Source organism: Chryseosolibacter indicum, assembly GCF_018598585.1.
In the GTDB taxonomy this organism is placed as follows: Bacteria; Bacteroidota; Bacteroidia; order Cytophagales; family Cyclobacteriaceae; genus Chryseosolibacter; species Chryseosolibacter indicus.
Genome location: NZ_JAHESD010000005.1, coordinates 1 through 181,980 on the forward strand (window position 1 = coordinate 1; position 181,980 = coordinate 181,980).

Genomic DNA, 181,980 nt, shown 5'->3' on the forward strand with positions numbered 1-181,980 from the left:
CAATAATTCTTTTCCGCATCCGTAAGCGGCCTGGTGAAGGTATACATTTCTCCGAACTCACCTGTCTTCACTTCATCGAATGTGATACCGATTTTATTTCCTAAGAAGCCACTGAGATCGAACATCATTCCAAAGATTCCGATAGAACCGGTAATGGTATGTGGTTGCGCTACTATGGTATCGCATCCCATTGCAATGTAGTAACCACCAGATGCTGCATAATCAGACATAGAAGCTATCACTGGTTTTTCCTTTTTAGCCAGTTGAATTTCTCTCCAGATCATATCGGAAGCCCTGAATTCACCTCCCGGTGAATTTACACGTAAAACGATTGCCTTTACGTCTTCGTCTTCTCTCGCCTTTCTTATCTCTTCTACAAATGTTTCACCTGCTATAACAACTTCAGAACCACTATTCTCTCCTGGAATTATTGTTCCCTCCGCCACAATAACAGCAACCTCGTTTTTAGTACTCTTATAGTTACTAAAGCTCTTTCTGTATTTACCGTACTTGACAAATTTGATATCCTTCGTTTCGCTTACACCCAGCTTTTGTTTCAATACCGCATCAAACTGGTCTTTGTAAAGCAATGAATCAATTAATCCTTGCTCCTGTGCAATCTTTGAATTGCGAATAACCATTTTATTGGAAATTTCACTAAGCTTTTCTACTGGGATATTTCGTGCTTCAGAAACTCTTTGTAAAATATGTCCATGAATTGAATTGATCAGTTCTGTTAATTGAAGCCGGTTTTCCGGACTCATCTTATCCAGCAGGAATGGTTCTACAGCACTTTTAAACTCGCCTACACGGAAGACTTCTGGTTTAATATCCAGCTTTTCAAATAACTTTTTGTAGAAGCCAACTTCAACGGTTAATCCATTAAACTCAACTTCACCTTCAGGATTCAAGTAGATCTTATCTGCCGCCGTTGCCAGGTAGTAAGCGTTTTCTGATAATACCGTTGAATATGCTATTACCCATTTTCCGCTCTTACGAAAATCTATGAGTGACTCTCGGATTTCTTCAATTGAAGAAAAGCCTGCAGCAGGGTAGCTGAGATCAAGATAAATACCTTTAATCTTATTATCTGTTTTAGCATGATCAATCACTTCTTTCAACTGAAGTACACCTATATTTTCAACATCGCCTCCCGGTACAGGCAATCCTGCGAACGGGTTTTCCTGCTGGAGTTCTGTTATCTGTGCGTCAAGTTTTAAATGAAGAATAGAGTTATCCTCTACAACTACTTCCTTTTCTGAAGAAAGACCTGCTATTATTGCAGAGAAAACAAAAACAGAGAGTATTGAGAATAGAATAAGCGCAACAAGTGCACCAAGACAAGATGAAAAGAAAGCCTTTCCAAAGCTCATAGAATTAAATTTAAAGTCCAAAAGTAAGTAATAGTCATGCGAATAAAAAAGTATGTTTACTGCAGTTTAAAAAGGTATTGTAACTACTTAAATCTCAGAGGCTACTGATCTAGCGCTGAAATCTTTAAAAAGATGGGAACCAACACAGGTGTTTATCTATCGCTTGGCACTAACCAGGGTAACAGAAAGGAAAATTTAAATAAGGCGCTTGCAAGGATAGCTCAAGACATTGGAAAAGTTACCAAGCTGTCATCAATTTATTCAACAAAACCCTGGGGTAAAAAGGATCAGGATGATTTTCTCAATCAAGTGATCCTAATCGAAACAACGTTTGATCCTACCAATCTCTTAGATAAGATTTTAAACATAGAAAGGGATCTTGGTCGAGTTCGGGAAGAAAAATGGGGGCCTAGGATTATTGATATCGACGTTCTTTTTTACGGCGATGTGGTCATCAACATACCAGAATTAACAATTCCGCATCCTGCAATTGCCGAAAGAAAATTTATACTAATTCCGCTGGATGAAATTTCACCTGAATATGTCCACCCCCTGTTAAATAAAAAAGTCAGAACACTACTTGACGAGTGTTCTGACCCTTTGGATGTGCAACTTGTTGAAATGCTTTAAATACTTAGCGCTTCAACTTCAGGTGATATCTTCTTTACAAGGCCTTGCAGTACTTTACCAGGACCACATTCAATAAAGGTCTTAGCCCCATCTTTGGTCATCTGTTGAACTGATTGAGTCCAACGAACAGGAGCAGTTAGCTGGTCAATCAAATTTTTTCTAATCGTACTTACGTCAGTAGAAGGCAATGCGTTTACATTTTGATAGACAGGACAAATTGGTGCGTGAAAGTTTGTAGTTTCAATTGCTTTTGCCAGTTCCTCTTTTGCTGGTTCCATTAGAGGTGAGTGGAATGCACCACCTACCTGTAAAGGTAAAGCACGTTTAGCACCTGCCGCCTTTAGTTTTTCACAAGCAACTTCAATCCCTTTTATAGAACCTGAGATCACTAACTGACCTGGACAATTATAATTTGCAGCAACAACGACTTCATCAATAGAGGCACAAATTTCTTCAACTATCTTATCATCCAGCCCTAAAATTGCTGCCATGATTGACGGGTTCTGTTCACAAGCCTTCTGCATGGCCATCGCTCTCTTATAAACCAATTCAAGTGCATCTTCAAATGCTAAAGTCTTATTTGCAACTAACGCAGAGAACTCGCCAAGAGAATGGCCCGCAACCATATCAGGAGAAAAACTTTGAGAAGTTTTAGCAAGTGCTACCGAATGAAGAAATATAGCGGGCTGGGTGACTTTTGTTTGTTTTAGTTCATCGGCCGAGCCGGTGAACATAATATCTGTAATTCGGAATCCAAGTATCTTATTTGCTTCTTCCAGGAGGTTCTTAGCGTCAATGTTGCTTTCATAAATATCTTTTGCCATCCCTGTGAATTGGGAGCCTTGTCCTGGAAAAATGTATGCTTTCATTTTCTGTACCTTTTTAATTAAGGTCACAAAAATATAAAAATTGTTGTATTCCGGAATCTGGAACACAGCAGCAATAATCCTTATATCCAGAGCTTATACAACAGGTTAAGGAGCTTCTCTTATCAAGTTTACCCAGCCTTTTATTACCTGATCTCTCTTCGCAGGGTTAGCAGTATCAAAAGTAACGTCAGCCACATAATAATAAACGCCACTTGCCAGTTCTCTTCCTTCTGAGCTTCTACCGTCCCAATCTATATAAATTGTTCTTTCTCCTCCTGACTCATAATTATAAACCTCCTTACCCCAGCGATTGTACACCCGGAATACAACTTTGCGAACAAAGCGTGCACACCTTGCCTTTGATTGGTCGGATGGATTACCACATGAACTTGCATTCTCCCCTACAATATCACGCTCGCTGTAGGCGCTAAACACATCGTTGCAAAAATCATTATTAGGAGTGAATACGTTAGGAAGTTCATAATAAGGGCAATTATCAAAACAGATTGCATCGCTTAACTCACCCTCGTTCCCTGATCTGTCTACAGCAGAAATTTTATAACAACCTGCGAATGAAGGAAGATTTTGATGAACATAAAAAGTATCTCTTACCTGAAGAAAATTTCCTGTTCTGTCTACCAACGGCACAAAGATGCCATTGCTGGTTGGCGAAACATAAACTCTGTAGAACGAAATATCATCATCACAATCCCCGGCAGGTCTGCTCCATTTAATCGTATTGCTAATTGAAATACTATTGTTACATGTTTCTAGTCGGCCTACATAATCATCACAATTCACTGGCTCATGTGCCAACGGTGTTGCTGGTTTACATGGCGGATTCTCGTCACCAGGACGGGTACAGATAATTTGCGAGAAGTTAAAAAACGGACCTTGCAAGTCAGGGTCTGTTGAACCGTATGAACCCACTGTTTCTACAACGTAGCAATAGGTAGTGCCTCTATCAAGCGGAACTCCATTATGCTGCCCCTCATCTGTATAAATTAGACCAGTAGTTAAAACATCTAATTCTGTAATCAGCTGAAGATCTCCGGGCAGGGTTGCGCCCTCCTCGCCTCTATAAATACGGTGCTTTAATCCTGGAACCTGGTTTGACCACGGAACATCAGCGCTCCATGTGAGTTGAATTCTATTTAACTGCGATTGTGCTTCCAACCTCACAGTTGATGCTACTGCTGATGTATCAACAAGCGCTCCATTGTTATCCCGAGCAAGAATACGGTAGTTATAAATTCTATTTTCTGTATTTATATTTTGGTCTATAAATGTTAACCCTGTTGTAGTTGCTACGGAAACAATATCGGCGTTTCCAGTAAAACCTTCTGCTCTGAAAACTTCATAAGTAAAGGGGCCTCCTGGCGCATCTTTAGGGGCTATCCATTTTACCTCAATCTTTCCGCTGGTGGTGCTTGTTTCTTGTACTGATACGTTTGTAATAACCGGAGCTGTAATTGGTACTTGGTCGAGACATACTTCAGAGGACACATAACTTTCTCCACCTTTCGGTTCAGGAAAGATTGCAACAAGCCGGTAGCAGTACTTTGCCCCTGGTGCTAATCCTTTTCCATTATTTGTATCTGTATAAGAGGTGACGGGATTATTGTTGGCATCTCTCATTTGAATTACGTCAACCAATGTATACCCGAGGTTTGGGGGCATGCCTGTTTGACAGGTGTCTGGCTCAAAAGGATTGCTATCCACCCTTCGCCAAATCTGCATGGATTCTGCGTTGTTACAAAAATAGTTATCCCATTGAAGCGCAGCGGATTGATTAGCTACTAGTCCTGCGTTTACCCATTGCGGTGGTGGGCCTACTACACGAATGAGCCACGTTTTAAAGGTTACAAGACTGGAACCGGTAGGAGATTTATCTGTAATCTTCAACACTACCTGATAAGGCTGGCTTTTTACATGCGCACAGGTAGTTTGCCAATGAAACTTCAGCTGTGCAGGTGGTAAAGAAGGTTGGAAAGTGGCAGGTTTAGGAGAATAAGTTGCTGCATTTTCTGTGAAATTAAATATCTCAGAAAAAGCTTCGATCCTCACATTATCGTTATCTGGATCTATTCCTAATATGGTTTCGTCAATGGTTGTTCCTGCTTCAACGCAAATATCTTCAGGCACAATAAGATCAGGACGCTCATTATCACAGTCCTCGATAATGATCTGCATGTCTCTTCTTACGAAACCTAGTTCCCTCCAACGGCCTTCAACAAACCTCCATTCTTTTATAATAAAAGCGATGTTATATTCTCCTGCAGCACCGGGGGCATCCCACGTAATCGTTCCATCAACAGGGTTGATATTAAATGTAGGGGCTCCGTTTTTCTGTTCGTTACCTGTATTAAAGTTTGAATAAAACTTTGGATTATTAGGATCTCGATAATTTACAACTGTTGTTTGGCGAGCGCGAAAAGGAATTACCATTTCATAGGAAAGACTATCGCCATCAAGATCATAGGCACCCGGGTTATGAAACCATGCTACGCCAGTACAGCCACGGTCAATAGGAGGCACCCCAAGTACAGGTGTATTTTCATTACAACCATAAAATGGATCAGTGATAATCTTTGTTTCGATATAAAACCTTGTATTTACTGAGCCATCCATATTAACAACCCCTGCATTGCGGTTGGGCTCGCTATAACTTATTATATAAGTTCCATTACCTCTATAGGTATATTCATAAGTAAAAGATGCAGTTGCAATACCTTCACCAAGATCAGGTCTTAATGTATTCTGTGTTTCAGGAACCAAAATACCTGGCCGACCATCTCTATCGGGGTCACCACCATCACCAAAGTCAAGGATATCATCTTCCCCTCCAAAAAGCACATTGGTATTTATGGTATTTGTAAAAACTGTAATAGTAATCCAAAACTTCAAACTATTACATGCATCTCGTCTGACTGTAATTTCGCCAGCTCGCAAGTGTGTGGCCTGGGCTGAATAAGCTGATATGAGCAATATCACCAGGGACAAGTATAGAATTCGGAGTAGACTAGGCTTCATTCGTAACTATTACGGAAAAAAGTTTATACCAAAACTTATTATTTATAGCGCTAACACTTAATTACAAAGTATGTAGACAAACCTTAAAATCGCACTTAAAGTAACGGTATCCTTCAATAAAATAGTCTTTTAAGCAGTAAAATCTTTTCGGTTTCGCCTGAGAATATATCAAGTAAATCCAAAAACGACCCCAAATTTTTAATAATAGTGCTCTTATACACTGTTCGACTTCCTGACAACTCGTGCAAATTAGTGTCAGAAACTAAAACAGCCCATTTTTTATCAATTTAATTTTTTCAATATCTTTCCGATCAGAATCCATCCAACACAGTCATTTTAAATGAAACCTGATCCTGTTGCAATGAAGAATGCCTTAAAAAAACGAGAGGCAGAACTTCAAAAGATCATAAAACAAATGAATCAGGATAAACTTGTCAGCAGCCCTGTGTATAAAAACCTGACACAAGAACTTGAAAAGGTAAAATCAAAGCTTACATAGACTAAAAATTAGGGCATTAGGAAAAACCTTAACATCTTAAGGGCACATTTAAAGTTATGCGGCTCGTAAAAGAGATTTCTAATCCGGATTGTAAAATCACAATTTTTGCTTGGAACAATAGGTACCTTATTAAACTGGAGCAGGGTTTTCTGGAACAAACCTTTAAAGTTGAGCAATGGGAGATCTCAGGAGATGAAGATCTGGATAGAATTATAGATGCGGAATTTGTTCAACAAGCCTTAATCAGATTTCAGGAAATGGGGCAGGCATTCTACGAAGCAAGAGAAAGATCGGGTTTATAACGTTTTTTCAGCATAACGAAATTATATTATTTTTGCCTCCCCGATGGAAGTAGCTGAAAAGAAAAATAAGAATAAGAGATACAAACCCATTCTTGATGGTATTCCAGATTGGCCTGTATATCAACTTAGTAAAAACAGGAAGGAATTTGTTGAGGAGGTAGCACAAAAGTCTTTTGAGCTTGTAAAGCAGGTGCGACCTACCACAAAACAGCTGCTTGATGAGCTTGAGGCTACTGTATATCGGGAGCAGCAACGCATGAAGCGTAATCGGTGGAGAGTAGACGCTGTTGATGAACCGCAATTTTGGATTAAAGTTAAGGAAGAACTTGTAGCGCTTACAAATAAAACATCAGAAGAAGCCCAGGTTAAAGCAGATGAAATTCTATATCGCATTATTCTGCGTTATGCTGATGAGATTGCCGGGAACTTTAAACCTAGTTCTTATAAGTTTACCCGAGAGCTCATTAAATTCTGGTTTGGTCGCTTATTAAATGGCGCCAGGGTTAAAAAATTCGGTGCCTTTTTCCGTAACCAATATACTTTAAGAGACAAGATTCACATTGTTGGAAAAGTTAAACAACTGAGAAAGCTTGCTAAGCAAGGGACTATCGTTATGGTGCCTACTCACTTTAGCAACCTTGACTCAATCCTTATCGGTTGGGTAATTCATTCTCTGGGTTTACCTGCGTTTATTTATGGTGCCGGTTTGAATCTTTTCAACATTAAGATCTTTGCTTACTTTATGAATAGCCTTGGCGCTTTTAAAGTAGACAGAAGAAAGAAGAATCTGCCTTACCTTGAAACACTGAAAACGTATTCAACGCTTGCTATTCAAAAAGGCGCACATACACTTTTCTTTCCGGGTGGCACGCGTTCAAGAAGCGGAGCAATAGAAAAACAATTAAAACTTGGTTTACTAAGCTCTACTATTGAAGCACAACGCAATGCTTACCTCGACAACCCTAATGGTGATGTAAGAAAGATATTTGTAGTGCCCGTAACACTTAACTATCACTTTGTTCTTGAGGCTCCTGATCTTATTGATGATTACTTGTCAGTAAAAGGACAGGATAAATACCTTCCTGAGCAAGACAAATACGGAAGCTGGCAGCTACTTCAGTTTCTTTTTAAATTCTTTACAAAAGGATCTAACATATCAGTATCCATAGGAAAGTGCCTGGACGTTCTAGGCAACTATGTTGATGAAGATGGAAATAGCCTGGATTCACACGGAAGAATTATAAACACAAAAGACTACTTCATAGCAAACCAGGAAGTATCAATTGATAAGCAAAGGGAAGATCAATACACGAGAATGCTGAGCCAGAAAATTGTTTCTGAGTATCACCGCATAAATCGTGTTTTTGCCAGTCACCTGGTTGCCTTCGTTGCATTCGAAATGTGGCAGCGTAAACATCCTAAGCTTGATCTGTTCGAGCTCCTTAGACTTCCTGAAGAAGATTTGGTCCTTCCCTATGAGGAATTTATTGATGTTTGTAAAAAAGTAAGGAAACAGATTTATCAGTTAAAAGAAGAGGGCAAAGTAAACCATGCTACCCATTTAAAAGGAAAGATGGATCTTGTTGTAAGACACGGCATGGAAAACGTTGGTATCTTTCACCTTAAGAGACCTTTACTTTTTAATAAAGAAGGCAATATAATAACACAAGATCTTAATCTTCTCTACTATTATCACAACAGGCTAGTTGGTTATGACCTCGAGAAGTTTATCTGACAAACCGGTGGCTGTTATTGGTGCTGGTAACTTCGGAAGTGCAGTAGCCAATCTCCTTGCTCCGCATACTAAAGTCTTACTTTATGCGCGGGATGAAAGCGTAATTGAGAAGATTAAACTGAATAGAGAAAACAGGGGTCATAAAATGCATGATAATATCACACCTGTCAGTGATCTTGCGTATGTTGCTAATAGCTGTGATATTCTTTTTCCCATTGTTCCCTCAGCCCACTTCAGATCCATGATGAAGAGGTTATCTCCCTACCTTCATCCCTACCATATTCTTATTCACGGCACAAAAGGTTTTGATATAACATTGCCTAAAGGCGAATCGGTAGATTCCATAAACGCACTTAGCAGAAGCCAGGTAAAGACAATGAGCGAGGTAATCAGGGAGGAGAGTGTTGCTATTCGGGTAGGATGCCTCGCCGGACCTAACCTTTCAAAGGAACTTGCCGCCGGGCAACCTGCAGCTACCGTTATTGCTAGCCAATTCAATGAAGTGATTGTCCTCGGGAAGAGATTATTAAGAAATAACCATTTTCAGGTTTATGGCAACAATGATTTGGTAGGTGTTGAATTAGCTGGTGTCTTAAAAAATATAATTGCCATTGCGGCCGGTGCCTTGAGCGGTATGGGATATGGCGAGAACGCAAAAGGCCTTTTAATAAGCAGAGGCATGGTAGAAATGATTTACCTGGGAAGATCTCTTGGAGGCAACACAAGGGCTTTCCTTGGAGTTGCTGGTGTGGGAGACCTTGTTACTACCTGTAACAGTTCTTTAAGCCGTAATTTCAACGTAGGGTATCGTCTAGCCCAGGGAGAATCACTGCCTAATATCCTTGAAAGCACAGACGAAATCGCCGAAGGTATAAACACCGTTAAAATAGCAAAGAAGTGTGCAGACTATTACCAGGTAAAGGCTCCTATAACAAATACACTATATAAAGTCCTGTTTGAAGATCTCACAATGAAACAGGCATTACAATATCTGATGCGTTATCCGCTTAATGTGGATATTGACTTCTTATAGAGCAACCTTAAACTAATTACGACCTAAGAATACAGCTAGAGAAATTTTCTGATTTTCTCAGCCGCTTGCACCAGCTCTTCTTTTGATGGATTTAATTTAGCGCGTGTAAAATTCAAATCGTCCATTACATTCATAGGCACAAGGTGCATGTGCGTGTGAGGCACTTCTAGCCCTATTACGGCAACTCCAACCCGTTTACACGGTATAGCTTTCTTTATAGCCAGGGCAACTTTTTTAGCAAACACATTTAATCCCGCAAGTGTTTCATCATCTATGTCGAAGATAAAATCAACTTCTTTTTTTGGAACTACCAAAGTATGCCCGACAACCAATGGATTAATATCAAGAAAAGCTATATAACGCTCATCCTCCAAAATAATGTGAGCGGGGATCTCCTTATTAATAATCCGGGTGAAAATACTAGCCATAGCTCTTGTTATTAAGCACCTATGTTAACAACCTCAAACTCCATCTCTCCTGCCGGAGTTTTAATCTTCGCTACCTCACCTTTCTTCTTTCCTAGTAGCCCTTTACCAATGGGAGACATTGTTGAAATTTTCCCTGCTTTAAGATCAGCTTCTTCTTCAGATACTAAAGTATACGTTACTGACGCGCCATTCTTCTTGTTCTTAATCGTAACCTTAGAAAGAATAGACACTTTAGATGTGTCAATATTATTTTCATCTAGCAATCTTGCATTGCTCACAAGATCCTCTAATTGTGCAATCTTTGCTTCGAGCAACCCCTGCGCATCTTTCGCGGCATCATATTCAGCATTCTCACTTAAATCCCCCTTATCGCGCGCTTCGGCAATTTGTCTGGCAATATCAGCACGTCCTTTTGTTTTTAACTCGCTCAGTTCAGACCTCAGTTTTTCTAGACCATCTTTGGTGTAGTATGATATTTTGCTCATGACATTATTGTTCTAAAAATGAAATAATCTATCGCTTGACACAAAAAAAGCAACAACGGTCCCATTTGAGTGAGACCGTTGTTGTACCACAAAGGTAATACTTTATTTTAAAAGCAAAAAATTATGTGCCTACTAACTCCGGCAGGTTGGTTTTAATCTGCTGGAGAATATCATCGTCGAACTTGGCCAGATAAAGTGTTTTCACTTTCGAAAGTTGTTCTACTGTAAGACCTTTTGCTCCTCGCAAATCCGCCTTGTATAAACTGGCGTTTTCGAAATCTGCACCCATTACATAGCAGTTCTGAAGATTGGCCTCCATAAGAAAAGCATTATTAAAATTGGCTTTGATAAGAAACGCATTTTCAAATTGTGCCTTAATTAAAAACGCATCTTTGAAATTTGCGCCACTCGCATAAGCACTTTTTAAATTCGCTTGATTAAGATTCGAGTTCTCAAAATTCGTTTGATTCAATCGTGCATTTTCCAAGTCAGCTTCAATAAGGGTAGATTGAGAAACATTAGCAGAGTTAAGATTAGACCCGCCAAGATGCACGTAGTTAAGATTGGTTCGGGGCAGGTAACAATTGACAAGATTTATTTCATGGATCTTATGCCGGTTTAAACGTTTAATATTACCTACTGTACGAAAGGCCGCTTCCTCTGATTCCCACAAGCGAAAGTCATCAATTTCATCTTTATAGGTTCTAATACGTTGCCTGGTCTCACCATTCTGATTGAGCCAGAATATAAGAATACCAATAACAGCAATATCGAATATCATTCCATGTGCCTCAGCTAACACCTGCTGAATAAAAGTATCGAAATCACTTATATAGTACGGAAGACTTAATCCAATAACAATGATCGCAACACACACCAAAACAATGGTTGATGTGAGTAAAGGTTTTTCTATTACTGAATTAAAAAATTCAGTTAACTGCTTTATTCGCTTTTGTAAAAAACTCATGAAATAACCTTAATTGCTGACGCTTAAGTAGAATTACCTATAACTGAAGCGCATTAATTTGATCTACCAAAGCTACGTTTATTTTTTCGTGCGACTCGTATGTCCAGCCTGCAATATGAGGGGTTAATATTACATTGCTTCTTTTCTTTAAATCGTCAAATGCATTTTGTTGCTCTGCAGAAAGTTTTTGTATCTTCTCATTTTCTAAAACATCCAGCGCTGCGCCCCTTACTTTTCCGATATTCATTGCCTCTGCAAGATCTGCCAATGGCACAATTTCTCCTCTTGCCGTATTTAACAAGACGATATTCTTTTTAAAGCGCTTTAAATATTTAAGATCTACAAGTTTTCTTGTTTCAGATGTTAATGGAATATGTAAGGTGAGAATGTCCGTCTCGTCAAATATTACATCCATTGTAGCTTCATAACAGGTAGGGGTACTAAATCCGTTTTTATATTTATCATAGGCTAAAATCTTACATCCAAAACCTGAAATACGTTGTGCAAAGGCTCTCCCCATATTACCATAGCCGATAATAGAGATGGTCTTACCCATTATCTCCTCACCTCTGTTGCCTTCTCTGTCCCAGATAACATTGCGTACTTCTGTGTTTGCCTTTGGAATATTTCGGAGCAAGCTCAATAGTAACCCAACAGTGAACTCGCCAACTGCATCTCTATTTCCCTCAGCCGCATGGAGAACAGCAATATTTTTACTCTTCAAATATTCTAGATCCAGATTGTCAAGCCCTGCTCCCGCCCTGCCGATATAACGCACTGTTGGATTCTCTCCTAGCAGGTCTTTATCTACGTTAGTTTTGCTTCTGATTATCAATCCATCATACCCTGCAGCTAGTTGCCTTATTTCATCTCTGGTAATATCAGGCTTGTAGTCATAGGTCCAACCAATGCTATCAAGCATAGGCATAAGACTATGATGCATTGAATCAACAATCAAACATTTTCTCTGAGTCATCTATATTAAAAGTATATGAACGATAAAAAAATAAATAGTTAACCCCAACAGATCATTAATAGTTGTGATAAAAGGGCCGGCAGCCAAAGCAGGATTGAAACCAAAACGATTAAGAACAATAGGGGTTATGGTACCAATAAAAGATGCAAATACAACAACACTAAACAATGCTACAGATACCACCAACGACAACCTATATTCTCCAAACAAAACAATGTTGGCCCCCATTACTAATCCGGAAAGGAATAATCCATTAAGGATGGCTACAAAAAAAACTTTGATAAGCCTTGCCCACAACCCTTCTTCAACATAACCAGGATTAGCGAGACTTTGAACTACCAAAGATGATGATTGAATGCCAACATTTCCTCCTGTTGCCTGAATAAGCGGTGTAAAAAATGCAATAGCTGTGATTCTTGCGAGTTCCTCTTCGAACAAGCCCATAAACTTTGCATTCATTAACCCTCCAACTATGCCTATCAAAAGCCCGGGCAAGCGCGCCCGCGTATTTCTCCATACACTGTCATCAACTTCGACTGATTCACTGATACCCGCCATCAGTTGGCGCTCTTCCTCTGCCTGCTCAGTAATTACGTCTACAATATCATCTATGGTAATTCTACCCACGAGTTGCTCCTGAACATTCACTACAGGAACGGACTCCAGGTCGTACTTCTTCATTACCTCTGCAACCTCTATGCTTTCCTGGTAAGTCTGAATGGATATGATATCTTTATCACAAATATCTCCTACAATAGTACGCGCATCTGAAATTATGAGATCCTGTAACGCTACCCTGCCTATCAATTTATCATGATCGTCAACTACATAAACAGCATAGAATTTAGATACTGTTTCTGCCTGCTTTCTTATCTCTTCAATACATTGCACTACTGACCAATGCACTCGGGCCTTGATCAACTCCTTCGCCATTAACCCACCCGCTACATTGTCTTCGTATCTCAGCAGCTCAGTTACCTGCACCTTTAACTCCAGATCAAGGTTGGACAATACTTGTTCACGATTCTTTACAGGAAGCTCATGTAAAATATCTGCAACATCATCCGACGCGAGATGATTCAAAAAGTATACAATTTCCTTTACCTCATAAATTCTTAGAAATTTCTTTCGGGTGTCAGAATCAAGATCATTGATAATACCCGCCTGTATATCGATGGGAAGAAGGTCAAGAACATATTTAGATTCTTCTGCACTGAATTCGTAAAGCAAAGCTGTAATATCAGCTGGCTTAATATCTGTTAGAGTCTTTAAGATAAATGCCGTGTCGCGTGTATCAAGCGCTTCCTGAAAGCGATTTCTAAACTCCTTTGTTAACTCAAATTCAATTATTGGTTCCTGCACGACTGTCTTCTATTATCTTGGTAAGCGAAATAAAATCCGCGACTGAAAGCTGTTCTGCACGCTTATCTAACAAAGCCAATGCCGATACGTCAGCTTCCAAATTTAGATTTTTTAAAGCGTTGCGCAAGGTCTTTCTTCTGTTATTGAACCCCTGTTTAACCACCTGAACAAAGAGTCTTTCATCGCATGGAAGCGATTTCAATGTATTCCTTCTTAAACGAATCACGGCAGACATCACCTTCGGAGGAGGATTAAAAACCCCGGGTGGTACTTTAAAACAGGAGTCAATATCATAATAAGCCTGAAGAAGTACACTCAATATACCGTACGTTTTACTTCCATGTGGCGAAGCAATTCTATCCGCTACTTCTTTTTGAAGCATACACACAACCTGGTTAATAGTGTTTTTGTGCTCAAGTATAGAGAAGAAAATCTGGGAAGAAATGTTGTATGGAAAGTTGCCAATAATGGCATATGTGCCAGCATAAATTGTACTCAGATCAAGCTGAAGAAAGTCTCCTTCTATAATATCCGACTGAAGAAGGGAAAAGTTATTCTTTAAATATTCAACTGATTCCTTATCTATTTCTACAACCTTAAGTTCAATATCTTTAATTAGCAGAAGGTATTGGGTGAGCACTCCCATTCCCGGCCCTATCTCTAACACGCGTTTATTGTCGTCGAATATTAGGGCATCCACAATTTTTCGTGCAATATTCTGATCTTTAAGAAAGTGTTGACCGAGATATTTCTTCGGCCTGACTTTGTCATTTCTCTCCATAATATGGTCAAAGGTATAAAATGAAGCATACTATTCCTTCTGTGCAAATCTGTTGAGTATTATAAAAGAATGAAATCAATTGAACATCAAATATTTTTGTTAATTCGCAGAATAAACATTATCAATGACTACTTCTGCTAAGATGCACGAACGAGCAAAAATCGGTATAACAATAGGTGACATTAATGGAATTGGGCCCGAAACCATTATTAAGGCCCTGGCTGACCATCGTATCCTTTCTATGATAACACCGGTTATTTATGGTTCAGGTAAAGTACTTGCCTTTTATAAAAAACAGCTCAGCGTTGATGATTTCAATTATACACAGGTAAAGAATCGAGGACAATACGCGCACAAAGCAATTAATGTTGTTAATGCATGGGAAGACAATTTGGAAATCGTGCCAGGCAAGCCTTCTCAAGAAGCTGGTAAGGCCGCCCTTGCATCTATTAAACTAGCCTGTGAAGATCTCAAAGAAGGTGTAATTGATGCGCTTGTAACAGCTCCTGTAGACAAGCATACAATCCATAGTCCTGAATTTCCATTTAAAGGCCACACCGAGTACATCACGCAATTCTTTGATGCCTCAGACAGCTTAATGTTTATGGTTGCTGACTCATTGCGTATAGGCTTGGTGACAGAACATGTAGCATTAAAAGATGTGGCTGGGCTTATTACTAAAGAAAAAATAGAAAGTAAGCTGCGAATCATGGAGCAGTCGCTTCGTAAAGATTTTGGAATCGTAAAGCCTAAGATAGCTATCCTTGGTTTAAATCCGCATGCTGGCGATAACGGCTTAATAGGAACGGAAGAAGAATCTGTTATAAAAGCGGTAGTACAGGAACAACGTAGTAAAGGTAAATTAGTATATGGGCCTCAACCGCCCGATGGCTTTTTCGGTGCTGGCCAATATGCAAAGTTCGATGGAATCCTTGCTATGTATCATGACCAGGGACTAATACCTTTTAAGACGCTTGCTTTTGAAAATGGCGTGAACTATACAGCAGGTTTACCTGTCATACGCACCTCCCCTGATCATGGAACAGCCTATAATATAGCAGGCAAAAACATGGCTAATGAGCTATCCATGCGCGAGGCGATTTTCCTTGCTTCTTCCATTTTTAAACATAGAGCTGAGCAGCCCGCAGAAAAATAACTAGCCTAGATATTGGAAAACAACGTTTTAACCCTTAATATGTGTTCGAATAACTGAATATTAACAATTTTACTCTCAAGTAATAGTTGAAATGGATATTGTTACCAAGAAGCAATTAAATATACTCATTCAACTCGCGGAAGCAGACAAGCACTTTGCGAAAACTGAGCGCGATATGATTTTTAAGATTGCGAAAGATCGCAACTTTCCGGAAGAATCTGTAAATGATCTCATCCGCAATCCCGAACCTATCGACTCTTTAGGAGCCCTTTCTAATGACCAGAAGTTTGAGTACCTCATGTCAAGTATAGAATTGATCCATGCGGACCAGAACGTCTTTGAAAGTGAACTGCTGTTCTGTAAAAATATAGCCATAAAGCTCGGGTTCAGGAAAAACGTCATCGAATACATTATGGATAACATCGATAAGAAGACACGAGATGAGCTTAAAGTTATAGCACTAAGAGAATATCTATAACAGTTGCTATCTGAAACAGTGTCGAATTTTACTTCAACATAGTTGTTCGTTCTTCGCTGTCAGTTTGCTCAAGCCTTATAGCCTCCCATACCGTTTGCCATCATTAGGGCGAAAGCCGTCATTCTGGTCCGTTTAATAAGCTTCATATAACTTTGACCTTTCAAGATATTATTCTAAATTTGCCGACTTATTTAAAAATGCTGGGTTGAGCCATGGGAGTGAAAGCATATAGCGTGAATATAATTGGCCTGAGCAACAAAGAACATCATTTTAATTATGAGATCAAGAATGATTTCTTTGAGCAGTACGGCAAAGGTTTGGTAGAAGGTGGTAATTTTACTGCTGATGTAATGCTGAACAAACATGAAACCTTTATAGAAGCAGATTTTAAAATAAAGGGAGAGGCAAATCTCATTTGTGATCGCAGTTTGGATCCTTTTACTTATCCAGTTGGAGTGCGGAAGAAGATCGTCTTCAAATACGGGGACTCAGACGAAGAAATAAGTGATGAAATCATAATGATTGCTCGTGATAAAGACAGCCTCGATCTAGGACAATATATGTATGAGTTCATTGGACTTGAAATTCCAATGAAAAAACTTCATCCGCGATATGCGAATGAAGGCGAAGATGAAAACTCAGAAGGCAAATTGATTTATTCCTCCGGAGAATCATCTTATAATCCTGAAAGTGATGAAGATATTGATCCTCGTTGGGAGAAATTAAAAAAATTAAAATAAACTGTTGTAGACTATGCCAAATCCGAAACGAAAAACCTCGAAAACCCGGAGAGACAAAAGAAGAACCCACTATAAGGCTTTTGCTAAGGAATTAGCTATTGACCAGACTACCGGAGAACACCACCTGCCTCACCGTGCGTATTGGCATGAAGGTAAACTTTACTTCAAAGGTAAAGTATTGATGGAAAAAGAAGTACTTGCCTAAATCAGGTAATGGTTCTGTTCCATTGTTACAGAGAAATGTATAACAACTGCCTAAAAAGCAGTAATGAGGATAAACATATCCTGTTTATTTCATAACATTTTAAAAATAAAAAGTTGCTCGATGCCTGTCGTCGAGCATTTTTCATTTATAGGTAAGTTATAAAAACCATTAGTGAATTAACCGAATGAACAAAATAAGAGCTGCCATTACTGGTGTAGGAGGCTATGTTCCTGACTACATTTTAACCAATCAGGAACTAGAACGCATGGTTGAGACAAGTGATGAGTGGATTACCTCGAGAACAGGTATTAAAGAAAGAAGAATTCTTAAAGGCGAAAACCAAGGCGTATCTGTATTAGGTATTGCAGCTGTTAAGGACCTTCTTGCAAAAACTAACACTGACCCTAAGGAAATTGATTTAGTATTGTTTGCTACAGTAACAGCGGATATGACATTTCCCGCAACTGCAAACATTGTGGCAACCAGTGTTGGGGCAATAAATGCTTTTAGTTATGACATGGGTGCCGCTTGCTCCGGATTTATCTACGCGCTCACCACGGGTGCTATGTATATCGAATCAGGCAGGTATAAAAAAGTTGTTGTTATTGGTGGAGATAAAATGTCGTCAATCATCAACTATAAAGACAGAACCACGTGCATTATATTCGGCGATGGAGCAGGTGCCGTTTTGCTGGAACCTACAACTGAAGATGTGGGAATTATTGACTCACTTCACCGAAGTGACGGTGTTGGTGAACAATACCTCAAGATGCCTGCCGGCGGAAGCCGTATGCCGGCATCTCATAGTTCTGTTGATAACAAACAGCATTATGTATTCCAGGAGGGATCAGCAGTTTTCAAGTTTGCTGTTACCAATATGGCTGACATCTCTGCGAAAATCATGGAAAGAAACAACCTAAAAGGTGAAGATATCACCTGGTTAGCTCCGCACCAGGCAAATAAAAGAATTATAGATGCCACAGCTGATCGTATGGGCATTACTGAAGAGAAAGTAATGATGAACATAGAGAAATACGGAAATACAACTGCTGGCACAATACCCCTGTTGCTTTGGGATTACGAGAAGAAATTGAAGAAAGGCGACAACATTATCATGGCTGCCTTCGGCGGAGGCTTTACATGGGGCTCTGTATATCTTAAGTGGGCTTATAATTCAAATTAAGCCTTTGTATTTCACAATTGTAATTTTTTGTTTGATTTGTAATTTAATTGACGTTTTTCACGTATGGCAACCATATCAGACCTAAGTAAAGGTAATTTTGTTCGCTACAATGGCGAGATTATGCAAATTGAAGAATTGCAACATCGCACGCCAGGAAACCTTCGCGCATTCTATCAGGTAAAGATGAGAAATGTGCGCAACGGTAAAGTAGCAGAAAACCGTTTTCGTCCTGGCGATGAAATAGAAATACTTCGTGTTGAAACAAAGGAATATCAATATCTGTATGCTGACGGTGAGAGCCTTGTTTGTATGGATAACGAAACTTTCGACCAGATCTACCTTGATAAAGCACTCCTCGGAGAATCAGTAAACTATATCAAAGAAGGTGTTACCCTTCTTATTGCTTTCGAAAATGGCGCTACAGCAATTACCGCCGAAGCACCATCTCACGTAGTACTCGAAGTACAATATACTGAACCTGGCTTACAAGGCGATACGGCAACACGCACCTTAAAACCAGCAACTATGGAAAATGGAACAGAAATCCGTGTTCCTCTTTTTGTTAACACCGGTGATAAAATAAAAGTTGATACACGAACAGGAGACTATATTGAACGTGTAAAACAATAATCGAACTGAATCATGAGCAAAGCCCGTACAACTAAGACAACTCCTAAAAAAGAAACAAAATCTCTTCGGATGCAATCTGATTCAGGATCATCAAACCAACCTGAAATGAAAACTACAGAAATCCGAGACCTAATCGACTTCATCTCTAAATCAGGACTTAATGAGGTGAATATCGAAACTAAAGAACTTAAACTTCACGTCAAGCGTGAACCAGATCAAAAAGTATTTAAATCAACTTCTGTAGTTGCTCCTGCAGCAACAACACCAGTTGTTGCCCCTCCTCCTGTAGCAAGCCAACCGCAGCCTCAAACTTCTGCTCCCAAGGTAGAAAGAGCTGAAACAAGCGGCAAAAAGACTGTTGAGATAAAGTCTCCTATGATCGGTACATTTTACCGCTCTTCATCTCCTGATAACCCTCCATTCGTATCTGTTGGTGACAAAATCTCTAAAGGCCAGACAGTTTGCATCATTGAAGCAATGAAGCTTTTCAATGAGATTGAAGCTGAAGTATCTGGAACTATTGTAAAAGTAATGGCAGAAAACGCAACACCGGTTGAATACGATCAGGTGCTGTTTGTTGTAGAACCTGAATAATCATTTCGAAGTCTTAAAAATGCTGATGCCATTCCGGTAACAAACTGAAATGGTCCTCAGGATTAAAACATCCGGGATTTCGAAACCTGAAATTAAAACTATGTTTAAAAAAATATTAATTGCCAATCGTGGGGAAATCGCGCTTCGTATTATTCGAACATGCCGCGAGATGGGTATTAAAACAGTAGCCGTATATTCTACAGCAGACCGTGATAGCCTTCACGTGCGCTTTGCTGATGAAGCTGTTTGTATTGGTGATGCTCCAAGCAAAGATTCTTATTTAAATATTCCTCGTATCATATCTGCTGCAGAAATTACAAATGCAGATGCAATACATCCGGGTTATGGATTCTTGTCAGAACGTGCAGAATTCTCTGCCATCTGTCACGAATATGGAATAAAGTTTATCGGGCCAACGCCTGCAATGATTCAATCCATGGGCGATAAGTCTACTGCAAAGGACACCATGAAGAAGGCTGGTGTTCCTACCATCCCTGGCTCAGATGGTCTCCTTAGCTCTATAGAAGAAGGTCAATCACTAGCCCGTGAAATCGGCTATCCTGTTATTATAAAAGCTACAGCAGGTGGTGGTGGAAAAGGAATGCGTATCATCAACAATGATAGCGAGTTCAAAAAAGCTTGGGATGATGCAAAACGAGAGGCAGGTGCTGCCTTTGGTAATGATGGTTTATACCTTGAGAAGTTTGTTGAAGAACCAAGGCATATAGAAATCCAGGTTGTTGGCGATCAGTACGGAAAAGTATGTCACCTTTCTGAACGCGATTGTTCTATACAACGCAGGCATCAAAAGCTAGTGGAAGAAACCCCCTCTCCTATTATTAGCCAGGAGCTTCGTGAGAAGATGGGAGAAGCTGCAATCAAAGGTGCGAAAGCAATCAACTACGAAGGTGCAGGAACAATTGAATTTCTAGTTGACAAGCATGGAAAGTTCTACTTCATGGAAATGAACACTCGTATCCAGGTAGAGCATCCAATTACAGAAGAAGTTACTGATTACGATCTTATTAAAGAACAGATTAAAGTGGCTGCGGGAGTACCTATTTCAGGCACTAACTATTTCCCTAATTTATACGCTATGGAATGCCGTATAAATGCAGAGGATCCATCAAATGGATTTAGACCATCACCTGGAAAGATCACTAATCTTCATATACCAGGAGGTCATGGTGTTCGTGTTGATAGCCATGTGTATGCCGGTTATACAATCCCTCCGAATTATGATTCCATGATCGCGAAACTAATTGTGAGCGGACAATCAAGGGAAGATGTTATAACAAGAATGAAACGTGCGCTTCAGGAATTCGTTATTGAAGGTATCAAAACCACAATTCCGTTCCATATTAAGTTAATGGATAACCCAACCTTCCGTTCTGGAAAGTTTACTACGAAGTTTTTAGAGACATCGTTCGACTTCTCAACATTGTCTGAAAAATAGGCAGGCTATTACCACTCATATAAAACTCATCGAAAAAGGATACCGGAAAGGTATCCTTTTTTGCTTTTTCAATAAATTAGGCTTTGGGATAATATACCTAAACAATTAAACCGTGAAGAGAAGAGATTTTATTCAGCTTACAGGGCTAGGCTTGGGAGGAATGTTTTTACCTGCCCAGCTTATGGGAAAATCCGTTTCCGAACAAGTTTTATTAGAGCCCTTTCTTGATGTTCCTGCAAAAAAGAACCTTGCCGATGTTGCACTTAGTACAGCAAAATCATCAGGTGCAACTTATGCAGATATAAGAATCGGACGTTACCTTAATCAATTTATATCTACCCGAGAAAATAAAGTACAAGGCATAGAAAGCAGTGAGTCTTATGGATGTGGTGTTCGTGTTATCGCCAATGGAACATGGGGCTTTGCAGCAACGAACGAAGTTACAACTGAAGGCATAAAGAAGGCCGCGCAACGTGCTGTTGCCATTGCAAAGGCTAATGCTAAATTCCAGAAGGAACCTGTTAAACTTGCCCCAGTTCAAGGATATGGAGAAGTGAGTTGGAAAACTACAATTCAAAGAAATGCTTTCGAGATTCCCGTATCCGAAAAAGTTGATCTTCTATTGAACGCGAATGCAGCTGCGCTTCAAAATGGAGCAAGCTTTGTCAACTCAAATCTCTTCATGATTAACGAGCAAAAGTATTTTGCTTCAACTGAAGGCTCTTATATAGATCAGGATATCCACCGCATCTGGCCTACATTCACTGTGAGTGTTACTGATAAAGCTTCCGGTAAATTTAAATCCAGGCAAGCATTAAGTGCTCCTATGGGAATGGGATACGAATACATGATACCTAAGACTGAAGACAAGCAGTGGGCACCTCAAGGCATGGTGTTGTATCGCAACAGCTATGATATTGTTGAAGATGCCGCTACCGCGGCGAAGCAGGCGAAGGAAATGATCACTGCAAAATCAGTAGAACCAGGTAAGTATGATCTCGTGTTAGAACCTAATCATCTCGGTTTAACTATTCATGAATCTGTAGGCCACCCTCTTGAGCTCGACCGAATTCTTGGCTACGAAGCTAACTATGCAGGTACAAGCTTCGCTACATTAGATAAACTCAAGTCAGGCAACTTCAACTACGGAAGCAAAATTGTAAACATCTTTGCAGATAAAACACAACCCGGTTCACTTGGTGCTGTAGGTTATGATGACGAAGGAGTAAAGTCAAGACGTTGGGATCTTATCAAGGACGGTATTTTCGTTAATGTTCAGGCAATCCGCGACCAGGTGCATATCCTTGGTCAAAATGAATCACACGGATGCTGCTATGCACAAAGCTGGAGCGATGTTCAATTTCAACGCATGCCAAATGTATCTCTCGCACCAGGCAAAGATCCATACTCTGTGCAAGATATGATCAAAGATGTAGAGAAGGGAATATACATTGCAGGAAGAGGATCTTACTCTATCGATCAGCAGCGTTATAACTTCCAATTTGGAGGAACAGTTTTCTATGAGATAAAGAATGGCCAAATCACAGGTATGTTAAACGACGTAGCGTACCAATCAAACACTCAAGAGTTCTGGAATAGCTGTGTAAAGATTTGTGATGAACGTGACTATCGGCTATTTGGATCTTTCTTCGATGGAAAGGGTCAGCCATCGCAAGTAAGTGCAGTCTCTCATGGAAGTTCAACAGCTCGTTTTAACGGAGTGAATGTTATCAATACAGGCAGAACAATATAACCTAACCTAAAACCAATACATGAAACGCAGAGACTTTATCCAACTGGCCGGCTTGGGTGCTGGCGCTATGATGATGCCTGCAATTCCTTCCTTCTCCAACCCAGTGGAGATAGAAAGAATTCTTGATCCGATAATGGATGTAACGCAGAAGAAACAATTGGCTGATATTGCGCTTAATACAGCTAAGTCTTTGGGTGCTACTTATGCTGACGTTCGCATAGGTCGTTACCTCAATCAGTTTGTAACTACACGGGAAAAGAAAGTTCAAAACATCCTAAACACAGAGTCCTTTGGTGTAGGTGTACGTGTAATCGCCAACGGTACTTGGGGCTTTGGAGCCAGTAACCAGGTTACACCAGAAGGAATTAAAAAAGCAACGCAAAGTGCAATCGCTATTGCAAAGGCAAACTCAAAATTCCAGAAAGAACCAGTTAAGCTAGCGCCTAACCCTTCCTACGGTGAGGTAAGCTGGAAAACTCCTATTAAGAAAAATGGGTTCGAAGTATCTATTAAAGACAAGGTAGATCTTTTGCTTAATGCAAATTCAAAAGCCATGGAAAAAGGAGCAAGCTTTGTAAATAGCATCATGTTCCTTGTTAACGAACAGAAATATTTTGCCAACACAGAAGGCTCTTATATCGATCAGGATATTCACAGAACCTGGCCTAACTTCTCTGTAACAATGGTTGACCGTCAATCAGGTCAATTCAAAAACAGATCTGCCTTTAGTGCGCCTGTGGGTATGGGATATGAATACCTTGATGGCAGGCCTGAAGACAAGATTCAGGGACCTGGAGGTATTATTCTCTACAATAATTCCTATGATATTGTTGAAGATGCCACCATGGCTGCAGAACAAGCTAAGCAAATGATTGCCGCTAAGTCTGTAGAGCCAGGAAAGTACGACCTCGTACTCGAACCTTCTCACATGTGGTTAACTATTCATGAGTCAGTAGGCCATCCTACTGAGCTTGATAGGGTTTTAGGTTATGAAGCTAACTATGCAGGAACAAGTTTCCTTACACTAGACAAGTGGGAGTCCAAAAACTTTCAGTTCGGTAACAAGGTTGTAAATTTTGTTGCTGATAAAACGCAACCAGGTTCTCTTGGCGCTGTTGGTTATGATGATGAAGGCGTTAAGTGTAAATCCTGGGATCTTATTAAGGATGGCGTTCTTGTTAACTATCAGGCTATTCGTGATCAGGTAAGTATCCTTAAACAAAAGGAATCACACGGATGTTGTTATTCACAAAGCTGGAGTGATGTACAGTTCCAACGTATGGCCAATGTCTCTTTACAACCAGGAAAAACTCAACTTACTCCCGAACAAATGATTTCGGGTGTAGATAAAGGTATTTACATTGTCAAAGATGGTTCATTCTCTATTGATCAGCAACGATATAATTTTCAGTTTGGTGGAGTGCTGTTCTTCGAAATTAAGAATGGAAAAATAGCAGGTATGCTTAAGGATGTTGCCTATCAGGCGAACACGCAAGAATTCTGGAATTCGTGCGTAGCGATATGCGACGAACGCGACTACAGATTGAACGGAGCTTTTAACGATGGTAAGGGTCAACCAAGCCAATCCAATGCTGTATCACACGGATCAGCAACTACACGTTTCAACGGAATCAATGTGATCAATACGGGAAGAACAATTTAATCCTCAACAAAGAAAACAAATCAACTATGGCTATACTTTCTAAAGAAGAAGCTAAGAGAATCCTGGAAAAGGTAATCAGCTTTTCAAAGGCAGATGGTATCGAAGCAAATTTAAATGGAGCTGATAACGGAAATATTCGCTATGCAAGAAATAGTGTTAGCACTTCCGGAGAAGACAGTAATATAAGTCTTGCTGTTCAATCTTATTTTGGCAAAAAATCTGGTTCTGCTACTATTAACGAATTCGATGATGCTTCACTTGAAAAGGTTGTAAGACGCGCTGAAGAGCTAGCAAGACTTGCTCCTGAGAATCCTGAATTCATGGAGCCTCTTCCTCAGCAGACATATGGTGAATCAAAAACATGGTCTGAATCAACAGCAAAAATTACTCCTGATTATCGGGCACAAGCGGCGGCTGACAGTATCAATCCTGCGTCTAAAAAAGACATCACAGCGGCAGGGTATCTTGAGGATAGCAGGAACTTTGCAGCCATGATGAATAGCAAAGGACTTTATGCATATAACCAATCGACCGGCGTGGACTTTACAGTTACTATGCGTAGTAACGATGGTACAGGATCTGGTTGGGTTGCCAGAAATTTCAACGACGTCAGCAAACTTAATACGTCTGAGGCTTCAGCGATTGCCATTGATAAAGCATTGATGTCAAGAAATGCAAAGGCAATTGAACCAGGAAAGTATACGGTAATTCTGGAGCCTTCTGCCGCAGGTGACCTGATCAACCTGATGCTTTCCAATATGAATGCACGCCAGGCTGATGAAGGCAGAAGCTACTTGTCGAAAAAAGGTGGTGGCACTAAGCTGGGAGAAAAGATAGTAGACGAGCGGATCAACATCTACACTGATCCATCACATGAAGAGGTACCTGCCTCTCCCTGGATGGGCAATGGTTTGGCCAGAAAGAAAATGGACCTTATTAAAGGCGGTGTAGTAAAGAACCTTATTTACGATCGTTACTGGGCTTCACAGAAGAATGTTGAAGCTGTACCTTTTCCCGGCAATCGAATTATTGAAGGAGGAACAGCTTCTCTGGAAGATATGATCAAGGATACAAAAAAAGGTATTCTGGTAACACGCTTCTGGTATATTCGTCCCGTTGACCCGCAAACATTGTTATACACTGGTTTGACAAGAGATGGAACTTTCTACATCGAGAACGGAAAGATTAAGCACCCTATCAAAAATTTCAGGTTCAATGAAAGTCCTGTTATTATGCTTAACAACCTTGAACAGTTAGGCAAACAAATGAGGGTGAGCACAGGTGGTTTTGGTGGTGGCGGAAGCTCTCTAATTCCTTATATGAAGATAAGAGACTTTACCTTCACCAGTCTATCTGATGCAGTTTAGAACTTATAAATTTTAACTAGTACTTAAATGCCATGATTTTCTCATGGCATTTTTTTATATGCATTTGTTTCTCCCCCATCTTCCGGGATTTATTTACGATTAAACGATTGCATCATTGTTACACGTGAGAATGCTACTTACAAACTATTGTATAGCTGCATGAAAAATGCTAAATATGTTAATCCATTATCTGCTCAGATAATGGATTAACGTTATACAGTACCTTACATAGAACATCTAACTAAAACATAACCCTTTGAAACGAAGAGACTTTATTTACCTCACTGGCTTAGGCACGGCCGCCGCCCTTATGCCAGGAATTCCTGTAGTAGGCAAACCTATTGCATTGGAACAAACCCTTGAAGGAGTTGATCCTGCCAAGAAAAAACAAATGGCTGATGTTGCATTAAATGCAGCACGATCGGCAGGGGCTACTTATACCGATGTACGCATCGGGCGATACCTTAATCAATACGTAATTACGCGTGAAGACAAAGTTGAAAACATTGTCAATACAGAATCCTACGGAATGGGTATTCGTGTTATTGCTAATGGAAGCTGGGGATTTGCAGCAACAGACAACCTTGATAATGATAGTATCGCAAAAACAGCAGCACTAGCAGTGACCATTGCAAAAGAGAACTCTAAGATTTTAACTGAACCTGTTCAACTTGCGCCACAGAAAGGTTATGGTGAAGTAACATGGAAAGCACCGATTGAAAAGAACGCTTTTGAAGTACCTATTAAAGAGAAGGTAGATCTTCTGCTTGCTGTGAATGATGCTGCCATGAAAGGCGGCGCTGATTACATTAACTCCTACCTATTTCTTGTAAACGAGCAAAAGTATTTCGCTTCTACTGATGGGTCGTATATTGACCAGGATATCCACAGAATCTGGCCTACCTTCTTTATTACAAAGATCGACAAGCAAAGCGGAAAGTTTGAAACTAGAAATGCCTTGAGTGCCCCTATGGGAATGGGCTACGAATATCTTAACGCGAGGCCTCAGGATAAAATAAAGGGTATAACAACACTTTATAAAGGAAGATATGACATGCTTGAAGATGCGAGATTAGGTGCGCAACAAGCAGGTGAAAAATTAACAGCAAAATCAGTAGAACCTGGCAAGTATGACCTCATCCTCGATCCTTCCCATCTATGGCTTACAATACATGAATCGGTGGGCCACCCTTCAGAGCTGGATCGTGTACTTGGCTATGAAGCGAACTTTGCCGGAACAAGCTTTCTAACATTGGATAAGTGGGAGTCAAAGAAGTTTAATTTTGGAAACAAGAACGTAAATATCGTAGCCGATAAGACTCAGGTTGGATCACTAGGTGCAGTGGGTTACGATGATGAGGGCGTTCAGTGCAAAGAGTGGGATGTTGTAAAGGATGGTATCTTGGTGAACTACCAGGCTATCCGTGACCAGGCTCACATTCTGGGATTAAAGGAGTCTCAGGGATGTTGCTATGCAGATAACTGGAGCAGTGTTCAGTTTCAACGTATGGCAAACATTTCCTTACGGCCTGGCAAAGAAAAGAAGAGTATCGATGACCTTATCCGGAACGTTAAAAAGGGGATTTATATTATAGGGGATGGCTCCTTCTCCATTGACCAACAACGTTACAACTTCCAGTTTGGCGGACAACTCTACTACGAAATCAAAGATGGAAAAATAGCAGGCATGCTTAAGGATGTTGCATATCAGTCAAACACGCAGGAGTTCTGGAATTCATGTGCAGGTATTGCAGATCAAAGTGATTATCGGTTAGGAGGATCTTTCTTTGACGGAAAGGGCCAGCCTCCTCAAAGCAGTGCTGTGTCTCATGGCTCTTCAACTGCTCATTTTACTGGAGTTAATGTTATTAATACATCAAGAAACATCGGATAACCTATGCCTATATTTTCGAAAGAAGAAGCACAAGCTTTGTTGAAAAAAGTCTTATCCTATTCAAAGGCGGATGAATGTGAAGTAAACTTATCAGCATCAGATAATAGCAATATAAGATACGCCCGTAACGCTGTTTCAACCAGTGGCAAAGTGAGCCAAAAAAGTCTGGCGGTATCATCAGCTTTTGGAAAGAAACTTGGAGTAGCTACAATTAATGAGTTTGACGATGCTTCATTAGAAAAAGTTGTAAGACGATCTGAGGAGCTTGCACGGCTTGCTCCGGAGAATCCGGAATTTGTATCGTTTTTGGGTCCTCAGCAATATGCAGAAGCTAAAACCTTTATTCCAGCAACTGCAGCTATCACACCACAACAAAGAGCAGAGTTTGTCGCACAGAGTATTAACGTAGCAAAAGCCCAAAAGGCTGTGGCCGCAGGTTTTCTTGAAGATAATGCAGGCTTCTCAGCCATGATGAATTCAAAGGGCCTTTTTGCGTATGGTACTTCCTCCAATGTGAATTTTTCCGTAACAGTTCGCACTGAAGACGGAAAGGGATCAGGGTATGCAACGCGTGGCTATAACGACGTTACCAAGCTTGATACCAAAGCTGCAACTCAGATAGCTACCGACAAGGGTGTTAAATCAGCTACTGCAAAAGCTATAGAGCCAGGCAAATATACCGTAATACTTGAGCCCGCTGCGTCTGCTGTACTATTGGAAAGAATTCTTTTTGGTCTTGATGCTCGCCAAGCAGACGAAGGAAGGAGTTTTCTCAGCAAGCCGGGAGGACAAACACGTTTAGGCGAAAAACTAATGGACGAACGTGTCAACATCTATTCAGATCCTTCTCATCCTGAACTTCCTACAAGCACCTGGAGTGGCGATGGCAGGCCTCAGGAGAAGATAAGTTGGATTGAGAAAGGTGTAATTAAGAACTTAAGTTATTCCAGATACTGGGCACAAAAGAAAGGTGTCAAAGCTGTGCCTGGACCAGATGCTTTTGTTATGGAAGGAGGTAGTGCCTCTCTTGAAGATCTTATCAGAAGCACAAAGAAAGGTATTCTTGTAACAAGGCTTTGGTACATCCGCGACGTTGATCCTCAGACCTTGTTACTAACCGGTTTAACAAGAGACGGAACCTTCTATATTGAGAATGGAAAAATACAATTTCCAATCAAAAACTTCCGCTTTAATGAAAGTCCGGTAATAATGCTTAACAATGTTGAAGAACTTGGTAAGCCTGAACGTACCGTGAGTGTAGAGTCGAATCAAAATTACCTGATTCCACCTATGAAGATCAGAGACTTTACCTTTACGAGTTTATCAGATGCTGTTTAAGGTTTAGTAACTAATAATAGAAAATGTCTTAAGAAGCCCTGGTTGAACCGGGGCTTTCTTATTTAATTTTTTAATTGTTTAAAGCGTAAACGAATGCAGGCGAACGGCTAATAAAAATTAACCTGAGTTTCTTCCGCTTATATAATTCATTGATTTCATTGCTGATAAAATATTATTATGCATGAAATTGCAAGTATGCCTGATAATAAATTCTTCTTCACACGCCTTCAATACGAATCCGGCGATTGGGATGTAGATCAGCGCATGCCTTCCAATCTGCTTAACTCATTGATCGAGTATACAACCTTAAAAGTAGATACAAAGGAAAATGTAGTCTCCCTATCAAGTAACGATATCTTTCGCTGTCCCTTTTGTTATCTAAGTGGTCATAAGCTGGTAGAGTTCACAGCGCAGGAAAGAGCAAACTTTGAAAAGTATGTACGCAATGGAGGTTTCGTGTTTGTTGATGACTGTAACCATGATATTGATGGACTCTTTGCAAAATCCTTTGAGTCGCAGATGGAAAGAATTTTTGGAGCCGATCAATTAAAAAAAATACCTAACAATCACCCCTTATATTCGATCTTCTTCAGCTTTGACGGCCCTCCTACTACGTCTCAGGAACTCAACGGATGGGGAGACGATATTGTACATGACTATTTAAAAGCTATTGAGATCAATGGCCGGATGGGCGTACTTTACAGCAACAAAGATTACGGATGCGAGTGGGATTATGATTTCAGGAACAAGAGATTTTATAAAATAGATAACACACGCTTTAGTGTAAACATTGTGATGTACGCACTAATGCGATAAAAGAATTAGTACAAATATATTATGGCACAAGATTTAAAAGCCGTTGAACAATCTGTAGAGGAGATCATCCAAAAACTGAATGCCCTTAAGCAGGAGATCAGAAAAGTAATCATTGGTCAGGAAGAAACAATAGACCAACTTCTTATTACGTTTCTGGCCGGGGGACATGCTTTACTCGAAGGAGTTCCCGGACTGGCTAAAACGCTGATGATAAGAACTCTTTCTGAAGCAATTGATCTCAAGTTCAGACGTATTCAATTTACACCTGATCTTATGCCTTCTGACATTATTGGTACAGAAATATTGGAAGAAGATCACGGTACCGGAAAAAGGATTTTCAAGTTTAACAAAGGGCCTTTATTTGCAAACATTGTTCTAGCAGATGAAATAAACAGAACCTCTCCAAAAACACAGTCCGCTTTGCTTGAAGCCATGCAGGAGTTTGAAGTTACTTATGGAGGTGTCACTTATCCGCTTGATCGGCCTTTCTTTATCCTTGCTACACAGAATCCAATTGAACAAGCGGGTACCTTTCCACTGCCCGAAGCTCAGTTGGATCGGTTCCTTCTTTACATCAAGATTAACTATCCTACGGCAGAAGAAGAACGTGTAGTACTTGAAAGTACTACAGGTAGAAAAACTACATCCATTCAAAAAGTTATTGACGGTGCAAAGATAAAAGAAGCACAGTCGTTGGTACGGGAAGTACATATCAGTCCGGATCTGATTTCCGCTGTTACAGAAATCATTCGTTCTACAAGACCCGATCAAACCAATATAAAAATGGTTAAGGATGCTGTAAGATGGGGAGCAGGGCCGCGTGCGGGCCAGGCTATGATTTTAACTGCTAAAGCCAGGGCTATACTAAAAGGAAGATTTGCGGTAACCTTTGAAGATATCCAAACGGTAGCTATACCTGTTTTACGTCATAGAATTTTAATGAATTTTAAGGCAGAGGCTGAAGGAATTAAATCTGATGATGTAACGAAACATCTTATTGAACAAGTTGCCTCAAGCAAAAAGCACCTACTCTAGTTTATGGATGCGCGATTAAAAGATATTCTTAAACCGGAAGTGGTCAATACCGTCAATGGTCTTGAGCTGATCGCGCGTATTATAGTAGAAGGCTTTATGAGTGGTGGAAACAAAAGCCAGAGTATTGGAATCGGTCAGGAGTTCAGCCAATACAGAAATTACGAACCTGGTGATGACCTCAGGCAGCTGGATTGGAAAATGTATGCCCGATCAGAACGCTACTTTATTAAGCAAGCAGAGATTGAAACTAATATTACCGTCAAGTTTTTTATTGACGCCAGCAAATCGATGGCTCACGAAGAAGATGGCATAAGCAAACTTCACTTTACCAAAGTAATCACAGCAGGCTTAGCTTACCTTGCCCGCAAGCAAGGAGATACATTTGGTTTGTATACTGTAAATGACAACGTTACTCTGACAACAGAGCCACGACCTGAACACCAGCAATTCATAAGGTTTCTTCATCATCTTGTAGAGCTACAGGCTGAGGGCAAGTGGATAAAACAAAACGCAGAGCAACTATTTAATCACCACGGCAAAGAGCTTATTGTTTTTATTTCTGACCTCTATGATGAGGAACAAGATATATTGAATTTTATATCAAGATTAAAAACAGTACGTAACGAAGTAGTTGTGTTTCATCTTCTGGGCAAACATGAATTGAATCTTGATTACCAAGGATCTTTCGCGTTTAAAGACCTAGAAACAGATACGATTGTAAAGGTTGATACGCTTGTGCAGCGTAAGCAGTATGTACAGCGTGTTCAGGATTGGATTGACAAGCTAAAGCTTGCTTTCCTCGACAAAGGTATACACTACCATTTAACCTCAGCAAGCGATCCTGTAGAAGAAGTATTGCGTAATTTTTTAAAGGGTCGTAAAGTTTTAGCAGGCTGATGCATTTCTTAAATTCCATATGGCTGTGGGGCCTGGCAGGTTTAATCGTTCCGATTACGATTCATTTACTGAGCCGTAAAGAAGGCAGAACTATTTTAGTCGGCAGTATCAGACACCTTCACGATTCGGCCACTGCACAATTCAGAAGTATAAAACTAAACGAACGTCCCTTACTCCTGCTTCGTTGCTTACTGCTTGCCCTTATCGTTTTATTTCTAGCAGGGCTATCCTTAAACAAGAAACAAAAAACCAGACAGCAGTGGCTTGTTATTGAAAAAGGTATTGAACAAAGTCAGGAATACAAGTCCATCGCAGATAAGGTCACCCAAAATGGGTTTGAAGTGAGGTACCTCTCGGACAATTTTCCTCTGCTAGGCGATAGCGCCTCCATTTCATCTTCAATAAATTATTGGCAATTAACTGAGCAACTTTCTCTAAAAGGCATAGATTCAGTTATTGTCCTGAGTTATAACTACTACAAGAATTTTAGAGGCGAAAGGGTCACTAATCCCAATATCCATTGGATTACGACACAACCTTTCCCGCAACAGGTTATTGTAAAACAAGTATCCATTAGCAACGATTCTATATGGACGAGAAGAGGAGATTTCACGTCGACGTTCAGTGAATTGAATTCTGACACACGGACTCACACCCCTTTAGATAGAATAGAAAGTGCTGACACAATATCCGTAGCAATAGTTACAGGCAAGGAGTATATCTATGATAGTAAAGTATTGAATGCTCTCATTAAGTCTGTTAAAGCTGTGTTGCCTCACACGCTTGTTATATCGAATAGCACTGATGACAATTTCCGATACAACAACCAAAGTTGGTTAATTTGGTTTAGCAACAAGCAGATGCCTGAAATCAGTGGTAGTCATCAACGTGTAGGGCTTCGGGAATGTCCTATCCTGAAAGGAGAACTCATAACAAAACGTCATTCCATTACTGGATGTGATAGTAACAACGCATTTGATTGGATAATAACTTCACGGTTAAATGAAGAAGTAGCATTAAGGGAAAACTTTGCCTCTACCCTTGCCTCATTAATTACTTCAAATAAAAATACGGATACGCATAAGTACGATAAAAGGATAATGGCTGAAGCATCGACGTGGTCTCAACAACCAGGAGCTTCAACAATTGGTATTAAGCAAAAAACAGAAGGCGATCTTAATGAACTTTTGGTGGTTTTTATTTTTATCAACTTTGTAGTTGAACGGTGGCTAGCTTTTAAAAGGAATCAATGAGCGATAGCAAATTATATATCGGCCAATTAAAGAGAAAATACGTAGCGCTTAAAGGGGGCGAAGTATTGCTTTGGTCTATAGCTGCAGCTTCCCTTGTATACGGCATTACAAATTATTTCACAGATGATGTTACGCTAAAAGCACTGCTCACTGTGCTGGGAGGCATTTCCGTATTGATGATTCGGGTGATTCAACTTCAATTATTACACATTAATGACAGCCGTATAATAAGCTATATCAATAATCGGTATGCAGTATTGGAAGAAAGCGCAGACTTGTTATTAAAACCTAATAACACACTTACTTTACTTCAACTGATACAGAAAGAAAGAGTAAGTGCCAGGCTTATGGAAATCTATCCTGCTATTAAAATTCCTAACCGCCTGAGACAATCGCTACTGTTAGCTGTTATTTCTATAGCCATAACTTTTGGTCTTACCTCGTTCAAATTATCAACTGGTAACAACTTGGCTACAGACGATGAGCAGCATGCAAGTAAGGCGTTGCCTCAGCAGCCCCTTCCTGCAAACATCAAAAACATTGAAATCCGGATAGCTCCCCCTGCTTACATGAACCAGAAAGATATTGTCACTTCCAATCCTTCCCTTGAAATTCCGGAAGGAAGTACTGTAACCTGGAGTATTCAGTTTAATGATGAGATACAGGATGGCTGGATTGTTTTGACAGGAGATTCAATAAAGATGTCGAAACAAAAGCAATACGTTACCAAAAAAAGTTTTATCAGCTCAACATTTTATCAGGTTGTATGGAGAAGTGAAAACGAACTTAAAGCATCGGACTTTTATAAGATTGAAATTACGTCCGATAAAGCGCCCGAAATAGCAATTCACAATCTTCCACAGTTTAATGAATTTGAATACGGCAATAAACTGAACTTGGCAGTTAACTCAACTATTGTAGACGACTACGGTTTACAAAATGCGTATATCATTGCAACGGTAAGTAAAGGCAGCGGAGAGTCCGTTAAGTTTAGGGAAGAGAGATTAAAGTTCACAAGTCCTAAAGCAATTGCAGGCAAGAGCGTGCAAGCTTCAACAGTTATAGATCTTCTTAAGTTAGGCATGGAACCTGGTGATGAACTGTATTTCTATGTAGAAGCATTAGACAATAAAGTTCCATCACCGAACCGGGCACGAACTGAAACGTTTTTTGTCCTGCTTCAGGATACAACGAAGGAAGAAGTATCAATAGAAGGTGGTTTAGGTGTTGATCTGATGCCAGAGTATTTCAGAAGTCAAAGGCAAATTATTATTGATTCAGAAAAACTGTTAAAAGAAAAAAGAAGTATATCAAAGCAAGAATTTAATAGTCGAAGCAACGAACTTGGCTATGACCAAAAAGTACTCAGGTTAAAGTATGGCGAATTTCTGGGAGAAGAATTTGAGTCAGGTATTGGTCCTGCAGAATCACTGCCTACAGAGGAAGACGATCATGATCATGAAGAAGAAGATATAACTAAAAAGTACGGCCATGTACATGATACAGAAAATGAACACAATCTTGTACCTGAAAAGAAAGGTGAAACACACAGCCACTCCCATAACACAAAAGATGGTGAAGCCGATGAAAATCCGATGAATGCATTTCTTCATGTCCATGACGATCCAGAAGAAGCAACTTTCTTTTCGCAATCTATCCGTGCAAAGTTAAAGGCTGCTCTTACTGTGATGTGGGATGCAGAACTACATTTGCGCTTATACGATCCGGAGAAGTCTCTCCCCTATCAATACAAAGCATTGAAGCTATTAAAGGAGATCAGCAATGACTCACGCATCTACGTTCACAAAACTGGTTTTGATCCTCCTCCTATTAAAGAAGACAAGCGTCTGGCTGGAGATCTTTCTGAAATAAAAAGCTCCAGGGATAATAAAACTTTAAGTAAGAATGCAAGTTATCCGTCCATAAGAAAGGCACTGGTATTAACAGAAGCCCTTTTAAGTACGAAGGAAATGAAGATCACTGAAAATGATAAAGCACTTTTACTACAAGCAGGAACAACTTTATCTTCCCTGGCTTTGGCTAATCCAGGTCAATATCTTCGGGCACTATCATTAATTAAATCGATTAATGATAATGAAGTAGCACCGGAAAAACTGAGGTCATCGTTACAGGAAATCCAAAAAGATTTATGGAAAGCGTTTCCGAAGAATACAAGTTCACCGACTCAGCCTGCGCACGTTGTGCATGCGCTTAACCAATCGTTCATAAAAAATTTAGAAGCATCCAAAAATGAATGAGGTGATCTCGCTTAATCCTGTATTTCCCTTCTATACTACTTTACCAATACTACTGGTACTTGCAGTTCTTTTCATTTGGATAGAGATTAAAAAGAACCACAAATTTAAAACGATACGTATTGTTGCCGTAGCAGTAATGCTCTTTGCACTGTGGGGTATTATAAGCAGGCCAAATATATCTTATGAAACATCCACATCAGTCATACTTCTTACCCGTGATTATGACAAAAAGCAAGTTGACAGCGTGATTGAAAAGCTTTCCAATCCTGCTATCTACCATTTAGATGATGTGAAGCCTTATAGGAAGTCCGTACCTGTTAAGGGTCATCAACTAGCGTACATTCAAGAGAAGTTAAATTATGTTATTGGTAATGGTATACCTTTGGCAGTCCTTGATGGGCTGGATACACCAAATTTTGTATTCATCAGCGCTCCGGTTAGCAGCGGCATAACAAACCTTCATGTAGATAAGCCCGTTGTCGTTAACAGAGAAAGTACCGTAAGTGGTATTATAAACGATCCATCTGTTAACAAGATAGTTCTTAAAGGACCAGGAAGCAGAGAGGATTCTGTTGTAAACGACAAAGGCACTCAAACCTTCACTTTATCTTTTCGTCCTAAACAAGAAGGAAACTTTCTGTATACGCTGAGCACCTTTGACCGTGAGGGAAACCTAAGGGAGGAGAAAGTCCCGGTAACGGTAGAAAGAGAGGAACCCCTTAAGATCTTATTTATTCAGCACTTTCCTACTTTTGAGACACAATATCTGAAACAGTTTCTTGCAAAGAAGAACAGCATCGTTCTCCGCAATCAATTATCGAAGAATATATTTCGCTATGAGTATGTTAATCATACCAATGTTGTAATCAACAAGCTTACAGACAAAGTTCTTAGCGGATTTGACTTGCTCTTTATCGATACAGACTCTTATAAAGATCTGGCAGGCTCAGAAATAAGTGCGCTCAAGCAATCTTTACAGGAAGGCTTGGGAGTTATTTTGCTATTGAATGAAAGTCCTGATAAGATAAGGGGCATCAAAACGCTTCTTCCTGAATTTGCAGCAACAAAAACAGACACTGCTATTTTCAAGCTTACAGGCAACAAGAAAATTACCCTGCCGGTATGGCCTTTAGCACCCAAGCAGGATGATGCACTGAATAGCATTACCAAGTCAGGGACAAAGGTGTTTTCAGGATATAAATACCATGGGTTAGGAAGAGTTGGATTTCAACTGCTTCAGGAAACGTACAGAACTACTTTGGAAGGAGATTCAGCTACGTACAGCTTGTTATGGACTGAACTGCTTGAGAAGGTAAGCAGGAGAAAGGCAAAAGGTTACGAAACCATCTTCAAGACTTCTGAACCTTACTATCAAGACGAGCCCTTTTATTTTGATGTAATTGCGACTGATAGACCTGCTATTTTAATAGACAGTATCCCAGTTCCTCTCGCTGAAGATTTATACATTGACAACATCTGGCATGGCAAAGCGTGGGGCGGTAAAAGTGGATGGCATACCTTACTAGTAACAAATGATTCTACCGAGGTACCTTTTTATGTGCATGATGCAGGTAGCTGGGAGGCATGGAAGTCATCGCGTACTTGGCAAGAAAACAAGGCTATTGCTTCTGATACAGTTGAAGAACGAACGACGGAAGAAAAGAAACCGGTATCACCACTTATTTTCTACCTAGCTTTCCTTATTAGCGCTGGTTTTCTTTGGTTTGCACCTAAACTATAGTTTGATCATCAGAGAGATAAAAAGGAAAGGTTGTTTACTTAACAACCTTTTTCTTCTTTTCCTTAGGGGGCTGAGATTCTATTAATGAAACCAGTTCATTATACCAGGGCTCTCCATATTTTCTGATCAACGGATCTTTCAGAAATTTGTAAACAGGGACTTGTAACTCTTTACCCAAAGAGCAGGCAGGAGAACAAATATGCCACTTATGATAATTCAGTGCTTCAAAGTTCTTTTTGCTGGTAACACGAATTGGATAGAGATGGCATGAGATGGGCTTCTTCCAGGAAATCTTGCCTTCAAGATAGGCCTGTTCGATACCACATTTTAAGATTCCACGCTTGTCATAGATTGCATATACACATTCTCGACCTGCAATTATAGGTGTGCATAACTCTCCGTCATCATCAACGGTATGTTTACCCTGCTTTTCTATTTCCCTTATGCCTTCAGGTGAAAGGTATTGTTTTACGATGGGATAAATTTCTTCAAGAATAGCGAGCTCACTTTCCTCCAACGGAGCTCCGTAATCACCTTCTACGCAGCAAGCGCCTTTGCACTTCTCCAGATTACAGACGAATTCCTTATCCTTGATATCGTCCGAAATCAATATTTCGCCAACCTTCATCATATTTACAAAAGTACTTAATTGTTTAGAAAACATCCATCAGTAGCCTGATATACTATATCATAATAGCTACCTCGAATTTTACATTACCTGCTTCATCCTTTCAATACCGTGAAAAAGGAAATCCTTTCGAGGTTCAAACAGGATTAACTGACGCAGACAGGAAAAATTCGTTTCCTCAAAGTCAGACCAAGTAACCAAATCAAAATGAATAAGTTCCGCTAAAGAGACAGTAATTCACTTTAAGCGTATCAAAAAATCCTTACTAAAAATTTAGTAAAGCGAATCATTCCCCGCAAATGATGTTAATTTTACAGGTTTTATGACTGATTATATTGCTAGCCTCAACGAACCTCAGCGCGAGGGTGTTTTAACAACTGATGGTCCCTGCATGCTGATTGCCGGCGCGGGCTCTGGTAAAACGCGCGTTCTTACTTTCCGTATAGCGCATCTTATTCAGGATAAGGGTGTTGATCCTTTTAATATCATGGCGCTGACCTTTACCAATAAAGCGGCTAAAGAGATGCGTGAACGTATTGAAAAAGTAGTAGGCCATGATGCACGTAATCTTTGGATGGGAACATTCCATTCCGTATTTGCTAAGATACTTCGTTCTGAAGCTCAGCACCTTGGGTATCCTAACAACTTCACCATCTATGATACTGATGATTCAAAATCTCTCCTGAGATCAATCATCAAGGAAATGGGTTTAGACGACAATGTTTATAAACCCAATACCGTTTACAACAGAATTTCAGCTGCCAAGAACCGGTTAATCGGGTGGCAGGATTATCTTAATAATGCCGAGTTGATGGGTGACGATGCCGCTAATATGCGCCCTGACATTGGCAAAATCTATAAAGCCTACGCGCTTAGGTGCTTCAGGTCGGGGGCGATGGACTTTGACGACATCTTATTTAATACTGACAAGCTGTTTAAGGAGCATCTAGATGTACTTAACAAGTACCAGCACAGAATTCACTACATTCTGGTGGATGAGTTTCAGGATACCAATCTCTGCCAGTATTTTATCGTCCGTAAGCTTGCCTCTGTAAGACAAAATGTTTGTGTAGTTGGTGACGATGCACAAAGTATTTATGCTTTCCGTGGTGCTGATATTACCAATATCCTCAACTTTGAAAGAGATTATCCTGATCTTAAGATCATTAAGCTAGAGCAAAACTATCGCTCGACGCAGAATATAGTAAATGCTGCAAACTCAGTTATCAAAAGAAACAGAGCCCAGCTGCCCAAGAATGTTTGGACCGCCAATGAAGAGGGAAATCTGATTGAGGTGATTAAGGCTACTTCTGATAATGAAGAAGGCCGGCTCATTGCGTCTTCGATCTTTGAAGAGAAGATGCAGCACCAGCTGAAGTTCAGCGACTTTGTGGTTCTTTACAGAACCAACAGCCAGTCGCGTGCAATAGAAGAATCTCTTCGGAGAATGAACATCAAATACAAAGTAATTGGTGGCCTGTCATTCTATCAGCGAAAGGAAATTAAAGACCTGCTGGCTTATCTGCGCTTTGCACTTAATCAGCAGGATGAAGCATCCTTCAGACGCATTATCAATTTACCCAAGCGCGGTATTGGCGACAGTACTGTTGATAAGATTGTAGTAGCAGCCAATGACCATGGCACCTCGATCTGGGAGATCATTCAAAATCCTGCACCATTTGTAGGCGGCCGAGTAGCCGGGCCTATTGAGGACTTTGTGGCATTAATCAAGCGGTTTAACATCGATGTTCAACAGAAGGACGCATATGATGCAGCTTTTGAAATTGCCAAGGGCTCTGGCCTTTTGCGAGAATTGTATGAAGACAAAACTGTTGAAGGACTAAGCCGCTATGAAAACGTACAGGAATTGCTTAACGCGATAAAAGAGTTTACCGATAATCCGGAACGTGAGGATAAATCGCTCGGCTCTTTTCTGCAGGAAGTTTCACTGGTATCCAGCCAGGATGAAGATAAGGACAAAGATCCTGATAAAGTTACCCTGATGACCATCCACATGGCGAAGGGGTTGGAGTTCAAATATGTATACATAGCGGGCATGGAAGAAGATCTATTCCCATCACAAATGATGCTTAACAGCAGGGCAGATCTGGAAGAAGAACGCAGGCTTTTCTATGTGGCCGTAACCCGGGCACAAAAACGCCTTTTCCTTACCTACGCCTCTACCCGATACCGTTTTGGAAGGTTAAAGAACTGTGAGCCAAGTCGTTTTCTGGATGATATTGATTCGCGTTTTATTAAGATGAGTACCAAGTATGCTGGTATAGAGTCTGCTCCTCCGCAGAGCCAGTATGCGAAGAACCTTGTAAATGGTATCAGGAAAACCATATCGTCTGCGCCGGCCCCTAAAGCAAAGCAGCCTGCAGCTACTGCCTATAAAACACCTGATGATTTTAAGCCCAGCGATACCAACGGACTTAAGGAAGGTATGAAGGTGGAGCACCCCAAGTTCGGGTTTGGTACGGTTGTACAACTTGATACTTCAGGAGCTGACAGGAAAGCCAAGATCAACTTTAATGATGTAGGTGAAAAAACGCTTTTACTAAGCTTTGCAAAGCTTAGAATCATAAATTAAAGCCAGATAAAAAGGTTGTAGTATCGGGTAATATACTTTAGATTTGCTAACGCTATCGGCATTAAAGTCATATCCGATATTACAGCCAACCTACTTGAAAATCTAGTTAAGTTAGAAACGAATCAATAAACATGATTGGAGAATACAATACCACGCGGCCTCATATTATCTTGAAGGAATACGGCCGCAATGTTCAGAAACTTGTTGAATACATCAGGAGTGTTCCCAGCAAAGAAAAAAGGACTGAGTTAGCTTATACCCTTATTGAGTTAATCAAACAATTAACTCCTACTGTTAAAGAACAACCCGAGAATCCGCAGCGCGTGTGGGACGATCTTTTCATCATCGCCAATTTTGATCTTGATATAAACAGTCCCTTCCCTACCCCTCAACGCGACATCTTATTCAAGAAACCTCAAAAAGTAGAATATCCTCAAAGTGACGTTCGCTTTAAACACTATGGTAAGAATATAGAGAAGCTTGTTAAAGAAGCTTTGAAAAAAGAAGATCCGCAGGAGCGCCAGGATGCCATTATCTACCTTGGTAAATTAATGAAGACATTCTATGGCAACTGGAACAAGGAAACGTTGGACGACTCAGTAATTCTTAAAGACATTCAACAGATGTCGGGTGGTGCCTTGAATATGACCATTGAGAAGGTAAGAGAAGATAATCTGTTTGAGAAATTATATAAAGAACGTAAGAAGGGCAAGCAACAACAAGGTGGACAGCGCCATCAAAACAACAGCGGCGGCCACAGACCTTTCAACAAGAACAAAGGGAATAACTTCCGCAGAAGAAGAGATCAATAAGCCTCGCATATTTTACAGGTGGATTAGCTTGATTGCAAAGCGTAAAAATCCATCTGTAAATCATTTAATCAGTCACTCGTAAGGTTAATAGTTATTGTTATAAAACATACTATTCCTTTATCTTATAATTTTAGATCTAAAATCATTTTCGAAATTCCTAATCGTCCATGAGTGTATTTAAAATCCGGGGAGGTAGAAAACTAAAAGGAGAAATCATCCCGCAAGGCGCAAAGAATGAAGCACTGCAAATACTAAGCGCTGTACTACTTACAGAAGAACCTGTTACTATTCATAATGTTCCCAATATTGTTGATGTAAACAAACTGATCGACCTGATCCGTGACTTGGGTTGTAAGGTTGAAAAACTTGGTGAAGAATCTTATCGCTTCACTGCAGCTAACATCAACACCTTATTTTTAGAAACTGATGATTACAGAAGGAAGGCTGCTGCACTGCGTGGCTCTGTAATGCTGTTGGGGCCAATACTTGCTCGTTATGGCAAAGCAAGTATACCGAAGCCAGGAGGTGATAAAATAGGAAGAAGAAGATTAGACACACACTTTCTTGGATTCCAAAAGCTTGGTGCAAAATTCAACTTTGATTCTTCAGAGCACTTATTTCATATTGATGCCTCTGAACTGAAAGGATGTTACATGCTTTTAGATGAAGCATCAGTTACTGGTACTGCGAACATTATTATGGCAGCTGTTCTTGCAAAAGGAAAGACCACCATTTACAATGCAGCTTGCGAACCATACCTACAGCAACTTTGCCTGATGCTTAACAGAATGGGTGCGAAGATAAGCGGTGTAGGTTCTAACCTTATTTACATTGAAGGTGTAGAGAAACTTGATGGCACTGAGCATACGCTACTGCCTGACATGATTGAGATCGGAAGCTTTATTGGATTGGCTGCCATGACGCAGTCTGAGATAACAATAAAGAATTGCCGGATTGATATGCTTGGTATTATTCCTGAGATCTTCAGGAGACTTGGTATCAAGATGGAGTTCAGGGGTGATGATATTCATATTCCTTCACAAGAGAAGTATGAGATTGAAACATTTATTGATGGATCTATCCTTACCATTGCCGATGCTCCCTGGCCAGGATTTACGCCTGACTTATTAAGTATTGTGCTTGTTGTAGCAACACAGGCAAAAGGAACAGTACTCATCCATCAGAAGATGTTTGAAAGCAGATTGTTCTTTGTAGATAAGCTTATTGATATGGGTGCGCAGATTATCCTTTGCGACCCTCATCGTGCTACTGTAATTGGTCTTGACAGGAAGAATAGCCTACGGGGTATTAAGATGTCATCGCCTGATATTCGCGCAGGGGTTGCTTTGTTGATTGCTGCGTTATCGGCTAATGGCACGAGTGAGATCTCTAACATTGATCAGATCGATCGTGGTTATCAAAATATTGATAAACGTCTTAAGGCTCTGGGTGCAGATATTGAAAGAGTAATCGATTAATAGCTTTATCATAAGAAAACAAGAAAAGTCAGGGGCCTTAATAGTTCTGACTTTTTCTTTTTAAGGCGATTTTCAGACACCCGGCAATAAGAAGCGGTACGGTCCAAATTAATTGCCCGGGATTTACCCGTGATGCCATATCAAATCTTTCCGGTTCTTCATTACGCCTTGATGGCAAGGTTAGTTTAAAGCGTTCTCCACTCATTTTCCACTCGTTCTGCACTCGTTATACTTTTTTGATGTTTGGGGCCTGACCGGATGTTTTTGACACTATTTGTCAAAAGCTGGGTTTACCTTTCCTAAAAAAACTATCACTATGGCACATGTACGGGAAAATGATCTTACCGAAGGTTTGAGCGGAAAGTTTGGGCGGAAATTCGTTTTTAAGCAATTAAGGGGAAAAACAATTGTAGCCCGAAGGGCGAAGCCTACTACGAAAGAGAGTGCTTTGCAACGCGACAACCGTGAGCGCTTTAAGAAGGCTTCTGCGTATGCAAAGGCCATGATGCTGATTCCGGAAAGGAAGGCGTATTACTGGGAAATGGCGAAGGAAATGAAGGTTCCAAATGCTTATACCGCTGCAATTGCAGATTATATGCGGAAGCCAGTGATCAAAGAAGCAGAAGTTGCTACTGAAGATTCTACTTTAACTGTAAAGATGAGTGCTGCGAAGAAAGACTTTCGGATCGGGATAATAAAGGCAGTTGCGTTAGGTCATGATGGTTTACCTGTAGAGGAAGCTGAGACTATTACTGAATTTGAGAATTGGGAATATCGGTTTGTAAGGCAGAAGGATTGGATCCAAAAGATTAAAGTTGTTGTACAGGACGAGGCGGGGAATATTGTAGTACGAGAGATGGTGGTTTGACAAGGCTTAGGTATATGAAGTGGTGAAGAACACCAGTATTGGCCAGAGGCTCGCCTAAAGTATAGACGAGTCCTGAAAGCACAATGTATTTGTTTAAAGAATCTTTTTGTCGAACAATTTGGATTATTAAACTTCAAGCTTTATTGCTACCGGGCAATGGTCTGAACCGAGGTATTCGTTGTAGATCATCGCATCTTTTACTTTGCCTATAATGGATTCAGATACGAGGAAGTAATCGATACGCCACCCTACGTTTCTAGATCGGGCGTTGAACAGGTAGTTCCAATATGTGTATTTTACTTCTTCGGGGTAGAAACGGCGGAAGGTATCTACAAAGCCACTTTCAAGGAGCTTTATAAAGCCATCAATTTCACGTTGGGTATAACCTGCTGACTTATTGTAATTTTCTTTTGCGCGGGCAATATCAATGGGTTGATGAGCAACATTTAAATCGCCACACAGAACAACAGGTTTTTTCTGTTGAAGATTAACGAGATAGTTTCTGAAGTCTACATCCCATTTCTCACGGTAGTCCAATCGCTTTAAACCCTCGCCGGCGTTGGGTACATAAACAGTAACAAGGTAGAAATCATTAAACTCAGCTGTCATCACCCTTCCCTCCTGGTCATGCTCTTCAATGTTCATGTCACAGGTGACATTTAAAGGTTCAACCTTTGACATAATCGTTGTACCAGAATAGCCCTTTCTTGTTTTGCAGGAGTTAACATGAATTTTAAACTCAGGAAGTAATTCCAATGCAGACTTTACTTCTTCAAAAGAGGCTTTTGTTTCCTGTAAACACAGGATATCAGGGTTCATTGTTCTTACATCTTTAATAAAGTCTTTCTTAATGATCGACCTGATACCATTAACGTTCCAGTTTACCAAATGAAGTTCAGCCATGAGTACTTGTTATAATTTGAGGATGCAATAAAGCAGTAAAGTATGAAAACGAAAAAGTCCCACCATGGCGGGACTTTAAAAATATCTTTGAAAAGAAGTACTAAGCTTTTTTAGCTTTAGCTTTAAATTCTTCTTTTATCTTTTCTACGTCAACATTTTTCAAAACAGGCTTAGCACCTTGAATCTTCAGAGTCTGACGTCTTACAGCTGCTTTAGCTTTATCTTTGCGGTTTTTTCTTTTAAGTCTTGTTACTGCCATGGCGCTTTCTGTTAAAAGGAGTGCAAAAATATATTAGTATTTGATTTTTTCAAATCATTGATGCAAATATTATTGCTTTTGCCGTTGAAAATGCAGTGTACATATAAGCAAACGCCTTATTTTGCGCGACATTTGTATTAAAATATGCAACAATTTGTAACATATTGCGAATGCGCTAGACACAGAAAGAAGCCTATTTAATGGAAAAACCATCTTTACCGAAAGGAACACGCGATTTTGGCCCTGCGATGATGGCCAAGAGGCAGTTTATATTTAACAACATCCGTACAGTATTTCAGAAGTTTGGTTTTTTGCCGCTGGAAACACCTGCCATGGAAAACCTAAGTACCCTAACCGGGAAATATGGTGAAGAAGGAGATCAACTGTTGTTTAAGATACTTAACTCAGGCGATTTTCTGAAGGATGTAGAAGATATAAAACTTCAAACAAAAAACTCGAAGTCTATTACTTTTGACATTTCAGAAAAAGGGCTTCGTTATGACCTGACCGTTCCTTTTGCGCGCTATGTTGTAATGAATCGTCATGAGATCAGCTTTCCATTTAAACGATACCAGATACAACCGGTGTGGCGTGCTGATCGCCCTCAGAAAGGACGTTACCGCGAGTTCTATCAATGCGATGCTGATGTGGTGGGAACCAACTCCTTGCTTTGTGAGGCTGAAATAATCCTCATGATAAAGGAAGTATTCAAAGGATTAAACATCCAGGACTATGCCATTAAAATCAACCACAGGGGTATTCTTTCTGGTATAGCAGAAGTAATTGGTGGCAAGGGAAATGAGACCGCTCTGTTTGTAGCCATAGATAAACTCGATAAGGTTGGCGAGGATAAGGTAAGAGAGGAGTTGCAGGCAAAAGGCTTTACGGCAGAGAGTCTTAATCTTCTTTTCAACATCCTGAATGTGAAAGGAAGCATTGTGAATAAGATGGCCTTTCTTGCTACTAAATTTGAAACAAGTACTGAAGGTCAAAGAGGTCTACGTGATCTGAAAGAAGTCTTTAACATTCTAGAAGACTACAATGCTTCACAAGACAATGTAGAGTTTGATGTATCATTGGCCCGAGGCTTAAGCTATTACACGGGCTGCATATTTGAAGTAAAGATTAACAATGTGAGCATAGGCAGTGTGAGTGGTGGCGGAAGATACGACAACCTGACGCAAACATTTGGTGATAAAGAAAACCTTTCAGGTGTCGGATTTTCTTTTGGTGTAGACCGTATTTATGATGCCATGGAAGAGCTTGGGTTATTTCCTAAGGAAGCACAAGTATCATCAAAAGTACTCGTATGCCACTTTGATGAGGAAAGCATGCGTTATGGATTGGGCATTCTTAAAGCATTGCGCGACGTAGGTATTTCTTCAGAAATTTATCCTGACCAGGTTAAGATAAAGAAGCAACTTGATTATGCCAATAAGAAGATGATACCGTATACAATCGTTATTGGTTCGGACGAAGTGAAAAGCGGGTTGCTCCCACTTAAGGATATGGAGCGCGGTGAGCAAGCAAAGATAAGCCTAGAAGAAATTATTCAGAAGATCAAGTGATTAATGGCACCAACTGTAACGCATTCTATTTCTGAAGACCGATTAACACTTGATAACATTGACGTTTTTTTTCAGCGTAATGTTCAGCTTCAACTTTCTGAAGATGTAAAGAAAAAAGTTGCAAGGTGCAGAAGCTATCTAGACGAGAAACTGAAAAGTACCCGTGATCCGTTGTACGGCATTAACACTGGCTTTGGATCACTCTATAACAGGAACATTTCGACTGATCAACTTGAGAAACTACAGGAGAACCTAGTAAAGTCGCACGCCTGCGGCACCGGCGCTGAAGTGCCAGGCGAAATTGTGCGCCTTATGATAGTTTTAAAAATCCAGTCACTAGCGTATGGCCATTCCGGTGTACAGGTAGAAACAGTACAACGGTTGGTGGACCTCTATAACAACAATGTTTTTCCCCGAGTATATGAAATGGGATCGCTTGGGGCATCGGGTGACCTGGCTCCATTAGCGCATTTATCGTTACCATTACTTGGGCTAGGAGAAGTAAAGTATCAGAATAAGGTATATCAGACGCTGGAAGTAAATCAAATTTTCAACTGGCAAACCATTCATCTAAAAGCAAAGGAAGGCCTTGCATTGTTGAACGGAACACAGTTTATGAGTGCCTATGGTATTTGGGCTGTCTGGCATGCTCATAGGCTTTTAAAACTGGCGAATGTTATAGGAGCGTTATCGCTCGACGTATTTGATGGAAGAATAGAGCCTTTCTCTCCGCTTGTGTATAAAATCAGATCTCACGGCGGACATGCAAAGGTATCTCAGCATATTTCATCTTTGCTAGAGAACAGTGAATTGATTTCGCAAAGTAAAAGGCACGTACAGGATCCTTATTCATTTCGTTGTATTCCGCAGGTTCATGGAGCAAGCTCTGACGCCATTGATTATGTTACACAGGTATTTCTTACAGAAATAAACAGTGTTACCGACAACCCTTTAGTCTTTCCTGACGAAGACACGATAATCTCTGCGGGAAACTTTCATGGACAACCCCTGGCACTTGCGTTAGATTTTCTCGCTATTGCTCTTTCAGAATTAGGTAACATTTCGGAAAGGAGAACTTATCAATTGATATCCGGGTCACGCGATTTGCCTAATTACCTTGTGGCCAATCCGGGTATTAATTCAGGATTGATGATACCCCAGTACACTGCTGCTTCTCTGGTGAGCCAGAACAAACAATTGAGTACACCTGCCTCCGTAGATAGTATTGTGAGTTCCAATGGGCAGGAAGACCATGTAAGCATGGGAGCAAATGCTGCTACCAAAGCGTACAGGATTGTAAATAACCTTTATTCGATACTGGCTATTGAATTGATAACTGCGTCACAGGCACTTGCATTTAGGAGACCGTTAAGAACTTCTTCTAAACTCGAGGCCCTTGTAGATACTTTCAGGCATCAAGTGCCGTTTATAGAGGATGACCGTCTATTACATGACGATATTAAAAAAGCAGAATATTTTTTAAGAGATTTACCGCTTAACGATCAGTAATAGTGAGATCTGCCTGTCTTTTCATATTTATTTTGGGAGTAGCAACCGTGTTGAATGCTCAACCGAAAATGAGTCCGAAAGGCTTTTTTCAGGTAAACGAGGTAAAAGCATGTGCGGGATTTACTATTCAATTAACTCCTTTGGTTACCTGCGGGAATCCGGCGGGGAACCCAAGCGATCCAAATCCGGCATGCGCTGTAAGCTTTACAGGAAGAGAAGAAGACTTCATGCCAATTATTACCAACACTTCTTTTACCTATAACAATCCTGGAATTTATACGCTGAGATATATTTACGGAGATCAGGAAGACAATCTTCAAATAACAATAGTTGAAAATGTACCTCCGCCTGTACAGGTAGCCAGTTGTAGTGGTAATGAAGTTGTTGTTACCGTGAATGACAGCAGATATAGTGAGTACATTATAGATTATGACAATGCGCCTAATCCTGATGAAGTAACGATAAGCCCTAACGGGACAAATCGTTATGGATATGGAAATAGCAATCCGAGAACCATTTCAGTGCGCGGGCACGACATGGGGGCTGCGTATAACTGTGCTGCAACTAACGTGCAGGTTATACCTCTTGCAACAATTCCTACTCCTACCCTTACACAAGTTAAGGTATTAGATGCTACGAGTGCGCGACTTGAATTTAATGGCATACCCAATGTTCTTTACCGTATAGAGATTGCTCAGAATAATAACACCACGTTTCAGTTTCTTAAAACAATTATCAATACAACAATTGATACTGTAAGAAATTTACGGGGGGATGACTCCTACTATTGTTTTCGTGTTGTTACTATTGATGCCTGCACGAATGCATTTAAACTATCCAACGTTGTATGCAGTTCAAATTTTGATCTTACTCCGGAGAACAATCAGAACCGGTTAAACTGGATAACTAATAACGCCGGGGTGGTGAGTCAAACCATAGAAAGAACAATTACGTCAGGAACACCAAGTACTTTTAATGTTACCGGAAATTCTTCTATTGATACAGATGTTAATTGCGGTACGCAGTATTGTTATCAGCTAACGATGAACTATGCCAATGTTAATGGCCTGGCAGTTCAAAGTATATCAATGCCAAAATGTGGTACTGCTATTTCAACAGATAAGCCTACGGCAATCAGTAATATTTCTTCAATTGTAGGAGACAACGAAGTTACATTAGGCTGGCAAATGGATCCGGCGTTTTCTCCTGCGAAGTTTACACTATTTAAAAACAGCAATGGCACAACAACTACACTTGGAGAAACTAATGATGCAACTTTTAGTGACAACAGTTATTTACAGGAAAGTCCCTCATGTTATCAGATAAAATATGATGACATCTGTGGCAACACAAGTGATTTAAGCATTGAAAGCTGTCCAATTATCTTAACCGGAAATGTTAATAACGACAACTCCATTCAATTAAATTGGACTGCCTATACGGGATGGGTAAATGGTGTTAATAATTATGTGATTGAGCGATACGATGCGAATGGACAACTGATTGCTACTATTCCTGCGGGAACACTTACAACCTACCTTGATGCCACACAAGATTTGGATGTGCAAATCTTCATCTATGTAGTGCGTGCCTTCCCTAACGATAATACTGTTAGCGAAAGTGTTTCGAACAGGATCGTATTAACTAAAGAGCCTAATCTATTTTATCCTACTGCCTTTACCCCAAACGGTGACGGTCTTAACGATATTTTCAATGTATATGGACAATACATTGAGAATTTCCAAATGGACATTTTCAACAGATGGGGAGAGCTGATGTTTACAACATCTGAAATTCAACAAGGATGGGACGGCACGTATAGGGGCAACCTTATGCCCGAAGGCACTTATACTTTTGTTGCTACCATCAGGGATAAAGCTGGAAGGACGTTTAAAAAGTCTGGCACAGTAGTGCTAATGAAAAAAAGATAGTGGCTCTTCTTATAAAGGTATCTATTATATAAAAGCAAAAGCTATTTAATAACAGGTATAATATTTAATATTAATTTTATCAATCAATTCCAAAACAACAGCAATATGTTTGATATGATGAAAATGATGGGCAAGATGAAGGAAGTTCAAGCCCGCATAAAAGAGGCACAAGACAACTTAGGGAAGCTTCGTGCTACCGGTGAATCAGGAGGTGGAATGGTAAAAGTTACTGTTAATGGAAAACGTCAGCTCATCGGTATTGATATTGATCCTACGTTACTTAAAGCCGAAGACAAAATTGTATTACAGGATTTAATAGTTGCCGCAGTAAATAAAGCTGCAGAAGAAGCAGATACAATGGCAAAAGAAGAGATGAAAAAAAGTACAGAGGGATTAATACCTAACATTCCTGGTCTTGATTTAAGTGGTATGATGGGATGACACAGACTGCTGTTGTCATTCTCAATTACAATGGCGCAAAATTTCTTCGCCAGTTCTTACCATCTGTCGTTGCTTATTCCCCAAGCGCAACTGTATATGTAGTAGATAATGGCTCAAGTGATGACTCAGAAGGCATTGTACGAAAAGATTTTCCTTCAGTTCAATGGTTGGCACTTGAGGAAAACTTCGGCTTTTGTGGAGGATATAACCGAGGGCTTAGGCAGATAGAAGCAAAGTACTATGTACTCTTAAACTCAGATATTGAAGTAACACCAGGATGGCTTGAGCCCATGATCAACATCCTTGAGAATGATTCTACTGTTGCCGCGCTTCAGCCCAAGATTTTATCGTATCAAAACAAAAAGGCTTTTGAATATGCCGGTGCTGCTGGAGGTTACATGGATTTTCTTGGATATCCGTTTTGTCGCGGGCGTCTTTTCACGTTTCTTGAAGAAGACCTTGGGCAATACGATGATATCAAAGAAATATTCTGGGCAACGGGAGCGTGTCTGGTGATCAGATCTTCCGTCTTTCATCAATTTCGTGGATTAGATGAAGATCTATTCGCACATATGGAGGAGATTGATTTGTGCTGGAAGATTCAAAGAACAGAAAATCGCATCTTATACTATGGCAAAAGCAAAGTTTACCATGTTGGTGCAGGCACTTTAGGCTACGAGAGCCCAAGAAAGACATTCCTTAATTTCAGAAATAACCTTATTGTAAATTACAAGCATTTAGACGCGGGAGAAATATGCTATAAGCTTCCCCTCAGGATTTTACTGGACTGGCTTGCGGCATTAATGTTCCTTATAAAAGGAAAAACAAAGAATAGTTTAAGTGTTATTCAGGCGCATGCTGCCTTCTTTTCGAGTCTGCGTAAACATGCCATCAAACGGAAGGCGCTTCATCAGCAGTTCCCAACGTATTCAAGAAAAAACATATACAAGCGCTCAGTAGTTGCCGCCTTCTATTTGCTGAGGAGAAGAAAGATTGATATCAGGAGGGATTGATAACAGTGGGAACTGAGGTCAGTAATCCCATATGGGACTTCTTTTTCTCAAATGCTTTCTCATATTCATAACAAAAGCTAGTGCAAGATAGATAAGAACCGGTGAGCCGAAGGTTAGGAAGGAAGCATAAATAAAGAATAATCTTATGCTGGAAGTTGCCATACCCAGCTTTTCCCCTAACCGAGTACATACTCCAAAGGCATAAGCTTCGAAAAAATCCTGGATTTTCTGCATAGAAACGCTCATATTCATACGTTTAGAGTTTCACCTACTTTAAAAGTTCATTTATCGACCAAAAATCCGGCTTACAAATATAACATACCAACACTAGGGTTATTGTCGCTGAATTCTTATTTTTTTGAGTATTATTGCAAAAAAATACACATAAGTTTAGTTTTAAACCCTTAAAAATCAATATAACTCTAAATCCAATGAGAAAACCTATTTACTCATTTTTAGTCATCGGTGCACTGAGCCTTTCGGGTTGTACGCTTCCCAAGATGGTTAAAATGTCCAAAGATCAACAACTCACAGTAACGCCAAATCCGCTAGAAGTTCACAAAGACACCGTGACCTTCGATATGGCAGCAAATCTTCCTGTGAAAATGTTGAAAAAAGGAACAACCTATACAGTAAACACCTATTACAAATACGGTGAGAAAGAGGTGGCCCTTGATCCTATTCCATTTAAAGCTGAAGATTATCCAAACGCCAAAACTGAGCAACCAAAAGTTACTAAGAATTTCTCGTTTGCCTATGCTCCGGCTATGAGATCTGGTGTATTGGAAGTAGAAGGTGTTGCAGCTAAAGGTTCTAAAACAAAGAACACAGCTCGTATGCAAGTTGCGACCGGTGTTATTACAACTTCTAAACTTGTAAAACCTGTGTATTTTGCTGCTTACGCAGATCATGGATATAACAACCAGGAAGAACTTGTTCCAGTTATTATTCCTGACTTCATTTTCGAACAAGGAAGATCAGTTTTAAGAACATCTGAAACAAGAGCTCCTAAAGGAAAGCAATTAGATGCTTTTATCGCTTCTAAAAATGCTACACGTACCGTATCAATCACTGGTACTCACTCACCTGAAGGTGCTGAGCGTGTGAACTCAAAACTGTCTCCAGATCGTGCTGCTGCTATCGAAAAATACTATCGTCAGCAAATGAAGAAGTACGATTACAAAGGCATGGCAGATTCTATTAAATTCATTCTTAAGCCAGTTATCCAGGATTGGACAGGTTTCAAAAATGAATTGGCTAATTACCAAGGTCTTACTTCGGAACAAAAGACGGAATATTTGAATGTTGTTAACAGCGGTGGAACATTCGAAGACCAAGAACAACAGTTGAAGAGACTTCCTAACTACAAAAAAGTATTCAGCGAAGTTTATCCTAAATTAAGAACAGCTAAAACTGAAATCTTAACTGTTAAGGATAAAAAGACAGATGCAGAAATCTCTGTATTAGCTAAACAAGTTACTCAAGGACAAACAAGTGCTGATACACTTTCTTTCGAAGAAATGATGTACGCTGCTACTTTAACTCCTTCTTTAGAAGAGAAAGCTGCTATCTACGAAGCTGCTACTAAAAAAGGTACTAACTGGAATGCACATAACAACCTTGGTGCAGTGTACATTGCACAAGCTATTGAAAACCAAGCTAATGCTTCTTCTTTAGCAGATAAAGCACTTGCTCAATTAGAAATTGCGGCTAAAATCCAGGATTCTCCTGAAGTTCATGCTAACATGGCATCTGCATATATGCTGAAAGGCAATGCATACGCTGCTTACGACCATGCTAAAAGAGCTTCTGGTTTGAGTGGTGATAATGGTGCCGGATTAAACGGTGTTAAGGCAGCTTCTGAAATCTACCTTGCTAAATATAGCGATGCAGTAGGTTCTGCTTCAGCAGCTACTGACAATGCTGACAACCTTTTCAACAAAGGTTTAGCTCAAATTCTTAACAAAGACTATCAAAACGCTTTAACATCTTTCAAAGATGCAACTGGCAAAAACAGCAACTTTGCACTTGCATATTATGGTGCTGCTATTGCATCTGCTCGTTTAGGAAATGCTGAAAATGTAGTTAGCAACCTTACAAGCGCAGTAAAAGCAGATCCTCAGTTGAAAGAAAGTGCTTTAAGTGACCTTGAATTTGCTAAATTCTCTGCCACTGAAGCATTTAAAAACGCTCTTAAGTAACGAAACAACATTGGATTTATAAAAAAACCCTTTCCAGTAAATGGAAAGGGTTTTTTATTTGAGCTTTCTGGGTTTCACGTTTTGTCAATCCCACCCCAGATACTATTTTTACGCACCTTATTAAAACGTATGAGAGAAATTCAATTTAGGGAAGCCCTTCGCGAAGCCATGACTGAAGAAATGAGGCGTGATGCCAGTATCTTTTTAATGGGTGAAGAAGTTGCTGAATACAATGGCGCTTACAAAGTAAGCCAGGGGATGTTAGATGAATTTGGGCCTGATCGTGTAATTGATACACCTATTGCAGAACTTGGTTTTGCTGGAGTAGGTGTAGGTGCAGCGATGAACGGTCTTCGTCCCATTATTGAATTCATGACCTTCAATTTCTCGCTTGTTGCTATCGACCAGGTTATCAACAGCGCTGCAAAAATGATGTCAATGTCTGGGGGCCAATTTAATGTTCCTATTGTTTTCCGTGGACCTACAGGAAACGCAGGTATGTTAAGCTCTCAACACTCACAAAATTTCGAAAGCTGGTATGCCAACTGCCCTGGTTTGAAGGTGGTTGTTCCTGCTAACCCTTACGATGCAAAAGGACTACTAAAGTCATCTATTCGTGATAATGACCCTGTGATTTTCATGGAGTCTGAACTCATGTATGGTGATAAAGGTGAAGTACCACAGGAAGAATATCTTATTCCTATTGGTGTGGCCGACGTGAAGCGTTCTGGAAGTGATGTTACCATTGTTTCTTTTGGTAAGATTTTAAAGGTAGCCATGGTTGCTGCCGCAGAACTTGAGAAGGAGGGTATTTCTGCAGAGGTTATTGACCTTCGTACGGTTAGACCTATCGATTATGCTACAGTAGTTGAATCGGTAAAGAAAACGAATCGTCTTGTTATTGTTGAAGAAGCATGGCCGTTAGCCGCTATTTCTTCTGAGATAACTTACCATGTTCAAAAGTACGCGTTCGATTACCTTGACGCTCCTATTCACCGTGTGAATAGCCTGGATGCACCACTTCCTTATGCTCCTACCCTTATCCAGGAGATATTGCCTAATGTTGAGAAGACAATTAAGGCAGTAAAGGCAGTGCTTTACAGAGATTAATTTTATCAGGGTTCATATAAGAAAGACAACACTTTACGTGTTGTCTTTTTTTTGCGGGTGCATAAAGGGCGAATCTTTCTTCTTTTATTCCGATAAGGTTTTAACTGGCTCTCCGCACATCACTTCAAATGAGCTATTATTATTGAATATAGAACCCCTAGCTTAACTCACATCCAGGATTAGTTTAATGGATGATGAGTGACAACTTTCCTCTCTTCTCATAAATCTTTCCTTGGGCCTGAAGAATGATCCGATAGATATAAATACCGTTGGGCAAATCAGCATCAGCCTCGGCGGGAGACCAGGTGATAATATTTGAACCTATGTAAGAACTCCTGTGATCGATGGTTTGAACAGGCTTTCCATTTAAATCGAATATTTGGATTGCTACATTATCAGGAGCGCTATTGCCTGTATAAATGTACTTAAAATAGGTTTCACTTGAAACCGGATTGGGATAAGGATCAAGAAGTGAAACGGTTACTTCTGATTTAACATTAAACGTAATCTCGTAAGGCTCCTTTCCTGCTATATTACCAGACTGATCTTTCGCTTCAATGCGCATTTTATAATGACCATCCGGAAGATCGAAAGGTGTAAAGAGGATGTTAAAGTCGGAGCTATCCGTTGCTGGTGCCCAGGAAACATCAGCACGCTGAAAGGAAATTCGTGTATAAGCGCAATCGCCAGTTTCGCAAGGGTAAGCTAAGAACACGTTGATACCGGAAGTATCTCTTTTCAAAAGCGTTCTATTCTCATCCCAAAGCGCAATGTTTATTTTAGGAGAAGGACTAATAAACTCATCTTTCTCTAAATACCTGCCATCAACTGTAACGTCCAACACAGGGCTATAGGTTTCATCTGTTACATTCAGAAATTTATTCAGTGTGAAAATGTTGTTCTCATAATATTGTTCAGGAAATATATAAGGGTTAACAAATACTGAAACATCATTAACTCCTTTGTTTCCGCTGGTGTTAACTGCAACAGAAAATAAAGTAGTATCTCCAGGAGCAGGAGGTTGAATGGAAGATGTATAACTTGATGACGTTAATGTTTTATAGTTAAAGACTTTTGTAGAAACAGAAATAGCATTAGGAAACACTTTATCACCTACGTTTACATAACCATATTTACCTGTCCATACTTCACCTTCTGAAAGTGCGATTTGTTCCCGATTGCCCTTATAAAAGATCAGTCCCTCCCCTACTGGGTCGTAGGTTACTATCCAATTATTTAACTTAGAGGGTGTTAGATTGACATCATCAGCAACTTTGTATACAAGTCTGAGTGTAGGATAAGCTTGTGCATTTATGGTTGCGAGGTCTAAGACACCATTTACATAAGTTGTCAGGAAATCTTCGGCTCCATCCACCTTCACGCCAAAGACTTCAACAGTCACCTGATCTACATTTTCTTTTGCGCTTGTTTTTACATACATCGCTTTCCAGCGTTGCGCGGGGCCTACCAAGACTGATCTCATTTCCCCTGAGCTAAAACGACCCGTAATTGTTTTCTGGACTTCTAGTGTAGCCTTGTCGGGTGTTAATCCACCCGCAACATTAATCTTTGCCTTACCCGCAGCAATTCCTTTTCTTCCGAAGATCACTACAGGCTCACCCGGTTTCAAAGATTGTATCTGTGATGCTGCAATACCTACCTCCTGAAGTTTTGTAATTGCCTGAATTGGCCAGTGAGCAAAGTCGGCATTGCCAATAGTAAACAGAACAACTGAATCACCGAGTTGAATATTATCGATATATTCAATCAGATCACCTGAGCCCATTGCGAGCTGTGTTACATCGAAACTGTTAATAACCCAAGGCTCTCTTCCGCAAGTGCGTCCTGCACGGTTATACCACGTGAATGGGATGCCAATGTAGGGCACTGCTGAATTTCTATTGAATGCGATAAGATTGATTGTATTGGTTCTACAGCCAAAGCCTTGCTGCTGAAGGTTGTACTCTGCATTGTTAATTTTAATGCTTACAGCAGTTGGCGAGGTAGATGAACCAGATCCAAACGTCTTTAGACTCAATGAAGTTAATGTCTCTTCAAACCTTAATGTTCTTAATATCGGATCTCGTACTAAGCCTGTTGTACTGTTATCAAGAAACTGAGGGAAGTGCATTTGAGTCCATCCTTCTGGTCCATCAGCTATGTATGTAAATGAACTTACGGCCCAATCTCTACTTTCGTTATCAGTTGGGTTAGCCAGTTTTGTACGCCAGTAGTATGTGAGCGAATCCTGGCTAAGCAATGTTATTGCCTGCCTGGCGAGTACAGTGGACTTTATTGTGAAGGCGTGTTTATAAGGACTGTCGAAGGTATTGGTTGTATCAAGTTCAACCAGAAATTCACGTTCACCTGAAAGGATATCAGAATGCTGGAATGAAAGATTGGTATTTATATTAGTAACAATAGAGAATTTTCTTGGAAAAAGGTTTAGTGTGCCGTTTAAAGGGATAAAATAATCCAGGTAAGCAGTATTGTTATCTTCTCTTAATTCTTCAACAACATCGAGCGCATCGATTCTTATTTCGAAGGTATTATTGCCTGCACTCTTCAAATTCTTATCCCGAATAATAAAGCTTAAAGTATCGCTGTAAAGGACAGGATTGCTGTAAACAGAATCATATGTAACCGTAGAACGATCACTCAAGGTTCTTACCACTTGCACATGTAACGGTTTGTTTTTTGCCTGTCCGTAATTTCTAACGATGAAGGTAAGCGCAAAGGAATCTGATAGTGCGGTTACCGGATCTTCATTTAATGAAGACAACGAGACGTTCTCATCCTGGATAGCATAGTCGGCACGCGTGGCCCCAAAAAGGCGAACAGCAGGATCACCAAGTAATACCATCTGTTGAACCTGTGTTATATCTAATGCATCTGCGAAAGCATTCTGAAGGTAGCGGCGCGTAACCTCCTTTTGTATATCCCCTACTCCTTTGCTGATAAATGTTGAATCGCCATAGGCAACCTGGTAGAACAGACCTGAGTATTTTCTTAAGGGAGATACAAAGCCATAAGATGTATGTGCTATAAAACCGATAGCACCTTTATCAGCCGTGTTTATCCAATCTTCACCAAACAATTCCATATTCAAGAAGAAAGCACCAGCATCACAACCGTTCATCAGCAACACGGGGTAATTTCCTTTGTTGTTATATCCCATTACAGGATCGCTTACAAATCCTACATCAAAATCGAGCGTAGAAGGAGACGAGTGACCGAAGAAGGTAACGAGATTCACCCCTGCATTTACTTCGTCAGAAATATTGATAAGCTTAATATCAGTTGATTGTTTGGCAAATGCAGAGACTTTACCGCCGAGGTAGAAACTTCTTGCGGTAGCTGCAAAGTTCTCAAGGTAACCTCTAAAAGCCTGTGGCTCGCCTACCTCGATACCACCACTGAGATGCAATACGTGCTTTCTTCTTAAACTATTAAAAGGCTTTGCTTCTGTTTCTTTTACTTTATTAAGGTAAGCTGCAACTTCCTGAGGTGTTGTGCTGGTAATACGCCCTGTTGCCACTGCCTGATTATAAGTTGTTCCATTAAGGCCTGCGGTAAAAGCTACATCAGAGCCAGGCGTGCCCGATGAGGGCACGAGGTCTTTATAAATGGGATAGATAAATGGTTTTCTGTAATAGTCGTAGTATACATCCAATCCCTTTCCTATAATGAATAAATAATCAGGAAGCCTGGTAGCGGCCAGGAACTTCATTAAGTTAAAAATGGCAACAGGAGTTTGCTCTCCATAACTAAACTGATTATACAGATCGTTGATGTTAACAATCTTGGGAAGGTATCCTCCTCCGGCCGGAGAAGCACGATAATCTGAATAGGCTTGTACAGGATCTGAATAGCCCCCAGCAGGCTTCCTCAGTATGCTGTTTGTAATAATCAGATAATTAAAAGACGAAGGACTAACAGGCGTGAAGCTAACTCTTTTTAAAACAGGAGTGATCACAGTTGATGATGCCAGAAGCCTTCTACCTGAAATAGTTGATCTCACTATTGCATCTAAGGTAGTGTTAAACTGACCTGTTATTAATTGAATATTGGAAGGATCGTTTACATCAAAGATTCTTGTGGCCGATGTTGCACCTTTAATGCGAACAAATGATTTACCGATGTTATTAGCAGGAATATTAAGGTAGTATTGTTCGTTTCCTGTTATATCAAGCTCTTGTGCAAAAGTCAACTTTAAATAATTTACACTTGCCCTTGCAGGACCTCCGCCTACGCCACTGACCTTCACGCTTACATTTAAACTGCCGTTAGATGCGATATCACTCCACTGAATTTGTTGGGTAACTTTAACGCTTCCGAAACCTATAATATTAAAAGTTGAAGCTAATCTTGATGACTGTCCGACGAAAACCTGGATGGTATGTTGCTGCGGCCCTCTTCCCGTAACAACCAACTCAAGCGAGGGTGCCTGCTGCGAGGACTGAGATTTAACAATATCATTAATTGTGTATAATGCTGCGCCATCGGTGTGAAGAATAACAGACCCCATCCACCCCTCTCCTTCATCGAAAGAAGATTCTATGATGTATCCTGAATCCTTACCTTGTGCGTAATCGTTGGTAAACAGAAGTAACTTATCATTGAGATGATAGGTTTCCGCGGGAAGTCCAATGTTTGGCTCCTGGTAAGTACTGATACGCTTGCCATTGGCTGAAGCTATCGTAAGGAAATAACTGGTGGTATCACTGTAAAGGTTATAATAGTTGTGAGGCTGATAAGCCTGATCTTTATAGAGCGATTTATTTAGGGTACCATCGTTTTTTCTGCCATAAAAGTCAATAAAGTCACCCGAATCAAATTTTCCGTCATTTTCTCCCTCTACAAGTATCGCTTGTTCAACACCCCGGTGGTAAAGTTGAAACTTACGGGGATCTAAAGAGTTTACCGGGAGGCCCGTGGATTGCAAGGCCGAATAGGATATTCTATAGATACCATCTTTACCTACGGGGATTTTGATGTAGTTCTGACTAAAATTAATCCACTCGTTACCATTTTGAGCAAACAACGGATGGATGAAAGAATATAAAGCTATGAAAACGACTACTAACCTTTTCATTAAAACTTAAAGGTATCAAGATGTGATTGATCCTAAAAGGTGGATACACTGTAGTAAGACGAGGTAAGTTTACAGGTAATAAAGATTGCGGTTCCTTTTATTCAAATAGACGAATATTATCATCTATTTCTTCACAATTTAATGATAACTTACTTCACACGATGCTAAGTCACATCAGGGCTGAGCCGTATCCGCGCAGAGTCCATTCTCCACTCGTGCTGCACTCGTCCTCCACTCGTAGTGCTTTTAAATGATAAAAGAGGCAGCACATATTAAAGGACGGATTTAGAAGAATGAGATAAATAAATTCATTAAAAATGCTGCTTTAATTCAAGTATCTTTAAGATTTATCATTAACAACTTCCAAAAGAATTATACAGATATGAACAAAAGCCTGTTCACAAGTGAACGAATTTACAACTCAACAGTTAATCCTTTTCTTAGGATTGAAATCCAACCAATATTTTTTATTACTGATAATCAATAAATTACAAACAATATTTCTTCTGAGCACAACAGGTACTTGGTCATGCATAGTACTTTTACCGTTATAAAAGCAGATGGTTTAAAACGGATGTATGAACCTTGAAAACACACAAGTACAGATGAGAAAAGGAATATTGGAGTATTGCATCCTTCATATCATTAGCCGTGGCGAAGTTTACGCCTCAGATATGCTGGATGAGTTAACAGCTGCTAAAATGATTGTTGTTGAAGGTACCCTTTATCCCCTGCTCACGCGCCTGAAGAATGCAGGACTATTAGAATACAAATGGATCGAATCCAAGTCGGGGCCACCCAGAAAGTACTATAAGCTTACTGATAAAGGGAGCAAATTTCTGGCGAAGCTTTCGGAAACGTGGGATGAACTTGTTCATTCAACGCAAATGATTACTACAAAATCCACTACTAACTTTAACACGACTCTCTAAATCTATATGAAAAAGAATATCAGTATTAACATCAGCGGTATCATATTCCATATTGAGGAAGATGGATACGAAACTCTAAAAAAATACCTGGATTCAATTAATAAGTATTTCTCAACATTTGAAGATAGCAGTGAGATACTTGCAGATATAGAAAGTCGTATTGCTGAAATATTTTTATCAAAGCTTAACGAGGAGAAGCAAGTAATTACTGTTGACGATGTAAATTCACTGGTGACTACGATGGGAAGCGTAAGTGACTTCCGCGCAGTAGAAGAACAGGAAGAAATTCCTAAAGCTACTGCAGGAGGATTTACAAGCACTGACTATTCAACAAACCAGGAAAATACAAGTAGTAGCAATACAGCATACACTTATACGCCTCCCAAACAAATGCATCGAGACCAGAAAAGGAAGATTCTTGGAGGAGTATGTTCAGGTCTTGCCAACTACTTTAATGTTGATGCTCTTTGGATACGACTAATCTTCGCGGTGCTCACATTTGCTTATGGTGTTACCTTTATTGTTTACATCGTGATGTGGATTCTTGTTCCCGGCTCCTATGATCTGGATGAGCCTGTGGTAGGAAAGAAGATGTACCGAGATCCGGAACGTAAGGTAATTGGAGGTGTTTCAGGTGGAGTAGCTGCATACCTTGGAATTGACCTTATTATTGTAAGGGTGCTGTTTATTATAATGGCTGTGTTCGGTGGACTAGGACTGTTTGTTTATATCGTCTTGTGGATCGTGCTTCCTGAAGCACGCACCCTGACTGATAAGATGCAAATGCAAGGCGAACCTGTGACGTTATCAAATATTGAGTCTTCCTTAAAAAAAAGCCAGTCTGAGAAAACAGCAAATGAAGATATCTTCACTAAAATAGTCTTATTCCCTTTTCGTCTAATAGGAATTATTTTAAATGGACTAGGCAAAGCGTTAGGACCTTTAGTAGAAGTGGTACGGGTAATAGTTGGGGTGTTTATCGTTTTTACAGGAATCGCGTTTGTATTGGGAATGGTTGCGCTCTTTGCTACAGCATTATTTGTAGTACCATGGGTTTCTGAAATGAACGAGGTAGTGAATGCTTTTCTGCGTGCGTTCCCTACATGGTTAACAGTAGCCTCAGCGGTTGCGACCATTGTACCTGGTGTGTTTGTGATTTTGTTAGGAGTTTCAGTAATAGCTAAACGAATTGTATTTAACGCTGCTGTAGGCTGGTCTCTGTTTGTATTGTTCTTTATAAGCTCGGCCATTGTAGCCGTTCAAATTCCAAGTATGATCTTTTCTTTTAAGGAAGAAGGTAAGTATGTAATTGAAAACACGTATCAGGTAACCGGAAAGACTGCAGTTCTTAACTTAAACGAGATGGATGAGATGGAGAACTATGATGCCGCAAACTTAACCCTGAAAGGACATGCTGAGCCCTACTTCCGCGTGGTACAAACATTTGAATCACAGGGAGTATCACGCTCGAAAGCAATTGAAAATGCTAAGATGGTTGAATATCATATAGCAGTAAATGATTCAGTTTTTACATTTGATAACAACCTGATATTTAAACCCAATGCAATCTTCAGAGCACAACGTGTTGATGTAACTCTTTTCATTCCATACAATGCACCATTTAGAATGGATGAGCCCATGGCAAGATTCATTACTAATTATGTAGATGGCGAATATCTTGACGGAAATACGTGGAAGATGACAGAAAATGGATTAGAATGTATTAGCTGTCCTGTTTCAGAAAACACCAACACTGCTAATCTTTCTGATTTTGACGAACTGGAGATCAGGGGGAAATTTGATGTCCGAATTATCTCAGGAGATTCTTACAATGTAGAATTGATTGGATCAGAGGAAGCCAAAACAAAATACGACATTGAGCAAACTGGGGAGACTCTAATTATTCAATACCATAACAAAAAAGATTTTGATTGGAAGTTGAAGGATTTGAAAATTGAAGAGGTAGAAATCAAGATCACGATGCCCAACCTTGAAAAGATTGAAGCTACAGGTGTAGGAGACATTCGTGTTGATAAATTTACAAATGACAATATTGACATCGAGCTACGAGGTCCTATAAAGTTAAGGGGTGATCTGGATGCTCATAAATTAGACATTCATCTTACCGGGAGCTCTGAAGCAGACCTTACAGGAAACGTAAACAATTTGAATGCACGAATCGAACTTGCTTCCAAACTGGATGCCTATGGGCTTGAGGTGCATGATGCGTTTGTGGAAACCTCGGGCGCTTCAAAGGCCAAAGTAAATGTATCCGGAACGCTGGAGATGGATGAAGGTACTGCCAGCAAAATTGATTACCGAGGGAGACCAGAAATCATAAGAAAAGATTAACTTACAAACAAAACCCTCAAACTATGCCCTTTATTATACTTTTCCTGATCATGTATCTGATAAGCATGCTATTCTAATCGGTACATTTATTGCAAAAAGTATTGACTATATGAAACTACTGGCAATAACTCTTTTTGCAATGCTAACCATTACCCTTGATGCTGCTGCTCAGAAGCAGGGCATCAAGGGTAATATTGTTTGGGTTACTGGCAACCAAATGCCTGGCCCCAATAAAAAAACTGAAAAAGGGAAAGGTGTTGAAAGAGAGATTCTCTTTTATAAACCTGTTTCTCTCGAGCATACCAAACAACGAAGCGGCTTTTTTACTGAGATAGAAGGGACATTGGTAGCTAAAGTAAAAAGCAACGCCAACGGCTTTTTCTGTGTTAAACTGCCCGAGGGTGAATATTCTATGTTTACACAGGAACCTGAGGGCTTGTTTGCCAATCTTTTTGATGACCAGAGAAGAATAAACGTGATAGCAGTAAGAAAGAAGAAGTTTACAGAAGTAACTTTTCAGGTAAATTATAGCGCTGCCTATTAAATGCAGCATTCTATAACAATTATAAAGCGCCTTTCTCTGTTTTTTACATTTCTGCTACTTTTTTAAACATCCCAAGCAACCCCTTTATCCATTTGTGCATCTTAGCACCAAGATCTTAAATGGAATTCAAAATTTACCGGGCAAAAGAAGACGAATTGATCAAAGGCTGTATAAAGCGCAACAGGAATGCGCAACAACAGCTTTTTGACCTTTATTCTGGCAAAATGTACGCTGTATGCTACAGGTACGTGCGTGAAGCTATGGAAGCTGAAGACATTCTGGTAACAGCTTTCACAAAGATTTTTGAACGGATAGATCAATTTAAGGGAGAAGGTAGTTTTGAAGGCTGGATAAGAAGAATTATTGTTAATGAATCGCTCACCTACATTCGTAGAAACAGAGCAATGTATGTTGAAACAGAACTAGACCAAGCAGACCGGCAAGTTAACTACGAACAATTAGACGACCACCTTGCAGAAGAAGACCTGTTAAATATGATCCAGCAGCTGCCATCTGGCTACCGGGTAGTTTTTAATATGTATGCTATTGATGGATATTCACACAAAGAGATAGCAGAACACCTTGGGATAAGTGAGAATACTTCAAAATCACAACTAAGCAGGGCAAGGACATACCTTCAAAAATTGTTGGCAGATCAGGAATGGATTTCAAAATCAAAATCGGGAAAAGATGAATCAGCAACCAGATAAATTCTTTCAGAAGAAATTAAAGAACTTTTCAAAGCCAGTACCTACAACTGCATGGAACCGTGTTGCTGAAAAGCTGGATAAAAAGAAGGACAGGTATATCTGGATGAAGGTTGCCGCCAGTGTATTAATAATCTGCACTACAACGTTAGTCTTTCTGAATCTAAAAGATAATTCGCAATCTCAACTTGCTTTAACGAATAAGGAAGAAAGCACTGCACCTCGTGTTAAAAAAAATGTACTTGAAATTCCTAAAGCTGTTATACCAGACACCTCATCAAACAAGATAAATCCATTGCCTGCCCAAAGTAAACAATCAGTGCGTAAGGCAACAGAAAAACCCGGGCAAACGAACAAGAATAGTGATAACATTCCTGCTCCAAGGCACGAGAAACAGGAGGAATTTGCAACGCAAAATCCTATCGCTCATTTAAATGAACAGGAAACAAAAAGGGTTGGTGAGCAATCAACAGAAGAACTGGCAACTGTTACTGAAAGCAAAAATGTTACTGCTCAAAAATCTTTAACGATAGTTTATGAGGCGGAAGAAATTAACGAAAAGTATCTTAACAAAAATGAAATAGAAGAAGCAACCTCTGAAAGTAAAAAGACATCTACGTTGAGAAAGCTGTTAGATAAAGCGAATGATCTGGGAAACAACCAAGACCCATTCGGCGATCTGCGGCAGAAGAAAAATGAAATTCTCGCGCTGAATTTTAAAAATGAAAAACAACGTAGTCAAAAAAGGTAATTTATGAAAAAAGTATGCATAGGCTTATTGCTTCTACTTACAGGGAGTGTGCTTAAAGCGCAGCAACAGGCAGACACGGTAATCGTTCCTTTAGCTAAAACGAGTCAGATTATTTTTACTATTAAAGACAAATCGGATCTTGAAATACTGAAACACTATAATTTTCAGGCGATGTTTGAAGACATTCTTCAGAGACTTAGATCTGACACATCAGCTACTGACACAACACGTAACGCCATAGCGAAGAATGACGAAGAGCACGAACAGAACGAGGAGAAATGGGATACAGAGAAGGAGCATGATGATGAAGAAACAGAAGATGATGAAGCTTGGGAAGAAAAAGTAAGGAAAAGAGATTACCGTCCTGGACGTACATGGCAGTCGTTCAATTTCGACCTTGGAATAAATAACTATATTAGTGATGGTGACTTTCCGAATGCTGACGATGATCTCTATGCTGTGCGCCCATGGGGCTCGTGGTACGTTGGTATTAATTCAACACAACGCACAAGGCTAGCACGTAACTTCTTTATTGAGTGGGGTCTTGGATTAAATTGGTATAACTTTAAGTTTGAAAAAGATAACGTGATGGTCCAAAGAACGGACGACGGAGTTGAGTTTGTATTAGACACACGTGACGTTGATCATATCAAGAGCAAGCTTAGTGCAACGTATTTCAATGTGTCATTAATTCCAGTGCTCGATCTTGGTGATCACAGCCGCAGACCGAAGATGTGGGACGGCTATGGAAGTGAGTTCCGAATAGGCTTAGGACCTTATGTAGGCTACAGGTTGGCAAGCAAAACAAAGCTTGTATTCAAAGATGACGGGGATCGTGAAAAAGAGAAGGAAAGAGGAAGTTTTAATTTAAGTAATCTCAGGTACGGAGTACGTTTTCAAATTGGTTTCCGCTCTACTGATTTCTTCATCAACTACGACATTAACGAACTTTTTGTTGAAGGCAAAGGGCCTAAACTCAATGCTGTAAGTTTCGGCATCATATTCTGAAATTGAAACAGGAGGCTCCATCTATGGAGCTTCCTTCATCTCCCATCAACACTTCATTATTGGTCAACGACCTTTTTAAAATTAACTAACTCTCCTTCCAACTACTTGGTAATAAACCTACAGTCCTTCCAACGTTGTAACGAACGATTGTTAATTCAAAATATTTTTTAAGTTTTTGCCTTAGTTCTTGTCCTTTACGTACTGATTGATTTTTTTAACGACAAGAAAAACTGCCAAGAGAACTCATTTTTAGGCAAGATTGATTGTAAAGAAATGGGTATAAACTTTTAGTTGCAGTAAAATTGTAAAGACATATTACTATTGACACTAGCAATTCATAAATGAAAAGACGTTAAAAAAACAACCATAATTGAATTCATGGTTAAAGTAGGAAGGGTGCACGTGAATGCTGTGAAATTGTGAATAATTTTGTATATTTTTGATGACTATGACAGAAGCGATTGCAAACTTATCGAGAAAAGAACAAGTGATTAGAAAAGCCGCAGAGCTTTTTAAAGAAAAAGGTTATGCTGCAGCTTCTATGCGCGATCTCGCTCAATTGCTAGGTATTGAGGCTGCAAGTTTATACTCGCACATAAAATCTAAGGAAGAGATTCTGAGAAGCCTTTGCTTCGACATGGCTACGGAGTTCAGGAAGTCTCTTGAAGAGGTTGAAAAGCAAAATGTTTCTGCCAGCGAAAAACTTCGCAGAGGTATTATAGGTCATATTCAGGTAATGGCTAAAGACTTGACTGCTTCAGCAGTATTTATGAATGAGCATCGCCATTTAAGCCAGCCTTACTTAAGGGATTTTCTTCTATTAAGAATTAACTACATAAATCGTTTCAAGAAGATCATAGAAGAAGGGGTACAGAAAGACGAGTTTAAGCGTACTATAGATACCAAGCTTGCTGTTATGACCCTCTTTTCATCATTAAACTGGATGCCGATGTGGTATGATCCATCTGGCGGAATTATTGAACCCATAGAGCTTGGTGTTCAGCTTTCTGACATGTTGGTTAACGGCCTGAAACAGAATCCGAAATAGCCGTTTGTCTATTATTGCTGGCGGTTCACTAATTATTGTTCATGAACGGTCCCGCCATAAGCTGAATTTCTTTCCATAGGGCTTTTATTGCTTCTGACGGCGAGTTAAATACGCTTTTGAGGTAAATGAGCGAGCTACTGTTTTCTGGCAACTCGTTGTTTAACCATTTCCAGATATCGTCAGCAAGATTTAATATTTCGTGGCTATGATACTTGGGATAGTATCGTGAAAGGTAATCCAGCGCCCAAAGGAAATCGATATATTTCATAATCAGACCTCTTAATGTTTTACTGCCTTTGCAGCTGAAACTGATGTCAGCACCACATCATTGCTTCAGGTTCAACAATCCCTATTAAAGTTATACCTTATCTCTCTGATGTGTTATAAAGTTTTCTGGATTGAAGATGAAACTTTTGGAGAATTTGTACAACAAAAAAATGTACAGTTTAGGAACGCTGAAAAATGCGCGAAGCGGCAACCTTCTAGTCGAACTCTCGTTAATGCATGCGCCAATCTTAATTTAGGTCAATGACTTCGATAGCAAATGAATTAAGAAGTATAACAGAAGAGTTTTTTGTAAAACTTGACGCTATAAGTGAGGGCGACTTTTCTTATAAAGCTCTTCCGAATAAATGGAGTAAAAAAGAAATATTAGGTCATCTTATTGATTCAGCCCAAAACAACATCAGAAGGTTCATTTGTGGGCAGTACGAAACAACTCCATCAACTATAGTCTATAACCAAGATTTCTGGTTTTTGGCAAATGGTTATCAAAAAGGTGACAGTAAAGAAATTATTACTTTATGGAAATTGCTTAACCTTCGGATATGTGATGTTCTAGCCATTATGCCGACAGAGAACCATAGTAAAACATCAAATAATGGCAGTGATCATACTATAAAGTGGCTCGCCGAAGACTATTTGAGACATTTGAAACATCATCTTAACCAAATTATTGCCGGTTCTTTTAATTAAATTTATCATTAAGCCTTATCGCATCTTGTGCTTAAATGAGGCTAAATACTGACGGCTCCTTCCCGGTGTAATCATTAATTTTAAGGCAAACAGTACATCAACAGCAATTTGTGTATCTCTGTTAAAACATTTTTCTAGTTTCGCCCGTTTCTGGCGTTAAGGGAGCCCAAACATGTATAAACATTGCTTTATCGGAATATTAATTTCGTGTTGTTCTATTCTGCTTTATAACTGCAGCGAAAAGCCCGACCATGAAGACACAGCAAATTTCACCAAAGCCGATTCTGTAACAGACACTTACCTGCAGTTTCAAGACAGTATTCTTGCTGTATGGAATGAAATGATAAGTGATGACAATCTTAAGATAGACGCCATGCATGACGTCTTGCATGAACTGCAGATCTCAGGTTCTGTAGAGCAGGACGAAATTAAATCCTATGAAGAAAGGTTGCAGCAATTGAAGCAATCCAGGTATACGCAAAAGACAATGGCAAATGAGGATATCATCCAGGAATATGATTTTGCCTCAAACTCACTTGTAAGCGAATTAATAAGCCTTGCGGAGTCTCAAAGACAATTTGCCTATAACAGCACACTTCAAAAACTAGTAGATAATATTCGATTGGCTGACCAACGCGTGAACAATTACCGCGCAGAGTACGATCGTATTACTATGGAGTACAACGACTTTGTTGAGAACAATAAGGAGATCCTAGATGATACTAACTCAGACAGTACGCTTGTAAAGAAGCCATTATTTCAAGTGGCAACAGAAGAATAATTACGCCAGCCGATTGGCCGGCTAATTATTCCACTGTATTATTTTGTATTACCTTCTTGACCTTTTACGATCTCTCGAGGTATCCCGATCTCTACTTCCTCCCCTGCTCCTGGATTCCTCACGTCGGCTTCCGCCACCTGATCTACCACTTTCGCGTGATTCAGTAACTTCAATTCTAACCATCCGGCCCTTGTATTCGAAGCCATGCAGGTGATCGCGAACGGTGTCCACAAAAGCCTTCTCTATTTCAAAGAAAGAATAAGCACCTTTCAGGTCTATTTTACCGATCTTCTGTCTGCTTATGTTAGATCTATCGCAAATGAGTGACAGTAATTTACTGGCATCCAGGCCGTCCATCTTCCCGAGGTTAATAAATAACCGATCTCCAGTAACATATCTTCCGCCTGCTGAATCGCGTTCACTTCTTTCCGTTCTCTCGCTTCTGTTCAAGTCAGGAGCATCACGGTAATAGTCAAGGAAATGATTAAACTCCAGAGAGGTAAATCTCTTTATAATCTCCTCCTTACTTAAATCTTTCAGCGCTTCATAAACAGACGGCAGAAAATGAGCTATTTCATTTTCGATTAGGTTTACTTCACGCAGACGATGCACAATATTGAGTACCCGCTTCTCGCAAATTTCTACACCCGTAGGAACAAGCTGGTGCGTAAACTTTGATTTAATCATTTTTTCAATTTGCCTGATCTTCTGGGTTTCCCTTCTGTTAATCAAGGCTATTGAAATACCCTTTCTTCCTGCACGGGCCGTACGACCGCTTCTATGTGTATAGAATTCAATTTCATCAGGAAGATTCATGTGAATTACGTGCGTGATATTATTCACATCTATTCCACGCGCAGCCACGTCAGTAGCAACCAGTATCTGGAGTGCTTTTGACTTGAAATTCTTCATTACCCTGTCGCGTTGCTGCTGAGTAAGGTCGCCGTGTAGTGCATCTGCATTATACCCATCTTTAATAAGATGTTCAGCAATACGCTGTGTATCAGCTTTTGTACGACAGAATACTACACCAAAAATATCATAGTTATAATCTACAATACGTTTTAAGGCGAGATATCGATCCTTGTCATCAACAATCACATATTGATGATCGATATTCTGATTACTTTGATTTCGTTCTCCCACTGTTAGTTCCAGCGGACTATTCATGTAGTTATTAGCAATGTCACGTACTTCACGAGGCATTGTGGCAGAGAACAACCAAACGTTTTTTTCATCTGAGGTATGGGAAAGGATATGGTCAATATCATCTTTAAAACCCATATTCAGCATTTCATCAGCTTCGTCAAGTACCACAAACCGGATCTCCGCCAGGTTTATCACTTTACGTGAAAGCAGATCCATAAGTCGTCCGGGAGTAGCAACAATTATTTGCGCTCCTTTTTTAATACTTCTGATTTGCTCGACAATGCTTGATCCGCCGTAAACAGCCACGATATTCAATGACTTTACAGCTTTGGAAAAATTATGAAAGTCGTTTGTTATTTGAAGGCAGAGCTCCCGAGTAGGCGCAAGAACCAAAGCCTGCGTAGTTCTGTCAGAGTCGTCAATCAGGTCAATTAAAGGCAGACCGAAGGCCGCAGTTTTTCCGGTACCTGTTTGGGCAAGAGCAACAACATCCTGGTCTTCTTCTAAAAGAACCGGTATGGCTTGTTGTTGAATTGGTGTAGGATTCTCAAAACCTAATTTTTGGATTGCTCCTACGATTTCCTTGGATAAACCCAAGGTTTCAAAAGATTGCATGAATTATAAGTAGTGTTCTAAATAATAAAGCGCAAAGGTAGGTTAATTAATTGAGAATCATGTAAGAGATTCCATTTCTACCAATTACAGCTTAACTTATGTTAAACCAAATTAGGCAGTTTTATGTTCCAGTAAAGGTTTTTGCCGTAAAATCAGATCAATATCGCATATTTCTTATTAACAGCAACGCCTGATATTTGTTAGCATATCTTACCGCATTACACATTTAAAGAAAGCTTCATTCCTTCATGTGTTGCTTTAAAACCCGAGCGCTGATAAAATCTTATTGCTTCAGTTCGTTGCTTATCTGTTGTCAACTGAAGTAGAAATGCCTTTCTTTCCTTCGCTTTCGTGATCACCCACCTTATTAACTCCTCTCCTAATCCTTGTCCTCTGTGGTCTTCTCTTATACGTACTCCTTCTACTTGTGCTCTGAGAGCACCTTGATGGCTTAATCCCTGAATAAAAGTTAACTGTACGGTTCCTATAATTTCATTAGCATCATTAACAGCAACAATCAACTCCTGATTAGCATCAGCGTCTAATTTTTCAAACGCCTGGTAATACCTCTCCGGTAATGGATTACGAAAATCTTCTCTTAGCATACCCAATTTATCATCGGCAAGTAGCTGAACAATGAAAGGCACATCCTCTCGTTTCGCTTTTCTTATCTGCATCTTTACTTCTTTAGGATAAAGAAAAAATAAAAAAAGTCACTCTCTCAAGTGACTTTTTAATCTTTATATTAAGATCGGTTATTAAACATTTTCCGAAGAGAATTTAGCACCGTAGTACTCTCTGTTCATTCTGGCAATGTTGGTAACGCTAATTCCTTTCGGACATTCAGCTTCACACGCAAGTGTATTGGTACATGAACCAAAACCTTCGGCATCCATTTGAGCAACCATTTTTTCAGCGCGTGTTTTACGCTCAGGTTGACCTTGTGGCAACAATGCAAGCTGCGATATTTTTGCACTTACGAAAAGCATAGCCGAAGCATTTTTACATGCCGCTACGCAGGCACCACAAGCAATACATGCCGCTGCATCAAAAGCTTTATCTGCATCTGCTTTTGGAATCGGTATTTCGTTAGCATCAGGTACACCACCTGTATTAACGGAAACATATCCACCAGCCTGATTGATTCTATCAAAAGCACTTCTATCAACAACAAGATCCTTAAGTACAGGGAATGCAGCCGCACGCCATGGCTCTACAGTAATTGTTTCCCCATCCTTAAAGCTGCGCATATGCAACTGACAGGTAGTTGTTTGAAGTGGTCCATGAGGTCTTCCATTAATGTACATACTGCACATACCACAAATACCTTCCCTGCAATCATGATCAAAGGCAATAGGCTCTTCTCCTTTTTGCACTAAATCATTATTCAAGACATCAAACATCTCCAGGAAGGACATGTCAGATGATACGTGATCAAGCTGATATGTTTTAAAAGCACCTTTGCTGTTGTTGTCTTTTTGTCTCCAGACCTTTAACGTTATCTTCATATTATTTATAGCTACGTTGGGTGAGTTTTACGTTTTCATATAACAGTTCTTCTTTATGAAGAACTTCAGGTTGATTGTCTGCTCTATACTCCCATGCACCTACATAAGCAAACTTATCATCGTTTCTCAATGCTTCACCATCAGGAGTTTGAGATTCTTCACGGAAGTGCCCTCCGCAAGACTCAGAGCGGTGTAAGGCATCATCAACCATCAATTCACCTAACTCCATAAAATCAGCTACACGACCTGCTTTTTCAAGTTCCTGGTTAAGCTCGTTTCCACTGCCGAGTATATTTACGTTGTTCCAGAACTCGTCGCGTAACTCTTGTATTTTAACTTTGGCTTTCTTTAAGCCCTCTTCCGTACGCGACATTCCGCAATATTCCCACATGGTCAAACCAAGTTCGCGGTGAAGTTGATCTACCGTTTTCTTACCTTTTATACCTAAAAGCTGCCCTAATCTTGCATTGACATTTGCTAAAGCTTCTTTAAACGCAGGATGATCAGCGCTTACTTTATCGCTCCAACCAAGATTAGCAAGATAGTCACCAATGGTTGATGGGATTACGAAATATCCATCGGCTAAACCTTGCATCAATGCACTAGCCCCAAGGCGGTTAGCACCGTGATCAGAGAAGTTTGCTTCACCCAATGCATAGCAGCCAGGTATAGTAGTCATCAAGTTGTAATCTACCCACAAACCACCCATTGTGTAGTGAACAGCAGGATAGATCATCATTGGTACTTCGTATGGATTATCGCCGGTGATCTGTTGATACATATCAAACAGGTTACCATACTTAGCTTCTATGATTTTCTTGCCATCACGTTTGATAGCATCAGCAAAATCAAGGAAAACAGCCAAACCAGAACCTACTCCTTTTCCTTCATCGCAAGCATATTTGGCATTTCTGGATGCAACGTCTCTTGGAACAAGGTTACCAAATGAAGGATATTTCCTTTCCAGGAAGTAGTCTCTTTCTGATTCAGGAATGTTTGCTGCATCTTTTGCTTTCAACCCTGGACGGGCAACTTTCGGAACCCATACCCTTCCGTCGTTTCTTAACGACTCAGACATCAGCGTAAGCTTTGACTGATGATCGCCAGATACAGGAATACAAGTAGGGTGAATCTGTGTAAAACAAGGGTTAGCAAACAAAGCGCCCTTCTTATGGGCACGCCAGATAGCGGAAGCATTTGATCCTTTTGCATTGGTTGAAAGGAAAAACACGTTTCCGTATCCTCCGGTGCAAAGAAGAACTGCGTGACCGCTATGTGCTTCTATTTTACCTGTAACTAAATCTCTTGTAATAATACCACGCGCTTTACCGTCAACTACTACAAGATCAAGCATTTCTGTACGGTTGTACATAGTTACCTTGCCTGCAGCAATTTGCCTGTTCAGGGCACTATATGCCCCTAATAGCAATTGTTGTCCGGTTTGACCGCGGGCATAGAATGTTCTTGATACCTGGGCTCCACCAAAAGAACGGTTGTCAAGTAGCCCGCCATATTCACGAGCAAAAGGTACACCTTGCGCCACACATTGGTCTATAATATTAACGGATACTTGTGCAAGACGGTATACGTTACCCTCACGTGCACGGTAGTCGCCACCTTTTATAGTATCGTAAAAAAGACGGTACACGCTATCACCATCATTACGATAATTTTTTGCTGCATTTATACCACCCTGAGCGGCAATACTGTGTGCCCTTCTCGGGCTATCCTGAAAGCAGAATGCTTTTACGTTATAACCAAGTTCAGCCAATGATGCTGCTGCTGAAGAACCTGCCAGACCTGTTCCTACAACAATAATGTCGTATTTACGCTTGTTTGCAGGGTTAACGAGCTTAAGATTGAACTTATGCTTTTCCCATTTCTCGGCTAAAGGACCTTCAGGTATTTTTGAATCTAGTTTCATGTGCTACTATTTAACAGCGTTCAATTTCAATTGAGAAACATTACAATAGGAATAAGTGCAAATAATGCCGGAACGATAATGGCAAATGCAACACCTATAAACTTAATAACAGGATTGTACTTCACATGGTTTAACCCAAGGGTCTGAAAAGCACTGCCAAAGCCATGATAAAGGTGGAATGCCAGGATAGCCATACTGATAACATAAATGGCTGTATACCAAAGATGAGAATAGGCAAAATCGACTACTGCATACAAATTTCTATATTCTTCTCCATCATAAGATACCGTATCGATAGGGCCCCAATGCATTCTGTACCAGAAACCCTGCAAATGGAAAACAAGGAAGAGAAGAATAAGCGTTCCTAAAATTCCCATATTTCTTGAAGACCAGGTAGAAGAGTTTTTGCTTACTGCATAACCCACCGGACGCGAAGTTTTATTGGTTCTTGTTAACCATATCGCCCAAATCACGTGCAGTAAAATCATCGTATAGTTTACATACCCTACAATTTTTATGAAAATGTTAGACGTCATGGTATGCGCATAAATGTTGAATGCTTTCCCTCCGTCATTTAACAGCAATTGAAGGTTACCGGCGAGGTGAACAACTAAAAAAAGGATAAGAAAGAGACCTGTGAGCGCCATCACAAGCTTTCTCCCAATGCTACTGGAGAAAAAATTCGTAAACCAATTCATGTCTTATATAAGTTTTAAATAAGGCATATGGAATAACTATGCCCATAACCTGGCTTTTTATGCAGTTGAGGCACGTCCATTTCATATACGTTTCCTGGAAGTTTGAAGTGCGCCAAAAATACTTCCCGGTGATTTACCAAACAATGAACGGGGTTTATTTTAATAGTTTCTAAATAAGCCTGATGATAGATCTATTTTACTAAAGGAGATTAAACGCATTGAACAAGAGAATAATCGAAGTTATGATAAGCAGCATCACAAATAAAAACCACTCCTTTTTAAAAAAAGCAATGACTTGTTGGAAAACGGGTGACATAACAAATTGTTTATAAGCAACTATATTCAAGAACCTTGCCGGACTGTATATTGTTGACTGTTAATGAATTGATTGCATTGAAGATGAAGATCCAAAAGATTAACCGGGGAACCATTCCAAAACTGATAACAAAAGGTTTTAAATAAATCGGATTGACTTACAAAGGCTTGGCTTTTACTTTTACGCATCAACCACTACTCCATGTATTTAATTTTCGACACGGAAACCACGGGGATTCCGCATAATAAAACTGCACCTATCTCTGATCTTGACAACTGGCCGCGGGTAGTTCAAATCGCGTGGCAGCTTCATGATCACAAGGGTAAGCTTGTCTCGCAACACAACTACATCATCAAACCAGAAGGTTTTGATATTCCATATAAGGCAGAGCAGATACACGGTATTTCGACTAAAAGAGCACTAGCGGAAGGTCATGATCTAAAAAAGATATTGGAAATCTTTATTAAAGATCTGGGCCAGACCAAGCTGCTGATTGGTCATAACATAGAGTTTGATATTAGTATTCTGGGTGCCGAGTTTATCAGGCAGCAACTTGATACTGAGCACATTTTAAAACTCGACAAGATTGATACAGGTATTGCCTCTACGGAATTCTGTAAGCTTACGGGCGGTATTGGCGGAAAACTGAAAATGCCACGCCTTGTAGAACTTCACGAGAAGTTATTTGGTAAAGACTTTGGTGATGCGCACGATGCTTCTTATGATGTTGCTGCAACAGCCCGTTGTTACTTTGGCCTATTAAAGGAGAAAGTTGTTAATCCTTTTGATGCTACACCGGTCGATGAAATTGAGTATGAAGAGCCTAATCTTGACGCTGCAAACTTTGCAAAACGCGAAAAGAAAAAAGAAGCAGGCTACTCGTTAACCGAAGCACAGCACACACTTACTGACAAGCCTTTTGTTCACCTGCACGTACATTCTCAATATTCAGTTCTTCAGGCTACCCCTGATGTTAAGGCGCTGGTAAGCAAGGCTAAAAAACTAGAAATGTCTGCTATAGCTATTACCGACCTGGGCAACATGTATGGTGCCTTTAAGTTTGTGCGCGAAGCAATAGCACAGGATATAAAGCCAATTGTTGGATGCGAGTTCTATATTGCTGAAGAAAGGTTGAAATTAAAATTCACTAAAGACAACCCCGACAAGCGTTTCAATCAGGTTCTCATTGCCAAGAACAAAAACGGATATCATAACCTTGCGAAACTAAGCTCTCTTGCATTTACTGAAGGTCTTTACGGAATCTATCCGCGTATTGACAAAGAACTGGTTAAACAATACAAACAAGATTTGATTGCAACAACAGGGTCGCTGTCTAGTGAAGTTCCATATCTTATTCTACATGTTGGTGAGAAACAGGCAGAGGAAGCTTTTAAGTGGTGGCACGAGCAATTTGGTGACGACTTCTATGTAGAGCTCAATCGCCATGGTGTTGCTGAAGAAGACCACGTTAATGAAACTTTACTTCGCTTCGCAAACAAGTATGGTGTAAAATATTTTGCTGCAAATGAATCTTACTATCTAGACAAAGAAGAATCTAATGCACACGATGTACTTCTTTGTATTAAAGAAGGCGAATTTAAATCTACGCCAATTGGTCATGGTAGAGGTACCCGATATGGCTTGCCTAATGATCAATATTACCTGAAGTCGCAGGATGAGATGAAATCTTTATTCCGTGACCTTCCTGAAGCGATTGAGACGATCAGCGAAATCCTGGAGAAGATTGAAAAGTATACACTCGAAAGAAACGTTCTTCTTCCCAAGTTCGATATCCCTAAAGAGTTCAATACAGAAGATGAATACCTCCGACACCTCACTTATGAAGGTGCCAAAAGAAAATATACTGAGATTACTGATGAGATCAGAGACAGACTTGACTTTGAATTAGAAACGATCAAAAAAACAGGTTATCCCGGATACTTCCTTATCGTGCAGGACTTCACTTCCAAAGCAAGAGAGATGGGTGTGAGCGTTGGGCCAGGACGTGGTTCGGCTGCAGGATCAGCGGTAGCATATTGTATCGGTATTACCAATGTGGATCCTATTAAATACGATCTACTGTTCGAGCGTTTCTTAAACCCCGATCGTGTATCCCTACCCGATATTGATATTGACTTTGACGATGAAGGTCGTGATAAAGTATTAAAATATGTAATTGACAAGTATGGCAAGAGCCAGGTAGCGCAGATTATCACCTATGGTACTATGGCGGCGAAATCTTCTATACGCGACTGTGCCCGCGTAATGGAACTGCCATTATCGGAAGCTAATATTTTAGCTAAGCTGATTCCTGAAAAACCGGGAACTTCACTTGACGCCGCCTTTGAAGAAGTTAAAGAACTTGCTGATGCTAAAAAAGGTGATGACCTTAAAGCACAAGTTCTTAAACAAGCTGTTATTCTTGAAGGATCGGTAAGAAACACAGGTGTACATGCCTGCGGTGTTATTATTACACCTGACAAGCTTACCAACTTTGTACCTGTTGCCACAGCTAAGGATTCTGACATGCTGGTAACGCAGTTTGACAACAGTGTGGTGGAAAGCGCGGGGTTGCTTAAGATGGACTTCCTGGGGCTGACAACGCTATCTATTATAAGAACTGCGCTGAGGAACATCAAGAAAAGTAAAGGCATTGATATTAATATTGATGAAGTTCCTTTAGATGATCCGAAGACATACGCACTCTTTCAGCGAGGTGAAACAACCGGAACATTTCAGTTTGAAAGTCCAGGTATGCAGAAATATCTCCGTCAGTTAAAGCCAGACAAGTTTGAAGATCTTATTGCCATGAACGCCTTGTATCGTCCGGGGCCGATGGAATACATTCCTGCTTTCGTTAACCGTAAGCATGGTCGCGAGCCGATTACGTACGATCTTCCTGAAATGGCTGAGTTCCTTTCAGAGACGTATGGTATTACTGTTTACCAGGAGCAGGTAATGTTGCTGTCGCAGAAACTTGCAGGCTTTAGTAAAGGTGATGCCGACGTGCTGCGTAAGGCAATGGGTAAAAAGCAGAAAGCCGTTCTTGACAAGATGAAAGACAAGTTCATCGAAGGTTGTAAAAAGAACGGACACAAACAGGAGATCTGCGAAAAAGTATGGACTGACTGGGAAGCATTTGCACAGTATGCGTTCAACAAATCTCACTCTACCTGCTACTCGCTGGTTGCTTATCATACCGCATACCTAAAAGCGAATTATCCTGCAGAGTATATGGCTGCGGTGCTCACACACTCGCAAAACAACTTGGAGAACGTTACCTTCTTTATTGAAGAATGCCGCAACCTTGCTATTAAAGTGCTTGGCCCGCACGTAAACGAGTCTGGAATTTACTTTGAAGTAAATAAGGTCGGCGAAATACGCTTTGGACTTGGTGCTATTAAAGGAGCGGGAGATGCCGCTGTACAGGCAGTTATAGAAGAACGCGATGCTCGAGGTCCGTTCACAGATATTTTTGATTTTGCCAAACGCCTTAGCCAACGCAGTGTAAACAAGAAAACATTTGAATGCTTCGCCCTTTCGGGAGCCTTCGATTGTTTCAAAGATCTCCATAGAAGACAATATGTATACTCTAAAGATGGAGATATCAGCTTGATTGAAAAGGCAATTAAGTTTGCAGCAAAGAGTCAGCAAGAAGAGCAGAGTGCGCAGGCAAGTTTATTTGGAGGCCCATCGGGCACTGCCATGCCTAAACCTAGAATTGAACATGTTGAGCCATTCAGCGAGCTTGAGAAATTGAATCTTGAAAAAGAGGTGGTTGGCATTTACATCTCCGGCCATCCGCTGGATAATTTCAAGTTTGAAATGGAGACCTTCTGTACCGTCTCTTGCAATCAGTTTACTGAAATAGAAAAACTGGAAGGCAGAGAACTGAAGCTCGGTGGTATCGTAACCAACGTAGAACACAGAACAACAAAAACAGGTAAGCCTTTCGGAAAATTTTATATCGAAGACTATACAGGCAACACCTCGTTTATGCTCTTTGGTGAAGACTACCTCAAGTTTAAGAACTTCATGAACATAGGGTGGTTCTTGTTTATTGAAGGGTCTGTTATTAAGAACTCCTGGGGCCAACAAAATCTTGAATTCAAGATCAGGAACATCGATCTACTAAATGAAATTGGCATCAAACGAAGCAAAGGAGTTTCATTGCGAATAAATGCTAATGACATTACTGCTGATTTAATCGGAAAGATCGAAGATGTATGCCAGGAGTTTACAGGCAGTACTCCTTTATACCTTAAACTAAAGGATGAACAGGAAAATATCAGTTTGGAATTGATGTCGAGAAAGTTCAGGGTTAACCCGATCAATGACATGGTTAAGAAACTAAAGAAGGTAGCTGAAGTAGAAATAAACTTCTGACAAAGTAAGCTTTAAAACAGCACTTATATGGTAATCGGAGGCACCGACAATTATTTATTAACTTTGAACTATTGAAAGTATCTTTGCGTTCGATAAATAGAAACATAAAAACTTAAAAAAATGGGCAAAACACTCGTACTTAATGACGCCAACTTTGACGCTACAATCAATTCAGATAAACCTGTTTTAGTTGATTTTTGGGCTGAATGGTGTGGGCCTTGTAAAATGATCGGACCCGTAGTAGAAGAGCTTGCTAACGATTATGATGGCAAAGCTGTTATCGCTAAATTAAATGTTGATGAGAATCCTAATGTGACGGCACGTTTCGGAATCCGCAGTATCCCTACACTTCTTGTTTTTAAAGGAGGTCAGATTGTAGACAAGCAGGTTGGTGCAGTACCCAAGTCAGTGTTAGCGCAAAAGCTCGAAGCTCAAGTTGTTTAAGTAACAGCTTTTAAATAGATCTACCGAAAAGGCATCTCTCACGAGATGCCTTTTTTTATTCCTTCTTTAATGTATAGATACCAATCTTGCCGATAAACCAAGGATAAGTTTATTGTTTAAACATTAATCTCCCTCCTTTCACAATAATCTTAGTAATATTTAATAGCCGGTAATAACCAATATCGGGGGGATAAGCTTGGAAGTCTCCGATGCCAGCACCATGCCAGCACCGTGCGTACAGCATGTCTGCGAGAAACTACCCCTATTTCTCGCAGACATGGTGCCGGCATGGTGCTCGCACGGTGCTGGCACAAGTCATTACCAAGCCATAGCCTAGCTTACTGGTGACAAAATCGCTGCATCAAATTCAAACAAAATAACGAATTGCAATGCCATTGTTTAGTTCAGCCATCAGCTAAGCGGTGCAGGGTTTAATTCGGGTTTTTCCGCAATAGAGGATAAAACTAAAAGGAACTTAGAATTTGGCCATTTTTTTAAGGCGCTCTACCATTTCAAATACCGCAGGGCCAACCATGGTATTCTTAAAGGTAAGATCAGTTATTTGTACCATTTTCTTACGATCAGTATGGGGGTATTCGCGGCAGGCTTTAGGACGATCTTCATAAACGGAGCAATAGTTGTCGGCATCAAGGAATGGACAGGGAGAAGATTTTAGTACATAATCCTTGTCTTCATCAATACGAAGGTATTTTTCAATAAAGTCGCCCGGCTTCATGCGAAGTGCTTTTGCAACTCGCTCTATGTCATTCTGATAAAAGATAGGACTTGTTGTTTTGCAGCAGTTAGCGCAGGTAAGGCAATCCAGTTCTTCAAAAACCTCTTCGTGCGTAGCATGAAAGACATCATCCACTTTACGTGGATCTTTTTTCTTCAGGTTACTTAGGAATTTCTTATTCTCCGGCTCCTTATTTTTAGCCCGTAACGCAAATTGTTCCAGATTTAACTGCATTGCTAAAACTTTCAATTACAAATGTCGTAAAAAAGATTTTACCTCACACGCATGACAACCTCCACCCTATCTTCTCCGGCTGTTTCTGATGCTTTAACCGAAAAACCGCGAATCTCATCCATTGATCTGATGCGCGGAATTGTAATGGTGATTATGGCGCTTGACCATACAAGAGACTTCTTTCATAAAGACGCCCTAATGATTGATGCTACCAATCTGGAGCAAACCAATCCACTTCTCTTCTTTACAAGAATCATAACACATTATTGCGCGCCAACATTCGTTTTTCTTTCAGGAGCTGCAATTAAATTAAGTGAACAGCGCAAAAGCAAAAAAGATCTTTCCATATTCCTGCTTAGTCGTGGTTTGTGGCTGATACTTCTTGAAATAACCGTCATCCGGTTTAGCTTCTTCTTTCAATTGTACTATGACGTTACTATTTTTCAAGTGATCTGGGCAATTGGCTTTTGTATGATCCTGCTTTCTGCCGTTGTACATCTTCCTTTCAGGCTTATTCTTGCATTAGGAATAGTCATACTACTTGGGCATGATGCGCTTCACCTGATACGCCTTCAACCCCAGGATCCTTTCTATACACTCTGGACGTTCACGCACCAGGTTGGCGTTGCTGAATTCGCCCCCGGTAAATCTGCATTTGTTCCTTATCCATTTTTAGCATGGTTTGGCATTATGCTGCTCGGCTATGCTTTCGGCAGATGGTATACTTCCAGTTTTACCTCAGAAAGAAGACGCAAGCTATTGCTTGTTACAGGCTCTGGTGCGGTGTTTGCATTTGTTGTTCTTCGCTTCATTAATCTATACGGTGATCCTGCCCCATGGAGCGAACAAAAGAACGTGCTTTTCACCTTCATGAGCTTTATTAATGTAACAAAATATCCTCCGTCATTACTCTATACTTTAATGACGTTGGGGCCTGTGCTTATCCTTCTCGCCTTTATGGAACGTTGGCAATCTCCTACGCTTAAACCCTTTATTGTTTTTGGAAGAGTACCTCTATTCTATTATGTACTTCACTTCTACATAATTCATGCAACAGCCATAGTACTTTATATGATATTGCAGGATAAATCATTAGGCGAAATTGATTTACATTTTGATAAAGGATTTGGTGGTATCACACCTGGTGCTGGTGTTTCATTAGGTGTGGTATACGTGATTTGGATTAGTATTGTGGTGCTTCTGTACCCATTATGCAATTGGTACAACACGTATAAGAGTAAACACAAGAACTGGTGGCTTAGCTATCTTTAGTTATTTAAACTTGCCTCGTAGTGTTACTCCTCCCGGAAATGGAGATAATTGCCACTGGGTATTTTTATTTTTGTTTGGCCTTTTGTAACGATTTGCTTCTAATCGTTTAATTGCAGCTTCTGAACAGTACCAGGCAATAATTCCTCCGAAGGCTACATCAGAAACCCAGTGCGCATCGGAGTACATTCTGCAAACTGCTGTTGAGCCTGCAAGCGTATAAAAGAAAACTTTGACCGGAACACTCTCCGTTCGCTTAGCCAGCACAAATGAAATAGTAAAAGCCATAGAAGAATGACCTGAAGGAAAAGAATGAAGCGCTGCATCCTTATTAAAGAAATCAACCGAGTAATTACCAAGTTCATTTTGCGGGCGAGCTCTTCCAATAGAGGGCTTCAACACACTCTGAATAAGGCCAGCACTGAACAACGCAGTTGCTAATGCCAGTCCGGTCTCTTTAGCCCAGTTATTTTTAACGAGTAAACCTGCTGCGTAAAAGCCTCCTGAAAAGAGAAACGCACTGTAGGGTTTTCCATAATGATAACCCAAACGATTAACCCGGTCTAAAGCGACATCGTCCTGGTTACTCCAGAAATTCCTTACAGGTTTATCAGCCAGTGTAAGCGCTGCCGTTGCGCCTATTACACTTCCAAATTTCACCCAATCCTTTCCCTGCCACCTAGCTGGAGAACTTAGTGTATAGAACACACCATCAGGGAAACGTATTACATCTGGCCGCCTTGCAGAATCATATTGCCCGAAAGCAACACAAGGAAACATCAGTATGCAGAAAAGGATTTTAATCATTATACAATATACCCTTTTCCTTCTGCAACTTTATGAGGAAGTTACACCATTCCTTACACAGCTATAGTTTTAATTGTTCTTGTCAAAGCACGGCCGAGCCATCTTAAAATAACAGGCTCCTGTTGGTCATATTCAAAATAAACGACTTATTATACTTTTCTGCACCTTTAAGTTCAACAACCGATACATTGATAACGAATTTTTACGTGAATCAAAACACTTATGCTTCCAAACAAAAAAGCTCATTAAATATTTAATGAGCGTTGTCCATTCTTTCGATCATAAAAAATATTCTATTCCTTTAAATGATAATCAAACTCGTCCTGCACCCACTTCCCATCCTTGTCTTCGCGTTCAAGAAACACTTTCAAATTATCTTTTGCTACCCTGTGAAATGTTAATGCAGTTTTTTTATCAGGACGCTCAAATCTTGCTCTGTCAGGTTCCAAAAACATAAGTGGGTATTCGTAAGGTTTATCTTTGTCTTCCCAACCAATATTACCAGGGCTGAAATGTCGTAGTTTCATGACAATGCCTTTCTCCGTTTGCTCAATTACAATGAACTCGTAAAACACTACCTTTCCCTCCTTTACACAGCGGAAGGAACACATCATGTTGTTACCTAATGGTTCGCTCCAGTTTTCTTCCATGTTACCCCAACTACCTGTAGTAACCCATTTGCCGGACATGAATGAGAGATCCTTTATATTTCTAATAGGTTGCTGCGCAACCACTGTAGTAACTGCCAATATCAATGCTGTAACTAGTCCTATTCTCATTGGTTTGTATTTTTAATCAAAAATGATTTAAGGAAATAAAACTTTAACCTATGCCCTATTCAAATAAAAGGTCTTTGGAAAAGGCATACAATCTTAAATTAACAAACAGATTGCAGAAGAAAAAGATTTCTTTATAACTATGCCGGTTTTATACTTTAAAAATCAATAAATTTAAAATGCAGAAAAGAATAGTTGCCTTATCAGGAAGTTTAAAAGAACAATCTTCCAATGCAGCGATATTAAAAATTATAAGTGCTTTTGTTCCGCAGGAAATCGAATACAAAATTTATAACGGGATTGACAAGCTCCCATTTTTTAATCCTGATTTGGATAATGAAAATGTTGCAGAACACCTAACATCTTTTCGATCTGTTTTGGGATCAGCTCATGGAGTTATTATATGTACTCCGGAATATGCATTTGGGATTCCTGGTGTTTTGAAGAATGCACTTGAATGGCTAGTTTCATCTGCAACCTTGTATGAAAAACCAGTAGTTACGATAAGTGCTTCACCCAGTGCGCAAGGTGGTGATAAAGCGCATGAATCATTAAGGCTAGTATTAACAGCCCTTGGAGCCAGATTAACTGATGATGGACAATTAACTATTCCATCTTTACGCAATAAAATAGATCAGCAGGGAGTAGTAACAGATAAAAATCTCCTAGTCGATCTTGAAAATCTGCTTGCAATATTTATACAGAATCTTGCTAAAACAGAAAAGGCATGACTTACGGGTCTTGCCTTTTCTTTCTGTAACGTTATATATATAAATAGATCGTACTTAATCCATTAAAAAAGCTGTGCCAACAGGCTTAACATTTGCTTTCGTTTCTTACAGCAGCAAAATTATAAAGTCATTTACCAGAAAGTGGAGTAGATACTACACTTTCCGCATACTATCAATGCACATGATGTATAGGTGAGGTTAGTAATTTGGGAACACTGTTATCTCCTGCAAGTTGCTGAACAGTTCTTGCATTATGGATAGCATGCACGTCAATATCATTATTAAAATAGATATACACCTCCTCTACACCCCTTTGTCGTTTGATATCACTAATAATTGATGACAACTCTTCCTCGTTATAAGATGACAAGTAAAGTTGTGGTATACCGTGAAAGCGGTAATACATTACCGAGGCCGTTTTCAGAACATCGTCCGGTAAGCCAGGATAGCTTATACTGCAGAAGGTGACATTAGCCTTTTTTAGTTCTTTGTATACATGCGCACTCCACCATGAGGCGTGACGGAATTCTATCACATTGTTGTAAGACGGATCCATATGCTTCAGTAGAAGCTCAAGATTTGCCTCACTGTATTCAAATTTTGGATGTAGTTGAAAAAGGACGGTACCTAATTTATCTGCGAGACCTTCCCTTACCAAACCATAAAAATTCTGAACCTCTGAAGTAATATTTTTAAAGCGCTTGTAATGCGTTATAAGACGAGGCGCCTTTACCGTAAATCTGAAATCTTCGGGACTCCGCGTATACCAACTTTTAAAAGTCTCTAAGGTAGGCACACGATAAAAAGTTACATTAAGCTCTACGGTATTAAAGTTTTCGCAATAATATTCGAACCACTTTTTCTGCGGTACATTATCCGGATAGAACTTCCCTTTCCAGTGCTTATACGAAAATCCTGAACATCCAACCCACCATTTCTTCATGCTTTGAATATTAAAATAAGCATACCATTGAAGCGTTCGGCTGCTACTTTCTATATTACATAATGAAAACGCCAAGCTGCTTAATATTGACTTTGATACTAATTTTAATACTATGGGGATGCATCGAAAAAAGGGGTGATGAAAAGGATAATACTAAAGCAGAGATTGTTACGATCAATTATGCCGTTGTTAAAGTTTATCCACACGATACCACCTCGTTTACGGAGGGATTGCTTTTTCACAACAACCAGCTTTTTGAAAGTACCGGATCTCCTGAAGATTTGCCTTTCACAAGATCGGTGGTAGGTGCAGTTAACCTAAATACAGGTACGATTGACAAAAAAGTAGAGCTGGATCGCTCCAAATATTTCGGAGAGGGAATTTCATTTTATAATAACAAACTCTACTACCTTACTTACATTACCCGAGTGGGCTTTATCTACGACGAAAGTTTTAACCTAGCAGGGCAATTCACGTTACCTGTAAAACAAGGTTGGGGGCTTACAACAGATGGTAAACATCTAGTTATGAGCGATGGAACGCCCCGACTAACATTCTTCAATCCTGATTCTCTTAAAACTGTAAGAACACTTACAGTTAACGATCGACATGGCGCCATTACTAACCTTAATGAATTGGAATACATAAATGGATTTATTTATGCCAATGTCTACACAACCAGTGAAATTGTAAAAATACATCCTACCTCGGGTGAAGTAGTTGGCAGACTTGACCTCTCTTCTCTTACAAAAGACGCGCAACTTAAAAATAAAAATGCTCTTGAACTTAATGGAATTGCCTATGACAGGGTAAGCCATAACATTTTTGTAACAGGTAAACTATGGCCTAATATATATGAGCTAAGATTCTCACATTGATAGACTTTATACAACTGCGTTAATAGCACCATTGACATGACTTACTTACTGGATGGCGAAGAAACTGAAAGACTTAAATTCAGGGCACTTAATGAAGATGATTTCGACAGCTGGGTGAATTATTTTAATGATCCCCTTTCCAATAAATACTGGTTTCCTAAATACGGAAATGCTTTCGACGAATGCAGGCGCTGGTTTGACAACACCTTTTTTAGATACCAGCACAACCAGGGAGGCATGAATGTAATTCTTGAAAAATCTACGGGAGAAATTGTTGGACAATGTGGTCTACTAATACAAAATGTTGACGAGGTTGAAGAACTAGAGGTGGGGTACTCGTTGCTGCCCCAGTTCAGAGGAAAAGGTTTTGCACGTGAAGCAGCAAGTAAGTGTATCTGCTATGCTTTTAAAAATAATTTCAAAAACAGCGTTATATCAGTTATTCATGAAAAGAATGTTGAATCAGAAAGGGTAGCAGTAAAAAACAACATGTACTTAGATAAAAGAACGATCTACAAATCAAACCCAGTAAAAATTTACAGGATTAAAAATAGCTATTTGTGAACTCATGATTCCTTAAAGCAGCATAACTGATTGGAGCTGATTCTTGTTGTTATTGCATGCTTACCATAGAAAAAAATCTTCTAAACATTACTGATATTTACTATGAACCGGTAGTAAAAACGTTGCCCAGGGGTGTCGAGCTTCTAATGCAATTTCCTGATGCTACGTTACATGAAGTTGAAAGCCATTGGAAAATACCGCACCTGCATGGGTTTGAAGGATCCGCAGAGCATTGGAATCAAATTAAAAGGAATATTCTGATAATAGGTGTAAAGAAATCTGTGTCCACCAGACCTAATACGAGAAGCTCGAATTTTGTTGCTCCATCGCTTGCCAATGGATGCACAATGTCATGCATTTACTGTTACGTTCCCAGAAGGAAAGGCTATGCTAACCCTATTACTGTTTTTGCTAACATAGAACAGATTTTAAGACACATTGAACGTCATGCTGCTAAACAAGGCGTTAAGACAGAACCTGATCAAATAGATCCTGAATACTGGGTTTACGATATTGGTGAAAACAGTGATTGCTCCGTAGATGCGCTTCTATCAAATAATGTAAAAGACACCATCGAATTGTTTAAAAGACTGCCTAATGCCAAGGCTACCTTTGCTACAAAGTATGTTAACAACGACATGCTGTCGTATGATCCTAGAGGCAAGGCAAGAATCAGATTCAGTTTAATGCCAGCAGGGATATCCAAAATACTCGATGTTCGCACTTCACCAATTTCAGAACGAATCGCAGCTATCAATAATTTTGTAGACGCCGGCTGGGAAGTCCATATTAACTTTTCACCGGTAGTATTTTACGAAAACTGGATCAAGGATTACAAATTGTTATTGCAAGAGATAGATGACACGCTGCATGAAAAAGCAAAGCAACAATTGAAAAGTGAGGTAATTTTTCTAACCCATAATGACAAGCTTCATGAGGTCAACCTGCAGTGGCATCCTAAAGGAGAATCTTATATATGGCACCCAGAAATACAGGAGACGAAATATTCACAAACAGGCGGCCGTAATTTACGATACAAACGCAACCTAAAGGCAGAACTTGTAGACGCATTTAGGACGCTGCTTGCAGCTCAACTACCGTATTGTGAAATCCGCTACATATTCTAATGTATTCGACCATCGGTTGCTCCTGCTTATGGCAGGCATGATTTTAAAACCCTTGTAAGTTTTAAAATATATGCTTATGAAAGACGAGAAAAATAAAATTAAAGAACCGTTTCCTGCTGATCATACTCCAACACCTCCTGATCACAGCGTAAATCCATCAAAAGATATGGATCCGAATCAACAAAATCCACGAAGTGAGGTAAGGAGTAAACCAGACAGCGATACGGACAAGAAGAAAGAGACCAGTAGCCAGGATACTGGCAAGAGATTAGGTGATGAAACCGAAATAACTGACGAAACAACAATATGATTTTAAACTGTTTATCCGCCGTAAAACGCGGGTAAACAGTATTAGCTTTTACATTACACATTCAATCCGCACTCACCGCTGTATCTCATAATACTTTATCACGTTTCTTTATCGTTCTGTTCTCTTCTCAAGATTATTCATCAAGACTTTTAACATTATTAACAGGTAACAGAACAAAAATGCCGTTTAAATACAGGAATATAATTATTTAAATATTACGCTTCTTATATTGGCACTTCAATATGAAATTACTTATTAGTTTTCTCAGAAGGCCACTTTTGTTTTTAAAAGGCAAGTTAACAGAACGAAATTTCTTCATTGTCTCAAGCATCATTGTAGGCTTGATATCCGGTCTTGCTGCGATGGCGTTAAAGTATTTTGTGCATTCAATTGAAAACATTGTTAATTACTATTCTCATAACTACGAGGAATTTCTTCTATTCGCCTTATTCCCTTTGATCGGAATAGCCCTTACAGTGCTCTTCATTAAATATGTGTTAACTGACAAAATCAGAAAAGGCAGCGCTGAGATTGTGTTCAGCATTATTAAGCGATCGGCCGTAATACCTACACGTGAAATGTATGCGCACCTGGTGAGCAGTGGATTGACAGTAGGTTTTGGTGGGTCGGTAGGTCTTGAATCACCAATGGTTAGTACCGGATCTGCTATCGGTTCTAATTATGGTCGGGTGTATAAACTACGATATAAAGAACGAACAATCTTACTAGGTTGTGGGGCTGCCGCAGGAATAGCCGCGGCATTTAATGCACCAATTGCAGGGGTACTATTTGCTATTGAAGTACTCTTAACCGATGTTAGTGCTTCGGCGTTTATTCCTCTTATCATATCAGCTGCATGTGGTGCACTTATATCGAAGATGATTTTGCTTGAGGGCGTGATCCTGACTTTTTCTCTTCAACAACCATTTAACTATCATAATCTGCCTTTTTATGTCCTCCTCGGCATTTTAGCAGGCATTGTTTCGCTATGTTATGCCCGCATCTTTGAGGGTATAGAGCATTTCTATAAAAGGATACAAAGCAGATGGGTTAAAGTAGTTACAGGAGGTATTATTCTCTTCATTCTCATTATGCTCTTTCCTCCCTTATACGGCGAAGGATACAAAACGATTAAGGCGATAGCCGATATGAATGCAGAAGTATTAACACAAACAAGTTTATTAAAGAGCATTATTACGAATGAAACCCATCTATTAATTTTTCTTGCTTGTCTTATTTTTCTAAAGATAGTTGCCGCAGCAATAACACTAGGAAGCGGAGGCAATGGAGGCAGTTTTGGACCATCTCTTTTTGTTGGTGCATACCTGGGCTACGTCTTTTCAACGCTGGTAAACACGTTAAAAATAACCACTATCCCTGTAAGTAATTTTACCATCGTGGCCATGGCAGGTATTCTCAGTGGCGTATTCTACGCTCCCCTCACCGCCATATTCCTTATTGCTGAATTAACAGGTGGCTATGAATTGATGATTCCGCTGATGATTGTCTCATCGCTTAGCCTGGTAGTAACACACTTCTTCGAGCCTCTTTCCATGGAAGCGAAAAAACTCTCATTCAAATTAAATCAATCAATTGAAACAAGAGACAAATTGCTTTTGAGCCGGCTTGACCTAAGCACGTTGATAGAAACAAATTTTTCAGTAGTAAGTCCTAATCAAACATTGGCTAACCTTGTTAAAGTGATAGCATCGTCTTCCAGAAATATTTTCCCGGTAGTTGACGAAAACCAAAAACTAATAGGGCTCGTACACCTTGATAAGGTAAGGCAAGTGATCTTTGACCATTCGAAATACGATACAATAACCGTTCAACAATTAATGACACCTCCTGCAGCTGTAGTAGAGTTACGGGAGAATCTCCATCAGGCGCTGTCTAAATTTGACGCCACCAACCAATGGAATATTCCTGTAATTGACAATGGTATTTACAAGGGTTTCCTGTCTAAGTCTACCATTCTCACACGGTACAGACATGAACTGCTTGAGTCTGCCTAGTTAGGCAGTTCTACTGTTTCAAACCAATAATGAAAGAAGCTGCTAATCTTCTTGTCAGTGTCCAAGCTTGTGTCGGGCTTTTGGATAAACGAGCTTGCCCCAGCTTCGTAGCATTCCTGGACGATTTTATCATTTACCACCCCGCTTAATACAATAACAGGGATATGATTATAATGGGCTGATGCTTTTAATTTTGATAAAATTTCAACCGCATTTGAAGGCCCTGCATTGTAATTCAGCAGTATCAGTGATGGATATTTATTGGATTCCTTGCATTGCTGTAAATAAAGAAAAGCCTCATCGCTACTTGTTACAAAATTAAGACTTACCTGATAACTGTTTTCATTAAAAACTGCCTTAGTTATATAACGGTCATCCTCGTCATGCTCAAGCATTAAGATTGTACGGCTCATGAATATAAATTTGCCTACAATATAATATGAGGATAGCTAATAAAGAATACCTGTGTTAACAACTGAATTTGTAAGGGGTATTAAGACAGAGACATCTGTTTGATAGCATGAGATGTTGCTATCCTTGACAGACCGATTTCTGCAATTGCTGTGAGGAAGTCATTGACCTGAACGGGCTTTGCCAAATAACTATCTGCTTTAACCCCATGTAATTCAACGTAGCGTTGCCCATCTTTGGAAGACACAAAAACCACAACGGGGATATTTCTTTTAAGATGATCGGTTTTTAAATATTGCAATATTTGAATACCATCGACCTTGGGCATTCTTATATCGAGTAGAATTAATGAAATCTCACCTGGTCCTGTTTCAGACAAATAGTGCAATGCCTCTACCCCATCATTGATGTGTAATACATTTTCGATATGTAACTTTTTCAGGGTGTAAATAGTAAACTCTGCATCTTCGGCGTCGTCTTCTATTAATAAGATTCTAACACGGCTGCAATCCATAGTCGGTATCAGGTTATTTACCTATCGCTTTAAATAAGCAATAGTAATAGTCAGGTATACAATACTAACCAAATAAGGAGGAAGTACAAGCGACCTTCTTTATTGATATACTAATCTTCATGTTGGGGGCATGATTTTAGCACTACCATAACATTAAATAAAAGGAAGCGTCATGGAAAATGAAAAGAAGAAAACCCAAGAGGAATTGACTCCAATTATTGATGGAGATGCACGTCCTGATATTGACCTGGAAGCGAAAGGAGCAGATGATAAAGAAAGTAAAGATCAAGACAAAAAATTTACGTCTAACAGGGCTAGTGACGTAAATAAAATTGAAAATTATAAGGACGAGAAATAGTCCGGAGGAATAAGTTAAACACAAGGAGGGTATCTCTACCCTCCTTACCACTATACTGGCATAGTTTTTTACGGCTGATTTATGGCTATTTTTCTGTCACCCACTATGCTAACTCAAGAAGTAAGTAATTACTGTTGTAATCAAGAATTTACCTCAACCAAATCCGTCAGGACTTTAATTATGATGAGGAATAGACTCATCAATAAGGTCCGTAATGCCTTCACCTTTTCCCATGTTTATGGCATTCTCCCAACTTCAGCAAGCATACATGACTATAACATCTGTTTAAACGAGTTACCGTCATCCTTAAACAATAGGTTTCTTTAGCGAAAGAGGTGACAAAGACCGGTTGAAATATTTAAAATAAGTAATAAAATTATCGTTTTAATTTAAACGTGGCCAGCAGGGAATGACTACTTCGTCTTCTTCAGATCATTTCATAATAGGTATCGGAGCCTCTGCAGGAGGACTTGAACCTATTCATGAATTTTTCGACAATATGCCTGACAACACAAATTTTTCATTTGTGGTAGTCCAGCATCTTTCACCTGATCATAAAAGCTTAATGGGTGAGCTGCTTGCAAAACACACGCGCATGCAGATAAAGGAAGCTGAAGAAGATATGGTCCTGGAGAAGAACTGCGTTTACCTAATCCCGAGCAAAAAGGTAATGACCCTTTCCCGCAATACGCTGAAGCTTCACGACAAAGAACGCTACCAGGTACCTAACAATGCCATTGATACCTTTTTTGAATCATTGGCAAGGGAGAAGGGAAAAAATGCAGTAGGGGTTATACTTTCCGGCACAGGTACCGATGGGACAAAAGGGATTGAAGCAATAAAAAAACAAGGTGGTTTGGCCATAGTACAAGATCCTATTACAGCGGATTTTGACGGCATGCCCAACAGCGCCATAGCTACCGGACTTGTAGACCTTATCCTCTCCCCCGAGATGATAGCAGAGGAACTTGTCGAATACCTCCGAGATGCGCCCTATCTCAAAAACCTAGAACGTTTCAGTAAAGATGATGAAGCAGTTATAACTGACATTCTTCAATTAGTAAAAAACAACACGGGTCACGATTTCAGTTTATATAAAAAGCCCACCATAAACAGAAGGCTCGCAAAGAATTTAGCTGAAAAAGGATTTGAAAAGCTTACTGATTATTATAGCTACCTTAAAGAATATCCTGAAGAAGCAGCGAACTTAGGTAGAGAATTTTTAATAAACGTAACAAAATTCTTCCGAGATCCGGAAGCTTTCGAGGAGATAAAATCGAAAGTGATACCTGCCATTTTTGCAAATAAAAAACCTCATGATGTTATTAAAATATGGGTGGTAGCATGCAGTAGTGGCGAGGAGCCCTACTCTCTGGCAATGCTGCTCCATGAATACATGGACAACATAAGGTCTCATGACTACAATATAAAGATTTTTGCTACTGATATTGACAAGGAAGCACTGCAGCAGGCATCACTCGGTACTTACCCTGAATCCATTGCGAAAGATCTTACCCCGGAACGACTTAGCAAATTTTTCATCAGAGAAGGAAATAGTTACCGGATAATTCCTTCCTTGAGAAAGATGGTGGTTTTTGCTTACCACGATATTATTAAAGATCCTCCTTTCAGCAAACTTGACCTGGTTAGCTGCAGAAACATGCTCATTTATATGAATGTGAAACTACAGCGCCACGTTCTTAAATCTTTCCTGTTCGCCTTGAATCATGGAGCTTTTCTTTTACTGGGAGCAAGTGAGAATGTAAGCGTTCTCAAGGATTCGATGAAGGAAATTAGCAAGAAGTGGAAGATCTATAAATGCACGGGTAAATCAAGAGTAATGGATGCTGAAAGTCTGACTACACCAGTTCACGGCTCTAGCCTAGCTCACTTTACAGGGGCAAACAAACCCAAGAATGCAATAAACAACCTTGCTGAAATATTCAAGGAGACATTAATGGATGAGTATCGATACGCAGGGATACTCATTGACGAAAACATGGAGGTAAAGCATGCCATTGGCCATTTCAAAGAATATCTGAACTTCCCTGAAAACAACCTGACATTCAACCTCCTTAAACTTGTATCTGGAGACTTAGCTATTGCTCTCGGTATTTGCATTCGAAAAGCTATCCAGGAGCAGGAAAAGAACGTCATCCGAAATATCAAGTTACAAAATGACAAAGTCGAAAAAACGGTTAATATCATTGTAAAACCATATCTCCAACAACAAGACTATCAGCAATCGTTTATCTTTGTTATCATCCAGGAAGAGGAAGAAAAAAGAGTAAGAATTAAACGTTCATCCGCTAAAAGCAAAAACCTTGTTGACACCAAAAGACTTGAAGAGCTGGAAAGGGAGTTACGAGAGACAAAGGAAAACCTACAATCGGTAATTGAAGAACTGGAGTCATCGAATGAAGAACTGCTTACAAGCAACGAGGAGATGATTTCCGCGAATGAAGAGCTTCAAAGCACCAATGAAGAACTGCAATCTTTAAATGAAGAATTACACACGGTCAGTGCAGAACATCAATTGAAAATAAAGGAACTCATCGAATTAAATGATGATCTAAACAATTATTTCAATAATAGTGAAATAGGTCAGATTTTAGTTGATAAGCATTTGATTGTCCGGAGGTTTAGCCCTGCCGTTACCAGCCAGATCAATTTGATTGAAACAGATATAGGCCGCCCTATAAATGACATTACAAATAATATTAATGATATTGATCTTATCAGTGAAATCAGGAAGGTTATAATTACCAATGAGGTACAGAAAAAAGAAATAAGCATTAAAGACGGCAGAAGCTTCCTGATGAAGATCACCCCTTATGTAAGGCAGGACAGAACGATTGATGGTGTGGTTGTTAATTTTATTGACGTTTCAGAAATCAAAAATTTAAGTAGCATAATAGAAGGTGTCTTTAATGGATCCAAGAGCGGAATTAGCGCGAAGAGAGCTATCAGAAATGAGAAAGGAACCATAATTGATTTTGAATATATTACCGCTAATAAATCTGCCAAAAAAATTATAGGAAAGGACGATCTGGAAGGCAAGAAAACATCCGAGATACAAACCTCTCTTAATGATTACTTAGATAAATACGTTAAAGTTGTAGAGACAGGCAAAGACGAATACTTTGAGTTTTATAGTGATACGACACAATGTTGGTATGAAGTGTCAGCGGTTAAAATGCGCGACGGTGTTGTTACCACAATTACTGATGTAACACAGAAAAAGAAAGCTGCTGATCTTATTGCGCAAAGTTATAAAGATTTAAAAAATACCTCCTCCAAACTGCAGGAGACCAATTACAAACTCGAACAATCTAATCTTGATTTATTACAATTTGCGTCGGTAGCTTCACATGATCTGAAAGAACCGCTGCGCAAAATTCAAACTTTTGGTAACCTTCTGTATTCAAAAGTTGAAAACAAGTTAGAAACTAATGAAAAGAACTACCTTGATAAAATTGTTAATGCATCAAACCGGATGCAGGTACTAATTGAAGATGTACTAACATTATCAAAGCTAAGTAACACTGATATTCCATATTCATCAGTTGATTTAAAATCAGTTATTCAACATATAATAGACGACCTTGAAATAAGCATCAGGGAAAAAGGAACAGTAATCCATATCGGTAATCTTCCTCGTATTGATGCAGTACCTGGACAAATGCATCAACTCTTTCAAAACCTTATAAGTAATGCATTAAAGTTTAATAATAAGACTACTCCGATGGTGAAAATTGAAACAAGAGACCTTAACCCGAATGAGGCAACGGAGCATGACATTGATCCCGTATCTTATGTTGTAATTTGTGTTGAAGATAACGGCATAGGGTTTGAAGAAAAGTATAAAGAGAAGATTTTTGGCATCTTTCAAAGATTACACAGTAATAACCAGTACCAGGGAACTGGGATTGGTTTGGCAATCTGTAAAAAGATTGTAGATAACCATCATGGTTTTATTAAGGCAGAAAGCGAACCAGGAAAGGGAGCAAGGTTTCTGATCATTCTTCCCAAGAGACAAACAGCCTAGACCTTAATAAGGCTAAGACAAATTAAGCTATTACAAATAGTAACTCTTATAGGCTGTAATAGGTAAAATTTGATGTGCTTGAATTCAAGCACATCAAACTTTGCAGATTATTTTAAGCAAGAAGAATCAGCAGCAAAGCAATGAGTAAAATTGCGCCAACACTTAGGTAAACCCCGCCACTAACAACTTTCATCTCTTTTTTTATCTTCTTTACTTCCCCACGAAGGGCCTTCTTTTCTTCTTTAGAAAGCTTTTTGATATCCATTGCTTCTATCTCCTTTAGTCGCTCATTGAGCTTTTGGAGTTGTGCTTCCCGATGTTCAATTGGAAGACTATTAGGATCTGAAGCAAATGATGTTGTAGGGACAGACAATGCTATAATTGCAAGGACGAATAATACTCTAAATGCTTTTTTCATTTTAAATTACTTTTACAGATTGCACATAAGTGAAAATGTAAAGCAACTATTAAAATCCTATGCCTGCTCTTTACGAATAATAGGTACCACGGTTAAGGGCTATGCAGAGACGAGCTCCTCCAATAAAAGCTTTTTAAAATTCTTATACTCTCCTGTTCCCAACTTAATTGTATTCTTTCTCCCTTGTAGGAAATTTTGAAGTACTTCGGGTAAATGGATAGGTGCACCAATTACATGCTCAACAGTATCCTTAAACTTTCCCGGGTGGGCAGTCTCTAAAAATACACCTATAAAATCGCTCTTGTTCTCTTCCCTGTATTGGCGAAGTCCCAAATATCCAATGGCACCGTGAGGATCCATAAGATAACCTTTATTTGCATACACCTCCGCAAGTACCTTGGAAGTTTGAGAATCTGTAAAAGCATAACCTTTTATAAAATCTGTTATAGCGTTGTGATCTCCTCCAAAAATATCATTCAGACGCGCAAAATTACTTGGGTTACCTACATCCATAGCATTACTGATGGTCTGCTTACTTGGTCTTGGGGTAAATTCTTTTGTTTCCAAATAAACAGGTACGACATCATTGACATTAGTTGCTGCTATAAATTTGTATATCGGAAGGCCCATCTTAGAAGCTAACACACCTCCTGTTAAATTTCCGAAGTTACCACTTGGCACAGAAAAAATGACCGGTTTATTTTGCTTTACCAGCCTGCTATAGGCGTAAAAATAGTAGAAGGATTGAGGAACAAGTCGGGATATATTTATTGAATTAGCAGACGTTAAGAAAAACTTTTGCTTTAATTCCCCGTCAAGAAAAGCCTGCTTAACCAGCGATTGGCAATCGTCAAATGTTCCATCAACTTCAATAGCGGTAATGTTCTTACCAAGTGTTGTAAATTGCTTTTCCTGTATATCGCTTACCTTTCCTCCCGGGTATAGTACGATTACCCTTGTGCCTTCAACTCCGAGAAATCCATTGGCTACTGCACTACCCGTGTCGCCAGAAGTAGCTACTAAAACTGTAATTTCCTGCTTTTGTTCCTTCGCAAAGTAACCAAGCAGCTGAGACATGAAGCGCGCTCCAAAATCTTTAAACGCTAATGTAGGACCATGAAAGAGCTCAAGTGCAAAGGTATCCTTTTCTACCTCCACCAGAGGCGCATCAAATTGAATGGTATGATCAATTATCCTACCTAGTTCCGTTTTAGGAAGATCATCACCAATAAGTGACTGAGCAACTTCATAAGCTATTTCCTTAAATGTCCTTTCATGCAAGGTTTGGAAAAAACTAGGTGGTAAAACTGGAATTTGTTCTGGCATATATAAGCCGTTGTCCGGAGCTAGTCCTTCAATTACAGCTTCTCTTAGTGTAACCTTTCTGTTTTTATTATTTGTACTGTAGTATTTCATTTCAATGGGTAAGTTTTGTTTTATGCAGTGACCGCTTCTGCAATTACATACGCGCCTTTTCGATTTACTTCCGAAACATAGAATTCGCTATTTAGCTTATGTTTCAAAAATTGTAACTGCATAGCTCTTCCTACTCTATCAGCAGTTGAGTAGTTTTTAGAGAGCGCAAATAGCGTTGGCCCTGATCCCGAAATACCACAACCCAGTGCGCCCTCCTTCACAGCTGCATCTTTTATCTCGTTGAAGCCAGGAATTAATAAAGACCTTATTGGCTCTGCCACTACATCTTTGAGCGACCTTCCAATGAGATCGTAGTCAGGTTTCATTAAACCTGCTACAAGACCGGCGATGTTTCCCCATTGCGTTATAGCATCCTTTAAGGGAATGTTTTGACGAAGAACTTGTCTTGAATCTTCTGTCTTAAGTTCAATGTTAGGATGCGCAAGCGTACAATAGAGTTGCCCTGATAAAGGAATGTCGACGACATCGAGGGGATCGTACCCTCTTACAAGTACAACACCGCCCAATAGCGATGGTGCAACATTATCTGCGTGCGCCGCACCGCATGCAACACGCTCAGCCTCCATTGCAAACGGCAAAAGATCCTTTTTCTGAAAAGGTTCACCTAAAAGATAATTTATTCCTATCAACGCAGCTACTGCACTTGCTGCGCTTGATCCCATGCCACTACCCAGCGGAAGATTTTTATAGAGGGTGATTTCAACTCCCTGTTTAAGGCCAAGTGCGTTTAACAATGACATTACAGCAACACCTGCAGTGTTCTTATCTGCTTGCAAAGGAAGCCTCCCTTTGTCCCCTACTATAGATTTTATGACAACCTCTGCTGATGCATTTAAAGCTATTTCAACCTCATCGCCTGGCTGATCTACGGCAAAGCCTAATACATCAAAACCACAGGAAACATTGGCTACAGTTGCCGGTGCAAAGGCACGGATAATTTTCTTGTTATTTAGCATAGTGTCCTATTCTTATTATGTCAGCAAAAACTCCGGCGGCTGTAACCGTAGCGCCCGCACCCGGTCCTCTTATAACCATAGGTCTCTCATGATATCTTTCAGTAGTAAGGAGTATAATGTTATCACTTCCACTTAAAGAATAAAAAGGATGGTGACTATCAACCGAACCTAGCTCTACCTTAACCTTACCTTCACGCAGTACCGCTTTGTAACGCAGCTTTTCACCCTTAGCTTCTGCAGTTTTTAGAAGTTTTTCAAAAGAAGCATCGTGCCTTTCAAGCTTTTTAAAGAATTGTTCAACGCTCATGTCTCCCTGGCAATCTTCGGGAACAAGGTTCTGTACCGAAACTTGGTCGAGCTCTAATTGAAGACCTGCCTCTCTCGAAAGAATTAATATTTTTCTTGCTACATCTTTACCACTTAAATCATCACGTGGATCCGGCTCTGTGTAACCTTTTTCTTTCGCCTCTTTTACTACATCACTAAATTTTTTACCTGTTGTGTATGTGCTAAAGATATAGTTTAACGTTCCGCTTAAAACACCTTCTATACTTATTACCTTATCGCCACTTAAAAGAAGATCATTTAATGTATTAATTACCGGAAGACCCGCGCCTACGTTGGTTTCATATAGAAACTTTGCTCCTCTTTGAAATGCAACATTCTTGAGACTATAATACTTCTCATAAGAACCAGAATTTGCTTTCTTATTCGGAGTGACAATGGAGATATTAGATGCAAGAATACGCTCATAGCAATCAGTAACTTCTTCGCTTGAAGTACAATCAACAAATATACTATTGGTTTTATTCAAGGTTATCATTCGGTCAACAAAGCCCATCATGGACATTGCCTCTCCTTTAACCTTCATTTCTTCAATGCCGCGCTTCAAGGTTAAACCTTCTTCATTAAACAACATTCTCTTGCTGTTTGCTATTGCTATAACGTTAACCTCCAACAGGTTTTCTTTAGCAAGTTTCACGAACTGATCTTCAATCATCTGAAGAAGAGAATTACCAATAAGTCCGGTACCGACTAAAAAGACATTAAGCACTTTACGATCTGAAAGGAAAAAGGCCTCATGTAATGCATTTAATCCTTTGGCGACATCTGACTGGCGTATCACTACTGATATATTTCTTTCTGAAGATCCTTGCGCTATAGCTACAATATTAATCCCATTTTTACCCAGGGCAGAAAACATTCTACCACTTGTTCCTGGGCTGTGTTTCATGCCATCACCTACAACAGCAACAATGGATAAATCTCCTTCTATTTGTACTTCATCAATTTCTTCATTCCGTATCTCATTTTGAAATTCCTTTTCAATAGCACGCTTCGCATGGTTTGCAAGGGTGCTTTCGATAGCGATACAAATAGAATGTTCAGAAGAAGCCTGACTGATAAGAATCACATTGACTCTTTCTCTTGCTAATGTTGCAAACAAACGCATAGAGACACCCACAACACCTAATAAACCACTACCCTGCACGTTAAGCAGTGTGATACCATTCATAGACGAAATTCCTTTGATTAATTTTCCATTGGTGGATTCCGCGTGTATTACTGTTCCTTTGAATGTGGGATTAAAGGTATTTTTTATCCAGATAGGAATTTTGTTAACCATGGCAGGCTGCATGGTTGCAGGAAATATCACCTTTGCACCAAAGTGAGAAAGCTCCATTGCTTCCTCATAGCTCATCTGAGGAACGGTAAATGCCTTCTTTACCAACCTTGGATCTGCCGTCATCATACCGTCTACGTCAGTCCATATTTCCAGATCATGGGCCTGAAGCGCTGCAGCGAAAATTGCAGCCGTATAATCAGATCCGCTTCTACCCAATGTTGTGGTTTCCCCCGTTTCTGCTGTAGCTATAAATCCTGTGATAATCTGGACTTCTTTTTTATTTCTGAAATGTTCTCTGATGAGTTTATTTGTTACTTCGAAATCTACTTTTGCATAACCGAAATGATTATCAGTGCGTATTACATTACGCGCATCAAGATAAGAGGCTGAAATACCCTGGTCTTTCATTGCCTCTGAAATGATATACGCTGACAGCCTTTCTCCAAAACTCATAATGTAATCGAGGGTGCGTGGAGTCCTTTCCTTTACGAGATAGACGCCATGTAAAACATCCTCCAGCTCGTTGATCTTAATCTTTACCTGTGCGAGAATGCTACTTTGTTTTTGAATGCTAATAAGTTCGCGTACCGCATCGAGGTGGCGTTTTTCAATTTCTGTCAGCTTATCTTTGTAAGCCGCCTTTCCTTCTAATGCAAGGGTGCTAATTTGAATAAGCGTATCTGTAATGCCTCCAAAAGCTGAAAACACAACTGCGATTTCTTCCTTCAGATAAGGCTTTAAAACTTCTATAACATTTTGTATGCGCGGTGGAGTAGCTACTGAAGATCCTCCAAACTTGAGTACTTTCATTTATTTATTTGGCTAAGCTTTCTTGGGTAATGGCTTGACTTGAACGTTTGATTACTGCTCCAACTCCTTGAATTGGACATTAATCGACATGGGATGATATGGAGTATGATACGGGTTACCCCGTAATGATGGTAGTAATAGTTGAAATAATGGCAATAATGAAAGCACAAGCATCAATACCACAAACGGGTATCAGAGACGCATAGATGTTGTTTTTGCCTGCTTTCATTGTAATAGTTACCGAAATAATGAAATGATTGAATGGTTTGCAAAGTATTTTTTATGATTTTTGTGCGAACTAACATTTATTAGTACATCTCAAACGTTAGCATTTAATCTCTATATTCATAAACATGTCAAAAAAGAAGAAGTTTCCGCGCGAGTCATTTGTCAGCATGACGGAACTTGTACTACCAAACGATACAAATACTTTAAATAACCTAATGGGTGGGCGCCTGATGCACTGGATGGACATTGTTTCTGCCATTTCAGCACAGAAACACTCAAACAGGATTGTGGTTACGGCATCCGTAGATAACATTTCTTTTAAACATCCTATCCAATTGGGCAACGTGGTAACATTAAAAGCCAAGGTAACCCGTGCCTTTAATTCATCAATGGAAGTACGCATTGATGTTGAAGCTGAAGATGTACCTTCTTCCAAGAGGACAGAGAGCAACAGTGCATACTTTACATTTGTTGCAGTAGATCAATCAGGCAGACCAATAGATGTTCCGGAAATTGAACCAGAAACCGAAGAGGAAAAATCACTCTACGACGGAGCTTTGCGAAGAAGACAATTGCGTCTTATTCTCGCAAATAGAATGAATCCACAGGATGCAAAAGAGCTGAAATCTATTTTTGATATTAAAGAGACACAAAATTGAACGACATAATAGCGAAGAATCTCTACCAGGAAGAATTGTACAAAATCAACAGTTCGGTGATGATTGTACTTCCAACTCCGTGGCATAAGATTTTAGATGAAGAAAAGGCTCTGTTGACAAAAATTCTGAGCTCAGTTAAAACCAGTATTGATTCTGTTTTAATTGTTCAGGAGCCAAAACTCACGGAACAAGTTTTAGGGGTTTATAAACCTGGAAAAGTACTACTTTTCGGTTCATCTCTTGAAACCGACATCAAATCATATGAGAGACATGTTATAAATGGTGTTTCTGTGATTAAGGCAGATGAATTAGGGAAGTTGGATGATGTTAAAAAGAAAAATCTTTGGGTGGCCATGAAGCAGATGTTTGGTGTATGACTCCCGCTTAAACCCTTGATAATAAAGATGATTTTTTGGCCATTTTACTACTTATTCTATCTTTGCGCAAAATTTTTTAGAAGCCATCCCGATAAACCGGGGTGGTTTTTTTAACGCTTCAATAAACTATAACATATATCTGTAAACTTTATACCAATGAATAGTATCTTATATCTAATCCCTGCCTTTGGCGTAGTCGGGTTGATTGCAATGGCAATCAAATCGGCCTGGGTAACCAAGCAGGATGCCGGTGATGCAAAAATGCAGGAGTTGGCAGGTTACATCGCAAATGGTGCCATGGCTTTCCTGAGAGCAGAATGGAAAATTCTTGGCTATTTTGCTGTTATCGCCGCAATTCTTTTAGGATGGTCCGGCACACTGGTTGAAGATTCTCACCCTATTATCGCTATTTCCTTTCTTATCGGTGCAGTTCTTTCTGCTTTTGCAGGATATATCGGCATGAGGATAGCAACAAAATCAAATGTTCGTACTACTCAAGCTGCTCGTACAAGTTTAGCTAAAGCGTTAAAAGTATCTTTCACAGGCGGTTCTGTAATGGGTATTGGTGTGGCAGGGCTTGCCGTGCTGGGTTTAGGTGGACTTTTTATCGTATTCATTAAAGTTTTTGTTCCTGAAGGAGCTGCCATTACCGGTCTTGAAATGAAAAGAGCGATAGAAGTGCTCGCCGGATTTTCTCTCGGTGCTGAGTCTATTGCCCTCTTTGCTCGTGTAGGTGGCGGTATTTATACAAAAGCTGCTGACGTAGGCGCTGACCTTGTTGGAAAAGTAGAAGCAGGTATTCCTGAAGATGATGTTAGAAACCCTGCTACCATTGCAGACAACGTCGGTGATAACGTAGGTGATGTTGCTGGAATGGGTGCTGACCTTTTTGGATCTTACGTTGCAACCATCCTTGCGACAATGGTGTTAGGTCAGGAAATAGAATCGAACGATGCTTTCGGCGGTTTAGCTCCTATTCTCTTACCAATGCTTATAGCAGGTCTTGGTTTAATTTTCTCAATAGTAGGAACATGGTTTGTGAGAATTAAAAATGAAACAGACAGTGTGCAATCAGCACTAAACATTGGTAACTGGTCTTCTATTGTTCTCACTGCTATCGCTTCATACTTTGTAGTTTTATATCTATTACCGGAAAACTTAATACATCGTGGTGTGTCTTTCACCTCTATGGATGTGTATATCGCAATTATTATTGGTCTTGTGGTTGGTACGCTAATGAGTATGATTACTGAATACTATACGGCTATGGGTAAAAGACCAGTATTATCAATCATTAAACAATCGGGTACAGGACATGCCACAAATATCATTGGTGGTTTATCTGTAGGTATGGAGTCTACAGTGCTGCCAATTATAGTACTTGCAGGTGGTATCATTGGGTCTTACGCTTTCGCGGGATTATATGGTGTTGCCATTGCAGCGGCAGGTATGATGGCAACTACTGCTATGCAACTTGCGATAGACGCTTTCGGACCGATTGCGGACAACGCCGGAGGTATTGCAGAAATGAGTCAGTTGCCTGAAGAAGTACGTCACAGAACCGACAACCTTGATGCTGTTGGTAATACAACCGCTGCAACTGGTAAAGGTTTCGCTATTGCTTCTGCTGCGTTAACTTCTCTTGCTTTGTTTGCTGCATTTGTTGGTGTATCCGGAATTACGGCTATCGATATTTACAAAGCTCCTGTGCTTGCAGGCTTGTTTGTTGGTGGTATGATACCATTCATTTTCTCTTCATTGGCAATTGCTGCCGTGGGTCGCGCTGCGATGGATATGGTTAATGAAGTAAGACGCCAGTTCCGTGAAATTCCTGGTATTATGGAATATAAAGCCAAGCCTGAGTATGAAAAGTGCGTTGCGATCTCAACACAAGCTTCCATTCGTGAAATGATTGCTCCTGGTGCAATCGCTATTATCGTCCCTGTATTAGTAGGATTTATTTTCGGAGCAGAAGTTCTTGGTGGCCTTTTAGCAGGTGTAACAGTGTCAGGAGTTTTAATGGGTATGTTCCAATCAAATGCTGGTGGTGCCTGGGATAATGCTAAGAAGTCGTTCGAGAAAGGTGTTGAAATCAATGGCCAGACTTACTATAAGAAATCAGAGCCTCACAAAGCTTCTGTAACTGGCGATACCGTTGGAGACCCTTTTAAAGATACTTCAGGTCCTTCTATGAATATCCTTATTAAATTAACTTCAATTGTTGCGCTTATCATTGCTCCGCATATTTCTGAAAAACATCATGAAACTGCTGACAAAGAATTAACAAAGCCAACAACTGAAGTAGTTTCTAAAGTAGAAGACGCTTCAAAATTCTAATTGATTTTTGTTTTTTGTTTACTTAAAGAACCCTGACTTGTCAGGGTTCTTTATTTATTAATCATTTAAATCTCTCCTACCCTTCTATACCAGGCTTTCTTTAAACTCAGGAACAGCTCTTAACTTTGACGCTTGTTCAAAGGCGTAAGCAATACCGATTAACTGAGGCTCCTGGTAAGCGCTGGCTATAAATGTTAAACCGATAGGCAGTCCTTTTACCAGTCCCATAGGAACTGTGATATGAGGATACCCAGCCATTGCTGCAGCAGAGTACATTCCATAGCCAGTGAAATGATCACCATTTACAAGATCAATACACCATGATGGACCATTAGCAGGGCCACAAATAGCTTCTATTCCATGTTGCTTCAGCTCCTTGTCAATTAAACTCCGGGTTGAAATAACCTTGTTTAATGCTTCCTTGTAAGCCTTACTTTGCAAGTCTTCTCTTTCCTCCGACATTTCCAAAATCTCCTGTTTAAAGAAGGGCATTACCTTATCAGCGTGTCGATTATTAAAATCAATAAGTTCTTTTAATGATTTTACAGGAGTATGTGACTGAGAGAAGTACCGGTTTAGTCCATCTTTAAATTCAAATTGTAATAAATCGAACTCTGATTCTCCTACGTTAACTTTACTTCTAAAATCAACTTCAACTATTTCTGCTCCTTTGCTTTTCATGATATCAAGTGCTTCGCGAAGCAGTGCATCCACGGCCTCATGTTCTTTTAGAAAGGACTTCTCTACGCCAATTTTCTTTCCTTGCAACGCATTTGGATCAAGGTATTTCGTATAATCAGCATATGCCTTTCCTTTACTCTCTAGAGTCACTTTGTCGGCTTCATCAGCACCTGCTATTACCCCTAACAATATCGCTGCATCTGCTACGGTTCGTGTCATTGGCCCTGCAGTATCTTGCGTATGAGAAATAGGAATAATTCCACTTCTGCTTACAAGACCAACGGTAGGTTTTAGACCTACTACACCATTAATTGATGAAGGACAAGCAATTGATCCGTTGGTCTCCGTGCCTATTGCTATTGTACACAAGTTTGCAGAAACCGCAGTACCTGAACCAGAGCTAGAGCCACACGGGTTACGATTCAATACATAGGGGTTTTTAGTCTGCCCTCCTCTACTACTCCAGCCACTGCTCGAACGGGTTGATCTGAAATTGGCCCACTCACTTAAATTGGTTTTGCCTAAAATAACGGCACCGGCTTCCCTTAACTTTTTTACTAAAAAAGCATCATGCATTGCATGATGACCATTGAGAGCAAGTGATCCCGCTGTTGTCATCATCTTATCACCAGTATCTATATTATCTTTAATAAGAACAGGGATGCCATGAAGCGGGCCTCTTACTTTACCGCTTTTCCTTTCCTCATCGAGTTGTGTGGCAATTTGTATCGCCTCCGGATTAATTTCTATCACCGAATTTAATCTTGGCCCGTCCTTATCAACCTCCTGAATACGGCGGATGTAAAGTTCTGCAATTCGTTGGGCTGTATACTTTCCCTCCTCCATCATGCGCTGTAAGTCCATTACTGTAGCCTCACTTAACTCAAATTTCGCGATCGCGTTTTCCGTTTGCTTACCGTGTGGCTTTTCCTTGCTGTTGGAAGGTGAATTGCATGACAGTAAAAAAGCTTGTAATGTTAAAGCTGTATAAGAAGTCTGTTTAATAAAATCTCTCCGCTTCATTGAGGGTTGTTATCGTTAATCAAAAAACAAAAAAGGCTGTCTTTATTCTTAATTAAGACAGCCTTTCAAGAAGTGTTATTTACTATTCTTTTTCTCTTTCTTCTCAGCGCGCTTTTCTTTCAAAGTTTTAGCGGGCTTCTTCTTTTCTTCTTTGCGTTTGTCTTGTCCTTTTGCCATAACGATTTAGTTTTAACTATCAAATTTAACGAAGTTGTTATCAAAAAAAAGATATGGTTCTGAAGTTCTTTTTTATCTGTTGTTGATAAATTCAAAAGCTTTTACTTCCAAAAGCTGCCAGAAATTTGTATATTGATATTCCATCCTATAATCACACCTTATTGAATTTCAATAGAGGCCAGATCGGTCAGTAAAAGCAGGATAAAACAGGAAAGAGTGCAGGGAGACTGTAGAAAGAGTGCAGGGAGACTGTAAGCAGTAGCCATCATTAGTCTTAATAAGGCGTAACAAGCCTTGACATCACTACAGAAAAGCATCTGATTGAATCATGGTAAAGACCACCTTTTAGCAGCTTGATTTTTCATTATTTTTATCCTTCAGATATTCTCATACAATGAACTACTTCCTCAGAGCGTTAATTCTCTCATTTATAACCGTGCAATACACAACGTCAATAGCGCAAGTGACCCATCAAAATCTCTTTGATACTACTTCATTTATGCCCGAACACTACGCTCAACGCATTGCGCAATTTAAGAAAGAGCCAGTTATAACAGGGCAAATCGTGTTTCTGGGCAATAGTATTACTGAGGGTGCAAATTGGTCGGAGCTTTTGGAAAACAAGAGCGTCATAAACAGAGGCATTGGAGGAGACATTACCTATGGCGTACTAAAAAGACTGGATGATATTATTATTAGAAAGCCTTCCAAACTTTTTATTCTTATTGGAATAAATGACATCGCAAAGGATATTCCAGATGAGGTAATCGTGGATAATATAAGAAAGATCATTGAGCGCATTAGAAGCCAGACTCCTTCAACAAAGATTTACCTCCAAAGTATTTTACCTGTAAATCCTCTTCACGCACGATTTCCGCAACATTACGATAAGGAACACCATATCAAACACACAAACCAGCTCTTACAACAGCTAGCGCAACACTCAAATATCGATTTTTTGAACTTGTTTCCTCTATTTTTAAATAATCAGCAAAGGATGGATCAAAAATTCACTTACGATGGTTTACATCTGAATAACAATGGCTACAAAGTATGGGCAACCTTTCTAAAAGAGAGTGGTGCACTACAAAACTTGTAGAATTTAATCCCCACTAAAAATTGAATTTAAAATAACAGTGCAAATGCACAGGTTTATAGGATGTGCCTGGTTGGCATAATCTTTTTATACCATTATTCTTGCTTAAAATTCCGTTTGTGTAGATATTTTTCAACATGAAGCTTGCGGAATATAAGCAGATGATATACCTGAAGGGAGGACGCATATACAGCACTTCCCAGGTGATTAAATTTTAGAATTAGTATAATTCACATATAAGCCCACTATGAGAAAAAAACCAACGAAGCCCGCTTCTACACCTGGCAATGGCATTCACGGTAATGGAAATGGCAACGGGTCGCATAAACTTGACTTGCTGCCTGCCAAGAATTCTAAATCAAAAGCTAAAAAAGCCGATTTAATTCATCCGCAACTTGACCAATCTAATTATCAACAGTTCTCCGGAATGTTAGATCACCGTGAGCTTCTTAAAGTGCTTACGGATGTTAAGAACGGTAATTTCGCCGCCCGGATGCCTTTTGACCAGATTGGATTAAGTGGTAAAATTTGTGACACGTTGAATGACGTCATTTCGATGAATGAGAAGATGATGCACGAGTTTACAAGAGCCGGCCAAATTATCGGAAAACAAGGTAAACTTAACCAGCGGATTGAAGTACCTACAGCAAAAGGAAGCTGGAGTACGGGTATCGATTCGCTCAATGTCCTCATTTCCGATCTAGTTCATCCTACGATACAAATAGCAAACGTAATTTCTTCCGTAGCGAAAGGAAACCTTTCTCAGGAGATGCCGCTGGAAATTGGAGGACATCAGCTTCAAGGTGAATTCTCGCAAATTGCGAAGGAAGTAAACGCGATGGTAAAGCAGCTGAACCTCTTCTCTATGGAGGTAACGCGTGTTGCCCGCGAAGTGGGTTCTGAGGGTAAACTAGGTGGGCAGGCAAAAGTAAAAGGTGTAGCTGGTGTATGGAAAGACTTGACTGACTCCGTAAACCTTATGGCGGGTAACCTTACTGACCAGGTGCGTAACATCGCAGAAGTAACAACCGCGGTAGCGAAAGGTGACTTGTCGAAGAAGATTACGGTGGACGTAAAAGGTGAGATTCTTGAGTTGAAGAACACCATCAATACCATGGTGGATCAGCTGAACTCCTTCTCTTCCGAAGTAACACGTGTGGCGCTAGAAGTAGGTACTGAAGGTCGCCTTGGTGGTCAGGCTCAGGTAAAAGGTGTGGGTGGTGTATGGAAAGATCTGACTGACTCTGTAAATCAGATGGCATCTAACCTTACAGCTCAGGTACGTAACATTGCTGAAGTAACAACAGCGGTAGCGAAAGGTGATCTATCTCGTAAGATCACCGTGGATGTAAAAGGTGAAATTCTCGAATTAAAGAATACAATTAACACGATGGTGGATCAGCTGAATTCATTCTCAGCTGAGGTAACACGTGTGGCTCGTGAAGTAGGTTCTGAAGGTAAACTTGGTGGACAAGCAACTGTAAAAGGTGTTGGTGGTGTATGGAAAGATCTTACTGACTCTGTAAACCAGATGGCTTCTAACCTTACTGGTCAGGTACGTAACATTGCCCAGGTAACAACAGCGGTAGCCCGTGGCGACTTAAGCCGCAAGATTACGGTAGACGTAAAAGGAGAAATTGCTGAACTTAAAGATACCATTAACACCATGGTGGATCAGCTAAACTCTTTTGCATCAGAAGTAACACGCGTGGCAAAAGAAGTAGGTTCTGAAGGTAAACTTGGCGGACAAGCTACGGTAAAAGGAGTTGGTGGTGTATGGAAAGATCTGACTGACTCTGTGAACCAGATGGCTTCTAACCTTACAGCTCAGGTACGTAACATCGCCCAGGTAACAACAGCGGTGGCAAAGGGCGACTTAAGCCGTAAGATTACTGTGGATGTAAAAGGTGAGATTGCTGAACTAAAAGACACCATTAATACAATGGTGGATCAACTTAACTCTTTCGCTTCAGAAGTAACACGTGTGGCAAGGGAAGTTGGTTCTGAAGGTAAACTTGGTGGCCAGGCCGATGTACCAGGCGTTGGTGGTACATGGAAAGATTTGACTGACTCTGTAAATAAGATGGCAGGTAACCTGACATCACAGGTTCGTAACATCGCTGAGGTAACAACGGCGGTAGCGAACGGTGACTTATCTCGTAAGATCACAGTGGATGTACAAGGTGAGATTCTTGAATTAAAGAATACGATCAACACCATGGTGGATCAGCTGAACTCTTTCGCATCTGAGGTAACTCGTGTGGCAAGAGAAGTAGGTTCTGAAGGTAAACTTGGCGGACAGGCCACTGTGATTGGCGTTGGTGGTGTATGGAAAGACCTTACTGATTCAGTAAACCAGATGGCATCCAACCTTACAGGTCAGGTACGTAACATTGCCGAGGTAACAACGGCGGTGGCGAAGGGCGATTTGTCGCGTAAGATTACGGTGGATGTAAAAGGAGAAATCCTTGAACTGAAGAACACCATCAACACGATGGTGGACCAGCTGAATTCATTTGGTTCAGAAGTAACGCGCGTTGCCCGTGAAGTAGGTTCTGAAGGAAAATTAGGTGGTCAGGCTGATGTACCAGGCGTTGCAGGTACATGGAAAGACTTGACTGACTCTGTAAATAAGATGGCATCGAACCTGACGTCCCAGGTGCGTAACATCGCTGAGGTAACTACGGCGGTGGCGAATGGTGACTTATCGCGTAAAATCACGGTGGATGTACAGGGTGAAATCCTTGAGTTGAAGAATACAATTAACACCATGGTGGATCAGCTTCGTGGTTTTGCTTCTGAAGTAACACGCGTAGCTCGTGAAGTGGGTACCGAAGGTAAACTGGGAGGACAAGCTAACGTACCTGGTGTTGCTGGTACATGGAAAGATTTGACCGACTCTGTAAACCAGATGGCGGGTAACCTTACTGCGCAAGTGCGTAACATTGCAGATGTTGCTATTGCAGTGGCTAATGGTGACTTATCTAAGAAAATCACTGTTGACGTGCGCGGTGAAATCTTACAGTTAAAGGAAACACTGAATACCATGGTAGATCAGCTTCGGGCCTTTGCTTCTGAAGTAACACGTGTTGCGAGAGAAGTGGGTACTGATGGTCGTCTTGGGGGGCAGGCATTCGTACCCGGTGTTGCCGGTACATGGAAAGATTTGACTGACTCTGTAAACCAGATGACGGGTAACCTGACTGCTCAGGTACGTAACATCGCCCAGGTAACAAAAGCGGTGGCATCCGGAGACTTGTCTAAGACAGTAGCAATCGACGTTAAGGGAGAGATCCTTGACTTAAAAAACACCATCAACACGATGGTGGAACAGCTGAACTCTTTTGCTTTTGAGGTTACTCGTGTGGCAAGAGAAGTTGGTACTGAAGGTAAACTTGGTGGCCAGGCCGAAGTAAAAGGTGTTGCCGGAACATGGAAAGATTTGACTGATTCTGTAAACATGATGGCATCCAACCTTACATCACAGGTACGCGGTATTGCGAAAGTGGTAACAGCGGTGGCATCCGGTAACTTACGTCAGAAACTTGTGATCAATGCAAAAGGCGAAGTAGCACAGCTCACGGAGACAATCAATGAGATGATTGATACATTGGCTGTGTTTGCTGATCAGGTAACAACCGTTGCCCGCGAAGTAGGTGTTGAAGGCAAACTTGGTGGCCAGGCATCAGTACCAGGTGCATCTGGTATCTGGAAAAACCTTACTGAGAACGTAAACCAGTTAGCACAAAACTTAACTACGCAGGTACGATCAATTTCAGAAGTAGCGTCAGCGGTAACGAAAGGTGATTTAACCCGAATGATACGCGTTGAAGCCAAAGGTGAAGTGGAAGCTTTGAAAGACACCATTAACCAGATGATTGCTAACCTGAGAGCAACGACATTGCGTAACCAGGAACAAGACTGGCTGAAATCTAACCTTGCTAAGTTTACGCAAATGTTACAAGGTCAAAAAGACCTGAACACCGTAACAAAACGAATTCTTTCTGAACTTGCTCAGGTAGTTAATGCGCATTATGGAGCATTCTACATTCTCAAGGATGAAGATACCTCAACTAAACTGAAGCTCTTTGCCTCTTACGCATATAGAGAGGATAGGAATATTCCAAAAGAATTTGCCATTGGAGAAGGTCTTGTAGGTCAATGTGCATTTGAAAAAGAAAGAATACTTCTTACAAACATACCAAGCAATTATATCAAGGTGAGTTCGGCTTTAGGCAAAGCTAAGCCTACGAACCTCATTATCCTGCCTGTGTTGTTTGAAAATGATGTGAAAGCAGTTATTGAACTGGCTTCACTTGATTCATTAAGCCAAACACACCAGGACTTCCTAAGCCAGGTTACAGAATCGATTGGTATTGTACTAAATACGATCGAAACTAATACCCGTACAGAAGAACTGCTTGCACAGTCTCAATCGCTGGCAAGTGAGTTGAAAGTACAGCAGGAAGAATTGAGAAGAACAAATGATGAACTCCAGGATAAGGCACTCCTCCTTGTAAAACAGAAGGAAGAAGTGGAAGCTAAGAACAAGGAAGTTGAAGAAGCCAGAAGGTCACTTGAAGAAAAAGCGGAACAACTTCAGCTGACTTCTAAATATAAGTCAGAGTTCCTCGCAAATATGTCTCATGAGCTAAGGACTCCACTTAACTCACTCCTCATCCTTGCTCAGCAATTGTATGAGAACGTTGAGGGTAACCTTACTGAGAAACAAGTACGTTATGCTAAAACCATTCACTCTTGTGGTGATGACTTGATTAACCTGATCAATGATATCCTTGATCTTTCTAAAATTGAATCAGGGTTTATCTCTACTAACATTGCTCCTGTTCATATCTCTGAAATATCTTCGTTCGTTGAAACCACATTCAGGCCAATTTCTGAAGCAAGGAATTTGAGATTCCATATTGATATTCAGAATGACCTGCCTAATGCAATGGAAACTGATATTCAGCGTTTGAACCAGATCCTCAAGAACCTGTTGTCAAATGCGTTTAAATTCACTGAAAAAGGTGAAGTAAGTCTGCGAATCTTTGAAGCGAAGCGAAATAGCTGGAAACAAGGAACTGCAAGCCTTGACAATGCAAGAAAGGTAATTGCCTTCTCTATTAAAGATACCGGTATTGGTATCCCTCAGGATAAGCAAATGATCATCTTCGAAGCCTTCCAGCAGGCAGAAGGATCTACATCCCGTAAATATGGCGGAACGGGTCTCGGTCTTTCTATCAGCCGCGGTCTTGCGGAACTTCTTGGTGGTACTATTGAATTGGATAGCGCGCTGGGTAGAGGTAGTATTTTCACCCTATACCTGCCATTTGAGAGCCACCCGATAACAACAACAAAAGATAAGGCTCCTGAAGGAATTAAGGCCATTCAAGACCTTGCGTCTGACGATGATGACCTGAATTCATTACTTGGATCGCTCAAAATTACGAATGAGGGGGTTGAATCAAGAGGCAGTATGGAGATCGTAAGCGAGATGATTAATGAAACCGGCGACGATCGAAACAACATTCAACCTAATGACAAGGTAGTTCTTGTAGTAGAAGATGACATCCGCTTTGGTAAAATCATTGTTGAAAAAGCCAGACAGGTAAATCTGAAGGCTGTAGTTGCAATGAATTATCTGGAGGTGTTTGACTTCATTAACAGATTTAACCCAATAGCAATAACGTTAGACGTTAAGCTGCCAGATACCAGTGGCTGGAAGGTTATTGACTTGCTGAGAAACGATCTTAACTACCGTCATATTCCAATCCACGTTATTTCAGGTGAGGAGAACCGTGTATTAGCATTGAAACGAGGAGCGCGAAGCTTCTTGCTTAAACCGTTGGATAATGACTCACTTAATGAGTTGTTTACCGATATAATCTCATTCAATGAGAAAAAGGAAAAGCATGTATTAGTAGTCGAAGACAATGAAATCGACTCGTCGCAGATTGCCAAGATTTTAATGTCTGATGATCTGCATGTACATATTGCTACTACAGGTAAACAAGCCTTTGAGCAGATGGAACAAGTTGATTTTGACTGCATTATCCTGGATTACACGCTTCCTGATATATCTGGTCCTGACCTCGTACACAAGGTTGGCAAGACAAAGAAGAAGCTTACGCCGGTAATTGTCTATTCTGCTAAAGACTTTAACCGTCATGAATTGGCACAGATCAACCAAAATTCAAATTCAGTGCTATTGAAAGGAGTAAACTCCATTGAACATTTGCTGGAAGAAACAATTACTCATCTTCATATATCACATAAGGATCTGGCTCCAGAAAAACGCCGTGTGATAGAAAATATCCGCAGTAAAGAGGATATTCTAACCGGAAAAACGGTGCTTGTAGTAGATGATGACGTAAGGAATCTTTTTGCATTAACAACTGTATTTGAGCGTTATAATATTAATGTAATAACTGCCGAAAGTGGTAAAGAAGCAATTCAGACGCTTAACGATAACAGCAAGATAGAGATGGTACTCATGGATATTATGATGCCTGAAATGGACGGATATGAAACAACGCAAAAGATCAGAAGAGAACATAAAAACAGCACGTTGCCAATTATTGCCGTAACAGCTAAGGCGATGAAAGGCGACCGTCAGAAGTGTATAGATGCCGGCGCATCTGATTATATTACGAAACCAGTTAAAATAGACCAGCTATTATCTTTAATGAGACTTTGGTTCTGTAAATAATCCAATACATTTTTAAGTTTGTTGAAAATTTTAAGTACTGTAGAATCTGTTTTAAACAGCCTACAGGCTTCGGGTACTGGTAAAAAGAAATAAGTTAAAAAGCCGGTACCTGAAGCTTGCAGCTTGACGTTAGAAATTTGATATTAGCTCAAGCGGAAAGCACCAAAGAAGAAAATTGTAATGCAGCCGAAAATCTTACTTGTAGATGACCGTGAGGATAACCTTCTATCCATCGAGACTATCCTTGAACCTGATGGATACAAGTTTATAAAAGCAAACTCAGGAAGGCAGGCCTTAAAAATACTGCTTCAGGAATACGACTTCGCCATGATCCTCATGGACGTAAAGATGCCTAATCTCAATGGGTTTGAGACGGCTGCTTTAATCTATGAAAGGGAAAAACTGAAGCATATTCCGATCATATTCATTACTGCTAACAATTATGGGGATGATAACATATTTAAAGGATATCAGGCAGGTGCAGTAGATTACATTTACAAGCCGATTAACCCAGGGGTGCTAAGAGCAAAAGTATCAGTTCTTATTGACCTATATAAGAAGAACAGGCAATTACTGGCCCAGGAACAAAGACTTGTTGCCATTAACAAAAATTTGGAACTGGAGATTAAAGAGCGCAAGGCGTCTGAGGAAAAAATAAAACAACTCAACAGGCAGCTACTTGAGAATATTGCAAGTCTGGAGTCAGCAAATAAAGACCTTGACAGGTTTGCTTTCATGGCCTCTCATGATTTACAAGAGCCCTTGAGAAAAATCAGAATGTTCAGCGACAGGCTGTTCCTGAAATACCAGGACATGCTTGACGACGATGGTAAAACAAACATCACCCGAATTCAAAAGGCTGCAGAAAGAATGCAGAACCTTATCACAGACATACTTACCTTCTCTAAAATAACAGTTGATAAAGCCGCTTTTATTGAAACAGATATAAACAAACTTATTGATGAGGTGCTCGTTGACCTGGACGATGAGATCAAGTCTAAAGGTGCCCAGCTCTACATTGATAAATTGCCGATATTGTGTGTCAACCCGGGTTTAATAAAACCGCTTTTCCAGAATCTTATTGGCAATGCACTGAAATACAGCAAAAAAGACGTAGTGCCGATAATTAAAGTGCATTATGAAGAAAATACTGTATTAAATGGCAAGAATGGAAGAGATAATGTGAGCTATTGTAAGATTCTAATTCAAGATAACGGAATTGGTTTTGACCAGAAGTATGCTGAAGAGATCTTTGGTATGTTTAAAAGGCTTCACCATAATAGTGAGTTTCAGGGAACAGGGATTGGGTTAGCGCTTTGTAAGAAAATAGTTGAGCAGCATAAAGGCTACATATCAGCACGAAGCAAAATAAATGAAGGATCTACCTTTATAATCTCTCTCCCCCTAAATCTTGCCGAAAAGGAAGTTCCTGCGCATGTAATTAACGGTTAATTCCTCACACTGCTTAATTCTCTTTATTCCAGTCTAAAGCGAGTATCTGTTTAAGTGCGGAACACAAGTCATCAAACCTTGAAGGTTTTAAAAGATGATGTACTGCTCCTAACTGTCCTATTTCTTCTATATCCCTGGGAGCAAACGAGGTCGAATACATAATCACAGGGATATTCAATAACTTTGGATTCTTCTTAATTTCCTTTAGAACCTGCTTGCCATTAAGTTTTGGCATATTAAGATCCAGGAATATAAGATCAGGGAGTACGGTAAAATTAGTCTCTAATTGCCTAAATGCGTCTTCGCCGGTATTTGCACTATAACAAGAGATAGAGGCATTTACCTCTTTTAGAGCCTCCATAAATATTTCCTGGTCTTCTAAATCATCATCGATGATCAATAAGCGCTTATACAGATTAGTGGTTGAAGTGTTCATTTGACCTTAAGTGTTGACAAGGTACTACCGCAAATGTCAAATAATATTTTCAAAATCAAACTAATTATTACTTAAAACTTACTCTGGTTCATAAGCAGATTTCCCGAGATGATCCATCATGCTTTTGATTAAAAAATGGCTAAGGTTCACCACATTATTAAGAGTTATTTTTAAAAGTATGCCAGCGGCACTATTCTTTATTATAAAAAGTATATGCCTTCGATAAAGAAAAGAACAATTTTTATTACTGGTTTTCTCCTGCTATTCTCTGCTACTTTAGTAATAGTAGGAAGAGAGATATTATTTGATTACCTGAGAAATCGCATGGAAGATCAGCTATATGCGCTAAGAGATTCAGGTTACATTCTAAATTACGATTCTATAGGCGTAAACTGGCAAGCCAACGAGGTTGTTATCCATAACCTGAAAATAAAGAGAGAACTTGATACTGCTCTTTGTAAAAACACTGATTTTGTAAGTGCTAAGCTAATAAAAGCCTGTGGAATCAGAATTCTTCCCCTGCTATTAAAACGACACCTAAGTTTTGAAAAGATAGAGTTCGACTCCTCCCATGTAGTGTTGCATCGTAGTTTCTTAACAAAGTCTCAAAGTCCGTCAAAACCGCGAAGAGAGTTTACTATTAAAATAGATGAGTTAAAACTACCTAAGCTGCAACTCGAGTACTTTGATACTACAGGTTGTGAAGCAAACACCAAATACTCATCTAATGTAGATGTTAAAGAATTTGTCCTATCATTCTACGAGGACCAACCTGCATTTTTTAATCTCTCTTCTTTTAAAATTGATAGTGTTAAAATAGACTTGCCCTTTGATTTCTACACTTTTACAATCAAACAACTGAGTATAGATCAATCTGCAAAACTATTTAAACTAGATACATTAAAAATCATCCCCCAACTAGGAAAAATTGCTTTTGGCCGAAAGAAGGGGTTTGAAATTGACAGATTCGAAGGTGTCATACCCTACCTCAACCTTTACGATTTGGTAATAAATAGAAGCGACTCCCTTTCCATACAAGCCGAGAAGCTGACCGTACAATTCTTCTTAAAAGTCTTTAGAGACAAGCGGCTACTTTTTAAGAACACGTATAAACCACTACCTATAGAGATGTTAAAGAAATTGACTTTTGGGCTCAAGATACCATTGATGGTTGTAAACAAAAGCTATGTAAAATATGAAGAATTTGCTCTAGAGGCAGATTCAGCAGGCAGTCTCTATTTCGACGACCTTTATGCAACCATTAAAAATATTGACAATACGAAAAGCAACGCTAATAAAGAAATGGAGATGTATGCAGAAAGCGCTTTTTTAGGTCAGGGTGACCTAAAGGTGAGAGCAACATTCCCATGGCTTAACAGCAAGAGGTATTCGCTTAACGGATCACTAAAAAACATGGACATGAAGAGACTTAATGCGATGCTTGAACCTGCATTAAAAGTCCGCGCGGAGTCAGGGCGGTTACATCGCCTTTCATTCAACTTTACCTACGACAACGATATATCTAATGGAATGATAGACCTCTATTATAACGATTTTAAACTTCTCACTTACAAAAGCGGCGACAAAAGCAAGAATACTAAAGAAAGCAAAATTGCAGCCTTCAAAACATTTCTTCTTAACACTTTCATTATCAAGAAAAACATGGACGAACGTTTTCCGGATGAAGAGCGAAAAGGAGAAATTGACTTTGAAAGAGACAAGTCTAAGTCCATTTTCAACTATTGGGTGAAATCTCTTTTATCTGGAATCAAGTCAGCCTATAACATCGACAAGCTTGAAGACAGCCGTATAAAAAAAATATTAGAAAAGAAAGATAAAAAATAGTCCGGGGCATAAGAATTTACTTTTAAAGACCATAAGAACCGGAATGGATTATGCAGGGGAAGAAAAATCGCATCTTAAAAGTAGCCTTAACAATACTAGTGTTAGTGACAGCCTTTCGCCTCGCACTGCCTTTCATTGTAACACGTCATGTTAACAATATTCTTAACCAATTAGAAGGATACAATGGCTCTATTGGCAATGTCAATATTCAGCTTTTAAGAGGTGCGTATCAAATAGAAAACCTTAAAGTTTTTAAAGATCAGGGAAGTGAGGAAATCCCCTTTATAGATATACCTCTCACTGACTTTTCTATAGAATGGAATGCGGTTTTACACGGAGCATTAGCGGGAGAAGTTCGCTTTAAAAAACCTATTCTACACTTTATAGCAGAAAACAAAATTGCAAAAGACACAACAACAAGACTCTCAACACAGCCCGAAAAAAAGGTAAATTGGCCTGATCAAATCAAGAGGTTAATGCCATTAAAAATTAACCGTCTTACTGTCAATAACGGCGAGATTACATTTAGCGACTTCTCTACCAACCCTCAGGTAAATCTCTTTTTGCATAATGTTCAGTTAGACGCTACCAACCTTAGTAATACTAAAGATAATCCTGAAGAACTGCCTTCACGCGTTTACTTCCAGGCGCTATCAGCTGGTAATGGGCAACTGAATATCGCAATGAAAATTAACGTGCTTAAAGAAGTTCCAGATCTAGATATGGACCTTAGGTTAGAGAATGTCAATTTGAGTGAATTAAATAATTTTTTCAAAGCTTATGCTAAAGCAGATGTTGAACGAGGAGGTTTTAATTTATACGCTGAAGTTGAAGTTCATGACGGACAAATCAGTGGATATGTAAAGCCTCTTTTTAACGAAATACAAGTCGCTAATTGGAGTAACGATCAGGCACAGCCAACAACAATGGTATGGCAAAGCATGGTTGATTTCCTGACACAAACCTTTAAAAATCAGAGAAAGGATCAATTTGCGACACGCGTTTCTATGGAGGGAGAAATTACGCAGGTTGATACTCCTTTTTGGCCAGCACTATGGAATGTTTTTAGCAATTCATTTGTAAAAGCTTTCGAATCAACTGCTTCCAATACAGTCTCTTTAGCATCTGCCTCCCCAATGGCCAACAATACCGCTATAGCAGAAGAAAAGAAAAGTAAAAGAGAGTTAAGAAAAGAACGAAGAAAGGAAAAACGCGAACAAAAACGTAAACTAAAAAAGGAAAGAAAAGAAAAAGAAGAAATGGAAAAGGCAGACAAGAAAGAAACTAAAGATAATTCCTGATCTGCTGCTTATAAACTCATGTACCATTCTTTCTTTTACTACTTACTTCTTTAGCCCGGATTATAAATACTCTTTAAGCGACGTAAGCCTTAAAGGTTTCTCAATTACACTAACCCTATCGTTAGGCGCCTCATCCGATGCGAATTGATATGCACTAATTAAGTTAATTTTACAAAGCGGATGCTTCTGCCTGATATAATTCATCTTCTCCCACCCCAAACCATCAGGGAGATTATTATCAATAAAGAGAACATCAGGACACACTTCGTTCAGAAGAGCTAAGCCAGAGTTTAAGGTATAAGCTAAATAAACCTCGTAATTTAAATCCTTTAAATAAGTTTTCATCAAATGGCACAAATCCTCTTCATCATCGATGATGACTACTTTCTTTTTTATCATAGATCCCAGGCAATCAGTTTCCGTTTCCAATTACTAAAATTAACAAAAAAATAAAAAAACTTGTACCTATGAGTAAGCAGTAACATGTAAGTTAAAAGCCTAACAGGTATAATTTTTTAAGGATTAATTAAAACAACAAACCTAAAATTTAATCAATATGAACTCAACAGGCAAAGTACTCTTAGCTATCATCGGTGCAGCTGCTGCTGGCGCAATAATTGGAATGCTGGTGGCACCTGAAAAAGGAAGTGATCTGCGCAAAAAACTTACTGATACCGCAGGTGATTGGTCTTCACAATTAAGTCAGTTGCTTGCTTCTGGAAAAGCGCAATTGGATAACCTTAAACAGGCTGCAGCAAGTGAAGCTGAAAATTTAGCTGAAGAAGGTGGAGATGCTTTCAACAAAGTTAGAGAAAGAGTTTAATTCTAAGATGGCTGTCTTAATATAATGATAAGTTGTTCTTTTGAGACAGCCACTTATTGCTTTTACATGTTAACCTTCGTATGATTTCCTCTCCCGAACAAGATTCCCAGCGCAAAGAAAAAATAAGAGACATTCAACAACGCGCAAAAACACTTACTGACGACGTAAGTGAACTCCTGGAACTTTATTACCGCCTTGCGGTAGTATCTGCAACTGAAAAAGCTTCAAACGCTGCAGCGGTAAGTATTACGGTAATTGTAATTCTCTTTCTGTTAATGTTTATGCTCCTATTTGCAGGGCTCGGACTGGGTTGGTATATCGGGGAAAAATTAAACAATATGCTTGCAGGATATGGTATAATCGCGCTTATCTTTTTTGTTCTGATTGGTATTACCATTGCAATACGTAAAACAATCCTTCATAATTTTATTAGAAATACAATCATTAAGAAAATCTATGAGTGAAGAACTTAGCACAAAAAAGATTATACATTATGAGGACCTTCTCAACGAAAGAAAGCGATTAGAAATATTAATCGAAAATCAGAAAAATATTATCCGACATGATTTAGAGGAACTAAAAAATGAATTTAAAAAAGAGATAAGGCCAGCAGTTGAGGCGGCGTCTTTTGTTAAAAAGATAGCAAAACCAGAAACCCGAAACGGAACCTTATTAAAAGCTGGAGCAAGTCTGGCATTTGATTTCGCCTTGAAAAGGATGTTCAATAAATCGAATTTTGTAATTCAATGGATAGTACCTCGTTTATTGAAAAACTATACTTCTCACATCTTATACAAGTGGCAGGAAACTCCAACGCACAATGGTCGTGCTTTCCCGAATAAAAGCACTTCAGGAGTCATGTAAAGCAGGAATAGAAGCGGTAGCCAGCCAATAACTCTTAATTGATTCTACAACCTTACGAAGTGCTTCAAAAGTGATAGGTTTAACTATATAGGTGTTTGCACCTAATTCGTAACACTTCCTTACTTCTACTTCATTTTTCGTAGTTGTATATACTATTACCGGAATTTTTTTATAAACCGGATGCTGCTTAATTTCTAAAAGCACTTCTTTCCCATTTTTCTTGGGCATGTTCAAATCGAGCAGAATTATTTCGGGGTAAGAATTTCCACCTTCGTCTGATATGGCATTAAGGTAATCAATAAGCTCTACGCCATTTTCAACAAAATGAAGCAGTTCATGATCACCTCCTTCGTCAAAAGCAGTTTGAAGAAGAAAACGATCATCAACATCATCTTCTGCCACTAATATTAAAGCCTTTTTCACATCCTGAAGTTAATCAATTTTTATTTTAATTGTCTCTAAAACTGACGTCTGTAAATTTTAGTCGCTGTATTGCCGTTTAGAAAGACAAAACATTATTACTACCAAGTATGTGGTTATAAAGTCGGCACTGTTTTTTATCGAGCCGAGTAATATGAGACGTGATTTAAAAAATCGGCAGCCTGATCCAGACAAAAAGGATAGGACACCAGTAAAGAGAGCAACACAAAGAGAAAGGCTTAATGATTCTCTTAATAATGGTACCATGATAAGAGATTACCCTGATACAGATGATATATATAATGATGAAAACGACCCCTCCGGAGAATATAGGCGACCTCTAACAAATCACGATGAGCAGCACAAGGCTACCAATGCGGATATTAATCCTTTAGGAGAAGCAGAAGGTTTATGAGAGGATCTCTTTGATATACAAGTTGCCTCTTCCTTGCATTCCTATAGAACAAAGTCCCTCTAGTCTAATACTTTTGCAGTAATGGAGTTTCTACTGGTATTTTTTGTGATTCATTAAATGTGACTATAAATGTAGTGCCGGCTCCAACTTTAGACTTCACTTCTACCGTTGCACTATGAGATTGCAAAATATTGAGTGTAGAGGCGAGACCTAATCCTATACCATTTCTCTTAGAAGTAAAATAAGGTTCGAAAAGTTTAGACAAATTTTCCGCCGGTATACCACAGCCGTTATCTGTTATTTCAACTGCAAAGTTATCCTCGTTATGAGTAATCAAAATACCCAGCTCTCCTTTATTATGACCAATTGCTTCTATAGCATTAATGATAATGTTTAAAAAAGCAATCTTCAATTTTTCCTTATCTCCCTTTATGTAACAGGGGTATTCCGGATAATTAACCTTTAACCCTATTTGTTTTAAAGTAATACGATCTAGTGCAGCATTAATTGTTTCGTCTATTACTGTTTGCAATGCTAGATTTTCAAAAGCGATTTCTGTCGGTCTTGAGGAGGTAAGTAGCTCAGTAATTAAATCATTGATACGTTTACCATTTCTCTCGATAATGTCCAAGTAGATTTTGTCTTCAGGCTTAATAGAAGCAATAAGTTGCTCGAGGGACATATGGATATTACTGAGAGGATTTCTTACCTCATGGGCAAGGGTACGAACTAGTCGACCAGTAGCAGCGAGCTTTTCTGCCAAAAGGGTAGCACGTTCTGTTTTTTTCTGATTGGTAATGTCATGGAGAATACCTTGAAAATACCTATGATTATGGTTATCTTCTTCCTGCGATAGGAATAGAATGCAATTTCGTTTTTTACCCCGACTATTATAAAATTCTACCTCGAGGTCATTTACTTCACCTTTGGACGAAAGCTGTTCACGAATTGTTTGCCTTATACTTTCACCCTCTATCAACTGGTAAAGACTTACTTGAAAAAGTTGTTGCTTTTCATATCCAAACAAGTTAGACATCGCTTCATTAACATCTTTAAACATTAATGACTCATTTGTTGTAAATACAGCTTCTTTAGATTTCTCAAAAATGTTTCTGTATTTCCTTTCATTCGCCTTTAAAGCCTTAAGTGTAGCAGATCTTTCTAGTGAATAACGGATGCAACGTTCTAGTTTTTCGGTTGTAAGGTCTGATTTTACAAGGTAATCTACTGCACCCATCTGCATCGCTTGCTTATCGATCGCTGAGTTCCCTTTACCTGTAAGGAGAATAATCGGTTCTTCACAATTATTTTCACATGCTTCCCGCAGAAGATCTATACCTGTTTTTGCCCCTAACCTGTAGTCAACGAAATAGAGGTCAAATTGCTTTTGCGCTATGAGCTCAAGTGCTCTTTTATAATTATAGCACCATTGAATATCGAATTTACGGTCTTCAATGCTTTCTAAAAAAGTTCGAGTGAGGATAAAATCATCCTCATCATCATCAATGATCAAAATACGAACTTGCTGATCGTTGCTATACATGTTTAAAATTGCTTTTCCGGAAGAATCAGAGTAAAAGTAGATCCCTCTCCTGGTGAACTGTTTGCGTATATTATACCGCGATGATTATCTATAATTCTCTTGCAGATTGCGAGCCCTATTCCCGAACCAGGATATTCGGTTTTACCGTGTAGCCGCTGAAAAATAATAAATATTTTCTCTGCATACTCCTGCTCAAACCCAATGCCATTATCCCGTATATCGACAACGTAAAATGTCTCATCCTTCGCCAACAAATGCTTTTGCTTTTCTTGCAGCGTGGCCTTTCGGATATCAATTTTAATTATAGGAATGTCGTTCTCTTTCCGGAATTTAATAGCATTTGAAATTATATTTCTAAATACTTGCTCCATCTCAGATGAAACTATGTGAAGTGACGGCAAAGGTGTCACAAATTCAATACTCGCCTTCGTCTCCTCTATTTTCAGCTCCAGGTTACTGATTGCTTTGTCAAATATTTCTCTCAATGAAACCTTTTCAAATGCTTGAGAACTTCTGTTGGCTCTTGAAAATTCTAAAAGATTGTCAATAAGAATACGCATGTTGTCTGCAGAGACAAGTATGCGATCCATAAATAATTGGCCATCCTTATCAAGGGACGACTTATATTTGGCGCTCAAACGCTCAGTAAACATAGCTATTTTACGCAGCGGTTCCTGAAGGTCATGTGAAGCAACGTAAGCAAACTCTTCAAGCTCTTTATTCGAGCGATTTAACTCTCTTAAGCTACGCTCTTGCGCTCTTTCAGACTTTCTAAGTGCAGTAATATCTTTGGTTATACCATACACTCTCTCAATCTCGCCAGCATTATTTAAAATAATGCTGCTCTTTGTAGTAACCGTTTTAACTTCACCTGATTTTGTCCTAATCGAATATTCCTGAGTAAATCCTTTTTTATGATTAATACTTTCAAGAATAGCATGCTCCAATTCATTTACATATTCAGGTAAAACGTGACTTATATAAAACTCATTACTGATTTTATGTCTTACCTCTTCAACTTCATATCCCAGAAGGTGGTACATTCCTAAAGTCCAGGTAAACTGATTGGATTTGACATCCCAATTCCAACTACCAAACTGCAGAAGAGACTCTGTCTCTTCGAGCAATTGCTTTTTTATTTCTGCCTCTGCTTCTTTTTGAACTTGATCGTTTATATCCTGAGCAATAAATAAAATGAGAACCTTCCCTTGCCCATTTCTTTCAACACATTTAGTATTAATATCGAAGTAACGAAAACCATGTGCGTTCTGGAGTCGGCAAATGAACTTATGTGTCTCTTTTTCATCGCTCAGGGAATAGTTATTTAAAACCTGATTTAGAATAGCGCTATCCTCATCATGAATTAAATCACTTAAGATGCAATCTGAATAAAGTAGACTTGTTTCTGTTACCTGAAAATACTCGCCAAAATGTCGATTAGCATAATTAATTCTCTTTGTTTCGGTATCATAGAGAAATACTATTGCAGGAAAAAAATCTGCAATAGTCTCCGCAATCTTGGAATTTTCAGCGATCTTCCCAGACTCGAAGAAAAATTTCACAAAATTTATCTTCTCATTCATAAGCTGTTAAAGCTCCTGGTTATTCAGGTCTTTATATTGTTTTATCTTATTGTATAGCGTCTTTCTATCTATCTTTAACAACTTAGCTGCCTTGCTCTTATTGAAATCAACTTTCTTTAGAGTTTCAAGAATCCACTCATATTCCGCATCAATACTTACACTTTTTAATCCTGCTTCACGGACAGGAGGTTGTGTGGCTGTAACAGTAGTTTCCCTTGGTGCAGCAACTGCAGCAGCTTCCGCTGTATTATCAAACTGAAGCTTCTTATAGTTAACAAGCTCAAAAGGAATACTCTTAATGTCTATTACACTACTATCAGAAAGCAATGTAGCACGCTTCACTACGTTTTTGAGCTCACGCAGGTTTCCATGCCAAACGTATTTTTTGAAGACATCCTCAACTTCAGGAGAGAAGCGCTTCACGTTCTTACCCAACTCTTTATTTGTCTGAACAAGGAAATGGTTGGCGAAAACCATAATATCGTTTACACGTTCCCTTAACGGAGGGACATTAATTTGAAATTCATTGAACCTGTGGTATAAGTCTTCCCTGAACTGACCACTTCTTGCAGCATCCCAAAGTCTTCTGTTACTTGCAACAATAATACGCACGTCAAGGTCGATGTCTTTTGTGCCTCCTACCCTTCTCATTTTACGCTCTTGTGTAACGCGTAGTAACTGTACTTGTACATCATATGGAAGGTTAGCGATCTCATCAAGGAATATTGTTCCTCCGTTCGCGAGTTCAAAGCTTCCTATCTTTTGTCCAATTGCACCCGTAAATGAGCCTTTCTCATGACCGAATAACTCACTACCAGCTAACTCCCTGGATAACGTTCCACAATCTATGGCAATAAAAGGTTTGTGGTTTCTCTTACTACGTTTGTGTATTTCTTGTGCAATTACCTCTTTACCGCTACCACTCTCACCATAGATAATAATGCTGTAATTGGTAGGACCTACAAGGTCAATTTGATTAAGTATATTTTTAAAATCAGGGCTATCACCAAAAATGTAATTTCCTGACTCCGTATTTCTCTTCGCGTTAATAAGTGCTAACTTCTCCTGCTCTTTTACACTTTCACTTTCTTCGGCGTTTGCACTCTCATTACTTCCAACACCTACCTTCTCGTCAGATGTTTTGTTAGCTAATGCTTTGCGAATTGTTAGAAGAATTTCATCTGGCAACAATGGTTTTGTAACATAGTCCATTGCTCCAAGTTTCATAACCTCTACAGCAGTTTTAATATTACTGTAACCAGTAATGATGATAACAGGAACTGAAGGATTCTTTTCCTTAATTTTCTTTAAAATAGAACTTCCGCTCATATCCTCAAGACGGAAGTCGCAGAGAATAAGATCGGGTTCAACAGATTCTAAAATTTCTAAAGCAATTTTACCAGTAGTAGCTTCGAGTACTTCAAATCCATGTTTTGATAAAAAGCGCTTTAGAACGAAACATAAATCTTTGTCATCATCAATGATTAGTATTTTTTCCATGGGCCGTTAGTATGTTCTTTAATTAAATTTCAGGCTAAAAAGGCTCTCATCTGAGCTGCAGGAATATGAAGCTGCTCGCGGTATTTAGTAACAGTTCTTCGGGCAATTTCAAATCCCCGTTTAGCCAACACTTTTACAAGTTGTTGATCAGAATAAGGACATCTCTTATCTTCCGCCTGAATTACTTCCTGAATCGCCTGCTGAATAACCTTATTACTTACAACTTCGCCTTTGTGATTAGCAATACCTTCTGTAAACAAAGATTTTAACAATACATTACCAAAATGTGTCTGCACGTATTTATTACAAGTAATTCTCGATACTGTGCTAATATCAACACCTACCATATCAGCAACGTTTTTGAGAATCATCGGTTTTAATTTTGTAATATCACCTTCCTCAAAGTAATCCTGTTGGATACGTACAATCGCTTCCATCACTTTAAGCATGGTATTTTCCCGCTGACGTATTGCGTTAACAAACCACTCAGCTGCATTTAGTTTACTCTTTAAATACTGTTTAGAGCGATTATCTGTTCCGCTTTTTTCAGTATCGTAAACCATTTTCTTCCACGAAGAACTAATAGAAAGTTTGGAAGAACGTTCACGTGCCAACATCACCTGGAATTGATCATCCTCTTGTATCAATATAAAATCAGGAAGAATGGTTTCAGTTTGAGGCGAACTTGTTGCTGCGGTAACGGGCTTTAACTTTAGAGTCCCCAGCAAATGGAATGTATCTTTGAGATCTTCTTCATCAATCTTAAGCTCATTAATTATTCGCTCAAAATTCCGATGCATTAACTCGTTATAATAATTGTCAAGAATGCGAATTGCTAGCTTAACGTCAGGACTCTGTTGCATTCTCCTTAGCTGTAGTATCAGACACTCTTTAATATTTCCAGTAGCAACACCTACTGGCTCAAGTTGCTGAATAATCTTGATAAGCTTTTGAACAAGGTCCGGCTCAATCCATTTATTAAACTTCAATGAATAATCATCAGCTAAGCCTTCAATAGAGAATTCTAGAAAGCCTTCATCTGTCAGACTGTCAATAATGAAGTGTCCAATTTCTGTTTCCTGTTCATTTAGCGCATACAGCGCCAATTGATTTTTCAATTCGTGTCTGAAGTCCTCCATTTCAACAAGCGGCTTCTCTATTGGAGCCTGCGACTGGAAGTGCTGAGCATTTTCTAATTTATAATCTGGAGTATCATCATAGCAATACTCTTCATAATCCTTATAATCTTCAGCAGTGTCTTGGGAACCCGTTTCGAAAGCCGAATCCTCATCAGCCTTTTCCTCAATTAAGGGATTCTCCTCAAGCTCATTTTGAATACGTTGTTCTAATTCAATCGTATTCAAGTGCAATAACTGTAGCATTTGAAGATGTTGAGGATGTATCTTCAATTGCTGTTTCTGTGTCAGGTTCTGGTAAAGCATACGAATATAGGGTCGGTTTACACTAGCCTTCTTATTACAAGCATGGAACCAGTTTATATAGGATAAAACAAAAAGTTATAAATTGATTGATAATCAGCTATATAGAATTCGCATTACCTATTTAAGCGACCATTCTTATATAATCGGTGTGGAATATATTCCCATCAAACCAAAGGTAAATATAGCAATAATGTGGAAAAAGTTACTCGTCGTTTCTGTTGTTTTCGGGATGTCTGTCTTTATTTTAATAACACTTTCGATCTATTCTTTTCAACGGTTTGACACTTATGTAAGATATGCCGACGCGGTTGACCATCATCAAACTATGTTAACTGCACTTAATAAACTTCGGCAAGATTTAATAGAGGTAGAAACCAATCAGCGCGGTTTTTTACTTTTTAACGATACGTCTTTCCATATTAAATTCTTATCTCTCGTGAATGGTGTAAAATCTAAACTTTCAACTGTTTATGACCTTACAAAGAATAATACTGAACAATTAAACAGGGTGCGCTCTTTAAATATAGCGATTAGAAGCAGAATTGAGTCTCTGCAATCGGGAATTAACGTGGGTTATCCTCCTACCGATTATAAAGTAGGCGAAGAATACATGAATAAGTGCATATCAATAATAAATGATCTTGAAATATCAGAAACATATGATCTTCAGGAGAAACGTGACCGCAAAAAATTCTATGAGAATACAACTCCTCAACAATTTCGAATTGCATTTATCTTCGCTCTTCTGATATTTAGTGTTTCATTCGGACTTCTTCTCCAACAATACAAAGATAGACTTTCATATCAGCGGAGACTTGAGGAAAATCTAATTGAGTTAAATCAATCACATGAAGAATGGGAACAAATGGCTTACGTAGCATCACACGATCTTCAGGAGCCTTTACGGAAAATCAGGACATTCAGTGATATGCTTGTGTCTAAGCACAGTGAAAAATTACAGGATGATGCCAAAAATCTTATTACTCGAATTGATCATGCTTCTTCTCGTGCACAATCGCTTATGGCAGATATTGTGAATTACAATATGGTGGTATTCACAAAAGAGGACTTACAGCCAGTACCATTAGGAAAAACCTTAAAATATGTGCTTGAAGAATTACAAACCTCACTTACTCAAAAAAATACAGAAGTAAAAATATCTGAGTTGCCTACTCTAAAAGGTTATCCATCTCAAATTACTCTTCTATTCAAGTGTTTAATCGAGAATAGTTTAAAATTTATGAAAGACGATGTAACAGGAATAATTTCAATTTCGGCATCAGTTGTATCTAAAAATCAATTACCTTTTGATAGTCATCTCTCCTATTCTCACTATCACAAAATAAAAATAGAAGATAACGGTATTGGCTTTGACAACCAATTCAGCGATAAAATCTTTAAGATGTTTCAAAGACTCCATCCGCAAGATTCATTATATGAAGGAAGAGGTATCGGTTTAGCTATAGTAAAACGAATTATGACTAATCATATGGGATTTGTTGTAGGAAGAGGAAGGCTTAATAAAGGAGCGAAATTTACGTTATATTTTCCTGATCACTGATAACTCTATCAGTGTTGAATCTCTCAAAGACCTGAACCATATGTGATGAAAGTATCGGAAGAAACACTATTGGAAACATTGCAACACTTCGCTTTATTCCTCTAGAATAAAGCCAGATTATTTCTACTCCAACAGAAGTTCCGGGTAAAAGACAAAAATCTATAAGGCATTGAAGAGAAGCCTTTACAATAGTTCGTATTCGTTGCATTTTCTTTAATGCTTTACCTCTTTAAAAGAAAATGCCGCTGTGATTTTCTGGTATACTAGAAATAAATGAGCATTATCCTCCCCACTTGATTCACTTTTTCAATGCAGATTTTAAGGAAGATAACAAGCGGTCTAATTCCTATTGAGGATTGTCTCGGGCATATAATTAGTCGTTGGAAGAGAAAATAAACATTATGTTACGCTGGACTTTAACATTCCTCGTTATAGCGATCATAGCTGCTGTCTTCGGATTTACCGGTATTGCTGCCGGTGCAGCAGAAATTGCTAAAATAATATTTTACATCTTCCTTGTGTTCTTTGTTATTTCTCTAATTACTTCTTCTTTTAGAAGGGTAGATTAATAATAATCAGATAAGGGATGTAATGTTATGGCAGCGCACGCCTTAGTTCTTACGGTGTGTATGGAGTTCTTTTACCTCTTGTTTAATTATAAAAACAGCTGTTTCATTTGGCGTTATTCCCTTTCCCAGATTTAAAGTATAAACCTTTGTAAATTCCGCACCGAAATATAAGATAATGGAAGTGTAATAAACCCAAAGCAGAATAATAACTATAGAAGCTGCTGCTCCGTACGTTACGTCTACATCTGAAGATCCCAGATAGAAACTTATCAAAAACTTCCCTATCAAAAATAATACAGCAGTAAAAGCAGCTCCGATAAAAGCATCCTTCCATCTTATGGTTCCGTCTGGCAGTACTTTAAAAATAATTGCAAATAAGGTAGTGATTACAGCATACAATATGAGGTAATTTATTCCTTGGAATATGTACACAGTAGCGTCGTCGAAGAGTCTTTCCAACTTATCGTCTAGTAAGTCCATTAATGCATGAACCGCTAAGGACACCATTAGCAAAAAACCGAAGCTTACAATTAATGAAAAAGAAATGAATCTGTTCATTAAAAGCTTTAACCAGCCTTGCTTTGGTTTAGCTTTTAATGACCAGATGTAGTTTATTGAATCTTGTATCTCTGCAAAAACGCCTGTCGCTCCAATGACTAATGCAACTACTCCTAATACAGCACCACTCGTAGTAAATTGCGATTTTTCTATATTCTGAATGATCTGCTGAATCTGCAATGCAGCATCGTTACCTAGCAATCCATTTAACTGATAGTATAACTTGCCCTGGACAGCATCCCTACCAAAGAAAATGCCGGCAAGGGATATAATAATAATTAAAACAGGCCCTAAAGAAAAAACAGTATAATAAGAAAGTGATGCACTTAATTTCATCCCGTTGTCAGCCAGAAATTCTGTTCCGGCCTGCCGCAGGATCTGCAACCATTTACGCATTAGCCTGTGGTATTTCTTTTTGGATTTCTTTTACCTTAACAATGAATTTAGACACATCTTCTGAGGCATACGGACCATAACCATCTGACAGCGTTCCTTTAATTCCGTCATTTGTTTCAATGACATAGAGAACGGCCATGTCTCCAGGATCGGATACACCTTCGAATCTATAGAAATTAAGAATTTTAATTTCATTAGACTGGTATGCTTTATCAGAGTTACCATAGGTCTTTAAACCATCCTCATCAACACGGAAGTCCTCTTTATAGCCTCTCTCTTTTAATTCCTTAGTACATGCTGCGAGGTCTTTTAAAAAAGGAACATCTTGTCCTTCTCTTTTTTCTAAAATATCCGGAGTTTTCATATTATTCAATTTTTAATAAGGCTACTATAAAAAAAATGATTCCTGCCGTTCTTTGCAGCAGGAATCAACAGATAATATTCATTATGATATTAATGTTCTACAGCTACATGCATATCACGATACCGTTTTACCAGATCATGACCCGTTTGAATGTTAGATTGCTGATCCATTATCACTTGTCTCACTGAAGCAGGAATTTCTGCCTCTGATTCTAAAGCTGCGTTATAAGCTTTCAAAGCAGTATCTTCGCCAAATTCACACAATTCGAGGACGGACTTTCTATCATGGTCACTTACAGAAGCGCGAATGTCCATCCATAACCTGTAAATCTTACCAGATTGTGTAGTATCTTCAGCAGGTGATCCACCTAACTGAGCTACCTGAACTTTAAGTTCACTCGAAAAACGAGCACTGGTAGTAGCCATGTTGGTAAACATTGTCTTCAAATCTACGTCGGTAGGCTTTAATTCCTCTACCGCCTTTTCATAACCTTTAGTTCTATCGTGATTGATCCTTATCAAATCATTCAAAACACTTATTAACTCCTTATTCTCACTCATATCCATCTTCACGTTTAGTTGAAAATAACTTTATTACTTCTAATGCGTCAAGGTCTCCTAAAAGATCTCGAAAACAGTGAAATAACAAATAATACAAGAAATAAAAAGAAGATAAATTTAGCTATGGATGCAGCTCCCGCAGCAATTCCCCCAAACCCGAATATCGCAGCTACAATAGCTACTATAAGAAATATAACTGTCCAACGTAACATAATTTATACTTTTAATTAAACATACTTTTGCCTTACAAATCTTCATGCCATTTAGCATTTACTATTTTCAAAGCTTCAATCGAAACGGCTGTTATGAATAATCAATTCCCCATAATGGGGATAAAAATATACACTGCCGGTTCTGCTAAATGAAATATTTGAGGTTAAAAGCGATTTTTACCCTAATTGTTCATGTTGGCATGACCTTTTAAATACCAATTGTGTGTAATTGAAAAGCCATGATAATTCTGGATATCAAGAGCCGATGGAACGAGGTGAAGGGGCGACTGAAGCAGAGATATGGTGTGTTGTCAGATGAAGACTTAACATTATATCTGGGCAGGGAAGGCGACCTGATATGCAAACTTCAAAAGAAACTCGGAATGAGTAAGGCTGATGTTCTTAAAATTATCGGAGAGGCATAATGAGGGGCAGAAAACATGAAAACCGTACTTCGGATTATGGCTTTAGTTGCGTTAACATTTGTAATGATATCGCTAACAGATTGCAGTAATCGCAGAAATGATGTAGATAATAAGGAGGTGATTGCGGATCTAAACAAGCAGCGAGAAAAGCTGGGGACAGATCTTAAGGAACTCCAAAAAGATATAGACGGAGAGCTTTCTCAGGCAAACCGGAAAGTAGAACAAGCTACTGGTGAAACTCGAACTCAATTAGAGAACGCTATCCGTGATCTAAGAGACGAAAAAGAAAAGGTAAGCCAGTCTTTAGAAGAATTAGAAAATGCGAGTGAGGACACTTGGGCTGAAGTAAAAGTGGAAACACAGAAAACAGCAAAGGATGTTCGAGCTAGGTTTCAAAAAGTTGGAAATGAAATGGCTTCTTTATTCGATTCTAAAGAAGATTAAAAGTTCTATTAAAGATTTTAGCTAGTGGGGTTTAAAAGTCGTTACCATTCTTGGTAGCGGCTTTTTTTATTTTTAATTTATTAGGAGTTGGTGGAGTCAATAATATTGTTGATGACTTGTTAAATTTCGAATGCCTATTCAAAAAAAGAAGGTCAGAATACCTTCCGACCTCCACGATAAAATCAGTCCTATTATTAATTAATATTAATTCTCTTCTTCTACTTCTTCCTCATCTTCCATCGCTGCTACTTCATTGATATTATTTTCTGCCAGCTCTGTTAACAGTTCATCTGTCTCTTTTTCTTCTTCTAATGTTTCACCTAGTATTTCAGCAATTTCCTCCGTGCCTAAAGTTTTTGCTAACGTACATAATCCGCCATATGCTGCTATTTCATAATGCTCAATTTTTTGAGCAGAAATAATTAATGCGGCATCACGCGTTGATGTTCCTGCCTCAGTATCCTTAATTATTGATTCACCTTCTTTAACCAAGCCTTCCATTGCCTCACATTTCTTTCCACGAGGTTTTTCACCAAGAAGTTCGAATACCTGCTCAAGGCGGGCAACTTGCTCTTCTGTTACCGCTAGGTGCTCTTCAAAAGCACCTGCTAATTCTTCAGAAGTAGCTGCTTTTTGAAATTTTGGAAGTGATTTTACAAGATGTTTCTCAGCCCAATAAATGTCTCTCAATTCGTCAAGAAAGAACTCTTGAAGCATATTTTGATTCTCTTCTTTTGTATAAGATACTTCTTTCTTAGAAGCCGTTTTTTTGGTTGACTTTGCCATAAATGGTTTTCGTTTGTTTAAAGGTGTTAGTTGTTTTATAATCGCATTGAACCGTAGGATCTCAATGGTTGAACGATATGTATTTCTGGTTTAAATACAGCTCAGAAAATACTTACTATTCTTAAGTCTGCATCAAAAACCTTATGCCCAATAACCATTTTAATAACAAAGAATTAGTATTGTATTAGCAGCAACACAGAACTAGTAGCTGCTATATGAGGACTTCACTTATAAATTTTCTTCCAAAGTAAAGTTTATTACCTTTACTCACATATCAGGGGGTCGGCTTTGCAACAGCGATTACTTGCCTCTTAATAGCCAACATTAATTATTTTTTCTTTTATGCAAATCACAAAAAACAAAGTGGCAGCAATTCATTACACTCTACGTGATAATGAAGGAACAGTTATCGATTCTAGTGAAGGTCGTGAACCTTTGTACTACCTACATGGAGCAGGGAATCTTATTATAGGAATGGAAGAAGGACTTGAGGGAAAGTCAAAAGGAGATAAATTCGATTTGAAAATAGCACCTGGAAAGGGTTATGGTGAAAAGGACGACAATCTTGTACAGCAAGTTCCCCTTTCTGCCTTTGGTGGACAGGATGTAAAACCCGGGATGAAGTTCTCAACAAATCAAGGAGGTGTTGTAACTGTAACAGACGTAGGTGCAGATACTGTTACGGTCGACGCTAATCATCCGCTTGCAGGTATCGAGCTTAATTTCGCCGTTGAAGTTATGGAAGTTCGCAATGCGACAAATGAAGAACTTACTCATGGGCATGTTCATGGTCCAGGTGGACATCACCATTAATCATCTTATGGAAAGACCTAGTCATGCACTAGGTCTTCCCTTTTTGCTAATGTTCTATTGCCGGTAATATTGTTCCTCTACATTCACCAAAGCCAATTCTCACATTACCATTATTTGCATAAGCCTTAATAATTACAGTATCACCGTCGCATAAAAAGGTACGTTCTTCTGCATTATTGATTACTAAAGGCTTTTGTCCATTCGATGACAATTCCAACATTGACCCATAAGAATCAGAAGAAGAACCACTTATTGTTCCTGATGCGTAGATATCTCCTACCTGAATGTTGCACCCATTTACAGTGTGATGTGCAAGTTGTTGAAATATGTTCCAGTACATGTATTTGAAGTTCGTCCTGCTTATCACTACAGCTTCGCCTGCCCCAGTTGTAAGCAAAACTTCGAGCATAATATCATAATTATTTTTACCCGATATATTTAGATACGGTAATACAGGAGGCACTTGTTTTGGCCCTTCTACCCTAAAAGGCTCAAGTGCATCTAACGTGACTACCCACGGTGAAATAGTCGAAGCGAAATTCTTTCCAAGAAAAGGTCCTAACGGTACATATTCCCACTGTTGAATGTCTCGCGCAGACCAATCGTTGAATAAAACAAGTCCTATAATATGATTTGAAGCATCTTCAACAGCAATAGATTCTCCGAGCAGTGTTTCTGAACAAGTGATAAATGCTACCTCCAATTCAAAATCAAGTTTTCTTGATGCAGAAAACACGGGGGTATCGGTACCCGCTATTTTGATTTGTCCTTTAGGCCTGCGAATGGAAGTTCCAGATACAACAATAGAAGAAGCGCGTCCATGATATCCAACTGGCAAATGTTTCCAATTGGGTAACAACGCGTTTTTAGGATCACGAAACATTGAGCCTACATTCGTCGCATGTTCTTCACTACTATAAAAATCTGTATAATTAGAAACCTGGACAGGCATGAGCATTTGTACTTTGTACATTGATACTAATGCAACGTCTAAAGCTGTTGTAGCGGACTTTAGCTCATCATTTCCTATCTGCAATAACTCTGATATACGGTCGCGAACTTCTCTTACTTTCTTTCTCCCTAATCTAAAAAAATCATTTAGATATAATTGATTAAAAATTCCCGGCGTAAGCTCTAATCCGTGAAGCAACCCACGCTCATGTACATAAGCAAGGTTGAGTACGTAATTCCCTATTGCCACACCAGCAACAGGTGGCAGGTTATCCGTTTTAAAAATCCCGAAAGGAAGATTTTGTATAGGAAAATCAGAATCTCCTGGTACATCTACCCAACTTTTCAATGCAGGATCATTTACTTTAATCATCGTTTACAATAATAGTAAATTGATGCCTTAGCAGTCGGCATTTATCTTCTATTCTTCCCAGAATTTGTTGCCAAGAAGCCTGGCTTCCTCAATATAACCTAAACATTGTTGGTATTCATATTGAAGTTTGCTTGTTAAAGCTCGCTGAAGATTAGTTGATGCATTTAATAAGTCGAGATAGATTGCGACTCCTCTCTCATACCTTACCCGATTAAGGCGAAGCGCTTCGTTTGCTGTGGCAATCTGACTATCATACGATTCAATCTGCTTGCCATATGCCTGAATATCTGCTTGAACAGATTCAAGGTCTTTTTGTAGCGTTAAAGAAAGATTACTTTTGGAAATTTCATTCAACTCTACATTTTTCCTGGATAGCAAAATATTCTGTTTAAGTCTTCTACCTTGAAATATTGGAACAGTAAGATTCAGACCTGCCAAATAGTTAAATCTTATTTCTTCTATATCTGGCTGATATCCGTTTCTAAATCCTGCATTGGCCACAACATTTAATGAAGGGAGCTGCTGATGTTGAGCATATTTTAAATCTGCTTCAGCTGACAATACTCTCTGTGTCGCAGCAAGAACTTCCGGATTCGCCTGTAGTGAAGATTCATCATTGGCTATTCGTCTCAAGTGAAAGTCAGAAGTTGAAGGTACTTCATTACTATTGGCAGTGTATTTAAGTAGTGCTAATTGCCGGTTATATAAACGTTGCAGTTCTATCTTACGACTTTCCTCCTGCTGAATATTATTGTCTACGTTATTTAAGTCAATTTTAAGTGCATCGCCTTGTTTTATTTTACCTTCAACAATGTTCCTGTTAACAATATAGAAACTGATGATGGTATCCTGAAGTTGTATAGCTTCCTTTAAATAAATAATACCAAAGTAAATTGTTGCTACCTGAGAAGCTAGTTGCAATCGAGCGGCTTCACGGTTATACTGATTATTTTGTAAATCCGATTTCGCCTTATCAATTTGTGCTTGCGTTCTTCCGAAATCATACAAAACCTGATTAAGAGAGATATTTGCATTATAATTATTATGAGGCTGAAATTGAATTGTTCGCGTCTCTGTTGGCCCTACCGGAAAAGAAGCCTCTCCTACTGGATCAACATAATTGTAAGACGCATTACCATTGAATGAAGGTAGATAATTACTTCGTGCTATCCCTATTCGAACTTCTCCCATTTCGGTTGTCTTCTCTAGTTCCTTAAGCCTGGGAAAATATTCAAAGGACTGCTTGATAAGCTTACTTAATTCCGGATTAACCTGTGCATTTACGAGGTTAATCAAACTGGTCAGGACGAAAACTCCTATAATGTGTTTCATGTTGATGATTAATGACTTTCTTCCGAGATTTTTTGCATGGTGGCTTTATCCACCTTGTTTGTCTTTAACAGAAAAATGAATGGTATTGCAGCGATAAAGAATATGCTTATAAGCAGAAAACCATCCAGATAAGCAAGCAGAAAACCCTGTTTACTAAGAGCAGCATCAAGTATACGGTAACTTGCCTCGCCTGATTGTGCTGCGTCTACCCCTCTACTAATAACTCCAGCCTGATACATTGATAACCTTTCTGCTGTAGCAGGATCAAACACTTGTAAATTACTAACCAGGTCAGTACGATGTGCTACATACCGGTGGCTTACATAGGTATTCATAATTGCTATGCCTGTTGCTCCTCCTAGCTGGCGGATCATATTCGTCAATGCTATACCTGAAGGTAACTCCTGAGGTGTTAATCCCACTACTGCCTGATTAATAAGAGGAACTGTCAGGCATGCCGTGCCTACGCCTCTGAATACCTGTGGTAGTGTAAAAAACTCAAGGCCTGCATCAGGATTTGCCAAAGAAGAAGTGTAACCATGAAGGATGAACATCACACACCCTATAATAACGTAATAAAGTGGAGGTATGCCACTTTGCAGGGTTTTACCAATTACAGGCATGCAGAAGATCGCAACGATCGCTCCAGGAACAAGTCCAAACCCTGCATCTGTTGGCGTATAACCTAAAATGCGTTGTACAAGAACCGGAAAAATAAAAACTGAACCAAACAGTCCTACACCTAGGACAAAAGTAAGCACGTTACTGGCCACGAGGTTTCTGCTTTTAAACACGCGGAGATTAACCAGTGGCTGATCAATTTTAAGTTGCCTGTAAATAAAAGATGCTAATGAGACTACAGCTACCCCAGTTAATACTACTATCCAATTATCATTGAACCAATCCTCTGTTTCTCCTCGTTCCAAAACATATTGAAGACTACCGATGCCTATGGATAAAAAGAAAATTCCGAGGTAATCAATGTAGACACTTTTACGAGCATTGAGTTGAGCATCTGTATCATCTGGAACAAACCTGTAGGTTAATAACATCGCTACTATTCCAAAAGGAATGTTAATGTCAAATATTAAAGGCCATGAATAATTATCTACAATAATTCCTCCCAATGTAGGGCCGATTGTTGGACCAAGTACGATTCCCATTCCAAACATACCTGCTGCCATTGGACGCTTAGAAGGTTCGAAGGCATCGAACAATATCGCCTGTGAAGTCGATAATAAAGCCCCTCCTCCTATTCCCTGTATAAACCTCCAGATTACCAGTGTTACAAGGCTTCCTGAATTGCCACACATGTAGGACGCAACAGTAAACAAAATTATAGAAGCGAGATAATAATTCTTTCGCCCAAATAACCTGGCAAAAAAACCAGTAAGCGGAATTATAATTACGTTTGCTATTGCATAGGATGTAATCACCCAAGATGTATCTTCAATTGTTGCTCCAAGATTACCACTAATTTGAGCAAGCGCCACATTTACAATTGATGTATCAATCAATTCCATGATGGCCGCAGAAATAGTGGTGAGAACAATAATAATCCGGGCAAAACCTGTAACTGCCATCTTAATCAACGTTTACTTCAACTTCTGCGCTTAAACCGGCGCGCAATATATTCCTGAACTTATCTGCATTCACAAGATCAATTTTTACAGGTACACGTTGCGTTACCTTCACAAAATTTCCGGTGGCATTATCAGGAGGAAGAAGTGCAAACTTTGCTCCGGTTGCCTGACTAAAAGATGAGACCTTACCTTTAATCTCGGCATCCGGATATCCATCTAAAATGATATTTACCTCTTGCCCTTCTTTAATTTTTTCTAATTGTGTTTCCTTAAAGTTTGCAACTATCCAAAAGTTCTCGTCATTCACTATAGAAAATAACGGGGTCCCTGCCAGCACAAATTGACCTTTCTCAACTGGCCTTCTGCCTACTTTTCCTGAAACAGGTGCGGTTATATGACAGTATGTTAATCTTAGTTTTGCCTGATCGAGTGCTGCCTTTCTAGTTTCAATTAAGGCTTGTGCTTTTTTTACCTGAGCTTCTGCAGTAGTTACCTGAGAAGAAGCAAAATTAACTTGCTCCTGATTGGCAATATATTGTTTGTTAGTGGCATCTAAGTTAGAATGGCTATCGTCATATTGTTTTTGAGTGATAGCTCCGTCTTTTAATAGCGCTTCATCACGTGCAAGATCATTCTTTGCTTTTGTAAGTCTTGTTAATTGTACATCTGCATTGGCCGATGCGACCCTTTTATTTGCAATGCTGTTTCTATATGATGCTTCTGCATTGGCGAGATCAGCTTCAGCATTCATAAGATCAGCCTGCGCCTGAACTACGGCCAGCTTGTATTCCTGGTCATCAATTTTCACAAGAAGTTGTCCTTTGTCTACCTTGTTATAATCGTCAACTTGTATCGAATCTACATAGCCAGCAACTCTTGATATTACAGGTACAGAACGTGATTCAATTTGTGCATTATCTGTTGATTCATATTTCATACTGCGGATCAGAGACCTGATTCCAAAAAAAGCGACCAACAAAATAACAGCACCTACGATAAAAATCACGGGCTTTTTCTTTTTTGGGGTAGGATTGGTGTTTTCCATAAATTTCTAAGATGTGATACAAAAGTAAACTGGGTTGACTAAATAGTCAACTTGATTGACTAATATTTTTATATTAAGTTTACAGCTTAGAACAGTAAAAATGAGTTTAGACAAGAAATTAAAGGACACAGAGTTTATTAAACGGTGTAGTTGGGGGAAATTAATTAACTATCTAAAAAGGCAATTTGATCAGTGGGTTACAGAAGCTTTCCTGCAACGCGGCATTACTGATTTTAAAATTGCGTACTTGCCTTTCATAATGAATATCGATAATGAGGGTACAAATAACAATGACATGGCTAAAAGAGCTAAGGTAACAAAGCAAGCCATGAGTAAGGTAGCTAAAGAACTGCAGGAACTAGGATATATCCAGAGTAAAGTTGATGCAACAGACAAACGAAGTACTATATTTATATTAACAGATAAGGGTAAGAAATTTGTAGTGGAGGCGAGACTTTGCATGAAAGAACTGATGGACGAATACAGAAAAGTTATTGGCAAAGGTAAATTTGACGCCTTACTGGAAACGTTGCTTGAAATCATAGAATATAACGACAAGAAACTTTCAGGCAGGCATGAGTAATCTTAACTTTCCTGGTGCATTTGAAAAAAGAATGCTTTACAGGCTCGGAAGCGAATGGGATAATTTTAAACGTGCTCACGAGCAATCCTCTCCTGTGAGTATTCGCTTACATCCTTTAAAGAAGAGTAGCCTTATAAATAGCGAACAAGTACCGTGGGCTGAACAAGGGAGATATTTACCAGAACGTCCCAGCTTTACTTTAGATCCCTCATTTCACGGCGGCGCTTATTATGTACAAGAAGCAAGCTCTATGTTTCTCGAGCAAGCACTCAAGCAAAGTATAGATTTATCTGCTCCGCTTAATGTCCTTGATCTTTCTGCTGCTCCCGGTGGTAAGTCGACGCACTTGCTAAGCCTCATCAGCAATGAGAGTCTGCTTGTTTCTAACGAGGTCATAAGGTCAAGAGCGGCCATACTGGCAGAGAACATCCAGAAATGGGGATATGTAAACTGTCTTGTAACGAACAGCGATCCTAAGGACTTCAACAACATTGAAGGTTTCTTTGATGTGATTGTAGTTGACGCCCCATGTTCTGGTGAAGGCCTGTTTCGAAAAGATCCTCAAGCTATTAATGAATGGTCTGTAGAAAATGCATCGTTATGCTCTTCCAGGCAAAAACGAATCATACATGATGTGTGGCCGGCATTAAAAACAGATGGCATTCTCATCTACTGCACCTGCACCTACAACCCCGATGAAAATGAAGAGAATCTTTACTGGCTACAGCAGGAAAAGGAAATTGAATTTATTGAATTAAATACTAATTTCTCTTGGGGTATTGAAAAGGTGGTAAAAGACAAAGTTTCAGGATACCAGTTTTACCCTAATAAAGTAAAAGGTGAAGGCTTTTTTATTTCTGTAATACGAAAGAAGGAATACAGCGAAAGCGCAACCATTAAAAGTAAAAAGAAACTTGTCGCCCCTTCAAAGAGAGTAATTGAATCTTTGAACGCGTGGGTTTCACACCCTGAGAAACTACTTTTTAAACAACATAACGAACTTGTCTTCGCATTACGCGCTGAAAAAACTGATGAAATAGAATTTTTACTCCAACATCTTAAATTCGTTTATGGCGGAACAAACATCGCCACAGTGAAACACGACAAACTCATTCCCGAGCATTCGCTTGCCTTGTCCATAATCTTAAATCCTGACACATTTAATTCTATTGAAGTAGAACTGCCTGTAGCACTTCAATATCTTCGTAAAGAGACAATAGACATAAAAGACGTTGAAAAAGGATTTGCTTCACTTGCCTATGAAGGTACGCGGTTAGGATGGGTAAACGTGATCCAAAACCGTATAAACAATATGTATCCGTCTGAATGGAGAATAAGGATGACACGTTAAAGAATTCCTTTTCCTGATTCTTTGCTTTAAGCGGCTGATTCGCTTTATTTCAAAGCTCTAAAGTCTGCGCAATGTGCCCATTTTCCTTATTTTTGCGCCTCCTGATTGAGTAAACAGGTAGTCTAAAGAAATTTAAGCATGTCGTTATCAACCAAGTACAATCCTTCGGAAGTAGAATCTAAGTGGTATAGCTATTGGATGGAAAAGGGCTTCTTTCATTCAGAGCCCAATCCTGATAAAGAACCTTTCTGTATCGTCATCCCTCCGCCTAATGTTACCGGAGTGCTGCATATGGGCCACATGCTAAACAATACCATTCAGGATGTACTGGTGCGCAAGGCAAGAATGGAAGGCAAGGAAGCATGCTGGGTACCTGGTACCGATCATGCCTCTATCGCTACCGAAGCAAAGGTTGTTGCCATGCTGCGCGAACGTGGAATAAAGAAATCAGACCTCTCACGCGAAGAGTTCTTAAAATACGCTTGGGAATGGAAAGAGAAATACGGAGGCATTATCCTGGAGCAACTTAAAAAACTTGGCGCTTCCTGTGATTGGGATCGTACCAAGTTTACCATGGACCCCGATTACTATGAAGCCGTAATTGATGTGTTCGTTGATTTGTACGGCAAGGGCTACATCTACAGAGGTAAGCGAATGGTAAACTGGGACCCAGTAGGTAAAACTGCCCTGTCTGATGATGAAGTTCATCATAAGGAAGTACAATCGAAGTTATACTATATCAAATATCCGATTGAAGGAGCGAAGGATGAATTTGTAACTATTGCTACGGTTCGCCCTGAAACCATCATGGCCGACAGCGCTATATGTATAAATCCGAAAGACGAACGCTACCAACACCTTAAAGGAAAACGAGTTTACATCCCTTTGATCGACCGCGCTATTCCTATCATTGAAGATGAATATGTGGCGATAGACTTTGGTACAGGCTGCTTAAAAGTAACTCCGGCTCATGACATGAACGACTATGAGCTCGGCAAAAAACATAATCTAGAAGTAATTGATATTCTTAATGAAGACGGAACACTCAACGACAAGGCAACCATCTTTGTGGGTGAAGACCGCTTTATTGCAAGAAAAAAAATAGCCAAAGAACTGGAACAGAAAGGTTTTCTCCTTAAAGCAGAGGACTACACTAGTAGTGTTGGTTTCTCTGAACGAACCGATGCCGTTATAGAACCACGTTTGTCACTGCAGTGGTTTGTGAAAATGGATATCATTACCAAACCTGCGCATGAGCGTGTTATGGATGATACCGTTCAATTGATTCCGGCAAAGTTTAAGAATACCTATAATCACTGGATGTCCAACGTGCGCGACTGGTGTATCTCACGCCAGCTCTGGTGGGGCCATCGCATACCCGCGTGGTATGATGGCCAAGGCAATTATGTAGTCGCCAAAACGCATGAAGAAGCATTAGTAACATACAAACAGAAGTATGCAACAGAGATCAAAGAGCTTACGCAAGATCCGGATGTAATGGACACCTGGTTCTCGAGCTGGCTCTGGCCAATGGCTGTATTTGATACCAGCATCTTCAAAGATCCGAAGAGCAAAGGCAATGCTGATCTGAACTATTACTACCCTACCAACGATCTGGTTACTGCCCCTGAAATACTTTTCTTCTGGGTAGCCCGAATGATCATTGCCGGCTATGAATACCGCCAGGAAAAACCATTTAAAAATGTTTACCTCACCGGTATTGTTCGCGATAAGCTGGGAAGAAAAATGTCTAAATCACTCGGTAACTCACCCGATCCGTTAGACCTCATCAAACAGTATGGCGCTGATGCTATTCGCACGGGTATGCTGTTCAGTGCTCCCGCAGGTAACGACTTATTGTATGATGAAAAACTGGTAGAACAGGGAAGAAACTTTGCCAATAAGATCTGGAATGCCTTCCGTTTGGTGAAGGGATGGACAACTGTATCTGAGGCACAACCCGAAGAAAACAAAATTGCTATTGAATGGTTTGAATGCAGGCTGAACGAATCCTTAACGGAGCTTGAAGACCACTTCAATAAATTCCGTATCTCGGATGCACTACACGCCATCTATAAGCTGATCTGGGATGACTTCTGTTCGTGGTACCTTGAAATGATCAAACCTGAGTTTGGCAAGCCCATCGACGAAGTTACCTACAACAAAACAATCTCACTCTTTGAAACACTTCTGAAAGTACTTCATCCCTTTATGCCTTTCATCAGCGAAGAGTTATGGCATGAGCTAAAAGAGAGAAAAGAAGATGATTGTATCATTGTAGCACAGTGGCCAAAGCCAGGAGCATTTGATAAGAAACTCCTTACGGAAAGCACCCTTGCTTTTGACATCATTACTGAAATACGTAATAGCAGGAATGCCAAAAACATATCACCCAAAGAAGCCTTAAAGCTTCAGGTTAAAGATGGAGAGAACGCTCCGGTTAAAGCGTTCTGGCCCATCGTTAAAAAACTATCTAACCTTACGGATATCACGTTCGTCAAAGAAGCTCCTGACACAGGAAGCAGCACGTTTGTTATCCAATCAACGGAGTTCTATATACCACTAGAAGGTAAGGTAGACGTTGCCAAAGAAAGGGAGACAATTACCAAGGAGATTGAGTATCAGAAAGGCTTTCTTAATTCCATTGATAAGAAATTATCGAACGAGAAATTTGTTAACAGTGCCCCTCCGCAGGTTGTTGAAATGGAACGCAAGAAGAAAGCAGATGCAGAAGCTAAGATCAACGCTTTGGAAGAAAGCCTGAAGAAACTAGCCTAAAACACCCATATTTCAGCATTTGTAGTGCCGCTACAGTGTAGCGGCAGAGTGCCTACTGACTTTCCTCCCATAAAATACCCTTTTTATGGGAGGATATGGGAGAACAAATGGGAGATCATCTATACAACAATGGGAGATCATCTATAGCGCATCTGGACCTCATCTATAAGACATCCGATGCCACACTGATGCCACTCTATTGCTACATGGGAGAAATACCTGCCTGGATTTTAAAAAAAATCTGGATTAAAATCTGGCGGCGAGAAGAAGCTCTATGTTCTTATGCTTTAAACCAAATTTACGGGCTACGTGCTCGTTTGTCAATCCTCCTTTATAAGTATAAACGCCCTTCATAAACCATTTGTGAGAGAATATCATTTCCTCTATCCCTCCTTCTTCTGCGGCTCTTAAAATGGTTGGGGTAAATATATTACTCAAGGCAGTCGTCGCAGTATGTGCCACACGTGATGCCACGTTAGGAACACAATAATGGATAACACCATGTCTTCTGAAAACCGGTTTACTCAAAGTTGTAATTTCCGATGTTTCTATGCATCCCCCCTGATCAATACTTAAATCAATTATTAATGAGTCCGGTTTCATCTGGCTCACCATATCTTCGGTTACTACATGCCTCGCCCTGCCCTTTTCGGCGCGAAGGGCGCCAATAACTACATCGGCACCTTTTAAAGTCTCGCTGAGGGTTATAGTATCGATAGTGGAAGTATAAATTTGTTGACCCAGCAAATGCTTAATCCTTCTTAGTTTATAAAGATGGTTATCGAACACCTGTACTTCAGCACCTAGCCCCAGGGCAGCACGTGCGGCATATTCAGCTACTGTTCCCGCTCCTATTATAACTACTTTGGTGGGTGGTACACCGGTTATACCTCCCAGTATTACTCCCTTCCCGTTATTGGCAGTGCTTAGATATTCGGCAGCGATAAGCATTACTGTGCTTCCGGCGATCTCACTCATTGCTCTGATGATCGGCATACCGCCCACCTTATCCTCTATAAATTCATACGCTAATGCTGTTACCTTCTTTTTCAGAAGTGCATTCAGATTTTCGACTTTAAGATGACCAAGTTGTAATGCAGAGATCAGCGCTTGCCCTGGATGCATCAGCTCAATTTCTTCTAATGTAGGGGGCTCAATTTTAAGGATTACCTCTGCCTTGTAAACCTCTTCCTGGGAGTATACAATCTTAGCACCAGCATCGCTATACAGCTTATCGGTGAACTTTGATCCTAAGCCAGCCTTTGTTTCTACCCAAACTTCGTGTCCGTTGTTTACGAGCAGGGCTACTGCATCAGGAGTTAAACTTATTCGGTTTTCCTGTAATGAAACTTCGTTCGGTAATCCTATGAAAAAAGAGTTCTTCGCTTTCTTTACTTTTAAAAGCTGCTCCTGTGGTGCCAGGCTTGTTTTCGCTAGTGCTTCAAATCCTGTTTTTTTCTTGTCCGTCATGAACAGAAAGGGCTATGGTTCTTAAAGTTTCTGATTGAGTTGTAATATTTACTTCAACATGATTTTGGGGAATTAGAGAGGGTATCTTTTCAGGCCATTCAATGAAACAATAATTCCCGGAATCGAAATATTCTTCCGTTCCTATGTCATAAGCTTCCGCTTCATTCTTAATTCTATAAAAATCAAAGTGATAAATTGTTTCATGACTTAGCGTAGCATACTCATTAACAATAGAAAAAGTAGGGCTACTCATATTATCAACTACGCCCAGGGTGTTGCATAGCTCTTTTATGAGCGTGGTTTTACCAGCACCCATTTCGCCATTAAATAACCAAACCCTGCATCCCATTGCTTCCTTCAAAAGATCTTTGGCAACCTTTGGCAAATCCGATATCGCAACATTCTCAAATATCCGATCCTTGACATCATGAAACATTTTTCGAATTTAGGAAAATTATAGGAATGATCATCTCTTCCATGCTTATGCCACCGTGCTGAAATGTATCTTTATAGAAATTTACGTAGTAATTATAGTTGTTGGGGTATGCAAAGAATTGATCCTCAATGGCAAAAACATAAGTAGTAGACACATTCATTTTTGGAAGAAATAATCTTTCGGGCTTCGTTACGGTCATTACTTTATCCCCTTCATAACCAAGATTCTTTCCCTGCTTATATCTGAGGTTGGTGTTAACAGATCTATCACCAATAATTTTAAATGGTTTTTTTACCCTTATTGTACCATGGTCGGTAGTAAGTATAAGCTTTACATTCTTTTCACTTATTTTCTTAATTATTTCCAATAGCGGGGAATGCAGCAACCAGGACTTTGTAATAGAACGATATGCTGATTCATCAGGTGCGAGTTCCCGAACCATTGCCATATCTGTCCGGGCATGTGAAAGCATGTCTACGAAGTTATAGACAATTACATTCAAATCGTTACTAAACAGATTATTAACCGTATCAGCCAGACTCCTGCCTTCTTCAAGGTTTTTGATTTTGTGATAAGAGGTCTTTACCTGAAGGTTATTACGCCTTATTTGTTTTTGTAAAAATTCATCTTCAGAATTGTTCTTTCCCTCTTCCTCGTCTTCACCTACCCAAAGGTTTGGGTTAGTTTTAGCCATTTCACTGGGCAGCTGCCCTGAGAAAATCGAATTGCGTGCGTAGGCCGTTGTAGTAGGCAATATCGAATAGTAATGATCTTCTTTATCAATTGTAAAATATTCCGATAATACGGGCTCAATTACTTTCCACTGATCATAACGCAGGTTGTCTATCAGTAGGACAAAGACTGGCTTGCCTTTCCCCAATTCTGGAAAAACTTTACGTTTCATTAACTGGTGCGACAACAGCGGTTTATCAGATTTAGGATCGTTTAACCAGCCATCATAATTTCTGATAATGAATTTCGCAAAGTTGGCATTAGCCTCAATCTTTTGCATTTCAAGCACCTCACCCATGTCGTGGTTGCCCTCCATTTCTAGCTCCCAATAGATCAGCTTTTTATAGATTTCAGCCCATTGTTCATGGTTCATATTATCCATAAAAGCCATACTTATCTTCCTGAATTCCTGCTGATAACTCAGGTTAATCTTCTCAGTAATAAGCCGTTTATTGTCTAGTATCTTTTTTACAGACAACAGGATCTGGCTTGGGTTTAAGGGCTTGATAAGGTAGTCAGCTATTTTTGAGCCTATCGCCTCTTCCATAATATGCTCTTCTTCATTTTTGGTGATCATCACCACCGGCAAATTAGGCTTTGTATTTTTTATCTGACTTAATGCCTCCAGACCAGACATTCCGGGCATGTGCTCATCCAGAAAAACCACGTCAAAGCTTTTCTCATCGCACATCTCTACTGCATCAGCTGCATTATTTACTGGCGTTATATCATAACCCCTCTGCTCGAGGAACATAATATGCGGTTTCAGTAAATCTATTTCATCATCAGCCCAAAGAATGTTGTATCGTTGCATAAGCAGATTTTTTTGCGTCAAGTTAAAAATATCAATTTATAATACGGCTTTATTTCATAAAACCGTTAAAAACATGTGATTCTAGTATGTTGTTTGTTGGTGTGTTGACGAATCCATGTAATTTTACCGGCAATCATATCAAATATTAAGCCCGGTATAAGTTTGAACAAAAAGAAAATCATTAATGATCCAGTTTATGGATTCATAACTTTAAAAAGTGAGCTAATCTTTGATATTATCTCACATCCTTACTTTCAGCGGCTAAGGCACATCAAGCAGCTGGGTTTAACCGACTTAATTTATCCGGGAGCACTGCATACACGGTTTCAGCATGCACTTGGCGCAATGCACTTGATGGGGTTAGTATTGGATAACCTAAGGCAGAAGAAAGTTGAGATTTCAAATGAAGAGTATGAAGCAACGCAGATCGCTATTTTGTTACATGATCTGGGCCACGGCCCTTTTTCACATGCATTAGAAGATTCTTTGCTGCAGGGCATTAAGCATGAAAGCATTTCATACATGCTCATGTTAGAACTAAACGATCACTTTAATCAGGCACTATCGCTTGCGTTAAAAATCTTTAGGAATAGCTATTCCCGAAAATTCTTTCACCAGTTAGTTTCAAGTCAGCTGGACATAGACAGGCTCGATTATCTGAAACGAGATTGTTTCTTTACGGGCGTTCAGGAAGGAACAATAGGTGTCGACAGAATTATTTCGATGCTTCATGTTTATAAAGATCAGCTTGTTGTTGAAGAGAAGGGAATTTATAGCATTGAAAATTTTCTTACTGCCAGAAGGTTGATGTACTGGCAGGTCTATCTTCATAAAACAACGGTGAGCGCAGAAAGAATGTTGGTGAATATTATCAAAAGAGCTCAAACGCTTATGCGTGCGGAAGCAGACATTCCAGCAAGTGATGCATTGAAATTCTTTCTCGCAAATAATCTTTCTATATCAGACCTTAAGCAAGACAAAAAAGCATTACATGCTTTTGGGGTTTTAGATGACAACGACATTTGGGGAGCCATAAAATGCTGGATTAACAACAATGACAAGATCCTATCAACCTTATCACGAATGCTGCTTGAAAGAAGATTATTTAAAATCATTTTAAGTTCAGACCCTATTAAGAAAAACCTGATTGAACGCATTCGTACAGACGTATCAAAAAAATATAAAACACTTAGAGCCGAGTCTCAGTACCTTTTTTCTTATGGCACTGTAACGAATGAAGCTTATGCAGAAGGCCAGAAAATTAACATTCTCACCAAGAAGGGGGAATTACTTGACATTGCGCAGGCTTCTGATCTGCCTAATATTAAGGCATTTAGCCGTATTGTAAAGAAAAACTATTTATGCTGGCCGAAGGATATAACCGTGTGATAGATTATTTAGATTAGTTTAGTACTTTCTTACATACAAGTGCCTTGAAACTTCTTGGCCAGCTACTGGAAAAGCCATTTAACAAAACTATCTTTGCGCATTGTGGCAAGCAGGATAAACACCATCCTTCAGCTATCATTATAACTAAGCACTATGGAATTTACAATTAATCAAGTGGCAGCTCTGATCGGTGGTCAGGTTAAAGGAAATGGAGATGAGAAGATCAACATGCTTGCCAAAATACAAGAAGCAAAAAAAGGCCAGATCGCGTTTTTATCAAATCCAAAATACGAACCTTTCATCTATACAACGCAGGCATCAGCTGTAATTGTTAAAAAGGATTTTCAACCGAAAAAGGAAGTACAATCCACGTTGATTCTTGTTGATGACCCCTATGTAAGCTTCACTGCTTTGCTTGAGCAATATCATCAAATGATAACTTTTCAGAAAGTAGGAGTTGAACAGCCAAGTTACATAAGTGAAAATGCCGTTGTGGGTTCTAGTGTCTACAGAGGAGCTTTCTCTTACATCGGCAATAAAGTTAAGATAGGGAACAATGTAAAAATATATCCTAACGCGTATATTGGTGATGACGTAGTTATTGGTGACAATACTATTTTATATGCAGGAGTAAAAATTTATGCTGGTACACGCATTGGCGCTAATTGTACTGTACATTCTGGGGCGGTGATAGGAAGTGACGGTTTTGGATTTGCACCCCAGCAAGATGGCACGTACAAAACAATCCCTCAAATGGGCCATGTTGTTCTTGAAGATAATGTATCAATTGGTGCGAATACGGTTATTGACTGTGCTACGTTAATGGGCGATGCTACTACTATCCGTAAAGGCGTAAAACTCGATAATCTAATACAGGTAGCACACAACGTAGAAATAGGAAAAAATACAGTTATTGCTGCTCAGACAGGCATTTCAGGTTCTTCTCGAATTGGCGAGAATTGTATCATTGGAGGACAGGTAGGAGTTGCAGGCCACCTTAAAATAGCAAATAAAACCGGCATTGGCGCCCAAGCGGGTATTCTTAAATCCATTACTGAAGAAGGTGAGCGCATACTTGGTTCCCCTGCCTTCGACGCAAAACAGTACTTTCAGTCATACGCTGTTTTTAAGAAGCTACCAGAGCTGCACTCTGGACTTAGAGATCTTGAGAAGAAGGTTGATCAACTCGAAGGGGATAAAATAGACAAATAGTGGGATGGTTTTATCCTTCTTATTCAAACCGTTGCGTAATACAATTTTTAATTATTGGCTAATCTGAATAATTGGGGTTAAATTTGCCGACTTTTCATAGGTATGCTTAATATTAAACAGCAAACAATTCAAAAATCAGTCTCTCTTTCCGGAGTTGGGCTTCATACTGGTGTTCAAACCAATATGACATTTCTTCCTGCTAAACCTAACCACGGTATTAAATTTCAGAGAATAGATTTACCAGGTTCACCAATAATAGATGCTGACTGCGATAATGTTGTAGATGTTTCAAGAGGAACTACCATAGAACAAAGCGGTGCTCGTGTAAGCACAATTGAGCATACACTTGCTGCTTTGGTTGGTCTTGAAATAGACAATGTGCTTATTCAGCTGGATGGCCCTGAATGTCCTATAATGGATGGAAGTTCTATTCAATTTGTTGAGACATTAAAAGATGCAGGGACTGACGAACAAAACGCATTACGCGATTTTTTTGAGGTTCAGGATCCACTCTTCTACCGTGAAGCAGCCAGGAACGTAGAAATTGCAGCACTGCCGCTTGATGACTACAGGGTTACAGTAATGATAGATTACAACTCTCCTGTTTTAGGAAGCCAGCATGCATCTATTACCGATATACGCCAGTTTGAAAAGGAGATTGCAAGCTGCAGAACATTCTGCTTCCTCCACGAACTGGAAATGCTCTATAAAAATAACCTTATCAGGGGTGGCGACTTAAACAACGCAATAGTTATTGTGGATCGCATCGTTCAGGATAATGAACTCGATAATATTGCTAAAATGCTTGGCAAGCCTAAGGTGGCTGTTAAGCAGGAAGGCATCTTAAACAACATTGAGCTCAGATACAAAAACGAACCAGCCAGACACAAGCTTCTTGATATTGTAGGTGACCTCGCGTTAGCAGGCCGCCCGTTGAAAGCTCAGGTGCTTGCGGCAAGACCAGGACATGCAGCTAACGTAGCATTCGCAAAAAAACTTAAGCGTGCAATGCACGAAGCAGACAAACAGGGGCGTCCTAAGTACAACCCAAGCTTACCGCCTGTAATGGATATTAACAAAATTACAGCAACACTGCCGCATCGCTATCCATTCCTGTTGATAGACAAAATCATTTACCTTGATAATGAAAGCGTAGCGGGCGTGAAAAACGTTACTGCTAATGAATATTTCTTTCAAGGGCATTTCCCAGGCAACCCCGTGTTCCCGGGTGTGCTTCAAATAGAGGCCATGGCACAAATCGGAGGAATTTTAGTTCTTAATACAGTTCCGGATCCTGAGAATTACTGGACATACTTTTTGGGTGTCGAGAATATGAAGTTCAGAAAAATGGTTCTCCCAGGAGATACACTGGTTATTCAATGCGACCTTGTAGCACCTATTAAACGTGGCATTGCAAAAATGAACGGCAGGGCATTCGTTGGTAATACATTAGTAAGTGAAGGAACGATGACTGCCAGTATAGTTAGAAAAGATTCATGAGTCGATTTCCGTTAGCAAATGTTCATCCTGAGGCGAAAATAGGTAACAATGTTACCATTGAGCCATTCGCCACGGTTCAGCAAAATGTTGTAATTGGTGATGATTGTTGGATTGGTCCGAGTGCCGTAATAATGAGTGGCGCAAGAATAGGCAAAAATTGCAAGATATTCCCTGGCGCTGTTATTTCTGGTATTCCTCAGGATTTGAAATTTAAAGGTGAAGACACTACTACTGAGATCGGAGACAATACAACCATCCGGGAGTGTGTAACCATCAACAGAGGTACAATAGATAAATACAAAACAGTTATAGGTTCAAATTGCCTAATAATGGCTTATGCTCACGTAGGCCACGATTGTATTATTGGTAACTATTGTATTCTTGGTAATACTGTTCAGCTGGCTGGGCATGTACTAATTGACGATTATGCCATTTTTGGCGGTGCATGTGCGGTACAACAATTCTCAAAAGTTGGTGCTCATGCTTACATTGGTGGTGGTTCTCTTGTACGAAAAGATATTCCTCCTTATACAAAGGCAGCGCGCGAACCCATTTCTTATGCAGGTATAAACACAGTTGGCTTGCGCAGACGAGGTTTTACTTCAGAAAAAATCAACGACATCCAGGATATCTACAGGTATATATTTTTGAAGGGAATGAATATATCGAAAGCCATAGAAAAGGTAGAAGCTGAAATATCACAAAGCCCTGAAAGAGATTACATCCTTGATTTCATTAAAACTTCGGAAAGAGGTATAATGAAAGGCTATGGCAGTAATGATTAAGTCAGTGGGATAGAATTTCGCTACTTATGGTTACTGAAATACCATTGATAAAGATTAAAGATTTAAGCAAGCGATTTAATCGCGAATGGATTTTCAGAAACTTAACCTATCAATTTAACAGGGGCAGTATTTATGTCTTTACTGGACCAAATGGTTCGGGGAAATCAACTCTTCTTCAGGTAATAACCGGAGCAATTCCGCCTACGGATGGAAGTTTAACCTATTACAATGTCAATAACAGTGAGATTGCCATTGATAATATTTACAAAAAGATTGCTGTAGCAACCCCATATATGGATCTCATCGAGGAATTTACCCTCGATGAACATCTTAGCTTTCATTTTGGAATGAGGAATATCAGGTATGAACTGACCTTAGCGGAATTAAAAAATATCATGTACCTGGAAAATGCGGGATCTAAGCACATCCAGAACTTCTCATCAGGTATGAAACAAAGGCTAAAACTAGGGTTGGCCTTTTATACTGAAGCTGATATTGTTTTTTTAGATGAGCCAGGCACAAACCTAGATCAAACTGCATTTAACTGGTACTACAATCAGTTGTTGAAAGTGCCAAAGGAATGCACAGTTATAATTGCATCAAATAATCCACAGGAATATCCTGAAAACAGCAAGCGGATAGACATATTGAGTTATAAGTAAGTATGGCAAAAGCGGTTACTAAATAACGTCTGATTGTATTTAAGCAGGATAGCGGGTACAAAGTTTGAATATTGGTATTTAAAAGGCATATTCGCTATAACAAATTTGGGATAATGAAAATAACAGCAAAAATTCTAACATTATTAATGCTCGTTGCCATGGCTACTTTTAGTGTTAGCTGCGGCGGCGATGATGATGAAAAGTCTGATAGAGAAGTTCAAATTGATAAGTTAGTTGGAACCTGGAACGCCACAGAAGTTTTGTTCGAAGGGTCGACGCCTCCGCTTGATCATTCAAAATTTCAATTAGTAATAACAAAGGATGGTAAAACAAGAGCAAAGTATGAAGCCCTTGGAAGACCACAGGGCCCAAGTGCGTGGCCGGCGAGTGGCTCCTTTGAATTTGGATCAAATGCAAAAACGAACTTGATTCGTGATGATCAAACTAATATTCAATATTCTGTTACAGATACAGAACTGACAATGAGCTTTACCTTTACAGGAGAGCCGTATGCGGCATCGGGTGGCAGAGCCAAGAATGTTGAAGGCGGATGGGATTTTAAATTCACCAAGGTTCAATAGGAATCTTACTAAAATAATAAAAGCAAAAGGGGTTAATTGAATAACCCCTTTTGCTTTATTCAATACCATTTTATTTTAAAATCACTACCGTAATACCATCCCCGCCACGCTCAACATGTTCATCAGCAGCAGAAGCCGCTTCTTTATAATTCCTAAGATGATCCCGGATTACTTTGCGCAACACCCCTTCTCCTTTACCATGCAAAATTCTTAGTTCACCTTGCCCGAGAAGAATGGCTGTGTCCAGGAATTGATCCAACATTGGAATTACCTCATCTACACGTTTTCCCCTTACATCTAGTGTGCTACTGAAGTGCGCCTGTTTTTCATAGATATTTATTCCTACTGATCGCAGTTTAGCCGAAACTTCTTTCTCCATTCCGGCGCCCAACTTCTCAAGTTTAGAAACATTAACAAGGGATTTCAATTCTCCAAACTGAACGGTGGCGTTTTTACCTTTTAAAGACACTACGATACCGCTTCCCTCCTGCCCGTGGATACGCACGCGATCTCCTTCACCAATCGCTTCTTTTGCTTTTTCTTTTTTCTCCTGTGGCTGGGCAACACGCTGGTTGAGGGATTCAAGGTTCTTCCTCACTTTTTGTGTCTCTTTTCGCTCGGCCCTGTTTTCCCTTATATGGCGAATCGTCTTTTCGATTTCCCTGTTTGTGTTCTTTAATAATTCAGAGGCCTCTTCCTTAGCTTTAGAAATTATTTCTTTTTTCCTTATCTCTAGCTCGGTAGAAAGTGTCTGATATTTATTCAACGATTGCTTTAATTCTATCTCCTGCTTTTCGAGGCGTTTAATTTTCTCACTCAACTCCTGGCGTTCTTTCTCTAGACTCCTCACAAGTGTTTCAAAACCTGCCAAGTCTTTACCGACCAATTTCTCTGCTTCCTCCAAAGTCTCTTTTGGCAGACCTGTTTTCCGGGCTATTTCTAATGCAAAAGAACTTCCGGGCTTACCAATATCAAGAACGTACAGTGGCACCAGGTTCTTGTCATCAAATCGCATCGCTGCATTTCGAATGCCTTGTCTTTGTCCTGCGAATAACTTCAGGTTATAATAGTGCGTTGTTGCCAAACCCCATACCTTCTTCTTTACAAGTTCTTGCAATACGGCCTGGGCAATAGCTCCACCAAAGTTAGGATCAGTACCTGAACCAAGTTCATCCAACAAAACCAGGGATCTGTCATTAGCAGACTTAATAAAGACACTCATGTTTCGTAAGTGACTGCTGTAAGTACTTAAGTCATTTTCTATTGATTGTTGATCACCTATATCCAAAAAGATATCCTGAAATACACCAACTCTTGATCGTTCAGAAACAGGTATCAGCAGTCCGCACTGCACCATATATTGAAGCAGCCCAACCGTTTTTAACGTTACTGATTTACCACCCGCATTAGGTCCGGAGACGAGCAACATTCTGCCGATGGGATCGAGCTCTATGTTCAAAGGCACTACTTCTCTTTTACCCTTTAAGCTGAGATATAGAAGTGGATGCTTTGCGTTGTACCAGGTGAGTTCGGGACCCTTTTCGATTATAGGAAGCTCTGCCTCTGTTTCAACTGCGAACTTTGCCTTTGCACGGATAAAATCAATCTGAGAAAGAAATGTAAAGGCTTGCCGAAGAGAAGGAAGTTGTAACCTTAATGCATCCGTTATTTCTTTAAGAACTTTAACTACCTCTCTTTTTTCGGAATGTTCAAGATCTCTGATTTCATTATTTGTGTCTAACATTTCTGTGGGCTCCATGAAAACGGTCTGGCCGGTAGCTGACTCATCAAGAATAAAACCTTTAAGTTTTCTTTTGTGCTCCGCTAAAATTGGTATTACAACTCTTCCATCGCGTACTGTAGGCAGTGCACCTTCAGGTACCCATTTATGCTCCACTGCCTGTCGAAACAGCTGATCAGCAAGTCTTCTTAGCCGGCTCTGTTCTTCTCTTAACCGCTTGCGTATTTCCTTTAGCTCATTACTTGCGGAATCCCGCACCTGCGCTTTATCATCAATCTTTTGAATAATAAGCTGAGGTACCTGGCTTGTAATAGCCACCGGCTCTGATAGCTTGTGTAGCTGAGGATATATCTCCTTTGATTTTGCCAAGAAGCTTTGACAAGCAATAATAGTCTCAAGTGCATTGGCAAGTCTTAGAAAATCATCTGCATCGAGGTAGTTTCCTTCCAATGCTATCTTTTGAAGCCAGGCAGTTCCATCATAGAAGAAGCGCGAAGGAAAAGTTTCTCCCTTTTCGAGTATCTGCTTGAATTCAAGACTTTGGCGTAACAGTATTTTAATAAAATCTGCATCCTGACTAAAACGCATTTTATCAACGTACCCCGCACCAGTTTCTGAGAGGCAGTACGATTGTATGCGTTGCCGGATGGTATCGAAGCCTAACTTTTGTTCGAATGAATCGGGAAATATCATGTTTAATTCTGAGTGCTGGGAGCACGTTGCTCCATAAGCTGTAATGAATCAACCAAAGCTGTATAAATTTGTTCCATTTCTTTGGGTCTATCCATATAATAATCAAAGGAAGCATCAAAAACAGAATCAGGAACTCCGTATTTTTCATAAACCTTCCCTTCCATATAGTTAAAAACCTTCTCTGAGGTATCTCTGTTTAAGCCAAGCCGGTTAACCTTTTCTTCCGAAATATATACCTCTTTTAAAATCTTAATCATCTCTTCTTTTGCCAGAATACCCGCCGGCAATTTTTCACTCCGCGTGCAGGAGGAAACCGACAAGCTTGCCGCTAATATAATAATCAAATACCTGAAGCCGTTTACCATTCTTATTAACCTATTCTCTGTTTGGGTGACGCAAAATACTCATAATTGTTCTATTTTTGGCCGTTTTGCTTTTGGGAAGCAAAACGTATGCTAATAACATTACGAGCTTGAAAGAGATTCTTAAAAAATTAAGGAAATACGAGATTCAGATACGCAAGGCTATTAATAGTCAGATGCAGGGGGATTTCCATTCTATTTTTAAAGGTACCGGACTCGAGTTTGATGATGTGAGGCCTTATCAATACGGTGACGATATCCGAACTATTGATTGGAATGTATCAGCAAAAGGACATGGTACATTTGTGAAAACCTTTCGGGAAGAAAAAGAACAAACCGTATTCTTTATACTTGATGTAAGCGCATCTGAGGATATCGGAAGTAAGGGTAGAACAAAGGCAGATGTAGGGAAAGAAATTTGCGGTGTTCTAGCTCTTTCAGCCGCCAAAGAGTCCAGCCACGTTGGTTTAATCTGCTACTCTGATATAAAGGAAAAATATATTAAACCGCTGAAAGGGCCTTTACAGGCATATGAGATTATAAGTACACTTGCCAGACTAAAACCCAAATCATTAAAAACGAATTTAAGCAAGGCTATATCCTTTGCGTTAAACACGATTAAGAGAAGAAGCGTGATTATTCTTATATCCGATTTTATTGATGAGGATTCTTATTTTCATAATCTGAAATCGCTGGCAAGAATACACGACCTTGTAGTAATTCAAATCAGCGACAAGCGTGAAACCCGTTTGCCAAAACTCGGAATTATTCCTGTTTTAGATAAAGAGACAAAACAGACTCTTTGGATCAATACTTCCTTTGGCGACTTTCGGGAAAAGATAACTAAAAGGTTCCTTCAACGTAAAACCGAGTTAGATCAGTTCAGCAGAAAACATCAGATAAACTTTCTTTCACTGGATACAGATGAAGATTATGTACCACAACTACTCAGACTGTTTAAAGTGAGAAACAAATCATTAAAAACAACTTGAGGTTAGCAGAAATGATCAGGCGCAGATTTACATTTTTGAATAACACAAAAGGATTAATTCCGTCATTTACTTTCGGATTCATCTTTCTCCTCATACTAGTTCAAATAGAAACGCATGCTCAAAATATTAAGGTATCAGGGGGCTTTCTTTCTGATAGTTTAAAAGTGGGGGAGCAGACTGCCTTTTATCTTACTTCAAAACATCCAAGTAACATCAACGTTCTCTTTCCTGATTCTGCTTATAAATTTAACACCTTTGAATATCAAAAGCGCCGATACTTTGCAACAGAAACAACAGATAGCATCAGCGTAGATAGTGTGGTATATTATTTAACGACTTTTGAACTTGACGAATCACAAGCCCTCCAACTTCCTGTTTATGTAGTAAATGAACAAGATTGCACCTCCTACCTTTCACAAGCAGATACGATAAGGCTTACACTGCTTGTAAAAAACGTACCAGACAGTTTGAGTATTGACAAACTTCCGTTACGAGAGACTACTGCATACGTTGATGTAGGTTATCAATTCAATTATATTATACTCCTTATTGTAGTTGTTGTATTAATCATACTTGCAATTATTGTATGGATTATTTTTGGAAAGCGGATCTCCAGGTACTTTAAAGCGAAAAGATTACAGAGGAACCACAACCAATTTATTGAAGCTTATACGCGGATTGTAAATCAGCTTACTACAACTTTTTCTGCATCCCACGCAGAAACTGCATTAACATTATGGAAAAGGTATATGGAACAGCTCGAAGCAAGACCATATACGAAACTTACAACACGAGAAACAATTTTACTTCAAAATGATAGTGTTTTAGGTCAAAACCTTCAGTTGATAGACCGCGCTATCTATGGTCATAACACATCAGTTATTGACCCGTTAGAGCAATTGCGGAAGGTTGCGGATGACCACTTCAGAATAAAGATAAAGGAGGTAAAGGATGGAAAATGAGTTCATAGAACCATGGTATTCCTTAGATTGGTTTAACCCTGTTACATTACGATCTTTCACTTGGGAGAGAACGGAAATATTGTATGCGCTTTTTGCAGTGCCCATATTTTTTCTAATCAGGTGGCTGTTACGTCAGCGCTTTAATCAAAAACTTCCGGTAGCAGTAACATCCAAAGACCTTAAAAGTTCACCGCTTAACCTGATAAGGTTAATTCCTGAGTTTCTGCTGATGATTGTCCTGCTCCTCGTTTTAACAGCATTAGCAAGGCCACAGAAAACAAATGAAAAAGTAGAGCAGTGGACAGAAGGTATTGATATCATGATAGCACTTGATATTTCACAGTCCATGCAGATAGAAGACTTTCAGCCCAATCGTCTGGAAGCAGCAAAGCAAGTGGCTCTTAATTTTATTCAAGGTCGCATCCAGGATCGTATTGGCCTGGTGGTTTTCTCTGGCGATGCCTTTTCTCTGGCTCCGCTTACTACTGATTATGATCTGCTGCGTGCTTATATTAAAGACATTCATTTTGAGATGATTGAAAGCAGGGGAACAGCAATAGGCAGTGCGATGGCAGTGGTTACAAACCGGATGCGGGAGTCAACAACAAAATCCAAAGTATGTATACTATTAAGCGATGGGGATAATACTGCAGGTAATATAGATCCTATCACAGCAGCGGAGTTGGCATCAGCCTATGGAATTAAAATTTACACCATTGTAGTTGGCAAAGAGGGATTGGTGCCTTATGGTAAAGATTTTTTTGGTAGACCCAATATGATCGAAAATACCATCGATGAAACTACACTTCGGAAGATGGCAGATATCGGAGGAGGAGAATTTTTCAGAGCAACGGATAACCAGGCTTTGGCGCAAGTGTTTACTAAGATAGATCAGTTTGAGAAGGCTGAGATTAAAGAGACAAGGTTTAAGGACACATCAGACTATTACTTCATCTACCTTCAATGGGCAATTGCATTTTTCCTTTTATGGCTTCTTTTGAAATCGACGTTCCTGTCAAACGTTTTGCAGGATTAGGTAGCATCTAATTTTAAACAAAGAAACGGAAGCTAAAACGTTGAGAAGTTATCTGCCATTGCTATTAATCTGCCACCAAAGATTACCATTACTATACCAACTACAATGTTTAAGGTTTTGATGAACTTTGGTGTTAAAGCAGAGCGGAGTTTATCAGCAAGTTTAGCCTTTAAAATATCTGTAATAAACACAGTTCCTACAATAGCCGCAAAGTATGGAATAGCTTTGCCAGGTGTAGCATAACCAAATTTTGTAGTTGCCACCCCTACGGTTCCTAACCAAAAAATCAACACCATTGGACTAAGTCCGTTTATGATGAAACCTTTTAAAAATAAACGAACTGGTTTTTGTGTCTTTATTCTTTCAGGGTCATATTTTGAAAGCTTCCGGCTCTTTATAAGAAGATAGTAGAGGCCAAATAACAATAGTACAATACCGCCAAAGTACGCCAGATATTCACGGAAATTCCCCTTATCAAAAACCTGGTAAACCCCGAGGTAACATAGGAAAATGTAGATGGCATCACTTAACGAAACACCAACAGCTACAGAGAAACCACTCCAAAATCCCCGTTCAACACTTGTTTGTAGAATGGTGAAGAAAACAGGCCCGATAAGAAATGCCAGTACAATACCAGAGAATATGCCATTAAGAATTATGTCCATTAACTTGTGTTTGAAGAAAAGCTTTCCATTCATCCAGCTGCGCCTTTTTCATAACCCTAGGAAATTTATTCTGCCCCCCTACTTTACCTTTATGTTCCATCCAGTTATAAAATGTTTTTACAGGAAGAACGTTAACAAATACTTCTTTCAATGCTGCGCTTCGTTCAACAGCATAATCGTCGTTCAAAACTTTCAAATGCGCATCTAGTTTCTCCTTAACAATTTTTGGATCTACGTTTCCATCCGTGCCTACATACCACTGGTGTGCAAAAAGAGACTCATGCGGAATGCCCGCGACAGTAAATTCAGGAATAGTTATATTAAGATCATTGGCAACAAGCTCTATTGCCTTATTCATATTATCTACTGAAAGATGTTCGCCACACAAGCTAAGAAAATGTTTTGTTCTTCCTGTGATAACAATTTCAGACTCTTCGAGTGAAGTGAATTTAATAACATCACCAATCAGATAACGCCATGCACCAGCGCAGCTGGAAAGCAAAAGCGCATACTCTTTTCCTTCTTCAACTTCATCTATCAACAAAGTTTCCGCATCAGGTTTTACTTCACCATTGGCATCAAAGTTCTTATCTTCAAATGGCACAAATTCATAAAAGATGCCATTGTTAAGTACCAACCGCATTGTTTTCCGGTTAGGAAATGCCTGGAAAGCAATAAAACCTTCTGAGGCAAGGTAAGTTTCTATGTAATAAATCGGACGACCTAACAGCTTTTCAAATCCTTTTCTATAGGGGTCAAACGAAACACCGCCGTGCACATACACCATTAAGTTCGGCCAGATTTCATGAATGTTCTGAAGCTTGTGGTACTTCAAAATCTTTTCTATAAGAATTTGTATCCAGGCAGGAACTCCCACAATGATACCAATATTCCAGTCCTTAGCCTTGCTTGCAATTTCATCGAGCTTTGCATCCCAGCTTCTGGTCTTCGCTATTTTTTTACCAGGCTTGTAGAAGTGCTGAAACCAGAAAGGAAGTCTTGCGGCCTGAATACCACTTAAATCACCCTCAAAAAAGCTACCCTTCTTATTTAGGTGCGTACTCCCGCCGAGCATTAAAATTCCGGCTTCAAAAACCTCCGGTTGTAAGTCATACTTTGATAACGTAAGTATCTGGCGAACACTTGTCTTTTGAATGGCCTTCGTCATTTCCTTGGTAACAGGAATATATTTTGACGAAGCTTCTGAAGTACCGGAACTTAAAGCAAAATATTTTACCCGTCCTGGCCAGCAGACATTCTTCACACCCTTTTGTGCAAGTTTCCACCAGTCACTGTATATTTTGTTGTATGTATGAACAGGAACGTTGGTTTTAAACTTATTGTAAAACTCCTTATTCCCTTTTCTAAAGCCATTAAGGATCTCCGAGAAATTATAGTACTTCCCAAATTCTGTCTGGCTTGCGGCCATCAGCAATTCCTTTAACTCCTTCTTCTGCAGGTCGAAAGGCGAAGTATATTCCTGCTCAAGCATTTCACGGATCCTGATCCCCTTTTTCAGCAAGGTGCCAATTATCGCCATAGGTAATAAATTAGTCGCTCGTTTAAGGGGTTAAAAATAGGCACTTATGATACTACGAGCAACTATTATTGTTGGTGGTGTAAGATTATGAACAATTGTGATTCTATAATAACATTGCAGTATGAGCATCAGAACAAACTTAGAGCACATTAAGCAGCTCTTGCCCGCCGACATCAAACTAATTGCTGTAACCAAAACTCATCCGGTAGAAAAGGTCAGGGAGGTATATGAGGCCGGCCATAAAATAATGGGAGAAAATAAAGTTCAGGAACTGACGGACAAGTACGAGAATCTCCCGAAGGATATTGAATGGCATCTTATCGGCCATTTACAGTCAAACAAAGTAAAATACATTGCCCCCTTTGTTTCTCTTATCCATGCGGTTGATAGTGTAAAACTTCTTGAAGAGATTAATAAGCAAGCAAAAAAGAACGACCGCGTAATCCCATGTTTGTTTCAAATCCACATTGCTGAAGAAGAAACAAAATTTGGACTTTCTGAAGAAGAGGTAACCAATCTTATCTCCTCCTCAATAAGTGAACTCGGCAATGTTTCAATAGTAGGACTGATGGGGATGGCGACGTTTACGGATAATAAGGATCAGATTAGAAAAGAGTTTAAAGGATTAAGAACTCTTTTTGAACGACTTCGGCAATCACCGTTACCCGCTAATGTTCAAATGAAGGAACTCTCTATGGGCATGAGCGGTGATTTTAAAATTGCGATCGAAGAAGGAAGCACAATGGTACGGGTGGGTTCAGCTATATTTGGAGAACGAAATTACTTAAATAAGCAATAGAAAAATGACAGGAAGATCAGCTTTACTTACCGGAAGTTTGTTTGCCGGACTAGCAGTAGTACTAGGGGCTTTTGGAGCACATGCACTGAAAGACATGTTGGCTAGTTCCGGAAGAACGGATACTTATGAACTTGCTGTCCGTTATCAATTCTACCATGCTTTCGCACTTCTTGTAGCTGGTTTGCTAAATACAAAATTTGCATTGAAGCATTTTAATTATGCTGCCACATGTTTCTCTATCGGCATTGTCTTCTTTTGTGGCAGCCTATATATACTATGTTTTTCTGGTATTAAATTTCTCGGTGCCATTACTCCTATAGGTGGGTTATTCTTTATCGCCGGTTGGATATTTAACTTCTTTGGAATACTAACAAGTGCGAGATTGGAAAAATAAAAAAGCCACTTAAAAAGCGGCTTTTTTTAGCGCATTACTGCAAACTCCTTATTGAGGTTTTTTATCTAATACGTTAGTAGTAAAAGTAACCTGAGAACCTTCTGCGTTAACTGCATTTGAAACAATGGTAATAGGTTTATTTTGCTTACCCATTTTACCAGCACTGTTGAAAGAAATGCTTAGCTCTCCTTTTGCCCCTGGAGGAATTGGATCGCGAGGCCACCCCTTTGGGGTAGTGCAACCACAACTAACCTGAACATTTGTAATAATTAAAGGTTCATTACCGGTATTTGTGAAGTAATAAGTGTGCTCAACTTTATCACCTTGGTTAATATCACCAAAATCATGAGTTTTCTTATCCCAGGTAATGACAGGTCCCTGAGTTGCCTTAGACTCCTGTCCAAACACCTGGACAGCGAAACCAAGTACAACGATTAAAAACAAAAACTTCTTCATATTTTATTTTTTTTCAAATTTAACGATCAAACTTGATTCCAAAAACTTGATTTCGCTGTAAAACATATCATTAACACTTCTTTAACACTTAAATTTTTATGACTTTGGCATTCCACTTTATACCTGTAAATCTGAGTTTTTAATATGGATGCAGAGGTAGCAAAAGTATACGGCAACAAAGTACGCGTTCGTGCGTGCGGCATTTGCCGAAAAGGTGATAGCATTCTCATGGTGAATCACATGGGAATTACAGATACTAACTTCTGGGCTCCCCCAGGAGGTGGTGTCGAATTTGGTGACTCTATAATTGAAACTATTGAGAAGGAGTTTTGTGAAGAGACGGGACTTACCGTAAGCGTTGAGAGCTTTCTTTTTGGTTGTGAATACATTCAAGATCCCATTCATTCCATTGAAGTATTCTATAGTGTTAGCTCACAAAACGGAAAGGTTAAAAAAGGAAGTGACCCGGAAATTCAAATAATAGAAGCGGTACGCTTTATGTCATTTAATGAAATTAAGAGATTACCGAAAGTTGAAGTACATGGAATCTTTCATTTGGTTGAAACAGTGGCGGATTTAGAGAATTTGAAGGGTTTTTATCGTATTTAATTAAATTTTCATCATTAACTACTATTTATATTACATCATAAAATCTCTATTATTGTAGGAGAATGTAAAGACACATTAAACGACACGATTTGCACACAGCCGCGCTTAATTTTAAGCTAATCAAGAAAATTAAAGATGAACGTTTTGATGAAGATCAGATTCATCTTTACTATTTGCTGATTCATATGGGCACACGTGATTTGCAGGTGGGTGTCATTAATTCTGAAGATGACCGGATGTTACTGTTGGAAGATTACGTATTCCCTTCCCTTAACTCCCATCAGGACCTCCTTAGAATCCTGGAAAGTTTATTTGACTCACACGCTTTTCTTAAGGCTGCTTTCTGGCACCAGATAAAAATCTGTATTAAACACAACAAGTTTGTTCAGGTGCCTGAAGTTTTATTTTTGGAGGAGGCTAGCTATGATTATCTAAAGTATAATGCTGCCGTTGACCCTGATGAAGAAGATATCGTTTATATCACCAATCCTAGATCTAAGGCTGTAACAATTTTCTCCATACAGAAGGACCTCAAAAATTGGCTCGATAGTCTTTATCCCAATAATCCTCCTGTGTACCTGCATCAGTCTGCTTCCCTTATTGAGGGGGTAACACAATTTGCACTCAACAGGAAAGAGCAGTTTCTATACATTTATGTAGATCGCTTCAAGCTCCATATTATTTCCTGCTCTAAAGGAAAACTACTTTACTACAATCAGTTTGTTATAAAACAGTTTTCGGATTACATTAAATTTATCATGCTTGTAATAAAGTCGTTAAACTTTAATCAACGTACCAGCCAGGTAATGCTTTGGGGTTATATAGGAAAAACCTCTCCGCATTACCATGAATTTTACAAGTATGTAAACAACGTAGTATTTGGTCACCGACCTTCCTTCATCAGCTATGGCTATATGTTTGATGAAATACAGGACCATCATTTCTTTGATTTATACAGCATGCATTTATTGGGAAGTAAAAAGAAATAGCTCCGATAGATTTAACAAAATGGCAGAAAAGAAGATTGCACTTTTTCCAGGTTCGTTCGATCCCTTCACAAAAGGTCATGAAGATATCGTAAAGCGTGGACTTCAACTATTTGACGAAATTATTATTGCTATCGGCTATAACAGTCAGAAAAGCAACAGGTACTTTCCTATAGATGAAATGGTGAAGTACATCCAGCTGACTTTTAAAAATTATCCAAATATACAGGTTTATACCTATGCAGAGCTCACTGCTGAGTTTGCAAGAAGACATAAAGCAAAGTTTCTTTTAAGGGGAATAAGAAATACTACAGATTACGAGTACGAAAACAGTATTTCTCAAATTAACCGAAAACTTTATCACGACCTGGAGTCAGTCTTTCTTATAACTTCCCCTCAATTCGCCTGGATAAGTTCGTCTATTATTAGAGAGGTTCACAAGTATGGAGGTGATGTGTCTGACTTTTTACCTTTCGAGCTTAATGCAACCAAGTAATTTCAATCGCCGCTTTTTTAGGCTTCTACCTTACTGTAGTACTGCTCAAAAACGTAGCTGATTGATTTATACGAGTGCTCGAGGGCGTGGTACACTTCCTTCTGGCTCATCCACCTTGTCTCTTCTATGTCTTCTGCAAGTTGTGGTTTCATTCTGCTGTCATCTGTGCAATCCATTACATACCATCGTGTCTTTTTAAGCATGGCATGTTTGTTCATTGTATAGGTATGCCATGTGGTACATATCTTTCGACCAAGTTTCACAGAAACATTGCACTCTTCTTCAACCTCTCTTACAGCAGTTTGCTTATATTTTTCGTTTTTCTCCTTCTTGCCTTTGGGTAAGTCCCATTTTTTCATGCGGTAGATCATTAGAAATTTCTCTTTCTTCCTGATAAGGCCGCCCGCAGCTTTAACTATTTTAAATTTTGTTCTCAGGTAATTTTTAACAGAGGCGTCGCTTTCTAAAGTGATATACAGTGAAAGGAGATTAGTGGGAACTTTTGAATCAAGGAAACCGAAAATCAAATCAAAATCGGCGGTGTCGACGTTTTTGATCCAGACATGGTTTATGAACTTCGCTTGCGTTATTTCCTCGCTGGCTGCATCAATTACATTATTAATGCGACCTGGATCCGGCTCTTCTTTCGATTTAAAAATCCTTACCGGAATGTCGTTTATAAAAATGATCATCCGTTTACGTTCATAATTACCATCATCGCAAAAGAATAAATATTTCTCAACCCGGCAAATCTCATAGAAAAATAAATTCTTCCTTTTTATAAAACACGTTTGCAATTCATATGTGAGCGATGTGGCTTAGAAATAAAATCTACTCAAAATAAATTGAAAGGTTGCCGGTTAGCCTGATTTAGTCCTATTTTTGGCCCATGTCACTCATTAAAGTACAGGCGGAAACTGCTGGCCCGATTGCAAAAATGTTATTGCAAATAGAAGCCATTAAGCTAAACACTGAAAGACCTTTTACCTGGAGTTCGGGATGGAAGTCCCCTATTTACTGCGATAACAGACTTTCTCTCTCCTATCCTTCAGTAAGAACATCTATAAAGGAAGGGCTTGCTTCAGCGATTCGGCAAAATTTTCCAGGAGCTGAATCTATAGCTGGTGTTGCTACAGCAGGAATTGCACAGGGAGCTTTAGTAGCAGAAGCTTTAGACCTTGGTTTTCTTTATGTGAGACCTAAGCCAAAGGATCATGGCATGGAAAATCTCATTGAAGGCAAAGTTACTAAAGGTCAAAAGGTTGTCGTAATAGAAGACCTTGTTTCAACAGGAGGTAGTTCGCTTAAGGCAGTTGCTGCATTACGTGAAGCCGGCTTTGTTGTATTAGGTATGGTATCTATTTTTAATTACGGTTTTGCCGTTGCAACTGAAAACTTTAAAGAGGCTGAAGTGCCTTTAATAAGCTTAAGTGATTATGCGCACCTTATACAGTTTGCTTTAGATCAAAAATATATAAACGAAGATCAACTAATTTCCTTAAAGGCGTGGAGAGTTGACCCTGCCAACTGGAAAAGAAGTTGATGCAATTAAACAGCCAATAACGAAGGCAAAAGCATGTTATTTGGATGCATACATCCGATTTAATACATTTACACGCAATAGACCATTGCTATGCATGATATCCCTAAAAAGGTAACTGAGATATTAATAGATAAACTTGGTATCGCAGAATCTGAAATTACACCCGACGCAAATTTTGTTAAAGACCTTGGAATAGACTCTCTTGATTACGCTGAAATCGTAATGGAGTTTGAGCAGGCATTTGATATCCGTATTCCTGATGATGATGCAGAGAAATTACAAACTTTTGGCCAGGCTGTGAAGTACATTGAAGCTAAAGTAAAGTAGTAATTAAACACTTTAATTGGATTTTCTGCTGCTCCTTCATTGCTACAATGCTTAACACAGTTCATAAATTTCTCCTGCCTGTTCCCGCAGATTTAAGTTATTCATAAGTGCAGTCAGCTATGAATAAAAACGATCTGTTGACGTGGATAAAAAATCGTAATGTTGAGCCGTGAACGAAAGTAAGAAGGTATTATTCATTGTTAATAAGTATTCAGGAACAGAGTATCGCCCTGAAGTAGAAGGTAGAATTATTGAAGCTTGTGAAAAACAAGATATAGAATGTACTATTGAATTTACGCAAGGCCCTGGACATGCAACAGAATTAGCGCAACAGGTTGTCGATCACAAAATGTATGACATGGTGGTTGCAGTTGGTGGTGACGGCACAGTAAACGAGGTAGCAAAAGGTCTTCTACATTCCTCCATACCTATGGGAATAATCCCCAAAGGGTCAGGAAATGGATTAGCCCGGCACCTTGGCATTTCTACAAAAATACCTTTGGCTATTAATTACCTATTTAATAGTCAAACCATCGCTATGGATACCTTTAAGGTGAATGGAAAACTCTCATTAAATGTATCAGGGATAGGCTTTGATGGCCATATTGCAAATCTCTTCGGCAAGGATAAAAAAAGAGGGCTCCAGGGGTACGCAAAATTAACGATAAGCGAATTTATTCGTTTCAAGGAATTTGAAGCAGAAATAACAACAGAAAATGCCTCCATAAAAAGAAAGGCTTTTATCATTGCTTTTGCAAATTCTTCACAATATGGTAACAACGCCCGTATTGCGCCAGCTGCCTCTGTGTGTGATGAAATACTCCACGTTTGCTACCTTCAAAAAGTACCTGCCTACAGACTTGATTTTGTTTATAACTTCTTTAACGGAACAATCGAACAATCATCGTTCTGCGAAATTCATACAGCAAAAAAAGTGAATATTAAATTGAATACACCTATGGCCTTTCACATTGATGGTGAACCCTGCGGAGTTGATGATCATTTTCAAATTGAAATTGTTCCTCATTCATTACGGATCAATGTCCCTAAACATAGCTTGAAGTTTTAATTCTCCTGGGCACATCAAAGATTGGAATAAGATGTTCTTTTAGTTTCTTTTATTGTCTTCTAGACTTGTGCGCCTGTCATGTAAAATCTACGACAGAACAAAATACCACATGGTGGGTTAGATCTATCCACGCTGTATTGCGTTAAATTCCTCTATAACAAACCTTATCCAATATGAAAATAATTCTATCCGTTTATTTAACGATGCTTGTTGGTTTTAGTTCAATAGCGCAAGGCCTTACTCAACCACCTAGCGGAGGAAATCAAAAGGCAAGTGTAACACAATGGATTGGCCCCGTAAGTGTAACTATTAATTATAGCAGTCCGGATGTACATGCTCCTAATGGAGATGATCGTAAAGGACACATTTGGGGAGAACTCGTCCATTATGGTTTTATCGATCAGGGTTTTGGACCTTCTAAAGCTGCACCCTGGAGAGCTGGTGCCAATGAAAACACAACCATAACTTTTTCTCATGATGTTAAAATAAATGGTAAAGATCTTAAGGCAGGCACGTATGGATTATTTCTAGATGTTGAAAAAGACAATCCTTGGACGTGGATCTTTTCAAACAACTTCAATAGTTGGGGAAGCTATTATTATGACCCTAAAGAGGATGCTTTACGGGTAGAGACAAACACTGAAGAAGCACCTTATACTGAATTTTTAACGTATGGCTTTGATACACGAGCCTTAACCAAGGCTACTGCATTCCTTCAATGGGAGAACAAGCGTGTGCCTATGACGATTGAAGTGCCTCACATAAACGAGATTTACGTGAGTACTATGCGTAATGAATTACGTGGCAACTTAGGCTTCGATTACAGAAACTTAATGACGGCAGCACAATTCTGCGTGCAAAATAACATCAATCTTGAAGAAGCACTCCTTTGGGCAAACAAAGCAATAAGTGAGCCCTTTATCGGACAGGAAGAATTCAATACCCTTCAAACCAAAGCAATGGTGCTTGACGCAATGAACAGAACGGCAGAGGCAGAAGCTACAATGAAGCAAGCAGTTAACCACCCCACAGCTTCAGTACAAGCCGTTCATCAATATGGTCGCATGCTTCTTACCCAGGGAAAGAACGAAAAAGCTATGGAAGTTTTTAAGTTAAACCGCCAGCGACATCCGGAAGATAAATTCACCACGTTTGTGGGTTTGGCTCGAGGATACACCGCAGTGGGAGACAAGAGAAATGCTATCAAGAATTGGGAGCTTGCTATAAAAAATCTTCCTGAAGACCAGAAGCCAAACTTAAGACTGTATGAAGGAGAACTTAAAAAGTTAAAAGGTTAAATTTTGTTCTACGTAAAGAAGAGATGGTCGTTTCTCTTCTTTACTTCATTCGAACTTCTCTGTTAGCTTAAGAATACTAAAACGCGCGTTATGATCTTTTGTTTTCGAGCCATGAAGAGGTAATGTCATTCAATACCTTTACCTTGTCAGCAAAGTCACCCTTTATCTTTTCACGTATCGCGTGCAGATTATTTAGTAGCTGTTCTGTCTCTTCGGGAAGCGCTTCTTCAAGATATTCTCTTATACGTTTAGCCATTGTAGGAGATTTTCCATTGGTTGAAATCCCAATCTTGATATCTCCTTTGGTAACTACCGAACCGAGGTAAAAGTCGCACAATGACGGTGTATCGGCAACGTTAATCAACACTCTTCTCTTCCTTGCCTCATTGCGAATTGTTTCATGAAGGATACGATCATCAGTGGCCAGAATTACAAGGTCCTTGTCTTCAATGTCACTGTTCTCATAATGTTTTTCGATTAATTTTATATTCTTGTTTTGAGCTGCTATTTGCTTAACCTGATCGTTTATTGTTTTGGCAATAACAGTAACAATTGCGCCTGGACTACTTTTCAATAACGCGGTTAGTTTCTCTAGTCCTACATTTCCACCTCCAACAATAAGTGTATGAAGCTCTTCAAGTTTAAGAAAAACTGGAAATAAATTGTTGCGCTCTACCATCAAGAATCTGTATCAAAACTACTTTGAAACTATATGGTTTGCTACAATTTTCTGCAGTTCCTTTCCTAGGCGTACCACCTCCCCCACCACAATAATTGCAGGGGAAGCAATTCCTTCTTCCCTTACAATTTCTGCAATTGTTGATGCCATACCAGAAACAAATTGCTGGTCTGGTAACGTCCCGTTTCTGATAACTGCTACGGGCGTATCGCTTTTTCCGTAGGATACAAAGACCTGCATGATTTCTTCAATCTTATGTAGTCCCATAAGAATAATAACCGTGGCTGTTGACTGCGCGGCGAGTGATATGTCTTTTGACATCTCTCCACTTTTGGTAGTACCAGTAACAACCCAAAAGCTTTCACTTATGCCACGTGATGTAACAGGGATATCAGCAGACGCAGGCACAGCTATAGCACTCGACACACCTGGTACTACTTGTGTTTCTATTCCATGTTGATGCGCAAACTGTATTTCTTCAGTTGCACGACCAAACACAAACGGATCCCCTCCCTTTAGCCTTACTACGTGGCCATACAAGTAAGCAAACTCTACTATAAGTTCGTTGATTTCATCCTGTTTATAAGAATGTTCTCCTGCTCTTTTCCCTACGCAAATACCAGGCGTAGAAGAAGGTATATATGAAAGAATTTCTTCTGATATCAGAGCATCATACAAAACAATATCTGCCACCTTTAATGCATTAATTGCTTTTAATGTAATCAGCTCAGGATCTCCGGGCCCTGCACCTACAAGCGTCAACCTCGGTTGTTTTTCAAATGCCAAAACTGATCTCATTTTAATACTATCGTTTCCTTCTCTAATCCCCTGAACGCAAACACGTCTTCCATAAATCTTGAAGCATCGGAGAGATAAGCAATAGCAAAAGATTCAGAAGGTTCGTTCTTATTAATGCGCAATACAAAGTCCTTAAAATTGCTCTCAAACGAGAAGAGTCCAGTATCTACAAAATGAGTTTGGAAATCATTCAAGGTTTGAATGTGGGTGCTTGGCTTTATATCCTTTGTTAATAACAAAGCTTTTGCAGTATTAACAAGTGCGCTGTAACTGTGATATATACTATCAGCGTATAGGTTATTAACTATCGCTTCTTTAGACCATGCTAATTTTTCTTCTGTTTCAAATAATAAAGTAGCAACAAGATCAATCATCACACCGGCACATTCACCTACTGAGGTATGAAGTTCAAAGTTATTCTCCTGCCCCCAGTCGATATAATCCAAAGGAGTTGTGGTACTTGTATCACCCAGCGGTTTTAGCAAAGCATAGAAATGGTTTTTTCCCTGGCGTTTGTAATAGTCGTGGTAATATTCTCCATCTTTCGCATTTGTTTCGTAATCTGTTAAAAGAATACGCAATGCATCTGGTCCTCTTCTGCTGGGAATTTTAATACCTATTTTATCAGCAATGATTCCATTTCCATCATTCAATTTTCCACCTCCAAGTAGAACAACCAATGCTGGAAGTATTTTACCTTGTTTGTCTTTAATTGAACTACCGTGAAAGCCTATGCCAGCTAGTCCATGCTGCCCGCATGAATTAGGGCAACCACTGATTTTAATTTTTATATCGTTATTATAAATGAGGTCAGGAAATTCCGTTTTAATTACTCGTTCAAATTCAGCAGAAATATTTGTGCTATCTGAAATTCCAAGCGCGCATGAATCCGTTCCAGGGCATGCCGTAACATCAGCAACACTGTCAAATCCAGGTTCCGCAAGACCAATCCTATCCAACTCGATGAAGAGATGAGTTAGAGCTTCAGAACGAACAAATCGCAATAGATACCCTTGGTTTACTGTAACTCTCATTTCATCAGATGCATACTTATCAATCACATCAGCAAATTGACGAGCAAGATCCGAGGGAAGATTTCCTAGAAGAACTTTAACGTATACACCGTAAAATCCCTTTTGCTTTTGCTCAAATACGTTCGTATCCAACCACCGTTTATATTTTTTTTCATCCTCAATTGCAGGAGAAGGTGCTGAAACTACAGGCCCAGGTTGGGATTCGGACCATGTACTTACATCAACTTTAAAAGTTTTATTCTTAAGGGCTAATCGCTCCTCCTCAACAAGTGCCATCAGCTTTTCTATGCCTATGTCATCTAACAGGAATTTAAGGCGTGCCTTCATCCTCCTGTTACGTTCACCGTATCTGTCGAAAACCCGGATCACTGCTTCCGTGAAAGGAATCATAAGGTCTTCTTCCAAAAACTCATAAGCTGTAGCTGCCAGATAAGGATTTGCACCAAGACCCCCTCCTATCAAAACCTTAAAACCTCTCTTCCCATCTCTGACTTTAGGAATAAAACCTAGATCGTGTATAAATGTATAGGCAGTATCTTCTTCGCTGGATGAAAATGCAATCTTAAACTTCCGTCCCATTTCTTGGCAAATAGGATTCCGAAGAAAGTAACGAAAGGCAGCATCTGCATAAGGTGCTACATCAAATAACTCTTTAGGATCAACACCTGCAGTAGCAGATGCGGTAATATTCCTAACCGTATTGCCACACGCCTCTCGTATTGTAATATCATCCTGCTCAAGCTTAGTCCAAAGTTCAGGCGTTCTGTCAAGGCTAACAAAGTGTATTTGAATGTCTTGCCTGGTTGTGGCATGCAGATTACTACTTGCGTACTCATCAGATATGTCTGCAATTTTTCGCAACTGTTTTGTGGTAACGCGACCATAAGGAAGCTTAATCCTTATCATCTGAACACCTGGCTGTCGCTGCCCGTAAATACCACGAACAAGACGTAAGCTCCTGAACTTGTCCGCATCTATTTTCCCCTCGCGAAACAGACGTATTCTTTTTTCCAGGTCAATGATATCCCTGGAGACAATTGGATTTGACAAATCCTCTAATTCAGACCTAAAACTCAGCATTATAACAATTCGTTTTTACCTAAAGCGAACTCTAATGTATAGTGTTTTAGTGGATTTTCAAGTTAAAATTTAAGGAAGCAGTCAAACTTTTAAAAATTTTACTTAAATGGCTCCTTCAATCGATTGAAACAGTCGTTCAATTTCTTAGATAACTAAATTATCTAAAGAATATTAGTTACGGGAAAGATTAAATTGCCAGAAAGCGACGTTTTTAACGACTTTCACTTCTGACATAGGATCAGGGGCAATTGTATTATTTTCGAAACTTGGGCTGTGATTAGGCAACTTAAAAGGCGTCCCTTTAATAAGATCATTTGCATATTGCTTTATTTGCAGACGCTCTTCATCCAACAAACCATTAAATCCTGGCAACACGCCATGGTTGGAATTATTGTGAGAATACGTTTTGAGAAAGGCTGAGAGAACCGGAGATAATGCTATTCTACGCAGTGTATGAACAAATCTCTTTGCTTCACGCATTACCAGGTTCCATGATTCGCTCAATGTTAAATAACTATCAACCAGATTTCGGCTCCCTATTTCTATAGCTCTTATTATTGCGTTGTGTAGTATTCCTTTTATGGTACATTTTTCGGCAGCCGATTTATGAGCGCGTTTTAAATCTAACAATAACTTAGTCCTATCATTTCGTGCCGATAATAATCCGCATGCCGTGGCAAACAGGTGTGTAATAGAATCAGAGGTATTGTAAAATATTTGAATATGTTCTTTTGGTATGGGTCTGCTGACAAAGCATTGCTGTAAATGTGTGATCGTGTCGCCTACTACATAAACTATAAACCGGGTATCAGAAGAAAGAATAAAAACCTCCTCATATTTTTGCTGCAGCTGGGTAAGTAGTTTGGAAACTGTTTCATTGCTCAAAGCAAACTTTTCAAGAATGGTTATGGGCGCATTTCCATAAGTGATTTCAACGGCGAAGATAGGATTAAGCATAGTGGGTACCTTACAAGTAAAGCTATATTTCCCTTGCAGATATTTCAATAAGCAAAAATTTGTATTTACAATACAAGCACCTACGTAAGTAGCGCTGATCTTTTTGATATCGATCAAGGTATCTCGACCCTGTTGAGAGATATACCGCAATAAATGAGATTAATACATTCAATAGACAATTAAAATTGAATGTACTATGCTTTATTAGGAATAACCAAGCGAAAAATAGTCCCGAACCCCAACTCAGACTCTACTGAAACATTTCCGTTTAATGTATTCACCGTCTCCTTTACAATATAAAGACCTAATCCAGCACCTTTAGAATGGATGGAGGCTTTATAAAACATATCAAATACTTTTTCCAGGTGTTGCGAAGGTATTCCCACGCCATTGTCCATTATTTCAATGGTAACATTTTCTTTACTGCTCGCCGCTGAAATTCTTACAAAGGATGTTGCTTTGTTGGGGTCGAAAAAATGAATAGCGTTTCTTATCAGGTTATCCAGTATAACCCCCAATCGTTCCGGATCAGAAAAGACTGCCTCATTACATTGTGTAATAATTTCAAATTCTATTGTACCAAATGAAGCATTATCCTTGTAACTATTTAGATATTTCTCGATTAAACTGCGCACATCCACCTTATCATATTTTACGGTTTGATAAGTAGTTTTAGAAAAGGAAATTATATCGCGGATGAGATTGTCAAGTCGCATTGCACTTGACTCTATACGCGAGAAGTAATCCTGTATTACAGGCTCTTTACTTTCGAGGCGCGCCAGGTTGACAAGACCAAAAATTGACGTTAAAGGTGAACGGAGATCATGCGAGGTGCTATAGAGAAATTTTTCCATTTGACTATTTACCTTTTCCAGTTGGATATTGTTCATTCGTAGGCTTTCTTGATAGAGGATGCGCTCCGAAATATCTAAAACTGTCCATGCAAGAACAGGATTATTCTCACCTCCATCAAAGTAATGACAGTTAACAAGACCAATCCATTTCTCTCCGCCTAATGTACGAAAGGTTACTACTTCATTTTGAACGTGACCAGATACTGCTACTTTTTGTTTGATACGATTAATAACATCAGCATCACATAGCTCTGTAATTTTATAGCCTTCAGGTTGTTTAGAAGAAGCAAAACCAAAAGTTTTAACTAGAAGCCGGTTATAAAAAACCAATTGGTCAGTGACCGAAGTTCTAAACACTACTTCAAAACCAGCATTATTAAAAGTATAATATATGTGCTTTATTGCAGCAATATATTTTCTGGTGTCTTCATCAACTTCCTTAAAAGCAATCCAAAGGACAAATTCATTTTCTACCTCCTGCAAGTAGTCTTGCTGTAGAGTTAAAATACCGGCCTGTGATTTAAATACGATATGAGGTGAGCGTAGGTGTTCTTGTAAAGAATTTATTTGAAATTGAACAAGCAGGTTATCGAACAACGAAGTGCTATACAGCACTTCGCCCGCACAATCAGTAATTGCTACTCCAACCTTGTCATTATCTGCAACAGGGTTAATTAATTCATCATAGATGAAAGAAGGCAAGGTATCTACACGATGATCTGACACAGTTATTCAATACAAATTATGAGATAAAAATCAGTAATTCATCACACAGAAGAAATACCACTTATTGCCTGTTTGGCCATCGTAATACTACAGAAATTGCCTACGTGTTTGTACTAATCTATATTAATTCAAGTTGTTGTGCTTTTTTAATCAGCTCCACTGCGTTCTTAACAGAAAGCTTTTTCATCAGGTTTGCTCTGTGTGTTTCTACGGTGCGCGGACTAATAAACAACTTATCGGCCATTTGCTGGCTGGTAAGCCCATCAGCAATTAATTTAACAATCTCTATCTCACGCTGCGTAAGTTTCACCAGATCATCCTTTGGCTTTTTCTTTGAAACACTTTCTGTATATTTCCTGAATATAACGTCCTGCACGTGGCGACTAAAATAATTTTTGCCCTGTAAAACAGAGTTAATGGCATAGTCAAGTTCACTCCCACTCTCATTTTTTATAACATAGCCCTTTACACCGTACTCGATACAACGGCTTATGTAATCTCCGTCCTCGTACATGGAAAGCACTACAATGTTTGCCCCCGGATTTTTGGCAAGTATTTCTTTAGAAACCTCCATTCCATTCATATCCGGCATAGAGATATCCAGAATCATCAAGTCAGGTTGCAGGGTATCGAACAGCTCAATCGCCTGCTTTCCATTTTCCGCCTCTCCTACAACTTGTAATTCAGCATTTTTACTAACAAGATTTTTAACACCATCGCGCACCATTGCGTGATCATCAGCAATTAAGATTTTATACTTCGACATTAGATGAAGTTTTTTTGTTTATTGGGGTTTCTACAATAACAAGCGTACCGCGTTTCCCATCCGACTCTATAGTAAGTTTACCTCCCATAGTTTCAGCACGCTCTCTCATATTTATTAATCCATGATGAACGGATTGATCATAATCTGAACTTAATTCAATGCCCTTTCCATCATCTTCGATCATCATTTGTACTATACCATCATCTTCACTTAACTGCACGTTTATTGTACGTGCGTCTGCGTGCTTTACTGCATTATTGATTGCTTCCTGCGCAATTCGATAATAGTTAATTTTAAATTCCTGCGGCAACTCTTCAACAACACCAAGACACTCAAAGGTAACTGTAAAGCCGGCACTAATTTCCATTTGCCTGCATAACGATTCAATGCACGTGGCTAAATCGAAGTCTTTTAATTTAGCAGGTATCAGGTTATCTGATATGCGAATCGATTCCTGAATTGCCTCATCAATCAATTTGTAGAGGTTGTCAATTTTTGCATCTTCACGGCCTAACAAGGTAACGTTCATTTTAATTGCGTTGAGCATCTGCCCTAATCCATCATGAAGGTCTCTTGCAATCCTGCTTCGCTCCTGCTCTTGCCCTTGAAGAAGGGCCGAAAGTTTCTTTATCTCAAACTCCTTCAACAGCTTCTGGTGCTCCAGCTTTTCGGTGATGTCTTTAAAAATAAGTACTACACCAAGTGACTTACCTTTACTATTTAGTACCGGACTTACACTTCCCTCACCGACAGGCTTCTTTACCCTATTCCTGGAATATAATATCAAATGTTCAGGGAGACTATTTCGATTCTTATTTCCCAGAACACACTGAAATGGATTAACAGGATATTCATTTGTTAGAGAATCGCCAAACTGGAGAACATGCAAAATATTTTGGCTTTGCAAATCTTTTAATGACCGCTCCGTAATTGCTTCTGCGCTTGGATTTACATACACAACATTATATTGGTCATCCATTACTATTACAGCATCACTGATAGAACGAACTGTAGAGAAAAATTTCTCTTCACTTTGTTTCAGGCGTAATTCTATTTCGTGCTTATATAAAGCCATCTCTATGACCGTGAAGATTTCACGATCCTCAAAAGGCTTTGTTAAATAACCAAAAGGTTCTGTGATCTTTGCCCGCTGAACTGTTTCTTTATCTGAAAGGGCTGTTATGTATATAATTGGAAGATTGTACTTTGACTTGATTACTCTTGCTGTTTCGATACCATCTAACGGTCCGTTTAGCATGATATCCATTAACACCAAATCTGGTTTACTCTGCTCGATAAGTTGTAAAGCTCTTTCACCTGAAGCCTCTGTTCCAATAACCTTATAGCCTTCATTCTCCAGCGTCTTTTTCAGGTGGAAAGCAACAATGAACGAATCTTCAACAATGAGTATACCGGCCTTATTCATCAAAATGTAATTTGAAACCTGGTACCATTACCGCGAATAATATTAAGGCTGCCGTTTAACTGTTTCACAAAGACGTCTATAAGCTGCATACCAAACGAACTATCTGTTTCAGGAGAAATATGAGCAGGCAATGTTACTCCATTATCAGCTATGGTTAACGTATAATGTTTGGGCAATTCAGTTTTATGTAATGCAACATGAATTAAACCCTGAGAACGTCCCGCGAATGCATGCTTCATTGCGTTGGTTACAATTTCATTAACTATTAAACCACAAATAATTGCAGTATCAAGACTCATTGTGTTCTCTTCTATCTCCGCCTGAACTTCTACGTCCTGATCCTGACGGAAGTAAGTTACTTGTATATCTTTGATCAATTTGCCCAAATAATCTGATATTTCTACTTTATCTAGTGTTTCAGACTGAAGCAGCCTTTCGTGAATGAGTGAAATAGACCTTATTTTTTGCCTGATATTTTCAAGGAACCCTCTCACCTCGGTGTGCTCGAGCGTAATCATCTTTAAGTACAATAATGACGAAATCAGCTGAAGATTGTTCTTCACGCGGTGATGTATCTCCTTTATCAGAACTTCCTTCTCTGCAATTGTATCCAGCAGCTTCTTTTCTGTTATTAGTTTAGCGGTAATATCTGATGCGATAAAAACAAACGAATGGCCTTTCTCTAATATTTGAATGAGTACTTCTACATTGTAGCTGCTTCCATCTTTTCTCTTTAATTTTAATTGCAGCTGTAGTCTGTCTGTTTCAGGGTTATCAAGACCTTTCAATAAAACGCGCACAGCCATTTCATCAGGAAACGTAAAGAGATCATATAGCTTCAGCTGTTTAAATTCTTCAAGTGAAAATCCAAGATTTCTTAATACGGAAGAATTGCCGTATTCAAGCGCGAGCGATTCAGCATTAAAGATGAAAATTTCATTATGACTTTCCCTTACAATCTTATCCAACCGCGCCTGCTCAAATTCCAGCTTCTTATGTTTTGTAATATCCTGGCCGATAGACTGAACTTCATATACGTTACCTTCTTCGTTTTTTAGCGGTAAAGAAAACCATCGATGCCACCTGATCTCTCCTTTTATTCGAACCCTATTTTCAATTGGCAAATCGATATTTTTACCATTGAATAGATCCTGTATATATGTTTTAATAGCGGGGATCTGTTCGGCAGGAATAAATTCCCAAAAGAATTTATCCGAAAACTTATCGACTATCCCGAAAATCTGTTTAAATGATTTATTGGCAAAAGTTAAAGTACCATCTTCCCTATATCGACAAATCATCTCCAACTGGTTGTCAACAATAGACCGGTATCTTGCTTCGGACTCCCGCAACTCAATTTCCATTTTTTTGCGATCCGTTATTTGTAAAGAAACGCCTCCAACTGCATAAACTTTTTCCTCTATATCACACATGGGAAATTTAACCGTATAGTAAGTATCGGTATTCTCAGCAATCTCCTCGTCGTGCTCTATTCTTAATGGCTTTTTTGATCTAATAACATCTTCATCCCCTTGCAATGAAATATGAGCATACCCTCGTGAAAAGACATCGACGTCTGTAAACCCTGGGCTTGGTTTTAATCCGTCTTTAAAATGCCTCTCAAAAGTTTTATTATAGAATAGATAACGCCCTTTTAAGTCCTTGATAAAAACATCCATAGGAATATTATTAACAATTGTCTGCAATTCTTCCTGACTTTTAATCATTTCAGCTACAGCACTTTTTAATTGCGTAATATCCATTTCTATGGAAATGTATCCTGTAATCTCCCCGCTCTTGTTACGCAGAGGTATTGCTTCTACATCAAACCAAATAGGCTTCCCCTGTTTTGAATATTTTAAGATTTCAATTTTATAACCCTCTTGAAATGAAAGCGATCTCTTGATACGATCAATAGCCTGTGGGTTAGTTTCATTACCATATAAAAAGTCAGAAGTTCTTTTCCCTAACACTTCTTCTTGAACATACCCCGTTAATTGTTCAAATCCCCTATTGACCCACGTAATACATCCATCTTTATCAAATATAATTACTGAATTTCGGGTATGATTTGCAATAATTGCAAGACGCTCTACTTCTTCCTCCTGCTTTTTTTTCCTGCTTACATCGCGGAAGTAAACCAGCAAGCCGTCGGTATTTGGGTATACATTAATTTCGTATATAACACCCGGACGATGAATACTTACGTATTCAACAACTTTTGATTCTCCTGTAGAAAAGGCTTCTTTGTAAATTTTACTTAAAGGAGAGTCACGCAGGAAAGGAAATACTTCCCATAAATTTTTACCTAGAAGTCCACCCGTTTCAACACCTGACATCTTTTCAAAGATCACATTGGCCAGGATAAAACACCAGTTCGCATCAAGGGCAAAAAAGCCGTCCGTAATACTATTAAGAATGCCTTCTAATTGTCGTGACTTTCTGATGTATTCCCTTTCTATCGTTCTTTCTTCGGTAACATCATGAAAAATCCCCAGTGCACTATCCCGGCGAAAAAAAGCTTTTCCTTCAATAGACTTCCGTCTGCCTTTTGATGTTACTATACTGAACGCTATGGGCACTTCTTTCTTCGAGATTTCCCCAACGGCTAAGCCTTCCTTGATGTTGTCGTAAATCAGATGACGTTCTTCCTCAACTACGAAAGCCTGTACGAAATCACGAAGACTAGCTGAAGATGGGTGGTCGTCCGCTTCAACAATCCTAAGAAATTCCGGGCTTATGGTCAATTGAAATGTGGTTAGATCCATTTCAATGCCACCCATTTTTGCAAAATTTAAGGTATCACTAAGCCTTTCGTTTACCTTTTGAAGAGATTCTTTTGTTTCAATAATTCGCTTCCGCTTTATAGTATGAATTTTATCCGCATAAAGAATAGCATAAGTGCTTCTTTCAAGACTAAGGGTTTTAAACCAGCACCGGACCTTTATTTTTTTGTTCTTATTCGTTGTAATAGTAGCCTTTGTCTCCGTGTCAAATGAAGCGTTCTTCAAAGTAATAAAATCATCAATGCGTAGGTTAGCATATTCTTCGAGAGAAAACCTGGTGATAGACAAAGCTGCGTCGTTCGCAAAAAGGATTCTCTTTGTTCTTTTATCAAAACACCATCCAGCGAACGGGAGAGAGTTGAGAAATAAGGAAAGTTGCGGGCTTACAGGACTAGGCATAGAATAAAAGACAAAAACAAAAATATCGAAGAATAAGCGGAAAAATTACAGTATAACTACTTACGTATATTCGCCCAATCTAATAAAAAAAGCAGCTTATTAAAGCTGCTTTTAACCAAACACTATGGCAATAGTTACTGGTTACAATAATTTTAATTCCGGGACTTCCAGCGATTTAATTTCCTGGACTGCACCTCCTGCAATGCCTCTTACATCTCCATACAGTGATACAAGGTTTTCCATCGCTTTAAGTAATCTCTTTTCGCGCTTTGCCCACTGTGACATCAGTAGGGCTTTCTCTTTTATTAAATCTTCCTGCATCTCATTATATGATTCAAAGGCTGCCTCCAGTTTCTGCTTAAATTCATTTCCTGTTACGTAGCTATATATCATCTGCATTTTATCGCCCTTATTCTCCTGTGATGCGAGAATTTCACCAATACGCGCAAGATTATAGCGAAACAAAAATGCTAATGCTTTGAATTCACTAAACGTGCAAATCCATATTCCATCTTTTTCGCCAAACCTGGTCATACCCTCAGGTAACGCCTCCGTTACGATTACCCCAAGATCAGCTTGTTTTAGAATAAGGTCCGACTTCATTTTGGAAATCCATTCATAGCTGAAATGTTTTGTTCGTTTACTTTCATACAGAATGCGACCGCTGATTCTATCAAACTGGTCCTTTACAATATGAACACAATCCCCACCCCGTTTTCCTTTTGAAATTTCCTCTATGACATCGCGGGGAAATGCAGTCTCTAAAAAATCTTCGATTGCAAGTTCCTGAACTTCGCCCTGCATTTGCATGCTACCCTGCTCCGATTTTCTCTTCATCTCATTGATCAGCTTATTCTGGTCATCGAGCTTCTTTTGTAATTC

The 181,980-nt window shown here is 39.4% G+C and carries 158 protein-coding genes; 93 read left to right on the plus strand and 65 right to left on the minus strand.

What is annotated here, in order from left to right; genetic code table 11:
- The coding region (gene sppA / locus KK060_RS03455) for a signal peptide peptidase SppA (protein ID WP_254152178.1) at positions 1-1,373 on the minus strand (1,373 nt) is incomplete at its 3' end.
- 132 nt (positions 1,374-1,505) lie between these two features.
- Here sppA and folK point away from each other — a divergent pair.
- Positions 1,506-2,003, plus strand: a complete 498-nt coding sequence (gene folK, locus KK060_RS03460) for a 2-amino-4-hydroxy-6-hydroxymethyldihydropteridine diphosphokinase (protein WP_254152180.1) — start codon at positions 1,506-1,508, stop codon at positions 2,001-2,003.
- Here the strand turns inward: folK and fabD are convergent.
- Both fabD and KK060_RS03470 read right to left on the minus strand, forming a co-directional pair.
- Positions 2,000-2,872, minus strand: coding sequence for an ACP S-malonyltransferase (gene fabD / locus KK060_RS03465; RefSeq protein ID WP_254152182.1), 873 nt, complete (start codon positions 2,870-2,872; stop codon positions 2,000-2,002). The genes folK and fabD overlap by 4 nt on opposite strands.
- A 105-nt stretch (positions 2,873-2,977) precedes the next feature.
- Positions 2,978-5,905 (minus strand): T9SS type B sorting domain-containing protein, encoded by a 2,928-nt coding sequence (locus KK060_RS03470; RefSeq protein ID WP_254152183.1) that lies wholly within the window; start codon positions 5,903-5,905, stop codon positions 2,978-2,980.
- A gap of 340 nt (positions 5,906-6,245) precedes the next feature.
- Here KK060_RS03470 and KK060_RS03475 point away from each other — a divergent pair, with 340 nt between their 5' ends.
- Genes KK060_RS03475 through KK060_RS03490 form a run of 4 tightly spaced genes read left to right on the plus strand, consistent with a single transcriptional unit; the run spans position 6,246 to position 9,474 of the window.
- Complete coding sequence (locus KK060_RS03475) at positions 6,246-6,404, plus strand: hypothetical protein (RefSeq protein WP_254152185.1); 159 nt, start codon at positions 6,246-6,248, stop codon at positions 6,402-6,404.
- Positions 6,405-6,460: 56 nt separating this feature from the next.
- Positions 6,461-6,706: a hypothetical protein gene (locus KK060_RS03480; protein ID WP_254152187.1), complete on the plus strand. Its 246-nt coding sequence runs from the start codon at positions 6,461-6,463 to the stop codon at positions 6,704-6,706.
- Between the two features lie 43 nt (positions 6,707-6,749).
- Complete coding sequence (locus KK060_RS03485; RefSeq protein ID WP_254152188.1) at positions 6,750-8,441, plus strand: 1-acyl-sn-glycerol-3-phosphate acyltransferase; 1,692 nt, start codon at positions 6,750-6,752, stop codon at positions 8,439-8,441.
- Entirely contained in the window at positions 8,419-9,474 is a 1,056-nt protein-coding gene (locus KK060_RS03490) for an NAD(P)H-dependent glycerol-3-phosphate dehydrogenase (protein ID WP_254152190.1), read from the plus strand. Before KK060_RS03485 ends, KK060_RS03490 begins: the two co-directional genes overlap by 23 nt.
- A 35-nt stretch (positions 9,475-9,509) precedes the next feature.
- On the opposite strand, the gene KK060_RS03495 is transcribed toward KK060_RS03490, so the two are convergent.
- From KK060_RS03495 to rsmA, 6 genes are all read right to left on the minus strand, one after another.
- Positions 9,510-9,902, minus strand: a complete 393-nt coding sequence (locus KK060_RS03495) for an HIT family protein (protein ID WP_254152192.1) — start codon at positions 9,900-9,902, stop codon at positions 9,510-9,512.
- An 11-nt stretch (positions 9,903-9,913) separates the two neighbouring features.
- Complete coding sequence (gene greA / locus KK060_RS03500) at positions 9,914-10,387, minus strand: transcription elongation factor GreA (protein ID WP_254152193.1); 474 nt, start codon at positions 10,385-10,387, stop codon at positions 9,914-9,916.
- A gap of 121 nt (positions 10,388-10,508) precedes the next feature.
- The gene (locus KK060_RS03505; RefSeq protein WP_254152195.1) at positions 10,509-11,354 is read right to left on the minus strand and encodes a pentapeptide repeat-containing protein; all 846 of its coding nucleotides are present in this window, start codon (positions 11,352-11,354) and stop codon (positions 10,509-10,511) included.
- Between the two features lie 37 nt (positions 11,355-11,391).
- A complete protein-coding gene (locus tag KK060_RS03510) occupies positions 11,392-12,330 on the minus strand; it encodes an NAD(P)-dependent oxidoreductase (RefSeq protein WP_254152196.1) in 939 nt (312 codons plus the stop codon).
- Positions 12,331-13,692: a magnesium transporter gene (gene mgtE / locus KK060_RS03515; RefSeq protein WP_254152198.1), complete on the minus strand. Its 1,362-nt coding sequence runs from the start codon at positions 13,690-13,692 to the stop codon at positions 12,331-12,333.
- A complete protein-coding gene (rsmA, locus tag KK060_RS03520; RefSeq protein ID WP_254152200.1) occupies positions 13,673-14,473 on the minus strand; it encodes a 16S rRNA (adenine(1518)-N(6)/adenine(1519)-N(6))-dimethyltransferase RsmA in 801 nt (266 codons plus the stop codon). The genes mgtE and rsmA overlap by 20 nt, the downstream gene beginning before the upstream one ends.
- 124 nt (positions 14,474-14,597) lie before the next feature.
- Here rsmA and pdxA point away from each other — a divergent pair, with 124 nt between their 5' ends.
- The 19 genes from pdxA (at position 14,598) to KK060_RS03615 (ending at position 36,930) form a co-directional block, all read left to right on the plus strand.
- Positions 14,598-15,629 carry a 4-hydroxythreonine-4-phosphate dehydrogenase PdxA gene (pdxA, locus tag KK060_RS03525; protein WP_254152202.1) on the plus strand — a complete coding sequence of 344 codons (1,032 nt, stop codon included), beginning with the start codon at positions 14,598-14,600 and terminating at the stop codon, positions 15,627-15,629.
- A 91-nt stretch (positions 15,630-15,720) separates the two neighbouring features.
- Positions 15,721-16,107 (plus strand): TerB family tellurite resistance protein, encoded by a 387-nt coding sequence (locus KK060_RS03530; RefSeq protein WP_254152203.1) that lies wholly within the window; start codon positions 15,721-15,723, stop codon positions 16,105-16,107.
- A gap of 212 nt (positions 16,108-16,319) precedes the next feature.
- Positions 16,320-16,847, plus strand: coding sequence for a YceD family protein (locus KK060_RS03535; RefSeq protein ID WP_254152204.1), 528 nt, complete (start codon positions 16,320-16,322; stop codon positions 16,845-16,847).
- 13 nt (positions 16,848-16,860) lie between these two features.
- Complete coding sequence (gene rpmF / locus KK060_RS03540) at positions 16,861-17,052, plus strand: 50S ribosomal protein L32 (RefSeq protein WP_254152206.1); 192 nt, start codon at positions 16,861-16,863, stop codon at positions 17,050-17,052.
- Between the two features lie 184 nt (positions 17,053-17,236).
- Positions 17,237-18,235: a beta-ketoacyl-ACP synthase III gene (locus KK060_RS03545; RefSeq protein WP_254152208.1), complete on the plus strand. Its 999-nt coding sequence runs from the start codon at positions 17,237-17,239 to the stop codon at positions 18,233-18,235.
- Between the two features lie 63 nt (positions 18,236-18,298).
- On the plus strand, positions 18,299-18,865 hold the full coding sequence (efp, locus tag KK060_RS03550; protein ID WP_254152210.1) for an elongation factor P: 567 nt from the start codon (positions 18,299-18,301) through the stop codon (positions 18,863-18,865).
- Between the two features lie 105 nt (positions 18,866-18,970).
- The gene (accB, locus tag KK060_RS03555; protein ID WP_254152445.1) at positions 18,971-19,459 is read left to right on the plus strand and encodes an acetyl-CoA carboxylase biotin carboxyl carrier protein; all 489 of its coding nucleotides are present in this window, start codon (positions 18,971-18,973) and stop codon (positions 19,457-19,459) included.
- 100 nt (positions 19,460-19,559) lie between these two features.
- On the plus strand, positions 19,560-20,915 hold the full coding sequence (gene accC, locus KK060_RS03560; RefSeq protein ID WP_254152212.1) for an acetyl-CoA carboxylase biotin carboxylase subunit: 1,356 nt from the start codon (positions 19,560-19,562) through the stop codon (positions 20,913-20,915).
- A 112-nt stretch (positions 20,916-21,027) separates the two neighbouring features.
- Positions 21,028-22,668, plus strand: a complete 1,641-nt coding sequence (locus KK060_RS03565) for a TldD/PmbA family protein (protein WP_254152213.1) — start codon at positions 21,028-21,030, stop codon at positions 22,666-22,668.
- Positions 22,669-22,687: 19 nt separating this feature from the next.
- Positions 22,688-24,331 (plus strand): TldD/PmbA family protein, encoded by a 1,644-nt coding sequence (locus KK060_RS03570; protein WP_254152215.1) that lies wholly within the window; start codon positions 22,688-22,690, stop codon positions 24,329-24,331.
- Between the two features lie 26 nt (positions 24,332-24,357).
- Positions 24,358-25,698, plus strand: coding sequence for a TldD/PmbA family protein (locus tag KK060_RS03575; RefSeq protein ID WP_254152217.1), 1,341 nt, complete (start codon positions 24,358-24,360; stop codon positions 25,696-25,698).
- Between the two features lie 256 nt (positions 25,699-25,954).
- Positions 25,955-27,592 (plus strand): TldD/PmbA family protein, encoded by a 1,638-nt coding sequence (locus KK060_RS03580; RefSeq protein ID WP_254152219.1) that lies wholly within the window; start codon positions 25,955-25,957, stop codon positions 27,590-27,592.
- Between the two features lie 3 nt (positions 27,593-27,595).
- On the plus strand, positions 27,596-28,930 hold the full coding sequence (locus KK060_RS03585) for a TldD/PmbA family protein (RefSeq protein ID WP_254152220.1): 1,335 nt from the start codon (positions 27,596-27,598) through the stop codon (positions 28,928-28,930).
- Positions 28,931-29,107: 177 nt separating this feature from the next.
- Complete coding sequence (locus tag KK060_RS03590) at positions 29,108-29,746, plus strand: DUF4159 domain-containing protein (RefSeq protein WP_254152222.1); 639 nt, start codon at positions 29,108-29,110, stop codon at positions 29,744-29,746.
- 21 nt (positions 29,747-29,767) lie between these two features.
- The gene (locus tag KK060_RS03595) at positions 29,768-30,781 is read left to right on the plus strand and encodes an AAA family ATPase (RefSeq protein WP_254152223.1); all 1,014 of its coding nucleotides are present in this window, start codon (positions 29,768-29,770) and stop codon (positions 30,779-30,781) included.
- Positions 30,782-30,784: 3 nt separating this feature from the next.
- Positions 30,785-31,678, plus strand: a complete 894-nt coding sequence (locus KK060_RS03600; protein WP_254152225.1) for a DUF58 domain-containing protein — start codon at positions 30,785-30,787, stop codon at positions 31,676-31,678.
- Entirely contained in the window at positions 31,678-32,931 is a 1,254-nt protein-coding gene (locus KK060_RS03605; RefSeq protein ID WP_254152226.1) for a BatA domain-containing protein, read from the plus strand. The genes KK060_RS03600 and KK060_RS03605 overlap by 1 nt, the downstream gene beginning before the upstream one ends.
- Entirely contained in the window at positions 32,928-35,189 is a 2,262-nt protein-coding gene (locus KK060_RS03610; RefSeq protein WP_254152228.1) for a DUF4175 family protein, read from the plus strand. Before KK060_RS03605 ends, KK060_RS03610 begins: the two co-directional genes overlap by 4 nt.
- The gene (locus KK060_RS03615) at positions 35,182-36,930 is read left to right on the plus strand and encodes a hypothetical protein (protein WP_254152229.1); all 1,749 of its coding nucleotides are present in this window, start codon (positions 35,182-35,184) and stop codon (positions 36,928-36,930) included. Before KK060_RS03610 ends, KK060_RS03615 begins: the two co-directional genes overlap by 8 nt.
- Before the next feature lie 34 nt (positions 36,931-36,964).
- On the opposite strand, the gene KK060_RS03620 is transcribed toward KK060_RS03615, so the two are convergent.
- A complete protein-coding gene (locus KK060_RS03620; RefSeq protein WP_254152231.1) occupies positions 36,965-37,561 on the minus strand; it encodes a DUF3109 family protein in 597 nt (198 codons plus the stop codon).
- A gap of 319 nt (positions 37,562-37,880) precedes the next feature.
- Between KK060_RS03620 and KK060_RS03625 the strand changes: the two genes are divergently transcribed.
- The 4 genes from KK060_RS03625 (at position 37,881) to KK060_RS03640 (ending at position 43,309) form a co-directional block, all read left to right on the plus strand.
- Entirely contained in the window at positions 37,881-40,151 is a 2,271-nt protein-coding gene (locus KK060_RS03625) for an ATP-dependent helicase (protein WP_254152233.1), read from the plus strand.
- A 131-nt stretch (positions 40,152-40,282) separates the two neighbouring features.
- A complete protein-coding gene (locus KK060_RS03630; RefSeq protein WP_254152235.1) occupies positions 40,283-40,963 on the plus strand; it encodes a DUF4290 domain-containing protein in 681 nt (226 codons plus the stop codon).
- A gap of 167 nt (positions 40,964-41,130) precedes the next feature.
- The gene (gene murA, locus KK060_RS03635) at positions 41,131-42,441 is read left to right on the plus strand and encodes a UDP-N-acetylglucosamine 1-carboxyvinyltransferase (RefSeq protein WP_254152236.1); all 1,311 of its coding nucleotides are present in this window, start codon (positions 41,131-41,133) and stop codon (positions 42,439-42,441) included.
- Positions 42,442-42,757: 316 nt separating this feature from the next.
- Positions 42,758-43,309 (plus strand): hypothetical protein, encoded by a 552-nt coding sequence (locus KK060_RS03640; protein ID WP_254152238.1) that lies wholly within the window; start codon positions 42,758-42,760, stop codon positions 43,307-43,309.
- Positions 43,310-43,435: 126 nt separating this feature from the next.
- Here KK060_RS03640 and KK060_RS03645 read toward each other — a convergent pair whose 3' ends face one another.
- Both KK060_RS03645 and KK060_RS03650 read right to left on the minus strand, forming a co-directional pair.
- Positions 43,436-44,212, minus strand: coding sequence for an exodeoxyribonuclease III (locus tag KK060_RS03645; RefSeq protein WP_254152240.1), 777 nt, complete (start codon positions 44,210-44,212; stop codon positions 43,436-43,438).
- Positions 44,213-44,312: 100 nt separating this feature from the next.
- Positions 44,313-44,471 (minus strand): hypothetical protein, encoded by a 159-nt coding sequence (locus tag KK060_RS03650; RefSeq protein WP_254152241.1) that lies wholly within the window; start codon positions 44,469-44,471, stop codon positions 44,313-44,315.
- Positions 44,472-44,671: 200 nt separating this feature from the next.
- On the opposite strand from KK060_RS03650, the gene hisS reads away from it, so the two are divergent.
- The 5 genes from hisS to KK060_RS03675 all read left to right on the plus strand — a co-directional run bounded on the left by hisS (position 44,672) and on the right by KK060_RS03675 (position 50,933).
- Positions 44,672-46,039 carry a histidine--tRNA ligase gene (hisS, locus tag KK060_RS03655; RefSeq protein ID WP_254152243.1) on the plus strand — a complete coding sequence of 456 codons (1,368 nt, stop codon included), beginning with the start codon at positions 44,672-44,674 and terminating at the stop codon, positions 46,037-46,039.
- Positions 46,040-46,042: 3 nt separating this feature from the next.
- On the plus strand, positions 46,043-47,548 hold the full coding sequence (gene hutH, locus KK060_RS03660) for a histidine ammonia-lyase (protein WP_254152245.1): 1,506 nt from the start codon (positions 46,043-46,045) through the stop codon (positions 47,546-47,548).
- A 68-nt stretch (positions 47,549-47,616) separates the two neighbouring features.
- The gene (locus KK060_RS03665; protein ID WP_254152247.1) at positions 47,617-49,479 is read left to right on the plus strand and encodes a T9SS type B sorting domain-containing protein; all 1,863 of its coding nucleotides are present in this window, start codon (positions 47,617-47,619) and stop codon (positions 49,477-49,479) included.
- Between the two features lie 105 nt (positions 49,480-49,584).
- Entirely contained in the window at positions 49,585-49,920 is a 336-nt protein-coding gene (locus tag KK060_RS03670; RefSeq protein WP_254152249.1) for a YbaB/EbfC family nucleoid-associated protein, read from the plus strand.
- Positions 49,917-50,933 carry a glycosyltransferase family 2 protein gene (locus KK060_RS03675; protein WP_254152250.1) on the plus strand — a complete coding sequence of 339 codons (1,017 nt, stop codon included), beginning with the start codon at positions 49,917-49,919 and terminating at the stop codon, positions 50,931-50,933. Before KK060_RS03670 ends, KK060_RS03675 begins: the two co-directional genes overlap by 4 nt.
- 18 nt (positions 50,934-50,951) lie before the next feature.
- On the opposite strand, the gene KK060_RS25330 is transcribed toward KK060_RS03675, so the two are convergent.
- Positions 50,952-51,185 carry a PspC domain-containing protein gene (locus KK060_RS25330; RefSeq protein WP_437124569.1) on the minus strand — a complete coding sequence of 78 codons (234 nt, stop codon included), beginning with the start codon at positions 51,183-51,185 and terminating at the stop codon, positions 50,952-50,954.
- A gap of 179 nt (positions 51,186-51,364) precedes the next feature.
- Between KK060_RS25330 and KK060_RS03685 the strand changes: the two genes are divergently transcribed.
- Together KK060_RS03685 and KK060_RS03690 are read left to right on the plus strand one after the other, a co-directional pair.
- Positions 51,365-53,134: a tetratricopeptide repeat protein gene (locus tag KK060_RS03685; RefSeq protein ID WP_254152252.1), complete on the plus strand. Its 1,770-nt coding sequence runs from the start codon at positions 51,365-51,367 to the stop codon at positions 53,132-53,134.
- A 129-nt stretch (positions 53,135-53,263) separates the two neighbouring features.
- Complete coding sequence (locus KK060_RS03690) at positions 53,264-54,244, plus strand: pyruvate dehydrogenase complex E1 component subunit beta (RefSeq protein WP_254152254.1); 981 nt, start codon at positions 53,264-53,266, stop codon at positions 54,242-54,244.
- A 184-nt stretch (positions 54,245-54,428) separates the two neighbouring features.
- Here the strand turns inward: KK060_RS03690 and porU2 are convergent, their stop codons facing one another.
- Complete coding sequence (porU2, locus tag KK060_RS03695) at positions 54,429-59,339, minus strand: putative type IX secretion system sortase PorU2 (protein ID WP_254152256.1); 4,911 nt, start codon at positions 59,337-59,339, stop codon at positions 54,429-54,431.
- 578 nt (positions 59,340-59,917) lie between these two features.
- On the opposite strand from porU2, the gene KK060_RS03700 reads away from it, so the two are divergent.
- From KK060_RS03700 to KK060_RS03730, 7 genes are all read left to right on the plus strand, one after another.
- Positions 59,918-60,271 (plus strand): PadR family transcriptional regulator, encoded by a 354-nt coding sequence (locus tag KK060_RS03700; RefSeq protein ID WP_254152257.1) that lies wholly within the window; start codon positions 59,918-59,920, stop codon positions 60,269-60,271.
- A 6-nt stretch (positions 60,272-60,277) separates the two neighbouring features.
- Positions 60,278-62,623 (plus strand): PspC domain-containing protein, encoded by a 2,346-nt coding sequence (locus KK060_RS03705; protein ID WP_254152259.1) that lies wholly within the window; start codon positions 60,278-60,280, stop codon positions 62,621-62,623.
- A 109-nt stretch (positions 62,624-62,732) separates the two neighbouring features.
- The gene (locus KK060_RS03710) at positions 62,733-63,167 is read left to right on the plus strand and encodes a carboxypeptidase regulatory-like domain-containing protein (protein ID WP_254152261.1); all 435 of its coding nucleotides are present in this window, start codon (positions 62,733-62,735) and stop codon (positions 63,165-63,167) included.
- 119 nt (positions 63,168-63,286) lie between these two features.
- A complete protein-coding gene (locus tag KK060_RS03715) occupies positions 63,287-63,877 on the plus strand; it encodes an RNA polymerase sigma factor (protein ID WP_254152263.1) in 591 nt (196 codons plus the stop codon).
- Positions 63,858-64,625 carry a hypothetical protein gene (locus KK060_RS03720; RefSeq protein ID WP_254152265.1) on the plus strand — a complete coding sequence of 256 codons (768 nt, stop codon included), beginning with the start codon at positions 63,858-63,860 and terminating at the stop codon, positions 64,623-64,625. The genes KK060_RS03715 and KK060_RS03720 overlap by 20 nt, the downstream gene beginning before the upstream one ends.
- Positions 64,626-64,628: 3 nt before the next feature.
- Positions 64,629-65,633, plus strand: a complete 1,005-nt coding sequence (locus KK060_RS03725) for a hypothetical protein (protein WP_254152267.1) — start codon at positions 64,629-64,631, stop codon at positions 65,631-65,633.
- A 448-nt stretch (positions 65,634-66,081) separates the two neighbouring features.
- Positions 66,082-66,681 carry a TetR/AcrR family transcriptional regulator gene (locus KK060_RS03730; RefSeq protein WP_254152268.1) on the plus strand — a complete coding sequence of 200 codons (600 nt, stop codon included), beginning with the start codon at positions 66,082-66,084 and terminating at the stop codon, positions 66,679-66,681.
- Positions 66,682-66,709: 28 nt separating this feature from the next.
- Here the strand turns inward: KK060_RS03730 and KK060_RS03735 are convergent, their stop codons facing one another.
- Positions 66,710-66,949, minus strand: a complete 240-nt coding sequence (locus tag KK060_RS03735; RefSeq protein ID WP_254152270.1) for a hypothetical protein — start codon at positions 66,947-66,949, stop codon at positions 66,710-66,712.
- Between the two features lie 260 nt (positions 66,950-67,209).
- On the opposite strand from KK060_RS03735, the gene KK060_RS03740 reads away from it, so the two are divergent.
- Together KK060_RS03740 and KK060_RS03745 are read left to right on the plus strand one after the other, a co-directional pair.
- Positions 67,210-67,656, plus strand: coding sequence for a DinB family protein (locus KK060_RS03740; RefSeq protein WP_254152271.1), 447 nt, complete (start codon positions 67,210-67,212; stop codon positions 67,654-67,656).
- Positions 67,657-67,828: 172 nt separating this feature from the next.
- The gene (locus KK060_RS03745; RefSeq protein ID WP_254152273.1) at positions 67,829-68,437 is read left to right on the plus strand and encodes a hypothetical protein; all 609 of its coding nucleotides are present in this window, start codon (positions 67,829-67,831) and stop codon (positions 68,435-68,437) included.
- 48 nt (positions 68,438-68,485) lie between these two features.
- Here KK060_RS03745 and KK060_RS03750 read toward each other — a convergent pair whose 3' ends face one another.
- From KK060_RS03750 to KK060_RS03770, 5 genes are all read right to left on the minus strand, one after another.
- Complete coding sequence (locus KK060_RS03750; RefSeq protein WP_254152275.1) at positions 68,486-70,201, minus strand: DEAD/DEAH box helicase; 1,716 nt, start codon at positions 70,199-70,201, stop codon at positions 68,486-68,488.
- A gap of 218 nt (positions 70,202-70,419) precedes the next feature.
- Positions 70,420-70,878: a GNAT family N-acetyltransferase gene (locus KK060_RS03755; protein ID WP_254152277.1), complete on the minus strand. Its 459-nt coding sequence runs from the start codon at positions 70,876-70,878 to the stop codon at positions 70,420-70,422.
- 81 nt (positions 70,879-70,959) lie between these two features.
- Positions 70,960-71,709, minus strand: a complete 750-nt coding sequence (locus KK060_RS03760) for a succinate dehydrogenase/fumarate reductase iron-sulfur subunit (protein WP_254152279.1) — start codon at positions 71,707-71,709, stop codon at positions 70,960-70,962.
- A gap of 1 nt (position 71,710) precedes the next feature.
- Complete coding sequence (locus tag KK060_RS03765; RefSeq protein WP_254152280.1) at positions 71,711-73,633, minus strand: fumarate reductase/succinate dehydrogenase flavoprotein subunit; 1,923 nt, start codon at positions 73,631-73,633, stop codon at positions 71,711-71,713.
- A gap of 26 nt (positions 73,634-73,659) precedes the next feature.
- Complete coding sequence (locus KK060_RS03770) at positions 73,660-74,331, minus strand: succinate dehydrogenase cytochrome b subunit (protein WP_254152281.1); 672 nt, start codon at positions 74,329-74,331, stop codon at positions 73,660-73,662.
- Positions 74,332-74,848: 517 nt separating this feature from the next.
- On the opposite strand from KK060_RS03770, the gene dnaE reads away from it, so the two are divergent.
- Positions 74,849-79,033, plus strand: a complete 4,185-nt coding sequence (dnaE, locus tag KK060_RS03775) for a DNA polymerase III subunit alpha (protein WP_254152282.1) — start codon at positions 74,849-74,851, stop codon at positions 79,031-79,033.
- Between the two features lie 120 nt (positions 79,034-79,153).
- Positions 79,154-79,477 (plus strand): thioredoxin, encoded by a 324-nt coding sequence (gene trxA / locus KK060_RS03780; RefSeq protein ID WP_254152284.1) that lies wholly within the window; start codon positions 79,154-79,156, stop codon positions 79,475-79,477.
- Positions 79,478-79,952: 475 nt separating this feature from the next.
- Here trxA and KK060_RS03785 read toward each other — a convergent pair whose 3' ends face one another.
- Positions 79,953-80,447 carry a YkgJ family cysteine cluster protein gene (locus KK060_RS03785; protein WP_254152286.1) on the minus strand — a complete coding sequence of 165 codons (495 nt, stop codon included), beginning with the start codon at positions 80,445-80,447 and terminating at the stop codon, positions 79,953-79,955.
- 51 nt (positions 80,448-80,498) lie between these two features.
- Here KK060_RS03785 and KK060_RS03790 point away from each other — a divergent pair, with 51 nt between their 5' ends.
- Positions 80,499-81,719 (plus strand): acetyltransferase domain-containing protein, encoded by a 1,221-nt coding sequence (locus tag KK060_RS03790; RefSeq protein ID WP_254152288.1) that lies wholly within the window; start codon positions 80,499-80,501, stop codon positions 81,717-81,719.
- Here KK060_RS03790 and KK060_RS03795 read toward each other — a convergent pair whose 3' ends face one another.
- Together KK060_RS03795 and KK060_RS03800 are read right to left on the minus strand one after the other, a co-directional pair.
- Positions 81,720-82,523: a phosphatase PAP2 family protein gene (locus KK060_RS03795; protein WP_254152289.1), complete on the minus strand. Its 804-nt coding sequence runs from the start codon at positions 82,521-82,523 to the stop codon at positions 81,720-81,722.
- A 293-nt stretch (positions 82,524-82,816) separates the two neighbouring features.
- On the minus strand, positions 82,817-83,302 hold the full coding sequence (locus KK060_RS03800) for a DUF6265 family protein (RefSeq protein ID WP_254152290.1): 486 nt from the start codon (positions 83,300-83,302) through the stop codon (positions 82,817-82,819).
- 176 nt (positions 83,303-83,478) lie between these two features.
- On the opposite strand from KK060_RS03800, the gene KK060_RS03805 reads away from it, so the two are divergent.
- Positions 83,479-84,030, plus strand: coding sequence for an NADPH-dependent FMN reductase (locus tag KK060_RS03805; RefSeq protein ID WP_254152292.1), 552 nt, complete (start codon positions 83,479-83,481; stop codon positions 84,028-84,030).
- Between the two features lie 172 nt (positions 84,031-84,202).
- Here KK060_RS03805 and KK060_RS03810 read toward each other — a convergent pair whose 3' ends face one another.
- A complete protein-coding gene (locus KK060_RS03810) occupies positions 84,203-84,973 on the minus strand; it encodes a DUF72 domain-containing protein (protein WP_254152293.1) in 771 nt (256 codons plus the stop codon).
- 92 nt (positions 84,974-85,065) lie between these two features.
- Between KK060_RS03810 and KK060_RS03815 the strand changes: the two genes are divergently transcribed.
- From KK060_RS03815 to KK060_RS03835, 5 genes are all read left to right on the plus strand, one after another.
- Positions 85,066-85,851, plus strand: a complete 786-nt coding sequence (locus KK060_RS03815) for a glutaminyl-peptide cyclotransferase (protein ID WP_254152294.1) — start codon at positions 85,066-85,068, stop codon at positions 85,849-85,851.
- Between the two features lie 36 nt (positions 85,852-85,887).
- A complete protein-coding gene (locus KK060_RS03820) occupies positions 85,888-86,415 on the plus strand; it encodes a GNAT family N-acetyltransferase (protein ID WP_254152296.1) in 528 nt (175 codons plus the stop codon).
- Between the two features lie 56 nt (positions 86,416-86,471).
- Entirely contained in the window at positions 86,472-87,542 is a 1,071-nt protein-coding gene (locus tag KK060_RS03825) for a spore photoproduct lyase family protein (RefSeq protein WP_254152298.1), read from the plus strand.
- A gap of 76 nt (positions 87,543-87,618) precedes the next feature.
- Entirely contained in the window at positions 87,619-87,852 is a 234-nt protein-coding gene (locus KK060_RS03830) for a hypothetical protein (RefSeq protein ID WP_254152300.1), read from the plus strand.
- Between the two features lie 242 nt (positions 87,853-88,094).
- Positions 88,095-89,867: a chloride channel protein gene (locus KK060_RS03835; RefSeq protein ID WP_254152301.1), complete on the plus strand. Its 1,773-nt coding sequence runs from the start codon at positions 88,095-88,097 to the stop codon at positions 89,865-89,867.
- On the opposite strand, the gene KK060_RS03840 is transcribed toward KK060_RS03835, so the two are convergent.
- Both KK060_RS03840 and KK060_RS03845 read right to left on the minus strand, forming a co-directional pair.
- Positions 89,864-90,280: a response regulator gene (locus KK060_RS03840; RefSeq protein WP_254152303.1), complete on the minus strand. Its 417-nt coding sequence runs from the start codon at positions 90,278-90,280 to the stop codon at positions 89,864-89,866. The genes KK060_RS03835 and KK060_RS03840 overlap by 4 nt on opposite strands.
- Positions 90,281-90,360: 80 nt before the next feature.
- Positions 90,361-90,792, minus strand: coding sequence for a response regulator (locus KK060_RS03845; protein ID WP_254152305.1), 432 nt, complete (start codon positions 90,790-90,792; stop codon positions 90,361-90,363).
- 172 nt (positions 90,793-90,964) lie between these two features.
- Between KK060_RS03845 and KK060_RS03850 the strand changes: the two genes are divergently transcribed.
- Both KK060_RS03850 and KK060_RS03855 read left to right on the plus strand, forming a co-directional pair.
- Entirely contained in the window at positions 90,965-91,150 is a 186-nt protein-coding gene (locus tag KK060_RS03850) for a hypothetical protein (RefSeq protein WP_254152306.1), read from the plus strand.
- A 409-nt stretch (positions 91,151-91,559) separates the two neighbouring features.
- On the plus strand, positions 91,560-95,198 hold the full coding sequence (locus KK060_RS03855) for a chemotaxis protein CheB (protein ID WP_254152308.1): 3,639 nt from the start codon (positions 91,560-91,562) through the stop codon (positions 95,196-95,198).
- 112 nt (positions 95,199-95,310) lie between these two features.
- On the opposite strand, the gene KK060_RS03860 is transcribed toward KK060_RS03855, so the two are convergent.
- The 4 genes from KK060_RS03860 to thrA all read right to left on the minus strand — a co-directional run bounded on the left by KK060_RS03860 (position 95,311) and on the right by thrA (position 100,446).
- Positions 95,311-95,616: a hypothetical protein gene (locus tag KK060_RS03860; RefSeq protein WP_254152310.1), complete on the minus strand. Its 306-nt coding sequence runs from the start codon at positions 95,614-95,616 to the stop codon at positions 95,311-95,313.
- Between the two features lie 99 nt (positions 95,617-95,715).
- Positions 95,716-97,032, minus strand: coding sequence for a threonine synthase (gene thrC / locus KK060_RS03865; RefSeq protein WP_254152312.1), 1,317 nt, complete (start codon positions 97,030-97,032; stop codon positions 95,716-95,718).
- Positions 97,033-97,052: 20 nt separating this feature from the next.
- A complete protein-coding gene (locus KK060_RS03870; RefSeq protein WP_254152314.1) occupies positions 97,053-98,009 on the minus strand; it encodes a homoserine kinase in 957 nt (318 codons plus the stop codon).
- Positions 97,999-100,446 carry a bifunctional aspartate kinase/homoserine dehydrogenase I gene (gene thrA, locus KK060_RS03875; RefSeq protein WP_254152316.1) on the minus strand — a complete coding sequence of 816 codons (2,448 nt, stop codon included), beginning with the start codon at positions 100,444-100,446 and terminating at the stop codon, positions 97,999-98,001. Before thrA ends, KK060_RS03870 begins: the two co-directional genes overlap by 11 nt.
- Positions 100,447-100,799: 353 nt before the next feature.
- On the opposite strand from thrA, the gene KK060_RS03880 reads away from it, so the two are divergent.
- The 3 genes from KK060_RS03880 (at position 100,800) to KK060_RS03890 (ending at position 104,047) form a co-directional block, all read left to right on the plus strand.
- The gene (locus KK060_RS03880) at positions 100,800-101,333 is read left to right on the plus strand and encodes an acyl-CoA thioesterase (RefSeq protein ID WP_254152318.1); all 534 of its coding nucleotides are present in this window, start codon (positions 100,800-100,802) and stop codon (positions 101,331-101,333) included.
- Positions 101,330-101,710 (plus strand): hypothetical protein, encoded by a 381-nt coding sequence (locus tag KK060_RS03885; RefSeq protein ID WP_254152320.1) that lies wholly within the window; start codon positions 101,330-101,332, stop codon positions 101,708-101,710. Before KK060_RS03880 ends, KK060_RS03885 begins: the two co-directional genes overlap by 4 nt.
- 156 nt (positions 101,711-101,866) lie before the next feature.
- Positions 101,867-104,047, plus strand: coding sequence for a sodium-translocating pyrophosphatase (locus tag KK060_RS03890; protein ID WP_254152322.1), 2,181 nt, complete (start codon positions 101,867-101,869; stop codon positions 104,045-104,047).
- An 84-nt stretch (positions 104,048-104,131) separates the two neighbouring features.
- On the opposite strand, the gene KK060_RS03895 is transcribed toward KK060_RS03890, so the two are convergent.
- Complete coding sequence (locus tag KK060_RS03895) at positions 104,132-105,751, minus strand: amidase (protein WP_254152323.1); 1,620 nt, start codon at positions 105,749-105,751, stop codon at positions 104,132-104,134.
- A 571-nt stretch (positions 105,752-106,322) separates the two neighbouring features.
- Here KK060_RS03895 and KK060_RS03900 point away from each other — a divergent pair.
- The 3 genes from KK060_RS03900 (at position 106,323) to KK060_RS03910 (ending at position 115,188) form a co-directional block, all read left to right on the plus strand.
- Positions 106,323-107,027, plus strand: coding sequence for a GDSL-type esterase/lipase family protein (locus KK060_RS03900; protein ID WP_254152324.1), 705 nt, complete (start codon positions 106,323-106,325; stop codon positions 107,025-107,027).
- Between the two features lie 244 nt (positions 107,028-107,271).
- On the plus strand, positions 107,272-113,736 hold the full coding sequence (locus tag KK060_RS03905; RefSeq protein WP_254152326.1) for a HAMP domain-containing protein: 6,465 nt from the start codon (positions 107,272-107,274) through the stop codon (positions 113,734-113,736).
- A 180-nt stretch (positions 113,737-113,916) separates the two neighbouring features.
- Positions 113,917-115,188 (plus strand): sensor histidine kinase, encoded by a 1,272-nt coding sequence (locus KK060_RS03910; protein WP_254152328.1) that lies wholly within the window; start codon positions 113,917-113,919, stop codon positions 115,186-115,188.
- A 13-nt stretch (positions 115,189-115,201) separates the two neighbouring features.
- On the opposite strand, the gene KK060_RS03915 is transcribed toward KK060_RS03910, so the two are convergent.
- The gene (locus KK060_RS03915; RefSeq protein ID WP_254152330.1) at positions 115,202-115,624 is read right to left on the minus strand and encodes a response regulator; all 423 of its coding nucleotides are present in this window, start codon (positions 115,622-115,624) and stop codon (positions 115,202-115,204) included.
- A 213-nt stretch (positions 115,625-115,837) separates the two neighbouring features.
- Between KK060_RS03915 and KK060_RS03920 the strand changes: the two genes are divergently transcribed.
- Together KK060_RS03920 and KK060_RS03925 are read left to right on the plus strand one after the other, a co-directional pair.
- Positions 115,838-117,469: an AsmA family protein gene (locus tag KK060_RS03920; protein WP_254152331.1), complete on the plus strand. Its 1,632-nt coding sequence runs from the start codon at positions 115,838-115,840 to the stop codon at positions 117,467-117,469.
- A 50-nt stretch (positions 117,470-117,519) separates the two neighbouring features.
- Positions 117,520-118,770 carry a DUF748 domain-containing protein gene (locus KK060_RS03925; RefSeq protein ID WP_254152333.1) on the plus strand — a complete coding sequence of 417 codons (1,251 nt, stop codon included), beginning with the start codon at positions 117,520-117,522 and terminating at the stop codon, positions 118,768-118,770.
- A 60-nt stretch (positions 118,771-118,830) separates the two neighbouring features.
- On the opposite strand, the gene KK060_RS03930 is transcribed toward KK060_RS03925, so the two are convergent.
- Positions 118,831-119,169 carry a response regulator gene (locus KK060_RS03930; protein ID WP_254152335.1) on the minus strand — a complete coding sequence of 113 codons (339 nt, stop codon included), beginning with the start codon at positions 119,167-119,169 and terminating at the stop codon, positions 118,831-118,833.
- Between the two features lie 157 nt (positions 119,170-119,326).
- Between KK060_RS03930 and KK060_RS03935 the strand changes: the two genes are divergently transcribed.
- From KK060_RS03935 to KK060_RS03945, 3 genes are all read left to right on the plus strand, one after another.
- Entirely contained in the window at positions 119,327-119,593 is a 267-nt protein-coding gene (locus tag KK060_RS03935) for a YtxH domain-containing protein (RefSeq protein ID WP_254152336.1), read from the plus strand.
- Positions 119,594-119,673: 80 nt separating this feature from the next.
- Positions 119,674-120,057 (plus strand): phage holin family protein, encoded by a 384-nt coding sequence (locus KK060_RS03940; RefSeq protein WP_254152338.1) that lies wholly within the window; start codon positions 119,674-119,676, stop codon positions 120,055-120,057.
- Complete coding sequence (locus tag KK060_RS03945; RefSeq protein ID WP_254152340.1) at positions 120,050-120,457, plus strand: hypothetical protein; 408 nt, start codon at positions 120,050-120,052, stop codon at positions 120,455-120,457. The genes KK060_RS03940 and KK060_RS03945 overlap by 8 nt, the downstream gene beginning before the upstream one ends.
- Here KK060_RS03945 and KK060_RS03950 read toward each other — a convergent pair.
- Positions 120,443-120,880 (minus strand): response regulator, encoded by a 438-nt coding sequence (locus tag KK060_RS03950; RefSeq protein ID WP_254152342.1) that lies wholly within the window; start codon positions 120,878-120,880, stop codon positions 120,443-120,445. The genes KK060_RS03945 and KK060_RS03950 overlap by 15 nt on opposite strands.
- 151 nt (positions 120,881-121,031) lie before the next feature.
- Here KK060_RS03950 and KK060_RS03955 point away from each other — a divergent pair, with 151 nt between their 5' ends.
- A complete protein-coding gene (locus KK060_RS03955; protein ID WP_254152343.1) occupies positions 121,032-121,292 on the plus strand; it encodes a hypothetical protein in 261 nt (86 codons plus the stop codon).
- Positions 121,293-121,356: 64 nt separating this feature from the next.
- On the opposite strand, the gene KK060_RS03960 is transcribed toward KK060_RS03955, so the two are convergent.
- From KK060_RS03960 to rpoN, 4 genes are read right to left on the minus strand one after another with little or no spacing between them, the layout of a single operon-like run.
- Positions 121,357-122,835: a hybrid sensor histidine kinase/response regulator gene (locus KK060_RS03960; protein ID WP_254152344.1), complete on the minus strand. Its 1,479-nt coding sequence runs from the start codon at positions 122,833-122,835 to the stop codon at positions 121,357-121,359.
- Positions 122,836-122,837: 2 nt separating this feature from the next.
- The gene (locus tag KK060_RS03965; RefSeq protein ID WP_254152346.1) at positions 122,838-124,418 is read right to left on the minus strand and encodes a sensor histidine kinase; all 1,581 of its coding nucleotides are present in this window, start codon (positions 124,416-124,418) and stop codon (positions 122,838-122,840) included.
- A 6-nt stretch (positions 124,419-124,424) separates the two neighbouring features.
- Entirely contained in the window at positions 124,425-125,918 is a 1,494-nt protein-coding gene (locus tag KK060_RS03970; RefSeq protein ID WP_254152348.1) for a sigma-54-dependent transcriptional regulator, read from the minus strand.
- Between the two features lie 29 nt (positions 125,919-125,947).
- Positions 125,948-127,360, minus strand: a complete 1,413-nt coding sequence (gene rpoN / locus KK060_RS03975) for an RNA polymerase factor sigma-54 (protein WP_254152350.1) — start codon at positions 127,358-127,360, stop codon at positions 125,948-125,950.
- A gap of 82 nt (positions 127,361-127,442) precedes the next feature.
- Here rpoN and KK060_RS03980 point away from each other — a divergent pair, with 82 nt between their 5' ends.
- Both KK060_RS03980 and KK060_RS03985 read left to right on the plus strand, forming a co-directional pair.
- Positions 127,443-128,921: an ATP-binding protein gene (locus KK060_RS03980; RefSeq protein ID WP_254152352.1), complete on the plus strand. Its 1,479-nt coding sequence runs from the start codon at positions 127,443-127,445 to the stop codon at positions 128,919-128,921.
- 401 nt (positions 128,922-129,322) lie between these two features.
- Complete coding sequence (locus KK060_RS03985) at positions 129,323-129,490, plus strand: DUF1328 domain-containing protein (RefSeq protein ID WP_254152353.1); 168 nt, start codon at positions 129,323-129,325, stop codon at positions 129,488-129,490.
- A gap of 42 nt (positions 129,491-129,532) precedes the next feature.
- Here the strand turns inward: KK060_RS03985 and KK060_RS03990 are convergent, their stop codons facing one another.
- The 4 genes from KK060_RS03990 to KK060_RS04005 all read right to left on the minus strand — a co-directional run bounded on the left by KK060_RS03990 (position 129,533) and on the right by KK060_RS04005 (position 131,580).
- Positions 129,533-130,444 (minus strand): YihY/virulence factor BrkB family protein, encoded by a 912-nt coding sequence (locus KK060_RS03990; RefSeq protein ID WP_254152355.1) that lies wholly within the window; start codon positions 130,442-130,444, stop codon positions 129,533-129,535.
- A complete protein-coding gene (locus KK060_RS03995) occupies positions 130,437-130,808 on the minus strand; it encodes a hypothetical protein (RefSeq protein WP_254152357.1) in 372 nt (123 codons plus the stop codon). The genes KK060_RS03990 and KK060_RS03995 overlap by 8 nt, the downstream gene beginning before the upstream one ends.
- 89 nt (positions 130,809-130,897) lie before the next feature.
- Positions 130,898-131,368, minus strand: a complete 471-nt coding sequence (locus tag KK060_RS04000) for a ferritin-like domain-containing protein (RefSeq protein WP_254152359.1) — start codon at positions 131,366-131,368, stop codon at positions 130,898-130,900.
- 47 nt (positions 131,369-131,415) lie between these two features.
- Positions 131,416-131,580 (minus strand): DUF1328 family protein, encoded by a 165-nt coding sequence (locus KK060_RS04005; RefSeq protein WP_254152360.1) that lies wholly within the window; start codon positions 131,578-131,580, stop codon positions 131,416-131,418.
- A 239-nt stretch (positions 131,581-131,819) separates the two neighbouring features.
- On the opposite strand from KK060_RS04005, the gene KK060_RS04010 reads away from it, so the two are divergent.
- Together KK060_RS04010 and KK060_RS04015 are read left to right on the plus strand one after the other, a co-directional pair.
- A complete protein-coding gene (locus KK060_RS04010) occupies positions 131,820-132,005 on the plus strand; it encodes a CsbD family protein (RefSeq protein ID WP_254152362.1) in 186 nt (61 codons plus the stop codon).
- A gap of 15 nt (positions 132,006-132,020) precedes the next feature.
- Positions 132,021-132,449: a sll1863 family stress response protein gene (locus tag KK060_RS04015; protein ID WP_254152364.1), complete on the plus strand. Its 429-nt coding sequence runs from the start codon at positions 132,021-132,023 to the stop codon at positions 132,447-132,449.
- Between the two features lie 204 nt (positions 132,450-132,653).
- Here the strand turns inward: KK060_RS04015 and KK060_RS04020 are convergent, their stop codons facing one another.
- Positions 132,654-133,235, minus strand: a complete 582-nt coding sequence (locus KK060_RS04020; RefSeq protein ID WP_254152365.1) for a YciE/YciF ferroxidase family protein — start codon at positions 133,233-133,235, stop codon at positions 132,654-132,656.
- Between the two features lie 342 nt (positions 133,236-133,577).
- Here KK060_RS04020 and KK060_RS04025 point away from each other — a divergent pair, with 342 nt between their 5' ends.
- Complete coding sequence (locus KK060_RS04025; protein ID WP_254152367.1) at positions 133,578-134,048, plus strand: FKBP-type peptidyl-prolyl cis-trans isomerase; 471 nt, start codon at positions 133,578-133,580, stop codon at positions 134,046-134,048.
- A gap of 46 nt (positions 134,049-134,094) precedes the next feature.
- Here the strand turns inward: KK060_RS04025 and fahA are convergent, their stop codons facing one another.
- The 4 genes from fahA to KK060_RS04045 are packed head-to-tail and all read right to left on the minus strand — an operon-like array spanning position 134,095 to position 139,332.
- The gene (gene fahA, locus KK060_RS04030) at positions 134,095-135,372 is read right to left on the minus strand and encodes a fumarylacetoacetase (protein WP_254152369.1); all 1,278 of its coding nucleotides are present in this window, start codon (positions 135,370-135,372) and stop codon (positions 134,095-134,097) included.
- Between the two features lie 48 nt (positions 135,373-135,420).
- Positions 135,421-136,704: a TolC family protein gene (locus tag KK060_RS04035; RefSeq protein WP_254152371.1), complete on the minus strand. Its 1,284-nt coding sequence runs from the start codon at positions 136,702-136,704 to the stop codon at positions 135,421-135,423.
- An 8-nt stretch (positions 136,705-136,712) separates the two neighbouring features.
- Positions 136,713-138,287: a DHA2 family efflux MFS transporter permease subunit gene (locus KK060_RS04040; RefSeq protein ID WP_254152372.1), complete on the minus strand. Its 1,575-nt coding sequence runs from the start codon at positions 138,285-138,287 to the stop codon at positions 136,713-136,715.
- 1 nt (position 138,288) lies between these two features.
- Positions 138,289-139,332 carry an HlyD family secretion protein gene (locus tag KK060_RS04045; RefSeq protein ID WP_254152374.1) on the minus strand — a complete coding sequence of 348 codons (1,044 nt, stop codon included), beginning with the start codon at positions 139,330-139,332 and terminating at the stop codon, positions 138,289-138,291.
- 100 nt (positions 139,333-139,432) lie between these two features.
- On the opposite strand from KK060_RS04045, the gene KK060_RS04050 reads away from it, so the two are divergent.
- From KK060_RS04050 to KK060_RS04060, 3 genes are all read left to right on the plus strand, one after another.
- Positions 139,433-139,915, plus strand: coding sequence for a MarR family winged helix-turn-helix transcriptional regulator (locus tag KK060_RS04050; protein WP_254152376.1), 483 nt, complete (start codon positions 139,433-139,435; stop codon positions 139,913-139,915).
- The gene (locus KK060_RS04055; protein WP_254152378.1) at positions 139,908-141,266 is read left to right on the plus strand and encodes a methyltransferase RsmF C-terminal domain-like protein; all 1,359 of its coding nucleotides are present in this window, start codon (positions 139,908-139,910) and stop codon (positions 141,264-141,266) included. The genes KK060_RS04050 and KK060_RS04055 overlap by 8 nt, the downstream gene beginning before the upstream one ends.
- 138 nt (positions 141,267-141,404) lie before the next feature.
- Positions 141,405-144,044, plus strand: coding sequence for a valine--tRNA ligase (locus KK060_RS04060; RefSeq protein ID WP_254152380.1), 2,640 nt, complete (start codon positions 141,405-141,407; stop codon positions 144,042-144,044).
- A gap of 246 nt (positions 144,045-144,290) precedes the next feature.
- Here KK060_RS04060 and KK060_RS04065 read toward each other — a convergent pair whose 3' ends face one another.
- From KK060_RS04065 to porX, 3 genes are read right to left on the minus strand one after another with little or no spacing between them, the layout of a single operon-like run.
- Positions 144,291-145,514 carry an alanine dehydrogenase gene (locus tag KK060_RS04065; protein ID WP_254152381.1) on the minus strand — a complete coding sequence of 408 codons (1,224 nt, stop codon included), beginning with the start codon at positions 145,512-145,514 and terminating at the stop codon, positions 144,291-144,293.
- Positions 145,486-145,950 carry a tRNA (adenosine(37)-N6)-threonylcarbamoyltransferase complex ATPase subunit type 1 TsaE gene (tsaE, locus tag KK060_RS04070; protein WP_254152383.1) on the minus strand — a complete coding sequence of 155 codons (465 nt, stop codon included), beginning with the start codon at positions 145,948-145,950 and terminating at the stop codon, positions 145,486-145,488. The genes KK060_RS04065 and tsaE overlap by 29 nt, the downstream gene beginning before the upstream one ends.
- Complete coding sequence (gene porX, locus KK060_RS04075) at positions 145,940-147,496, minus strand: T9SS response regulator signal transducer PorX (RefSeq protein WP_254152385.1); 1,557 nt, start codon at positions 147,494-147,496, stop codon at positions 145,940-145,942. Before porX ends, tsaE begins: the two co-directional genes overlap by 11 nt.
- A 162-nt stretch (positions 147,497-147,658) precedes the next feature.
- Between porX and KK060_RS04080 the strand changes: the two genes are divergently transcribed.
- The 6 genes from KK060_RS04080 (at position 147,659) to KK060_RS04105 (ending at position 153,625) form a co-directional block, all read left to right on the plus strand.
- The gene (locus KK060_RS04080; protein WP_254152386.1) at positions 147,659-148,885 is read left to right on the plus strand and encodes an HD domain-containing protein; all 1,227 of its coding nucleotides are present in this window, start codon (positions 147,659-147,661) and stop codon (positions 148,883-148,885) included.
- 153 nt (positions 148,886-149,038) lie between these two features.
- Positions 149,039-150,097: a UDP-3-O-(3-hydroxymyristoyl)glucosamine N-acyltransferase gene (gene lpxD / locus KK060_RS04085; protein WP_254152388.1), complete on the plus strand. Its 1,059-nt coding sequence runs from the start codon at positions 149,039-149,041 to the stop codon at positions 150,095-150,097.
- A gap of 102 nt (positions 150,098-150,199) precedes the next feature.
- Positions 150,200-151,597 (plus strand): bifunctional UDP-3-O-[3-hydroxymyristoyl] N-acetylglucosamine deacetylase/3-hydroxyacyl-ACP dehydratase, encoded by a 1,398-nt coding sequence (locus KK060_RS04090; RefSeq protein ID WP_254152390.1) that lies wholly within the window; start codon positions 150,200-150,202, stop codon positions 151,595-151,597.
- Positions 151,594-152,382 carry an acyl-ACP--UDP-N-acetylglucosamine O-acyltransferase gene (lpxA, locus tag KK060_RS04095; RefSeq protein WP_254152392.1) on the plus strand — a complete coding sequence of 263 codons (789 nt, stop codon included), beginning with the start codon at positions 151,594-151,596 and terminating at the stop codon, positions 152,380-152,382. Before KK060_RS04090 ends, lpxA begins: the two co-directional genes overlap by 4 nt.
- A 26-nt stretch (positions 152,383-152,408) precedes the next feature.
- Positions 152,409-153,044 (plus strand): ABC transporter ATP-binding protein, encoded by a 636-nt coding sequence (locus KK060_RS04100; protein ID WP_254152394.1) that lies wholly within the window; start codon positions 152,409-152,411, stop codon positions 153,042-153,044.
- A gap of 113 nt (positions 153,045-153,157) precedes the next feature.
- Positions 153,158-153,625, plus strand: a complete 468-nt coding sequence (locus KK060_RS04105) for a hypothetical protein (protein ID WP_254152396.1) — start codon at positions 153,158-153,160, stop codon at positions 153,623-153,625.
- A 70-nt stretch (positions 153,626-153,695) separates the two neighbouring features.
- On the opposite strand, the gene KK060_RS04110 is transcribed toward KK060_RS04105, so the two are convergent.
- Together KK060_RS04110 and KK060_RS04115 are read right to left on the minus strand one after the other, a co-directional pair.
- A complete protein-coding gene (locus KK060_RS04110; protein WP_254152397.1) occupies positions 153,696-156,059 on the minus strand; it encodes an endonuclease MutS2 in 2,364 nt (787 codons plus the stop codon).
- Between the two features lie 2 nt (positions 156,060-156,061).
- On the minus strand, positions 156,062-156,403 hold the full coding sequence (locus KK060_RS04115) for a DUF4296 domain-containing protein (RefSeq protein WP_254152399.1): 342 nt from the start codon (positions 156,401-156,403) through the stop codon (positions 156,062-156,064).
- Positions 156,404-156,531: 128 nt separating this feature from the next.
- Here KK060_RS04115 and KK060_RS04120 point away from each other — a divergent pair, with 128 nt between their 5' ends.
- From KK060_RS04120 to KK060_RS04130, 3 genes are read left to right on the plus strand one after another with little or no spacing between them, the layout of a single operon-like run.
- Positions 156,532-157,413 carry a DUF58 domain-containing protein gene (locus KK060_RS04120; RefSeq protein WP_254152401.1) on the plus strand — a complete coding sequence of 294 codons (882 nt, stop codon included), beginning with the start codon at positions 156,532-156,534 and terminating at the stop codon, positions 157,411-157,413.
- Positions 157,414-157,448: 35 nt separating this feature from the next.
- Positions 157,449-158,375 (plus strand): hypothetical protein, encoded by a 927-nt coding sequence (locus tag KK060_RS04125; protein WP_254152403.1) that lies wholly within the window; start codon positions 157,449-157,451, stop codon positions 158,373-158,375.
- Positions 158,365-159,411, plus strand: coding sequence for a vWA domain-containing protein (locus KK060_RS04130; protein ID WP_254152405.1), 1,047 nt, complete (start codon positions 158,365-158,367; stop codon positions 159,409-159,411). The genes KK060_RS04125 and KK060_RS04130 overlap by 11 nt, the downstream gene beginning before the upstream one ends.
- A 32-nt stretch (positions 159,412-159,443) precedes the next feature.
- Here KK060_RS04130 and KK060_RS04135 read toward each other — a convergent pair whose 3' ends face one another.
- Both KK060_RS04135 and KK060_RS04140 read right to left on the minus strand, forming a co-directional pair.
- Positions 159,444-160,076, minus strand: a complete 633-nt coding sequence (locus KK060_RS04135) for a LysE family translocator (protein WP_254152406.1) — start codon at positions 160,074-160,076, stop codon at positions 159,444-159,446.
- Positions 160,060-161,616 (minus strand): GH3 family acyl-acid amido synthetase, encoded by a 1,557-nt coding sequence (locus KK060_RS04140; RefSeq protein ID WP_254152408.1) that lies wholly within the window; start codon positions 161,614-161,616, stop codon positions 160,060-160,062. The genes KK060_RS04135 and KK060_RS04140 overlap by 17 nt, the downstream gene beginning before the upstream one ends.
- Positions 161,617-161,737: 121 nt before the next feature.
- Here KK060_RS04140 and KK060_RS04145 point away from each other — a divergent pair, with 121 nt between their 5' ends.
- Positions 161,738-162,415: a YggS family pyridoxal phosphate-dependent enzyme gene (locus tag KK060_RS04145; RefSeq protein ID WP_254152410.1), complete on the plus strand. Its 678-nt coding sequence runs from the start codon at positions 161,738-161,740 to the stop codon at positions 162,413-162,415.
- A gap of 4 nt (positions 162,416-162,419) precedes the next feature.
- Positions 162,420-162,809 carry a DUF423 domain-containing protein gene (locus tag KK060_RS04150; protein WP_254152412.1) on the plus strand — a complete coding sequence of 130 codons (390 nt, stop codon included), beginning with the start codon at positions 162,420-162,422 and terminating at the stop codon, positions 162,807-162,809.
- A gap of 48 nt (positions 162,810-162,857) precedes the next feature.
- Here KK060_RS04150 and KK060_RS04155 read toward each other — a convergent pair whose 3' ends face one another.
- Positions 162,858-163,265, minus strand: a complete 408-nt coding sequence (locus KK060_RS04155; protein ID WP_254152414.1) for a DUF1573 domain-containing protein — start codon at positions 163,263-163,265, stop codon at positions 162,858-162,860.
- 144 nt (positions 163,266-163,409) lie between these two features.
- Between KK060_RS04155 and KK060_RS04160 the strand changes: the two genes are divergently transcribed.
- The 3 genes from KK060_RS04160 to coaD all read left to right on the plus strand — a co-directional run bounded on the left by KK060_RS04160 (position 163,410) and on the right by coaD (position 165,356).
- Positions 163,410-163,874 (plus strand): NUDIX domain-containing protein, encoded by a 465-nt coding sequence (locus tag KK060_RS04160; RefSeq protein WP_254152416.1) that lies wholly within the window; start codon positions 163,410-163,412, stop codon positions 163,872-163,874.
- Between the two features lie 89 nt (positions 163,875-163,963).
- Positions 163,964-164,863, plus strand: a complete 900-nt coding sequence (locus KK060_RS04165; protein WP_254152418.1) for a DUF3822 family protein — start codon at positions 163,964-163,966, stop codon at positions 164,861-164,863.
- A gap of 19 nt (positions 164,864-164,882) precedes the next feature.
- Positions 164,883-165,356: a pantetheine-phosphate adenylyltransferase gene (coaD, locus tag KK060_RS04170; RefSeq protein WP_254152419.1), complete on the plus strand. Its 474-nt coding sequence runs from the start codon at positions 164,883-164,885 to the stop codon at positions 165,354-165,356.
- Between the two features lie 17 nt (positions 165,357-165,373).
- Here coaD and KK060_RS04175 read toward each other — a convergent pair whose 3' ends face one another.
- The gene (locus KK060_RS04175) at positions 165,374-166,048 is read right to left on the minus strand and encodes an NUDIX hydrolase (protein ID WP_254152421.1); all 675 of its coding nucleotides are present in this window, start codon (positions 166,046-166,048) and stop codon (positions 165,374-165,376) included.
- A 197-nt stretch (positions 166,049-166,245) separates the two neighbouring features.
- On the opposite strand from KK060_RS04175, the gene pyrE reads away from it, so the two are divergent.
- From pyrE to KK060_RS04195, 4 genes are all read left to right on the plus strand, one after another.
- Positions 166,246-166,899 carry an orotate phosphoribosyltransferase gene (pyrE, locus tag KK060_RS04180; RefSeq protein WP_254152423.1) on the plus strand — a complete coding sequence of 218 codons (654 nt, stop codon included), beginning with the start codon at positions 166,246-166,248 and terminating at the stop codon, positions 166,897-166,899.
- Between the two features lie 90 nt (positions 166,900-166,989).
- Complete coding sequence (locus KK060_RS04185) at positions 166,990-167,226, plus strand: acyl carrier protein (protein ID WP_254152425.1); 237 nt, start codon at positions 166,990-166,992, stop codon at positions 167,224-167,226.
- A gap of 169 nt (positions 167,227-167,395) precedes the next feature.
- Positions 167,396-168,295 carry a diacylglycerol/lipid kinase family protein gene (locus KK060_RS04190; protein ID WP_254152426.1) on the plus strand — a complete coding sequence of 300 codons (900 nt, stop codon included), beginning with the start codon at positions 167,396-167,398 and terminating at the stop codon, positions 168,293-168,295.
- Positions 168,296-168,468: 173 nt separating this feature from the next.
- Positions 168,469-169,593: a DUF2911 domain-containing protein gene (locus KK060_RS04195; RefSeq protein WP_254152428.1), complete on the plus strand. Its 1,125-nt coding sequence runs from the start codon at positions 168,469-168,471 to the stop codon at positions 169,591-169,593.
- An 88-nt stretch (positions 169,594-169,681) separates the two neighbouring features.
- On the opposite strand, the gene KK060_RS04200 is transcribed toward KK060_RS04195, so the two are convergent.
- The 9 genes from KK060_RS04200 to KK060_RS04240 all read right to left on the minus strand — a co-directional run.
- The gene (locus KK060_RS04200; protein WP_254152430.1) at positions 169,682-170,272 is read right to left on the minus strand and encodes a precorrin-2 dehydrogenase/sirohydrochlorin ferrochelatase family protein; all 591 of its coding nucleotides are present in this window, start codon (positions 170,270-170,272) and stop codon (positions 169,682-169,684) included.
- Positions 170,273-170,290: 18 nt separating this feature from the next.
- Complete coding sequence (gene cobA / locus KK060_RS04205; RefSeq protein ID WP_254152432.1) at positions 170,291-171,070, minus strand: uroporphyrinogen-III C-methyltransferase; 780 nt, start codon at positions 171,068-171,070, stop codon at positions 170,291-170,293.
- Complete coding sequence (locus KK060_RS04210) at positions 171,067-173,184, minus strand: ferredoxin-like domain-containing protein (RefSeq protein ID WP_254152433.1); 2,118 nt, start codon at positions 173,182-173,184, stop codon at positions 171,067-171,069. Before KK060_RS04210 ends, cobA begins: the two co-directional genes overlap by 4 nt.
- 171 nt (positions 173,185-173,355) lie before the next feature.
- Positions 173,356-174,141 (minus strand): hypothetical protein, encoded by a 786-nt coding sequence (locus KK060_RS04215; RefSeq protein ID WP_254152435.1) that lies wholly within the window; start codon positions 174,139-174,141, stop codon positions 173,356-173,358.
- A 194-nt stretch (positions 174,142-174,335) separates the two neighbouring features.
- Positions 174,336-175,721, minus strand: a complete 1,386-nt coding sequence (locus KK060_RS25145) for a sensor histidine kinase (RefSeq protein WP_254152436.1) — start codon at positions 175,719-175,721, stop codon at positions 174,336-174,338.
- 118 nt (positions 175,722-175,839) lie between these two features.
- Positions 175,840-176,487 carry a response regulator gene (locus tag KK060_RS04225; RefSeq protein ID WP_254152438.1) on the minus strand — a complete coding sequence of 216 codons (648 nt, stop codon included), beginning with the start codon at positions 176,485-176,487 and terminating at the stop codon, positions 175,840-175,842.
- On the minus strand, positions 176,474-177,913 hold the full coding sequence (locus KK060_RS04230) for a response regulator (protein WP_254152440.1): 1,440 nt from the start codon (positions 177,911-177,913) through the stop codon (positions 176,474-176,476). Before KK060_RS04230 ends, KK060_RS04225 begins: the two co-directional genes overlap by 14 nt.
- Entirely contained in the window at positions 177,913-181,098 is a 3,186-nt protein-coding gene (locus KK060_RS04235) for a PAS domain S-box protein (RefSeq protein WP_254152442.1), read from the minus strand. Before KK060_RS04235 ends, KK060_RS04230 begins: the two co-directional genes overlap by 1 nt.
- A gap of 141 nt (positions 181,099-181,239) precedes the next feature.
- Positions 181,240-181,980, minus strand: a 741-nt coding sequence (locus tag KK060_RS04240; protein WP_254152444.1) for a DUF2130 domain-containing protein, incomplete at its 5' end; no start/stop codon positions are given.

What these genes read in the sequence shown, in the direction of transcription:
- KK060_RS03530 (WP_254152203.1), top strand. Translation starts at nt 15,721, where the DNA reads ATGGATATTGTTACCAAGAAGCAATTAAATATACTCATTCAACTCGCG.
- KK060_RS03835 (WP_254152301.1), top strand. Translation starts at nt 88,095, where the DNA reads ATGAAATTACTTATTAGTTTTCTCAGAAGGCCACTTTTGTTTTTAAAA.
- rpmF (WP_254152206.1), top strand. Translation starts at nt 16,861, where the DNA reads ATGCCAAATCCGAAACGAAAAACCTCGAAAACCCGGAGAGACAAAAGA.
- KK060_RS03970 (WP_254152348.1), bottom strand. Translation starts at nt 125,918, where the DNA reads ATGGAAAAAATACTAATCATTGATGATGACAAAGATTTATGTTTCGTT.
- KK060_RS04235 (WP_254152442.1), bottom strand. Translation starts at nt 181,098, where the DNA reads ATGCCTAGTCCTGTAAGCCCGCAACTTTCCTTATTTCTCAACTCTCTC.
- KK060_RS03495 (WP_254152192.1), bottom strand. Translation starts at nt 9,902, where the DNA reads ATGGCTAGTATTTTCACCCGGATTATTAATAAGGAGATCCCCGCTCAC.
- KK060_RS03755 (WP_254152277.1), bottom strand. Translation starts at nt 70,878, where the DNA reads ATGCAGATAAGAAAAGCGAAACGAGAGGATGTGCCTTTCATTGTTCAG.
- KK060_RS03870 (WP_254152314.1), bottom strand. Translation starts at nt 98,009, where the DNA reads ATGCTAAATAACAAGAAAATTATCCGTGCCTTTGCACCGGCAACTGTA.
- lpxA (WP_254152392.1), top strand. Translation starts at nt 151,594, where the DNA reads ATGAGTCGATTTCCGTTAGCAAATGTTCATCCTGAGGCGAAAATAGGT.
- KK060_RS03915 (WP_254152330.1), bottom strand. Translation starts at nt 115,624, where the DNA reads ATGAACACTTCAACCACTAATCTGTATAAGCGCTTATTGATCATCGAT.
- KK060_RS04025 (WP_254152367.1), top strand. Translation starts at nt 133,578, where the DNA reads ATGCAAATCACAAAAAACAAAGTGGCAGCAATTCATTACACTCTACGT.
- KK060_RS03935 (WP_254152336.1), top strand. Translation starts at nt 119,327, where the DNA reads ATGAACTCAACAGGCAAAGTACTCTTAGCTATCATCGGTGCAGCTGCT.
- KK060_RS03645 (WP_254152240.1), bottom strand. Translation starts at nt 44,212, where the DNA reads ATGGCTGAACTTCATTTGGTAAACTGGAACGTTAATGGTATCAGGTCG.
- KK060_RS03895 (WP_254152323.1), bottom strand. Translation starts at nt 105,751, where the DNA reads ATGAAGCGGAGAGATTTTATTAAACAGACTTCTTATACAGCTTTAACA.
- KK060_RS03510 (WP_254152196.1), bottom strand. Translation starts at nt 12,330, where the DNA reads ATGACTCAGAGAAAATGTTTGATTGTTGATTCAATGCATCATAGTCTT.
- KK060_RS04000 (WP_254152359.1), bottom strand. Translation starts at nt 131,368, where the DNA reads ATGAGTGAGAATAAGGAGTTAATAAGTGTTTTGAATGATTTGATAAGG.
- thrA (WP_254152316.1), bottom strand. Translation starts at nt 100,446, where the DNA reads ATGAAAGTACTCAAGTTTGGAGGATCTTCAGTAGCTACTCCACCGCGC.
- KK060_RS03715 (WP_254152263.1), top strand. Translation starts at nt 63,287, where the DNA reads ATGGAATTCAAAATTTACCGGGCAAAAGAAGACGAATTGATCAAAGGC.
- KK060_RS03960 (WP_254152344.1), bottom strand. Translation starts at nt 122,835, where the DNA reads ATGTATAGCAACGATCAGCAAGTTCGTATTTTGATCATTGATGATGAT.
- KK060_RS03735 (WP_254152270.1), bottom strand. Translation starts at nt 66,949, where the DNA reads ATGAAATATATCGATTTCCTTTGGGCGCTGGATTACCTTTCACGATAC.
- KK060_RS03770 (WP_254152281.1), bottom strand. Translation starts at nt 74,331, where the DNA reads ATGAATTGGTTTACGAATTTTTTCTCCAGTAGCATTGGGAGAAAGCTT.
- rsmA (WP_254152200.1), bottom strand. Translation starts at nt 14,473, where the DNA reads ATGGAGAGAAATGACAAAGTCAGGCCGAAGAAATATCTCGGTCAACAC.
- KK060_RS03725 (WP_254152267.1), top strand. Translation starts at nt 64,629, where the DNA reads ATGAAAAAAGTATGCATAGGCTTATTGCTTCTACTTACAGGGAGTGTG.
- KK060_RS03945 (WP_254152340.1), top strand. Translation starts at nt 120,050, where the DNA reads ATGAGTGAAGAACTTAGCACAAAAAAGATTATACATTATGAGGACCTT.
- lpxD (WP_254152388.1), top strand. Translation starts at nt 149,039, where the DNA reads ATGGAATTTACAATTAATCAAGTGGCAGCTCTGATCGGTGGTCAGGTT.
- KK060_RS03490 (WP_254152190.1), top strand. Translation starts at nt 8,419, where the DNA reads ATGACCTCGAGAAGTTTATCTGACAAACCGGTGGCTGTTATTGGTGCT.
- KK060_RS03650 (WP_254152241.1), bottom strand. Translation starts at nt 44,471, where the DNA reads ATGGCAGTAACAAGACTTAAAAGAAAAAACCGCAAAGATAAAGCTAAA.
- KK060_RS03640 (WP_254152238.1), top strand. Translation starts at nt 42,758, where the DNA reads ATGGCACATGTACGGGAAAATGATCTTACCGAAGGTTTGAGCGGAAAG.
- KK060_RS03985 (WP_254152353.1), top strand. Translation starts at nt 129,323, where the DNA reads ATGTTACGCTGGACTTTAACATTCCTCGTTATAGCGATCATAGCTGCT.
- KK060_RS03575 (WP_254152217.1), top strand. Translation starts at nt 24,358, where the DNA reads ATGGCTATACTTTCTAAAGAAGAAGCTAAGAGAATCCTGGAAAAGGTA.
- thrC (WP_254152312.1), bottom strand. Translation starts at nt 97,032, where the DNA reads ATGAAATACTACAGTACAAATAATAAAAACAGAAAGGTTACACTAAGA.
- KK060_RS03675 (WP_254152250.1), top strand. Translation starts at nt 49,917, where the DNA reads ATGACACAGACTGCTGTTGTCATTCTCAATTACAATGGCGCAAAATTT.
- KK060_RS03850 (WP_254152306.1), top strand. Translation starts at nt 90,965, where the DNA reads ATGGAAAATGAAAAGAAGAAAACCCAAGAGGAATTGACTCCAATTATT.
- KK060_RS04010 (WP_254152362.1), top strand. Translation starts at nt 131,820, where the DNA reads ATGATAATTCTGGATATCAAGAGCCGATGGAACGAGGTGAAGGGGCGA.
- KK060_RS03625 (WP_254152233.1), top strand. Translation starts at nt 37,881, where the DNA reads ATGACTGATTATATTGCTAGCCTCAACGAACCTCAGCGCGAGGGTGTT.
- KK060_RS03805 (WP_254152292.1), top strand. Translation starts at nt 83,479, where the DNA reads ATGCAGAAAAGAATAGTTGCCTTATCAGGAAGTTTAAAAGAACAATCT.
- KK060_RS03825 (WP_254152298.1), top strand. Translation starts at nt 86,472, where the DNA reads ATGCTTACCATAGAAAAAAATCTTCTAAACATTACTGATATTTACTAT.
- hutH (WP_254152245.1), top strand. Translation starts at nt 46,043, where the DNA reads ATGGCACCAACTGTAACGCATTCTATTTCTGAAGACCGATTAACACTT.
- folK (WP_254152180.1), top strand. Translation starts at nt 1,506, where the DNA reads ATGGGAACCAACACAGGTGTTTATCTATCGCTTGGCACTAACCAGGGT.
- KK060_RS25330 (WP_437124569.1), bottom strand. Translation starts at nt 51,185, where the DNA reads ATGAATATGAGCGTTTCTATGCAGAAAATCCAGGATTTTTTCGAAGCT.
- KK060_RS03760 (WP_254152279.1), bottom strand. Translation starts at nt 71,709, where the DNA reads ATGAAGATAACGTTAAAGGTCTGGAGACAAAAAGACAACAACAGCAAA.
- KK060_RS03795 (WP_254152289.1), bottom strand. Translation starts at nt 82,523, where the DNA reads ATGATTAAAATCCTTTTCTGCATACTGATGTTTCCTTGTGTTGCTTTC.
- KK060_RS03955 (WP_254152343.1), top strand. Translation starts at nt 121,032, where the DNA reads ATGAGACGTGATTTAAAAAATCGGCAGCCTGATCCAGACAAAAAGGAT.
- KK060_RS03600 (WP_254152225.1), top strand. Translation starts at nt 30,785, where the DNA reads ATGGATGCGCGATTAAAAGATATTCTTAAACCGGAAGTGGTCAATACC.
- KK060_RS03840 (WP_254152303.1), bottom strand. Translation starts at nt 90,280, where the DNA reads ATGAGCCGTACAATCTTAATGCTTGAGCATGACGAGGATGACCGTTAT.
- accC (WP_254152212.1), top strand. Translation starts at nt 19,560, where the DNA reads ATGTTTAAAAAAATATTAATTGCCAATCGTGGGGAAATCGCGCTTCGT.
- rpoN (WP_254152350.1), bottom strand. Translation starts at nt 127,360, where the DNA reads ATGCTTTACCAGAACCTGACACAGAAACAGCAATTGAAGATACATCCT.
- KK060_RS03590 (WP_254152222.1), top strand. Translation starts at nt 29,108, where the DNA reads ATGCATGAAATTGCAAGTATGCCTGATAATAAATTCTTCTTCACACGC.
- KK060_RS03705 (WP_254152259.1), top strand. Translation starts at nt 60,278, where the DNA reads ATGAAAAAGAATATCAGTATTAACATCAGCGGTATCATATTCCATATT.
- tsaE (WP_254152383.1), bottom strand. Translation starts at nt 145,950, where the DNA reads ATGTTTCATGATGTCAAGGATCGGATATTTGAGAATGTTGCGATATCG.
- KK060_RS03800 (WP_254152290.1), bottom strand. Translation starts at nt 83,302, where the DNA reads ATGAGAATAGGACTAGTTACAGCATTGATATTGGCAGTTACTACAGTG.
- KK060_RS03940 (WP_254152338.1), top strand. Translation starts at nt 119,674, where the DNA reads ATGATTTCCTCTCCCGAACAAGATTCCCAGCGCAAAGAAAAAATAAGA.
- KK060_RS03910 (WP_254152328.1), top strand. Translation starts at nt 113,917, where the DNA reads ATGCAGCCGAAAATCTTACTTGTAGATGACCGTGAGGATAACCTTCTA.
- KK060_RS03605 (WP_254152226.1), top strand. Translation starts at nt 31,678, where the DNA reads ATGCATTTCTTAAATTCCATATGGCTGTGGGGCCTGGCAGGTTTAATC.
- KK060_RS04225 (WP_254152438.1), bottom strand. Translation starts at nt 176,487, where the DNA reads ATGTCGAAGTATAAAATCTTAATTGCTGATGATCACGCAATGGTGCGC.
- KK060_RS03965 (WP_254152346.1), bottom strand. Translation starts at nt 124,418, where the DNA reads ATGAATGAGAAGATAAATTTTGTGAAATTTTTCTTCGAGTCTGGGAAG.
- KK060_RS03585 (WP_254152220.1), top strand. Translation starts at nt 27,596, where the DNA reads ATGCCTATATTTTCGAAAGAAGAAGCACAAGCTTTGTTGAAAAAAGTC.
- KK060_RS04100 (WP_254152394.1), top strand. Translation starts at nt 152,409, where the DNA reads ATGGTTACTGAAATACCATTGATAAAGATTAAAGATTTAAGCAAGCGA.
- KK060_RS03905 (WP_254152326.1), top strand. Translation starts at nt 107,272, where the DNA reads ATGAGAAAAAAACCAACGAAGCCCGCTTCTACACCTGGCAATGGCATT.
- KK060_RS03820 (WP_254152296.1), top strand. Translation starts at nt 85,888, where the DNA reads ATGACTTACTTACTGGATGGCGAAGAAACTGAAAGACTTAAATTCAGG.
- pyrE (WP_254152423.1), top strand. Translation starts at nt 166,246, where the DNA reads ATGTCACTCATTAAAGTACAGGCGGAAACTGCTGGCCCGATTGCAAAA.
- accB (WP_254152445.1), top strand. Translation starts at nt 18,971, where the DNA reads ATGAAAACTACAGAAATCCGAGACCTAATCGACTTCATCTCTAAATCA.
- pdxA (WP_254152202.1), top strand. Translation starts at nt 14,598, where the DNA reads ATGACTACTTCTGCTAAGATGCACGAACGAGCAAAAATCGGTATAACA.
- coaD (WP_254152419.1), top strand. Translation starts at nt 164,883, where the DNA reads ATGGCAGAAAAGAAGATTGCACTTTTTCCAGGTTCGTTCGATCCCTTC.
- KK060_RS03615 (WP_254152229.1), top strand. Translation starts at nt 35,182, where the DNA reads ATGAATGAGGTGATCTCGCTTAATCCTGTATTTCCCTTCTATACTACT.
- KK060_RS04110 (WP_254152397.1), bottom strand. Translation starts at nt 156,059, where the DNA reads ATGATATTTCCCGATTCATTCGAACAAAAGTTAGGCTTCGATACCATC.
- KK060_RS03690 (WP_254152254.1), top strand. Translation starts at nt 53,264, where the DNA reads ATGAGAGAAATTCAATTTAGGGAAGCCCTTCGCGAAGCCATGACTGAA.
- KK060_RS04060 (WP_254152380.1), top strand. Translation starts at nt 141,405, where the DNA reads ATGTCGTTATCAACCAAGTACAATCCTTCGGAAGTAGAATCTAAGTGG.
- KK060_RS04130 (WP_254152405.1), top strand. Translation starts at nt 158,365, where the DNA reads ATGGAAAATGAGTTCATAGAACCATGGTATTCCTTAGATTGGTTTAAC.
- KK060_RS04055 (WP_254152378.1), top strand. Translation starts at nt 139,908, where the DNA reads ATGAGTAATCTTAACTTTCCTGGTGCATTTGAAAAAAGAATGCTTTAC.
- KK060_RS03845 (WP_254152305.1), bottom strand. Translation starts at nt 90,792, where the DNA reads ATGGATTGCAGCCGTGTTAGAATCTTATTAATAGAAGACGACGCCGAA.
- KK060_RS03810 (WP_254152293.1), bottom strand. Translation starts at nt 84,973, where the DNA reads ATGAAGAAATGGTGGGTTGGATGTTCAGGATTTTCGTATAAGCACTGG.
- KK060_RS03925 (WP_254152333.1), top strand. Translation starts at nt 117,520, where the DNA reads ATGCAGGGGAAGAAAAATCGCATCTTAAAAGTAGCCTTAACAATACTA.
- KK060_RS04140 (WP_254152408.1), bottom strand. Translation starts at nt 161,616, where the DNA reads ATGGCGATAATTGGCACCTTGCTGAAAAAGGGGATCAGGATCCGTGAA.
- KK060_RS03745 (WP_254152273.1), top strand. Translation starts at nt 67,829, where the DNA reads ATGTATAAACATTGCTTTATCGGAATATTAATTTCGTGTTGTTCTATT.
- KK060_RS04145 (WP_254152410.1), top strand. Translation starts at nt 161,738, where the DNA reads ATGAGCATCAGAACAAACTTAGAGCACATTAAGCAGCTCTTGCCCGCC.
- KK060_RS04065 (WP_254152381.1), bottom strand. Translation starts at nt 145,514, where the DNA reads ATGACGGACAAGAAAAAAACAGGATTTGAAGCACTAGCGAAAACAAGC.
- KK060_RS03740 (WP_254152271.1), top strand. Translation starts at nt 67,210, where the DNA reads ATGACTTCGATAGCAAATGAATTAAGAAGTATAACAGAAGAGTTTTTT.
- KK060_RS03720 (WP_254152265.1), top strand. Translation starts at nt 63,858, where the DNA reads ATGAATCAGCAACCAGATAAATTCTTTCAGAAGAAATTAAAGAACTTT.
- KK060_RS03890 (WP_254152322.1), top strand. Translation starts at nt 101,867, where the DNA reads ATGAATAGTATCTTATATCTAATCCCTGCCTTTGGCGTAGTCGGGTTG.
- KK060_RS04215 (WP_254152435.1), bottom strand. Translation starts at nt 174,141, where the DNA reads ATGCTTAATCCTATCTTCGCCGTTGAAATCACTTATGGAAATGCGCCC.
- porX (WP_254152385.1), bottom strand. Translation starts at nt 147,496, where the DNA reads ATGCAACGATACAACATTCTTTGGGCTGATGATGAAATAGATTTACTG.
- KK060_RS03995 (WP_254152357.1), bottom strand. Translation starts at nt 130,808, where the DNA reads ATGAAAACTCCGGATATTTTAGAAAAAAGAGAAGGACAAGATGTTCCT.
- KK060_RS03595 (WP_254152223.1), top strand. Translation starts at nt 29,768, where the DNA reads ATGGCACAAGATTTAAAAGCCGTTGAACAATCTGTAGAGGAGATCATC.
- KK060_RS03670 (WP_254152249.1), top strand. Translation starts at nt 49,585, where the DNA reads ATGTTTGATATGATGAAAATGATGGGCAAGATGAAGGAAGTTCAAGCC.
- KK060_RS03730 (WP_254152268.1), top strand. Translation starts at nt 66,082, where the DNA reads ATGACAGAAGCGATTGCAAACTTATCGAGAAAAGAACAAGTGATTAGA.
- KK060_RS03855 (WP_254152308.1), top strand. Translation starts at nt 91,560, where the DNA reads ATGACTACTTCGTCTTCTTCAGATCATTTCATAATAGGTATCGGAGCC.
- KK060_RS03880 (WP_254152318.1), top strand. Translation starts at nt 100,800, where the DNA reads ATGTCAAAAAAGAAGAAGTTTCCGCGCGAGTCATTTGTCAGCATGACG.
- KK060_RS04035 (WP_254152371.1), bottom strand. Translation starts at nt 136,704, where the DNA reads ATGAAACACATTATAGGAGTTTTCGTCCTGACCAGTTTGATTAACCTC.
- KK060_RS03790 (WP_254152288.1), top strand. Translation starts at nt 80,499, where the DNA reads ATGACAACCTCCACCCTATCTTCTCCGGCTGTTTCTGATGCTTTAACC.
- KK060_RS03830 (WP_254152300.1), top strand. Translation starts at nt 87,619, where the DNA reads ATGAAAGACGAGAAAAATAAAATTAAAGAACCGTTTCCTGCTGATCAT.
- KK060_RS03505 (WP_254152195.1), bottom strand. Translation starts at nt 11,354, where the DNA reads ATGAGTTTTTTACAAAAGCGAATAAAGCAGTTAACTGAATTTTTTAAT.
- KK060_RS03620 (WP_254152231.1), bottom strand. Translation starts at nt 37,561, where the DNA reads ATGATGAAGGTTGGCGAAATATTGATTTCGGACGATATCAAGGATAAG.
- KK060_RS03610 (WP_254152228.1), top strand. Translation starts at nt 32,928, where the DNA reads ATGAGCGATAGCAAATTATATATCGGCCAATTAAAGAGAAAATACGTA.
- cobA (WP_254152432.1), bottom strand. Translation starts at nt 171,070, where the DNA reads ATGAGATCAGTTTTGGCATTTGAAAAACAACCGAGGTTGACGCTTGTA.
- KK060_RS03480 (WP_254152187.1), top strand. Translation starts at nt 6,461, where the DNA reads ATGCGGCTCGTAAAAGAGATTTCTAATCCGGATTGTAAAATCACAATT.
- KK060_RS04015 (WP_254152364.1), top strand. Translation starts at nt 132,021, where the DNA reads ATGAAAACCGTACTTCGGATTATGGCTTTAGTTGCGTTAACATTTGTA.
- KK060_RS04160 (WP_254152416.1), top strand. Translation starts at nt 163,410, where the DNA reads ATGGATGCAGAGGTAGCAAAAGTATACGGCAACAAAGTACGCGTTCGT.
- KK060_RS03900 (WP_254152324.1), top strand. Translation starts at nt 106,323, where the DNA reads ATGAACTACTTCCTCAGAGCGTTAATTCTCTCATTTATAACCGTGCAA.
- KK060_RS04050 (WP_254152376.1), top strand. Translation starts at nt 139,433, where the DNA reads ATGAGTTTAGACAAGAAATTAAAGGACACAGAGTTTATTAAACGGTGT.
- KK060_RS03535 (WP_254152204.1), top strand. Translation starts at nt 16,320, where the DNA reads ATGGGAGTGAAAGCATATAGCGTGAATATAATTGGCCTGAGCAACAAA.
- KK060_RS03630 (WP_254152235.1), top strand. Translation starts at nt 40,283, where the DNA reads ATGATTGGAGAATACAATACCACGCGGCCTCATATTATCTTGAAGGAA.
- KK060_RS03665 (WP_254152247.1), top strand. Translation starts at nt 47,617, where the DNA reads ATGAGTCCGAAAGGCTTTTTTCAGGTAAACGAGGTAAAAGCATGTGCG.
- KK060_RS03545 (WP_254152208.1), top strand. Translation starts at nt 17,237, where the DNA reads ATGAACAAAATAAGAGCTGCCATTACTGGTGTAGGAGGCTATGTTCCT.
- KK060_RS03710 (WP_254152261.1), top strand. Translation starts at nt 62,733, where the DNA reads ATGAAACTACTGGCAATAACTCTTTTTGCAATGCTAACCATTACCCTT.
- KK060_RS04155 (WP_254152414.1), bottom strand. Translation starts at nt 163,265, where the DNA reads ATGAAGAAGTTTTTGTTTTTAATCGTTGTACTTGGTTTCGCTGTCCAG.
- KK060_RS04200 (WP_254152430.1), bottom strand. Translation starts at nt 170,272, where the DNA reads ATGGTAGAGCGCAACAATTTATTTCCAGTTTTTCTTAAACTTGAAGAG.
- KK060_RS03685 (WP_254152252.1), top strand. Translation starts at nt 51,365, where the DNA reads ATGAGAAAACCTATTTACTCATTTTTAGTCATCGGTGCACTGAGCCTT.
- KK060_RS04005 (WP_254152360.1), bottom strand. Translation starts at nt 131,580, where the DNA reads ATGTTACGTTGGACAGTTATATTTCTTATAGTAGCTATTGTAGCTGCG.
- KK060_RS04195 (WP_254152428.1), top strand. Translation starts at nt 168,469, where the DNA reads ATGAAAATAATTCTATCCGTTTATTTAACGATGCTTGTTGGTTTTAGT.
- KK060_RS03785 (WP_254152286.1), bottom strand. Translation starts at nt 80,447, where the DNA reads ATGCAGTTAAATCTGGAACAATTTGCGTTACGGGCTAAAAATAAGGAG.
- KK060_RS04020 (WP_254152365.1), bottom strand. Translation starts at nt 133,235, where the DNA reads ATGGCAAAGTCAACCAAAAAAACGGCTTCTAAGAAAGAAGTATCTTAT.
- efp (WP_254152210.1), top strand. Translation starts at nt 18,299, where the DNA reads ATGGCAACCATATCAGACCTAAGTAAAGGTAATTTTGTTCGCTACAAT.
- murA (WP_254152236.1), top strand. Translation starts at nt 41,131, where the DNA reads ATGAGTGTATTTAAAATCCGGGGAGGTAGAAAACTAAAAGGAGAAATC.
- KK060_RS03930 (WP_254152335.1), bottom strand. Translation starts at nt 119,169, where the DNA reads ATGATAAAAAAGAAAGTAGTCATCATCGATGATGAAGAGGATTTGTGC.
- KK060_RS03700 (WP_254152257.1), top strand. Translation starts at nt 59,918, where the DNA reads ATGAACCTTGAAAACACACAAGTACAGATGAGAAAAGGAATATTGGAG.
- KK060_RS03860 (WP_254152310.1), bottom strand. Translation starts at nt 95,616, where the DNA reads ATGAAAAAAGCATTTAGAGTATTATTCGTCCTTGCAATTATAGCATTG.
- KK060_RS04045 (WP_254152374.1), bottom strand. Translation starts at nt 139,332, where the DNA reads ATGGAAAACACCAATCCTACCCCAAAAAAGAAAAAGCCCGTGATTTTT.
- KK060_RS04105 (WP_254152396.1), top strand. Translation starts at nt 153,158, where the DNA reads ATGAAAATAACAGCAAAAATTCTAACATTATTAATGCTCGTTGCCATG.
- KK060_RS04135 (WP_254152406.1), bottom strand. Translation starts at nt 160,076, where the DNA reads ATGGACATAATTCTTAATGGCATATTCTCTGGTATTGTACTGGCATTT.
- fahA (WP_254152369.1), bottom strand. Translation starts at nt 135,372, where the DNA reads ATGATTAAAGTAAATGATCCTGCATTGAAAAGTTGGGTAGATGTACCA.
- hisS (WP_254152243.1), top strand. Translation starts at nt 44,672, where the DNA reads ATGGAAAAACCATCTTTACCGAAAGGAACACGCGATTTTGGCCCTGCG.
- fabD (WP_254152182.1), bottom strand. Translation starts at nt 2,872, where the DNA reads ATGAAAGCATACATTTTTCCAGGACAAGGCTCCCAATTCACAGGGATG.
- KK060_RS04175 (WP_254152421.1), bottom strand. Translation starts at nt 166,048, where the DNA reads ATGATCATTTTTATAAACGACATTCCGGTAAGGATTTTTAAATCGAAA.
- KK060_RS03765 (WP_254152280.1), bottom strand. Translation starts at nt 73,633, where the DNA reads ATGAAACTAGATTCAAAAATACCTGAAGGTCCTTTAGCCGAGAAATGG.
- KK060_RS03920 (WP_254152331.1), top strand. Translation starts at nt 115,838, where the DNA reads ATGCCTTCGATAAAGAAAAGAACAATTTTTATTACTGGTTTTCTCCTG.
- KK060_RS03470 (WP_254152183.1), bottom strand. Translation starts at nt 5,905, where the DNA reads ATGAAGCCTAGTCTACTCCGAATTCTATACTTGTCCCTGGTGATATTG.
- trxA (WP_254152284.1), top strand. Translation starts at nt 79,154, where the DNA reads ATGGGCAAAACACTCGTACTTAATGACGCCAACTTTGACGCTACAATC.
- KK060_RS03570 (WP_254152215.1), top strand. Translation starts at nt 22,688, where the DNA reads ATGAAACGCAGAGACTTTATCCAACTGGCCGGCTTGGGTGCTGGCGCT.
- KK060_RS04150 (WP_254152412.1), top strand. Translation starts at nt 162,420, where the DNA reads ATGACAGGAAGATCAGCTTTACTTACCGGAAGTTTGTTTGCCGGACTA.
- KK060_RS04210 (WP_254152433.1), bottom strand. Translation starts at nt 173,184, where the DNA reads ATGCTGAGTTTTAGGTCTGAATTAGAGGATTTGTCAAATCCAATTGTC.
- KK060_RS04040 (WP_254152372.1), bottom strand. Translation starts at nt 138,287, where the DNA reads ATGGCAGTTACAGGTTTTGCCCGGATTATTATTGTTCTCACCACTATT.
- greA (WP_254152193.1), bottom strand. Translation starts at nt 10,387, where the DNA reads ATGAGCAAAATATCATACTACACCAAAGATGGTCTAGAAAAACTGAGG.
- KK060_RS03990 (WP_254152355.1), bottom strand. Translation starts at nt 130,444, where the DNA reads ATGCGTAAATGGTTGCAGATCCTGCGGCAGGCCGGAACAGAATTTCTG.
- KK060_RS03485 (WP_254152188.1), top strand. Translation starts at nt 6,750, where the DNA reads ATGGAAGTAGCTGAAAAGAAAAATAAGAATAAGAGATACAAACCCATT.
- dnaE (WP_254152282.1), top strand. Translation starts at nt 74,849, where the DNA reads ATGTATTTAATTTTCGACACGGAAACCACGGGGATTCCGCATAATAAA.
- KK060_RS04230 (WP_254152440.1), bottom strand. Translation starts at nt 177,913, where the DNA reads ATGAATAAGGCCGGTATACTCATTGTTGAAGATTCGTTCATTGTTGCT.
- KK060_RS04090 (WP_254152390.1), top strand. Translation starts at nt 150,200, where the DNA reads ATGCTTAATATTAAACAGCAAACAATTCAAAAATCAGTCTCTCTTTCC.
- KK060_RS03475 (WP_254152185.1), top strand. Translation starts at nt 6,246, where the DNA reads ATGAAACCTGATCCTGTTGCAATGAAGAATGCCTTAAAAAAACGAGAG.
- KK060_RS03750 (WP_254152275.1), bottom strand. Translation starts at nt 70,201, where the DNA reads ATGCAATCTTTTGAAACCTTGGGTTTATCCAAGGAAATCGTAGGAGCA.
- porU2 (WP_254152256.1), bottom strand. Translation starts at nt 59,339, where the DNA reads ATGAAAAGGTTAGTAGTCGTTTTCATAGCTTTATATTCTTTCATCCAT.
- KK060_RS04185 (WP_254152425.1), top strand. Translation starts at nt 166,990, where the DNA reads ATGCATGATATCCCTAAAAAGGTAACTGAGATATTAATAGATAAACTT.